This window comes from Rhodococcus sp. NPDC019647 (assembly GCF_044389235.1).
Lineage (GTDB): Bacteria > Actinomycetota > Actinomycetes > Mycobacteriales > Mycobacteriaceae > Rhodococcus_F > Rhodococcus_F oxybenzonivorans.
Map to the genome: position 1 here is coordinate 55926 of NZ_JBIRXS010000001.1, position 230060 is coordinate 285985.

216 protein-coding genes, 4 tRNA genes, 1 other RNA gene and 1 pseudogene (2 of these 222 cut by a window edge) are annotated in these 230060 nt (G+C 66.3%); 153 read left to right on the forward strand and 69 right to left on the reverse strand.

Annotated elements, in window-relative coordinates; translation table 11 throughout:
* Together ACH49N_RS00305 and ACH49N_RS00310 are read right to left on the reverse strand one after the other, a co-directional pair.
* Positions 1-570, reverse strand: the 5' portion of a protein-coding gene (locus ACH49N_RS00305) for an SDR family oxidoreductase (protein WP_358270680.1). It extends 261 nt beyond the left edge of the window; only the first 570 of its 831 coding nucleotides appear in the window; the start codon lies at positions 568-570; the stop codon falls past the left edge of the window.
* Between the two features lie 7 nt (positions 571-577).
* The gene (locus tag ACH49N_RS00310; RefSeq protein WP_358270678.1) at positions 578-1396 is read right to left on the reverse strand and encodes an NAD(P)H-dependent oxidoreductase; all 819 of its coding nucleotides are present in this window, start codon (positions 1394-1396) and stop codon (positions 578-580) included.
* Positions 1397-1496: 100 nt separating this feature from the next.
* Here ACH49N_RS00310 and ACH49N_RS00315 point away from each other — a divergent pair, with 100 nt between their 5' ends.
* Both ACH49N_RS00315 and ACH49N_RS00320 read left to right on the forward strand, forming a co-directional pair.
* The gene (locus ACH49N_RS00315; protein WP_358270676.1) at positions 1497-2453 is read left to right on the forward strand and encodes a helix-turn-helix domain-containing protein; all 957 of its coding nucleotides are present in this window, start codon (positions 1497-1499) and stop codon (positions 2451-2453) included.
* A 67-nt stretch (positions 2454-2520) separates the two neighbouring features.
* Positions 2521-2934 carry a VOC family protein gene (locus ACH49N_RS00320; RefSeq protein WP_358270674.1) on the forward strand — a complete coding sequence of 138 codons (414 nt, stop codon included), beginning with the start codon at positions 2521-2523 and terminating at the stop codon, positions 2932-2934.
* On the opposite strand, the gene ACH49N_RS00325 is transcribed toward ACH49N_RS00320, so the two are convergent.
* Together ACH49N_RS00325 and ACH49N_RS00330 are read right to left on the reverse strand one after the other, a co-directional pair.
* On the reverse strand, positions 2926-4140 hold the full coding sequence (locus ACH49N_RS00325; RefSeq protein ID WP_358270672.1) for a hypothetical protein: 1215 nt from the start codon (positions 4138-4140) through the stop codon (positions 2926-2928). The genes ACH49N_RS00320 and ACH49N_RS00325 overlap by 9 nt on opposite strands.
* A gap of 9 nt (positions 4141-4149) precedes the next feature.
* The gene (locus ACH49N_RS00330) at positions 4150-5742 is read right to left on the reverse strand and encodes a DEAD/DEAH box helicase (protein ID WP_317764650.1); all 1593 of its coding nucleotides are present in this window, start codon (positions 5740-5742) and stop codon (positions 4150-4152) included.
* 324 nt (positions 5743-6066) lie between these two features.
* Here ACH49N_RS00330 and ACH49N_RS00335 point away from each other — a divergent pair, with 324 nt between their 5' ends.
* Together ACH49N_RS00335 and ACH49N_RS00340 are read left to right on the forward strand one after the other, a co-directional pair.
* Entirely contained in the window at positions 6067-6747 is a 681-nt protein-coding gene (locus ACH49N_RS00335; protein WP_159925921.1) for a ferritin-like fold-containing protein, read from the forward strand.
* A gap of 120 nt (positions 6748-6867) precedes the next feature.
* Entirely contained in the window at positions 6868-7098 is a 231-nt protein-coding gene (locus ACH49N_RS00340; RefSeq protein WP_109331225.1) for a DUF3107 domain-containing protein, read from the forward strand.
* 63 nt (positions 7099-7161) lie between these two features.
* Here the strand turns inward: ACH49N_RS00340 and ACH49N_RS00345 are convergent, their stop codons facing one another.
* On the reverse strand, positions 7162-7833 hold the full coding sequence (locus tag ACH49N_RS00345; RefSeq protein ID WP_109331224.1) for a TetR/AcrR family transcriptional regulator: 672 nt from the start codon (positions 7831-7833) through the stop codon (positions 7162-7164).
* Between the two features lie 81 nt (positions 7834-7914).
* Here ACH49N_RS00345 and ACH49N_RS00350 point away from each other — a divergent pair, with 81 nt between their 5' ends.
* The 4 genes from ACH49N_RS00350 to ACH49N_RS00365 all read left to right on the forward strand — a co-directional run bounded on the left by ACH49N_RS00350 (position 7915) and on the right by ACH49N_RS00365 (position 11458).
* The gene (locus tag ACH49N_RS00350) at positions 7915-8091 is read left to right on the forward strand and encodes a hypothetical protein (protein WP_358270670.1); all 177 of its coding nucleotides are present in this window, start codon (positions 7915-7917) and stop codon (positions 8089-8091) included.
* 90 nt (positions 8092-8181) lie between these two features.
* Positions 8182-9195 (forward strand): DUF3152 domain-containing protein, encoded by a 1014-nt coding sequence (locus ACH49N_RS00355; protein ID WP_358270772.1) that lies wholly within the window; start codon positions 8182-8184, stop codon positions 9193-9195.
* A gap of 139 nt (positions 9196-9334) precedes the next feature.
* A complete protein-coding gene (gene moeZ / locus ACH49N_RS00360) occupies positions 9335-10537 on the forward strand; it encodes an adenylyltransferase/sulfurtransferase MoeZ (protein WP_159925927.1) in 1203 nt (400 codons plus the stop codon).
* Between the two features lie 66 nt (positions 10538-10603).
* Positions 10604-11458: a TIGR02569 family protein gene (locus tag ACH49N_RS00365; RefSeq protein WP_109331219.1), complete on the forward strand. Its 855-nt coding sequence runs from the start codon at positions 10604-10606 to the stop codon at positions 11456-11458.
* Positions 11459-11482: 24 nt separating this feature from the next.
* On the opposite strand, the gene ACH49N_RS00370 is transcribed toward ACH49N_RS00365, so the two are convergent.
* Complete coding sequence (locus tag ACH49N_RS00370; protein ID WP_358270668.1) at positions 11483-12148, reverse strand: FadR/GntR family transcriptional regulator; 666 nt, start codon at positions 12146-12148, stop codon at positions 11483-11485.
* Between the two features lie 11 nt (positions 12149-12159).
* On the opposite strand from ACH49N_RS00370, the gene ACH49N_RS00375 reads away from it, so the two are divergent.
* The 6 genes from ACH49N_RS00375 to ACH49N_RS00400 all read left to right on the forward strand — a co-directional run bounded on the left by ACH49N_RS00375 (position 12160) and on the right by ACH49N_RS00400 (position 19896).
* A complete protein-coding gene (locus ACH49N_RS00375) occupies positions 12160-13443 on the forward strand; it encodes an MFS transporter (protein ID WP_358270666.1) in 1284 nt (427 codons plus the stop codon).
* 89 nt (positions 13444-13532) lie between these two features.
* Complete coding sequence (locus tag ACH49N_RS00380; protein WP_236603298.1) at positions 13533-14939, forward strand: NarK/NasA family nitrate transporter; 1407 nt, start codon at positions 13533-13535, stop codon at positions 14937-14939.
* Between the two features lie 54 nt (positions 14940-14993).
* On the forward strand, positions 14994-17504 hold the full coding sequence (gene nirB / locus ACH49N_RS00385) for a nitrite reductase large subunit NirB (RefSeq protein ID WP_159925935.1): 2511 nt from the start codon (positions 14994-14996) through the stop codon (positions 17502-17504).
* Positions 17505-17585: 81 nt separating this feature from the next.
* Positions 17586-18041, forward strand: coding sequence for a nitrite reductase small subunit NirD (nirD, locus tag ACH49N_RS00390; RefSeq protein WP_109331215.1), 456 nt, complete (start codon positions 17586-17588; stop codon positions 18039-18041).
* Positions 18038-19195, forward strand: a complete 1158-nt coding sequence (locus tag ACH49N_RS00395) for a uroporphyrinogen-III synthase (protein ID WP_358270663.1) — start codon at positions 18038-18040, stop codon at positions 19193-19195. The genes nirD and ACH49N_RS00395 overlap by 4 nt, the downstream gene beginning before the upstream one ends.
* On the forward strand, positions 19192-19896 hold the full coding sequence (locus ACH49N_RS00400; RefSeq protein WP_358270661.1) for a sirohydrochlorin chelatase: 705 nt from the start codon (positions 19192-19194) through the stop codon (positions 19894-19896). Before ACH49N_RS00395 ends, ACH49N_RS00400 begins: the two co-directional genes overlap by 4 nt.
* Before the next feature lie 4 nt (positions 19897-19900).
* On the opposite strand, the gene ACH49N_RS00405 is transcribed toward ACH49N_RS00400, so the two are convergent.
* Together ACH49N_RS00405 and ACH49N_RS00410 are read right to left on the reverse strand one after the other, a co-directional pair.
* On the reverse strand, positions 19901-21649 hold the full coding sequence (locus tag ACH49N_RS00405; protein WP_358270659.1) for an NTP transferase domain-containing protein: 1749 nt from the start codon (positions 21647-21649) through the stop codon (positions 19901-19903).
* A 22-nt stretch (positions 21650-21671) separates the two neighbouring features.
* The gene (locus tag ACH49N_RS00410; protein ID WP_268962526.1) at positions 21672-21797 is read right to left on the reverse strand and encodes a hypothetical protein; all 126 of its coding nucleotides are present in this window, start codon (positions 21795-21797) and stop codon (positions 21672-21674) included.
* 61 nt (positions 21798-21858) lie between these two features.
* Between ACH49N_RS00410 and ACH49N_RS00415 the strand changes: the two genes are divergently transcribed.
* Positions 21859-23304 carry a PLP-dependent aminotransferase family protein gene (locus ACH49N_RS00415; protein WP_358270657.1) on the forward strand — a complete coding sequence of 482 codons (1446 nt, stop codon included), beginning with the start codon at positions 21859-21861 and terminating at the stop codon, positions 23302-23304.
* 145 nt (positions 23305-23449) lie between these two features.
* Complete coding sequence (locus tag ACH49N_RS00420) at positions 23450-24700, forward strand: lipase family protein (protein ID WP_159925943.1); 1251 nt, start codon at positions 23450-23452, stop codon at positions 24698-24700.
* 8 nt (positions 24701-24708) lie between these two features.
* Here the strand turns inward: ACH49N_RS00420 and ACH49N_RS00425 are convergent, their stop codons facing one another.
* Positions 24709-25005: an MGMT family protein gene (locus tag ACH49N_RS00425; RefSeq protein ID WP_358270655.1), complete on the reverse strand. Its 297-nt coding sequence runs from the start codon at positions 25003-25005 to the stop codon at positions 24709-24711.
* Entirely contained in the window at positions 25005-25781 is a 777-nt protein-coding gene (locus ACH49N_RS00430) for an alpha/beta hydrolase (protein ID WP_358270653.1), read from the reverse strand. The genes ACH49N_RS00425 and ACH49N_RS00430 overlap by 1 nt, the downstream gene beginning before the upstream one ends.
* Before the next feature lie 63 nt (positions 25782-25844).
* Between ACH49N_RS00430 and ACH49N_RS00435 the strand changes: the two genes are divergently transcribed.
* Positions 25845-29144 (forward strand): ATP-dependent DNA helicase, encoded by a 3300-nt coding sequence (locus ACH49N_RS00435; RefSeq protein ID WP_358270651.1) that lies wholly within the window; start codon positions 25845-25847, stop codon positions 29142-29144.
* The gene (locus ACH49N_RS00440) at positions 29141-32461 is read left to right on the forward strand and encodes a UvrD-helicase domain-containing protein (protein WP_358270649.1); all 3321 of its coding nucleotides are present in this window, start codon (positions 29141-29143) and stop codon (positions 32459-32461) included. The genes ACH49N_RS00435 and ACH49N_RS00440 overlap by 4 nt, the downstream gene beginning before the upstream one ends.
* On the opposite strand, the gene ACH49N_RS00445 is transcribed toward ACH49N_RS00440, so the two are convergent.
* Positions 32452-32850, reverse strand: a complete 399-nt coding sequence (locus ACH49N_RS00445; protein ID WP_358270647.1) for a hypothetical protein — start codon at positions 32848-32850, stop codon at positions 32452-32454. The two genes, ACH49N_RS00440 and ACH49N_RS00445, sit on opposite strands and share 10 nt — an antisense overlap.
* A gap of 169 nt (positions 32851-33019) precedes the next feature.
* On the opposite strand from ACH49N_RS00445, the gene ACH49N_RS00450 reads away from it, so the two are divergent.
* Both ACH49N_RS00450 and nudC read left to right on the forward strand, forming a co-directional pair.
* Complete coding sequence (locus tag ACH49N_RS00450) at positions 33020-34087, forward strand: potassium channel family protein (protein WP_358270645.1); 1068 nt, start codon at positions 33020-33022, stop codon at positions 34085-34087.
* A 19-nt stretch (positions 34088-34106) separates the two neighbouring features.
* A complete protein-coding gene (gene nudC / locus ACH49N_RS00455) occupies positions 34107-35021 on the forward strand; it encodes an NAD(+) diphosphatase (RefSeq protein WP_358270643.1) in 915 nt (304 codons plus the stop codon).
* Here nudC and ACH49N_RS00460 read toward each other — a convergent pair.
* Complete coding sequence (locus ACH49N_RS00460; RefSeq protein ID WP_109331191.1) at positions 35018-35272, reverse strand: mycoredoxin; 255 nt, start codon at positions 35270-35272, stop codon at positions 35018-35020. The two genes, nudC and ACH49N_RS00460, sit on opposite strands and share 4 nt — an antisense overlap.
* Positions 35273-35352: 80 nt before the next feature.
* On the opposite strand from ACH49N_RS00460, the gene ACH49N_RS00465 reads away from it, so the two are divergent.
* Both ACH49N_RS00465 and ACH49N_RS00470 read left to right on the forward strand, forming a co-directional pair.
* Entirely contained in the window at positions 35353-37488 is a 2136-nt protein-coding gene (locus ACH49N_RS00465) for an ATP-dependent DNA helicase UvrD2 (protein ID WP_109331190.1), read from the forward strand.
* Between the two features lie 449 nt (positions 37489-37937).
* Positions 37938-38279, forward strand: a complete 342-nt coding sequence (locus ACH49N_RS00470; protein ID WP_284707313.1) for a WhiB family transcriptional regulator — start codon at positions 37938-37940, stop codon at positions 38277-38279.
* Between the two features lie 71 nt (positions 38280-38350).
* Here ACH49N_RS00470 and ACH49N_RS00475 read toward each other — a convergent pair whose 3' ends face one another.
* The 3 genes from ACH49N_RS00475 to ACH49N_RS00485 form a co-directional block, all read right to left on the reverse strand.
* Positions 38351-39694 carry an AarF/ABC1/UbiB kinase family protein gene (locus tag ACH49N_RS00475; protein WP_109331188.1) on the reverse strand — a complete coding sequence of 448 codons (1344 nt, stop codon included), beginning with the start codon at positions 39692-39694 and terminating at the stop codon, positions 38351-38353.
* Between the two features lie 7 nt (positions 39695-39701).
* Positions 39702-40595 (reverse strand): hypothetical protein, encoded by an 894-nt coding sequence (locus tag ACH49N_RS00480; protein ID WP_109331187.1) that lies wholly within the window; start codon positions 40593-40595, stop codon positions 39702-39704.
* A gap of 120 nt (positions 40596-40715) precedes the next feature.
* Positions 40716-42143, reverse strand: coding sequence for a zinc-dependent metalloprotease (locus tag ACH49N_RS00485; protein ID WP_358270640.1), 1428 nt, complete (start codon positions 42141-42143; stop codon positions 40716-40718).
* A 113-nt stretch (positions 42144-42256) separates the two neighbouring features.
* Here ACH49N_RS00485 and ACH49N_RS00490 point away from each other — a divergent pair, with 113 nt between their 5' ends.
* The gene (locus ACH49N_RS00490; RefSeq protein WP_358270638.1) at positions 42257-43279 is read left to right on the forward strand and encodes a PDZ domain-containing protein; all 1023 of its coding nucleotides are present in this window, start codon (positions 42257-42259) and stop codon (positions 43277-43279) included.
* 39 nt (positions 43280-43318) lie between these two features.
* On the opposite strand, the gene ACH49N_RS00495 is transcribed toward ACH49N_RS00490, so the two are convergent.
* Positions 43319-43924, reverse strand: a complete 606-nt coding sequence (locus tag ACH49N_RS00495; RefSeq protein ID WP_159925965.1) for a PPA1309 family protein — start codon at positions 43922-43924, stop codon at positions 43319-43321.
* Positions 43925-44086: 162 nt separating this feature from the next.
* Between ACH49N_RS00495 and ACH49N_RS00500 the strand changes: the two genes are divergently transcribed.
* Complete coding sequence (locus tag ACH49N_RS00500) at positions 44087-47065, forward strand: UPF0182 family protein (RefSeq protein ID WP_159925967.1); 2979 nt, start codon at positions 44087-44089, stop codon at positions 47063-47065.
* A gap of 70 nt (positions 47066-47135) precedes the next feature.
* Here ACH49N_RS00500 and ACH49N_RS00505 read toward each other — a convergent pair whose 3' ends face one another.
* Together ACH49N_RS00505 and ACH49N_RS00510 are read right to left on the reverse strand one after the other, a co-directional pair.
* Positions 47136-47696 carry a transglycosylase family protein gene (locus tag ACH49N_RS00505; protein ID WP_250764744.1) on the reverse strand — a complete coding sequence of 187 codons (561 nt, stop codon included), beginning with the start codon at positions 47694-47696 and terminating at the stop codon, positions 47136-47138.
* Between the two features lie 477 nt (positions 47697-48173).
* A pseudogene (locus ACH49N_RS00510) lies at positions 48174-48503 on the reverse strand (transglycosylase family protein); the annotation flags it as partial.
* Between the two features lie 383 nt (positions 48504-48886).
* Here ACH49N_RS00510 and ACH49N_RS00515 point away from each other — a divergent pair.
* Positions 48887-49342 (forward strand): SRPBCC family protein, encoded by a 456-nt coding sequence (locus tag ACH49N_RS00515; RefSeq protein WP_159925973.1) that lies wholly within the window; start codon positions 48887-48889, stop codon positions 49340-49342.
* A gap of 92 nt (positions 49343-49434) precedes the next feature.
* Positions 49435-49511 (forward strand) — tRNA-Met (locus tag ACH49N_RS00520).
* A 72-nt stretch (positions 49512-49583) separates the two neighbouring features.
* Here ACH49N_RS00520 and ACH49N_RS00525 read toward each other — a convergent pair.
* The 5 genes from ACH49N_RS00525 to ACH49N_RS00545 all read right to left on the reverse strand — a co-directional run bounded on the left by ACH49N_RS00525 (position 49584) and on the right by ACH49N_RS00545 (position 55511).
* Complete coding sequence (locus ACH49N_RS00525) at positions 49584-51209, reverse strand: acyl-CoA synthetase (protein ID WP_159925975.1); 1626 nt, start codon at positions 51207-51209, stop codon at positions 49584-49586.
* A gap of 167 nt (positions 51210-51376) precedes the next feature.
* Complete coding sequence (locus ACH49N_RS00530; protein ID WP_159925977.1) at positions 51377-52582, reverse strand: acyl-CoA dehydrogenase family protein; 1206 nt, start codon at positions 52580-52582, stop codon at positions 51377-51379.
* Between the two features lie 29 nt (positions 52583-52611).
* A complete protein-coding gene (locus tag ACH49N_RS00535) occupies positions 52612-54024 on the reverse strand; it encodes an acyl-CoA dehydrogenase family protein (protein ID WP_159925979.1) in 1413 nt (470 codons plus the stop codon).
* Between the two features lie 153 nt (positions 54025-54177).
* A complete protein-coding gene (gene hisN / locus ACH49N_RS00540; protein WP_358270634.1) occupies positions 54178-54981 on the reverse strand; it encodes a histidinol-phosphatase in 804 nt (267 codons plus the stop codon).
* A 35-nt stretch (positions 54982-55016) separates the two neighbouring features.
* Positions 55017-55511: a carbonic anhydrase gene (locus tag ACH49N_RS00545; RefSeq protein WP_358270632.1), complete on the reverse strand. Its 495-nt coding sequence runs from the start codon at positions 55509-55511 to the stop codon at positions 55017-55019.
* 180 nt (positions 55512-55691) lie between these two features.
* On the opposite strand from ACH49N_RS00545, the gene prfB reads away from it, so the two are divergent.
* The 17 genes from prfB to ACH49N_RS00630 all read left to right on the forward strand — a co-directional run bounded on the left by prfB (position 55692) and on the right by ACH49N_RS00630 (position 68548).
* Positions 55692-56798, forward strand: coding sequence for a peptide chain release factor 2 (gene prfB, locus ACH49N_RS00550; protein ID WP_109331164.1), 1107 nt, complete (start codon positions 55692-55694; stop codon positions 56796-56798).
* A 6-nt stretch (positions 56799-56804) separates the two neighbouring features.
* Positions 56805-57701 carry a mechanosensitive ion channel family protein gene (locus tag ACH49N_RS00555; protein WP_358270630.1) on the forward strand — a complete coding sequence of 299 codons (897 nt, stop codon included), beginning with the start codon at positions 56805-56807 and terminating at the stop codon, positions 57699-57701.
* A complete protein-coding gene (locus ACH49N_RS00560; RefSeq protein ID WP_358270628.1) occupies positions 57698-58168 on the forward strand; it encodes a hypothetical protein in 471 nt (156 codons plus the stop codon). The genes ACH49N_RS00555 and ACH49N_RS00560 overlap by 4 nt, the downstream gene beginning before the upstream one ends.
* A 55-nt stretch (positions 58169-58223) precedes the next feature.
* On the forward strand, positions 58224-58913 hold the full coding sequence (ftsE, locus tag ACH49N_RS00565) for a cell division ATP-binding protein FtsE (RefSeq protein WP_109331159.1): 690 nt from the start codon (positions 58224-58226) through the stop codon (positions 58911-58913).
* Between the two features lie 63 nt (positions 58914-58976).
* Complete coding sequence (gene ftsX / locus ACH49N_RS00570) at positions 58977-59882, forward strand: permease-like cell division protein FtsX (RefSeq protein WP_159925989.1); 906 nt, start codon at positions 58977-58979, stop codon at positions 59880-59882.
* Positions 59883-59955: 73 nt separating this feature from the next.
* The gene (gene smpB, locus ACH49N_RS00575) at positions 59956-60429 is read left to right on the forward strand and encodes an SsrA-binding protein SmpB (RefSeq protein ID WP_109331155.1); all 474 of its coding nucleotides are present in this window, start codon (positions 59956-59958) and stop codon (positions 60427-60429) included.
* Positions 60430-60437: 8 nt separating this feature from the next.
* A complete protein-coding gene (locus tag ACH49N_RS00580; RefSeq protein WP_159927580.1) occupies positions 60438-61292 on the forward strand; it encodes a DMT family transporter in 855 nt (284 codons plus the stop codon).
* 92 nt (positions 61293-61384) lie between these two features.
* Positions 61385-61756: a transfer-messenger RNA gene (gene ssrA, locus ACH49N_RS00585) on the forward strand.
* Positions 61757-61822: 66 nt separating this feature from the next.
* Positions 61823-62188 carry a CrcB family protein gene (locus ACH49N_RS00590; protein WP_213571586.1) on the forward strand — a complete coding sequence of 122 codons (366 nt, stop codon included), beginning with the start codon at positions 61823-61825 and terminating at the stop codon, positions 62186-62188.
* Positions 62185-62529 (forward strand): fluoride efflux transporter CrcB, encoded by a 345-nt coding sequence (crcB, locus tag ACH49N_RS00595; protein ID WP_358270625.1) that lies wholly within the window; start codon positions 62185-62187, stop codon positions 62527-62529. The genes ACH49N_RS00590 and crcB overlap by 4 nt, the downstream gene beginning before the upstream one ends.
* Positions 62530-62603: 74 nt before the next feature.
* On the forward strand, positions 62604-64235 hold the full coding sequence (gene pgm, locus ACH49N_RS00600) for a phosphoglucomutase (alpha-D-glucose-1,6-bisphosphate-dependent) (protein WP_358270624.1): 1632 nt from the start codon (positions 62604-62606) through the stop codon (positions 64233-64235).
* Positions 64236-64301: 66 nt separating this feature from the next.
* Positions 64302-65528 carry an MFS transporter gene (locus ACH49N_RS00605; RefSeq protein WP_358270622.1) on the forward strand — a complete coding sequence of 409 codons (1227 nt, stop codon included), beginning with the start codon at positions 64302-64304 and terminating at the stop codon, positions 65526-65528.
* 26 nt (positions 65529-65554) lie between these two features.
* Complete coding sequence (locus tag ACH49N_RS00610) at positions 65555-66043, forward strand: MauE/DoxX family redox-associated membrane protein (protein ID WP_159925999.1); 489 nt, start codon at positions 65555-65557, stop codon at positions 66041-66043.
* Positions 66044-66084: 41 nt separating this feature from the next.
* Complete coding sequence (locus ACH49N_RS00615) at positions 66085-66816, forward strand: DsbA family protein (protein WP_358270620.1); 732 nt, start codon at positions 66085-66087, stop codon at positions 66814-66816.
* A gap of 163 nt (positions 66817-66979) precedes the next feature.
* Positions 66980-67052 (forward strand) — tRNA-Ala (locus ACH49N_RS00620).
* 969 nt (positions 67053-68021) lie between these two features.
* Positions 68022-68285, forward strand: a complete 264-nt coding sequence (locus ACH49N_RS00625; RefSeq protein WP_374432557.1) for a hypothetical protein — start codon at positions 68022-68024, stop codon at positions 68283-68285.
* Between the two features lie 56 nt (positions 68286-68341).
* Positions 68342-68548: a hypothetical protein gene (locus ACH49N_RS00630; protein WP_159926001.1), complete on the forward strand. Its 207-nt coding sequence runs from the start codon at positions 68342-68344 to the stop codon at positions 68546-68548.
* Between the two features lie 242 nt (positions 68549-68790).
* Here the strand turns inward: ACH49N_RS00630 and ACH49N_RS00635 are convergent, their stop codons facing one another.
* A complete protein-coding gene (locus tag ACH49N_RS00635) occupies positions 68791-69186 on the reverse strand; it encodes a PAS domain-containing protein (protein WP_358270618.1) in 396 nt (131 codons plus the stop codon).
* Positions 69187-69310: 124 nt separating this feature from the next.
* Between ACH49N_RS00635 and ACH49N_RS00640 the strand changes: the two genes are divergently transcribed.
* Positions 69311-69796: an acyltransferase gene (locus tag ACH49N_RS00640; RefSeq protein ID WP_250764694.1), complete on the forward strand. Its 486-nt coding sequence runs from the start codon at positions 69311-69313 to the stop codon at positions 69794-69796.
* Here the strand turns inward: ACH49N_RS00640 and ACH49N_RS00645 are convergent.
* Positions 69736-70251: a MarR family transcriptional regulator gene (locus tag ACH49N_RS00645; protein WP_358270615.1), complete on the reverse strand. Its 516-nt coding sequence runs from the start codon at positions 70249-70251 to the stop codon at positions 69736-69738. The genes ACH49N_RS00640 and ACH49N_RS00645 overlap by 61 nt on opposite strands.
* 71 nt (positions 70252-70322) lie before the next feature.
* Between ACH49N_RS00645 and ACH49N_RS00650 the strand changes: the two genes are divergently transcribed.
* The 3 genes from ACH49N_RS00650 to bluB all read left to right on the forward strand — a co-directional run bounded on the left by ACH49N_RS00650 (position 70323) and on the right by bluB (position 72937).
* Positions 70323-71165 carry an alpha/beta hydrolase gene (locus tag ACH49N_RS00650; RefSeq protein WP_358270613.1) on the forward strand — a complete coding sequence of 281 codons (843 nt, stop codon included), beginning with the start codon at positions 70323-70325 and terminating at the stop codon, positions 71163-71165.
* Between the two features lie 66 nt (positions 71166-71231).
* Complete coding sequence (locus ACH49N_RS00655) at positions 71232-72281, forward strand: GTP-binding protein (RefSeq protein ID WP_358270611.1); 1050 nt, start codon at positions 71232-71234, stop codon at positions 72279-72281.
* 38 nt (positions 72282-72319) lie between these two features.
* Positions 72320-72937: a 5,6-dimethylbenzimidazole synthase gene (gene bluB / locus ACH49N_RS00660; protein ID WP_358270771.1), complete on the forward strand. Its 618-nt coding sequence runs from the start codon at positions 72320-72322 to the stop codon at positions 72935-72937.
* Here the strand turns inward: bluB and ACH49N_RS00665 are convergent.
* From ACH49N_RS00665 to glp, 4 genes are all read right to left on the reverse strand, one after another.
* Positions 72934-74364, reverse strand: coding sequence for a DEAD/DEAH box helicase (locus ACH49N_RS00665; RefSeq protein WP_358270609.1), 1431 nt, complete (start codon positions 74362-74364; stop codon positions 72934-72936). The two genes, bluB and ACH49N_RS00665, sit on opposite strands and share 4 nt — an antisense overlap.
* A gap of 261 nt (positions 74365-74625) precedes the next feature.
* On the reverse strand, positions 74626-75039 hold the full coding sequence (locus ACH49N_RS00670) for a molybdenum cofactor biosynthesis protein MoaE (protein WP_250764681.1): 414 nt from the start codon (positions 75037-75039) through the stop codon (positions 74626-74628).
* A complete protein-coding gene (gene moaCB, locus ACH49N_RS00675) occupies positions 75032-76003 on the reverse strand; it encodes a bifunctional molybdenum cofactor biosynthesis protein MoaC/MoaB (RefSeq protein WP_159926011.1) in 972 nt (323 codons plus the stop codon). The genes ACH49N_RS00670 and moaCB overlap by 8 nt, the downstream gene beginning before the upstream one ends.
* Positions 76000-77184, reverse strand: coding sequence for a gephyrin-like molybdotransferase Glp (glp, locus tag ACH49N_RS00680; protein WP_358270606.1), 1185 nt, complete (start codon positions 77182-77184; stop codon positions 76000-76002). The genes moaCB and glp overlap by 4 nt, the downstream gene beginning before the upstream one ends.
* A gap of 98 nt (positions 77185-77282) precedes the next feature.
* Between glp and moaA the strand changes: the two genes are divergently transcribed.
* Together moaA and ACH49N_RS00690 are read left to right on the forward strand one after the other, a co-directional pair.
* A complete protein-coding gene (gene moaA, locus ACH49N_RS00685) occupies positions 77283-78338 on the forward strand; it encodes a GTP 3',8-cyclase MoaA (RefSeq protein WP_250764675.1) in 1056 nt (351 codons plus the stop codon).
* Positions 78331-78591, forward strand: a complete 261-nt coding sequence (locus ACH49N_RS00690) for a MoaD/ThiS family protein (protein WP_109331130.1) — start codon at positions 78331-78333, stop codon at positions 78589-78591. The genes moaA and ACH49N_RS00690 overlap by 8 nt, the downstream gene beginning before the upstream one ends.
* A 26-nt stretch (positions 78592-78617) precedes the next feature.
* Here ACH49N_RS00690 and ACH49N_RS00695 read toward each other — a convergent pair whose 3' ends face one another.
* Both ACH49N_RS00695 and nadE read right to left on the reverse strand, forming a co-directional pair.
* Positions 78618-79397 carry an NAD(P)H-binding protein gene (locus tag ACH49N_RS00695; protein WP_358270603.1) on the reverse strand — a complete coding sequence of 260 codons (780 nt, stop codon included), beginning with the start codon at positions 79395-79397 and terminating at the stop codon, positions 78618-78620.
* A gap of 4 nt (positions 79398-79401) precedes the next feature.
* Complete coding sequence (nadE, locus tag ACH49N_RS00700) at positions 79402-80241, reverse strand: ammonia-dependent NAD(+) synthetase (RefSeq protein ID WP_358270601.1); 840 nt, start codon at positions 80239-80241, stop codon at positions 79402-79404.
* 65 nt (positions 80242-80306) lie between these two features.
* Here nadE and ACH49N_RS00705 point away from each other — a divergent pair, with 65 nt between their 5' ends.
* A complete protein-coding gene (locus tag ACH49N_RS00705) occupies positions 80307-80858 on the forward strand; it encodes a nucleosidase (protein WP_159926021.1) in 552 nt (183 codons plus the stop codon).
* Between the two features lie 3 nt (positions 80859-80861).
* On the opposite strand, the gene ACH49N_RS00710 is transcribed toward ACH49N_RS00705, so the two are convergent.
* Complete coding sequence (locus tag ACH49N_RS00710) at positions 80862-81461, reverse strand: TetR/AcrR family transcriptional regulator (protein ID WP_317746472.1); 600 nt, start codon at positions 81459-81461, stop codon at positions 80862-80864.
* Positions 81462-81560: 99 nt separating this feature from the next.
* Between ACH49N_RS00710 and ACH49N_RS00715 the strand changes: the two genes are divergently transcribed.
* Positions 81561-82124: an NAD(P)H-dependent oxidoreductase gene (locus tag ACH49N_RS00715; RefSeq protein WP_358270598.1), complete on the forward strand. Its 564-nt coding sequence runs from the start codon at positions 81561-81563 to the stop codon at positions 82122-82124.
* A gap of 22 nt (positions 82125-82146) precedes the next feature.
* Here ACH49N_RS00715 and ACH49N_RS00720 read toward each other — a convergent pair whose 3' ends face one another.
* Positions 82147-82980 (reverse strand): siderophore-interacting protein, encoded by an 834-nt coding sequence (locus ACH49N_RS00720; protein ID WP_358270596.1) that lies wholly within the window; start codon positions 82978-82980, stop codon positions 82147-82149.
* A gap of 542 nt (positions 82981-83522) precedes the next feature.
* Here ACH49N_RS00720 and ACH49N_RS00725 point away from each other — a divergent pair.
* The 4 genes from ACH49N_RS00725 (at position 83523) to nrdF (ending at position 87505) form a co-directional block, all read left to right on the forward strand.
* Positions 83523-83756, forward strand: a complete 234-nt coding sequence (locus ACH49N_RS00725; RefSeq protein ID WP_250765121.1) for a redoxin NrdH — start codon at positions 83523-83525, stop codon at positions 83754-83756.
* A gap of 88 nt (positions 83757-83844) precedes the next feature.
* Positions 83845-84321 carry a class Ib ribonucleoside-diphosphate reductase assembly flavoprotein NrdI gene (gene nrdI / locus ACH49N_RS00730; RefSeq protein WP_358270594.1) on the forward strand — a complete coding sequence of 159 codons (477 nt, stop codon included), beginning with the start codon at positions 83845-83847 and terminating at the stop codon, positions 84319-84321.
* Positions 84279-86462: a class 1b ribonucleoside-diphosphate reductase subunit alpha gene (gene nrdE, locus ACH49N_RS00735; protein ID WP_397504355.1), complete on the forward strand. Its 2184-nt coding sequence runs from the start codon at positions 84279-84281 to the stop codon at positions 86460-86462. Before nrdI ends, nrdE begins: the two co-directional genes overlap by 43 nt.
* 77 nt (positions 86463-86539) lie before the next feature.
* A complete protein-coding gene (nrdF, locus tag ACH49N_RS00740) occupies positions 86540-87505 on the forward strand; it encodes a class 1b ribonucleoside-diphosphate reductase subunit beta (protein ID WP_358270593.1) in 966 nt (321 codons plus the stop codon).
* A gap of 82 nt (positions 87506-87587) precedes the next feature.
* Here the strand turns inward: nrdF and ACH49N_RS00745 are convergent, their stop codons facing one another.
* From ACH49N_RS00745 to ACH49N_RS00755, 3 genes are read right to left on the reverse strand one after another with little or no spacing between them, the layout of a single operon-like run.
* The gene (locus ACH49N_RS00745; RefSeq protein WP_358270591.1) at positions 87588-88061 is read right to left on the reverse strand and encodes an NUDIX domain-containing protein; all 474 of its coding nucleotides are present in this window, start codon (positions 88059-88061) and stop codon (positions 87588-87590) included.
* An 8-nt stretch (positions 88062-88069) separates the two neighbouring features.
* Positions 88070-89143, reverse strand: coding sequence for an ABC transporter substrate-binding protein (locus ACH49N_RS00750; RefSeq protein WP_358270589.1), 1074 nt, complete (start codon positions 89141-89143; stop codon positions 88070-88072).
* 35 nt (positions 89144-89178) lie between these two features.
* On the reverse strand, positions 89179-90177 hold the full coding sequence (locus ACH49N_RS00755; RefSeq protein WP_358270587.1) for an iron-siderophore ABC transporter substrate-binding protein: 999 nt from the start codon (positions 90175-90177) through the stop codon (positions 89179-89181).
* Positions 90178-90476: 299 nt separating this feature from the next.
* Here ACH49N_RS00755 and ctaD point away from each other — a divergent pair, with 299 nt between their 5' ends.
* The 3 genes from ctaD (at position 90477) to ACH49N_RS00770 (ending at position 94418) form a co-directional block, all read left to right on the forward strand.
* Complete coding sequence (gene ctaD / locus ACH49N_RS00760; RefSeq protein WP_109331105.1) at positions 90477-92267, forward strand: cytochrome c oxidase subunit I; 1791 nt, start codon at positions 90477-90479, stop codon at positions 92265-92267.
* Positions 92268-92430: 163 nt separating this feature from the next.
* Positions 92431-93651 carry a phosphoserine phosphatase SerB gene (gene serB, locus ACH49N_RS00765; RefSeq protein ID WP_109331103.1) on the forward strand — a complete coding sequence of 407 codons (1221 nt, stop codon included), beginning with the start codon at positions 92431-92433 and terminating at the stop codon, positions 93649-93651.
* Entirely contained in the window at positions 93648-94418 is a 771-nt protein-coding gene (locus tag ACH49N_RS00770; RefSeq protein ID WP_358270585.1) for an aminoacyl-tRNA hydrolase, read from the forward strand. Before serB ends, ACH49N_RS00770 begins: the two co-directional genes overlap by 4 nt.
* 638 nt (positions 94419-95056) lie before the next feature.
* On the opposite strand, the gene glgX is transcribed toward ACH49N_RS00770, so the two are convergent.
* Positions 95057-97204, reverse strand: a complete 2148-nt coding sequence (glgX, locus tag ACH49N_RS00775; RefSeq protein WP_358270583.1) for a glycogen debranching protein GlgX — start codon at positions 97202-97204, stop codon at positions 95057-95059.
* A 50-nt stretch (positions 97205-97254) separates the two neighbouring features.
* Between glgX and ACH49N_RS00780 the strand changes: the two genes are divergently transcribed.
* The 5 genes from ACH49N_RS00780 to ACH49N_RS00800 all read left to right on the forward strand — a co-directional run bounded on the left by ACH49N_RS00780 (position 97255) and on the right by ACH49N_RS00800 (position 102010).
* Positions 97255-98076 (forward strand): ABC transporter ATP-binding protein, encoded by an 822-nt coding sequence (locus ACH49N_RS00780; protein WP_159926041.1) that lies wholly within the window; start codon positions 97255-97257, stop codon positions 98074-98076.
* A gap of 73 nt (positions 98077-98149) precedes the next feature.
* On the forward strand, positions 98150-99031 hold the full coding sequence (locus ACH49N_RS00785) for an NUDIX hydrolase (RefSeq protein ID WP_358270769.1): 882 nt from the start codon (positions 98150-98152) through the stop codon (positions 99029-99031).
* Between the two features lie 11 nt (positions 99032-99042).
* Positions 99043-99822 (forward strand): enoyl-CoA hydratase/isomerase family protein, encoded by a 780-nt coding sequence (locus tag ACH49N_RS00790; RefSeq protein WP_159926043.1) that lies wholly within the window; start codon positions 99043-99045, stop codon positions 99820-99822.
* 57 nt (positions 99823-99879) lie between these two features.
* Entirely contained in the window at positions 99880-100851 is a 972-nt protein-coding gene (locus ACH49N_RS00795; RefSeq protein WP_159926045.1) for a class I SAM-dependent methyltransferase, read from the forward strand.
* A gap of 1 nt (position 100852) precedes the next feature.
* Positions 100853-102010 carry a class I SAM-dependent methyltransferase gene (locus ACH49N_RS00800; protein ID WP_358270580.1) on the forward strand — a complete coding sequence of 386 codons (1158 nt, stop codon included), beginning with the start codon at positions 100853-100855 and terminating at the stop codon, positions 102008-102010.
* Between the two features lie 40 nt (positions 102011-102050).
* Here the strand turns inward: ACH49N_RS00800 and ACH49N_RS00805 are convergent, their stop codons facing one another.
* On the reverse strand, positions 102051-103358 hold the full coding sequence (locus ACH49N_RS00805; RefSeq protein ID WP_358270578.1) for a PQQ-binding-like beta-propeller repeat protein: 1308 nt from the start codon (positions 103356-103358) through the stop codon (positions 102051-102053).
* Positions 103359-103497: 139 nt separating this feature from the next.
* On the opposite strand from ACH49N_RS00805, the gene ACH49N_RS00810 reads away from it, so the two are divergent.
* Both ACH49N_RS00810 and ACH49N_RS00815 read left to right on the forward strand, forming a co-directional pair.
* Complete coding sequence (locus ACH49N_RS00810) at positions 103498-104241, forward strand: acyltransferase (protein WP_109331088.1); 744 nt, start codon at positions 103498-103500, stop codon at positions 104239-104241.
* Between the two features lie 21 nt (positions 104242-104262).
* The gene (locus tag ACH49N_RS00815; protein WP_358270576.1) at positions 104263-104517 is read left to right on the forward strand and encodes a DUF3253 domain-containing protein; all 255 of its coding nucleotides are present in this window, start codon (positions 104263-104265) and stop codon (positions 104515-104517) included.
* A 57-nt stretch (positions 104518-104574) separates the two neighbouring features.
* Here ACH49N_RS00815 and ACH49N_RS00820 read toward each other — a convergent pair whose 3' ends face one another.
* The 3 genes from ACH49N_RS00820 to ACH49N_RS00830 are packed head-to-tail and all read right to left on the reverse strand — an operon-like array spanning position 104575 to position 108235.
* Positions 104575-105819, reverse strand: a complete 1245-nt coding sequence (locus ACH49N_RS00820) for a glycosyltransferase family 4 protein (RefSeq protein WP_159926055.1) — start codon at positions 105817-105819, stop codon at positions 104575-104577.
* Positions 105816-107417, reverse strand: a complete 1602-nt coding sequence (locus ACH49N_RS00825; protein WP_358270767.1) for a glycoside hydrolase family 57 protein — start codon at positions 107415-107417, stop codon at positions 105816-105818. Before ACH49N_RS00825 ends, ACH49N_RS00820 begins: the two co-directional genes overlap by 4 nt.
* Positions 107418-107431: 14 nt before the next feature.
* Entirely contained in the window at positions 107432-108235 is an 804-nt protein-coding gene (locus ACH49N_RS00830; RefSeq protein ID WP_358270574.1) for a class I SAM-dependent methyltransferase, read from the reverse strand.
* A 239-nt stretch (positions 108236-108474) separates the two neighbouring features.
* On the opposite strand from ACH49N_RS00830, the gene ACH49N_RS00835 reads away from it, so the two are divergent.
* The 9 genes from ACH49N_RS00835 to ACH49N_RS00875 all read left to right on the forward strand — a co-directional run bounded on the left by ACH49N_RS00835 (position 108475) and on the right by ACH49N_RS00875 (position 118192).
* Entirely contained in the window at positions 108475-109275 is an 801-nt protein-coding gene (locus ACH49N_RS00835) for an electron transfer flavoprotein subunit beta/FixA family protein (RefSeq protein ID WP_159926059.1), read from the forward strand.
* Between the two features lie 46 nt (positions 109276-109321).
* Positions 109322-110278, forward strand: a complete 957-nt coding sequence (locus ACH49N_RS00840; RefSeq protein ID WP_159926061.1) for an electron transfer flavoprotein subunit alpha/FixB family protein — start codon at positions 109322-109324, stop codon at positions 110276-110278.
* Between the two features lie 134 nt (positions 110279-110412).
* Complete coding sequence (locus ACH49N_RS00845) at positions 110413-111246, forward strand: GNAT family N-acyltransferase (protein WP_358270572.1); 834 nt, start codon at positions 110413-110415, stop codon at positions 111244-111246.
* Entirely contained in the window at positions 111243-112163 is a 921-nt protein-coding gene (locus tag ACH49N_RS00850) for a lysophospholipid acyltransferase family protein (RefSeq protein ID WP_358270570.1), read from the forward strand. The genes ACH49N_RS00845 and ACH49N_RS00850 overlap by 4 nt, the downstream gene beginning before the upstream one ends.
* Positions 112164-112180: 17 nt before the next feature.
* Positions 112181-113401: a cysteine desulfurase family protein gene (locus tag ACH49N_RS00855; protein ID WP_358270568.1), complete on the forward strand. Its 1221-nt coding sequence runs from the start codon at positions 112181-112183 to the stop codon at positions 113399-113401.
* Positions 113401-114495 (forward strand): tRNA 2-thiouridine(34) synthase MnmA, encoded by a 1095-nt coding sequence (gene mnmA, locus ACH49N_RS00860; RefSeq protein WP_159926069.1) that lies wholly within the window; start codon positions 113401-113403, stop codon positions 114493-114495. Before ACH49N_RS00855 ends, mnmA begins: the two co-directional genes overlap by 1 nt.
* The gene (locus tag ACH49N_RS00865) at positions 114492-115514 is read left to right on the forward strand and encodes a methionine synthase (protein ID WP_358270565.1); all 1023 of its coding nucleotides are present in this window, start codon (positions 114492-114494) and stop codon (positions 115512-115514) included. The genes mnmA and ACH49N_RS00865 overlap by 4 nt, the downstream gene beginning before the upstream one ends.
* A gap of 41 nt (positions 115515-115555) precedes the next feature.
* A complete protein-coding gene (gene ligA / locus ACH49N_RS00870; RefSeq protein WP_358270563.1) occupies positions 115556-117646 on the forward strand; it encodes an NAD-dependent DNA ligase LigA in 2091 nt (696 codons plus the stop codon).
* A gap of 57 nt (positions 117647-117703) precedes the next feature.
* Positions 117704-118192 carry a GNAT family N-acetyltransferase gene (locus ACH49N_RS00875; RefSeq protein WP_358270561.1) on the forward strand — a complete coding sequence of 163 codons (489 nt, stop codon included), beginning with the start codon at positions 117704-117706 and terminating at the stop codon, positions 118190-118192.
* Between the two features lie 21 nt (positions 118193-118213).
* On the opposite strand, the gene ACH49N_RS00880 is transcribed toward ACH49N_RS00875, so the two are convergent.
* Entirely contained in the window at positions 118214-118864 is a 651-nt protein-coding gene (locus ACH49N_RS00880) for an amino acid-binding protein (protein ID WP_159926077.1), read from the reverse strand.
* Between the two features lie 350 nt (positions 118865-119214).
* Here ACH49N_RS00880 and gatC point away from each other — a divergent pair, with 350 nt between their 5' ends.
* Together gatC and gatA are read left to right on the forward strand one after the other, a co-directional pair.
* Positions 119215-119514, forward strand: a complete 300-nt coding sequence (gene gatC, locus ACH49N_RS00885) for an Asp-tRNA(Asn)/Glu-tRNA(Gln) amidotransferase subunit GatC (RefSeq protein ID WP_109331061.1) — start codon at positions 119215-119217, stop codon at positions 119512-119514.
* Entirely contained in the window at positions 119511-121007 is a 1497-nt protein-coding gene (gene gatA / locus ACH49N_RS00890; protein WP_213571627.1) for an Asp-tRNA(Asn)/Glu-tRNA(Gln) amidotransferase subunit GatA, read from the forward strand. The genes gatC and gatA overlap by 4 nt, the downstream gene beginning before the upstream one ends.
* On the opposite strand, the gene ACH49N_RS00895 is transcribed toward gatA, so the two are convergent.
* Entirely contained in the window at positions 120981-122438 is a 1458-nt protein-coding gene (locus ACH49N_RS00895) for an alpha/beta-hydrolase family protein (protein WP_358270559.1), read from the reverse strand. The two genes, gatA and ACH49N_RS00895, sit on opposite strands and share 27 nt — an antisense overlap.
* Positions 122435-123094 carry a hypothetical protein gene (locus ACH49N_RS00900; RefSeq protein WP_358270557.1) on the reverse strand — a complete coding sequence of 220 codons (660 nt, stop codon included), beginning with the start codon at positions 123092-123094 and terminating at the stop codon, positions 122435-122437. Before ACH49N_RS00900 ends, ACH49N_RS00895 begins: the two co-directional genes overlap by 4 nt.
* A gap of 165 nt (positions 123095-123259) precedes the next feature.
* Here ACH49N_RS00900 and ACH49N_RS00905 point away from each other — a divergent pair, with 165 nt between their 5' ends.
* From ACH49N_RS00905 to gatB, 4 genes are all read left to right on the forward strand, one after another.
* The gene (locus ACH49N_RS00905; RefSeq protein ID WP_358270555.1) at positions 123260-124429 is read left to right on the forward strand and encodes a histidine kinase; all 1170 of its coding nucleotides are present in this window, start codon (positions 123260-123262) and stop codon (positions 124427-124429) included.
* 10 nt (positions 124430-124439) lie between these two features.
* Positions 124440-125102, forward strand: a complete 663-nt coding sequence (locus ACH49N_RS00910; protein WP_109331053.1) for a response regulator transcription factor — start codon at positions 124440-124442, stop codon at positions 125100-125102.
* Positions 125103-125234: 132 nt separating this feature from the next.
* Positions 125235-126266, forward strand: coding sequence for an ATP-dependent 6-phosphofructokinase (locus ACH49N_RS00915; protein ID WP_109331051.1), 1032 nt, complete (start codon positions 125235-125237; stop codon positions 126264-126266).
* A 42-nt stretch (positions 126267-126308) separates the two neighbouring features.
* Positions 126309-127820 (forward strand): Asp-tRNA(Asn)/Glu-tRNA(Gln) amidotransferase subunit GatB, encoded by a 1512-nt coding sequence (gene gatB, locus ACH49N_RS00920; protein WP_358270552.1) that lies wholly within the window; start codon positions 126309-126311, stop codon positions 127818-127820.
* A gap of 58 nt (positions 127821-127878) precedes the next feature.
* On the opposite strand, the gene ACH49N_RS00925 is transcribed toward gatB, so the two are convergent.
* Positions 127879-129033 carry a sorbosone dehydrogenase family protein gene (locus tag ACH49N_RS00925; protein ID WP_213571632.1) on the reverse strand — a complete coding sequence of 385 codons (1155 nt, stop codon included), beginning with the start codon at positions 129031-129033 and terminating at the stop codon, positions 127879-127881.
* Positions 129034-129131: 98 nt separating this feature from the next.
* On the opposite strand from ACH49N_RS00925, the gene ACH49N_RS00930 reads away from it, so the two are divergent.
* A complete protein-coding gene (locus ACH49N_RS00930; RefSeq protein ID WP_358270765.1) occupies positions 129132-129995 on the forward strand; it encodes a DoxX family protein in 864 nt (287 codons plus the stop codon).
* 76 nt (positions 129996-130071) lie between these two features.
* Here ACH49N_RS00930 and ACH49N_RS00935 read toward each other — a convergent pair whose 3' ends face one another.
* The 3 genes from ACH49N_RS00935 to ACH49N_RS00945 form a co-directional block, all read right to left on the reverse strand.
* Positions 130072-131607, reverse strand: coding sequence for an amino acid permease (locus ACH49N_RS00935; RefSeq protein WP_109331044.1), 1536 nt, complete (start codon positions 131605-131607; stop codon positions 130072-130074).
* 314 nt (positions 131608-131921) lie between these two features.
* Positions 131922-133766 (reverse strand): dihydroxy-acid dehydratase, encoded by a 1845-nt coding sequence (gene ilvD / locus ACH49N_RS00940; RefSeq protein ID WP_358270550.1) that lies wholly within the window; start codon positions 133764-133766, stop codon positions 131922-131924.
* A 52-nt stretch (positions 133767-133818) separates the two neighbouring features.
* Entirely contained in the window at positions 133819-134310 is a 492-nt protein-coding gene (locus ACH49N_RS00945; protein ID WP_358270763.1) for a PH domain-containing protein, read from the reverse strand.
* Positions 134311-134576: 266 nt separating this feature from the next.
* On the opposite strand from ACH49N_RS00945, the gene ACH49N_RS00950 reads away from it, so the two are divergent.
* The 5 genes from ACH49N_RS00950 to ACH49N_RS00970 all read left to right on the forward strand — a co-directional run bounded on the left by ACH49N_RS00950 (position 134577) and on the right by ACH49N_RS00970 (position 140976).
* Positions 134577-136520 carry an acetolactate synthase large subunit gene (locus ACH49N_RS00950; protein WP_109331038.1) on the forward strand — a complete coding sequence of 648 codons (1944 nt, stop codon included), beginning with the start codon at positions 134577-134579 and terminating at the stop codon, positions 136518-136520.
* Complete coding sequence (gene ilvN, locus ACH49N_RS00955) at positions 136517-137020, forward strand: acetolactate synthase small subunit (protein ID WP_109331036.1); 504 nt, start codon at positions 136517-136519, stop codon at positions 137018-137020. Before ACH49N_RS00950 ends, ilvN begins: the two co-directional genes overlap by 4 nt.
* A gap of 50 nt (positions 137021-137070) precedes the next feature.
* The gene (gene ilvC / locus ACH49N_RS00960; protein ID WP_172652251.1) at positions 137071-138072 is read left to right on the forward strand and encodes a ketol-acid reductoisomerase; all 1002 of its coding nucleotides are present in this window, start codon (positions 137071-137073) and stop codon (positions 138070-138072) included.
* A gap of 224 nt (positions 138073-138296) precedes the next feature.
* Positions 138297-139892: a phosphoglycerate dehydrogenase gene (serA, locus tag ACH49N_RS00965; RefSeq protein WP_159926091.1), complete on the forward strand. Its 1596-nt coding sequence runs from the start codon at positions 138297-138299 to the stop codon at positions 139890-139892.
* Positions 139893-139965: 73 nt separating this feature from the next.
* Complete coding sequence (locus ACH49N_RS00970; protein WP_159926092.1) at positions 139966-140976, forward strand: 3-isopropylmalate dehydrogenase; 1011 nt, start codon at positions 139966-139968, stop codon at positions 140974-140976.
* A gap of 15 nt (positions 140977-140991) precedes the next feature.
* Here the strand turns inward: ACH49N_RS00970 and ACH49N_RS00975 are convergent, their stop codons facing one another.
* Positions 140992-142218, reverse strand: coding sequence for an MFS transporter (locus ACH49N_RS00975; RefSeq protein WP_358270547.1), 1227 nt, complete (start codon positions 142216-142218; stop codon positions 140992-140994).
* Positions 142219-142332: 114 nt separating this feature from the next.
* Here ACH49N_RS00975 and ACH49N_RS00980 point away from each other — a divergent pair, with 114 nt between their 5' ends.
* The 4 genes from ACH49N_RS00980 (at position 142333) to ACH49N_RS00995 (ending at position 145044) form a co-directional block, all read left to right on the forward strand.
* A complete protein-coding gene (locus tag ACH49N_RS00980; RefSeq protein WP_358270545.1) occupies positions 142333-143106 on the forward strand; it encodes a fumarylacetoacetate hydrolase family protein in 774 nt (257 codons plus the stop codon).
* Between the two features lie 73 nt (positions 143107-143179).
* On the forward strand, positions 143180-144655 hold the full coding sequence (gene gltX, locus ACH49N_RS00985; protein ID WP_159926094.1) for a glutamate--tRNA ligase: 1476 nt from the start codon (positions 143180-143182) through the stop codon (positions 144653-144655).
* Between the two features lie 137 nt (positions 144656-144792).
* Positions 144793-144864: transfer RNA gene (locus ACH49N_RS00990), tRNA-Gln, on the forward strand.
* A gap of 107 nt (positions 144865-144971) precedes the next feature.
* Positions 144972-145044, forward strand: a tRNA-Glu gene (locus ACH49N_RS00995).
* A gap of 59 nt (positions 145045-145103) precedes the next feature.
* On the opposite strand, the gene ACH49N_RS01000 is transcribed toward ACH49N_RS00995, so the two are convergent.
* The 3 genes from ACH49N_RS01000 to ACH49N_RS01010 all read right to left on the reverse strand — a co-directional run bounded on the left by ACH49N_RS01000 (position 145104) and on the right by ACH49N_RS01010 (position 146645).
* Positions 145104-145271: a DUF5302 domain-containing protein gene (locus ACH49N_RS01000; RefSeq protein ID WP_159926095.1), complete on the reverse strand. Its 168-nt coding sequence runs from the start codon at positions 145269-145271 to the stop codon at positions 145104-145106.
* A gap of 113 nt (positions 145272-145384) precedes the next feature.
* A complete protein-coding gene (locus tag ACH49N_RS01005; RefSeq protein ID WP_358270542.1) occupies positions 145385-145903 on the reverse strand; it encodes a PPOX class F420-dependent oxidoreductase in 519 nt (172 codons plus the stop codon).
* Positions 145904-145943: 40 nt separating this feature from the next.
* Positions 145944-146645 carry an IclR family transcriptional regulator gene (locus ACH49N_RS01010; protein ID WP_109331025.1) on the reverse strand — a complete coding sequence of 234 codons (702 nt, stop codon included), beginning with the start codon at positions 146643-146645 and terminating at the stop codon, positions 145944-145946.
* A gap of 138 nt (positions 146646-146783) precedes the next feature.
* Between ACH49N_RS01010 and leuC the strand changes: the two genes are divergently transcribed.
* From leuC to ACH49N_RS01025, 3 genes are all read left to right on the forward strand, one after another.
* Positions 146784-148205 (forward strand): 3-isopropylmalate dehydratase large subunit, encoded by a 1422-nt coding sequence (gene leuC / locus ACH49N_RS01015; RefSeq protein WP_109331023.1) that lies wholly within the window; start codon positions 146784-146786, stop codon positions 148203-148205.
* Positions 148206-148232: 27 nt separating this feature from the next.
* Positions 148233-148841: a 3-isopropylmalate dehydratase small subunit gene (leuD, locus tag ACH49N_RS01020; protein WP_358270539.1), complete on the forward strand. Its 609-nt coding sequence runs from the start codon at positions 148233-148235 to the stop codon at positions 148839-148841.
* 157 nt (positions 148842-148998) lie between these two features.
* Positions 148999-149670: an HU family DNA-binding protein gene (locus ACH49N_RS01025; protein ID WP_358270537.1), complete on the forward strand. Its 672-nt coding sequence runs from the start codon at positions 148999-149001 to the stop codon at positions 149668-149670.
* Between the two features lie 99 nt (positions 149671-149769).
* Here ACH49N_RS01025 and ACH49N_RS01030 read toward each other — a convergent pair whose 3' ends face one another.
* The 3 genes from ACH49N_RS01030 to cofC form a co-directional block, all read right to left on the reverse strand.
* Positions 149770-150705 carry a bifunctional NUDIX hydrolase/histidine phosphatase family protein gene (locus tag ACH49N_RS01030; RefSeq protein ID WP_159926097.1) on the reverse strand — a complete coding sequence of 312 codons (936 nt, stop codon included), beginning with the start codon at positions 150703-150705 and terminating at the stop codon, positions 149770-149772.
* A 34-nt stretch (positions 150706-150739) separates the two neighbouring features.
* Complete coding sequence (locus tag ACH49N_RS01035) at positions 150740-152944, reverse strand: RNA degradosome polyphosphate kinase (protein WP_159926098.1); 2205 nt, start codon at positions 152942-152944, stop codon at positions 150740-150742.
* A gap of 66 nt (positions 152945-153010) precedes the next feature.
* Complete coding sequence (gene cofC / locus ACH49N_RS01040; protein WP_358270761.1) at positions 153011-153727, reverse strand: 2-phospho-L-lactate guanylyltransferase; 717 nt, start codon at positions 153725-153727, stop codon at positions 153011-153013.
* A 118-nt stretch (positions 153728-153845) separates the two neighbouring features.
* Between cofC and ACH49N_RS01045 the strand changes: the two genes are divergently transcribed.
* From ACH49N_RS01045 to ACH49N_RS01055, 3 genes are all read left to right on the forward strand, one after another.
* Entirely contained in the window at positions 153846-154844 is a 999-nt protein-coding gene (locus ACH49N_RS01045; RefSeq protein WP_109331013.1) for an NAD(P)H-dependent glycerol-3-phosphate dehydrogenase, read from the forward strand.
* Positions 154845-154848: 4 nt separating this feature from the next.
* On the forward strand, positions 154849-155973 hold the full coding sequence (locus ACH49N_RS01050) for a cystathionine gamma-lyase (RefSeq protein WP_358270534.1): 1125 nt from the start codon (positions 154849-154851) through the stop codon (positions 155971-155973).
* A 94-nt stretch (positions 155974-156067) separates the two neighbouring features.
* Complete coding sequence (locus ACH49N_RS01055) at positions 156068-157174, forward strand: D-alanine--D-alanine ligase family protein (protein WP_109335186.1); 1107 nt, start codon at positions 156068-156070, stop codon at positions 157172-157174.
* 28 nt (positions 157175-157202) lie between these two features.
* Here ACH49N_RS01055 and ACH49N_RS01060 read toward each other — a convergent pair whose 3' ends face one another.
* Both ACH49N_RS01060 and ACH49N_RS01065 read right to left on the reverse strand, forming a co-directional pair.
* Positions 157203-157793, reverse strand: a complete 591-nt coding sequence (locus ACH49N_RS01060) for a DUF3515 domain-containing protein (RefSeq protein WP_358270532.1) — start codon at positions 157791-157793, stop codon at positions 157203-157205.
* Between the two features lie 2 nt (positions 157794-157795).
* On the reverse strand, positions 157796-158026 hold the full coding sequence (locus tag ACH49N_RS01065) for an Lrp/AsnC ligand binding domain-containing protein (RefSeq protein ID WP_109331007.1): 231 nt from the start codon (positions 158024-158026) through the stop codon (positions 157796-157798).
* A gap of 259 nt (positions 158027-158285) precedes the next feature.
* Here ACH49N_RS01065 and ACH49N_RS01070 point away from each other — a divergent pair, with 259 nt between their 5' ends.
* Genes ACH49N_RS01070 through ACH49N_RS01080 form a run of 3 tightly spaced genes read left to right on the forward strand, consistent with a single transcriptional unit; the run spans position 158286 to position 160402 of the window.
* Positions 158286-159197, forward strand: coding sequence for a thiamine-phosphate kinase (locus ACH49N_RS01070; RefSeq protein ID WP_397504356.1), 912 nt, complete (start codon positions 158286-158288; stop codon positions 159195-159197).
* 9 nt (positions 159198-159206) lie between these two features.
* On the forward strand, positions 159207-159728 hold the full coding sequence (locus tag ACH49N_RS01075) for a gamma carbonic anhydrase family protein (protein ID WP_109331003.1): 522 nt from the start codon (positions 159207-159209) through the stop codon (positions 159726-159728).
* Entirely contained in the window at positions 159725-160402 is a 678-nt protein-coding gene (locus ACH49N_RS01080; RefSeq protein ID WP_317764708.1) for a uracil-DNA glycosylase, read from the forward strand. Before ACH49N_RS01075 ends, ACH49N_RS01080 begins: the two co-directional genes overlap by 4 nt.
* Positions 160403-160405: 3 nt before the next feature.
* On the opposite strand, the gene ACH49N_RS01085 is transcribed toward ACH49N_RS01080, so the two are convergent.
* A complete protein-coding gene (locus ACH49N_RS01085) occupies positions 160406-161206 on the reverse strand; it encodes an enoyl-CoA hydratase/isomerase family protein (protein ID WP_109331000.1) in 801 nt (266 codons plus the stop codon).
* A 121-nt stretch (positions 161207-161327) separates the two neighbouring features.
* Entirely contained in the window at positions 161328-161519 is a 192-nt protein-coding gene (gene rpmB / locus ACH49N_RS01090; RefSeq protein ID WP_109330998.1) for a 50S ribosomal protein L28, read from the reverse strand.
* 235 nt (positions 161520-161754) lie between these two features.
* On the opposite strand from rpmB, the gene ACH49N_RS01095 reads away from it, so the two are divergent.
* The 10 genes from ACH49N_RS01095 to mutM all read left to right on the forward strand — a co-directional run bounded on the left by ACH49N_RS01095 (position 161755) and on the right by mutM (position 173768).
* The gene (locus ACH49N_RS01095; RefSeq protein WP_159927598.1) at positions 161755-163446 is read left to right on the forward strand and encodes a DAK2 domain-containing protein; all 1692 of its coding nucleotides are present in this window, start codon (positions 161755-161757) and stop codon (positions 163444-163446) included.
* A gap of 8 nt (positions 163447-163454) precedes the next feature.
* Positions 163455-165713: an ATP-dependent DNA helicase RecG gene (gene recG / locus ACH49N_RS01100; RefSeq protein WP_358270529.1), complete on the forward strand. Its 2259-nt coding sequence runs from the start codon at positions 163455-163457 to the stop codon at positions 165711-165713.
* Between the two features lie 176 nt (positions 165714-165889).
* Positions 165890-169294 carry a pyruvate carboxylase gene (locus tag ACH49N_RS01105; RefSeq protein WP_317764625.1) on the forward strand — a complete coding sequence of 1135 codons (3405 nt, stop codon included), beginning with the start codon at positions 165890-165892 and terminating at the stop codon, positions 169292-169294.
* Positions 169295-169304: 10 nt separating this feature from the next.
* The gene (rsmD, locus tag ACH49N_RS01110; protein WP_213571649.1) at positions 169305-169871 is read left to right on the forward strand and encodes a 16S rRNA (guanine(966)-N(2))-methyltransferase RsmD; all 567 of its coding nucleotides are present in this window, start codon (positions 169305-169307) and stop codon (positions 169869-169871) included.
* Positions 169868-170359: a pantetheine-phosphate adenylyltransferase gene (gene coaD, locus ACH49N_RS01115; RefSeq protein ID WP_109330989.1), complete on the forward strand. Its 492-nt coding sequence runs from the start codon at positions 169868-169870 to the stop codon at positions 170357-170359. The genes rsmD and coaD overlap by 4 nt, the downstream gene beginning before the upstream one ends.
* Before the next feature lie 108 nt (positions 170360-170467).
* Positions 170468-171241, forward strand: coding sequence for a DivIVA domain-containing protein (locus ACH49N_RS01120; protein WP_109335185.1), 774 nt, complete (start codon positions 170468-170470; stop codon positions 171239-171241).
* A gap of 81 nt (positions 171242-171322) precedes the next feature.
* The gene (locus ACH49N_RS01125) at positions 171323-171934 is read left to right on the forward strand and encodes a DUF177 domain-containing protein (protein WP_284707201.1); all 612 of its coding nucleotides are present in this window, start codon (positions 171323-171325) and stop codon (positions 171932-171934) included.
* A 2-nt stretch (positions 171935-171936) separates the two neighbouring features.
* Complete coding sequence (gene rpmF, locus ACH49N_RS01130; protein WP_109330985.1) at positions 171937-172119, forward strand: 50S ribosomal protein L32; 183 nt, start codon at positions 171937-171939, stop codon at positions 172117-172119.
* 19 nt (positions 172120-172138) lie between these two features.
* Positions 172139-172897, forward strand: coding sequence for a ribonuclease III (rnc, locus tag ACH49N_RS01135; protein ID WP_358270526.1), 759 nt, complete (start codon positions 172139-172141; stop codon positions 172895-172897).
* Complete coding sequence (mutM, locus tag ACH49N_RS01140; protein ID WP_358270524.1) at positions 172890-173768, forward strand: bifunctional DNA-formamidopyrimidine glycosylase/DNA-(apurinic or apyrimidinic site) lyase; 879 nt, start codon at positions 172890-172892, stop codon at positions 173766-173768. Before rnc ends, mutM begins: the two co-directional genes overlap by 8 nt.
* Here the strand turns inward: mutM and ACH49N_RS01145 are convergent.
* Positions 173710-174381 carry a pyridoxamine 5'-phosphate oxidase family protein gene (locus tag ACH49N_RS01145; RefSeq protein ID WP_109330979.1) on the reverse strand — a complete coding sequence of 224 codons (672 nt, stop codon included), beginning with the start codon at positions 174379-174381 and terminating at the stop codon, positions 173710-173712. The two genes, mutM and ACH49N_RS01145, sit on opposite strands and share 59 nt — an antisense overlap.
* 166 nt (positions 174382-174547) lie before the next feature.
* On the opposite strand from ACH49N_RS01145, the gene ACH49N_RS01150 reads away from it, so the two are divergent.
* The 21 genes from ACH49N_RS01150 (at position 174548) to ACH49N_RS01250 (ending at position 197533) form a co-directional block, all read left to right on the forward strand.
* Positions 174548-174988 carry an OsmC family protein gene (locus ACH49N_RS01150; protein WP_159926126.1) on the forward strand — a complete coding sequence of 147 codons (441 nt, stop codon included), beginning with the start codon at positions 174548-174550 and terminating at the stop codon, positions 174986-174988.
* Positions 174988-175917 (forward strand): hypothetical protein, encoded by a 930-nt coding sequence (locus tag ACH49N_RS01155; RefSeq protein ID WP_358270758.1) that lies wholly within the window; start codon positions 174988-174990, stop codon positions 175915-175917. The genes ACH49N_RS01150 and ACH49N_RS01155 overlap by 1 nt, the downstream gene beginning before the upstream one ends.
* 1 nt (position 175918) lies before the next feature.
* Positions 175919-176194, forward strand: a complete 276-nt coding sequence (locus tag ACH49N_RS01160) for an acylphosphatase (RefSeq protein ID WP_109330975.1) — start codon at positions 175919-175921, stop codon at positions 176192-176194.
* Between the two features lie 22 nt (positions 176195-176216).
* A complete protein-coding gene (gene smc, locus ACH49N_RS01165; protein ID WP_358270521.1) occupies positions 176217-179822 on the forward strand; it encodes a chromosome segregation protein SMC in 3606 nt (1201 codons plus the stop codon).
* A 66-nt stretch (positions 179823-179888) separates the two neighbouring features.
* Positions 179889-181304, forward strand: a complete 1416-nt coding sequence (ftsY, locus tag ACH49N_RS01170; protein ID WP_358270519.1) for a signal recognition particle-docking protein FtsY — start codon at positions 179889-179891, stop codon at positions 181302-181304.
* Between the two features lie 224 nt (positions 181305-181528).
* Positions 181529-182848 (forward strand): ammonium transporter, encoded by a 1320-nt coding sequence (locus ACH49N_RS01175; protein WP_284707283.1) that lies wholly within the window; start codon positions 181529-181531, stop codon positions 182846-182848.
* A gap of 4 nt (positions 182849-182852) precedes the next feature.
* Positions 182853-183191, forward strand: coding sequence for a P-II family nitrogen regulator (locus tag ACH49N_RS01180; RefSeq protein ID WP_005240467.1), 339 nt, complete (start codon positions 182853-182855; stop codon positions 183189-183191).
* Positions 183181-185724 (forward strand): [protein-PII] uridylyltransferase, encoded by a 2544-nt coding sequence (locus ACH49N_RS01185; RefSeq protein ID WP_358270516.1) that lies wholly within the window; start codon positions 183181-183183, stop codon positions 185722-185724. The genes ACH49N_RS01180 and ACH49N_RS01185 overlap by 11 nt, the downstream gene beginning before the upstream one ends.
* A 76-nt stretch (positions 185725-185800) precedes the next feature.
* Complete coding sequence (ffh, locus tag ACH49N_RS01190) at positions 185801-187384, forward strand: signal recognition particle protein (protein WP_159926136.1); 1584 nt, start codon at positions 185801-185803, stop codon at positions 187382-187384.
* A 4-nt stretch (positions 187385-187388) separates the two neighbouring features.
* On the forward strand, positions 187389-188474 hold the full coding sequence (locus tag ACH49N_RS01195) for an amidohydrolase family protein (RefSeq protein WP_358270514.1): 1086 nt from the start codon (positions 187389-187391) through the stop codon (positions 188472-188474).
* 179 nt (positions 188475-188653) lie between these two features.
* Entirely contained in the window at positions 188654-189115 is a 462-nt protein-coding gene (gene rpsP, locus ACH49N_RS01200) for a 30S ribosomal protein S16 (protein ID WP_358270512.1), read from the forward strand.
* Positions 189112-189354 carry an RNA-binding protein gene (locus tag ACH49N_RS01205; protein ID WP_005240479.1) on the forward strand — a complete coding sequence of 81 codons (243 nt, stop codon included), beginning with the start codon at positions 189112-189114 and terminating at the stop codon, positions 189352-189354. The genes rpsP and ACH49N_RS01205 overlap by 4 nt, the downstream gene beginning before the upstream one ends.
* Before the next feature lie 13 nt (positions 189355-189367).
* The gene (gene rimM / locus ACH49N_RS01210; RefSeq protein WP_208963556.1) at positions 189368-189913 is read left to right on the forward strand and encodes a ribosome maturation factor RimM; all 546 of its coding nucleotides are present in this window, start codon (positions 189368-189370) and stop codon (positions 189911-189913) included.
* A 10-nt stretch (positions 189914-189923) separates the two neighbouring features.
* Positions 189924-190616, forward strand: coding sequence for a tRNA (guanosine(37)-N1)-methyltransferase TrmD (trmD, locus tag ACH49N_RS01215; RefSeq protein ID WP_159926142.1), 693 nt, complete (start codon positions 189924-189926; stop codon positions 190614-190616).
* A 148-nt stretch (positions 190617-190764) separates the two neighbouring features.
* Entirely contained in the window at positions 190765-193080 is a 2316-nt protein-coding gene (locus ACH49N_RS01220) for a Tex family protein (RefSeq protein WP_358270510.1), read from the forward strand.
* Between the two features lie 121 nt (positions 193081-193201).
* Complete coding sequence (locus ACH49N_RS01225; RefSeq protein ID WP_159927606.1) at positions 193202-194107, forward strand: hypothetical protein; 906 nt, start codon at positions 193202-193204, stop codon at positions 194105-194107.
* 94 nt (positions 194108-194201) lie between these two features.
* The gene (gene rplS / locus ACH49N_RS01230; protein ID WP_072687550.1) at positions 194202-194543 is read left to right on the forward strand and encodes a 50S ribosomal protein L19; all 342 of its coding nucleotides are present in this window, start codon (positions 194202-194204) and stop codon (positions 194541-194543) included.
* 81 nt (positions 194544-194624) lie between these two features.
* Positions 194625-195404 carry a signal peptidase I gene (gene lepB, locus ACH49N_RS01235; protein WP_109330959.1) on the forward strand — a complete coding sequence of 260 codons (780 nt, stop codon included), beginning with the start codon at positions 194625-194627 and terminating at the stop codon, positions 195402-195404.
* Positions 195401-196081, forward strand: a complete 681-nt coding sequence (locus ACH49N_RS01240) for a ribonuclease HII (protein WP_109330957.1) — start codon at positions 195401-195403, stop codon at positions 196079-196081. Before lepB ends, ACH49N_RS01240 begins: the two co-directional genes overlap by 4 nt.
* A 59-nt stretch (positions 196082-196140) precedes the next feature.
* Positions 196141-196458: a DUF2469 domain-containing protein gene (locus ACH49N_RS01245; protein ID WP_005240496.1), complete on the forward strand. Its 318-nt coding sequence runs from the start codon at positions 196141-196143 to the stop codon at positions 196456-196458.
* A gap of 25 nt (positions 196459-196483) precedes the next feature.
* On the forward strand, positions 196484-197533 hold the full coding sequence (locus ACH49N_RS01250; protein ID WP_358270508.1) for a patatin-like phospholipase family protein: 1050 nt from the start codon (positions 196484-196486) through the stop codon (positions 197531-197533).
* On the opposite strand, the gene ACH49N_RS01255 is transcribed toward ACH49N_RS01250, so the two are convergent.
* Positions 197530-197904: a hypothetical protein gene (locus ACH49N_RS01255; protein WP_109330953.1), complete on the reverse strand. Its 375-nt coding sequence runs from the start codon at positions 197902-197904 to the stop codon at positions 197530-197532. The two genes, ACH49N_RS01250 and ACH49N_RS01255, sit on opposite strands and share 4 nt — an antisense overlap.
* 298 nt (positions 197905-198202) lie before the next feature.
* Between ACH49N_RS01255 and ACH49N_RS01260 the strand changes: the two genes are divergently transcribed.
* From ACH49N_RS01260 to ACH49N_RS01275, 4 genes are all read left to right on the forward strand, one after another.
* Complete coding sequence (locus ACH49N_RS01260) at positions 198203-198559, forward strand: YraN family protein (protein ID WP_250764426.1); 357 nt, start codon at positions 198203-198205, stop codon at positions 198557-198559.
* Positions 198559-200067: a YifB family Mg chelatase-like AAA ATPase gene (locus tag ACH49N_RS01265; RefSeq protein WP_159926148.1), complete on the forward strand. Its 1509-nt coding sequence runs from the start codon at positions 198559-198561 to the stop codon at positions 200065-200067. Before ACH49N_RS01260 ends, ACH49N_RS01265 begins: the two co-directional genes overlap by 1 nt.
* Positions 200064-201242, forward strand: a complete 1179-nt coding sequence (gene dprA, locus ACH49N_RS01270) for a DNA-processing protein DprA (protein ID WP_358270506.1) — start codon at positions 200064-200066, stop codon at positions 201240-201242. The genes ACH49N_RS01265 and dprA overlap by 4 nt, the downstream gene beginning before the upstream one ends.
* 347 nt (positions 201243-201589) lie before the next feature.
* A complete protein-coding gene (locus ACH49N_RS01275; protein WP_358270504.1) occupies positions 201590-202369 on the forward strand; it encodes a siderophore-interacting protein in 780 nt (259 codons plus the stop codon).
* 15 nt (positions 202370-202384) lie between these two features.
* Here ACH49N_RS01275 and ACH49N_RS01280 read toward each other — a convergent pair whose 3' ends face one another.
* Entirely contained in the window at positions 202385-203554 is a 1170-nt protein-coding gene (locus ACH49N_RS01280; protein ID WP_358270755.1) for a multidrug effflux MFS transporter, read from the reverse strand.
* A gap of 85 nt (positions 203555-203639) precedes the next feature.
* Here ACH49N_RS01280 and ACH49N_RS01285 point away from each other — a divergent pair, with 85 nt between their 5' ends.
* Positions 203640-204566, forward strand: a complete 927-nt coding sequence (locus ACH49N_RS01285; RefSeq protein WP_358270502.1) for a tyrosine recombinase XerC — start codon at positions 203640-203642, stop codon at positions 204564-204566.
* A gap of 75 nt (positions 204567-204641) precedes the next feature.
* On the forward strand, positions 204642-205715 hold the full coding sequence (locus ACH49N_RS01290) for a MinD/ParA family protein (RefSeq protein WP_358270500.1): 1074 nt from the start codon (positions 204642-204644) through the stop codon (positions 205713-205715).
* 9 nt (positions 205716-205724) lie between these two features.
* Here the strand turns inward: ACH49N_RS01290 and ACH49N_RS01295 are convergent, their stop codons facing one another.
* Positions 205725-206249 (reverse strand): M23 family metallopeptidase, encoded by a 525-nt coding sequence (locus tag ACH49N_RS01295; RefSeq protein ID WP_397504405.1) that lies wholly within the window; start codon positions 206247-206249, stop codon positions 205725-205727.
* 334 nt (positions 206250-206583) lie between these two features.
* Here ACH49N_RS01295 and rpsB point away from each other — a divergent pair, with 334 nt between their 5' ends.
* The 6 genes from rpsB (at position 206584) to ACH49N_RS01325 (ending at position 211557) form a co-directional block, all read left to right on the forward strand.
* On the forward strand, positions 206584-207447 hold the full coding sequence (gene rpsB / locus ACH49N_RS01300) for a 30S ribosomal protein S2 (RefSeq protein WP_159926156.1): 864 nt from the start codon (positions 206584-206586) through the stop codon (positions 207445-207447).
* Between the two features lie 113 nt (positions 207448-207560).
* On the forward strand, positions 207561-208388 hold the full coding sequence (gene tsf, locus ACH49N_RS01305) for a translation elongation factor Ts (protein ID WP_109330921.1): 828 nt from the start codon (positions 207561-207563) through the stop codon (positions 208386-208388).
* A gap of 173 nt (positions 208389-208561) precedes the next feature.
* Positions 208562-209290: a UMP kinase gene (gene pyrH, locus ACH49N_RS01310; RefSeq protein ID WP_109330919.1), complete on the forward strand. Its 729-nt coding sequence runs from the start codon at positions 208562-208564 to the stop codon at positions 209288-209290.
* Between the two features lie 33 nt (positions 209291-209323).
* On the forward strand, positions 209324-209881 hold the full coding sequence (gene frr, locus ACH49N_RS01315) for a ribosome recycling factor (protein ID WP_109330917.1): 558 nt from the start codon (positions 209324-209326) through the stop codon (positions 209879-209881).
* 28 nt (positions 209882-209909) lie between these two features.
* Entirely contained in the window at positions 209910-210839 is a 930-nt protein-coding gene (locus tag ACH49N_RS01320) for a phosphatidate cytidylyltransferase (RefSeq protein ID WP_374432504.1), read from the forward strand.
* A 10-nt stretch (positions 210840-210849) separates the two neighbouring features.
* A complete protein-coding gene (locus ACH49N_RS01325; protein WP_358270497.1) occupies positions 210850-211557 on the forward strand; it encodes a class I SAM-dependent methyltransferase in 708 nt (235 codons plus the stop codon).
* A 3-nt stretch (positions 211558-211560) separates the two neighbouring features.
* Here ACH49N_RS01325 and ACH49N_RS01330 read toward each other — a convergent pair whose 3' ends face one another.
* Positions 211561-212415, reverse strand: coding sequence for an aldolase/citrate lyase family protein (locus tag ACH49N_RS01330; protein ID WP_358270495.1), 855 nt, complete (start codon positions 212413-212415; stop codon positions 211561-211563).
* A gap of 83 nt (positions 212416-212498) precedes the next feature.
* On the reverse strand, positions 212499-212912 hold the full coding sequence (locus ACH49N_RS01335) for a lipopolysaccharide assembly protein LapA domain-containing protein (protein ID WP_358270493.1): 414 nt from the start codon (positions 212910-212912) through the stop codon (positions 212499-212501).
* A gap of 114 nt (positions 212913-213026) precedes the next feature.
* Between ACH49N_RS01335 and rlmN the strand changes: the two genes are divergently transcribed.
* Complete coding sequence (gene rlmN / locus ACH49N_RS01340) at positions 213027-214136, forward strand: 23S rRNA (adenine(2503)-C(2))-methyltransferase RlmN (RefSeq protein ID WP_109330913.1); 1110 nt, start codon at positions 213027-213029, stop codon at positions 214134-214136.
* Positions 214137-214221: 85 nt separating this feature from the next.
* On the opposite strand, the gene ACH49N_RS01345 is transcribed toward rlmN, so the two are convergent.
* Positions 214222-214491, reverse strand: coding sequence for a DUF2631 domain-containing protein (locus ACH49N_RS01345; RefSeq protein WP_201453466.1), 270 nt, complete (start codon positions 214489-214491; stop codon positions 214222-214224).
* 81 nt (positions 214492-214572) lie between these two features.
* On the opposite strand from ACH49N_RS01345, the gene dxr reads away from it, so the two are divergent.
* The 6 genes from dxr to ACH49N_RS01375 all read left to right on the forward strand — a co-directional run bounded on the left by dxr (position 214573) and on the right by ACH49N_RS01375 (position 221486).
* Complete coding sequence (dxr, locus tag ACH49N_RS01350; protein ID WP_397504406.1) at positions 214573-215769, forward strand: 1-deoxy-D-xylulose-5-phosphate reductoisomerase; 1197 nt, start codon at positions 214573-214575, stop codon at positions 215767-215769.
* A 6-nt stretch (positions 215770-215775) separates the two neighbouring features.
* Positions 215776-216996 (forward strand): RIP metalloprotease, encoded by a 1221-nt coding sequence (locus tag ACH49N_RS01355; RefSeq protein ID WP_358270491.1) that lies wholly within the window; start codon positions 215776-215778, stop codon positions 216994-216996.
* 41 nt (positions 216997-217037) lie between these two features.
* Positions 217038-218195, forward strand: a complete 1158-nt coding sequence (ispG, locus tag ACH49N_RS01360; RefSeq protein WP_213571672.1) for a flavodoxin-dependent (E)-4-hydroxy-3-methylbut-2-enyl-diphosphate synthase — start codon at positions 217038-217040, stop codon at positions 218193-218195.
* 92 nt (positions 218196-218287) lie between these two features.
* Positions 218288-219124 (forward strand): GNAT family N-acetyltransferase, encoded by an 837-nt coding sequence (locus tag ACH49N_RS01365; RefSeq protein WP_109330903.1) that lies wholly within the window; start codon positions 218288-218290, stop codon positions 219122-219124.
* A gap of 53 nt (positions 219125-219177) precedes the next feature.
* On the forward strand, positions 219178-220992 hold the full coding sequence (locus tag ACH49N_RS01370) for a penicillin-binding transpeptidase domain-containing protein (protein WP_358270490.1): 1815 nt from the start codon (positions 219178-219180) through the stop codon (positions 220990-220992).
* A 188-nt stretch (positions 220993-221180) separates the two neighbouring features.
* On the forward strand, positions 221181-221486 hold the full coding sequence (locus ACH49N_RS01375; protein WP_358270488.1) for a hypothetical protein: 306 nt from the start codon (positions 221181-221183) through the stop codon (positions 221484-221486).
* Between the two features lie 4 nt (positions 221487-221490).
* On the opposite strand, the gene ACH49N_RS01380 is transcribed toward ACH49N_RS01375, so the two are convergent.
* Together ACH49N_RS01380 and ACH49N_RS01385 are read right to left on the reverse strand one after the other, a co-directional pair.
* A complete protein-coding gene (locus ACH49N_RS01380; RefSeq protein ID WP_358270486.1) occupies positions 221491-222918 on the reverse strand; it encodes an APC family permease in 1428 nt (475 codons plus the stop codon).
* Between the two features lie 53 nt (positions 222919-222971).
* Positions 222972-223850, reverse strand: coding sequence for a LuxR C-terminal-related transcriptional regulator (locus ACH49N_RS01385; RefSeq protein ID WP_159926178.1), 879 nt, complete (start codon positions 223848-223850; stop codon positions 222972-222974).
* Positions 223851-223990: 140 nt separating this feature from the next.
* Here ACH49N_RS01385 and ACH49N_RS01390 point away from each other — a divergent pair, with 140 nt between their 5' ends.
* From ACH49N_RS01390 to ACH49N_RS01405, 4 genes are all read left to right on the forward strand, one after another.
* Positions 223991-225613, forward strand: a complete 1623-nt coding sequence (locus ACH49N_RS01390; protein ID WP_358270484.1) for an AMP-binding protein — start codon at positions 223991-223993, stop codon at positions 225611-225613.
* Between the two features lie 81 nt (positions 225614-225694).
* Positions 225695-226552 carry a type I methionyl aminopeptidase gene (gene map, locus ACH49N_RS01395; RefSeq protein WP_358270482.1) on the forward strand — a complete coding sequence of 286 codons (858 nt, stop codon included), beginning with the start codon at positions 225695-225697 and terminating at the stop codon, positions 226550-226552.
* Positions 226553-226563: 11 nt separating this feature from the next.
* Positions 226564-228087, forward strand: coding sequence for a cobyric acid synthase (locus ACH49N_RS01400; RefSeq protein WP_397504407.1), 1524 nt, complete (start codon positions 226564-226566; stop codon positions 228085-228087).
* 110 nt (positions 228088-228197) lie between these two features.
* Positions 228198-228764 carry an alpha/beta hydrolase gene (locus ACH49N_RS01405; protein ID WP_358270479.1) on the forward strand — a complete coding sequence of 189 codons (567 nt, stop codon included), beginning with the start codon at positions 228198-228200 and terminating at the stop codon, positions 228762-228764.
* A 15-nt stretch (positions 228765-228779) separates the two neighbouring features.
* Here the strand turns inward: ACH49N_RS01405 and mtr are convergent, their stop codons facing one another.
* A protein-coding gene (mtr, locus tag ACH49N_RS01410; protein ID WP_358270478.1) for a mycothione reductase crosses the window boundary here: on the reverse strand, positions 228780-230060 show its 3' portion. It continues 108 nt past the right edge of the window; the window shows 1281 of its 1389 coding nt (coding positions 109-1389); its start codon lies beyond the right edge, outside the window; the stop codon is at positions 228780-228782.

The window sequence follows — 230060 nt, forward strand, 5'->3', positions numbered from 1 at the left end:
TGTGTCGATCATCCCAGGTGCGACGGCGTTGAGGCGGATCTTCCGCCCGACCCATTCGGCGCGGACGGCTTCGCGCCGGACCCACCAGGCCAGCGCCAGCTTGGACGCCGGGTATGCCGGAATGGCGGTGGCCTCGTCCCCGAGTTCCAGGGCTCTGGCCTCGTCGCCATCGAGGCATGCGGCTACAAGGTGTTCCGGGATGCCCGGTTGGGTGGTAGTGCTGCTCGACGAGATCACGACCACCGACGCACCCTCGGCCCGCTCGAGCGCCGGCCGCAGTCCGGTGGCGAGGTCGACAGCGCCGAAGTAGTTGACAGCGACGAGTGTCCCGCCGGGAGCGTGGGAGAGCGGTCCGAGTCCCGCACAGCACACGAGCCCGTGCACGACTCCTTCGCTGACCTCGGTTACTGCCGCCACCGCCGCAGACCGGCCTTCCGGGGTCGACAGGTCGGCGACGACGTCGGTGTTCGCGAGGTCGACACCGATGACGGTGTGACCGGCAGAGGTGAGTAGCTGACCGGTGGCGGCGCCGATGCCTGACGCGGCGCCCGTGATCACGTAGGTTGCCATTGAAGAATTAGAACACGTTACAGCTCTGGCGAGGGCGGGAGTTCTGCTCGGATCGTGTCACTTCGCCATAGTGAGCCCGGAATCCCGTGGTTCCGGGAGAGCGATCGGCGCGCAACACGAATCGGGAGTCGTAGTCGCCACCGTTCTGGGAGCGGAAGGCAATCGGTCGGTTCGTGAACAAGCCGGCGAGATGCCGCTCGAGACGTGCCGCTACCTGGCCGAATTGCTCCTCGGCGAGCCGGTCGGCACTGTCGACGAGGAACGGTGGCATCACCGACATGCCCGTGTACCAGAAGATCCCGTGCTGGATAGGGAACAACAATTCGTCCATTGCTCCGTTGATGCCGCGCGGCCCGACACTGTCCGCGCTACCGCCGAAGCTCACCACCGTCAGGGCCCGCTTGCCGGCAAGCATTCCATCGCCGTATCGCCGCGTCGAACCGTCCGCCCCTCGCACTCCGTAGCCGTACCCCTCCACGAAGACCCGATCGAACCATCCCTTGAGGATGGCCGGCATCCCGTACCACCAGAGCGGGAACTGAACGACGAGTGCGTCGGCCCAGTCCAGTTTGCGCTGCTCGGCGAGAATGTCGGCGGCCAGTGTCCCCTGCTCGAGCGCCTGGCGTGAGCGCTGCCCGATATGGAGGCGTCGATCGTGCTCGTGGCGGAAGTCTGCTGCCGTCACCACGGGATTCCAGTCCATCGCGTAGAGATCGGACGACCGGACCTCGTGCCCGTCGACCGTCAGGGTTCGAAGCGCCACCTTCCGCAGTGCGGCGTTCAGCGACCTGGGTTCGGGATGAGCGGATACCCACAAAATTCTCATCTGCACCCCTTCGTGTCGGGTTCCTCGTCTTTGTCGAGTGTTCACCGGACGCGAGCGCACCAACAGTGGCCAGGCAGCCACTATGTGAAAGAATCGGGCCATGGCTCACCGTGTCGTCGTATTCGTGCGCGATGGTGTCCTCCCGATCGAATTCGGGATCGTCCACCGACTGTTCGGTGAGGCGAGGACGGCGGAGGGTGAGCGGCTGTACGAGGTCCGGACCTGCGCGCTCGCCCCCGGAAACATCCGTACCGACACCGACGTCACGCTCTCGGTGACACACGGACCCGAACTGCTCGATACCGCCGACACCGTGGTCGTCCCGGCGTCGGAGCAGGATTACGATCCTCCCGAGGACGGGAAACTGCCACGTCCGCTGGCCGACGTGTTCGCGCGAATCCGTCCCGGCACCCGTGTCGCGTCGATTTGCACGGGATCGTTCGTTCTCGCGGCCGCCGGCCTGCTGCACAACCGCCGCGCGACCACGCACTGGAAATCGGCCGACGCGTTCCGGCGGCTCTACCCCGACGTCGATCTCGACCCCGGGGTGCTCTATACCCACGACGGCGAGGTGCTCACCGCGGCGGGTGTGGCGTCGGGAATCGATCTGTGTCTCTACATGATTCGGTGCGACCACGGGGCGTCGACAGCGAACGAGGTGGCCAGGGGCACCGTGGTGCCGCCGCATCGGAGCGGGGGTCAAGCCCAGTTCATCACCGAACCCGTTCCGGAGACCGGCACCACCTCGACTTCGGCTGCGCGGGCCTGGGCGTTGTCCCGGCTCGACCAACCAGTGTCCCTGCGCGAACTCGCTGCGCAGGAGTCGATGAGCGTGCGCACGTTCACGCGGAAATTCCGCAGGGAAACAGGCATGTCTCCGACCCGGTGGCTCGTCGAGCAGCGCATCAACCGCGCCCGGGAATTGCTGGAGAACACCGACCTGCCGGTCGACGAGGTCGCGGACGCATCAGGTTTCGGCTCCGCCACCTCCCTGCGGCAGCATCTGGGCCGCACGCTCGGGGTGTCCCCAACTGCCTACCGGGCCACCTTCCGCTGACCGGACGGGTCGTGTGTGTGCTCATTCGTCCAAGCCTCGGGGGCTCGGCCACGTTACCGTCGCAGGCATGACGCCACCGAGCACGATCCCGAAAATACGGGCGCAACCGCTCGTCTCCGTAGCCGACGTCGAACGGGCCGCCGACTGGTATTGCCACGTCCTCGGAGCGGTGAGCGGCCACGGGGGATGCGAGTACGAGCAACTTCTCGTCGACGGAGTTCTGATCCTGCAATTGCACAGGATCGACCTCGGCCACCATCATGGCGCGCTGTGTGACCCGGCGCTGCCGAGGGGTAACGGGGTGGCGATCTGGTTCGAGGCCGGTGACTTCGACGATGTGCTGACACGAATACGAGATTCGGATGCCGACGTCGTCACCGACGTTCACTTCAATCCCAATGCGGGCCACCGGGAAATCTGGTTGCGTGACCTCGACGGCTACCTTGTTGTGATCGCGGAATCCTCCACCCCGTCAGCGTAGGACGGTGATCCGGTCGCCACGTTGCTCGATGACGAGGTCGCCCGCCACAGCGGTGGTGATCGGTCCCGTACCGGGATCGCGTTCGACCGGAATGGTTCTCAGCCGTGCACCCGTCGACAGGTCGAGAACGGCGATCCCGTCGTCGACCGGGACGAGGAGGCTGCCCGCCATGACGGCCCCGGGACCCAGGGCGCCGGGAAAGCTCCACCGGGGCGCGAGATCGGTGGCGCCCAAAGTCACGACATCGGAACCCGTCCACCACGTGATGGCGGAACTGCTTGCCGCAGTGACCGAATCGGGCCCGACCGCCGTGGTGAGAGGGTACTCGGAGACGGCGTTGCCGGTGCCGTCGAACAGACCGATCCGCGGACCGGTGGACTTCCCGCCGGGTAGATAGGCGGCAATGGTTTCACCGGACACGCCGAGAACCCGAGCACCCTCGACCCCTGCCTCGACGCCCGCGAGGACGCTGGACCCGTACTCTTCGGGCTCTTGATTGTCCTTCGGTGACGGGTTCATGACGGTCAGTCGGTCACCCTCCTCGCCGGGGCAACGCTCGAGCACGGCGAGCCGGCTGCTGCTGGAACCGACGTCGAGCAACGTGCATCCGCTGCGAGGCTGTTTACCGGGGTTGACGGGTGCGCCGACGCGGCCGTATTCGACGGTGCGCACCAAATCGGAGCGCCACAGCTCGAGGCGGCTGTTCCCACGCGAGGTGACATAGGTTCCATCCGCCGACAACATCACTTCGGGGTCGGCGTCACTCGAACGCTGCGCTACCCGGGCACCGGTGCCGCCCTCGAGTTCCGTCACCTGAGAGCACCCTCGCTCGTCGCGGTAGACCGCCACGACTTTGTCCCACGAGGCGGTCACACCGCACAGCTCACGATCCCGGGAGTACCGCCACAGCTCATCACCGGACGTACGGTCACGTCCGACGACGTCACCACCGTCCGCGGTCACCACGGCGCCGGCGACGACGAGAGGTGCAGTGGTGACGGGGCTCGACGCTTCCCACAGCGGATCGAGAGTCTCGGGCACGGCCAGAGCCGTGACGAGTGCAGAGGGCGGCTCGGCCGCCGTCACCGAAGTGGTGCCCCGGGCGTCGCTACGGAACCACACGACGACCAGGGCGACCGTCACGATCAGTGCGATTCCGGCCGCGACGGCGAGATCGGCGCGCGAGCGCCGCTCAGGTGCGAGCACGGTAGTAATTTACTCCGCGTTCGTCGTGGCGCCGACCTTCGAGGTCCGGCGGCGACGACGACGGCGCGGCGTGGATGCACCGTCACCCTCGGTGTCGCCGGAAGCAGCGGATTCGGGGGCCGTCGTCTCGGCTGCGACCGACTTGGGGCCGACGCTGTCGGCAGGATGCCCACCCCGTGTGCGGCGCCGGGTACGGGTGCGAGTCGGGCGAGGAGCCCGCTCGGTGCTGTCGCCGTCCTCGACGGGCGCGGGCTTCTCGGCTTTCGCCACCGGAGCCGCCTTTACCGAGCCGGTCGCCTCCGCCGGGATCGACAGCTCTTCGTACAGGTGGGGTGAGCTGGAGTAGGTCTCGACGGGGTCGGGAATGTCGAGGCCCAGGGCTTTGTCGATGAGCTGCCACCGCGGAATGTCGTCCCAGTCCACCAGGGTGACCGCGATGCCGGTGCGGCCCGCCCGGCCGGTGCGGCCGATCCGGTGGACGTACGTCTTCTCGTCCTCCGGGCACTGGTAGTTGATGACGTGGGTGACGTCGTCGATGTCGATACCGCGGGCGGCGACATCGGTGGCGACGAGGACATCGATCTTGCCCGTGCGGAACGCCTTCAGCGCCTTCTCGCGAGCGACCTGATTGAGGTCGCCGTGGACGGAGCCCACCGAAAAACCGCGCTCGGCGAGGTCGTCGGCGACCTTCTGGGCGGTGCGCTTGGTGCGGGTGAAGATCATCGTCGCGCCGCGGCCGTCAGCCTGGAGCACGCGGGCCACCATCTCCGCCTTGTCGAGCGCGTGCGCCCGGTAGATGTGCTGGCTGGTCCGGTCGTGCACCGCAGAGTCGTCGGCCTGCTCGGCGCGGATGTGCGTCGGCTGGGTGAGGAACGTGCGGGCCAGCGTGATGATCGGGCCCGGCATGGTCGCCGAGAACAGCATCGTCTGACGCTTGTCCGGCACCATCCCGAGGATGCGCTCGATGTCGGGCAGAAAGCCCAAGTCGAGCATCTCGTCGGCCTCGTCGAGAACGAGGACCTCGACCTTGCCCAGGATCAGATGACCCTGGTTGGCGAGGTCGAGCAGGCGGCCCGGGGTGCCCACGACGACGTCGGCGCCCTTCTGGAGCGTCGCAATCTGCGTTTCGTAAGGGCGGCCACCGTAGATGGCGAGGACCTCGAGCTTGTTCTTCTCGCCCTTCAGGTACTTCGCCGCGTTGTCGAGGTCCTTGGTGACCTGGATGCACAACTCGCGGGTCGGCACGATGACCAGTGCCCGGGGGGTGCCGTCGAGCTTGGCCGTTCCGGTGGTGCCACTGGAGATGCGGTGAAGCAGCGGGACACCGAAACCGAAGGTCTTTCCCATGCCCGTGCGGGCCTGACCGATCAGGTCGTCGCCTGCGAGGGCGAGCGGCAGGGTCAGTTCCTGGATGGCGAACGTGCGCTCGATGCCCTGCTCGTCGAGAGCCCGGACGATTTCGTCACGAACACCGAGTTCAGCGAAGGTGGGAGCAACGTGAGTGGAGTCGAGTTGCGCAGACAGCGTGGTCTCGGTCGCGTCGTCTTCATGGTCGACAGTGATCTTGCTCAGGGGACTAGCCTTCCTCGTAGCTGCACGCACGCACGAGGTAAGGGCCAGGCCGCTGTTCGGCCCGATTTCCCAGTCGACGCTTGTCGAGGTCCTCTTCCGAGTGATCCTGCCTCTGCCTCAGCGCGGAAATTCGCAGAATTTCGGCGAGGCGCGGCTGGGACCGTCGATCAGGTGCGCGCACATTATCGGTGGAGAACCGCTGATCACATCGTGAACGCGATCATTGCCGGACCGGCGTTCGATGGTGACGAACGTGGCGACGAGCGGTTATCCACCATCATTGTAGCCGGACAACGCCCGCTCGCCGGTTGCTCATGGGGAATGTCACTCCCCGACGCACTAGGCTGGGGCGCCATGGAGCCCAACACCCCTGCCTCGTCGAACTCGACCATTCCCGCTGATCATCCCGGTGTCAGCGAACTCTTCGCGGTCCTTGCATACGGCGAGATCTCCGCCTTCTACCGCTTGTCTGAGGACGCGCAGATGGCGCGAACCCTCGAGGGCAAGGTCGCGCTCGCCAGCATGGCAGCCGCCGAAATGGGCCATTTCGAAATGCTCGAGCACGCGTTGACCGCGCGCGGATTCGACATCTACGAAGCCATGGACCCGTTCGTGCGCGCGTTGGACAACTACCACGCCTCGACGACGCCCTCCACCTGGCTCGAGGCGCTCGTCAAGGCCTATGTCGGTGACGGAATCGCCGCCGACTTCTACCGCGAAATCGGCCATTCCCTGCCCGCCGAGGCGGCCGGAACCGTCGAAGAAGTGCTGTCGCAGACGGGCCACTCGGAGTTCGTCGTGCACGAGGTGCAGCGGGCGATCGCCGCCAGCAACCGGGACAAGGACCGCCTCATGCTGTGGGGCCGGCGTCTGCTCGGTGAAGCGATCACGCAGGCGCAATTCGTGTTGGCGCAGCGCGAGGCGCTGACCGATCTCGTGATCTCCGCGTCGGGAGACCTCAATGGTGTCGTCGCCCTGTTCGACCGCATGCAGAAGATGCACGCCGAGCGCATGGCGGTGCTCGGTCTCGTGTGACATCGCCCGTGCGGGCGGCCTGTTCGCTCAGGGCACAGCGCACCTGCGCGCCCCGGCGGGGCCGACTGCATTAGCCTGGCCAGGACAGCTGATGTTTCTCGGAGAGTTCGGAGGTTGACCGTGGAGGTCAAGATCGGTGTAATCGACAGCCCACGTGAGCTCATCGTCAGCAGCGAGCAGACCCCGGACGAGGTCGAGACATTGGTCTCGGGCGCCCTCGGTGGCGGTGACGGGATCCTGTCCCTGCAGGACGACAAGGGACGCAAGTTCCTCATCCAGGCGGCGAAGATTGCGTACGTGGAGATCGGTCCGTCGGATATCCGCAAGGTCGGGTTCGCTCCCACTGCGTGACGGTGTACGAGAAAGGGCCCGCAGCCGTAACCGGCTGCGGGCCCTTTCTCGTACACCGAGGTTCTAGCGCTGCTCAGGATGCAGCGGCACGCGGGACAGACCACCCCACGCCAGGGTGACGGTGGTGTCGACCGCTTCTTCCTTGGGAATGGGACGCGCCGCTTCGAGCCAGTAGCGCGCCGTGAACTGACTTGCGCCGACCAATCCCACGGCCAGGATGCGGGCGCGATAGGGATCGAGACCGGAGTCGTGACTGACGAGGTCGAAGACGGCGTCGACGCACGCCTCGGTGGCCTGCTCGACACGGCTCTGAACCTGAGGTTCGCCCATCAGGTCCGACTCGAACACCAACCGGAAGCCCTGCGAATCGTTGTCGACGAAGTCGAAGAACGCCTGGACCGCCGCACGGACGCGCTGCTTGTTGTCGGTGGTCGATCGCAATGCCTGACGGACACCCGAGATCAGGCTGTCGACATAGCTCTGCAAAACGGCGACATACAACTCGAGCTTGCCGGGAAAGTGCTGGTAGAGGACGGGCTTGCTCACACCGGCGCACTCCGCGATCTCGTCCATACCGGCAGCGTGGTACCCGCGCGTGACGAAGACCTCGCTGGCTGCAGCGAGTAGCTGCAGTCGCCGGGCGTCGCGGGGGAGACGCGTACTGCGCCGCGGCCCGTTACCCTTTCCGGTGGTGGCGTCGCGATCGGAGTTCGTCCGATCTGCGAGTTCAGTCATAGCGCTTTCCAATCTGCACAAGTATTCCGCGTCACATTCTGTGTAACTGTGTGAACGATACCCGCGCGTAGGAATCCGTTCATGGTGGACTCACAGGTCGATGTCCGACTGCAATATTGCCTGACCGGTAACTGCCCGGATCCCCGCTTGCGGCTATACCAGCTGGCACGGGTTGCCCCAGTGTTGCGGGTGGTCCGGGGCGGACACGCCGAAGAGGACATCGGTGGACGGCTGGGACGAGCTGATGCCGGACTGTGAGATTCTGGCGTCGTGACTGACCGAGGAGGACCGCGCGTGCGCGGCAGGGCTCCCGAGAGCTCCGATCACGGGGAGTGGCAATCGCGCAGCCTGAATCAGCGTGTCGCCGCACCCGGTGCCTCCCGGTCCACTCCCCGGGCGCAATCCCATCAACCTCTCCGTGCGCAGTGGGATCCGATCACCGGGGACGTCACCAAACCCCGGACCCCGCGGCCGGAACGGCAGGTTCGGAAACAGAGCAGGGTGGGCCGATTCGTCTCCACCTATGGGTGGCGCGCCTATGCGATACCGATCCTGTTCGTGGTCACGATCTTCGTCGTGGTCGACGCGGTGCGCGGCACTGGCGCCGGAGACCCGGCAGCGAGCACCGACACTCCCGGATTCGGGACGCTGTCCCGGGACACGGACGGCTCGAGCGTCATCGGAGTGCCTCCCGAGGCGGATGGAAACTTCGCGGCGGATCTGCCGTCCGGAGCGTTGCCGGAAGGCGGCCCGTTCACCACTGCGGGGGCCCGCACGTGGCGGGTGGTGCCCGGCTCGGGTCCCAAGGTCGGACAGGGTACCGAGCGGGAGTTCACCTACTCCGTCGAAATCGAGGACGGCGTCGACACCTCGGGATTCGGGGGCGACGAATCATTCGGGCGCATGGTCGACCAGACCCTGTCCAACCCGAAGAGCTGGACCAAGGACCCACGGTTCGCGTTCCGGCGGGTAGACCAGGGCGACCCCGACTTCCGCGTGTCCCTGACCTCCCAGATGACCATCAGGGAGGCCTGCGGATACGACATCCAGCTCGAGGTGTCCTGCTACAACCCCGGGATCGACCGTGTCCTCCTCAACGAACCCCGCTGGGTGCGCGGAGCCATCGCCTTCCAGGGTGACATCGGTTCGTATCGGCAGTATCAGATCAACCACGAGGTCGGTCATGCCATCGGCTACCAGGATCACCAACCCTGTGAAACGGAGGGCGGTCTCGCCCCGGTGATGATGCAGCAGTCGTTCGGCACCTCCAACAACGACATCGCCGAACTCGACCCCGAAGGCATAGTGCCCAAGAATGGCCTGACGTGCCATTTCAATCCTTGGCCGTTCCCGCGTGGCTGAGTTGAGCTCATGTGTCCCGCCGGCGTGGCGGGGGGAAGAATGGGGGTTGCCGGGGTGTTGACAGTGACATCGTCGAGATGTCGCCGAGGAGACGCCTCGACGGAGCCGGAAGCCGTCGCGCAATCGTCAGGAGTGGATCGTGTCGCTTGACCGTTCTGGAAAAACCCCGCAGCCACTGCCACCGCTGGTGGAGCCGGACGCCGAACTCTCGCGTGACGAGGTGGCTCGCTACAGTAGGCACCTGATCATCCCCGACGTCGGCATGGCGGGGCAGAAGCGGCTGAAGAATGCCAAGGTCCTCGTCATCGGCGCGGGCGGCCTGGGCTCGCCGGCGTTGCTCTATCTCGCCGCGGCAGGTGTCGGAACCCTCGGGATCGTGGAGTTCGACGAGGTCGACATGTCCAATCTGCAACGTCAGGTCATCCACGGCCGCTCGGACGTGGGCAGGCCGAAGGCGGAAAGCGCCCGCGAGTCCATCAAGGAAATCAACGAACACGTCGACGTCCGGTTGCACGAGTTCCGGCTCGAACCCGACAACGCGGTGGAGCTGTTCGGTCAGTACGACCTGATCCTCGACGGTACCGACAACTTCGCCACCCGCTACCTGGTCAACGATGCCGCGGTCCTGGCGCACAAGCCGTACGTGTGGGGTTCCATCTACCGTTTCGAGGGACAGGCGTCGGTGTTCTGGGAGGACGCACCGGATGGGCGCGGACTCAATTACCGCGACTTGTACCCGGAGGCGCCGCCACCCGGAATGGTCCCGTCGTGCGCCGAAGGGGGAGTGCTCGGGGTGCTGTGCGCCTCGATCGGGTCGATCATGGCCACCGAGGCGGTGAAGCTGATCACCGGTATCGGTGAATCGCTGCTCGGCAGGCTCATGGTCTACGACGCGCTCGACATGACGTATCGCACGATCACCCTTCGCCGTGACCCGGCACGCACGCCGATCACCGAACTGATCGACTACGACGCCTTCTGCGGCGTCGTCTCCGACGAGGGTCAGGCGGCAGCGGCAGGGTCGACCATCACTGCGACGGAGCTGCGGGACCTTCTCGATGCGGGGAAGGACATTCAGATCGTCGATGTGCGCGAACCCGTCGAATGGGACATCGTCCATCTGCCCGGCGCGGTGCTGATCCCGAAGGACCGGATCCTGTCGGGGGAGGCTCTCGCCGAGCTGCCGCAGAACAAGCCGATCGTGCTGCACTGCAAGACCGGGGTGCGTTCGGCCGAAGCGCTGGCCGCCCTCAAGAAGGCGGGCTTCTCCGACGCGACACATCTGCAGGGCGGAGTCATCGCGTGGGCCAGGCAGGTGGATACCAGCCTGCCTGTCTACTGACTTCGGCGGCACCTGGTCAGCGCGCCTTCCGGGGTCGCCGGGTCACCCGGCGGTAGCGTTGACATCGTGAGCACAGGACAACCCCCTCAGCACGTGTGCTCCACGTTCGGCCTCCGGGAAGTCGAGCCCATTCCACTCGGTGCGGACTGGGACGGCGGGTGGCTCTGTGGAGACGTAGTCCTCTCAGCCGTCGCCGACCACGCCCGTGCCGCCTGGTCAGCCAAGGTCCGGGAAACCCTCGAAGTGGACGGGGTGCGGCTCGCTCGTCCGGTGCGTTCCACCGACGGCCGGTACGTGGTGTCGGGGTGGCGTGCGGACACGTTCATCGAGGGCACGCCCGAACCCCGGCACGACGAGGTGGTGTCGATGTCGGGACGGCTGCACGCCGCGACGTCCCAGTTGGAGCGTCCCCGATTCCTGGTGCAGCCTCCCGTCGCCCCGTGGGCGGAGGTCGACGTCTTCGTGGCGGCCGATCGGGCCGCGTGGGAGAAGATTCCCCTGCGCGGCGCGAAGGGTGCCGAGCAACTCGAAACGCCGTCGCCGGACGGGCGCAAGAGCCTGGAACTGATCACCGGCCTGGCGACTCTGCGTAAACCTGTGATCAGCCCCGATCAGCTCGTGCACGGGGATCTGTTCGGCACCGTGCTGTTCTCGGGTGCCCTGGCACCCGGCATCACCGACATCACCCCGTACTGGCGGCCCGCGGCGTGGGCGGCCGCGGTGGCCGTCGTGGACGCCATCTCCTGGGGTGGGGCGGACGAGGCCCTGATCGGACGTTGGGAAGACCTTCCCGAGTGGCCGCAGATGCTGTTGCGTGCCGTTCTGTTCCGTCTTGCCGTCCATGTGCTGCATCCCCGATCCACGGCCGAAGCCTTCCCCGGACTCGCCCGTACCGCCGACGTGGTGCGACTGCTGCTCTGAGTGGACGTGCCGAAGGACGCCCGGCTAGTCGAGAAGTTCGGCGAAGAGGTCCCGCGCGGCGAGCGATGCGCGATGCTCGTCTCCGTCGATGACGGCCCGCACGAGGCGTTCGTGCTCCTTGTGTAATCCCTCACCGGTGGCGTGCACGTGCTGATCCACGGTGTGCTCGATAGCGGGGAGCAGCGAGTCGTAGAACTCCAGGTACACCGCGTTGTGACTGGCTTCCACGATCGCGCGGTGCAGGGCGACATCGGCTGTGATCGCGGCATCCGTCGCGGATTCCTCCCACAGGCGTCGGCGTTCGCGCTGCAGATCCTCGAGGCGGGCGGCGTCCTCGGGCGTGCGCCGCCGGGCGGCGAGCGTGGCGGCGGTCACGTCGAGGGCCTGGCGTAGTTCCAGGACGTCGCGCTCGTGGGCCCCGGCGAAGTACTTTCCGAGGGTTCCGCCGACATCGGAGGTGGCGACGACGTAGGTCCCCGACCCCTGCCTCCGTTCGAGCAGCCCGGTATGGACCAGCGCCTGGACGGCTTCCCGGACGGTGTTGCGTCCCGTTCCGGTCAGTTCCGACAACGCCGTCTCGGTCGGAATCTTCTCGCCGACCGCCCAGCGTCCGCTGCAGATCTCTTCCCGCAACTGCTCGGTGACCTGCGAGATGAGGCTCGCACGCCGAATCGGTTTTCCAAAGGTCATCCGGTCATCCTATGATTTCTCAGGTGAAACTTCTGCGCGGTCGCCTACTCGTCTTCTGCGCGATCGCCATGTCTGCGCTCGTCCTCAGGTTGGCGGTCACGTCGTTCAGCCCTCTCGCGTCTCAGATTCGTGAGGACATCGGCTTCTCACCCACCGTCGTCGGAGTGTTCGGGATGGTGCCGACGGCGATGTTCGCGCTGTTCGGCCTGACCACCCCGCTCGTCGCCAAGCGGTGGGGGCTGGAACGGACGGCGCTCGTGGCAATGCTGATGGCCGGCGTCGGAATGCTCACCCGGGCGCTGGTGAACGACACGTGGTCGTTGCTGGCGCTGTCGGCGCTCGCGCTCGCGGGAATGGGTATCGGCAATGTTGTCATTCCCCCGCTCGTCAAGCGCTATTTCTCCGACTCACTGGCGGCGATGAGTTCGGTGTATATCGTCGGCGTGCAGATCGGAACCATCGTCCCGGCCTTCGTTGCAGTCCCCCTCGCGGAGGCTTTCGGCTGGCGTACTTCGATCGGTGTGTGGGCCGTGCTCGGTTTCGCGGCAGCACTTCCGTGGACCGTGGTGCTGGCGCGGGCGCGTCGCCGGGCAGCCTCCACGCCGGCGGGAGCGGCTGTCGGTGTTCCCCCGGGAACGCCAAACGGCAAGGCGTGGCGATCACCCGTCGGCTGGGGGATGGCGGGAATGTTCGGGATGACGTCGATGATCACGTATTCGATGTTCACCTGGATTCCGGACGTCCTCGCCGATGCCGGTGCGAGCGAGGCGTTCGGTGGCGCGATGGTGGGTCTCTTCTCCTTCATGGGGCTCGTGTCCGCGTTCGGTGCTCCTACTCTGTGCGCACGAATGCGTAATCCCTTCCCGGTGGTGATCGGCTGCGCGCTCTGTTACCTCGTGGCCTTCTCCGGCCTGCTGTTCGCGCCGATGGCGGCCCCGGTCCTGTGGGTGGTGCTGCTCGGGCTCGGGCCCAGTACCTTCCCGATGTCGCTGACGCTCATCAATCTGCGCACCCGCACACACCTCGGCTCGGCGACGTTGTCGGGTTTCACGCAGGGTGTGGGGTACGCCGTCGCGTGTCTCGGTCCGCTACTGTTCGGCGTGTTCCACGATTCCACCGACGGCTGGGCGCTGTCGTTCGGATTCTTGACCGTCGCGGTAGTGATCCTCGTCATAGCGGGAGCTCAGGCCTGTAAGCCGCGGATGCTCGAGGACAGCTGGAACGGCGTTTCGGACGCTCGTCGACACGCTGCGGAAACGTCCACGAAACCTCACATCGACTCCGTCGGGAAGTGAGGATCAGTTGACGTTGCGGTCACCGACCGCAGCACCGCCGCAACACCCGTTTTCTACCTTTGGGTCTCCCACACAACGAGGAGGCCCGGGTGAAGCATTACATCGAGCACTGGGACGCAGAAGACGTCGACGCCTGGGAGGCGGGCAACAAGAACATTGCCAAGCGGAACCTGATCTGGTCGGTCGTCGCCGAACACGTCGGCTTCTCCGTCTGGTCGATCTGGTCGGTCATGGTTCTGTTCATGCCCACCGATATCTACGGCATCGACGCGGCGGGCAAGTTCTTTCTCGTCGCTGTTCCCACTTTGGTCGGCTCGGTGCTCCGGATTCCCTACACCGTGGCAACGGCCCGCTTCGGCGGCCGTAACTGGACCATCTTCAGTGCCCTGGTGTTGCTGATCCCGACGCTGTTCACCCTGTACCTGATGATGAACCCCGGGGCCTCGTACACGACCTTCATGCTCGTGGCCGCGCTCGCCGGAGTCGGCGGCGGAAACTTCGCTTCGTCGATGACCAACATCAACGCTTTCTACCCGCAGCGGCTGAAGGGCTGGGCCCTCGGCCTCAACGCGGGCGGCGGCAACATCGGTGTCCCGATGATCCAGCTGGTCGGTCTTCTCGTGATCGCCACCGTGGGCAACACGGAACCGTGGATCGTCTGTGCGGTCTACCTGGTGTTCATTGCGGTGGCAGCGGTCGGCGCCGCCCTGTTCATGGACAACCTCGGTAACCAGAAGTCCGATCTCCGCTCGATGGCCAAGGCGCTGAAGTTCTCCGATTCGTGGGTCATCAGCTTCCTCTACATCGGCACCTTCGGATCCTTCATCGGGTTCAGCTTCGCGTTCGGCCAGGTTCTGCAGATCAACTTCCTCGCCGGTGGTGAGACTCCCGCACAGGCTGCACTGCATGCGGCGCAGATCGCCTTCATCGGTCCGCTGCTCGGCTCCATCGCGCGCCCGATGGGCGGCAAGCTCGCCGACCGGATCGGTGGCGGGAAGATCACGCTGTACACCTTCGTTGCCATGGCGCTCGCCGCCTCCGTGCTCGTGACCGCCGGCACCATCGACGACGGCACGCCCGGCGCCGCCACGGCAGGCGTGATGGTGGCCTTCGTCTTCGGCTTCATCGCCCTGATCCTGCTGGCAGGAATCGGCAACGGTTCCGTCTACAAGATGATTCCCTCGATCTTCGAGGCCAAGGCGCAGGGCCTCGACGGGCTGAGCCGGGAGGCCAAGGCGGCCTGGTCGCGTGCAATGTCGGGAGCCCTCATCGGTTTCGCGGGCGCTATCGGAGGCCTCGGCGGTGTCGGCATCAACTTGGTACTGCGCGCCTCCTACGGCGGGTCTGCCAAGTCGGCGACCATGGCGTTCTGGGTGTTCCTCGCCTTCTATATCGCCTGCATCGCCGTCACCTGGGTCGTCTTCCTGCGCCGCCCGTCCATCGCTCGCGGCATCTCCGTCACCGACGGCGACGAGAAGGTCTCCGTCTCGGCGTGACCAACGAGCAGTTACCGCAAGAACTCGAGTATTTCAGCTAGAAGGAGCGACGGCATGAGCCGCAAGTCAGCAGTAGTTATCGGGCACGGAATGGTCGGGCACCGCTTCGTCGAGGCGCTCCGCGCACGCGACGAGTCGGACGACTGGTCGGTGACGGTGCTCTGCGAGGAGCCCCTCCCCGCGTACGACCGCGTGGGCCTCTCCTCCTATGTGGGTGCGTGGGACCCCAAGGAGCTTGCGCTCGCGGGCAACGACTACCAGGGTGATGCGCTGGTGGACCTCCGGATCGGCCGCAGGGCCGCGTCCATCGATCGTGAGTCGCGCAAGGTCACGACCGATTCGGGGGAGGTCGTCGCCTACGACGCTCTGGTCATGGCGACGGGGTCGTACCCGTTCGTTCCGCCGATCCCGGGCCACGATCGGCCGGAGTGTTTCGTCTACCGCACGCTCGACGACCTCGACGGTATCCGCGCCCGGGCGGAGGCGGCCGGTCCCGGCGCTGTCGGCGTCGTGGTCGGCGGCGGTCTGCTCGGTCTCGAGGCAGCGAATGCGCTCAAGCTGCTGGGCATGACCCCGCACGTGGTCGAGTTCGCACCCCGGCTGATGCCGCTACAGGTCGACGAGGGCGGTGGAGCGCTGCTGGCCAAGCTCGTCACCGACCTCGGCGTCACCGTCCACGCGGGTGTCGGTACCGCGGGAATCACCGAAGGCCCCGACGGCATCACTGTCGAACTGTCGGACGGTTCGACCATCGAGGCAGGGCTTCTGGTCTTCTCCGCCGGCGTGCGGCCCCAGGATCAGCTGGCCCGCGACGCGGGGCTCGACGTCGGCGAGCGCGGCGGAATTGTCACCGACCTCGGGTGCCGTACGTCCGACGAGAACATCTATGCGGTCGGGGAGTGCGCCGCGGTGGAGGGCCGCTGCTACGGGCTCGTCGCTCCCGGTTACACCACCGCGGAGATCGTCGCGGACCGCCTCCTCGGAGGAGACGCCGAATTCCCGGGCGCCGATCTGTCGACCAAATTGAAGTTGATGGGTGTGGACGTCGCCAGCTTCGGTGACGCCCTTGCGCAGACCCCCGGCGCGCTCGAGGTCGTCCTGAACGACGCCGCGAAGGGCACGTACGCCAAGCTCGTCGTGTCGGACGACGCCAAAACCCTGCTGGGTGGCATTCTCGTCGGCGATGCGTCCGCGTATGCGTCGCTGCGTCCGCTGGTGGGCCGCGAACTTCCGGGTGATCCGGCGTCCCTCATCTCCCCGGCTGGCGAGAAGCCAGGTGCCGGGTCGCTTCCCGACGACGCCGAGGTGTGCTCCTGCAACGGTGTCACGAAGGGCGCGATCTGTGGGGCCATCGCGGAGGGCGCCTGCGACATCGCGCAGGTGAAGAGCTGCACCAACGCCGGAACCACCTGTGGCGGTTGCCTTCCCACCATCAAGCAGTTGCTGGCTTCGTCGGGCGTGGTGATGTCGAAGGCGCTGTGCGAGCACTTCGAGCAGTCGCGTGCCGAACTCTTCGAGATCGTGCAGGCCACCGACACCCGCACCTTCTCCGCGCTGATTTCCAAGTACGGCAAAGGTTCCGGATGTGACATCTGCAAGCCGGTGGTCGCCTCGATCCTCGCGTCCACCGATTCCGATCACATCCTGCACCGCAACCAGGCCGGCCTGCAGGACACCAACGACCACTTCCTGGCGAACATCCAGAAGAACGGCACCTACTCGGTGGTGCCGCGGATGCCCGGCGGCGAGTGCACGCCGGAGCAGCTCATCGTCATCGGCGAGGTGGCCCGCGACTTCGGTCTGTACACCAAGGTCACCGGTGGTCAGCGCATCGACCTCTTCGGTGCCCGCGTCGAGCAGTTGCCTGCCATCTGGAAACGCCTCGTCGACGCCGGCATGGAGTCGGGTCAGGCCTACGGCAAGTCGCTGCGCACCGTGAAGAGCTGTGTCGGGTCCACCTGGTGCCGCTACGGAGTCCAGGACTCCGTGGGCATGGCGGTCGACCTGGAGAACCGCTACCGCGGATTGCGGTCGCCGCACAAGCTCAAGTTCGGTGTTTCGGGTTGTGCCCGCGAATGCGCCGAGGCGCGCGGCAAGGACGTCGGCGTCATCGCCACCGAGAACGGCTGGAACCTGTACGTCGGCGGTAACGGCGGTCAGTCGCCGAAGCACGCGCAGCTGCTCGCAGGTGGACTCGACGACGAGACGCTGGTCCGCTACATCGACCGCTACCTCATGTTCTACATCCGCACTGCGGACCGCCTCCAGCGCACGGCGCCGTGGGTGGATTCCCTGGAGGGCGGGCTCGAGCACCTCAAGGCAGTGGTGTGCGAGGACAGCCTGGGCATCGCGGCCGAGCTCGAAGCAGCGATGGACAAGCACGTCGAGGGATATCGGGACGAATGGGCGGGTGTGCTCGAGGATCCGGAGAAGCTGTCCCGATTCGTGTCGTTCGTCAACGCACCGGAGGAGGCCGATCCGACCGTCGCCTTCGACGAGACGGGTGTCCGGAAGGTTCCCGTGCTGATGGGAATGCCGAAATTCGCAGCTTCTACCTCGGAGTAATCCCGTCTTAACGCCCAGGAAACACCAGACCCGAAGTATGTACCCCACACGGAAATGCACCAGCCCCAAAGGAGGACTGTGATGACCGTCGTCGACGTGAGCGTGCACAGTGCCAGTGGAAACAGGCGTGAAAGCGTCCAATCAGGCCGGCTCGAATGGACGTCCGCATGCCCACTCAGCCGATTGATCCCCGGACTCGGCGTGGCAGTCCTGCTGCGCGGCGGTGAGCAGGTGGCGCTGTTTCTTCTCGAGGACGGATCCCTGCGCGCAGTCGGGAACATCGATCCGTACGGGCGCGCAGCGGTGATGTCCCGCGGCCTCGTCGGTGACCGGGCAGGCGAGCCCACCGTGGCGTCGCCGCTGCTCAAGCAGGTGTTCTCGCTGATCGACGGTCGTTGCCTCGACGACGAATCAGTTCGCCTGCCCGTGTACGACGTGCGCGTCTGGGCCGGTGTCGTCCAGATTCACAGCTCACATGGGAATGTCGCGGAAGCACCGGCTGACGACGTGTCCGTGGCGGGGGCTTCGAGTTCGTGAACGAGGGGAAACCCCTGTGTGGGTTCACGGTCGGGATCACTGCGTCACGACGTGCCGAAGAGTTCGAGACACTTCTGACGAGGCGCGGCGCCACCGTGGTTCACGCTCCGGCGATCCGGATCATTCCGCTGGCCGATGACACCGAGCTCGAGCGCGTCACGCGCCAGATCATCGACAGTCCGCCCGACATCGTGGTCGCCACGACGGGAATCGGTTTCCGCGGCTGGATGGAGGCCGCGGAAGGCTGGGGCGAAGCGGAAGAGCTCGGCCGGGCACTGGCAGAGAGCCGACTGCTGGCCCGGGGTCCGAAGGCCAAGGGTGCTATCCGCGCCGCCGACCTGAGGGAGGAGTGGTCCCCGGCGTCGGAGTCGTCGGCGGAAGTGCTCGACCACCTCCTCGGTGAGGGCGTCGAAGGCAAACGGATCGCCGTGCAGCTACATGGCGCCACCACCGAATGGGAACCGATCGCCGACTTCTGCGAGGTGCTTCGGTGCGCCGGCGCCGACGTGATCGCCGTGCCGGTCTATCGGTGGACACCGCTCGAAGATCAGGCCCCGATGGACCGGATGATCGATCTCATCGCCAGCGGCGGACTCGACGCGGTGAGCTTCACCAGTGCACCGGCAGTGGCGTCGCTCCTGACGCGAGCCAAGGAAACCGGACTGATCGAGATGGTGCTGCACTCGCTCCGCCATCGCGTGCTCGCCGTGTGTGTGGGACCCGTGACGGCCGGACCGTTGCGTGAGTTGGAGGTCCCGACGACGATGCCGGAACGTTCGCGACTCGGCGCCCTGGCCCGGCACATCGCCGACGAGCTGCCCCGGCGCGCCAACAAGATCCAGACTGCGGGCCATGAACTCAGCATCCGGGGAGGTTGTGTGGTGGTCGACGGTGAGGTCCGGCAGTTGCCGCCCGCAGCGATGTCGTTGATGCGGACACTGGGCGCACGTCCGGGGCGCGTCGTTCCCCGCGAGGAGTTGCTCGCCGCGTTGCCCGGGGGCGGCGGTGACACCCATGCGGTGGAGACGGCTGTGGCTCGACTCCGCGCGTCCCTGGGAGCACCGAAAGCGGTGCAGACGGTGGTCAAGCGCGGTTATCGCCTGGCGCTCGACCCGGTCGACTGCGTCGATTCTCGTGAGGAGGGCGTTCGATGAACGAGACAGCGCTGGTACTGGTGGCACACGGCACGCGGAGTTCGCGCGGCGTGGAGATGATCGCCACGCTCGCGGATGCCGTCGCCGAGCAGGTCGGTCCGACGCGCGTCGCCTTCGTGGACGTTCTCGGACCGTCGCCGTCCGAGGTACTGCGGGACATCACCGGCCCCGCGGTCGTGGTTCCGGCGTTTCTGGCGTCCGGGTATCACGTCCACACCGACGTTCCCCGGGAAGTCGCGGACAGCGGGCACCCGTCGGTCGCCGTCACGCGGGCACTCGGTCCTGACCCCGTACTCGCCGAGGTGCTCCTGTGGCGTCTCGTCGATGCCGGGTGGCAGCCGGGGGATGCCGTCGTCCTCGCTGCGGCGGGATCGTCCGACCCCCGCGCACTCCGTGACGTGCGCCGCGCCGCCGCGATGTTGGCGGAACTCGCGGCGACGCGGGTCCGCATAGGATTCGTGGCGACCGCCGAGCCCCGCGTACCGGCTGTCGTCGCGTCGCTTCGCGCGCAGGGTGAGAAGCGGGTGTTCATCGCCTCCTACCTCCTCGCGCACGGACTCTTCCACGCCCGACTCGGTGACGCAGGCGCGGATGGTGTCGCGGAGCCGTTGGGAGTCGATCCGGCCATCGTCGGGTTGGTGTCCGAGCGCTACCGCAGTGGCATACCTGCCGCTCAGCACACCCTGTCGTTCCAGCGCTGACCCGTCAGCGCGGCAGGGGCACCAGCTCTGCCAGATCCCCGTCGGCTGCGCCCGCCGGGACCAACGCCAACGCTTCGCGGTCGATGATGCCCGCGAGATGCGCGGTCCGGATTCCGGGGTCGACCCGCCACATGCCGTCGGGTTGCGGGACGGCGGGCAGGATCCGGGTGGCGTCGCCACTGACCTCGGATGCATTCGCGATACGCGCCAGCTGACGTGGCGCCGGGGTGCGACCCGTGAGTGCGGCCACGATGGACGGAACAGTGATGAGCAACGTCACCACCGCCGCGTACGGATTTCCGGGCAGCCCGAGCACCACCCGTCCGTCCGGCAACAGGGCGGTCACCTGCGAACCACCGGGGCGGCACTGCACCCTCCCCACCACGATCCGGGCTTCCGCCCGGTCGAGTGCCGCACGCAACTGGTCCGCCGCGCCGCCACCGGTCGCCCCCACGATCACGATCAGATCGGGCTGGCGGACCTCCCGGAACAATTCGTCGAAGCTGTCGGACGTGTCCCGCAGGTGCGTGTCCGCGACCGTCCGGATGCCACACCACGAGAGGAACTGGGGAAGAACGGGTCCCAGAGCGTCCCGCGTCTGCCCTCGTCGCAGCGGACCTTCCCGCCGGATCTCGTCTCCGGTCACCACCACGTGCGCGCGGACGGGGCCGCGTACCCCCGCAGTGGTCACCTCCGCGCTCGCGGCTGCGGAGACGAGTGCCGGCGTGACGGCCGTGCCCTCCACCGCGAGCCGGTAGCCCTCGTGCCAGTCCTCGCCGCGCCGCCGCGCGTCGTCGCGCACGGGGGCGTCCTGACTGCGGGACAGTTTCGGTCCGTCGGAAGTGTTTGTCACCACGGCGAATTCGTCGCGCACGACGGCGGTGGCGCCGCTGGGGAGGTGCGCGCCCGTCGCAATCCGGGCCGCCTCGCCGTCCGCCAGTTCGAGTTCCTCGGAGCTTCCTGCGTACCGGATGTCGTCGCGCAGCACCCACGGACCGTCGCCCGCAACGGCGTATCCGTCCATGGCGGAGACGGCGATGCGCGGCAGAGCTTCGGCGGCAAGGAGCGGCTCGGCGAGTGTGGCGCCGAGCGACGTGCCGAGCGCCGCGGATCGCGGCGGAAGTGGGGGAACCGCCTCGAGGATCGCGCGCCTGGCCTCGGTGATCGAGACCGGCGACGCAGCGGCCCGGCCGCGGGCCCGCTCGACGTCCTCTGGTGTGTCGCAGTCGGTGACGCCGCGGAACAGGACCGTGTCGAACGTTTCGGGAACGAGCGCCTTCATGGGCTGATTGACCGCCGACCCGAGCGAGCGGACACGGTCGGTCAACGCGCCGACGCGCCACGCGGACAACAGGAACTGCAAGCGGCCCGAGTCGTCGACCGCGAACACGGTGTCGGCGTCCTGCACGGCGGCGGCGAGAGCCTCCACCATCGTGGGTTCTGCGAACGGAAGGTCCGACGCGAGCAGAATCACCCGGTCTCCCGGTTCGGCGTCGAGCACCGCCAGTCCGGCGGCCACCCCCGCCACCGGCCCGGCGCCCGGCGGCGTCTCCTGCGTTTGGAGCACCGTCGCATCGAGGTCGGAGCGCCGCGGTCCCACGACGACGATGCGCGCACAGTCGTCGACGGCGTCGAGAGCGGTGTCGAGCATCCGGCGTCCGCCGACCACCACGGCAGGCTTGTCGACGCCGCCCATACGAGTGGCTCGTCCACCGGCGAGGACGATCGCGTGAACGGGTGCGGCAGGGTTCATTCCTTCATGCTGCCGCACACCCTCAGTCGCTGTGCAGGTGGCTGCGCGGAGGTCCGGCGAGCCCGGACCGTCCACCGTTCGTGGTGCTGACGCAGAGCCAGGCCACCGACGCCAGGCTGAGGGCCAAGAGGATTCCAATAACCAGCATGTATCGATTGTCGGTGCAAAGTGGACCGCGATTTCCAGTCCTCTGTGGGAAAGTGGCCTGTATGAGTGGTGAACCGGTCCGAACCATCTCGGCAGCCGAGTTGGCGGTGCTGCTCGGCGCGACGCCCACCGGTGGGCAACCGCTGTACCGCGGACTCGCCGACGCCCTCCGCGAGAGGGTCGCCGACGGATCGATGGCCGTGGGAGTCCGGCTGCCCGCCGAACGGGCCCTCGCGGAGGAACTCCGGCTCAGCCGGGTGACCGTCAGTGCCGCGTATCGCGAACTGCGCGAGGCCGGTTGGGCATCGGCGCGACACGGATCAGGGACGTACGTGGCGATGCCCTCCGGCCCGCCGGCGTGGGGAAGCATGGTGGGTGCGCCCGTCGACGGTGTCATCGACCTCGTCAACGCCGCGCCGGCCGCGGCCCCTGAGCTCAGGGAGGCCTATCTGGACGCCGTCGACGAGCTACCCCGTTTCATGCCTCAGCACGGTTACCACCCTGGTGGACTGACGACGCTGCGTGCGGCGATAGCAGGCCACTACACCCGCAGGGGTCGCCCGACCACCCCGGACCAGATCCTCGTCACCGGCGGCGCGGGTGATGCGACCGAAGTGGTGTTCGAGGCTTTGGTCGAGACGGGCGACCGGGTCCTGGTCGAACATCCGACCTATCCTGGCGCGGTCGAGTCCGTGCAGGCGGCGGGGGGCCGCCCTGTCCCTGTGCCGATCGATGCGAGGGATCCCGACGCCTTCGTCGCCGAGGCGGATCGCGCTGCCCGGCAGAGCGCTCCCACCGTGGCGTACCTGATGCCGGACTTCTCCAATCCGTCGGGAGCCAGGGCGACTCCCGACGGCAGGCGGCGGCTGGCCGCGACCATGGCCCACCACGGCGTGGTGACCGTCGTGGACGAGGTGGCGGCGGAACTCGTGCTGGACGGTTCGGGCGACCTCGAGCCGTTCGGTGTCCCGGTCCCGGAATCGGCGACCGTGGCGATCGGCAGCCTCAGCAAGACCGTGTGGGGAGGTATCCGCATCGGCTGGGTGCGCGCCGAGGCCGCCCGCACCGCACAGATGGCGAAGATCATGGCGCGGAGACAGTTGTCGGTCTCCGTTCTCGACCAACTCGCCGCAGTGCGGCTGTTCGCGCAGCACGAAGGACTGGTGGTACGCCGTCGTCGGGAGTTGCGGGGGCAGCGTGACGCCCTCGCCGCGGCCGTCACCGAGCGGTTGCCGGGTTGGAGCTTCCAGCTGCCCTCCGGCGGGCTGTCGTTGTGGTGCCGCCTCCCGGCGGGAATCGGTTCGAGCGAACTCGTAGCAGCCGCACGCGCCAGGAATCTTCTGCTCGCGCCCGGACCCCGCTTCGGTACGGGTCATCTGTTCGACGACCACCAGCGACTCCCTTTCACCAGACCGGTCACTGAGTTGACCGCCGCCGTCGACGTGCTGGCCACCCTGGTGATGTCGGGCGAACCGCCGCTGTCCGCGGCGACAACCGTCGTAATCTGACTGCCCGGTCATGGCCGGAAAAAGATACCTGTGAACCGGAGTATCGGTCAGAGACCTGTTCGGTACCCGGAAAACCGGCGGGTCCTCCGCAACTGTCTGGCATAGTGATGGCCGCCGACCTGCTCGCCGGATTGTGGGGTTTCTCATGTGCTCGTTGATTCGTCGATCTCTGGGCGCCGCCGCCGCGGTCCTCGTTGCCGGCCTCGCCGTCACCCTCGCAAGTGCTGGCACCGGTGCGGCGCAGCCGCTGTTGCCGCCGCCCCCGGCGGCGGACGTAGCGTTTCCCATCCCGGACCCGGATCCGTTCTACCAGCCGACGCCGGACATCGCGGCGCGAGCGCCAGGCGACGTCCTGAAGGTGCGCCAGCTACCGCCGTCGTACTACTTCCCCGGCAGCGCGATGTGGGAGGTGCTTTTCCGGTCCACCGACTCGCAAGGGAACCCCATCGCGGCCAACACCACTTATGTACTCCCGGCGAATCACGCCCCCGACGGGCCCCTGGTGTCGTACCAGCACATCATCAATTCGCTCGGGCACAAGTGCAAGATCGTCACCGAGCTGTACACCAGCGACCCGCTCCATCAGATTCGTGAGGCTGCCGGCCTCAACATCGCGTTGGCACGGGGGTGGGCGGTGTCGCTGCCCGATCACCTGGGACCGCGGATGGCCTACGGCGCGGCGAAGCTGGGTGGCCAGATCACCCTCGACGGGATCCGGGCCGTGAAGCGGGTGCCGGAACTCCAGGTCACGAACAGCCCGGTCGGGTTGGGCGGATATTCCGGTGGGGGAATGGCCACCGCCTGGGCGGCTGCGCTGGCCCCCACGTACGCGCCGGAACTCGACATCGTCGGTGCGGCCATCGGTGGTGCACCGATGAATCTGGGGAAGATGGCACAAGGTCTGGGTACCAACCCCCACCCTGCCTTCGGCCTTGCGATGGCCGCGGCGCTCGGGCTGGAACGTGAGTATCCCGACCGCATCGACGTCAGCGGCCAACTCAACGCTCAGGGCCGCTGGCTCAAGCAGATGATCGGCAACGGGTGCACCAACGAGATCATGCTGTTCGGCGTTGGCCGAAGCGCGGCGGAAATGACCGACAACAAGAACTTCATGGACAACCCCGAAGCCTGGAAGGTGATGGACGAGAACAGCGTCGAGCTGTATCCCGGCGTGCCGAAGGCGCCGATCTTCGAATGGCACAGCCCCACCGACGCCCTGATACCGGTGGACTCCATCGACAACACGCTCCGGCGCTACTGCGAAGCCGGAACACCCGTGCAGACGCTGCTCACTCCGACGCCCGACCATCTGTCTGCGGCCGCTCTCGGGGTATTCCAGGGGCTGGATTGGATGGACGCTCGCTTCCGCGGCGATCCACCTCCCAGCACCTGCTGAGCAGTCCGTCAGAACCGGTGGCGTGCCGCCGCGAGATCTACGCGGCCGTCCCGCACGGGCACGCCTTCGAGTTCCAGCTTCGCGATCTGGCGGTGCGCGAGATGGGCAGACGGACGACCGCCGGCGCCCAGCACCCGGTGCCAGGGCAGATCCGCGGAATCGGTGCGCATGATCCAGCCGACCGTCCGTGGGCTCGACAACCCGGCGGCGGTGGCGATGTCGCCGTAGGTCGCCACGCGGCCGGGAGGAATCGACGCGACCAGTTCGCGCACGCGTTCGACTTGCTCCTCGGTTGTGGCGGGCATCAGAGAAGCGTGCGGATGAGCTGAGCCACCTCGTCGGGCCGGACCTGCGGGACCATGTGGTCACAGTCGAGATCGACGGCGGTCAGCTGTTCACCCAGATGGTCGGTGAGGGCGCGTCGGAACTCGGGCGTGACATACGGCGGCTGCACCTTGGTCGCCTGGACGAGAACGGTGGGCAGGTTCGCCGGCGGAAGAACGGCGGGACGCGCTAGTTCGCCCCACGCCGCGACGAGCGCCGGTACGGACATTCGCCAGTTGACCCGGCCGTTCGCGAGGGTGATCAGGTGCTCGGCGATCTCTGCTTCGAGTACCTCGGCGTCCACCTCACCCCAGGAACCGTGCATCTTCTCGGCACGTGCCTCGTCGACATCGGTGTAGTCGGGCGACGAAATCGTGTCGTCCGCCGCCGATCGCATCTTCTCGGGATCCAGCCCGATCGCCGGATCCAGCAGGAGGAGACCCCGGACCTGTTCGGGGACTGCCCGGGCGAGGTGGAGAGCCAGCGCGCCGCCGAACGAGTGGCCCACGACCAGAACCGGACCCCGTGCGTGAGTACGCAAGGTGTCGATCACGCACGAGACGTGCGATTCGAAATTCCATGGCGGTGACCAGCTGGACCGGCCGTGACCGAGCAGGTCGGGCGCGATCCAGCGCGCGTCGGGGATGTGGTCGGTGGCCAGGGCCTGCCAGCGCTTGCCGTGACCGGTCACCCCGTGCAGAGCAAGGATCTCGGGACCGTCTTCGGCGCCGAACAGATAGGTATGCAGTGCTGACACGGATCCATGATGCCGGATCGGGCCGACGGGCGAGATGTCGGACCGTTCTGATGGAATGCCCGCATGACGGATTCGACGGTGCGCACCAGGACGGCTGCTCCTCGTGCCCGGCTCGTGCACCGTCGTCGGCCCGAGCAAGCACCCCGGGTCTGGGACGAATCGACGAAGCGCGTCTTCGCCACCACTGCACCGGGTGTGGGCTGGAATCCCTGGCAGGTACTCGGCGGTCCGGGAACGGGCAAGACGTCACTGCTCGTCGACGTGGCGGTCGACCGCATTACCGGTGGAGAAGATCCCGAGCACGTGCTGGTCCTCACCCAGTCGCGGCGGGCGGCAGGCCGTCTGCGTGAGGAGATCACCGCGGCGCTGCTCGGACAGGGCGAACAGCACGGTGCCCGCGCCACGCGCGAACCACTCGTGCGGACCGTGCACTCCTATGCCTTCGCAGTCCTGCGACTCCAGGCGGCAGCACACGGAAACCCGCCGCCGCGCCTCATCACGGGCGCCGAACACGACGCGGTGCTGCGCGAGATGCTGCACGGCGACATCGCCGACGGCGCCCACCTCTGGCCGGAGCGGCTGCGTCCCGCCCTGGGGCTGGGTGGATTCGCGGTCGAGGTGCGGGATCTCATGCTGCGTGCGAGCGAACGTGGGCTCGGCCCGGAGGATCTCGTCGCGCTGGGGCGTCGGCACTCGCGACCCGAGTGGGTGGCTGCCGGAAAGTTTTCCGCGCGATACGAACACGGCATGCTGCTGCGAGGGGCGGTCGGTGTGGAGGCTCCCGAGGCCACGGCCCCCGCTCTCGACGCCGCCGAGCTCATCGGTGCCGCACTCACGGCCTTCGCCACCGACCCCGACCTCCTGCGGACGGAACGGGCACGCGTGCGCCACCTCCTGGTCGACGATGCTCAGCACCTCGATCCCCAGGCGGCGGAGCTGGTCCGCCTCGTGGGCACCGGTACCCGGACCACCGTCGTCGCAGGCGATCCGGACCAGTCGATCTACGGCTTCCGTGGAGCGGATCCCGCATTCCTGATCGGGCTCGCGGACAAGGGTGACGAGCGTCAGATCGTTCTTTCACTCAATTTCCGCAGCGACTCCGAGGTGGCGGCGACGTCGGCACGCATCACTTCCCGGCTGCCCGGCCGGCTGCCCCACCGGACGTGGGTACCGTCGAACGACGGCGGCCGAACGTCCGTGCACGTACTGAGCACACCCGCCAAGGAAGCCGCGGTCATCGCCGACACCTTGCGCCGCGCGCATCTCCTGGACGGGATCCCGTGGTCCGACATGGCCGTCATCGTGCGCTCGGTGCCCCGTGCCCTGGCGCCGCTCCGGCGGGCACTTCTCGGTGCGGGAGTGCCCGTCACCACACCCGCGTCCGAGTTGCCGCTGGCCCGCAGGCACGGCGTGTCCGGTCTGATGCTGGTGCTCCGCGCGTTGTCGGGTGAGGAATTCACCGGTGAGGACGCGCTCGCTCTGCTCGCCGGACCGATCGGTGGGGCCGAACCGGTCGCTCTCCGACGGCTCCGGCGCGGTCTGCGTCGCGCAGAACTCGCCTCCGGCGGTGACCGCGACTCGGCAGAGTTGCTGCGCCTCATCCTGACCGGGGAGACCGGCAATACCCGCAAGGTCGTCGCCAAACTCACCGATGTGGAGGCGGCCTCCCTCAACAGAGTGTTGTCCGTACTCCGCAAAGCGCGTGCGCAGCTCGACCGCGGACGCGGTGTCGAGGAGGTCCTGTGGGCTGCCTGGCAGGCGACGGGACTGGAACGACGCTGGGCGTCGGCGTCGGCGCGGGGCGGCCCCATCGGTGCGCAAGCAGACCGCGACCTCGACGCCGTGGTCGCCCTGTTCGACGCCGCCGCGGGGTATGTCGACCGGTTGCCGCGCGCTCAGCTCGCCGGATTCGTCGACTATCTCACCGGCCAGGCCATCCCGAGTTCGTCGCGAACCGCTTCCGTAGTGCCGAGTGACGCGGTGACGGTGCTGAGCGCGCATTCCGCGGCGGGTCGTGAGTGGGACGTGGTGGCGGTGGCAGGCGTGCAGGAGGGGTTGTGGCCGAGTCTGCGGACGCGCGGAAGCCTGCTCGGAACCGAGGCGCTGATCGACCTCGTCAGTGGAGTGTCCGACGGCACTGCGGAGGCGGCCGATCGGCTGTCGCGCACCGCACCGCTTCTCGCGGAAGAACGCCGTCTCTTCCTGGTCGCATGCAGCCGGGCACGGCGGAGTCTGCTGGTGACCGCCGTCGACTCTGCCGGGAGCGACACCGATCTCGTTCACTCCCGGTTCGTCGACGAACTACTCGTCGGAGCGGACGGCGCGGACGTCGCGGACGCGGTGGTACCGGTGACGGATCCGTCCACCCGGGTCCTTGCCCTGCCCGCACTCGTCGCCGAGTTGCGCGGAGTGGTGTGTGATCCTCGAGTGTCCCGAGACGACCCGGATCGGCAGCGCCGGGCTGCTCGTCAACTGGCCCGACTCGCCCGGGCCGGTGTGCGTGGCGCGCATCCGGACCAGTGGTACGGCACGGCCGAGCCCAGTACCGCCGTGGCGTTGTGGACGGAGGAGGACGGGCCGGTGTCGCTGTCACCGTCCACCGTGGACCTCCTCAATACCTGCCCGCTGCGCTGGCTACTCGAACGCCACGGCGGATCCGACGGCGACAACACGCACGCCATCGCGGGAACGCTCGTGCACACGCTGGTGCAGGCGCTTGCCGGGCGCATACCGGCGGATCAGGTGGAACGGGCCCTCGAAGACGCCTGGGACTCCATCGATCTGGGTTCACAGTGGTATTCGCGACGGGAACTCGCACGCACCCGGGACATGCTTGCCACGTTCACCGCATGGCTCGGCACTACACGGTCCGAGCTCACCGAGGTCGGTGTCGAGGTCGCCGTCGACGGTGTGCTGGAGCCGAGGGAGGAGGGTGCGCCGGCGATTCGACTGCGTGGACGCATCGACCGGCTCGAACGTGACGCCGAGGGCAGGCCCGTGATCGTCGACGTCAAGACCGCTCGTGCGCCCGTGAGTAAGGAGGACGCGCAGCAACACGCGCAGCTCGCGGCGTACCAGGTGGCGGCCGCCGTCGGTGCGATCGAGGGCGAACCGGCGACGAAACCCGGCGGGGCCCGACTCGTGTTCGTGGCCAAGCCGCACAAGAAGGAGGGCGCTACGCAACGTGTGCAGGCGCCGTTGTCTGACGAGGACGTCGACACCTGGCTGGCCGTCATTTCCGCCGCGGCCGCCGCCACCAGGGGGCCACAGTTCCTTGCCCGCGTCAATGACGGTTGCCGGCACTGCCCGGTGCGGACGAGTTGCCCAGCGCACGACGAGGGCAGGCAGGTGACGTCCGAATGACAGCGCACATCGACCCGGTGGAACTCGCCATCGGACTCGGTCAGCACCCACCCACACCGGAACAGGCGGCGGTCATCGCCGCCCCCCTGGGGCCGACGCTGGTCGTCGCCGGCGCCGGAGCCGGAAAGACCGAGACGATGGCTGCGCGGGTGGTGTGGCTCGTCGCCAACGGATTCGTCGACCCGGAAGCGGTACTGGGCCTCACCTTCACCCGCAAGGCTGCTCAGCAGCTCACCAGTCGCATCCGGAAAAGGCTTGCCCGGCTGGCGGGTTCGGATCTTCTTCGGCGGGTCGATCCCAGTGGTGAGCTGAGGTCCAAGCTCCTCGCCGGTGAGCCGGAGGTGAGCACCTATCACGCGTACGCCGGGCGGCTGCTGTCCGAGCACGGGCTGCTACTGCCCATCGAACCGTCGGCCACCTTGTTGTCGGAAACGGAACTGTGGCAGCTCGCTCATCGCGTGGTCAGTTCGTGGGACGGCGACCTCGACACCGACCGGAATCCTGCGTCGGTCACCGAGGCCGTGCTGGCGCTTTCCGGACAATTGGCAGAGCACCTCGTCGAACCCGAGGATCTTCGGGAGGCGCACACCGAACTCGACAAGCTTGTGCACACACTGCCGGCGGGACCGCGCCAGCGAGGCGGGCCGGGTAAGGAATTGCTCGACATTCTCGACACACAGCATCGGCGGGTGGAACTTCTTCCGCTGGTGCACCGCCTGGCGGAGACGCTCCGGCGGGAGGGCGCTCTCGACTTCGGCAGTCAGATGTCGCTCGCGGCACGTGTGGCGTCGGACCACCCCGAGGTGGGGCACGCCGAGCGTGCGCGCTTTCGGGTGGTGCTGCTCGACGAGTACCAGGACACCGGGCACTCCCAGCGTGTGTTGCTGTCGTCATTGTTCGGCGGCGGCCTCGACGGGCGGCTCGCTCTCACCGCGGTCGGTGACCCGATGCAGTCGATCTACGGTTGGCGTGGCGCGTCGGCGGCCAACCTTCCGAGGTTCGCCACCGATTTTCCGCTGCCCGACGGCACACCGGCGCCGACACTGGAATTGCTGACCAGTTGGCGGAACCCGCCCGAGGCGCTGGCGCTCGCCAACCTGGTCTCGGCGCCGCTGCGGGAGCGGGGAGTGCAGGTCAGTACGCTGCGGGCGCGGCCTCAGGCTGTTCCGGGCGATGTGCGGCTCGCGTTGACCGGCGACGTGGCCGAGGAACGTGCGTGGGTTGCCGACCGTATCGCCGAGCAGTACGCGCAGGCCTCGAGCAGGGGAGAGGATCCACCGACTGCGGCGGTACTGATCCGGCGCAACGCCGACGCCGCCCCGATCGCGGAGGTGCTGCGCTCGCGCGGGCTTCCCGTCGAGGTGGTGGGCCTCGGTGGCCTGCTGCACACTCCCGAGGTGGCCGACGTGATCGCGATGCTGCGCGTGGTCGCCGACCCCATGGCAGGCAGCGCTGCGGTCCGGTTGCTGACGGGTGCGCGGTGGCAGATCGGGGCTGCAGACCTGACGGCGTTGTCCCGGCGAGCGAGGGAGCTGGCCATCGGAACCGGATACGGCACCGCCGGCGCCGTCACCGACTCCTCGGCACTGGCGGAGGCGGTCGAGGGCGCATTGCCCGGCGAACAGGCCGAGCAGGCCGGGATCGCCGACGCGTTGGCGGATCCCGGACCGGCCGAACGATATTCACCCGTGGGGTACGCGCGCATCACCGCAGTCGCAGCCGAGCTGGCATCCCTGCGTGAGCGGATCGGGCAGCCCCTCACCGAACTCGTGGCCGAGGTGGAGCGGGTACTCGGCATCGGCATCGAGGCGCAGGCCCGGACCCGCACTGGCGCGGGAACAGGCGCAGGGCGCGAACACCTGGACGCCTTCGCGGATGTCGTTGCCGGATACGCCAGCCGGTCCTCGGCCACCATCACCGGATTGCTCGCGTTCCTTTCCGCGGCCGAATCCGTCGAAAAGGGATTGGCGCCCGGCGAAGTGGAGGTCGATCCGCACCGCGTCCAGGTGCTCACGGTGCACTCGGCGAAGGGGCTCGAATGGGAAGTGGTGGCGGTGCCCCATCTCACCGCAGGCGTGTTCCCGTCACGGACCGCGACCGGAACCTGGCTCGGCGCGCTCGGTGAATTGCCGCCGTCGTTGCGCGGCGACCGCGCGCGGACGGGAGAAGCCGTAGACGGCGTACCGGTTCTCGATCTCGAAAACCTGTACAGCCGCAAGGATCTCGAGGATGCGGTGAAGTCGCACAAGGCGGCCCTCGCGGCACGCAAACTCGACGAGGATCGCCGGCTCTTCTACGTTGCGCTCACGCGGACGGAGCGGGTGCTGTTCGCTTCCGGTCATCACTGGGCGGAGTCGGGCAGCGAACCGAAGGGACCGTCCGAGTTCCTCACCGAACTCCGCGACTCGATCGCAGACGAGACACACGAGGGTCTCGGCGTCGTGGACGTATGGGCGCCCGCACCCGACCCCGAGGCGCAAAATCCGCTCACCCGAACCCCCAAAGCGGCAGCGTGGCCGCCGGACCCGCTAGGTCTGCGACGTGAGTCGGTCGAACACGGTGCTTCCCTGGTGCTCGCGGCGCTGACCGAAATCGGCGATGCGTCCCTGGAAGGCGAAGAAGACCCCGAGAACTGGGCGGCCGACGTAGACGCGCTCCTCGCTGAACGCGAAGCCCGCGCGCAGGCTCGCCTCGAAGTGGTTCTGCCTGCGCAGCTGTCGGTGAGTCAGCTGGTCGAACTCGAAGCGGACCCGGATGCGCTGGCTGCGCGGTTACGCAGGCCACTTCCGTATCCGCCGAACCCGCTGGCACGGCGAGGGACCGCGTTCCACGCCTGGGTGGAGCGCCGGTTCGGGGCCACCCGGCTGCTCGACCTCGACGAACTCCCGGGGGCGGCCGACACCGATGCAGGACCGGACACGGACCTGGTGACGTTGCAGGACGCATTCCTGCGTTCGTCGTGGGCTCATCGCAGTCCCATCGAGGTGGAGGTTCCGTTCGAGACGGCGGTGGCAGGGACGGTTCTGCGGGGGCGGATCGATGCGGTGTTCGCGGACCCGGACGGCGGGTGGACGGTGATCGACTGGAAGACCGGAGCGGAGCCGAGTTCCGACAAGGAGAAGGCAGTGGTGATGCAGCTCGCCGCGTATCGACTTGCCTGGGCCGAGCTGATGGACGTACCCCTGGAGCGTGTGCGGGCCGCGTTCCACTACGTCCGCACAGGCCGCACGATCGCGCCGGACACCCTGCCGGACGCCGACGCTCTCGCCGGCCTCATCCGCACCGCCGGCGCGGACGAGGAAGCCCGTCAGGCCTGACGGCGCACTTTCAGGGCCTCGGTGACCAACGGGATCTGCAACGGAAGGCGCAGCAGCACACCAGTTTTCTGCAGGCGCGACGTCTCGGTGCTCTTCAGCCAGTCGACGGCCATCGAGATGTTGGCCGGATAAACCGCAAGGAAGAGAAGCGCGGCCAGTCCGCCGCCGAGCCGGCGGGTTCTCGGTACCACGAGCGCCGCACCCACCGTCAGTTCGGCCACACCGGACGCGTAGGTGTACGTCCGCGGGTCGCCTGGGAGTCGCTCGGGAACGATCGCGTCGAAGAACTTGGGGGTGACGAAGTGAAGCACGCCCATGCCGAGAAGCAGGGCGGCGAGTCGGAGCGCGGGCGTGCGGCCGGTCCGGGAAAGGGTGCTGTCACGTTGCATGACGACAGCTTGCCCGAATCACTCCCGTCACGACAGCGAGACGCCGCTGTGACGATTGAGCGAGACGCCGCTGTGACGATTGAGCGAGACGCCGCTGTGTCCCTTCATGGAGAATCGGGGTTAGGCTGCCAGCCGATGTCGGAGTTCTGTGCCCAGTGGAGACGAATATATGGCCGGTAGGCTACGTGCGAGATTGAACAGGTCGGACACCTTGACGGACCGGCCGGACTTCGCACTGGTGGGTGTCCTCAGGATTCCCCAGTTGCAGACCAGTCCTGCGCGGGCGATCTACCGCCGAGTGGCGATCGCTCTCGCCGCTCTGACCCTGGCCGTCCTGATCGTCTACATCGATCGCGCCGGGTATCGCGACGCCCAGGACAACGAGTTGTCACTGCTCGACTGCGTTTACTACGCCACGGTGTCGCTGTCGACGACGGGGTACGGCGACATCACCCCGTTCACGCCGTCGGCGCGACTGATCAACGTTCTGCTCATCACACCCCTTCGAATCTTCTTCCTCATCGTCCTGGTCGGTACGACTCTCTCCGCACTCACGGAGAGTTCCCGCCAGGCGTTCAAAATCCAGCGCTGGAGGCAGCACGTGCGCAACCACACGGTCGTGATCGGTTACGGAACCAAGGGGCGCACCGCGATCGACGCGATGCTCGGCGACGGGGTCACCCCGTCGGACATCGTCGTCGTCGACACCGATCAGGCGGTCCTCGAATCGGCGGCAAGCAAAGGGCTGGTCACCGTCCATGGTTCCGCCACCAAGTCGGATGTCCTGAGGTTGGCGGGGGCCCAGAATGCGGCGGCCATCATCGTGGCGGCCAACCGCGACGACACCGCCGTTCTCGTCACCTTGACGGCACGCGAGATCGCGCCGCAAGCGAAGATCGTCGCGGCCATTCGAGAGTCGGAGAACACCCACCTGCTGCGGCAGTCGGGCGCCGACTCGGTGGTGGTGTCCTCCGAGACCGCGGGCCGGCTGCTCGGCATCGCGACGACCACTCCCAGTGTCGTCGAGATGATGGAGGATCTGCTGACTCCGGAGGCCGGCTTCGCGATCGCCGAACGGGCAGTGGAACGCGACGAGATCGGCGGTTCACCGCGGCATCTCGCCGACATCGTCCTGGGTGTCGTCCGGGACGGGCGACTGGTGCGGGTCGGCTCCCCGGAGGTCGATTCGGTGGAGGAGAACGACCGGTTGCTGTACATCCGTAGGGTCGCTAATTGACCGGCAGTACTGTCGACGTGTGACTGCATTCCGGTTGAACGAAACCCCGCTCCTGTCGCGCTCCGCGGTCGGCCGCGCCGAAGAATTGCGTTCGGACACCGACGCCCTGCGAACGGGATGGCAGGACGCGGTACTTCTGCGGGTCAACCATCGCGGTCAGGTCCGTGTCGACGACGACGGCCTCGTGTTCGGAGCGGCAACCGAGCTCGGTCCGGAGCCCGTCCGCGGTGCGGTGTTTCTGGGCATCCGCAAGGACCGGCACGTCTGGGCGGTGCGCGTGCAGGCCATGACCGGCGAGCTGGCCGACCTTCGCGTGATGGGCGGAACGCTCGACGATGCGGATGCCGGCGTGCTGACCGGCGCGATCGCGATGTTGAACTGGCACGACAGTGCCGGTTTCAGCGCCCTCGACGGCGCTGCGTCGGAACCGACGATGTCGGGTTGGTCACGAATTTCGACCAGCACCGGGCACGAGGAGTTTCCGCGCACCGATCCCGCCGTCATCTGCCTCGTCCACGACGATGGAGACCGGGTGCTTCTGGCACGGCAACCCACATGGCCGCCGCGCCGGTTCTCGATTCTGGCCGGCTTCGTCGAGGCGGGGGAGTCGCTCGAGACGTGTGTGATGCGCGAGATCAAGGAAGAAGTAGGTCTCGAGGTCCGCGACGTGCAGTATCTCGGTAGTCAGCCGTGGCCGTTCCCGCGGTCGGTGATGATCGGCTTCTCTGCCGTCGGCGATCCCGACGCCGCGTTGATCTACGCGGACGGCGAGATCGCCGAGGCTCGCTGGTTCACCCGCGACGAGGTGCGCAGTGCACTCGAGTTCGGTGACTGGGCATCCGACGCCGACGCACCCCTGCTGCTCCCCGGCTCGATTTCCATTGCCCGCGGAATGATCGAATCCTGGGTGGGAGCAGACGGGGCGAAGGCCTAGACCCCGAGTGCCTTCTTGACCTGGGACAGGGACGGGTTGGTCGCGGTGCTGCCGTCGGCGAACTTGACCGTGGGGACGACGTGGTTGCCACCGTTCACGCTACCGACGAACTCGGCCGAAGCCGGATCCTCCTCGATGTCGATCTCCACGTAGCCGATGCCGGACTCGTCCAGCTGCTTCTTCAAGCGGCGGCAGTAGCCACACCAGGTGGTGGAGTAGATGGTCAGGGCCTTGTTGTCTGTAGCAGTCACGGCGCATATAACACCACGGTCGAGTGAAGTGTTCCCATGCGGCTCTTCCACCGCTGCGCGGGGTGTCGGTTGTCCCTGCCATGATGGACGCCATGTCAGCAGGTGCCCCCGAGGTGACGAGTACCGGCCTCGATCCCGAACAGTCCGCGGCCGTCCTCGCGCCTCGTGGTCCGGTGTGCGTGCTGGCGGGCGCGGGCACGGGAAAGACGCGGACCATCACCCGAAGGATCGCCCACCTCGTCGCCAGCGGACACGTCGCGGCGGGACAGGTACTGGCAGTCACGTTCACGGCCCGGGCTGCGGGGGAGATGCGAGGCAGGCTGAGGAGCCTCGGAATCGGTGACGGCGGCACCCAGGTGCAGGCGCGCACCTTCCACGCGGCCGCACTGCGCCAGCTGAGGTACTTCTGGCCGCAGGTGGTCGGAGACACCGAATGGCGGCTGCTGGACCGAAAGTTCGCGGTGGTCTCCGCTGCGGCCGGCCGGGTCGGGTTGTCCACCAGTACCGAGAGTGTTCGGGACCTGGCAAGTGAGATCGAATGGGCCAAGGCGTCACTGATCGCGCCGGAGGACTATCCGCGCGCGGTGGCGAAGGTGCACCGCGAGGCACCTGCCGACGCCGCCAAAGTGGCCGAGGTGTATCACGGTTACGAGCAACTCAAGGCTCGAGGCCAGGATGCGATGCTGCTCGACTTCGACGACCTCCTGCTGCACACCGCGGCCGCCCTGGAGGAGCATTCGGCGGTAGCCGAGGAGTTCCGGGACCGGTACCGGTGCTTCGTGGTCGACGAATACCAGGACGTGACGCCACTGCAGCAGCGGGTGCTCGATGCCTGGCTCGGCGAGCGGGACGATCTCACGGTCGTCGGCGATGCCAACCAGACCATCTACTCGTTCACGGGCGCCACGCCCAACTATCTGCTCGACTTCTCGCGACGGTTCCCCGAAGCCACCGTTGTCCGCCTCGAGCGCGACTACCGGTCGACCCCCGAGGTGGTCTCGATGGCCAACCGGGTGATCGGCGCGGCGCGGGGCAGGATCGCTGGTACGCGGTTGCAGTTGATCGGCCAGCGGAAGTCGGGGCCCGAACCGACTTTCGCGGAGTTCGATGACGAGCCCGCCGAGGCCGCCGGAGTGGCCCGTGCGATCAAGCGGCTCATCGCCCGCGGAACGCCTGCCGCGGAGATCGCGGTGCTGTACCGGATCAACGCCCAGTCCGAGGTGCACGAGCAGGCCCTGACCAAGCTCGACATCCCATATCAGGTCCGCGGCGGCGAGGGCTTCTTCACGCGGACCGAAGTTCGTCAGGCCGTATCGGCACTGCGTCAGGCGGCCGGCCGCGACGACCTGCCCGATGCGGTCGGTGCCGACCTCGTCACCCTGGTGCGTGCCGTGCTGGTGCCGCTGGGTTTGACCGACACGGAACCTTCCGGTGCGCAGGCCCGCGAGCGATGGTCCTCGCTGTCCGCGCTCGTCGCTCTCACGGAGGAACAGCTGGCGCAGGATCCCGATCTGACGCTCGACGGACTGCTCCGCGAACTCGGCCTTCGCGCGGAGGCGCGGCACCCACCAGTGGTACAGGGCGTCACGCTGGCGTCGTTGCATGCCGCGAAGGGACTCGAGTGGGATGCGGTGTTTCTGGTAGGTCTGACGGACGGCACCTTGCCCATTCAGCACGTGCTGGGCGATGCCAACTCGGCCCCCGACGAGGCCGCGATCGAGGAGGAGCGCAGGCTTCTCTATGTCGGGGTCACCCGCGCGCGCGAACACTTGCAGATGTCCTGGGCGCTTTCCCGCAACGAGGGCGGCCGCAAGAGCCGTCGGCGTTCCCGGTTCCTGCACGGGCTGATTCCGGAAGACTCGCCGGCGTCGCGCATCGCCGCTCCGCCCCAGAACGCGAAGAAGCGTCCGCGGTGCCGACTGTGCGGGAAGCCACTGATCGGTACCACGGCCACGATGCTCGGACGGTGTGAAGGTTGCCCGTCGAATGTGGATGTGGAACTGCTCGATTCGCTGAGGTCGTGGCGGCTCGAGAAGTCAAGGGAGTTGAAGGTGCCCGCGTATGTGGTGTTCAGCGACAACACGCTGACGGCGCTCGCCGAACAGCGCCCGCAGGACGACCGGGGACTTGTTGCGATCCCCGGGATCGGCGCCAAGAAGCTCGAACAGTTCGGTGAGGATGTGCTCGGTGTGATCAGGTCGAGCGGATCGCCATGACGACTCTCCGTCCGCAGGCGAACAAAAGGCGCATCGCCGCAGGTCAAAAATAGGTTGTGCGGATATGGAATTTTGCCTACTGTGGTTTCAGCGCACGGGGGGACTCGTGCAGTTCACATCGGTTCGACAAGAAATGGAGGTGGCCCCGACATGAAGTTCTACTCCGTACACAAGACGGCAGTCGCTGCCACCTCTGCGTTGCTCGGCATGAGCGCGACGGAGGCGGCACCGGCAATTGCCTGGTCGGCATACCGTCGTCGTCCCGCAGCAGCAGCCGAGTCCGTGCCGCGGAGTTGTCGAGGAATTCCTCGCTAGAACACTCCCACCGTCTTTCCAAGGCCACGGACCCGCATCGCGGACCGTGGCCTTCGTAGTTCGAGCACTTCCCTCGCTCGCAGCCTCGGCTCTGGTTCGCACCTTGTACATCGAACCGACAAACGACCGACGCACTGAGAGCAGAGGAGAACGACGTGTCTACCGTGACATGCCGAGGGGTATCCGAAACCTCAACCGCCACAAGCGGATTTGTTGACATTGTTTCCACCCGACGGGATCTGCCCTGCCGGGCCGACGATCCGGACCTGTGGTTCGCGGATTCCCCCACCCAACTGGAGCAGGCCAAGGCGCTGTGCGCGTCGTGTCCGATCCGGTTGCGCTGCCTCGATGCAGCGCTCGATCGGGGCGAGCCGTGGGGCGTCTGGGGCGGCGAAATCTTCGATCAGGGAGTCGTGGTCGCCCGTAAGCGTCCTCGCGGCCGCCCGCGCAAGGCGCAGACTCTGGTGTGTGCCTGACGACCGAGTGCATGACAACGGCGTCCGCCCGGGAACTCACACGAGTTGTCCGGGCGGACGCCTGACGTCGTTCAGCGGACGGTGGTGCCGTCGCCCTCCTGCGTCGGATCGTCGAATCCGGGAAGCCACCGCGTGAGGATCGCCATATAGGGTGCATACGCATCGAGCTGAGCGCAGATACCCACCGAGCCGACGAGGACTCGGAAGATCATGAGGTACTCGGGTGGCAGACTCAGGGCTCGGGCCGTCCGGAACTGTGCGCTGTTGAAGTCCGTTGCGGTGCCGGCAGCCTTCTGTAGCCAGGCACGGGTGAAGTGGAAGGATTCGGTCCGAATCGGATCCGTCAGCGGACGCAGGTAGTCGGCGATCTCCTTGTCGGTTACTGTCCGACCGGGAAGAACGAATCCGTTGGCGTGCAGCAACTCCGTCAGCTCGTCGAACTGCTCGTGCAGTGCCAGACGCACCATCGTGCCGAGGACGGGCGGCAGGCCGTCGGGAAAGGGTGCGGCAGCGCCGAAGTCGATGACGCCGAGCCGACCGTCGCTGTGCAACATGAAGTTTCCCGGATGGGGATCACAGTGCAGCAGTCCGACCCGCGCAGGGGAGGCGAAGTGGAATTCGGCCAGCAGTGCGCCCGCAGTGTTGCGTTCCTCGGGTGTTCCGTCGGCGATGATGGCCGAGAGCGGCTTGGCGGTCATCCACTCGCTCACTACCACCTTGGGGGAGCTGGCGACGACATGCGGGACCGCGAACTGCGGATCGCCGTCGTAGACCTTGGCGAACCGGCGCTGATTGTTCGCCTCGATGCGGTAGTCGAGTTCCTCTTCGGTGCGGGCAGTGAACTCGTCGATAACGGGACGCACGTCGACGCCGGGCATCACCGACGCAAAGAGACCCGCGAAACGTCCGAGGGTCTTGAGGTCTGCTCGCAGGGCTTCGTCGGCCCCCGGATACTGCACCTTGACGGCGACGTCCCGGCCGTCGGCCCACACGGCGCGATGTACCTGTCCGATGCTGGCCGAGGCGGTCGGCGTGTCGTCGAAGGACATGAACCGCTCACGCCATTTGGTACCGAGCTGCTGGTCCAGCATTCTGTGCACAGCGCGTGCAGGAAGGGGAGGAGCCTGCGCCTGAAGTTTGTTGAGCGACTCCCGGTAGGGCTCGGCGAACTCCTCGGGGATCGCCGCCTCCATCACACTGAGGGCTTGACCGAGCTTCATGGCCCCGCCCTTGAGTTCACCGAGTACGGCGAACAACTGCTCCGCTGCCCGTGCGCTCAGCTGCGCGTCGATCTCCACCCGGTCGCCGCCGGTCAGCTTCCTGCCGAACCCGACGGCGGCACGACCGGCGATCCCCAAGGGAATGCTCGCGAGTTTGGCGGTGCGGGCAGAACTCCTGCGGGGGATGTCGGACACTCCACCATCATGACGGAAGACGGCTCGATTCGCCCACAGCGGGTGCCAGGTACGCACAGCTGCAGGTCACCTGTCTCGGCCACCTTCGGGTCACCAGTCGGTGAGCGCCGAGGTCGATCTCGAGGGTTGCGTCGAGGCTGGCAGGTGCGTGCCCGCGAGGAGAGGACAGGACGACCTCGAGTTGCCCCAGCGCCACGGCAGTGGTCGCCATGATGACCGCGGGGCTTGCGTGCCCCACCGTCCCGAGGAGTTGTGCGGCCAGATGCGGCCAGTCTTGGTCGTAGGCCGAGCGAAGCAGATCAGCGCAGCGGAGACAGCTGGTGTGACCGGGGAGAACGAGCGGACCTACGACTCCTCGCCCGTCACGTACCCGCACGGGGAGGTGGGGGATCCCGCTGCGCACGAGATCGGCGACCAGTCGCGGCTCGGCAACCAGATCGTCGGCGAGCACGGCGCAGGTGGCGTTCCACCGTCGCACGTCGCCTTCTGCGGAATAGCGGGACGACCGCGAGACGCGGATGCCGGCATCGGTCAGTCCCGCCGAGACTGCGTCCGAGAGCGGTCCGCGACCGTGCACCCGAACCGTATGGGTCTCGGCGGCGTCGGGGGAGTCCGTGACGTCGAGCAGTCCTGCCCTGTCGAGGTCCCCGAGAAGCTTCGAGAAGTCGGTGGGCGACATACCGCTTTCGACCGCCGTCCAGAGCACGTGCGGTCGTGAGGTCTTGCCGTCGAGTAGTCGGAGAATTGCCAGGAGTTGCTCAGTGAGGATTCCGGGCGGCGGCTCGAGGATCAGAGCACGCTCGGGATCCCAGCCGAACTGGACGCGGCCGTCGGGGCGGGTCAGTACCGCGATGCGAGGGTCGAGAGTGGGGCCGATGGGACGCGGATGCTGGACGGTCACACGCAGAGCGTGTCACGACGCATCCGCGGCCCTCCCGGTCCGACGACGGTTATCCACAGGACGAAACGGTGACTGACCTGCCAACTCTCGGCCGCACCGAAATTTCGGGCACGGCGACTTTCAGGAGGTCGGTTCGTCGCCCGCGCCGGAATCGCCGCGCTCGGCTTCCTCGGCTCGCTCGCGCGCCTCAGTCGCCTCGAGCTGCGCCATCGGATCGTCGAAGTTTCCGCTCTCCCCACCGCCGAGGACGCGATCGACGAACATGCCGGGATTGTCGAGGTCGGACGAGTCCGGCAGCAAGTCGGGGTGAGCCCAGACACCGTCGCGGGCGTCGATGGTGGACTCCGAGGTGAGACGGCTCCAGAGCTGGGCAGCCTCGCGCACCTTGCGGGGGCGTAGTTCGAGACCGACGAGGGTCGCGAATGTCTGCTCTGCCGGTCCACCGCTGGCACGTCGGCGCCGGAGTGTCTCGCTCAACGCCGCGACTCCGGGCAGGCGGTCGTTCAGTGCGGCGGACACGACCACCTCGACCCACCCCTCGATGAGGGCGAGGAGCGTTTCGAGACGCTCGAGGGCCTGCTTCTGCTCCGGCGTGGTCTGCGGTTCGAATGCGCCTTGCTGGAGAATGTTCTCGAGCTGCGAGGGGTCGGTCAGTGCGGACGGGTCGAGTCCCTTCGCCATGTCTTCGATGGCGGAGAAGTCCATGGTGATTCCGCGCGCATACTCCTCGACGGTGGCGAGGAGTCGTTGCCGCAGCCACGGGACATGGCTGTAAAGGCGCTGGTAGGCGGCCTCCCGGGCGGCGAGGAAGACGAGTATCTCGCGGTCGGGCTGTTCGAGGCCCTTGCTGAACCTTTCCACGGCGGCGGGGAGAAGTGCTCCGGTACCGGCCGGGCCGAGGGGCAACCCGATGTCGGTGGAGGTCAGCACCTCTTTCGACAGCTGGCCGAGAGCCTGGCCCAACTGTGACCCGAACGCGAGACCCCCCATCTGGCTCATCATGCCGAGCATGGGCCCGGCCATCTGCTTCGCCTCTTCGGGTAACCCTTGCACCCACATTCCCGACACCTTCTCGGCGACGGGATCACACAGCCGCTTCCACGTGTCGAGGGTGTTGTCGAGCCAGTCGTTGGGCGTCCACGCGACGGTTCTCGTCGCTCCGGCAGGCAGGGTCGTCGCCGCATCCAGCCACAGTTCCGCGAGGCGCGACGCGTCGGCGATCGCCTCCGAATTACCCTTGGTGATCGGTGTGACCGACCCCATCTGCAGGCGCGCGAGCTTCTTCGCGATCTCGTAGTTGACCGGCCCGGTCTGCTCGCCCGAACCCATCGACGACCCCATGCCGCTCAGCATCTGACCGAATTGAGTGAGCATCTGGCCGAGGGCCGCCGGATCGAAATCACCCGAGGGGAAACCACCCGCCCCGAAACCGAAGTCCCCGGGGCCGCCCGCATTCTTGGCGCTGTCGGGCCCGGACTGGTCTCCCTTGTCCTTGTCACGGTCGGGATCGTCGTCGGAGTTCGAGAAGCCGAACGGCATATTGCTCATGACTCAACGGTACAAGGCCGACAGTCCCGGGGTCCCTCTCCGCGTCACGCTGACGGCGAACACGCCCGCGGTCGCGCGGGGTGACGGCGGCTGCGCGCTCTACCCTGGTCCAGGTGAATCGACGGATAGTGACACTCCTGGCTGCCCTTGCCCCGATCGTGGTGCTCGGAGTGCTGGGAACGGTCATCACGGTGCCCTATGTGGCCCTCGGTCCCGGCCCGACCTTCAACACGCTCGGCGAGGTGGACGGCGAAGAGGTGGTCGCCATCGAGGGGGCCGAGGTGGACGACACCACCGGACATCTCAACATGACCACCGTGGCAGTGCGCGACAACCTCAACGTGTTCGAGGCTTTCGGCCTGTGGGCCAGCGGGCGCCAGGGAATCGTTCCCCGCGAGGAGGTGTACCCGCCGGACAAGTCGAAGGACGAAGTGAAGCAGGAAAACGATGCAGACTTCCAGCAGTCCGAGAACAGCGCCGAACTGGCGGCCCTTCATTTCCTCGACAAGCCGGTGGCGCTCGAGATCGCCAAGGTCGGCGAGGACGGTCCGTCCAGGGACATCCTGAAGCAGGGCGACAGGCTCGTCAGTGTCGCGGGCACACCGGTGTCCACGGTAGGTGACGTCCAGCAAGCCGTGGCCGACACCGCGCCGCAGACGGAGGTGCCGGTCGTAGTGGTCCGCGACGGCGTCGAAACTTCCGTCCCGGTGGTCCTCGGCGCGCGCCCGGACGACGGGTCGAAAGGCTATCTGGGCATCACTCCGGAGGAGTCGCCGGACGTCCCGTTCACCGTCGACTTCAATCTCGCCGACGTCGGTGGCCCGTCGGCGGGACTGATGTTCGCGCTCGCGCTGATCGACAAACTCAGCCCGGGTGAACTGAACGGCGGCAAGTTCGTTGCGGGCACCGGCACGATCGACTCCGACGGAGACGTCGGGCCGATCGGCGGTATCAAGTACAAGCTGATTGCCGCGAGCGAGGCAGGCGCCGAGACGTTCCTCGTTCCCGCGATGAACTGCGACGAGGCGCGACAGGGCGCTCCCGACGGGCTGCGGTTGGTGAAGGTCGAGAACCTCGACGGGGCGGTCGACGCACTCGCGGCCGTCAACTCGGGAGCCGACGCGCCCCACTGCTGAGACCGGCCCGGCTAGTCGTCTGCTGAGACCGGGTCCGGCCTAGTCGTCGTCCTCGGCTGCGTCGAGGGTGGCGTACAGGGCGCTGACGAGATTCGGTGCCAGATTCTCGTATGTCAGCAGCTCGATCGGCGCGTAGGGATCGGCGTCCTCGTCGGGTCGCAACTGCATCAGGCACAGCGACGGTCCGTCTCGCAGTACCGCTGCGATCAATCGGGCGGATCGACGATCGGGATGGGACTCGGCGGCGGCCCGCGCGGCGTCGTCGGCGGCGTCCCGATCGGACAGCAGGGGTACCAGTGCCTCGTCGAGGTCGGATTCCGCCTCGGGCGGCAGAATGACGATTTCCTGCACGAGCGCGCATCCCGCCACCGATTCCGGCCAGCTGGTCGTGGCGAGGAACTCGTCGAGAGCGCGTGACCCGCCGGAAATGTCGTCGGGGAACGGATCTTGTTCTATAGGAGTCAATTCCGCACCGTCGGCCAGCTGGTCGAGCAGGCTGGGTTCGGCGGCGGCGAGAAGCTCGGTCGGGACGAGTGCGAACATCTGCGGGGGCTGATCCCACCCTCCTGCATCGACGAATTCGACGACCTCGCGCACACAACGGGCAAGGGCGTCCGACTCCGGGTTCACATTCTCTTCACTCACGGACTCATCTTCGCACCCTCCGAGGAGGACCGGCGGTCGCGTCCGCCCGTTGTTACGTAGAGTGGGACGAAACGGTCACGCCCACGCAGTTCGGGTGTGGACGGCAGAACGGTGCAGTTGATCGCGGCGCGTCAGCGTCGCCGAGTCGTTGGAGTGTGGCACGTGGGCATGCGGCCCCCCGCAGGATTACCGTCGTTGTCCAAACGCAGTCGAGTGCTGCTGGTGCTGGCGCTTGTCGTCGCTGCCCTGCTGCTGGTGGGCCCTCGACTGATCACTACCTACACGGACTGGTTGTGGTTCGGTGAAGTCGGCTTCCGCGGCGTCTTCACCAAGGTGCTCGTCACCCGGCTACTCCTCTTCCTCGTGGTCGGCCTGGTGGTCGGCGGAATCGTCTGGCTGGCACTGCTGCTCGCGTACCGTTCGCGTCCCGTGTTCGTTCCGGTCTCGGGGCCGAGCGATCCGGTGGCGCGGTACCGGACCACCGTGATGACGCGTCTGCGCCTGTTCGGGTTGGCCATTCCCATCGCTGTGGGACTTCTTGCCGGGCTGATCGCGCAGTCGAGTTGGGTCACCGTGCAGTTGTTCATGAACGGTGGCGCGTTCGGGGTCACCGATCCCGAGTTCGGCCTCGACGTCGGTTTCTACACGTTCGATCTGCCGTTCTATCGTTTCGTTCTCAACTGGCTGTTCGTCGCAGTGCTGCTCGCCTTCTTCGCAAGTCTGGTGACGCACTACATCTTCGGTGGGCTCAAGTTGGCCGGCCGGGGAGGTGCGCTCACCAACGCGGCCCGTGTCCAGCTGGCCGTGCTCGCCGGTACCTTCATCCTGCTCAAGGCGGTCGCCTACTGGTTCGATCGCTATTCACTTCTGTCGAGTAGTCGTAAGGAACCCACCTTCACCGGCGGTAGCTACACGGACATGAATGCAGTGCTGCAGGCGAAGCTGATCTTGCTCGCCATCGCGGTGATCTGTGCCGGCGCCTTCTTCGCGGCGATCGTTCTGCGTGACCTCCGCATCCCGGCCATGGCCACCGCGCTTCTCGTGCTGTCGTCCATTCTGGTCGGCGCCGTGTGGCCGCTGGTCGTGGAGCAGTTCTCGGTGCGTCCCAACGCGGCCGACAAGGAGAGCGCGTACATCGAACGCAACATCGCGGCCACCCGGCAGGCGTACGGCATCACCGACGACAAGGTCGAGTACAAGGACTATCAGGGGTACGGCACACAGCCGCCACGAGACGTACCGGCAGACGTGTCCACCATCGCGAACACGCGCCTGCTCGATCCCAACATCCTGTCCCGGACGTTCACGCAGCAGCAGCAGCTCAAGAACTTCTACGGCTTCCCACCGTCGCTCGACATCGATCGGTACGACATCGACGGCGAAGTGCGCGACTACATCGTCGCGGCGCGTGAACTGTCGTCGAAGAGCCTCACGGGCAACCAGACGGACTGGATCAACAAGCACACCGTCTACACCCACGGCAACGGGCTGGTCGCGGCACCGGCCAACCGGGTCAACGCCGCCGCGGGCGAATCCGCCGAGGAGGCCGCCAACAGTAACAGTGGCTACCCGGTGTACATGGTCAGCGACATCGCGTCGCAGCAGGCCGGGAACCAGGTCATCCCGGTCGAACAGCCGCGTATCTACTACGGCGAGGTCATCGCGGACACCGATGCCGACTACGCCATCGTCGGTGGTGCAAACGGTTCCGATCCTCGCGAGTACGACACCGACCAGGCGCGGTACCGCTACACCGGGGCCGGGGGTGTTCCCATCGGGAACTGGTTCAACAGGCTGGCCTTCGCAGCCAAGTACACGGAACGCAACATCCTGTTCTCGGGTGCCATCGGCTCGGATTCGAAGCTCATCTTCAACCGTGATCCCCGCGAGCGTGTCACGCATGTGGCACCGTGGCTCACGGCCGACGGGGATTCGTACCCGGCGGTCATCGACGGGAAGATCGTGTGGATCGTCGACGCCTACACCACGTTGGAGAACTACCCGTACGCGCAGCGCAGCTCCCTCGACGGACTCGTCGAGGACAGTATCGACCAGAACACAGGTCGATTGCTTCCGCGGAAAGAGGTCTCATACATCCGGAACTCCGTGAAGGCCACCGTCGACGCGTACGACGGAACCGTCAAGCTGTACCAGGTGGACGACAACGATCCCGTCCTCGACGCCTGGATGGGAGTGTTCCCCGGGGCCGTGGAAGCCAAGGACTCGATTCCCGAGGAACTGGGCGCGCACTTCCGTTACCCCGAGGATCTCTTCAAGGTTCAGCGCGAAATGCTGGCCAAGTACCACGTCGACGACCCGAAGGAATTCTTTACGAACAACGCCTTCTGGTCGGTGCCGAGTGATCCCACGATCGACACGAGCGCCAATCAGCCGCCGTACTACGTCCTCGTGGGCGACCCCGAAACCGGGAAACCCTCGTTCAACCTGACCAGTGCGATGGTGGGTTACAGTCGCGAGTTCCTGTCCGCCTATCTGTCGGTCAAATCGGATCCGGAGGACTACGGCAAGTTCACCGTGCTCCAGTTGCCGACGGATACCCAGACCCAGGGTCCGCAGCAGACACAGAACTCGATGATTTCCGATCCGCGGGTGGCTTCGGAACGAACTCTGCTCGAGCGTTCGAACAAGATCCAGTACGGCAACCTACTGACGTTGCCCATCGCCGACGGCGGAATCCTGTACGTCGAGCCGATGTATACGGAGCGGAGTTCGACCGGCCAGAACACGTCCACGTTCCCACAGCTGTCGCGGGTTCTCGTGAGCTACCGCGAGCCACCGCCGAGTAACAGCGTTCGCGTCGGCTACGCCCCCACGTTGGCCCAGGCGCTCGACCAGGTCTTCGGTGCGGGCACCGGTGCGGTGGCCACGGCGCCCAGCGCAGCAGAGAGCACACCCCCTGACCCCGACGGGGGCACGCCGCCGGCCAGCCAGGGCGGGGCACCCGCACCCGCGGCACCTTCGCCGCCGCCCTCGTCAAATGTTGCGGCCGCCGTCGCCGAGCTGGATGCGTCCCTGGATGCGCTGACTGCGGCTCAGCGCAGCGGTGACTTCGCCGCATACGGCGACGCCCTCGCTCGCGTACAGCGGGCGGTTGCCGCCTACGAGGCCATCCCCAAGTAAGCCTCACGAAAAGTACGGACGAGGCCCTGTCATCCGAGCGGATGACAGGGCCTCGTCGTGTAATGGTCGATCAGCGCAACGCGGCGATCAGCTGCGGGTTCGCATCGATCAGCTGCTGGAACTGCTGTCCGAAGCCGTTCTGCTCGGCGAGTTGACGGGCGGTGTCGATCCCTTGCTGGGCGATCGGCTGAGCCGGTGCGGGCACCTCGGTGACCGGTGCCGGCGCCGGGCTGGGCTCGGGGGCAGGCGCAGGCGCAGGGGCCGGGGCCGGGGCCTCGGCGACGTCGCCACCACCGGTGGTCAGGTACTGACCGCAGGTCGGCCATGCACCGGGGCCCTGGGTCTGGAGGACGTTCTCGGCGACGCGGATCTGTTCGGCCTTGCTGGCGTTGGACGCCGTGCCGGTGCCGCCATTGGCTTCCCACGTGCTCTGGGAGAACTGGAGTCCGCCGTAGTAGCCGTTTCCGGTGTTGATGCCCCAGTTGCCGCCGCTCTCACACTGCGCGACACCGTCCCAGTTGTGGGAAGCAGCCGAGGCGGTGCCGGTGCTCAGTCCGAGCGGGACGGCGACGACAGCACCGGTGACGGCGATCCAGCCGAGGGCGCGCTTGCTGAAGGTGGAATTGGTCATGTGGGGTAAATCCTCTCCGCGCTTGCTGGCGTGGCCGGCCTGCGGGCGACGTTCTCGTCGTTCCCGGCACGTGTACCGGTTGCCACGTCCCTGCCCCTCGAAGGTTTCGGGGATTACCGAACCCGCGGGGCAGAGTTGGCAGCGGCGGGCCGGCTTGTGCCCGGTTGTTTCGGGCCGAGAGCGACCGTACGGGAGCTTTGCCGCCGATTCACCCGGCGATTTTGTGGTACGCCGGTACAGCACCGAGCCGGAAAATCCGGCGTATCTGCTGGTAGGCGCGTGTCGAGACCAATTCGGAGCCGCGTCGTTACCTTCGCGTTACGTGATGCGGATCACGACATTATTGTGGAGTAGCTCACGTCAGCGTGTCCGCGAATCCCGTTGTCCGGCAGCCTTCGAGCACGCGCGCGACGCGAAAGTGCCCTGCGCATAGCCGTACTGCACGCAGGGCATCGTTCGATCGCGGTAAGCGGATCAGAGGTACTGACCGCAGACCGGCCAGGCGCCCGGGCCTTGAGTTGCCAGAACATTCTCGGCCACCCGAATCTGCTCTTCGCGCGAGGCGTTGGATGCGGTGCCGCTGCCGCCGTTGGCCTCCCAGGTGCTCTGAGAGAACTGGAGTCCGCCGTAGTAGCCGTTTCCGGTGTTGATGGCCCAGTTGCCGCCGCTCTCGCATTGTGCGACGGCGTCCCAGTTGCCGGAGGCGGCCGATGCCGTACCGGTGCTCAGTCCGAGCGGCACGCCGACGACTGCTCCGGCGAGTGCGATCGCGCCCATGGTCCGCTTGACGATGCTGGTGTTGGTCATAAGTCTGTTTCCTCTCCGCAATGTGCTGACGAAGTACGTCACGTGTCGGCTGGTGTGCCGACCCTGGTCGGTTTTCGTCCCTGCCCCTCGAGGTGTCGGGATTCCGAATCCGCGGGGGCAGGTCGAGCTGCGGCGGGTCGGCGTTGCCCGGTAGTTTCGGGCTGGCAACGAACGTACGCGTCGATCACGGAATGGTCACGGGGTCGTTTTTTGTGACGCCCGTCCAAATAGTGGGACGTATGGTTGGGATCCCCGCAGGTCGGAAGGTGAGAAATGGTCACGGAGACCGTTACAGGATTTCGTTAGAATGTGACGAGCATCATAACGTTCCGGTAACGCCTGTGACTGTTGAGGTGCTGGAAAGTAACCGATGGGAGAGCTGCATGGTCGCCGTGGACGTCGAGACTCAGACCACGATTGCGCGACCACGACACGAGGTCGCGGCGTACGCGTCGAACCCGGGAAATGCGACCGCGTGGTACGCGAATATCACCGAGGTGCAGGGTGATTGCGCGGGCCCTGTGGAGACGGGCGCCGAGTTCGCCTTCGTCGCCGAGTTCTTGGGGCGACGTCTCGTGTACACCTACGAGGTCGTCGAGCACGTACCGGACACGCGCCTCGTGATGCGCACTGCTGAGGGTCCCTTCCCGATGGAAACGATCTATGAATGGGAAGACGCAGCCGATGGGAGTACGAGAATGACCCTGCGCAACCGTGGTGAGCCGTCAGGGTTTGCGAGGATCGGCGCGCCGGTGTTGGCCCGCGCCATGCGCCGAGCCAACAACAAGGACCTCGCACGCCTGAAGGGCATTCTGGAAGCCGAACCCGGCAACTCGTGACCGTCTGCTCGGCCCGCCGGCGACCCCTTGGGGAGCGGCCGTCGACGCGATTTGCTTTCCGTTCGTTCGCTCGTGTAACTTTGTTCATGCAGCGCGGGGTGGAGCAGCTCGGTAGCTCGCTGGGCTCATAACCCAGAGGTCGCAGGTTCAAATCCTGTCCCCGCTACCACTGAAGAACGGCGTCCTGGATTCCCAGGGCGCCGTTCTTCGTTGTGTATGGCTGCGCGCTGTGTGTCTGGGCTCAGGGCTCCATCTCGATGAGCGCCCTACGGAGCAGTTTGCCGGTGGCGTTGCGGGGGAGTTCGTCGATGAACACGATGTCGCGCGGAACCTTGTACCGGGCGAGATTCGACTTGATGTACGCCTTCATCTCCTCGGCATCCTTCGCGGACCCCGGCGCAGGGACGACGAATGCCCGGAGCCGATGCCCGAAATCGGCATCTTCGACACCGATGACGGCCGCCTCGATCACGTCTTCCCTGTCTGCGAGGAGATTCTCGACTTCGAGGGGGTAGACGTTCTCGCCACCGGACACGATCATGTCGTCGTCGCGGCCGTCGACGAAGAGCAGTCCGTTGCGGTCGAAGTGGCCCACGTCGCCGGTCGAGAGCAGGCCGTTGATCCGTTCCTTGTCGCGGCCGTCGGTGTAGCCGGAGAAGCTGAGCCCACTGGCCACGAATATTCGTCCGACCGTTTCCGGTTCGGTGATCTGTTGTCCCGCTTCGTCGTACAGTTCCACGTGGCAGGTGACGGGTGGACGGCCGGCGGTGCCGGGAGCCAACGCGAGGTCGGCGGGTGTCGCCACGGTGGCAACGGCGACCTCGGTGGACCCGTAAAGGTTGTGCAGAACGTGTCCGAACGCTGCGGTGGTCCGTTTGCACAGATCGGGGGACAGCGACGACCCGGCCGCGAAGATGATGGTCAGGCTCGAGGTGTCGTACTTCGACAGGGTGTCCGGGCCGAGGTCGATGATGCGCTGCAACATGGTGGGAACAACGACGAGAACGTCACAGCGGTGCTTCTCCACCAGGCGGATCGTGTTCTCCGGGTCAAACTTTCGGTGCATGACCACCGTCTGGCCGAGGGCGAGCGCGAGCGCGAACTGGGAGACTCCGGTCCCGTGGAACGCGGGTGCGGCCATCATCATCGTCTGCCCGCGCCGCAGGGGAACCCGGTCGAGGAATTGGGCGGACGCCAGCGGCGAGGTGTGGCCCCGCGGCGCACCTTTCGGCGTTCCGGTGGTGCCGCTGGTGAGGAGAACGAAACCACCCTCGGTGGAAGGGGCCGGGACGGGGCCGCGATCGACGCCGTCGATCAGGTCGTCGAGGGTGCGCACCTGCGACGCGGAGCCGTCTTCTGCCCACGATCGGTACGAGGTGACGTCATCGGGGAGTGCCTCGGCAACCTGTCGGAATTCGTCGTCGTAGACGAACGCTTCGATCTGCTCGCGCGCGGCCACGTCGACGAGCTGCGGCCGTGCGAAACCGGTATTCATCAGTACCAGGCGGGTGCCGTTCTTGGCGGCCGCGAGCATGGTGAGTACCAGGCCGCGGTGATTGCGGCACATACATCCCATGACGGACCCTGGGGTGATGCCCTCTGCCTGCCACGCGCGCACCAGGGCGTTCGACTGCTCGTCGATATCGATATAGGTGAGTGGCCCGCGCTCGTCGATCAACGCCACCGCGTCGAGTCGGGCCTCGGCGTGAGCGTGCACCGGACCCGCGAACGGGCCGTATTTCCGGACTGCCAGGAGTGAACGAATGCCCTGGTCGACCCGGGGGAACGGCACGAGGCCGGAGCGGTTCATCACCCGAACTGCTCCCGCGGTGTCCGCGATCTTGGTGAGAAGGTGCTGAGCTGGCATGGATGCCCCTTCCGGCGTGACGGATGTCACGTTCAGACTAGAGGACGGTCGGTGTCGTGTACTGCCGTTACGGCGGTCCTCGTCACCGGATTTCGAACACGAAGAAGCCCCCGCCGCAGGTGACCGCAGCGGGGGCTACACCCCTCGTTGAAACTAGTCCTGAGCTGTTACTTCAATTCGGCAGACGACTTCCCGAGCAGGCGGCGGGCCACGATCAGCTGCTGAATCTGCTGCGTGCCCTCGAAGATGTCGAGGATCTTCGAGTCGCGAGCCCACTTCTCGAGAAGCGGACGCTCGGAGTATCCCCACGTGCCGGCAAGTTCGACGGCCTTCACGGTTATCGCTGTTCCGGTGCGACCGGCCTTGGCCTTCGACATCGACGCTTCGAGTGAGTTCGGCTTCTTGTTGTCGGCCATCCAGGTGGCGCGCAGCGCCAGCAGGTAGGCAGCTTCCCAGTCGGCCTCGAGCTGCAGGAATTCTGCGGCGGCCGCGTGCTGGTTGTATGCCGGGGTGTCGTAGGAGATCTCGACTCCCGCGTCGGTGAGGATGTGGCGCAGTTCCTCGAGTGCGGCGCGGCCGAGTCCCACGGCCATGCCGGCGACGATCGGACGGGTGTTGTCGAACGTCTGCATGACGCCGGCAAAACCCTTCTCTACGTTCACCTCGGGCGTACCGAGGAGGTTGTCCTTCGGAATCCGGCAGTCCTGCAACAGAAGTACGGCGGTGTCGGACGCCTTGATCCCCAGTTTGTGCTCGAGACGTGCGACGCTCAGTCCCGGTGCATCCCGGGGGACGACGAACGATTTGATCGCTGCCCGGCCCTTGGTCTTGTCGACCGTGGCCCATACGACGATGTGCGTGGAACGTTCACCGGCGGTGACGAAGATCTTCTCACCGTTCAGGACGTACTCGTCGCCGTCGAGCACCGCGGTGGTGGTGACCGCGGCGGAGTCCGAACCGAAGCCCGGCTCGGTGATGGCCATCGAGGCCCACACCTTACCGAACCTCTCGAGCTGCTCGTCTGTGGCGACCGCGGCGATCGCAGAGTTGCCGAGCCCCTGGTACGGAATGGCGAGTGTGAGTCCCACGTCACCCCAGCAGGTCTCGATCACGTTCATCAGCGAGGACATGTTGCCCCCGTTGACGTTTCCGATGACCTTGGGCTCGTCACCGCGCCCGAGGGCAGCGCCTGCGGCACCCTTGCCGGAGTCGTTGAGCCCCTCCACCATGGCGGCCATGGTGTCGAGTTCCTTGGGATAGGCGTGCTCGGCAAGGTCGTACTTGCGCGAGATCGGCCGGAAAATCTCCGCGGCGACCTGATGTGCCTGGTTCGCGGAGGCTTTGAGCTTCTTGGGAAGTTCGAGGTTGATCATGACTGTTTCCTTAGTTCGAATCCGGCCGCTCAGATCAGGACGATGCCTTCGGCAACACCGATGGCGCGAAGGTCGCGGTACCAGCGCTCCACGGGATGTTCCTTCGTGTAGCCGTGGCCGCCGAGCAACTGCACGCCGTCGAGGCCGATCTGCATTCCCTTCTCGGAAGCGAGCTTCCGGGCGAGTGCCGATTCGCGGGCGAACGAGAGGCCCTGTTCCGCCCGTGATGCACCACGCAGCGTGACCAGACGCATTCCGTCGAGCTCGATACCGATGTTGGCGACCATGAAGGCCACTGCCTGACGGTTGCTGATCGGCTCGCCGAACGCCACCCGCTCGTTCACGTACGGGATGACGTAGTCGAGCACGGCCTGGCTGGTGCCCACTGCGAGCGATGCCCAACCGAGGCGGGCGAGGCGGATGGCGTCCGCGTACTCGGCCTTTCGCACGTCGGCGTCACTGTCTCCGAGCAGCGCCGACTCCGGCACCGCGACATCGGTCAGCTCGAGGCGGCCGAGTCCGGCGGCGCGCAGACCCATGCTCGGATCGGCTTCGACAACGAGTCCCTTGGAGTCGGCCTCGACGATGAAGAAGGACGGCTTGCCGTCCAGTTCTGCTGCCACGATGAACAATTCGGATGTTGCGGCAGCCGGAACCAGGCTCTTCACTCCGTTGAGCCGGTATCCGCTCGGCGAGCGGACCGCCTTGGTCTGCAACGCGAACGGATCGAACAGCGCCCGTGGTTCGTTCACGACGACAGCGGCATTGGGAACCTGCTCACCGGTGAACGCGGGAAGGTACGTCTTCTGCTGGGCGTCGGTACCCCACTGCGTCAGGGCTACCGCGACGCCACTGGGAGCGAGGATCGGAAGCGCGAGGCCCATGTCTCCGTGCGCCAAGGCCTCGGCGACGAGCGAGTTGGTGACGGCTCCGCGCTCACTGGCCGCGCCGTCGAGTTCCTCCGGGACGTTGATCAGGGTGATACCGAGTTCGGCGGCGCGCTTCACGAGATCGGCCGGGGCGGCCGCGGCGGCGTCTGCGTCGTGGCCGGCCGGGCGTAGGATCTCGGCGGCGAACTCGCGCACGGTCTCGACGATCATCTGCTGCTCGTCGGTCGGGGTCAGGTCGAAATAGCCCGCTGCAGCGCTCGGATTGTCGGGGAGCCGTTTCGGCGCGCCCCCGCCGGACACCTTCTTGAAACCGCGGGTGGCGGCACCGAGGGTTCGGAAACCCGTCTTCGTGCCTTCGTAGGTCACCCGGTCGATCGTCTGACGCAAGTTGTACTTCTCTGCCAGATCGGAACCCGTGATCTTGGTCAACACTCGCATCGCGGCACCCATGGCGTCGCGCCTGACGGGGTTGAGTCCGACCGCGGACGTGTCGCGGGGCTTCCGCTTTCCGCTGTCGTGGGGGGCAACTGTGTCTTGCTTGCTCATGATCACCAGCTGTTTCTCGGTGTTCGGGCGTGGACACCAGCTATCTTACTCAGCAGTAAGGTGGGTGTCTACTATTGAGTAAGTTCCGGGCGTCAGGTCCCTGAACGACGAACGGCCCGGCCTGAAGTTCCAGGCCGGGCCGTTCGTCGTTCGGCAACGTCAGTGAGCGTGCAGGTGGGGCTTTCGTAGGCGGTCGAGGACCTCGTCGTGCAGCAGGCCGTTGGTGGCCACAGCGCTTCCGCCGTGCGGTCCGTCAGCACCGGTGAGGTCGGTGAAGCGCCCGCCCGCCTCCCGGATCAGTACATCGAGCGGAGCGAGGTCCCACAGCGAGACCTCGGGTTCCGCGGCGATGTCGACGGCGCCCTCGGCGAGCAGACAATAGGAGAAGAAGTCGCCGAAGCCGCGGACCCGCCAGACGTCGTCGGTGAGGGAGAGGAACTGCTCGCGGATGCCGAGATCCCTCCACCCCGACAGGCTCGAGAACGTGAGACTCGCCGATTCGAGTCGGTCCACGGCGGAGACGGAAATACGGCTCGGCGCGGCCCCTGCGAACGAGGCCCAGGCGCCGGCGCCCGCGGCCGCCCACCATCGGCGAGCCAGTGCAGGAGCGCTGACCACGCCCACGACGGGCACTCCGTCGTCGAGGAGGGCGACGAGAGTTGCCCACACGGGAACGCCGCGGACGAAGTTCTTGGTCCCGTCGATCGGGTCCACCACCCACTGACGTCCCGAGAACTGGGCATCGCCGCCGAATTCCTCACCCAGCACGGCATCGCCCGGGCGCTCCGTTTCGAGCGTCGACCGGACCGCCCGCTCCACCGCCAGGTCGGCGTCGGACACCGGAGTCAGGTCGGGTTTGTCGTCGACCGCGAGATCGAGAGCGCCGAACCGGGCCGTGGTGATCGCGTCCGCCTCGTCTGCGATGTGGAGTGCGAGCTGGAGGTCGGCGTCGAGGTCGGTCACGGTCGCACAGATTACTCGGCGGCGCCCGCCCCGCTTCAGTCGCTCGTGACTTCCCTGAGCTTTCCCGTGGCCACGTCGAACACGAATCCGCGCAGTGAGGTGGTGGCCGTGATGAAGGGACTCGACTCGATCCGACGCAGCGACTGCCGGACGTCCTCGTCGAGGTCCGAGAACGCCTCGGCCGCCCAGGTGGGCTTCAGGCCTGTCTCGTCCTGAATGGATCGCTTGAAGTCGTCGTCCGTGAAGGTCAGCATCCCACAGTCGGTGTGATGGATCAGGATGATCTCCGTGGTGCCGAGTAGCCGCTGACTGATGGCAAGTGAGCGGATCTCGTCGTCCGTCACCACCCCGCCGGCGTTTCGGATCACGTGGCTCTCTCCTTCCTCGAGGCCGAGGATCCGGTACACGTCCAGACGCGCGTCCATGCAGGCGACAACGGCGACGTGCTTACTCGGCGGAAGCGGCAGAGGTCCGCTGAACGTCTCGGCGTACCGTGCATTGTTCTTCAGGTACTCGTCTGTCACCGTCATCGTCGACTCCGTCCGGGGAAACTGCGGAATGGGGACCGCACAGGCATGTGCGCACCCGTGCATCGAACGCCTGGCACGTCGGCGACCGCAAGGGTTCGACGTCGGCTGATCGGAAGGGGTGACTGCCATCGCGCGCGGGGGTGAAATCGCCCGCAGAATTACCCGGTAACCTTGAACACCGTGCATCCCGACGTATCTGCAGAACTAGGCGAGCTCGACACCACCCTCCGTACCGTCGAATCGGTGCTGGATGTGGAGGAGCTGCGTCGCCGCATCGACGAACTCGAACACCAGGCGGCCGACCCTGACCTGTGGAACGACCAGGAGCATGCACAGCAGGTCACCAGCCAGCTCTCGCACTCGCAGGCCGAACTGCGCCGCGTCGAGGAGCTGCGCCAGCGGCTCGACGACCTTCCTCTTCTCTACGAGCTCGCGGAGGAGGATGCGGGTGCCGAGGCGCTCGCCGACGCCGATGCCGAGCGGGAGTCGCTGCGGGCCGACATCGAGGCCATGGAAGTCAAAACCATGCTGTCCGGCGAATACGACCAGCGTGACGCGCTGGTCAACATTCGATCCGGCGCAGGAGGTATCGATGCCGCAGACTGGGCCGAGATGCTGATGCGTATGTACATTCGGTGGGCGGAGAAGCACGGCTACGGGGTCGAGGTCTACGACACCTCGTATGCCGAGGAGGCCGGAATCAAGAGCGCGACGTTCGCGATCAAGGCGCCGTATACCTACGGCACCCTGTCGGTGGAAATGGGCACCCACCGCCTCGTGCGGATCAGCCCCTTCGACAACCAGGGGCGTCGGCAGACGTCCTTCGCCGAGGTGGAAGTACTGCCGGTCGTCGAGACCACCGACCACATCGACGTGAACGAGAACGACGTCCGCGTCGACGTCTACCGCTCCTCCGGTCCGGGTGGGCAGTCGGTCAACACCACCGACTCGGCGGTGCGCCTGACGCACATTCCGACCGGAATCGTCGTCACCTGTCAGAACGAGAAGTCGCAGCTGCAGAACAAGGTGTCGGCGATGCGCGTCCTGCAGGCGAAGTTGCTCGAGGTCAAGCGGAAGGAGGAGCGCGCGGAGATGGATGCATTGAAGGGCGACGGCGGCAGTTCGTGGGGAAATCAGATGCGTTCCTACGTGCTGCACCCCTACCAGATGGTGAAGGACCTGCGTACCGAGTACGAGGTCAACAACCCGTCGGCCGTCCTCGACGGCGACATCGACGGATTCCTGGAGTCCGGCATCCGTTGGCGGATGCGCGAGAACCAGGCCTAGACGCCTATGGAGATCACCGCAACCATGTTCGCTCCCACTCGGAATCTCCTCGACTGGCTCAGCTCCACAGGGCTGGCCGTGTCGTTGACGGTGCTCGGTGCCCTGCTGATGGCGAGACTCGTCAGCTGGGGCGGCGACAAGATCACCGACCGCATCGACAACAGTTACATGCAGGGCGACGCCCTGGTCCGATCCGAGACCACCAAGCACAGACACTCGGTAGCTCAGGTGATCACCTGGGTGGTCATCACCATCATCTATGTCATCGCCACCATGAAGGTGCTCGATCAGCTCAGCTTGCCGATCGGCAGTCTCGTGGCGCCAGCCACCGTACTCGGTGCGGCGCTGGGCTTCGGCGCGCAGCGCGTGGTCCAGGACATCCTCGCCGGATTCTTCATCATCACCGAACGTCAGTACGGCTTCGGTGACACGGTGCGGCTTTCCGTCACCGGGGCCTCGGATGACGCCGAGGGTGTCATCGAGGACGTGACGCTGCGTGTGACGCGGATGCGGAACACCGACGGCGAAGTCATCACCGTCCCCAATGGACAGATCGTGAAGGCGATCAACCTGTCGAAGGACTGGGCGCGCGCCGTGATCGACGTTCCGGTGCCCGCGGCCGCCGACATCAACCAGGTGAACGAAGTACTGCACCGGGTCGGTGTCGAAGCTTATGCGGATCGCGGCCTGAAGAAGCTGCTGCTCGACGAGCCGACGGTGATGGGTGTCGAACGCCTGACCGTCGACGAGGTGAGCGTTCGCATGGTCGCCCGGACCCTTCCGGGTAAGCAGTTCCAGGTCGGGCGGGCTCTCCGGGTACGCGTCGCCACCGCGATGCGCCGGCAGGGGATCACCGTGTCCCCGGACCTGCAGACCGTCCGGGTGGGGGAGGACGCGGTATGAGTGAAGAACCGAGGCGCGGACTCGATCGGATCCTGCACTCGCATGTCCTTCCGTCGAAGCTGTTCGGCGGACGGGTACGGACGTCGACGCTGGTGCTGTGCTTGCTGTGGGTGGCGCTGTACACCTTGTACACCTCGCTCAATCCCGCCGAGGACGCTGGACAGGCACCCCCGCCGGCCCCGACCATCACCACTCCCGTGCCCGGTGAGGAACAGGTTCCGGTGACATCACTGCCGTCGTCGACGGTCGACACCCCGACCGAGATCACCGAGACGACGGAGTCGACCACTACCGAGCCGACGCACCGATCCACCCCCGGGTTGACGATGCCGTCGCAGAGCACGCAGCCGACCACGACCACGCAGCCGTTCGGATTGCCGCAACTCTTCCCCGCTCCTGCAGCACCCGGAACGCCGACGACGATGTCCCCGGTCCCGACCGCGCCCAGCTCGCAGACGGGGCCATGACGCTCGGCCTGCGCGTCACTTGGTCACTGTTCGATAACGGCTAGACTGGCTCCTCGTGATCAGCGTCGAGAATGTGTCGAAGTCGTACAAGACCTCCACGAGACCCGCCCTGGACAAGGTGAGCGTCGAAGTGGACAAGGGTGAGTTCGTCTTCCTCATCGGCCCGTCGGGCTCGGGCAAGTCGACCTTCATGCGTCTGCTCCTCAAGGAGGAGTCACCGACCTCGGGCGACATTCACATCGCCGATTTCCACGTCAACAAGCTGTCGGCTCGGCGTGTGCCCAAGTTGCGTCAGAGCATGGGCGTGGTGTTTCAGGACTTCCGGCTTCTGCAGAAGAAGACGGTGTCGGAGAACGTCGCCTTCGCTCTGGAGGTGATCGGAAAGCCGCGAGCGATGATCGCGCGCACGGTTCCCGAGGTACTCGAGATGGTGGGTCTGTCCGGCAAGGCGGACCGCTTGCCGACCGAACTCTCCGGTGGTGAGCAGCAGCGCGTCGCGATTGCGCGGGCGTTCGTGAATCGGCCGTTGGTGTTGCTGTGCGACGAGCCCACCGGCAACCTCGACCCGGAGACCAGCCAGGACATCATGTTGTTGCTCGAGAGGATCAACCGCACGGGCACGACCGTGGTGATGGCGACGCACGATCATCACATCGTCGACTCGATGCGTCGTCGTGTGGTCGAACTGGACCTCGGAAGAGTGGTGCGGGACGAAGCCCGAGGTGTGTACGGCGTGGGGCGTTAGCCGCCCGCCCTCCCTCGACGCCAGCCCGTCCGCAAGCCATTCGACGAAGGACTCCGATTTCCGATGCGTGCCAGTTTCATTGTCAGTGAGCTCCTCACCGGACTCCGTCGCAACGTCACCATGACGATCGCGATGATCCTCACGACCGCGATCTCCCTCGGGCTGTTCGGAAGCGGACTCCTCGTGGTGCAGATGGCGGGCAAGACACAGCAGATCTTCCTCGACCGGGTGGAGGTGCAGATCTTCCTCACGGACGACATCTCCACCTCGGACCCCGGCTGCGAGGCGGAGATCTGCCGTTCGCTACGCACGGAACTCGACGACACCCCGTCAGTGGTATCGGTGGAGTACCTCAACCGGGACGATGCCGTGAAGGACGCGACGGAGCGGGTGTTCAAGGATCAGCCCGAGCTCGCTGCACTGGTCAGCCCCGACAGCTTCCCGGCGTCGTTCAAGGTCAAGCTGAGCGACCCCGAACGGTTCGGGGTGATCAACGACCAGTTCGGTACCCGACCCGGGGTCGAGAGCGTGCTCAACCAACGTGAACTTGTCGAGCGTCTCTTCAGCGTCCTCAACGGCGTGCGCAATGCGGCGTTCGCGATTGCCGTCGTGCAGGCGGTCGCCGCTGTGCTTCTCATTGCGAACATGGTGCAGATCGCGGCGTTCACCCGGCGGACGGAGGTCGGGATCATGCGGTTGGTGGGCGCTACGCGGTGGTACACGCAGTTGCCGTTCCTCCTCGAGGCGGTGGTCGCGGCGGTGATCGGTGCCGTACTCGCCATCGTCGGCCTGTTCACCGCGAAGAACATGTTCATCGACGACGTGCTGGCCGATGTGTACGAGGCGAACATTGTCGCCCGGATCTCCAACAGCGACGTGCTGTTCGTCTCACCCGTGCTCCTGCTGGTCGGTGTGGGCATGGCGGCGGTCACCGCCTACGTGACGTTGCGCTTGTATGTGCGCGAATAATTCGGTTTGCTCCCTCTCCTATGCTGGAGACAACGAACTGCTCATGAACATCGCGGACTGAAAGGCCCGGAACGTGAAGGAAAAGGGCCGCAAGGTCATTGCGACCAACCGCAAGGCGCGTCACAACTACGCCATCATCGACACCTACGAAGCGGGCATCGCACTCGTGGGAACCGAGGTGAAGAGCCTGCGCGAGGGAAAGGCGTCGCTCGTCGACGCATTCGCCACCGTCGACAACGGCGAGGTGTGGTTGCGATCGCTCCACATTCCCGAGTACACCCAGGGCACGTGGACCAACCACGCGCCACGGCGCACCCGGAAGCTGTTGCTACACAAGCGTGAGATCGATCACCTCGTCGGGAAGACGAGAGAGGGTAATCAGACCCTCGTGCCGCTGTCGATGTACTTCTCGGACGGCAAGGTGAAGGTGGAACTTGCGCTGGCGAAGGGTAAGCAGGATTACGACAAGCGTCAGGATTTGGCCAAGCGCACCGCCGAACGTGAGGTGACCCGCGAACTCGGACGACGAGTCAAGGGAATGCGCTGACCGGCGTCCTGCTCGCGCTGGTCGCTGCCATCGGCTACGGCGTGAGCGATTTCGTCGGTGGAGTGGCCTCTCGGCGGGTGGCTGCACTGCGGGTGGTCATCGTCTCGTATCCGCTGTCGCTGGTGATCGTGCTGGTGATCGCGCCGTTCGTGGCGGGCACGTTCACCACCTCGTCCCTGTTGTGGGGCGCGGTCTCCGGCGTGGCCGGCGGTGTCGCCGTGTGGTGGTTCTATCTGGCGCTGGCAGCAGGCCCGATGTCGGTGGTGTCGCCGTTGACTGCCGTCCTGGTGGCAGGCATACCCGTTCTCGTCGGTCTCGCTTTCGGGGAACGGCCCGGATCGATTGCGTACGCCGGGATTGCTGTCGCGCTCGTCGCCGTCGTGCTGGTCAGCCGAGAGTCACCCGACGAGACGGCCGGCGAGGTGGCGGGTGGGCGAGTGCTCACGTTCACGAAGTCCGTCGCGTTGCTGACCGTCGGTTCCGGTGTCGCCTTCGCCATCGCGTTCGTGGCGCTGCACCAGATCGGTGCCGAGGGCGGGTTGTGGCCCCTGGCCGTCTCGCGCGCCGCCGCCACAGCCGTGGTGTGGGTGGTGGCGCTGGCGTCCGGTCATTTCCTTCTGCCACACGGAGAGCCGATGAAGCTCGCCGTCTACGTCAGTTTCCTCGATGTCGCGGCCAACGCCGCAATGCTCTACGCATTCCAGGGCGGGTTGCTCTCCCTGGTCAGTGTGATCGGATCGCTGTACCCCGCAGCGACCGTGCTGCTGGCCATGGTGATGCTCGGCGAACGGGTGAGCAAGGTGCAACAGGCCGGAATGCTGCTGGCGCTGGCGGCCGTCGGGATGATCGCCGTCGCCAGTTGAGACCGCCCACACGCCGCTGCAGACAAGTGGGATGAAACCGCGCCGGGTTCGCGTTACACTGGGTGGCCCCCCGAGAGTCGTGGGGGACGTACGGGGCTGAACGGTTTCGACTGCGTACGTTGAGGTAGGGGAAGCGTGTCGGTGCAGGCAAGAGACCACCGTAAGCGTCGCTGCAAACATATAAGCGCCGATTCCAATCAGCGCGACTACGCACTCGCTGCCTAAGTAGCGACTGCGTGTCTGTCAGTCCGGGTTCGCCCTCGGCCCGGGTACTGGCATCAGCTAGAGGGCTTTACCGTTCGGCTCGGTCGCGGAGCCGAACGGGACAACTCACAGCGACTGGGATCGTCATCCTGGCTTGTTTGCGAGACTGGGAGATCCAAGTAGAGGCATAGCAAACTGCACACGGAGAAGCCCTAGCTTTGCTGCGTAGGACCCGGGTTCAATTCCCGGCAGCTCCACCCCGAATCCGGGCCGGACACCACACCAGGTGTCCGGCCCGAATCGTGTCCGCGAGGGAAGGAACGCCGGTGCCCGTGTCGAAATCCGTCCTCGTGGTCGCCGCGGGAGGAGCGCTCGGAGCCACCGTCCGGTTCATACTGGCCCAGCAGTGGCCAGGTATCTGGACCATTCTGGCCATCAACGTCGTCGGTTCGTTGCTGCTCGGGTACCTCGCCGAGATGCTAGGGCCGGACCGACCGTTGCGGCTGTTCCTCGGGGTCGGTGTCCTCGGCGGATTCACCACGTTCTCGACTTTTGCCGTCGATGCCGTGGGGGAGGATGCCGGACGCGCCGCGCTGTATGTGACGGCCACTCTGCTGCCTGCCCTCCTGGCGGCACGGCTGGGCATGCTCGTCGGCCACCGCCATCGCCGGGCTCGTGGAGCGCTCGTATGACCCTGCTCCTCGTTGCCCTCGGTGGCGGACTCGGATCCGCCGCCCGCTACCTCGCTGCGCGCTATGTGGTGCCGTACCGCAGTTTTCCCGTCGCCACGTTCGTGGTGAACATCAGCGGTTGCCTGATCCTCGGAATGGTGTCGGGCGCAGCGATGTCTGCGCAGCTGTTCGCGTTGTTCGGCACCGGTTTCTGCGGTGGTCTCACCACCTATTCCACCTTCGCGGTCGAGTCGGTCGGGCTCGCGCGTATCCGGCGCACCGTGACCTCGCTCCTTTACGTGGTTGCCAGCGTCGGCGCCGGATTGGGCGCCGCCTGGCTCGGCTTCCGATGGACGTATTGATCGCGGACGGTGCCGCGAGGGTGCAGGATGGGACCGATAGTCGAGTACGGCATCGTCGATGTGGAGGAGGTCTCGTGGCGCACGACAGGGCGGGTCAGGTGGCACTGCCGGAGGATCTGGTGGACATTGCGCATCTGGTCACTGCGTACTACAGCCGTGTGCCCGATCCCGATAATCCCTTGCAGCAGGTGCTGTTCGGGACTTCCGGGCATCGCGGATCGAGCCTCGACTCGGCGTTCAACGAGGCCCACATCCTCGCCACGACGCAGGCCATCGTCGAATACCGGGCGTCGCAGGGTATCGACGGTCCGCTGTTCCTGGGTCGCGATACGCACGCGCTGTCCGAACCCGCCTGGATGTCGGCACTCGAGGTGCTGGCCGCCAATGACGTGACGGTGCTCATCGATTCACGGGACCGCTACACGCCGACCCCCGCGGTCAGCCACGCCATCCTGCGGTACAACAGCAGCCGTCCCGAGTCCGTGGCGGACGGGATCGTGGTGACGCCCTCGCACAATCCGCCGCGCGACGGCGGATTCAAGTACAACCCACCACACGGGGGTCCCGCTGGTTCCGAGGCGACAACGATCATCGCCGACCGCGCGAACGACTTACTGCGCCGCGATCTGTCGGGAGTCAAGCGCGCGTCTGCGGAGCGGGCCATCCAGCGCGCCGAGCGATACGACTTCCTCCGCTTCTACGTCGACGACCTACCGAGCGTGCTCGACCTCGATGCCATTCGCCGCGAGGGAGTGCGGATCGGAGCCGATCCGCTGGGCGGTGCGAGTGTCGACTACTGGGGTGCCATCGCCGACACGCATCATCTCGATCTCGAAGTCGTGAACCCGCTCGTGGACCCCACCTGGCGGTTCATGACTCTCGATACCGACGGCAAGATTCGCATGGACTGCTCGTCCCCGGATGCCATGGCGTCCCTGATCGGAGCACGGGACCGCTTCGACATCGCCACGGGCAACGATGCCGACGCGGACCGGCACGGAATCGTCACTCCCGACGGTGGACTGATGAACCCCAACCACTATCTCGCCGTAGCCATCGACTACCTGTTCGCCCACCGGCCGGGGTGGGGTCCGGCGGTTCGGGTGGGCAAGACACTCGTCAGTTCGTCGATGATCGACCGGGTGGTCGACAGCCTGGGCCGCGACCTGCTCGAGGTCCCGGTGGGTTTCAAGTGGTTCGTCCCCGGACTTCTCGAGGGATCACTCGGATTCGGCGGGGAGGAGAGCGCGGGGGCGTCGTTCCTGCGACACGACGGCCGGGTGTGGAGCACCGACAAGGACGGCATCATCCTCGCGCTGCTCGCCTCGGAAATCACGGCGGTCACCGGTAAGACACCATCGGTTCGTTACGGGGAGCTGGCAGAGAAGTTCGGCAGTCCGGCGTATGCCCGTATCGATGCGCCCGCGACGCGGGAGCAGAAAGCAGTCCTGGCCAAGCTGTCGCCGGAACAGGTGACGGCAACCGAACTCGCGGGGGAGCCCATCACCGCGACCCTGACGACTGCTCCGGGAAACGGGGCACCGCTCGGCGGGTTGAAGGTCACCACGGCCAACGCGTGGTTCGCGGCCCGGCCGTCGGGAACCGAGGACGTGTACAAGATCTACGCCGAATCGTTCGAAGGTCCCGAGCATCTCGCACAGGTGCAGGCGGCCGCCAAGGAACTGGTGGCCGACGCACTGCGGTAACCCCGCGCCGAGGCGACCCGGGGTGAATGTCTCCGTGTCGGCGGCTGCACATAGCATCGATTCCCGATGAACACTCGTGAAGCTGGGCCGCTCTCCGGGACCAAACCCCGACTTCCCTCGGAAATCTGGGTGCTGGTGTCGGCCAGCTTCGTCATCGCACTGGGTTTCGGCATCGTCGCGCCGGCGCTGCCGCAGTTCGCGCGTAGCTTCGACGTCAGCGTGACGGCCGCGACGGTCGTGATCTCGTCCTTCGCCTTCATGCGGCTGGTGTTCGCCCCGCTCAGTGGGCGGCTGGTGCAGAAGTTGGGGGAGCGACCGGTCTACATCACCGGTCTGTTGATCGTTGCGGCGTCCACGGCGGCCTGCGCGGTGGCAGGTGACTACTGGCAGCTGTTGATCTTCCGCGCACTGGGCGGAATCGGCTCGACGATGTTCACCGTGTCCGCAATGGGTCTCGTCATCCGAATCGCACCGGTCGACAGTCGCGGCCGGGTATCCGGGTTGTATGCCACAAGTTTCCTGCTGGGCTCGATCAGCGGACCGCTCGTCGGCGGGCTGCTCGTCGGATTCGGTCTGCGTGTCCCGTTCGTCATCTACGCCATCGCCCTCGTGATCGCCGCCGCAGTCGTTTTCGTCAGCCTCAAGGGGTCGCATCTCACCGCACCGGACGCCACCGCTGCGGGGGCCGCCATGACCTTGAGAGAGGCCCTGAGGTCGTCCGTGTACCGCGCCGCGCTCGGATCCAACTTCGCCTTCGGTGGGGTCATCTTCGGCGTACGGGTCGCGATGGTCCCGCTGTTCGTCGTCGAGGCGCTCCACCGCGAGGAAGCGCTCGCCGGAATCGCGCTCGCCGTGTTCGCCGTCGGCAACGCGCTGGTTCTCATCGTGTCGGGAAGGCTTTCCGACACCTACGGCAGGAAGCTCTTCGTCGTGCTCGGCCTCCTGGTGTGCGGGGCGAGCACCGTCGGCATGGGACTCAGCGAGGATCTCGTCGTTTTCCTCGTGCTCTCCGGTGTCGCGGGTATCGGTTCCGGCATCATGAGTCCCGCCCAGCAGGCGGCCGTGGCGGACGTCGTAGGTGCGAAGTCGCGTGGCGGGCCTGTCCTCGCCACGTTCCAAATGGTGGCCGACGTGGGCGGCGTTCTCGGTCCGGTCGGCGCCGGTCTACTCGCCCAGCACCTGTCCTACGCGGTCTCCTTTGCCGTTACGGGTGGTGTGATGCTCGTCGCCGCAGCAGGCTGGTTGCTGGTGCCGAACAAGCCGGCCCCGAAGGTGTCGGTCGAAGCGCTCTGACCGGCGACGTCTGTACTCTCGTTTCGGTGTGGATCAGGATCGTCTCCCTCGTCGCCCGCGTGTCCCTCGCCGCCGTCTGGCTCGTCTCCGGCGCGCTCAAGGTGGCAGATCCCGCACAGACGATCATCGCGGTTCGCGCCTACCAACTGCTCCCGGAAGACCTCGTCCGTCCCGTTGCCAACGCCCTACCGTTCTTCGAAATCGCCCTCGGCCTACTGCTTCTGATCGGGCTCGGGGTCCGGGCCACGGCGGTGGTGTCGGCGGCCCTGCTGCTCGTCCTCGTCGGCGTCATCATTTCGGTGTGGGCGCGTGGCCTGTCCATCGACTGCGGTTGTTTCGGCGGTGGAGGAGCGGCCGACGTCGATGGCTGGGACTACACCAAGGAAATCCTGCGGGACATCGGATTCCTCGCGCTGGCGGCCTGGTTGATCGTGTTCCCCCGTACTCCATTCGCGCTGGGGCTCGCATCGCGGGCGCCTTTCTCAGTGGCCCCTCAGCCGACGATGGCAGAGTAAGCACCTGGTAAATCGATCCGACATCGAAGGACTGCATCCACGTGAGCTCGAAGAACAAGTACACCCCGCAGCCGGAGTCCAGCCGGTCCACCTACATCCTCGGTGGGCTCGCCGTACTCGTCATCGCAGCCCTCGTGATAGGCGGCGTGATCTGGCAGAACAGCCGAAGCAAGCCGCGCAACGACGGTTACGGGGGAGTGCAGAACTCCGAGGTCCGGGTGGCGGTCGAAGACAACGGCGTGGTGCTCCTCGGCCGTCCCGACGCAGCCACCACGATCGATCTGTTCGAGGACCCGATGTGTCCCTACTGCGCCGAGTTGGAGAACAAGAACGGACAGGAACTGGCCAAGGCCGTCGACGACGGGAAAGTGGCTGTCCGCTACCACATTCTGAACTTCCTCAACCGGTTGTCGGCCAGCGGTGACTACTCCACGCGCGCTGTCGCGGCGTCACAGTGCGTTGCGGCGACCGGTGACGCGTCGGTGTACTCGGACTTCCACGCTGCCCTGTTCGCGCCCGAGAACCAACCGGCGGAGAACGGCGATTCCGACCACTCCAACGAGGAACTGGCGCAGATGGCCCGCGACGCCGGAGCGTCCGACGAGGCCGCGCAGTGCATCACCACCGGGGCGAAGGTCGAGCAGGCTGCGATCGACGCGGAGGCCGGCCGTCAAGCTCTGAGCGCGAGCGGTGCAACGGGCACCCCGGCAGTGGTTCAGGACGGCACCGTCATCGACGCGCTTTCCAACGAGAACTGGGTGTCCCAGCTGTAGGCGGCTCCGCCGCCCGTGCGCCTTTCTGGTTGTCCCGGCAACCACAAAGGCGCACGGGCGCGAAGCGCCTCTGAGCAGGCGATTTGTTGGCCAGGTCGACGATGGTGTAACTTTCTTCGAGCACGCGGAAGTCATTCCTGGTGCGAGAGAAAGAACTGAATACGGGGCTATGGCGCAGCTGGTAGCGCACCACACTGGCAGTGTGGGGGTCAGGGGTTCGAGTCCCCTTAGCTCCACCCACTGAGAAGTCCCCCACCCTGCAGCGCATGGTGGGGGACTTCTTCATGAGCGTGACCACATGCCTTTCCCGTGGCCTTCGTCCGCTGTTGCCGGTCGGGGCAGTCGAACCTGGCCGGCGACTAGCCCGTTGCCTTCCCGGGCAGCAGAAGCTGTTGTTCGACGGCGGCGACGACGGCGCATCCCGGGCAGAGAGTCGTGCCGTCCGTGACCCAGCCGTTCAACCGGGCTGTGCAGCGGGCAGCGGTTCGACTGTCAGCCAGGGCGCGGTACAGTGGTCACAATGGAAGTCCCATGCGCGGGGGCGCGGGGGAACAGTTCCACCGCTCATGTCACGCTCCGATCACCCCACACGACGCGTTCCCACCAGCTGCTCAGTGGACTCGGATCCGGCCAGCGCACACACTCTTCGGTATGCGCTGTTCGATGGTCGCGTCGGTCTTTCACGTCGGATGATCCGTGCTTGCGGTACCGCACAGCTGTGCACCTCCCCATTACCCGGCGTGCCCGCCACGGCGACGGACACGGATGCCTGTGCATCTCGGAAATTAGCACTCACATCGGTCGCGTGCCAGCGCTACCGATCGGTAACGACAAAGTAACCAGTATGGGCAGTCTGTGAACTGCCGCTGTGAACCTCTTCTGAATTGGCACTCAATGTAGGAGAGTGCTAAATTCTTGATGCACAGTGATGCGGCGTCCGACCAGGTGGCAGGCGCTTGTGGACCGAACCCGGAGGATGGATTGCTGTGCTTCACTTCGGGCCCGGTCCGCAGTCCCGCTCGGTCGCCGACGCTTAGCTGAGGGCAGTCGCGGTCGGATCACGCGCAACGGTGAGCCGCTGAGTCGATCGCGCGCCCCGTCACTGTCCCCGTACGTCTGCACGGAGAGGATTTACCGCAACCATGACCACGACTACGTCACCGTCTCCCTCGTCCGATCGCCGGCGCGGCCACCTGCCATGGCTGATGACGTCGACGCGGCCTCTCGGCGCCTACTGCAGCGACGTCTCGGTGATGCTCGGCGCGCTGTCGATTGTGATGTTCTGGATGTTCGGCTTCGGAATTCTCCTCGGCGCCGGAGCCATAGCGACGGGCATCGTCGCATCTCGTAATCCGTCGGTCGAGGCGGACGAGTCGACATCCCTGGAGGCGCTGATCGGCATACTCACCGGTGCCTTCGGAATCGCGGTCGGAATCGTCTTTCTCGCTGCCGCCCTGCCCCACATGTGAAGTAGCTGCGTCAGCGATCTCGGGTCGGCACGTTGTCGCAGTGGGACACTGGCGGTATGACTTTCACCGTGACACATCGGTCGTTCGACCAACTGGCAGAGTTCGCCGTCACCGACTTCAGCGGCGACGACACATACAGCATCCATGACAGTGGTGCGCTCGTCATCGTCCGCGAAGACCGGGAACTGGTCTATGCGCCGGGAAGTTGGTTCCTGGTGGAGCGCGCCGATGGCAGTGCGGGGGCTCCGGGCAACTACATGTGAATAGAACATACGTTCGATGCACGTGTAGATTCGGCTCTGTGACGCGCCGGACCGAGTTCGCCCCACGGCGATGCCCCAACGGGCACCTGCTCGGTGCCAACACCTGCCTTGTCGGGTGGGAAGTGTGCGACTGCGGCACGTCGAAGAACGGTGGGCACCGCACGCATTTCTGCCGGCGGTGTGGTGTCACGATCCGCACACCGCCTTGTCGCAGTCGGCCGACCTGTCACGGTCGGTAGATGTCAGAGTTTCTGCTTGACGGAACGCGGGTCGCCCCAGATGGTGTCGGATTGATCCTGGAGAACCAGAACGATCAACGTCTCATCGCCCACGTCGAAGGCGGACACCGCGACGTGAACCCAGAGCCAATGGTCATTGCGGTGACGGATACGCAGGTGTGCCGTCGCACTTGCCCTCTCACCGCCCAGCGAGCGGGCGAGCATCGCGCTCCACAGGTCGCTGTCGTCGGGATGGAAGAGTTGTTCGTGCCGGAGACTGTCGAACTCGTCGACGCCGGCGCCGATCAGAGCGGCGCAGGCCGAGTTGCGGAAGATGACCTGGCGGTTCTTGTCGTGGACGCTGATCGCATGCGGGATTTCGAGCATGGCAGCGAATCCTTCGCTATCGAGTTGTGCCACTCGGCCCCCTTGGGTCTCGGGAACATCATCGGGCTCGGTGTCGGATCCGTTACCGAGTCGCATTCGTGCCGACCGAGCAGACGACCATCCAGCGCGGGGCGCGATCACTGGCTAGGGTTGGCGGGTGCGCTTCCTCACGATCGTCCAATCGTCCGCATTTGTGCCGATCTGGCTGCGGATTCTCTTGTTGCTGGCTGCCGGGGCGAAAGTGTGGGGTGCTGGAATCTATTCAGGATGCTATTTCGGCAGCAAAGATGTCAGTCTGGGTCTCGGTACCTTCATCAACCGCGGCGTGCTGTTCGATGGCACCGCATCCATCACCCTCGGCCGGCAGGTGGCGGTCGGTCACCGCGTCCAGTTCATTACCAGCACACATCGGCTGGGTCCGGTGTCGGGACGATGCGGGGCGGCGGTAGACCTTCCCATCGTGGTCGGTGACGGCTGCTGGATCGGCGCAGGGGCCATCATCCTGCCCGGAGTGACGGTCGGTGAAGGTTGTGTCGTCGGTGCAGGAGCGGTAGTCACCCGCGACTGCGCGCCGAACGGACTCTACGTCGGCTCACCCGCGCGACGCGTCCGCGATCTCGACACCGAGTCTTCGCTCGGCTGAACGGCCACTTGCCGTTCGACGGCGACAGCGGCGTTCATGCTGTCGAGAAATCGTGAAATAATCTGTCGCTCTGAAGGTTCGAACCCTTCGAGGATCGTTGTCGTCCGGTTGATGAGCGGGCCGAAGAAGGTTTCACCGAGGTTCATCGCTGTGGCAGTGACCGTGATTCGGGAGCGGCGCCGGTCCTCGGCGTCCGGCGTGCGACGGACGAGCCCGGCCTTCTCCATGCGGTCGAGAAGTGCAGTGACGGATGCCGAATTGATCCCGAGGCGGTCGCCGAGCCAACCCGGGGTTGCAGCGATATCTGCGCGACCGGCGTCCAGGATGCTGATAAGTGCCCGGAGATCGGTGGTGTGCAGTCCGTGCAGCTGGGCGAACTCGGCGCCGAGCAGATTCAGCTCCACCGCGAGAGCGCGCAGCTTGTGCACTGTCTGCGCGCTTTCGTCGAGATTCACGAGACCTGAATGTACTGCCGGAGCGCGGCCGAGGAGATAATATCTCGATCAACGAGATAAATGGAGGCGCTGTGGCGAAACTCGATGACTTCTATCGCGCCTACGACGTCCTGCTGGGCAGCTGGCCGGTGGCGGCTACACCGGTCGACGTGCCGACGGCCTACGGCATCACTCGTGTGAACGTATGCGGTCCCGAATCGGGCGCACCACTGCTTCTCCTGCCCGGAGGCGGAGCGACTTCCACGGTCTGGGCGGCCAACGTCGAGGTCCTGGCGCGTCGCCATCGTGTCTATGCCGTCGACATCATGCAGGACGCCGGGCGGAGCGTAAGCGATGGCACCCCGTTGCGCAGCACGAGCGACTTGTTCACCTGGCTCGATGAGGTACTGGCTGGATTAGGTCTGGAATCGACCGCACTCGTCGGACATTCCTACGGGGCGATGATCGCCCTCGGATACACGTCGAGCGGACGCGGAAACGTCGACAGTGTGGTGCTGCTCGACCCGACATCGTGTTTTGCGGGACTGAGCACCCGCTACCTGCTTCGGGCCGCACCGCTGCTGCTTCGTCCCACTGCGGAGCGTCAACGCGCGCTGATCCGCTGGGAGACAGGTGGCGTCGGCCTGGACGAGCGATGGCTCGAGGTGGCCGCCCTCGGGGCGGTTGCCTTCGCTGGCGCGAAGGTCGTGGTTCCGCGCCGTCCGAAGCCTGCCGCATTCGCCCGGATGACCGTCCCGACCACCGTGCTGCTGGCAGGAAGTAGCCGCGCGCACGACGCGGCGGCGGTGGCGGCCACGATCCGGCGCAGGCTTCCCTCGGCGAGGGTCACGACAATCGAGGGAACCACTCACCACACGATGCCGATGGTGCCTGCCGCCGCCATCGGCGCGGCGATAGTCGGCGCGGTGAGCTGAGATCGTTCGGCCGGGCGCTACCATGGGCGCCCGGTGGCTCAGCGAAATCCATGGAGGTCGGGGCAGTTGGCGAAGAAGCGGATTCCGGTGGTCATCGTCGCTGGATTCCTCGGTTCCGGTAAGACCACCCTGCTCAATCATGTGCTGCGCAATAATCGCGGTGTCCGGGTGGGTGTCATCGTCAACGACTTCGGAGCCGTGAACATCGATTCGATGATGGTGGCCGGGCAGGTCGATTCGATGGTGTCTCTGAGCAACGGGTGCATGTGCTGCGCCGTCGATGTCAGCGACATGGACGACATGCTCGATCGTCTGGCGAATCCCTCTTCACAGATCGATGTGGTGATCGTCGAGGCCAGCGGGCTTGCCGAGCCGCGCAACATGATTCGGCTCGTGCTCGGCAGCAGGAATCCGCACGTCGTGTACGGGGGACTGGTGGTGATGGTCGACGGTGAGCAGTTCGAGGAAACGTCCGCCCAGCATCCTGATCTCGGGAAGCACGTGACCCTGGCCGACCTCCTCGTACTCAACAAGACCGACCGGATCGACGAACCACGACTCGGTGCGGTGAAGCAGCTGGTCCGCGACTACAACGATCGTGCCCCGATTCTCGCGACCGCGCACGGGCGCATCGAGCCCACTCTGCTCTTCGATCAGGAACCGGGGCGTGATCCGGCCCCCGGTGAACAGCTCACGCTCGATCGGCTGTTGCTGGATCAGCACGAGCACTGCGACGAGGGTTGTTGCGGTCACGACCACCTGCATTCGTCCTACGAGTCAGTCGATTTCGCGTCTGCCGATCCGATCGATCCACGGCGGCTGGTCGATTTCCTCGAAAGCCGGCCCGTCGGCATCTATCGCATCAAGGGATTCGTGCACTTCGCGGTACCAGGGCAGTCGCGCAAGTTCGAGGTGCAGACGGTGGGGCCACACATCCGGTTCACCTCCACGCGCTGGGAATCGGGGGAGGAACGCACGACGCAATTGGTACTCATCGGTGCGGACATCGAACCGGAGAAGGTGCGCGCGGGCCTCGAGGACTGCATCGTGGCCGAGGGCGAAGATGTCGACCCCGGCGCGATGCTGGGGGTGCACCGCTATACCGTGACGGCGTGACCGAGCCCGCGTCTAGCACGCCGTCGTATCCCGAACCGATGCTGTCCGTGTATGAGGCGATCCGCCGCCGACGGGACGTGCGAGCGGAGTTCACGGGGGAGCCGGTACCGGAGGAGGTTCTGAACCGCATCCTGGGGGCAGCGCACAGCGCCCCGAGCGTCGGCAACACGCAGCCGTGGGATTTTGTTGTCGTGCGCAGGCCGGAGACTCTCGACGTGTTCGCCGAGCACGTCGCCGATGCCCGCAGAAGGTTCGCTGAATCGCTACCCGACGATCGCAGGACGACGTTCGATCCGATCAAGATCGAAGGAATACGTGAGAGCGGCATGGGCGTCGTCGTCACCTATGACCGCAGTCGCGGAGGCGAGCACATTCTCGGCAGGCACACGGTCGACGACACCGGCCTGTTCTCAGCCGTGCTGGCGATTCAGAATTTGTGGCTCGCGGCCGCCGCCGAGAACATCGGAGTGGGCTGGGTGTCCTTTTACGACGAGCCCTACCTCACCCAATTGCTGGGGATTCCCGCGCCGGTGCGTCCCATCGCCTGGTTGTGTGTGGGATACGTCGCCGAGTTCCAGCAGGTACCCGACCTCGAGCGCTTCGGGTGGCGGGGGCGCCGGCCATTGGCCGACGCCATCCACCTCGACGAGTTCTAGCCTTGACGGCGGCGTGACGCGCCGGCCGACGCGGTACGAGTTCCGCCGCCCGTGGACGACGCCGCCCGTGGCCTGCCCGCAGCGCCGGAACGGGTGCGACGAGCGCCGCCGCCCTGACCGTGGGCGCGTCCGCCCTGGCCGCCTCGTCCACCCTGGCCGCCTTGGCCACCGCCGGGCCGCTGAGTGCGTCCGCCGGTGCTGGACACCGGCGTGGCCTTCGGCGCCGGCGTCACATGCGGTGCGAGGTCACCGACGAGCTCGAGAACGTGCGCGGAATCCGCGGTGCTGCGGACGGGAGTGACCTTGATCGCTGCCTTCCGCATGAGGATGGACAGATCCTTGCGCTGCTCGGGCAGTACGACGGTGACGACGTCGCCGGCGCTGCCTGCGCGCGCGGTTCTGCCCGAACGGTGCAGGTAAGCCTTGTGCTCGGCGGGCGGATCGACGTGCACCACCAGTTCCACATCGTCGACATGGACGCCTCGCGCCGCCACGTCGGTGGCCACCAGCACGCGCGCCTCACCGGCCGAGAAGGAGGCCAGGTTGCGGTCGCGGGCGGCCTGCGACAGATTGCCGTGCAGATCCACCGACGGGATCCCCGCTTCGGTGAGCTGACGCGCCAGCTTCCGCGCCTGATGCTTGGTGCGCATGAACAGGATTCGGCGTCCGGTGCCCGACGCCAGCTTCTCGACCAGCTTGCGCTTGGTCTCGGGGCTGTCGACGTCGAATACATGGTGCGTCATGGCCGCGACGGGTGAGTTCGCCTCGTCGACCGAGTGCAGGACCTCGTTCTTCAGGAACCGCTTGACGAGCTTGTCGACACCGTTGTCCAGCGTGGCGGAGAACAGCAGTCGCTGGCCCTGCTGCGGCGTGGCGGAGAGGATGCGCGTGACGACGGGCAGAAAGCCGAGGTCGGCCATGTGGTCGGCCTCGTCGAGCACGGTGATTTCGACGGCGTCGAGGCTCACGAACCTTTGCTTCATCAGGTCTTCGAGGCGTCCGGGGCATGCGACGACGATGTCGACGCCTGCCTTGAGCGCCGACACCTGGCGGTTCTGGGAGACGCCACCGAAGATGGTGGTGACCTTCAGGTCGTACGCCTGCGCCAGCGGTTCGAGTGTGGCGGTGATCTGGGTGGCCAGCTCGCGGGTGGGGGCCAGGATCAGACCGACGGGGTGGCCGGGCCGACGCTTTCCGCCCGACAGCTCACCTGCGAGGCGGGACACCATCGGGATGGAGAAGGCGAGCGTCTTACCGCTGCCCGTCTTGCCCCGGCCGAGCACGTCGCGGCCCGACAGCGTGTCGGGGAGGGTGTCGACCTGGATGGGGAAGGGCGCGGTGATGCCCTGCGAGGAGAGCACCCGCACCAGCGGTTCGCGGACGCCGAGAGCGGCGAAGGTGGTGTCGGGTGTCGTCGTGTCAGACAAGTGTCAGAGCCTTTCGGGCACAGGGTTGTGCCCGGAGGGCCGACACGGAAAAGCGATCCCGTCGGAGCTCGAGCACAGGTTGGCGGCGTTGCCGGTCGGCAAGCTTCTTCGCCGTAAGAAGAGCGGATGCACACGCGTGTGCACACCCAACAGGATTCGGACGTTCCCGAACTGAATGCGTTCTACGACGCTGGGTGACCGTCATGGTCACCTAGTGCCGCCGAGTCTACCCGGTGATGCGACGCCGGTCCGACTCAGGACTCACAGTCCCACCCATTCGGACGCGCCGTCGGCGAAATGCTGCCGCTTCCAGATGGGTACCTCGTGCTTGATCCGTTCGACGAGTTCGGCGCACGCCGCGAACGCCTCGGCCCGGTGAGGTGCCGCCACCGCAGCCACGAGCGCCAGGTCCCCGACGGTCAGCGCACCCACCCGGTGGATCGCGGCAACAGGCAGTCCCGTCGACGACGCAACCTCCTCGCAACACGTGCGGAGAAAGCGCTCGGCATCGGGGTGTGCCTGATACTCGAGTGCCGAAACGGATTGTCCGGCATCGTGATTACGTACCACCCCGGTGAAAACCACTACTGCGCCGTGTTCCGGTCCCGCCACGGCCGCATCGACAACGGCCGCGTCCAGGGGCAGGTCCGAAATCTGGGCAAGAATGTCACTCATCGTGCATACCTCCACCGGCGATCTGTGCGAGAAGGTGATCGACGATGGGGTCGAGCACCGCAAGTCCATCCTTCACTCCGCCCGGTGAACCCGGCAGATTCACGATCACTGTGCCGTTCGACACACCGGCGAGTCCCCGGCTCAGTGACGCATGCGGCGTCACTGTCGTTCCCCGATTGCGGATGGCATCCGCGACGCCGGGCAGTTCGCGGTCGAGTACGGCCCGGGTGGCTTCGGGAGTGGCGTCGGTGGGGGAGACACCCGTCCCGCCGGTGGTGATGACCAGTGCGGGGCTGCCGGACAGCGCGTCGGCGAGGCCGGCCGCGATCTCGGCGTCGGCGTAGACCAGGGGGCCGCGCGTTCGGAACCCGCGTTCGTCGAGCCAGGCGGTGATGGCCGGACCGGTCGTGTCTTCCCGCGTGCCCGCGGCGCCGCCTGTGGAGGCGACCAGGACCGCGGCGGTGCGCCCTCTCGGTGATGCCGAGTCGGTTGCCGGCTCCCGGGTCCAGTGCCCGCGTTTGCCGCCGTCCTTCGTGAGCAAGCGGACACCGTCCAGGGTGGCAGCGGGATCGACGGCCTTCACCATGTCGTGCAGAGTCAGCCCGGCCACGGCCACCGCGGTCAGCGCCTCCATTTCGACGCCGGTCGGCCCTTTCGTCTTCGCTGTCGCCTCGATCGTGATGGCATCGTCGGCGAATCCGAACTCCACCTTGACCGACGAGAGCGCAAGCTGATGGCACAACGGAATGAGCTCGGACGTCTTCTTCGCACCCGAGATACCCGCAATCCGGGCAGTCGCGAGTACATCTGCCTTGGGGAGATCGTCGGCCCGGACGAGCGCAATGACCTCGGGGGTCGTGACGAGTCGTCCTGCCGCCACGGCAGTCCGGGTGGTATCGGCTTTCGCGCTCACATCGACCATGCGTGCACGACCCTCGCCGTCGAGGTGCGTCAAATCGCTCATAGGGGAATCACCTTCACGAGTTGGCCGGCGTCGAGTGCGGTGACATCGGCGGGAACATCGACGAGGACATCCGCCCACGCCATCGCTGCGACAAGATGTGAGCCCGGACCGGCGACGAGTTCTACCCCGCTGTCGGTGCGGCGGGCGCGGAGGAACTGTCGCTTACCTCGGACGGAGGTGAGCGGCGCCGCGAGCGGCCCCTCCACGGCTTCCGTGGGAGGAAGGCCCGCTGCGCGGCGAATGTCCGGACGGGCGAAGATCTCGAAGGAGACGAGGGTGCTCACCGGATTGCCCGGGAAATTCAATACCGGGACGCCGTTGACCACGGCTGTCCCCTGCGGCCCGCCCGGCTGCATGGCCACGTGAGCGAACTGTGCGCCCAGCGGGGACAGCGTTTCCTTCACCACCTCGAAGTCGCCCATCGATACACCGCCGGACGTCAGCACCACATCGGCGGTGAGGACCGCCTCGGCGAGCAGGGTGCGGAACTCGGCGGGGTCGTCGGTGCTACGGGCGATGGAGACCACCTCTGCACCGTTGGCTCGTGCACTCGACGCCAGTGCGATGCCGTTCGAATCGTAGATCTGGCCGGGACGCAGTGCGCTTCCCGCGTCGACGAGTTCTGCGCCGGTGGTGATCACCGCGACACGCGGCCGCGGGCGTACCGATACGCGCTGCAGCCCGACAGCGGCGAGCACGGCGATGTGACGGGCAGCGAGAAGGTTGCCCGCGGCGAGGAGAAGGGTTCCCGCCCGGACGTCGCTGCCACGTTCGCGCACGAATTCCCCGGCAGAGCGGGTTTTTTCGATCCGCACCTCGCCATCCGAGGTGACTGTGTCCTCGACGGGGACGATCGCGTCTGCGCCCGGCGGAACCGGTGCTCCGGTCATGATTCGGTAGGCCGTGCCGGGAAGGTGCGTGACGGGTTCGGCCGGCCCGGCCGCGATCACCCCGAGCACGGGCAGCATCACAGGGACCGTCGTGATGGATGCGGCGTCGACGGCGTAGCCGTCCATCTGGGAGTTCCGGAACAGGGGCAGATCGACGGGTGAATGGACGTCGGCGGCGAGGGCGCGTCCCAGCGCCTCACCGAGTGGAATCTCCTCGCCGGGGCGCGTATGGAGCGGTGCGAGAAGTTCGGCGACGTGCTGAGCATGCTGCTCCACCGTCCGCGTGGTCACGACGTTCCTCCGGCCATGGTTACCAATCCTATGCACGGCGGTGCGGCACGGATCACCGCCTCACGGCATACTGGACCAATGCGGGGAAAGGCAACGCGATGACAATGGTGGAGATGGGTATTCCCACCGTGCGGTCGGCCGTCTCGCTCGCGGGCCGCCCCGACGTGGGGGACCTCGTCGACAGATTCGGTCGGGTAGCGCGCGACCTGCGGGTGTCGATCACCGAGAAGTGCTCGTTGCGCTGCACCTATTGCATGCCAGAGGAAGGCCTGCCTGCCATCCCGGCGCACAATCTGCTCACGGCTGAGGAAATCGTCCGGTTGGTGGGTATCGCGGTGCATCAGCTCGGGGTCCGGGAGGTCCGGTTCACCGGGGGCGAGCCGCTGATGCGCGCCGACCTCGAAGCGATGATCGCCGGGTGCGCCGAACGGGTTCCGGGTGTGCCGCTGTCGATGACCACCAACGCAGTCGGGCTCGAACACCGGGCTGCTGCACTCGCCCGCGCCGGCCTCACCCGCGTCAACGTCTCCCTCGACTCGATCGACAGGAAGCACTTCGCCAGGCTCACGCGACGCGATCGGTTGCCGTCGGTGATCGCCGGGATCCGGGCCGCGGCCGATGCAGGCCTGGCGCCGCTCAAAGTGAACGCAGTTCTGATGCCCGAGACACTGGCGGGGGCGGCGGATCTCCTCGAATGGTGCCTGACCGAGGGGATTGCGCTCCGCTTCATCGAGGAGATGCCACTCGACGCGGACCACGAGTGGGCACGTGAGCAGATGGTGTCCGCCGACCGGTTGCTGTCGGTTCTGGGTGAGCGGTTCACCCTCGTCGAACACGGCAGGGAGGACGCGTCCGCACCGGCGGAGGAGTGGTTGGTGAACGGTGGTCCGGCCACCGTGGGGATCATTGCGTCGGTCACCCGCTCGTTCTGCTCCGACTGCGACCGAACCCGTCTGACCGCCGAGGGAACGGTACGGTCGTGCCTGTTCAGTGACCAGGAGGTCGACCTGCGGGGGGCACTGCGTTCCGGTGCCGGCGACGAGGACCTGGCCCAGTTGTGGCGTGGCGCGATGTGGAACAAGTGGGCGGGACACGGAATCAATGCGGACGGATTCGCGCCGCCGCAGCGCAGTATGGGAGCTATCGGTGGTTGACACGGTGACAGGCATTTCGGTGCGGTATTTCGCGGCGGCCGCCGACGCCGCCGGTTGTACGAAGGAAACCCTCGATCTGCCGACGGACGCCCCACTCGGTCAGGTGAAGATCGCCCTCGTCGCCAAGTACGGAGCCGACATGGAGCGGGTGCTGTCGGTGGCGGCCTTCCTCGTCGATTCAGAGCTCACGCGCGACCTCACGCGCACCGCCGGACACCAGGTGGACGTCCTGCCGCCGTTCGCGGGAGGCTAGAGGATTTACAGCACTCCGGGAGCCGCTCAGGCCATCGTCGTGTCGGCCAGCCACCGGTCGAAGGTGATCGACCCGAACTCTTTTCCCGGAGCCAGGTTGTGCCCTGCCCTCAGGAAGGAACCCAGTGCTCCCGGCAGGGGCACGTCGACGACGAGTCCGTGCGTCCCCGTGGCCTTCTTCCATGCCACGACGAGGTCACGGGCCGTGCGGACCTCCGGGCCGCCGATGGTGATGAGACCCTCGGACTCCGGCTCGGTCGCCAGAGCGGCGTCCGCCAGCGCCCGCGCGACATCGCGGGTGTCGATCGACTGGAATCGCGTTCTCGTGAACGCCGGAATCACCCCGACATGGCTCGGCGGCTTCGCGACCATGGGAATGAAGTCGTGAAACTGGGTGGCGCGCACGACGACTGTGTCGAGCGGCGAGCTCTCGTAGACCCGTTCCTGCCGTCGCTTGGCCTGATAGTAGGCGAACTCGCCGCGGTCGACGTTCACGATGGACAGCAGCACCGCGCGTCGCACACCCGCACCGTCCGCTGTCGCCAGCAGATTGGTGGCGCCCTCGTCCAGCACGGCCCGAGTGCGGCGGGTCTTGCCGTCGGTCGTGTCCACCACCACGTCGACCCCGTCCAGCGCCTCTGCGAGCCCCTCGCCCGTCACCAAGTCGCCGTGGACATGGACGATCTCGGTGCCCGGCGCACCACCGTGCCGGGTGAGGACACGGACCGAGTGCCCGCGGGCAAGCAACTCCTTGACCAGTTGCCTGCCCGCCGTACCGGTACCGCCCGCGACCAGAACCAGGGTCACCGGATCACCGCCACCAGGTGTCGAGAGGTGTGACGGGGACCGTGCGCTTGTGACGCGTGTTGAGGTACATGGTCTCGAGCTTCTCGGCGACCTCCGGGGAAACGTCCTTGCCCTCGAGGTAGTCGTCGATCTGCGTGTACGTCAGACCGAGCGCCTCCTCGTCGGGGAGCGCCGGGCGGTCGTCCTCGAGATCGGCGGTGGGCACCTTCTTCCAGGTGGTCTCCGGTGCCCCCAGTTCGCGGAGCAGGGCGCCGCCCTGACGCTTGGAGAGGCCGGTCAGGGGAGTGAGGTCCACGCCACCGTCGCCGTACTTGGTGAAGAACCCGGTAATGGCTTCAGCTGCATGGTCGGTACCGAGTACGAGGTAGCCGAGTTGCCCCGCGATCGAGTACTGGATGACCATGCGCTCTCGGGCCTTGATGTTGCCGCGGACGAAGTCGCGCAGGTCGCCGCCGTCGCCGAGGATGTCCCGCAGGGCTGAGGCCGATTCCTTGGCAGTGGCGTCGGCGCCGGGTTTGACGTTGACCGACACCGACCGGTCGGGCTCGATGAACTTCAGCGCGATCTGTGCGTCCGACTCGTCCGCCTGGGTGCCGTAGGGAAGACGGACAGCGACGAACTCGGCCTCGTGTCCCTCCTCGCGCAGTTCGCTCGCCGCGAGTTGAGCGAGACGCCCGACGAGAGTGCTGTCCTGGCCGCCGCTGATGCCCAGAACGAAGCCCTTCGCGGGTGTCGACAGGAGGTACTCCTTCAGGAACTGGACGCGGGTGCGAATTTCTTTCGCCGCGTCGATGGTGGGCTGGGCACCGAGTTCCTCGAGTATCTGCGCACGTAGATTCGCCATGCCAGAAACTGTAGCGAGTGGGCACGTGGGACGCAGGGTGGGGAAGGCCCGGTACGGTTCCGCGCATGAGCAGATCGGACATCCTCGTCGTCAGCGCTACCAAGGCGGAGGCGGTGCACGTCCCACCGGAGTTCGACGTGCTGATCACGGGCATCGGCAAGGTGAGCGCCGCGGTGGCCGTCGCGAAGGCGCTCGGCGACTATCCGTCGTCGCAGAGACCGCTGGTGGTCAACATCGGCACCGCGGGGGCCCTGCACGAACACCACAGTGGCCTTTTCACGCCGTCGACCGTGCTCAACCACGACATCAGCGGCGACGCCATCCGGGCCTTGGGACACGAGGTCGCGGACCGGCTCGAGATGCCTGAGGGGGACGGCTCGGTGCTGGCGACCGGGGACGTCTTCGTATCCGACGCGGGGGTGCGCGACGTGCTCGCGGAGCGGGCCGATCTCGTCGACATGGAAGGTTTCGCCGTCGCCTACGCGTGCGCACAGGTCGGTGCACAATGCCGCCTCGTCAAGCACGTGAGCGATACGGCCGACGACTCGGCGCTCGACTGGCCGGCGCGCATCGACGCAAGCGCCAGGGAATTGGCGCTGTGGCTGCGCACCCTGTGACCGTCAGGCGCGGGTGACACGCCTGACGAGATCTTCCCAGGCAGCCTCGAGGCGCTCGGTCGACATCCCGAGGTCGCGGATCTCGTGCAGTACGAGCGTCGCCTCGAGGGGTGCGAGGAGCGAGCACGCCAGCAGTTCGTGATCTCCTTCGACGCCCGCTTCGCGGAGCAGCGACACGACGTGCGTCACCGACACTGCGCGAGCCGGCGCGGCGAAACGAGTGCCCGGAGAATTCTCCGCGGCCCGCCGGACCTCGCCCTCGACCTCGACGGTGGCGATGCGCGCCCGGCCGTAGGCGATGAGCCGTTCGACCGGATCGGCGCCCGGCCCCAGCGGTGGGGGTCCGAACATGAACGCCTGCTGGAGTTCGCGCTCGGAATGGTCGAGGAGGGCGAGCATGAGTCCCGATCGGCTTCCGAACCGGCGGAACACTGTGCCCTTGCCCACACCGGCCTTGCAGGCGACGGCGTCCATCGTCACCGCGTCGACGCCCCGCTCGGACACCAAGAGGGCCGCAGCATCGAGCAGTAGCCGCCGATTACGTGCGGCATCACACCGTTCGGGCGGTTCGACCCCGATCTGGGGAAGGAGAAGGCGGGTCACGGCGCCAATCCTACCGCGCGGGGAATGTAAGTGGACCGTGGTCCGTTTAGCTGATATACCTGTTTCGAGTCGCCCACCGCACCATCGAAGGAAATTGACATGTCGAAGACCAACATTCTCGTACTCGTCGGCAGCCTGCGCGCCGCGTCGGTCAACCGCCAGCTCGCCGAGACGGCAGTCTCGGTTGCTCCGGCAGGGACCGACGTCACCGTGTTCGAAGGGCTCGGTGAGGTGCCCTTCTACAACGAGGACATCGACGTCGCAGGTTCCCTCCCCGCCGTCGAGGCGTTGCGTGACGCCGCCGGCCGCGCCGATGCGCTACTGATCCTCACCCCCGAGTACAACGGCACGATTCCCGCCGTGCTCAAGAACGCCATCGACTGGATCTCCCGTCCGTACGGAACCGGCGCCGTCAAGGACAAGCCGGTCGCCGTCATCAGCGCGTCCCCCAGCGGCAACGGTGCGCAGTGGGCCCATGAAGACACCCGCAAGGCAGTCCGTATCGCCGGCGGCGAGGTGCTCGAGGACGTCACGCTCGCCATCGGCGGCACGATCGACAAGTTCGGTGACCGCCACCCGCGGGAGAACGCCGAGGTCGCACAGCAGGTCGCCGATGTCGTGACCAGCCTCGTGGACGCTACCAAGCAGCTCGTCGACGCTTGAGTCGCTCGCGGGACCGCCGTCGCTACAGCCCTGATCTCTCGAGGGCTGCGTCGACGGCGTCCCGCACCGCGTCGAAGTCTTCACCGGCCGCCAGGGCAGAGTCCCTGGCGGCTTCTATCTGCTCACGGACCGTCTCGTACCGCGCGACCCAATCCTCCTTGTTTGGGCGCCAATAACCCATGACGTCATATCTATTCGCCGGCCAGCCCAATTCGTGGCGCAGGCGGCGGCGTACGTCTCGGGATGTACGCGCTTCGCCCGCAAACCACACGTATCCCGGCTCGGAGGGTCGCGGCCAGGAGCGTGCAGCCTCCGCCAGCCTGCTGGGTCCGGTGCCGTTGCCGCTGCCGTGCAACCAGGTGACCGTCACGTCGGCCTCGGTGGTGAAGTGCTGCCGATCCTCGGCGGCCGTAATCTCGGCGATCACGTGCACGTGCGCCGAACCGGGCAATTCCTCCACGATCCGGCCGACGGCAGGTAAACCGGTCATGTCGGCGACGAGAAGTTGCCATGCCGTATCGCTGGGCGGTGAATACCAACCGGCGGCGGCCGAGAACCCCAGAACATCGCCGGGCGACGCCTGTAGCGCCCACCGAATCGCAGCGCCGCCCGCGTGGACGGCGAAATCGATGTCCATCTCGCAGGTCGACGGGTCCCAGCGGCGGACGGTGAAGCTCCTCTGCTCCTCGCCACCGGGCGGAAAGGCGAGCAATACGCGCTCGTCGGGCACGCCACTCGACTCGAACTCCGTCAGATCACCACCAGACAGGGTGATCCTCAGCATGTTCGGCGTCACCCGCTCCGTGTGGACGACGGGCGCCCAGCGGTCGGGTTGCTCGGAGGAGTGCACGGGCATCCGGTCACGGTACCGGGAGCCAGGCAGTTACCGGCCGGCAAGCGGCGGTGGAGGTGGGGGCGCCGGGTACACGCGGCTGCGGGGGGAGTCGGGTCTCGGCCGAAGGTCGCCGTCCGCCGAGCGGGTCGAGTGGAATCCGGTTGAAATGAGGGCCGCTACAGTCCACTGCTCGGGGTGCGCTGGGGAATGCTGGAGCCTGCTCACAGGTGACGTAGGCTCCTCGAGCCTCGGGTGTACGAACCTTGCCGGCGGGAGCGTTCCGAGGCTCGCCGAAAAAGTGATGCGCGACACGCCGACGGCATGACGAAATTTGCCGTCCATCGGAAGTCGACCAGGGAATTTCATCGATGTGACTCACAACATCTCGGGTTAAGTGTTTCTGTCGGCCACTAGGTGTAGTGTCTTGAGCACTGAGAGACCACTACGGGAATCGGCTCGGTGAACCCCTCCACTGGGGTGACCGTCCTCTCGATCAGGGGAGATCTCGGGTGCTGAACACACACTTCGTCAGCTCCATTTTCGGCAGTGGAAAGAGGGACTTCATGAGCATCACCGTCTACACCAAGCCCGCTTGCGTTCAGTGCAATGCCACCTACCGGGCCCTCGACAAGGAGGGTATCGACTACGCCGTCGTCGACATCACCGAAGACGCCGAAGCCCGGGACTACGTGATGGCGCTGGGATACCTGCAGGCGCCCGTGGTCGTAGCCGGTGACGACCACTGGTCGGGCTTCCGGCCCGACCGGATCAAGACCCTCTCGGCAAACGCTGCTTGAAGCGACACGATCGCACCCTCCGCGAGCGAGAGCGAACCGATTCCGGAGCAGCACTGACCGACAGTTCCACTCGAGATGGTGAGTACCGATGACTTCGCTGGTGTACTTCTCCAGCGCCTCGGAGAACACGCACCGATTCGTTCAGCGGCTCGGGGTGCCTGCGACGCGCATACCCATCCACGACCGCGACGGCACCTTCGAGGTGCACGAGCCCTACGTCTTGATCCTCCCCACGTACGGCGGCGGGACCACGGCGATGGGCAGGGACACCAGTTACGTTCCGAAGCCCGTCATCCGATTTCTCAACAATCCACACAACAGGTCGCTGATCCGAGCAGTGATCGCGGCGGGAAACACCAATTTCGGTGAGTCCTATTGCTTTGCAGGAAACATCATTTCTCAGAAGTGTCACGTTCCCTACCTCTACCGCTTCGAACTCATGGGCACAGCCGAGGACGTCGAACGGGTGCAGGTCGGTCTGGGTGAATTCTGGGAACACTTAGACGACAAGGAGCAGGAGCTGTGGCGCCGACCATCACAGACACCATCGATGCGGGGAGCGTAGAGCGTGACGCGCGCGGTGGGGACTCGACGAACGGTCTCGACTACCACGCGCTCAACGCGATGCTCAACTTGTACGGGCCGAACGGCGAGATTCAGTTCGACAAGGATGTCGCCGCGGCCCGCCAGTACTTCCTGCAGCATGTCAACCAGAACACGGTGTTCTTCCACAACCTCGACGAGAAGCTCGATTATCTCGTCGAGGAGAATTACTACGAGCCGGAGGTGCTCGACCAGTACTCGCGTGCCTTCGTGAAGTTCCTGATCGACCACGCGTATTCCAAGAAGTTCCGCTTCCCGACCTTCCTGGGCGCCTTCAAGTACTACACCTCGTACACGCTCAAGACGTTCGACGGAAAGCGCTACCTCGAGCGGTTCGAGGACCGAGTGTGCATGGTGGCGCTCACCCTTGCAGCAGGCGACGAGGACCTGGCCACCAAGCTGGTCGACGAGATCATCGCCGGACGCTTCCAGCCCGCCACCCCCACGTTCCTCAACTCCGGCAAGAAGCAGCGCGGTGAACCCGTCTCCTGCTTCCTCCTCCGCATCGAGGACAACATGGAGTCGATCGGCCGCTCCATCAACTCCGCCCTGCAGCTGTCCAAGCGCGGCGGCGGAGTCGCGTTGCTGCTCACCAATGTTCGTGAACACGGCGCCCCGATCAAGCGAATCGAGAACCAGAGCTCGGGTGTCATCCCCATCATGAAGCTCCTCGAAGACTCCTTCTCCTACGCCAACCAGCTCGGGGCGCGTCAGGGTGCGGGTGCGGTGTACCTGCACGCCCACCATCCGGACATCTACCGGTTCCTCGACACCAAGCGTGAGAACGCCGACGAGAAGATCCGCATCAAGACGCTGTCCCTCGGCGTGGTCATCCCGGACATCACCTTCGAGCTGGCGAAGAAGAACGAGGACATGTATTTGTTCTCGCCGTACGACGTCGAACGCATCTACGGCGTTCCGTTCGCGGACATCAACGTCACCGAGAAGTACTACGAAATGGTCGACGACAAGCGGATCCGGAAGTCGAAGATCAAGGCGCGCGAGTTCTTCCAGACCATCGCCGAGCTGCAGTTCGAGTCGGGCTACCCGTACATCATGTTCGAGGACACGGTGAACCGGGCCAACCCCATCGAGGGCAAGATCACGCACTCCAACCTGTGCTCCGAAATCCTGCAGGTGTCGACGCCGTCGCTGTTCAACGACGACCTCTCGTACAGCAAGGTGGGCAAGGACATCTCCTGCAACCTGGGGTCGCTGAACATTGCCAAGACGATGGACTCGCCGGACTTCGCGCGGACCATCGAGGTGGCGATTCGCGGACTGACCGCGGTGTCCGATCAGACGCACATCTACTCGGTGCCGTCGATCGAGGAGGGCAACAACGACTCTCACGCCATCGGGCTCGGCCAGATGAACCTGCACGGGTACCTGGCGCGGGAGCGGATCTACTACGGCTCCGACGAGGGCATCGACTTCACGAACATCTACTTCTACACCGTGGTGTTCCATGCGCTGCAGGCGTCCAACCGGATTGCCATCGAGCGGGGAACGTACTTCAAGGGCTTCCCGCAGTCGCAGTACGCGTCCGGCGAGTACTTCGACAAGTACACCGATCAGGTGTGGGAGCCGAAGACGGACAAGGTGCGTCAACTCTTCGCCGACTCCGGTGTGCACATCCCCACCCAGGACGACTGGCGTGAGTTGAAGGCGTCCGTGCAGAAGCACGGCATCTACAACCAGAACCTCCAGGCCGTCCCGCCCACCGGGTCGATCTCCTACATCAACTACTCCACCAGCTCCATTCACCCGGTGGCGTCGAAGATCGAGATCCGCAAGGAAGGCAAGATCGGCCGCGTCTACTACCCGGCGCCGTACCTGACGAACGACAACCTGGAGTACTACCAGGACGCGTACGAGATCGGCTACGAGAAGATCATCGACACCTACGCCGCGGCCACCCAGCACGTGGACCAGGGGTTGTCGCTGACGTTGTTCTTCAAGGACACCGCCACCACCCGCGACATCAACAAGGCGCAGATCTACGCGTGGCGCAAGGGGATCAAGACGCTGTACTACATCCGTCTGCGTCAGATGGCCCTCGAAGGCACCGAGGTCGAAGGTTGCGTTTCCTGCATGCTGTAGGCGGCTCCGCCGCCCGTGAGTACTTATTAACCGGCGGCGGTTAATAAGTACTCACAGCCGAACGAAGTGAGGATTCAATGGTCAAGCTGGTGAGTCGCGTATCCGCGATCAACTGGAACCGCGTCCAGGACGAGAAGGACGCCGAGGTGTGGGACCGTCTCGTCGGCAACTTCTGGCTGCCCGAAAAGGTCCCGGTGTCCAACGACATTCCGTCGTGGGGAACGCTCACGGCGCAGGAGAAGCAGCTCACGATGCGGGTGTTCACGGGGCTGACGCTCCTCGACACCATTCAGGGCACCGTGGGCGCGGTCAGCCTCATCCCCGATGCGATCACCCCGCACGAGGAGGCGGTGTACACCAACATCGCGTTCATGGAGTCGGTGCACGCCAAGAGCTACAGCTCGATCTTCTCGACGCTGTGCTCCACCCGCGACATCGACGATGCCTTCCGCTGGTCCGAGGAGAACCCGAACCTGCAGCGCAAGGCCGAGATCGTCATGGACTACTACCAGGGCGACGAGCCGCTCAAGCGCAAGGTGGCGTCCACCCTGCTCGAGAGCTTCCTGTTCTACTCGGGCTTCTACCTGCCGATGTACTGGTCGTCGCGCGCCAAGCTCACCAACACCGCCGACCTCATCCGTCTTATCATCCGTGACGAGGCCGTGCACGGGTACTACATCGGCTACAAGTACCAGAAGGGTCTCGAGCAGCTCACCGAGGCCGAGCGCGACGACCTGAAGAATTACACGTTCGAGCTACTCTTCGAGCTCTACGACAACGAGGTCGACTACACCCAGGACCTCTACGACGAGGTCGGTCTCACCGAGGACGTCAAGAAGTTCCTGCGGTACAACGCCAACAAAGCGTTGATGAACCTCGGCTACGAGGGGCTCTTCCCGAAGGACGAGACGGACGTCAACCCGGCCATCCTGTCCGCGCTCTCACCCAACGCCGACGAGAACCACGACTTCTTCTCCGGCTCCGGCAGCTCCTACGTCATCGGTAAGGCCGTCAACACCGAAGACGAAGACTGGAATTTTTAGAGCGACCCGCTCAGGAACAGTTTCGCCCAATGCCGCACCGGCGCAGTTCGACTGCACCGGTGCGACATTGGGCGAACTGCGTTCAGCGCTGGAACCATGCCTCCGGCACGTCCTGTAGCGCTTTCTCGAGTCGCAGTCGCGAAGACGGGGTGAGGTCGGACGGCACTGCCTCCGGGGAAAACCATGCCACCTCGAGGTTCTCGTCGTCGGACACCGCCGCGGCTCCGCCGATGTAACGCGCGAGGAAGCACACGTCGAGGTACTGCGCGACATCGCCGTTGGGATAGGTGATGGGTCCGGTCACATCGACGCTGGTGATGCGCACCAGTTCCGCGTCGACGCCGGTCTCTTCGCGTACTTCCCGGAGCGCGGCGGGCCCTGGCTCCTCACCGGGTTCGAGAACGCCCGACACCACCGCCCACCGGCCGTTGTCGGCGCGGCGGGTCAGCAGTAGCCGCCCGTCGTCGTCGCGGACGACGACGCTCACTCCCGACAACCACAGCGTCGCGTGTCCGACATGCCTGCGCAGTGCAGCCACGAACTCCGGGACGGGCACGAGTCCTCCTAGCCGGCGTATCCGTTCAGGGTGTTCCGGAGATCCGTCAGCACAGCCCGCGCGGCCACCAGGCCGTTGCCGTTCCAGACCTCGCCTTCGACGGCGAACACGCGACTGTCGGCGGCGGCCCCGAGGTCTTCCCACGCTTGCCCGGACATGACCTCCTCGGCATGCTCGGTGCCGTCCTTGCCGACGAGGACGGCGTAGATGAGATCGCCTTCGGCGCGGTCGAGTTCGGCATCGTCGATCGATTCGGTCACCGCACCGTCGAGGTTCTGGTAGGCGGGCCTGCGGACTCCCGCGTCGGTGAGTACCTGACCGGCGAACGCCGCCGGTCCCTCCACCTCCAGACTGTCGGCGCCGAAACGCACGACTGAAGCCTGGGTTTGGGCGGCGTCGATATCGATGCCGAGTTGCTTCGCGTCCGCCTGGTATCGCTCGAGCGCGGCTGCGGCGGCATCGGCCCGGCCGAGGGCGTTGCCCGCGAGGAGGAACTGCGTCTTCCAGTACACGGGGTCGGAACCGACGAACACGGTGGGCGCGATGGGGGAGAGTTCGCCGTACAGTGCGCCGGTGGCCGGACTCGAACCGAGGATCACATCCGGCGCCGCCTGCGCGATCCGGGCGACGTCGGGTGCGCCGGCCGGCCCGACACTCGGAAGTTCGGAGATGCCCGTGCCGAGGTACCCCGGCTGTGGGGAGTCGCCGTCGCCGCTCGTGGTGGCGCCGACGACGCGTTCCCACAGACCGAGTGCGCATACCGCGTCCAGCGCGGCACTGTCGAGCACCACGATTCGCTGCGGATCGGCGGGCACCTCACTCGTGCCCGTTGTATGGACCACCCGATGCGTCGTCGACCCCGACAGCTCCGGGTCGACCGGTGCCGGCTCCGGGCACGCCGTCGTGGTGTCCCTCTCGATGCCGACCACCGCCGCGCCCGCAATCTTCGTCGTGGTCCGGACGATCGAGGACGCGGGGTCGTCGTCGGCCGGTTGGGAACAGCCGGCGAGAGCGAAGGCGGCGACACCGGCAACGAGACCGATGGACGCGCGGCGGACGGTCGAAAACCTGCGAAGGGACAATGCGGCGACTTCCTGTGTGAGCGGGCGCGTTCAGGTTAGCCGCTGTGCTTGTCGACCTCGAACGTGTCCGACAGGTCGTCGAGAATCAGGTGCGCGCCCTGGATGCTGACGGGCGACATCCAGCGGGCGTCGTCGACGTCGACCTTGCGGCCCTGCAGCGTCTGCCACAGCGGGCTTTCGAGGAAGGGGCGGGCGGCTTCGGCGCTCTTTCCCGCCGGATCCTGCCAGGTGCTGACGAAGATGACGTCGCCGTCGGCCTCGCTGAGCAACTCCGGGCTGATCGACTGCATGATGCTGGTCGGGTCGGCGGGGTCCGGTCCCTGGCTGGCGGGCCGGGCAATGCCCGCATCCTCGAGCACGATGCCGCTGAAGGAGGTGGTGCGATAGAGGCGGGCGGTGGGTTCACCGGCGAATCGGATCACCGATACCACCGGGTTCGACGCCTTGGTGTTGATGGCGGAACCGACGGCCGCGGCGCGCGACTCGTAGGCGGCGATCTTCTCGTTGGCGAGTTCTTCCTTGCCGAGCGCCTGACCGACGAGACGGATGTTCTCCTTCCACGTGGGACCGGTCGTCTCGGTGAAGATGGTCGGCGCAATGGCCGACAGCTGTTCGTAGTTCTTACCGTCGCGAACCTCGGCCGAGATGATGAGGTCCGGCTGCAGTGCGGCGATCTTCTCGAGGCTCGCGGTGCTCACCTTGCCCACCGACTCGGCTTCGGCTGCGTACTCGTCGCGGGTGCTGCCGAGGTAGTCGGGCAGCCCGGGGTCCCGGTAGTCGACATACCCGACGAGCGGCGTCTCGAGGAGGAGTACGGCATCGGTGAAGCTGTTGTCGAGGGCCACGACCCGCTGCGGTGCCGCGGGAATCTCGGTGTTGCCGCGGAAGTGTTCGACCGTGCGGGGGAACTGCGCCGATGCGGCGGCGTCGGCCGTGGAGGACGCGTCGTCGCTGCTGGAACAGGACGTGACGGCGACCGCGGCCGCGAGAGCGACGACGGCGGCCAGGGCGCGGCGTCGGGAAAGAATGTTCACGTGGAGCTCCTGGTAGAAGTTAGGTGAGCGATACCTTAGCACCGGAGAAGTCCGAATCCGGGTGGTCTCCCCGCCTCTCCCGCCGACATCCGCGACCCGCCGTCTCGGGTGAGAAACAGCACGCTCCTGCCGACAATCCGCTGGTCGGCGATACCCCCGTGGGCGCTGAGCCGGGGTAAGTACGACAGGAGGTAGGACCGAGTCCGAGGCCGCTCGGGGCACCGTCTACGATTCGATGAGCGCAAGCCAGAGACCGTTCGCCTCGCAGCCCGGGGACGGACGCGCATTCAGGAGGATCAGTGACTGCCGTAGCGCCCCAGCCAGTCCCCGCGATAGCTGCAGCCAGGCCTTACCCGCCGCGGCAGGGACCCAAGGGCTCGTTCATCTTCAAAATGATCACGACCACCGACCCCAAGGTGCTCGGGATCATGTATTTGACGACCTCGATCATCTTCTTCCTCATCGGCGGTCTGATGGCCCTGATGATGCGTGCCGAGCTCGCTGTGCCCGGTATGCAGTTCTTGTCGAACGAGCAGTTCAACCAGCTGTTCACCATGCACGGCACGATCATGCTGCTGCTGTACGCGACCCCGATCGTCTTCGGCTTCGCCAACTACATCCTGCCGCTGCAGATCGGTGCACCCGACGTTGCCTTCCCGCGTCTGAACGCCTTCAGCTACTGGCTGTACCTGTTCGGCGCCATCATCGCGACCGCAGGCTTCATCACTCCGGGCGGCGCGGCCGACTTCGGCTGGACGGCGTACACGCCGCTCACCAGTGCCCTGCACTCCCCGGGTGTCGGTGCCGACCTGTGGATCATGGGCCTCGCGGTCGGTGGCCTCGGCACCATCCTCGGTGGCGTCAACATGATCACCACGGTGATCTGCCTGCGCGCCCCCGGTATGACCATGTTCCGCATGCCGATCTTCACCTGGAACATCTTCATCACCAGCATCCTGATCCTGCTGGCGTTCCCGTTGCTGACGGCCGCGCTGCTGGGTCTGTTCGTCGACCGTCACCTCGGCGGCCACATCTTCGATCCGGCTACCGGTGGTGTTCTGCTGTGGCAGCACCTGTTCTGGTTCTTCGGTCACCCCGAGGTGTACATCATCGCGCTGCCGTTCTTCGGCATCGTCTCGGAAATCTTCCCGGTCTTCAGCCGTAAGCCGATCTTCGGCTACAGCGGTCTGGTGTACGCGACGATCGCGATTGCTGCCCTGTCGATCGCCGTGTGGGCGCACCACATGTACGCCACGGGCGCGGTGCTGCTGCCGTACTTCTCGTTCATGACCTTCCTGATCGCGGTGCCGACGGGTGTGAAGATCTTCAACTGGATCGGCACCATGTGGAAGGGGCAATTGACCTTCGAGTCGCCGATGCTGTTCTCGGTCGGCTTCCTGATCACCTTCCTCTTCGGTGGCCTCTCCGGCGTCATCCTGGCCAGCCCGCCGCTCGACTTCCACGTCACCGACAGCTACTTCGTGGTCGCCCACTTCCACTACGTGGTCTTCGGCACGGTCGTGTTCGCCACCTACGCCGGTATCTACTTCTGGTTCCCGAAGATGACCGGGCGGATGATGGACGAACGCCTCGGCAAGTGGCACTTCTGGACCACGTTCATCGGCTTCCACGGCACCTTCCTCGTGCAGCACTGGCTGGGAGCCGAAGGTATGCCGCGCCGGTACGCGGACTACCTGCCGTCCGACGGGTTCACCATGCTGAACTCGTTCTCGACCATCTTCGCCTTCGTCCTCGGTGCCTCGACGCTCCCGTTCATCTGGAACGTCTTCAAGAGCTACCGGTACGGCGAGGTCGTCACCGTCGACGACCCGTGGGGTTACGGCAACTCGCTCGAGTGGGCCACCACCTGCCCGCCGCCGCGTCACAACTTCACGGAACTGCCGCGCATCCGCTCCGAGCGTCCTGCGTTCGAGCTGCACTACCCGCACATGGTGGAGCGGATGAAGGCAGAAGCGCACGTCGGACCCGGGCACGGCGGCAAGCACGCCAGCACGGTCCTGGAGGAGGAACGCCACGCACCGCTCACCGTGAGCGGTGAAGGCGAGCCCGGCACCGACTCCGGCCGCTGATACAGATCGTTGCCGAAAGGCCCCGCCCCACCATCGGGCGGGGCCTTTCCCTTGGCACAATGGGTGCCGGACAAGCTGCGCGAGCACGACGACCTTCCGTGCTTCTGCGCACGTGAGACGAACGGAGTTCTTTCCAGCGTGAGTAACACGAACGGAGTTCGTAGTGGGCGCAGCTGACACGACTGTCCTGGTGACCGTCACGGGGCCCGACCGCCCCGGTGTCACATCGGTGCTCTTCGCGGCGCTCTCCCGCCACGACGTGAGCCTGCTCGATGTGGAACAGGTGGTGATCCGTGGCCGCCTGACCCTCGGCGTGCTCGTGGCGTGCCCGGAGGACGGGGAAGCCCTCCAGGAGGAACTGGAGGAGGCGATGGCCACCGTCGGGATGTCGGTGGATGTCGAGATCGGGGCGGACCCCGGCCGGCAGTCGCTGTCCACGCACGCGGTGGTCATTCTCGGTTCTCCGGTGTCCGCGCGGGCCCTGCGATCGGTCGCTCGTGAGATGGCGAAGCTGAGTGTCAACATCGACTCCATCCGGGGCGTCGCCGATTATCCGGTGACCGGTCTCGAACTCCTCGTCAGTGCTCCCGCGACGGCGGCGGTGGACAAGCGGCTGCGCACGGTGCTGGCCGAGGTTGCTGTGGCGGAAAGCGTCGACATCGCGGTCGAGCGGGGTGGGCTTGCGCGCCGGGCCAAGCGGCTCATCGTCTTCGACGTCGACTCGACCCTGGTCCAAGGCGAGGTCATCGAGATGCTCGCAGCGCGAGCCGGGGTCGAGGACGAAGTCCGTGCGGTCACCGAATCGGCGATGCGCGGCGAGATCGACTTCACGGAGTCGCTGCACCAGCGGGTCGCGACGCTCGCCGGTCTCGACGCCTCCGTGATCGACGACGTCGCCGAGGGCCTCGAACTGACGCCGGGTGCCCGGACCACCATTCGCACGTTGCGACGCCTCGGATTCCACTGCGGGGTGGTGTCGGGTGGCTTCCGTCAGGTGATCGAGGGGCTCGCTCACGAACTGGAGCTCGACTTCGTTCAAGCCAATACTCTCGAAATTGTGGACGGCAAGCTCACCGGACGAGTCGTGGGCGACATCGTCGACCGGGCCGCCAAGGCGACGGCGCTGCGGAAGTTCGCGGCCCAGGTGGGCGTGCCGATGGAGCAGACGGTCGCGGTCGGTGACGGCGCCAACGACATCGACATGCTCAATGCCGCCGGTCTCGGTATCGCCTTCAACGCGAAGCCGGCGTTGCGTGAGGTCGCCGACACGGCGCTCTCGCATCCCTTCCTCGACGCCGTACTGTTCATCCTCGGCGTCACTCGGGACGAGGTCGAAGCCGCCGACGCCGTGGACGGCGTGGTGAGACGAGTTCCCCTGTCGTGACGGAACCGTGTGCAGCCGCGATCGCCGGCGACGCCGCGCTGTGGGAGGCACGCCACGCGGTCCTCGCGGCCGGTTACGGTGGACGACCCGATCCCGAGGATCCTGCCCTGGTCCTCGCGATGCCGATCGTTTTACACATCCCGAAGTCGAACCCGCCTGCGCGTAGTGCGGTGCTGGCGGCGGCCGCGACGGCGTCGGTGGCGCTGTGCCTCGACCCACGGGTCGGCGTCGATGCAGACGGGCAACCGGGCCCTTGGCGCTCCGACTACCTCGCATGGGTGGGGTCTCGCATCCGCAAGGTGTCGCGCCGGGCTCGCGGTGCGCAGTGGCGCGCCGCGCAGGAGGTGGACGGCATCACCGTGGAGGTCGACGGCGCCGAGGCGCGGGCACTCGTCCCCGTCGCGGTCGGTGCGCTCGACCCGCGCATCAAGAAGCTGCAGATCGGCGGAACCGACCTCGAGCACGACGACCCCGGCCCGGCGCCCGACGGGACACCCGTGCTGTGGATCGACTCGACCCTGGACATGACCGTCGGGAAGGCCGCTGCACAAGTGGGCCACGCGTCGATGCTGCTCGCGGGAGCGATGAGCGTCGAAGATGCGAGGCACTGGGCGGATACGGGTTACCGCTGCGCCGTCCGTGACGCCGATGCGGCGAGGTGGACGGCGTTGCGCGAGCTCGAGTCCGCGGGGCATGCGGTCGCGGTGCGCGATGCCGGTTTCACCGAGGTGGCTCCCGGATCCGTGACGGTGATCGCCGCCCTGTGAGCCGCGGCGGGTCCAGTGCCCGCGGCTTGGCTATGGGACGCCGGGAACAATCGCGGAACACTGGCCCCCATGCTCGCTCGACGCGTGATCACGCTCTTCGCCGGACTCTGGTTGTACGGCTTCTCGATGGCCATGATGATTACCGCCGGCCTCGGCCTCGATCCGTGGGATGTATTCCATCAGGGCGTCGCGGGCCGCACGTCGCTCAGTTTCGGCGCCGTGACCGCCCTCACCGGTGCCGGTGTTCTGCTGCTCTGGATTCCGCTGCGTCAGAAGCCGGGTTTCGGCACGATCGCCAACGTTGTGGTCATTGCGGTGTCCGTGGACACTTCACTGGTGTTTCTCCGGCCCGTCGGGTCGCCGGCCGTGCAGGTGGCGATGATGGTCGGTGGTGTCGTGCTCAACGCTCTGGCGACCGTGCTGTATATCGGCGCCGGTATGGGTACGGGACCGCGGGACGGACTGATGACCGGTCTGATACGACGAAGCGGATTGTCCGTGCGCCTCATTCGGACGTCGATCGAAGTTGCGGTGCTGGTCACCGGGTGGCTGCTCGGCGGCACCGTGGGAGTGGGGACCGTGGTCTACGCGCTGGGGATCGGTCCGCTGATCCAGTTGATGATGCGCGCCGGCGGTCTCTATCCGACCGCTCGGAAGACGAGCAGCCCGGGTCCGGACAGTCTGATCGTCGAGTCTCCCGAAATGGGGCCACCCGGTTCCGGCGCGCCGTCAGGGGAGTTGGAATCGAATTCGGCGAGCAGGATTCCGTAGAACCAGTCGGGGCTGCCCAATGCCACCTCGACCGGTCCGCCGGAGTGGAAGACGAGAAGCCAGTTGTCGTCGGTGAGCTGAAATCCGTCCTCGGTGTGGGACCGGATGTCGGACCCGTCGATCCATGCCTGCAGGGTGCGGCGTGAGTCGTCGTGCCACGCATCGTCATCCATCTCCGCACCGTCGGCGCCGAACCACACGAGGTCAGGGTGACCGGTGGGAGTATGCCGTCCTTCGAAGAATTCCGGTTGCCGCAGTGCGGGGGACGCACGGCGCAGATCGAGAGCGCGCGTGACGAACGCGGTGAGCGTCCGGTCACCGGTGCTCCAGTCGAGCGCCCAGGAATCCTCGCGCGCAGTGTCGGCGGGGACACAGTACGCGTTGTTGTTCCCGCCCAGCGAATGGCCGAATTCGTCGCCTGCCGTGAACATCGGGGTGCCCGTGGAGAGGGCGAGGGTGGCCAGCAGAGCGCGGACATGACGCTTGCGGGCGTCGGTGATCGACGGGTCGTCGGTGGGGCCTTCCACGCCGTGGTTGACGGAGTCGTTGTGATCGGCGCCGTCCCGGTTGTCCTCCCCGTTCGCTTCGTTGTGCTTGCGCCGGTACGCGACGAGGTCCGCCGCGGTGAAGCCGTCGTGTGCGGTCACGAAGTTGATGGAGGCCCAGGGCCGGCGACTGTGGAACAGGTCCTCCGAGCCGGCCACTCTGGAGGCCAGTTCGCGAACGCCGGTGTTGCCATTCCAGAAGCGGCGGACAGTATCGCGGTATCGGTCGTTCCACTCCGACCACTGGGCGCCGAAGTGCCCGACCCGGTAACCATCGGACGTGGCGTCCCAGGGTTCGGCGATGAGTTTGCAGCGGGACAGAACAGGATCCGCGGTGATGGCGGAAAACACCGAAGCGCGAGAGTCGAATCGGCCTCCTCCGGGTCGGCCGAGGGCGGAAGCCAGGTCGAAACGGAAGCCGTCGACCCCCATGTCGTGTGCCCAGTACCGAAGGCTGTCGCAGATCATCCGGACGACGATGGGGGAGTGCGCGTCCACCGTGTTGCCGCATCCCGTGAGGTCGACGTCGCGGCCGTCGGCATCGAGAAGGTAGTAGCCCGGGGCGTCGAGACCACGCCAGCTGAGGCTGATCCCGTCGACGCCCTCTTCGCACGTGTGGTTGTAGACGACGTCGAGGATCACCTCGATTCCGGCAGCGTGCAGGGCGTCGACCATGGTGTGGAATTCGGCGATCTCCTCGCCGGCCACGGCCGCGTAACCGGGATGGGGCGCGAAGAACGACGCTGTCGAATAGCCCCAGTGGTTACGCATTCCCCGTTCACGCACCGTCTGCTCGGTCAGGTGTGCATGTACCGGAAGTAGCTCGACCGCGGTCACCCCGAGTCGAACGAGATGACCGATGACGGCGGGCTCCGCCAGCCCCAGATACGTGCCGCGGTACTGGGGAGGGACGCCCCGATGTCGGGCGGTGTACGCGCCGACGTGCAGTTCGTAGAGGACGGTTTCCTCCCAGGGCCTTTCGATCCTGGGACCGGTGGTCCGGGGGGCGGCGGGCGTGACCACGGACAGCGGCGCGTGGCCGAGGCTGTCGAGCTGCGAAGGTTCGCCGAACGGGTCTCCGGCATGCGAGATCAGGGCACGGTGGTCGCCGATCCCGCCGGTAACGCGTTTCGCCCACGGGTCGACGAGGAGTTTGGCCGGGTTCATCCGGACTCCCGCGCGGGGGTTCCACTCTCCGTGCACCCGGTAGCCGTAGCGCTGGCCGGGACCGACGCCGTCCACCACCCCGTGCCAGATTCCGTAGGTCCGCTGCACAAGGTCGATTCGTGTCTCCGCACCGTCCGGAGAAATCAGGCACACCTGTACCAGCTCCGCGTCCGGAGCGTGGACCGAGAACTGGGTGCCGGTGCCTCGCACGTGTGCTCCCAGGGGAAACGGCGATCCGGGCAGGCGCAGGCTCGGCGGGAACGACGCTCGCTCGCCGGCACGTGAATCGATGTGAGACGACACGTAACTGATCCTGCCGCGAATGCGCCGAAGATGTGCGGGAAGATGGATCCGTGCATCAACCTGATCCTGATCTCCTCATCGATTTCGACGACGTCCTCCTCCGGCGCGGGGGTAACACTCTCGTGGGGCCGGTGTCCTGGAAAGTGGAGCTCGACGAGCGATGGGTGGTCCTCGGCCCGAACGGAGCCGGCAAGACCTCGTTGCTCCGCATCGCGGCTGCCGAATTGCATCCGACGAGCGGTAGCGCCCACCTTCTGGGGGAGCGGCTCGGGCGAGTCGACATCAACGAGCTACGACCGCGGATCGGGCTGTCGTCGTCGGCGCTGGCGAACCGGGTGCCTGCCGAGGAGGTGGTGAGCGATCTCGTCGTGTCCGCCGGCTACGCCGTACTCGGTCGCTGGCGGGAGCGGTACGAAGACATGGATACCGAGCGGGCGGTCGAGATGCTCGAAAGTCTCGGGGCCGAGCACCTGGCCCATCGCAGCTACGGCACCCTGTCCGAGGGGGAGCGCAAGCGCGTGCTCATCGCCCGTGCACTGATGACCGACCCCGAACTTCTCCTCCTCGACGAACCCGCCGCCGGACTCGACCTCGGCGGGCGAGAGGAACTCGTCGCGCGACTGACCGACCTGGCTGCAGATCCCGACGCTCCCGCAACCGTTCTCATCACCCACCACGTCGAGGAGATCCCACCCGGCTTCACCCACGCGCTGCTCCTGAACGAGGGCCGGGTGGTGTCGCAGGGGCTGCTCGATGACGTGATCACGTCGGAGAACCTCAGTGAGGCCTTCAGCCAGTCCATCAGCCTCGACAAGGTCGATGGACGGTACTTCGCGCGGCGCAGCCGGATCCCGGGCGCCCACCGAGCGTGAGGGTCGAAACGGGCACCTGTTCCAGTGGGGTGCCGGTGCGACGCACATCACCGGAGGCGTAGGTTCCAAGATCATGGTCTCGAAGCAAGAACAGGCGGCAGTCGACGTGTCACCGAAGGACGCGTCGACGGTCATCCTGATCAGGGATGCAACACCGGAACTCGCGGGGGGCGGCATCGAGGTTTTCCTCCTGCGCCGCGTCAAGGGCATGGCGTTCGCCGGAGGTATGACGGTGTTTCCGGGAGGCGGTGTCGACCCGTCGGATGCCGTGGCGGACGTGCAGTGGGCCGGACCTCCGGTCGAGTGGTGGGCCGAACGTTTCTCCACCGACCCCGCCCGGGCGAAGGCTCTGGTGTGCGCGGCGGTACGTGAAACGTTCGAGGAATGTGGCGTGCTGCTCGCGGGCGGAAGCACGGACACGGTAGTGGCCGACACGTCGCACTACGCGCAGGCGCGCATTGCGCTCGAACGACGTGAACTTTCTTTCGGTGAGTTCCTGGCGCGTGAGGAACTCGTGCTCAGAGCCGACCTCCTGCGCCCCTGGGCGAACTGGATCACGCCGATCGGCGAAGGGCGGCGTTACGACACCCGGTTCTTCGTCGCGGCGGCTCCCGACGGGCAGATCGCGGACGGGGCCACGTCCGAAGCCGAGGAAGTGACGTGGCTGAGCCCCGCGGCGGCCCTGGACGCATGGAAGGGGGGCGGCAGCGTCCTGCTCCCACCCACGTGGAGTCAGCTGACGGCATTACAGAACTTCGATTCGGTGGCAGAGGTCCTCGCCGCGGAGCCGGAGATCCCGGTGATCCTGCCGATCCTCATCACGGACGAGGAAACGATTCGGGTCGAGTTTCCCGGGCAGGACGGTTATTACGAGGCAGGCCCGCACCCGTGGTCGGTGCGGGGACGGAAGCGGACACCGCCGGGTCGCGCCGAGTCGGCCGAGCGGAGCAAGTAGCCTCTTGCCTCATGGCTGAATTCGTCACTCTCGAGGTTTCCGAAGGCATCGGCACCATTCGACTCGCGCGTCCCCCGATGAATGCACTGAATCGGCAGGTGCAACAGGAGTTGCGGGCCGCCGCACGGGAAGCGACGGTGCATCCCGACGTCAAGGCAGTGATCGTGTACGGCGGAGAGAAGGTGTTCGCCGCAGGCGCCGACGTCAAGGAAATGGCCGAGATGAGCTTCGGCCAGATGGCGGATGTCATCACCGATCTGCAATCGGACCTGGCCGCGGTCTCGGAGATTCCCAAGCCGACCGTCGCCGCGATCACGGGGTATGCGCTCGGCGGCGGCCTCGAGGTCGCACTCTCGGCGGACCGGCGGATCGCCGGCGACAACGCCAAGCTCGGTGTCCCCGAGATCCTTCTCGGCATCATTCCCGGTGGCGGCGGCACTCAGCGTCTCGCTCGGCTGATCGGTCCCTCGAAAGCGAAAGACCTGGTGTTCACCGGGCGCTTCGTCAACGCCGACGAGGCGCTGGCGATCGGTCTGGTCGACGAGGTGGTGGCGCCCGACGACGTGTACGAGGCAGCTCGACGATGGGCGTCCCAGTTCACGAAGGGCGCCGGCCGCGCGCTTGCCGCGGCGAAAGCTGCCATCGACCAGGGATTGGACGTCGACCTGCACAGCGGACTGGCGGTCGAGCGCCAGCTGTTCGCGTCCCTCTTCGCCACCCAGGACCGCACGATCGGGATGGAATCGTTCATCGAGAACGGCCCCGGTAAGGCTCAGTTCACCGGCGAGTAGTCTGAGCCCGGGAAAACTAGAACCTGTTCACTCTTACCAGCGAGTAGGATTTGCCGCATGACTGCTAGCGCCCACGACGACCCCGCTCCTCATCCGCACGCCACCGCCGAAGAGGTCGAGGCGGCGCTGAAGGACACCAAACTCGCCCAGGTGCTCTACCACGACTGGGAAGCCGAGACGTACGACGAGAAGTGGTCCATCTCGTACGACGAGCGGTGTATCGACTATGCGCGGGGTCGCTTCGACGCCGTCGCGGGAGATCAGCCCCTTCCGTACGAGCGGGCGCTCGAACTGGGCTGCGGTACCGGCTTCTTCCTTCTCAATCTGATGCAGGGCGGGGTCGCGAAGACCGGTTCGGTGACCGACCTCTCGCCAGGCATGGTCAAGGTGGCATTGCGCAACGCCGAGGGTCTCGGGTTGCCCGTCGACGGTCGTGTCGCCGACGCCGAAACGATTCCGTACGACGACAACACGTTCGACCTCGTGGTCGGGCACGCTGTGCTACATCACATCCCGGATGTGGAGCAGTCGCTCCGCGAGGTACTGCGGGTGCTGAAGCCCGGTGGGCGCTTCGTGTTCGCCGGCGAGCCCACCACCATCGGCAACTTCTACGCCCGCTGGCTCGGCCGCGTCACGTGGGAGACCACGACGCGTGTCACCAAGCTGCCCTTCCTTGCCGATTGGCGTCGCCCGCAGGCGGAACTGGACGAATCCTCCCGCGCTGCGGCACTGGAAGCCGTCGTCGATCTCCACACGTTCGATCCGAGTGATCTCGAGAAGATCGCCGAGTCCGCGGGCGCCGCGCAGGTGCACGCCGCCACCGAGGAGTTCGCAGCCGCCCTGCTCGGGTGGCCCGTCCGCACCTTCGAGGCCGCTGTTCCGCCGGAGAAGTTGGGCTGGGGCTGGGGCCGTTTCGCGTTCACCGGATGGAAGACGCTCAGCTGGGTCGACGAGAAGATCCTCCGCCATGTGGTGCCGCGCGGCTTCTTCTACAACGTCATGATCACCGGCGTGAAGCCCGGCAACTGAATTGGGCTATGCGTTCACTCCCGAAGACGTGGAGTTCCTGCAGAGTGCTGCAGGCGCAGCAGCTCTCGCCGAGGTAGACGAACTTGCGCTGACCACGTCGACGCGCCTGGCCGATATCGTCCGGGCGCGTTCGCGTTTCGGCTCTCGGGTGGCCATGCTGGTGGAGACGGTGCTGTTGCGGCGCAAGGCCTCGGTCAAGTTGCCCGGCAGCGAGCACTGGCTCTTCACCGATGATGCACTGCAACAGGCGACTCCGCGTGCCGTGGCAGCTCACCGCGCGACGCGCCTGGCAGAGCGGAACGTTCACGACGTCACCTGCTCGATCGGTGCGGAACTCGCAGCTGTCATCGGGACGGCCAATACGGTGGTCGGCAGCGACATCGATCCCGTCCGGCTGCTCATGGCCCGGCACAATGTTCCCGCTGCGGCGATCGTGCGCGCAGACGCATTGGTGCCGTGTACCCGCGACACCGTCGTGCTCGCAGATCCGGCGCGGCGGTCGGGTGGCAGGCGCACACATGATCCCGCTGCTCTCGAGCCGCCACTACCCGACCTCATCGACGCGTACCGAGGCCGTGATCTCGCGGTGAAGTGCGCTCCCGGCCTCGATTTCGATCGGCTCGACTGGGAAGGCGAGGTCGAGGTCGTGTCCCTCGACGGTGGCGTCCGTGAGGCGTGCCTGTGGTCGGCCGGACTGTCGGGCGCCGGAGTCACTCGCCGGGCAAGCGTCCTCGACTCCGGAGGCGCGGTGTGGACGGTGACGGACGCCGAGGACGACGACATCCCCGAACGCGCGCCGGGGGAGTGGATCGTCGATCCTGACGGCGCTGTGGTCCGGGCGGGTTTGGTGCGGCACTACGCCGCCCGGCACGGACTGTGGCAACTCGATCCTCGGATCGCTTATCTCACGGGCGATTCGGTTCCCGCGGGCGTGCGGGGCTTTCGGATTCTCGAGCAGGTGAAATATTCGGAGAAGTCGCTGCGGCAGGAGCTCGCCCGCCACGACTGCGGTGCGGCGGAGATCCTCGTGCGCGGCGTCGACGTCGATCCGGCCGTGCTGCGTCCCAAGTTGAAGCTCCGCGGAAGCCGTTCGCTCAGTGTGGTGATCACGCGGATCGGCCGATCGGGCGTCGCCTTTATCTGCGCTCCGCACCCGTGAGTACTTGTCAACTACGGGATGTTAACAAGTACTCACGGGGTCAGCGGAGGACGAACAGCTCACCGAGCAGCGTCGGAGTGAGGACTTCGCCCTCAGGGCCGATAGACGTGCCGACCGTGAATCCCTTGGCTCCCGGCAAGGTGTCCTGATCGAGCGTTTCGCCGGTGGAGGTGTCGAACGTGAGCATCGCCAGTCCGTCCACACCCTCGCGGACCACCGAGTAGCCGGTGGATCCGGCCGTCTGGGCGGGGACTCCCCAATGCCGTAGATCCCTGCGCTCCCAGGCGAGTTCTGCGTGGTCGCCCTTGTCCTGCAGTGCAAGGAGATGGCCGTCGAGTCCACCCGCGGGAATGATCAGACCGTCCGCGGACGTCGACGGGCTACCCGCTGCGGCGTACCCGATGTCGTAACTCCACTTCGGATCACCGGTCGCAGCGTCGATCGCCCACACCGTGCCCCAGTTGTCGTTGATGTACACGACGGAACCGTCAGCCGACAGATCGGGACTCGATGCGCTGCCCCCCGGCAGGGTGTCGCTGGACCACTCCTGGCTGATCGTGGGATTGTCGCCGCCGGAGTATTTCATCGCGACGAGGTCCGCCTCGGTCGCGCCGGGCGCATAGAACGTGAAGTAGAACGTGCCGGACGCCAGGTCGATGGCCGGCATGTTGGCCACCGGGCAGTCGGGGGAGCCGAAGAAGCAGCCGCTGAGGCCCTTGTCGTCGGGAAGGATGTTCACGTTCGCGCCGTCGGCGACGGACGGCGGTGGGATGAGGTCGTACGACGCCACCACTTTCTGCCCGGTCTGCGGATCCAGCACGCTGATCTGCCCGAGCTGGGTGATGAACAGGAGGTTGCCGTCGCCCGTGAATTGTGCCGACAGCGGCGTTCCGACCACCGGTGTGCGCCAACGTAACTGGCCGTGTTCGTTGAACGAGTTCATGGCCCCGTTCTCGCCCACGTAGACATTGGCGGCGCCGTCGACCACCGGGGTGGACGCCACGACTCCGGGGGCAAGCTGGCGGCACCAGCGTTTGCGGCCGCTCTCCATCTGGAAGGAGAAGAGATTGCACCCCTTCTCGGTGCGAGCGGTGAGGAAGATCTGGCCGCTTGCCGCCACGGATGCGTAGTTCGCCACCGGCCCACCGAGGGGCCGCGACCACGCGAGTGCGATGTCGCGCGACCCGGTCACCGGACTGGTGTCACTGTTGCGGGCGTCCGCATGCATCCCCGGCCACCCACCCGCGGAGAAGATGTCGTCGACGTGCGCCCCGCCCCCGCAGCCGCTGAGGACGACAGCCGAGATCGTCGCCAGCGCCAGTACTGACGAACGTAGGACCCGCCGCATTACATCTCCTCAGTTTTCGACAAACGCTCGGCCCAGAGACTATCCCGCCGAGGCACGCACGATCGGCACACCCCGAACGGTGTCGGTGTCCGGACACACCCGCGCACGGCTCCGGCGGGTGAACGTAGGCTGACGGGCTATGACGAGCATGTGGGGCGCACCGTTGCGTACGAGGTGGAAGGGATCCCGGCGGAAGGACAGCGAGCAGGCCCGCTTCCTGACCCTCGACTCGCTGCGCTGGGTGCTGGCGAACAAGGCGTACACCCCGTGGTACCTGGTGCGGTACTACCGGCTGGCCAAGTTCAAGCTCGCCAACCCGCACGTGATCCTGCGGGGCATGGTGTTCCTCGGCAAGCGCGTGGAGATCCACTCGACTCCGGATCTGTCCCGCCTCGAGATCGGTCGCTGGGTCCACATCGGTGACGGCAACGCGATCCGGTGCCACGAGGGGTCGCTGCGCATCGGCGACAAGGTGGTGTTCGGCAAGGACAACGTGGTCAATACGTACCTCGACATCGAGATCGGAGCGTCCACGCTCGTCGCCGACTGGTGCTACATCACCGACTTCGATCACCGCATGGACGACATCAACGTGCCCATCAAGGATCAGGGCATCGTGAAGGGCCCGGTACGCATCGGTCCCGATACCTGGGTGGCTGCGAAGGTCACGGTGCTCCGCAACACCCGGGTGGGACGCGGTTGCGTGCTCGGCGCCCACGCCGTCGTCAAGGGCGACATCCCTGATTTCAGCATCGCAGTGGGATCGCCCGCGAAGGCCGTGAAGAATCGCAGGGCCGAGTGGGAGGCCGGCGCCGAGGAGCGGGCCAAGTACATCGCCGCACTCGAGGACATTGCCCGCAAGAAGGCGGCCCGGGAGGGCTGAGCCGGGTGGCATAGTCGACCCATGGGCGTCTCGGACCGCGAACTCGAGGATCGTATCCGCGAGCTGCTGTATGCGCGGGCTGCGGATTCGAGTATCTGCCCGTCGGATGTGGCCCGCGCGATCGCCCCCGACGAGTGGCGACCTCTCATGGAGCCGGTGCGCCAGGCCGCCCGACGCCTTGTCGCGGCAGGGGAAGTCGAGATCACCCAGCGGGGTGAGGTGGTGGATCCGGACTCGGTGCGCGGTCCGATCCGGATTCGCCGTGTCCGTGAGTGAGGCGAATGTACCGTTCGGCGCGCTGGAGGCGTCCGGCGGTACTTTCGCCCCGGCGGCTCAGCGTCCGGGCAGGGGGCGCTCGGGAATAACCGGGCGCGCCAAGGGATGTCGCACGCGGCGTTTGGCGCCGGCGTACACGTGCGCCGTGTCCTCGGCCACTGTGCGCCAGTCGAAATCCGCGGTGAGACGGTCGCGGGCGGCCACTGCTCGTTGCTGCGCCGCCGCCGGATCGTCGAGGACCTCCCGAACCGCGGAGGTGAGTCCCGTGACATCGCCGGGGAGGAAGGACATGCCGGTCACTCCGTCGACGACCGCCTCGCCGAGACCGCCGGCGGTAGACGTTACCAGCGGAGTTCCGGAGGCGGCAGCCTCGAGCGCGATGATGCCGAACGGCTCGTAGCGGCTGGGGAGCACGATGGCATCGGCGCCGTGCAGCCAGCTCAGCAGTTCGGAGTGGTCGAGATTGCCGAGGAAGTTGACGGCGCGGGCAACTCGGTGAGTGCGGGCCTGCTGATAGAGCCAGGTGAACTGGGTGCCCTCACCCGCGATCGACAGTGTGGTCCCCGGGTGACTCCGGCGGATACGGGGAAGCGCGGCGATCGCATCCTGCACCCCCTTCTCGTACTCGAGGCGGCCGACGAACAACAGTTTGGGTGGACCCGATCGCGGCGCGCGTCGACGGAAATTCCACGTGGTCACGTCGATCCCGTTGCGTATCACAGTGATCGGCGGGAGTTGCGGCCCGTAGAGGGTGGTCACCTCATCCTGCATCGATGCTGAGCAGGTGATGAGCGCATCGGAATCGTTGGCCAGCCACCATTCGACCGAATGCACCTGACGGTTGATGCGGCCCGACACCCAGCCGCTGTGGCGGCCGGCTTCGGTGGCGTGCAACGTGGATACCAAAGGGACATCGTAGAATTCGGCGAGTGCGATGGCCGGATGCGCCACCAGCCAGTCGTGGGCATGCACCACGTCGGGCTGCCAGCCTTCTCCGACACCCGGCTTGTGCAGGGCGACGCCGGCCCGCACCATGGCATGCCCCATCGCGAGTGTCCACGCCAGCATGTCCTCGCCGAACACGAAATGCGGCGGATCTTCGGCGACGGCGACGACGAGTACGCCTTCTTCGATGTGGGTGACGGTGGGGTGTGTGGACGCATCGGTTCCCGACGGCCGCCGCGACAGCACCACCACCTCGTGGCCGGCGGCGGCAAGAGCGGTCGCGAGGTGGTGCACGTGGCGGCCGAGGCCGCCCACGACCACGGGCGGGTACTCCCACGACACGATGAGGATTTTCACGAGGTCACTCCCGAGACGCCGACCGCCGGTGCTGCGGAACGGACAGGCAGGCGCCGGGCGTCAAGGCCGGGGAACAGGCCGTCGGCCGCGTTCCATCCGGCCGCGAGGCGCGCCGCCGACGCGTCGTTGCCCGCAGCCACCGCGGCCGCGATTTCGCGCATCGCGTGCGCGTGCTTGTGTGCCCGGTCGCGCGCATACTCCGCCGCAGAGTCCTTGCTGACCATGAATGCCCAGTCGCTCGACACCGTCATGAGTGCCTCTCGCAGAATCTGATCGTTGATGCGGTTGCGGAGTTCGGGTCTTCCGGGTGCAGAACCGAGGCTACGGGCTTTGTCGACCGTGTCCAGTGCGGCCGCGACCACCTCGGAGTTGAGTGCCACCAGATCGGACACCTTCTCGCCCGCCCACACCCGCCAGTCCTTGCCGGACCCCCACGACGAGTTCTCCAGGGGGACCGGCGCACCGACGTATCCCTGGGTGCGGGCGTCCTCGAGGGTGCCGACCCGGATGCCCGCCTCGGGGAGAGCGCGCAGCACCTTCTCGAGCCACTCGGGGCCTTCGTGCCACCAGTGCCCGAACAACTCGGTATCGAAGGCCGCGACGACGACCGCTGGGCGCCCGATTCGCTCGGCCTCTCCGCGCAGTCGCCTGCGGATCGTGGAAACGAAGTCGGCGACGTGCCGGTCGACGGCGGCGGACGCCAGTTCCGGGTCGTACGGCGCCTTGTCCGCCGAGTCCACCGTGCGGCCGGTGACCCTGGCGGGCTTCAGTCCGGTGGCATGGTCGTAGGTGTGGAAGTCCCGGTAGGCGCCATGGCCGGGGTAACCCGACTTCGGCGACCACACCCGGTAACTGACCTGCAGGTCGCGGCCGAATGCGACCACGTCGGAGTCTCGGACCGGCCGGCCGAGGGAGGTGTCCCCGCGCAGGGCGGGACCGTCGACCATGAAGTGGGTGACCCCCGCCTCGGCGTAGCCGATCTCCATGCCCGGGGTGTAGGCGCATTCGGGACCCCAGATGCCCGTGGGTGTGGTGTTCCACCTGTTCTTCGCGTCGGCGAGTCCCTCCTTCAAGGAGAACTCGCGCAGTCGTGGGTCGAGCAGCGGCTGGAACGGGTGGGCGAGGGGGCCGCCGAGAAGCTCGAAGGCTTCCCGATCGAGGAGATCGCGTAGGACGGGCGAACCACCGTGCCGCCACCGCAGTTCGAAATCGGTGAGGGCGTCGGCGGAGGCGCGGTGCTCCCGGGCGCCGAGAGCGCGGTGTGCGTCATCGGGCATTCCGGCAGCTTCGTGAGCTCGGATCTGCCAATTCCCCAGCCAGTGATGCATGCCCGTCAGGCAGTGCGGATCATCGAGTTGCGCGGCGAGGACCGGGGTGATCCCCAGAGTCAGGAGATGGGAGCGGCCTTCGTCGGACAGTCGCCGCAACATGGCCGTGAGAGGAAGGTACGACGCGGCCCACGATTGGTACAGCCACTCCTCTCCGACGGGCCAGCGGCCGTGATGGGCGAGCCAGGGCAGGTGCGAGTGCAGAACCAGACAGAACATGCCCGGCTCCGTGTGGTCCGGCGGGCGTGTCCCGCTTCCCACGCCCCCCATTCGTGTGGAATCGGTCACTGCACGGGATCCTTCACCGCGACGGCCACGAGGTCGAGGCTGTCGTCGATGTTGCCCTCGCGTAAGACGAAGTCGTCGACCGTGATGCCCTCGACGTCACGGGTGAGCTCCGCCGGCCAGGGCTCGCCCGCGAGGGCCCGGTCGATCTGGGCGCCGATGAACGAACCGCCATGCTTGGCGTCGAGGGCCTTCAGCTGTTCACCGTGGTGGACACCGGTCATCAGCGACACCGTGAACCCCGCTTCCTCGAGCAGCTCGGTCAACTCGGTGGCGTCGAGTTCACGGGTGTGGAAAGGGTTGAGCGGTGTGTCCCGACCGGGCGAGAACGTAATTCGGTTGGGGGTGCTGACGAGAAGTTCTCCGCCCGGCGTCAACACGCGGAAGCACTCCCGCAGAAACTGCGCCTGATCCCAGAGATGTTCGATCACCTGAAAATTGACGACGGCGTCCACCGAGGCATCGCCGAGGGGAAGCTCGGCCAGGTTGCCGTGCAGCATCTCGACCCGGGGGTACCGGGCCCGAACGTGTTCGACTGCGGAAATGTCGTAGTCGAGGCCGGTGACGCGCTTCGCCACGTCGGCAATCATGTTGGCGCCGTAGCCTTCTCCCGACCCTGCTTCGAGGATGGTCCGGCCGGCGCAGCGGGGCAGGAGGTCGCGGTAGACCACCTCGTGACGCCGGAACCAGTAGTTCTCCTCGGGGATGCCGGGCACGGTCCGCTCGCCCGTGAGGGGCAGTTGCTCGTCTCCGGTTGCGGGCAGCGGTGCGTTCTCGCGGTCGCCGACAAATGATTCGCTCACCGGTGCGAGATTAGTGCCACCGACGAGGTCGCTCGTCCAGGTGGTCCACATCACAGCACCGAAAGTGATGTTCAGGCTTATGGTGAACGAGGCTTTCGCGCAAGTTACCAGTCGGTAACTTAGCGTGAGGTAATCTGTCGCAGAGCATTTGTGCGAGGACATACGAAGACGGGAGCTCCGCTCATGCGGAGCAACTCGCGATAACCAGGCAAGTACACACAGGAGGTCGACGAAGACCCATGACGAACATCGTTGTTTTGATCAAGCAGGTCCCCGACACATGGTCCGAGCGCAAGCTGACCGACGGTGACTACACGCTTGACCGCGAGGCCGCCGACGCCGTGCTCGACGAGATCAACGAGCGGGCCGTCGAAGAAGCGCTTCTCATCAAGGAGGCGCAGGGCGGCGAGGTGACCGTGTTGTCCGCAGGTCCGGACCGCGCCACCGACGCCATCCGCAAGGCCCTGTCCATGGGTGCCGACAAGGCTGTGCACATCAATGACCCCGCACTCCACGGTTCCGACGCGATCCAGACGGCGTGGACGCTTGCTGCCGCTCTCGGACAGATCACGTTCGAGAACGACGAGCCCGCCGACCTGATCATCGCCGGCAACGAGGCCACCGACGGCCGGATGGGCGCGGTTCCCGCGATCATCGCCGAATACCTGGGCATCCCGCAGCTCACGCAGCTGCGCAAGCTCACGGTTGCCGACGGCGTCGCGACCGGTGAGCGGGAGACCGACGAGGGTGTGTTCGGCCTCGAGGCGAACCTGCCGGCCATCGTGAGCGTCACCGAGAAGATCAACGAGCCCCGTTTCCCCTCCTTCAAGGGCATCATGGCCGCGAAGAAGAAGGAAGTCATCACCTACACCCTGGCCGACCTCGGTGTGGACCCGGAGACCGTCGGTGTCGCGAACGCGGGCACCACCGTCACCGCCTCGACGCCCAAGCCCCCGCGTACCGCTGGTGAGCGCATCGTCGACGAGGGCGACGGCGGCAGCAAGATCGCCGCATACCTCGTCGGCCAGAAGATCATCTGATCCGCGCCCTCCACAGACCAGCAGACATATACAGGGAGAGTTAGACATGGCAGAAGTACTGGTGCTCGTCGAGCACGCAGAGGGTGCACTGAAGAAGGTCAGCACCGAACTGATCACCGCCGCTCGCGCGCTCGGTGAGCCGGCCGCAGTGGTCACCGGTCCCGCCGGTACCGCGGACAAGATCGCCGACGCACTCGCGGCCGCCGGCGCAGCCAAGATCTATGTCGCCGAGTCCGACGACATCGAGGGCTACCTGGTGACCCCGAAGGTCGACGTCCTCGCGTCGCTCGTCGAGTCCGCTGCCCCGGCCGCGGTCATCACCGCCGCGAGCATCGAAGGCAAAGAGGTCTCCGGACGTCTCGCTGCCCGCATCGGATCCGGCCTGCTTTGCGACGTCGTCGACGTGAAGTCCGACGGCAGCGCTGTGCACTCCATCTTCGGTGGCGCGTTCACCGTCGAGGCGAAGGCCAACGGTGACGTCCCGGTCATCTCCGTGCGTCCGGGTGCCATCGAGGCGAAGCCGGAGGCAGGCGCGGGCGAAAAGGTCGAGGTCGAGGTTCCCGCGCAAGACGAGGGCGTTGTCAAGATCACCTCGCGTGATCCGATCGTCGGCGGCGACCGGCCCGAGCTCACCGAGGCGACCGTCGTCGTCTCCGGTGGTCGTGGCGTCGGCAGCGCAGACAAGTTCTCCGTCGTCGAGGAACTCGCCGATTCGCTCGGCGCCGCGGTGGGCGCCTCGCGTGCCGCTGTGGACTCCGGCTACTACCCGGGCCAGTTCCAGGTCGGTCAGACCGGTAAGACGGTCTCCCCGCAGCTGTACATCGCGCTCGGCATCTCCGGTGCCATCCAGCACCGCGCCGGTATGCAGACCTCGAAGACCATCGTCGCCGTGAACAAGGACGAGGAAGCGCCGATCTTCGAGATCGCCGACTTCGGCATCGTCGGCGACCTGTTCAACGTGGCTCCGCAGCTCACCGAGGCTGTCAAGACCCACAAGGGCTAGAAATCGCCTTGTCGGCGGCCCCGTTCCCCTCGAGGGAGCGGGGCCGCTGTCGTATCTATACCGTTCACCCCGGCTGCATCGACACGACACCTCGTCGATGCCCCGCCGCCGCCCCTGCTCGGTAAACCTGCGCCATGACAACTTCGTCTGTTCTTCGCGCAGCGAGTGACACCGCCGATACCGTTGTAGTTCCACCCCGGTACTCCCTCGTCGTCTCCTCCGACCGCGAGCATCGGGTGGCGGCCCAGCGGCTGCGTTACCGCGTGTTCGCCGCGGAGCCGGGTTTTTCGGTTCCCGCCACCACCACTGGGCTCGAGGCCGACCGATTCGACGAATTCTGTGACCATCTACTCGTCCGCCACGAGGCCACCGGCGAATTCGTCGGCTGCTACCGCATGCTTCCGCCGGATGCCGCCGCGCAGGCCGGTGGCTATTACACGGCCACCGAGTTCGACATCTCGGCCCTGGACCCACGAGGCAATCGGATCGTGGAGATGGGCAGGGCGTGCGTCGACCCCGACCACCGTTCCGGCTCGGTACTGAGCCTGATGTGGTCCGGAATCCTCCACTACCTGCAGCTGACCGGCTACGACTGGGTGATGGGCTGCGTGTCCGTGCCCATGCAGGAGCATCCCGATGTCCCGGCCGGCTCCAACGTGCGCGGCGTGCGAGATCTGCTCCTGAGCAGGCACGGCAACGACCCTGCGGCCCGGGTCGTTCCCCGCAACCCGGTCCGCGTGGCCGGCCGATCCCTCGACGAGATCGAGCCACCTGCCCGGCCTTCGCTGCCCCCGTTGCTGCGGGGGTACCTCCGTCTGGGCGCGAAGGTGTGCGGGGAGCCGGCCCATGACCCGGAATTCGGTGTCGCCGACTTCGTCGCGCTGCAGGGACTGCATCACGCGAACGAGCGTTACCTCGAACGGCTGCGTTCGGCGTCGGCGTACCTCGAAACCGGGACCCGGGCATGAGCACCACCTCGAGCGAGACGCCGGTTCCCGTCCACGCCTGGATGCCGTCGAGTCCGTGCGGCAGCAGATGCCTGCCCCCGAAGGCGCCGGGAGTCTCGGCCGTTGTCGTCGCGATCCGTTGGTTCCTCGTAGCCTCCGCCCTGATGACCGCGCCGCTGCTGACGGCCGGGTGCGTGATGCCACAGACGTGGCGGACCGGTCTTCAACGTCGGTACGCGGCAATGCTGCTGCGGTGTGTGGGCCTGCGGCTCGAGGTGGTCGATCACCGCGGCAAGCGGCGGCACGAGGGTGGCATCCTGGTGGTGGCGGGCCACGTCTCCTGGACCGACGTCCTGGTTCTCAGTGCTCTTCACCCGGCAAGCTTCGTTGCGCGGGCAGACCTTCTCGACTGGCCGATCCTGGGGTCGCTCGCGCGGCGGATGCGGATCGTCCCGATCGACCGGCACGACCTGCGGGCGCTGCCCGGCACCGTGGCCGCAACAGCGACACGACTGCGAGACGGCGAAAGGGTGGCCGCCTTCCCGGAGGGGACGACGTGGTGCGGGCGCGCGTACGGAGGTTTCCGCCCGGCGCTGTTCCAGGCGGCGATCGACGCGGAGTGCCCGGTGCAGCCGGTGTCCCTGCGATACACGATGCGCGGGGGAGAATTGACCACCGGGCCGTGCTTCGTGGGTGAGGAGACGATCGGCGGGTCGATTCGGCGAATCATTCGGCACAAAGGCGTCGTCGCCGAAGTCCGGCTGGCGCCGATCGAGTACCCGGGAGAGTCGCGCCGCGATCTCGCCGCCCGCTGTGAGCGCGCCGTGCGGGGTTCCGAGCCCATCGATCTCGCAGCGCACGACATCCTCGATCCGACGCGGGAGCCCGCCCAGCGGGCCGGTACCCGGATCGAGACGGAAGAGCGCCTGATCGCCTGAGTTATCCTGGTCGGGTCATGACCTCTGCCCGCAGTGCCGACAGCCCTGTCTACCTGGACCACGCAGCTACCACTCCCATGGTGCCCGCGGCCGTCCAGGCGATGACCGACGTCTTCTCGACCGTGGGCAATGCGTCCTCGCTGCACGGCTCGGGGCGTGCCGCCCGCCGCCGTATCGAGGAGGCGCGCGAATCGATCGCGGCCGACCTCGGGGCCCGCCCGTCCGAGGTGATCTTCACCTCCGGTGGAACCGAAAGTGACAACCTGGCGGTCAAAGGCATCTTCTGGGCCCGCCGCGACGCCGATCCCGCCCGGGTGCGGATCATCACGAGTTCCGTCGAGCATCATGCCGTCCTCGACGCGGTGGAGTGGCTCGAGCAGCACGAAGGCGCCCAGGTTTCGTGGCTTCCGGTCGACGAGCGCGGTCGGGTGTCCCCGCACGTGCTGCGCGACGAGTTGGCCCGCCATGCCGACGAAACCGCACTGGTCACAATTATGTGGGCCAACAACGAGGTCGGCACGATCATGCCGATCGCCGAACTGGCAGCGGTCGCGGCGGAGTTCGAGATTCCCATGCACAGCGACGCGGTCCAGGCCGTCACCCATCTGCCCGTCGATTTCACCGCGAGCGGTCTCTCCGCGCTCAGTATCGCCGCGCACAAGGTGGGCGGCCCGCAGGGAGTCGGTGCACTGCTGCTCGGACGGCAGGTGGCATGCGTTCCGTTACTGCACGGCGGCGGTCACGAGCGCGACCTGCGTTCGGGTACCCCGGACACGGCCGGTGTCGTCGGGATGGCAGCGGCATTGCGGCACGCCACCGCGAACCTGGACGCGCGCGCCGAGGAGTTGACCGTCCTGCGGGACCAGCTGATCAGCCGAGTGCAGGAAATTCTCCCCGACGCCGTGTCGAACGGGCCGGTCGGTGCTGCACGCTTGCCCGGCAACGCCCATTTCACTTTCCCCGGCTGTGAGGGTGATTCCCTGCTGATGTTGCTCGACGCAGCGGGAATCGAGTGCTCCACCGGTTCGGCGTGTACGGCGGGCGTGGCTCGCCCGAGTCACGTCCTGACGGCGATGGGTGTGGACCCAGCCACCGCGCGGGGTTCGCTGCGGTTCTCGTTGGGGCACACGTCGACGGCGGGAGACGTGGAAGCGTTGATCGCGGCGCTGCCGCAAGTAGTGGAGCGAGCCCGCGCCGCGGGGCTCGCCGGTGTCGGAGCGCGTGGAGGGAATCGTTGATGCGAGTACTGGCGGCCATGAGCGGCGGAGTCGACTCCGCCGTCGCTGCGGCCCGGGCTGTGGCTGCCGGGCATGACGTGGTCGGTGTGCACCTGGCGTTGTCCGCCGAACCGGGAACCTTGCGGACCGGATCGCGGGGGTGCTGCTCCAAAGAGGACGCCGGTGATGCCAGGCGTGCGGCGGACGTTCTCGGAATCCCTTTCTACGTCTGGGATTTCGCCGATCGCTTCAAGGAAGACGTGATCGACGACTTCGTGGCGTCCTACGCCGCCGGTGAGACACCCAACCCCTGCCTGCGCTGCAACGAGAAGATCAAGTTCGCGGCGCTGGCGGACCGCGCCATCGCGCTCGGGTTCGACGCAGTGGCCACGGGTCACTATGCGCAGCTTCACGACGGGGTGCTCCGGCGCGCTGTCGATGCCGACAAGGACCAGTCCTACGTTCTCGGTGTGCTCACCGCCGAGCAGTTGTCCCGGGCGATGTTCCCGGTAGGTGACACTCCGAAAGAGCAGATCCGGGCGGAGGCGGCCGAGCGGGGTCTGGCCGTGGCGAACAAGCCCGACAGCCACGACATCTGCTTCATCCCCTCCGGCGACACCAGGGCGTTCCTCGGCGCGCGGATCGGTGTGCGCCCCGGAAGTGTGGTCGACGCCGACTCGGGTGAAGTTCTCGCGGAACATGAAGGCGTACACGGATTTACCATCGGCCAACGCAAGGGTCTGGGCGTCCAGGGTCCCGCAGCGGACGGACAGCCGCGGTACGTCACGGCGATCGAGCCGGAGACGGGCACCGTCCGGGTGGGTTCTGCTCGCAACCTCGAGGTGCACGCGATCAGCGCCGAGCGAGCCGTCTGGACGTCGGGCCGGGTGCCGGACGCGCCGATCGAGTGCACAGTTCAGGTACGCGCGCACGGCGGCCTGGCCGAGGCCGTGGCCGAGGCAGTCGACGGCGGCATCGCCATTTCGCTGCGCGAACCCCTCACCGGTGTGGCCAAGGGTCAGGCAGTGGTCCTCTACCGAACGGATCCGGCGGGCGACATCGTCCTCGGCAGTGGAACGATCTCGGGTACCGACTCCCGTCCGACCGCGCAGTGACACAGGCTGTTTCGCTGGCCGGTGCCGTCACCGGCGTCGGCTCGTGGCCCGGAACCGATGCACGCGAAGCCGCCACGATCGTTCTCGGTGAACTGGGCAGGCTTCCCCACCTGGTGGAGTTGCCCGCGCGGGGGCTCGGAGCAGACATGATCGGCCGTGCGAGCGCACTTCTCGTCGATCTGCAGTTGGACGTATCCACGACGGCGTATCGGGTGGTCTCGCGGAGAGGTTCGGTGGCCAAGCGGGCCACCGACCTGCTGAACCAGGACCTCGATGCGCTCGAAGAAGCCTGGGAGACAGCCGGTCTGGTCGGTGCCGACCATGTGGTGAAAGTGCAGGCGGTCGGACCGCTCACCTTGGCCGCGGAAGTGGAGTTCGGCACGGGCCGCCGCGTCCTCACCGATCCGGGCGCGGTGCGGGACTTCGCCGAGTCGCTGGGCGAGGGTGTGGCCCGGCATGCCGCCGAGGTGACCCGACGTCTCGGTGCGCAGGTCCTGATCCAGTTCGACGAACCGCGGTTGCCTGCGGTGCTGGCGGGCACGTTGTCCGGCCGGACCCGTCTCGAGACGGTCCGCGCGCTGCCCGAACCGGAGGCCCTCGCGGTGCTCGAGGCGACTCTCACCGGCTCCGGTGGTGTCACGATGGTGCACTGCTGCGCCGCGGGGATACCCACCGACCTGCTGCGGCGCAGTACGGCACGAGCGGTCGGCCTGGACGTGGCGCAGCTGACAGCAGCCGATCTGGACGGCATCGGGGAACTGCTCGACGCCGGGAAGGAGCTGGCTCTCGGATTGATCCCCAGCGTGGCGCCGTCGGTCCCCACCACGTGGCGTGACCTCGCCGCACCGGCCGTGACGCTGATCGACCGACTCGGTTTTCCCCGCACGACACTGCGCACCCAGGTGGCGGTCACGCCGGCATGTGGGCTCGCCGGAGCAGACGAGCAGTGGAGTCGTGAGGCCCTGCGTCTGAGCACTGAAGTGAGTAGTGCGTTCACCGACGACCCCGAATCACTGTGACTCGCGGGTTGGCTGTCGGCCCGACCGGTTAATCTTCGGACGTGACTGAATCGACCGAAGCCCCGACACCCGCCCCCGGCGACGTACGGGAGCGGTGGAACGAACTGGCCGAGGAAGTGCGGCAGCATCAGTTCCGCTACTACGTCCGCGACGCGCCCGTCATTTCCGACGGTGAGTTCGATGCGCTGCTCGGACAGTTGAACGACCTCGAGAACCAGTACCCGGACCTGCGCACCCCCGACTCGCCGACCCAGCTCGTCGGCGGCGGCTTCGCGACGGATTTCACCTCCGTCGACCACCTTGAGCGCATGCTCAGTCTCGACAACGTGTTCGCCACCGACGAGTTGCGTACCTGGATCAGCCGGGTGGAACAGGAGGCGGGCGCCGATCTGCCCTACCTCTGCGAGGTGAAGATCGACGGCGTCGCACTCAACCTCGTGTACGAGAACGGCCGACTCGTGCGCGCAGCCACTCGCGGTGACGGGCGCACGGGCGAGGACGTCACACTCAACGCACGCACGATCGACGACATTCCGGAAAGACTCACCGGCACAGACGAATACCCGGTTCCCGCCTTGCTCGAGGTGCGCGGCGAGGTGTTCTTCCGGCTCGAGGATTTCGCGGCTCTCAACGCCGCGCTCGTCGACGAAGGCAAGGCGCCCTTCGCGAATCCCCGCAACTCCGCAGCCGGCTCGCTGCGGCAGAAGAATCCCGCGGTCACTGCCCGTCGCCGTCTCGGAATGATCTGTCACGGTTTCGGCCGGATCGAAGGGTTCGAGCCCGTCTCGCAGTACGACGCCTACACGGCGCTCGCCGCATGGGGTCTGCCCGTCTCCTCACACACCTCCCGCGTCGTGGGCGCCGACGCGGTGGTGGCGAAGGTCCAGTACTGGGGCGAACACCGGCACGACGTCGAGCACGAAATCGACGGACTGGTGGTGAAGGTCGACGAGATGTCGCTGCAACGCCGGCTCGGTTCCACCTCGCGAGCCCCGCGGTGGGCAATCGCGTACAAATACCCGCCCGAGGAAGCCACCACCAAGCTCCTCGACATCCGGGTCAATGTGGGGCGGACGGGACGGGTCACACCTTTCGCCTACATGGAACCGGTCACCGTCGCCGGTTCCACCGTGTCACTCGCCACCCTGCACAACGGCTCCGAGGTCAAGCGCAAGGGTGTGCTGATCGGTGACACCGTGGTGATCCGCAAGGCTGGTGACGTCATCCCAGAGGTTCTGGGGCCCGTCGTTGACGTGCGCACGGGCGAAGAACACGAGTTCGTCATGCCGACACACTGCCCCGAATGCGGCACCCTCCTGGCCCCGGCCAAGGAGGGGGATGCCGACATCCGCTGCCCCAATCAGCGCTACTGTCCCGCGCAGCTCCGGGAGCGGGTCTTCCACGTCGCGGGCCGGGGCGCGTTCGACATCGAGGTGCTCGGGTACGAGGCCGCGACGGGTCTGCTCGAGGCCGGGGCGATCGAGGACGAGGGTGACCTGTTCTCGATCACGGAGGACGATCTCCTGAAGACGTCGATCTTCCGGACCAAGGCGGGGGCTCTCTCCGCCAACGGCCGGCGGCTCCTCGACAACCTCGACTCCGCGAAGGACAAACCGCTGTGGCGGGTGCTCGTGGCTTTGTCGATTCGACATGTGGGACCCACGGCTGCCCGTGCGCTTGCCGGCGAGTTCGGTTCGCTCGATCGGATCCGCCAGAGTTCTGTCGAGGAGTTGGCGGCAGTGGACGGCGTGGGCGGCACCATCGCCGCCGCGGTCGCGGAATGGTTCGGAGTCGACTGGCATCTGCAGATCGTCGAGAAGTGGGCGGCGGCCGGGGTGCGCATGGAAGATGAACGTGACGAATCGATCCCGCGCAACCTCGAAGGCTTGTCAATCGTGGTGACGGGATCGCTCGAGACGTTCTCGCGTGATCAGGCCAAGGAAGCCATCCTCATCCGAGGCGGCAAGGCCGCGGGTTCGGTGTCGAAGAAGACGGCCTATGTGGTGGTCGGGGAATCACCGGGCTCGAAGCATGACAAGGCCGTCGAACTCGGTGTTCCTGTTCTCGACGAGGACGGATTCCGGCGACTGCTCGAAGGTGGGCCGGAGGCTGTGGCCGATTCGGCGATGTGACCGGTTCCTCACTCCCGTTTTTTGGGCACCGTGAGGTCTCCTGCCATAGTTCTGGACATGATCGAAATACGGGATGTGACCCCGGACGAGTACGAGGTCGTCGGCGACCTGACGGTGATCGCGTACGTCGGCGGCGGATTCGTCGAAGCGCACGATCCGTACACCGACCGCCTGCGCGATACGGCCGGACGTGTGGAGAAGGCGGATGTCCGGGTTGCCGTCATCGACGGCCGGGTCGTCGGCTCCGTCACGATCGCGGATCCGGCGTCGCCCTACGCGGATGTGGCACAGCCGGGCGAACTCGAGTTCCGCATGCTCGCGGTGTCGCCGGACGCGCGCGGCTCCGGCGTCGGTTCGGCGTTGGTGCGGCACGTACTGGACACCGCCTACGACCGGGGCGACCGCGCCGTCGTGATGTCGACGCAGCCGTCGATGGAAGCTGCCCGGCGCATCTACGACCGCAACGGATTTGTTCCTGTGGCCGAACGGAATTGGCATCCGGTACCCGGCGTGGAGTTGACCGTCCTGGTCCGCGAACTGGTGTGAGGCAGGCCGCGGGTAAGGCCCTCAGCCCAGCACGGTTGCGATGATGCCGGCCAGATACCCCAGCCGCGCGACTTCCGACGGGCGGAACTCCGGACCCCCGGGCCGGCCCAGCATCAGCACGCGGCCGGTGGCGCCGAGTGGGGCCGCGGCCAGGGTGGTGTTCATATCGCGCCACACCCGCGGTACCCAGTCACCCTCACCGTCCAGCGCCATCGGCTTCTCGAGGGGCATCCACGGGATGTCCGTGGCATGGGTTTCCGGAGCTCCGGAACTTCCGACCACGCGGTAAGCGCCCCGCGGTCCCAGGTCCGCGACCACGGACCAGCCGACGCGCAGCACCCGCGGAGCGCCGTCGACCAGGACCTGCAGACGGTCGTCCGCCGCGGTGGCCACCTGATCGATCAACTCGAGTTCGCGGTGGGTGTCGAGTATTCCGGCGTAGGGACGAATGGAATCGATGGTGACGTCGGGGAGGGCCTCGGCGGCGGTGATCAGGGTGTCGGGGAGGGACCCCGGCTCGACATCGACCACGAGGTCGTCGATGGCGAATCCTGCACCCCGCTCCACCACGTCGAGCGACAGAATGTCAGCGCCCACCGAACCGAGGGCGACGGCGAGCGAGCCGAGGCTACCTGGTCGGTCGGGGAGCTGGACGCGAAGCAGATACGACACGTGCGTCCCTTTCACCACGAGATAAACGCGGGAGTGCTACCTGCGACCCCCGTCACGACCATCCTTGCACTTTCGGTTCCGAGTATGCGGTCCCCCCTCCGCCTTCGGGGACCGGCTGCGCGGGAGTTGCTGGTCGCGCTCGATTAGTTGACACCCCCGATACCGAATCGCCTCATTCGCGAAACATGTCGACTCGAAACCTGGGCCCATCACCACCACACCGGTCGTGGTCTTGGTGGTTCCACCACCCTTCCCGACCCTCAGGAAGCGGCGCTGGCTGCACGGCTGATCCGGCCACGCTCTAGGCTGGGAAGGACATTGTGTACGTCCGACCTGAAAGGGGCCTCGCGGTGCCTGCCATCTCCCGTGACGAGGTCGCGCACCTCGCGCGGCTGTCTCGACTCGCCCTGACCGACGCCGAACTCGACGAGTTCGCGGGTCAGCTGGACTCGATTCTCAGCCACGTGAAGGTGGTCACCGAGGTTCCCGCAGAAGACGTCCAGCCGATGGCGAACCCGAACGCGGTCACCAACGTGACCCGTCCGGATGTGATCGTTCCCGGGCTCACCCCGGAGCAGGCGCTGTCCGGCGCGCCCGCTGTCGAACAGGATCGCTTCGCCGTCCCGCAGATTCTCGGAGAGGGCGAATGAGCGCCGAACTGACCACACTCGACGCGGCAGAACTGGCGTCGAAGATTCACAGCCGTGAGGTGTCGTCCGTCGAGGTCACCCAGGCACATCTCGACCGCATCGCGGAGGTCGACGGCGGACTCGGAGCCTTCCTGCACGTTGCGGGGGAGCAGGCCCTCGTGTCGGCGAAGGAGGTGGACAGCGCACTCGCGGCCGGTGAGGCTCCTGCATCGCCGTTGGCGGGAGTTCCGTTGGCGCTCAAAGACATCTTCACGACCACCGACATGCCCACCACGTGTGCCTCGAAGGTCCTCGAGAACTGGGTCGCCCCCTACGACGCGACTCTCACGGGCAAGCTTCGCGCCGCCGGAATCCCGATCCTCGGCAAGACCAACCTCGACGAGTTCGCCATGGGCTCCTCCACCGAGAACTCCGCGTACGGCCCCACCCGCAACCCGTGGGACCCCACACGCGTCCCGGGTGGCTCGGGTGGCGGCAGCGCCGCGGCGCTCGCATCCCGGCAGGCCCCGCTCGCGATCGGCACCGACACCGGTGGATCGATCCGTCAGCCCGCCGCCCTCACCGCGACGGTGGGAACCAAGCCGACCTACGGCACGGTGTCTCGTTTCGGCCTGGTCGCCTGTGCGTCGTCGCTGGACCAGGGTGGGCCCTGTGGTCGCACAGTTCTCGACACCGCCCTGCTGCACGAGGTGATCGCCGGGCACGATCCGCGCGACTCCACCTCCATCGATGCGCCGGTCCGCCCGGTGGTCGCCGCGGCGCGGGAGGGCGCGGGCGGCAACCTGCGAGGTGTGAAGGTCGGCGTAGTCAAGGAACTGCACTCCGACAGCTACCAGCCCGGCGTCCTCTCCTCGTTCGACGCTGCCGTGGCACAGCTCACCGAACTGGGCGCCGAGGTCGTCGAAGTGTCGTGTCCCAACTTCGAGTACGCGCTCGCGGCGTACTACCTGATCCTCCCGAGTGAGGTGTCCTCGAATCTCGCCCGGTTCGATGCCATGCGTTACGGACTGCGCATCGACGAGGGTGACATGAGCGCGGATCAGGTGATGGCAGCTACCCGTGCCGCGGGCTTCGGCCCGGAGGTCAAGCGTCGCATCATGATCGGTACCTACGCACTCTCGGCGGGGTACTACGACGCGTACTACGGCCAGGCGCTCAAGGTCCGGACTCTCATCTCCCGCGACTTCGACAGGGCCTATGAGAAGGTCGATGTCCTCGTGTCGCCCACCAGTCCGTTCACGGCCTGGAAGCTGGGGGAGAAGGTCGGCGATCCACTCGCGATGTATCTGTCGGACCTGTGCACCCTGCCTACCAATCTCGCGGGCCACTGCGCGATGTCCGTTCCGTCCGGGCTGTCGGCGGACGACGGTCTTCCGGTCGGGTTGCAGATCATGGCGCCGGCGCTGGCCGACGAGCGGCTCTACCGGGTGGGTGCGGCGTTCGAAGCTGCTCGTGGTCCCCTCGAATCACCGAGTGAGGTCGCAGTCGGGTAGGGCGGTACCCTGTTCCTTCCCGTAGCGATGTCCGTGCCCGGCTGGGAAATTCAGCGCTGACACCAGGTCGACGCTCGCCTGGAGGAACGTCAGGCCGGGAATCCATTGTGGGACAGGAGCATCGGCTACGGCCCGTGACAGATCGGGCCGGCGCAGGATCAGGTCGGGTGACCACCACACGACGGGATCGGACGTGTTGGCCAGAACCGTTGCGCCGTCGGTCATCACGGACCCGGCGGGCGGTCCGGCCCACAGCGCCCCGCATGCTCGGCGGCCGAGGTCTGCCGCGTCGGTGAATTGTGCGCTCCCGCCGACGGATCCGAGGCTCTGACCGTAGACGTAGAGAGCGGGACGGATCGCATCGGGTAGTGCCGTGATGCGATCGGCGACCGCATCGAACAAGGCTGCCGCGTCCGCTGCGGCCGCCGAACGGCCGAAGACGAAGGTGATCCAACTCGGTGCGTAGGAATATTGGAGCCCGACTATCGCGACGTCGTCGTCGAAGCGGTCCTCGAATCCTTCCGCCGCGTTCTCGTCGATCCAGCCGGAGCCGGTGGGGATGGTGACGACGATGGCCGAGCGGGCGAATCCGCCGGCCCTCTCGAGTTCCGAGACCGCCAGAGCCGCACGGGACTTCACGTCCGGTGCCGAGTTCATTCCGACGTACGTGCGGATACTCCCGGACTGTTCACCGGCTGCCACGAAGCGACGTCCCTGTCGCCCGAGCGACTCCCAGCTGACAACGGACTCGGGGCTCCCCGCTCGTGCGGCAGACATCGGGCGCTGCGACGAGACGTCGACCACGTCATTGGAATCGCTGTAGGAACGCGACATCATCTCCCACACGGCGGGCCCGGCAACCAGTTGCAGACCGGTCGCGAGAACGACGGCCGTCGTAGCACTGCCGATCCAGCCGAGACGGTGGGCCACCGAGGAGACGGTCGCACCGGCGGCGACCACGACCACGAACGTCGCTACGGCTCCGAGGATCACCTGCATCCAGTGGCCCGGGCCGACGCTGCTCATCCCCATCACCTGCCGGAGGGAGTCCTGCCAGTGATCGGCCGCGACCATCGCCCAGGTGGTGGTGACCATCGCGCCGAGCAAGGCGAGGAGTCGAACGGATTCCCGTGGTACCCGGGAGCCGGAGGAGCGGGTGAGCACCTGTCGCAACCGACGGACGAGGACCAGCATCCCGAGCCCCGCCGCAGCGAGGACCCCGGTGAACAGGGCCTGCGTCAGGGCGCTTCGAGGGAGCAATGACGGTGTGAGAGAGGCGAGTACGCAGAGAGTGACGACGATCGTGGAGGACGCCCGAGGGAGTGTCGACACCGGAATCGTCGTGGCGAGGGCCCGGCGCAGCGCAGATGCCGGTACCGGGCTGCCGTAGTCCCCGGGAGGCCGGGTGCCCAGGACGGTGGTCGTGCTCATGCGACGGCTCCCTCGGGTTCCGGACGGCGGCGGAGGGACCAGACGGCGCCCGCGAGAAGCGTCACACCGAGACCGCCTGCGAGCCCGTACGTGACTCCGGACTCCGTGACGGGCGCGGAATATCCCTGGCGCCAGCTATTTCCCGTGACGGCAGTGGCCGCGATGTTCGCCATGACGTAGCAGGATGCGCGAGCTCGTTCGTCGACGCGTGTGTCACAGGCCGCGTGCATGCGTCGATCGAGCTGTGCGTCCAGGCTCTGTCGGGCCCACGGCTCGAGGTCGTTCCCAGACAGGGAGGCGTAACGGAGGAGGTCGTATCCGAGGTCGTGGGCCTTGCACGACGCAACGAATTCGACCGGCAGCGGAACCGGGGACGAGCAGTCGCCGTCCGGGTCGGCGAGCATTCCCTCGACGCGCTGGGGTGTGTACCCCATGACGGATTCGAAGTCCTCGGGGATGAATGCTTCACCGAACTCCTCGGCGGAGGTGAGCGTGCGGACCGCGTCCGATGCGGCGGCGTTCTCCGCCCGGGGTGTGCCCGCGGTCCCGGTGCCGGAAAACCCGGTAGTAGTCAGAAGTGCCGTTGCGGCACAGGCCACCGCTGCCCACGTAGTTCTCCGTGTCCCCGTCGTTCGCCCTGTCCCCGTCGTTCGCATGAGGACGACGGTATGAACAAGCGTTACGCAGCCACATCACACCGGAGTCCGGTTCGATTCCTGGCTTCGGAGGACCAGTCGGCTGCAATCTCATACCTCGGTACTAGAAGTACCTCGGCCCGCGGAGTGAGGACGCGCTGCGAAGGCAGCTCCTACGCTCGACGTGTGGACAAGAAGACGCGCATCCGGAGCGTTGCTCGAGGTCAGTGGCTCAACGTGGCAATTGCCTCGGTCACAGCGATTCTCTTCGCTGTCGCGTGGCCGACACTGCAATTGACGCACCAGGTCAGCCCGCCGATTCAGCCGTTCGTTGCGGCGCTCGCAGCGTTCCCTTTCGTTCTGATCCGCGCCAACCCCGCGCTCGGGTGGGCTGTCTCTGCAGTGTCCGCTCTGATCATTCCGCGGGTCTTCGGACTGCAGGAGGGTTACGACTATCCCTGGCAGGTGGTCCATATCCTGGTGATCCTCGCACTCCTGGCGGCTGTGAGTATGCGGGCGGCCATTCCCGTGGTCGGTGTCGCGTGGATCTCGACGGTGCTCCTCTTCCTCGCCGACACTCCCGGCACCAACGGCCGCGGCTGGGCCGTCGGGCTCACGGCGATCGTCGTCTTCGGCCTGCTGATCCGCTGGCTCGTGCTCTCCCGCAGGCAACTCGCCCGGCAGGAGGAGTTGAGCGAGCTCGAACGCACGCGTCGCACGATTCTCGAGGAGAAGGCACGCATCGCCCGCGACCTGCATGACGTTGTCGCACATCACATGTCGATGGTCGTCGTGCAGGCGCAGAGCGCCCCATACCGCATCGCGAACGTGTCGGACGAGACCCGCGCGGAATTCGAGTCGATCGGCGCCGCCGGGCGCGCCGCACTGAACGAGGTACGCGGACTGCTCGGCGTCTTGCGGAGCGACGGCCAGCTCGCGGAGCACGCCCCGCAGCCGGGGGTGGACCAGATCGGCGAGTTGCTCGAGGGCAGTCGGCGGGCCGGGATTCCGGTCACCTGGACTGTGTCCGGTGATCAGACACTCGTGTCCGAGTCGGTCGGATTGGTGATGTATCGCATCCTGCAGGAGTCACTGGCCAATACTGCGCGGCACGCATCGGGTGCGGCGGTCGAGGTGAAAATCACGTACCAATCTCCGATCGTGTCGCTTGCCGTGGTCAACGGTCCGGCGAAACGGAGTCTCGCGTCCGCGCTGACCAGGCACGAGTCCACCGGAGGCAACGGAATCATCGGCATGCGCGAGCGTGCGCAGGCCGTCGGGGGAGTGCTCACCACCCGGATGCACGACAACGGTGGATTCGAGGTGCACGCCGAGTTTGCGGCCGCGTCAGCCTAGGCTGACGGGCGTGGCCATCACCGTGTTCATCGCAGACGATCAAGCCATGGTCCGTCAGGGCTTCGGCGCCCTCCTCTCCTCACAGCCCGACATCAGCGTGATCGGCGACGCACCGGACGGGGCTGTGGCGGTGACCGAGGTCAAACGTCTGCGTCCCGACGTGGTGCTCATGGATGTCCGGATGCCCGAGATGAACGGCCTCGATGCGGCGCGCCTGATCCTGTCAGCCGGATTCGACCCCCCGGTGCGTGTGCTGATGCTCACCACCTTCGACGTCGACGACTATGTCTACGAAGCACTCAGCATCGGAGCCAGCGGTTTCATGCTCAAAGATGCGCCCGCCGAAGAACTGGTTCGTGCGGTCCGCGTCGTCGCCGACGGGGAGGCACTTCTGGCGCCGACCGTCACCAGGCGTCTCATCGCCGACGTGACCAGCCGCCGCAGCACTACGCGTCGTAAACCCGCTGCGCTGTCGGCGCTGACCCCGCGCGAGCGGGAGGTTCTCGAACTCATCGCCCGCGGGATGTCCAACACCGAGATTGCCGACCGCCTGTTCGTCGCCGAGCAGACCGTCAAGACGCACGTCGGAAAGGTGCTGTCCAAGCTCGATCTCCGCGACCGCGCACAGGCCGTGGTACTCGCCTACGAGAGTGGCCTCGTCACACCGGGCTGAAAAAGAACCCGGCGGTCCGAGGTGCTCTCACGGCGCCGGAGCGGCAAGATGGATAAGGAGAACCACCATCACCACACGAGGTGCCGTCCCTCCGGGGCACGGCGCCGCAACGGGAGAACGAGGGGTGCTTGGATGCGGATCGGGATCCTGACCGGCGGCGGCGACTGCCCCGGACTCAACGCGGTGATCAGGGCGGTGGTGCGCACTGCCGACGGTCGGTACCGCAGCTCGGTGGTCGGATTCCGGGACGGGTGGCGCGGCCTGCTCGAGGATCGCAAGGTTCCGTTGTCCAACGACGACCGGATCGACCGCATCCTCACCCGCGGTGGCACCATCCTAGGAACTGCCCGGGTAAACCCGGACAAATTGAAAGCCGGACTGGACCAGATCCGGCAGACCCTCGACGACAACGGGATCGACGCCCTCATTCCGATCGGAGGTGAGGGAACGCTCACTGCCGCAGGATGGTTGGCAGAAAGCGGTGTCCCGGTCATCGGGGTTCCGAAGACCATCGACAACGACATCGACTGCACCGACGTGACGTTCGGCTTCGACACCGCGCTGTCCATCGCGACGGATGCGATCGACCGGTTGCACACCACGGCAGAGTCGCACCAACGGGTCATGCTGGTGGAGGTGATGGGCAGACACGCCGGCTGGATCGCGCTGCACTCGGGTCTGGCGACGGGCGCGCACCTCACGCTCGTTCCCGAGGTGCCGTTCGACGTCGCTGAGGTGTGCGACATGGTGAAGAAGCGGTTCCAGCGGGGCGACTCCCACTTCATCTGTGTCGTCGCCGAGGGTGCGGCACCCACCCCCGAGTCGATGACGCTGCGCGAAGGCGGCATCGACGAGTTCGGGCACAAACGATTCACCGGTGTCGCGCAGCAGCTCGGCGCCGAGATCGAGCGCCGCATCGGCAAGGAAGTACGGACAACGGTTCTCGGGCACGTGCAGCGGGGCGGCACTCCCACCCCGTACGACCGGGTACTCGCTACCCGCTTCGGGGTGCACGCCACGGACGCGGTCCACCGCGGAGACTTCGGGCAGATGGTCGCCCTGCACGGCACGTCGATCGAATTGGTGGCGCTCACCGACGCCACCCGTCACCTCAAGACCGTGCCGCGCGAGCGGTACGACGAGGCAGCCGCATTTTTTGGCTGACCGCGTTTTTCGGCACACGAGCAGGCGCATAAACTCTTCTGCATGACTGCTGTCGACGCGCCTGCCCTCCTCGACTACGACGATGTGCTCGCCAAGTACGAGCCTGTTCTCGGCATGGAGGTACACGTAGAGCTCGGCACCAACACCAAGATGTTCTGCCCGTGCCCCACCGAGTTCGGTGCAGAGCCGAACACGCAGGTGTGCCCGGTGTGCCTGGGCCTGCCGGGGTCGTTGCCGGTGGTCAACGAGGCGGCGGTGGAGTCCGCGATCCGGATCGGTCTGGCGCTGAACTGCTCGATCACGCCGTGGGGCCGTTTCGCGCGGAAAAACTACTTCTACCCGGACCAGCCGAAGAACTATCAGATCTCGCAATACGACGAGCCGATCGCCACCGATGGTTACCTCGACGTCGTTCTCGATGACGGCACCACCTGGCGCGTCGAGATCGAGCGTGCACACATGGAAGAGGACACCGGGAAGTCGCTGCACGTCGGTGGCGCGACCGGCCGTATCCACGGGGCAAGCCACTCGCTGCTCGACTACAACAGGGCGGGCGTGCCGCTGGTCGAGATCGTGACCAAGACCATCAGCGGTGCCGGTGCGCGAGCGCCCGAGGTGGCCCGCGCCTACGTCACCGCCCTCCGTGATCTGCTGAAGTCGCTGCAGGTGTCGGACGTGCGCATGGACCAGGGCTCGATGCGCTGCGACTCCAACGTGTCGCTGATGCCGATCGGTGCTACCGAACTGGGAACCCGGACCGAGACGAAGAACGTCAACTCCCTCAAGAGCGTCGAGGTGGCGGTCCGGTACGAGATGCGCCGTCAGGCCGCCGTGCTGGAGTCGGGGGGTGCGGTGATCCAGGAAACACGCCACTTCCAGGAGGCGGACGGCACCACCTCGCCGGGCAGGCGCAAGGAGACCGCCGAGGACTACCGCTATTTCCCGGAACCCGACCTCGAGCCCGTAGCGCCCAGCGCCGAATGGATCGAGGAACTCCGCGGCACACTGCCGGAGTTGCCGTGGGTCCGTCGGGCCCGGATCCAGGCCGACTGGGGTGTTTCCGACGAGGTGATGCGCGACCTTGTGAACGCAGGTGCCCTCGACCTGGTGATCGCCACGGCCGAGGCCGGAGCCTCCCCGGAAGCCGCACGGTCGTGGTGGGTGTCGTACCTCGCCCAGCAGGCCAACACCCGCGGCGTGGAGTTGACGGCCCTGCCGATCACCCCGGCGCAGGTGGCCGAGGTGGTCGCGCTCATCGACAACGGCACACTGAACAACAAGGTGGCGCGCCAGGTGGTCGACCGCGTCCTCGACGGCGAGGGCGACCCCAAGCAGGTTGTTGCGAACCATCCGGAATTCGTGGTCGAGCGGGACGACACCAAGCTGAAGGCGGCCGTCGACGAGGCGTTGGCAGCCAACCCTGATATCGCCGACAAGATTCGCGGCGGAAAGGTGGCCGCTGCAGGCAAGATCGTCGGCGACGTGATGAAGGCGACACGGGGTCAGGCAGATCCCGCACGCGTCAAGGAACTCGTCATCGAGGCGTGCAGCTAGTCTCTCGCTGTTGTTCGTACATGGGTGCAGGCGTGCACGCGGGGCGGAGCGGAGCCGATCAGTCGAACCCGCCGCCGCCTGAGGGCAACGGCATCTTGATCACACGGTCGTCGTTGGGGCCGGGCTGACCGGCTGTCTTGTTCACCGTGCTGACCCAGATCAGCCCGTCCGGTCCGAGGGCGGCCCCACCGAGCTGGCCGTACCGGTCCTGGACGATGACGCCCGGGGCAGTGGTGACCGCTCCGGTGCTCGGGTCGGCGGCGAGCGCGGACATTGCTTTGGCCGTGCTCAACGACACCGCGACGACATCCTGCGCGGCCACGCAGCCGCCCACTCCGGGGCGCTCCGGCCACGTCCACACCGGGGAGGACACGGCACCGTCGGCGCTTACGCGCTGCAGGCGATCCTCGAGGGGTGTGCGGTCGGTGACCCAGACCGCCACACCGGGGTCGACGCACACCCCACCGGCGGTCCCGATGCCGGACAGGACGACCTGCGGGCGGGGCTGTGCGGGGGTCGGGGCGGGTGACAGTGCGGTGACTTTCAACAGCTTGCCGGCGAGTGAGGCGGGATCGGACGCGGCGGCCGGGTTGCCGGCGTTTCCGGTGAGCACCATGAGTTCGTCGCCGGAGAATTCGAGTGAACCGGCATTGCCGACATTTCCCCGCGGAATCCCGCCGAGCACTTCCTTGGCCGTATCGCCCGGTGCGACGCGCACCACCCGGTTGTCGGTGGGAGTCGAGATGTAGGCGTAGATCAAGTTGTCCTCGACGAAGCTCGGTGACAGGGCGATATCGAGGAGTCCACCGTCGGAACTGGCGTCGACGTCGATGTGCGCAATCTCTCTGGGCTGGCGGCCCTGTGCGACCTCGAGGATGCGTCCGGTGCGTCGTTCTGCGACCAGCGCGGTGGCTGCGTCGGGAAGGACGACGAGCCCGCCCGTGGTGTCGAGACAGGTGGCGATGACACTGGGGTCCGGATCCTGGCACGGTCCGAGCGGCCCGCTGGGCGGTGGGGGTGTGGTGGTGGACGGAGGCGGACTCTCGGGCTCTACCTCGGCACCCGACGCCTCGGAAGGTTCGGGGCTGAACGGTGAGGACGCCGAATCGTCGAACTTCGCACAGCCTGCCGCGAGCAACGCGGTGACGCACAGCACAGACACCATCCATGTCGATCTGCCGGTCGCCCTGCGGCTCAGCCCACCCACCATCATGAGTGAAACGTTACGGAAGGGTGCGGCGTCACCGCCACGCCGCACCTGCTTCCCGGCGATGTTCCCCGCGCCGACCTACCCTGGACGGTGTGACTGACATGCGGAAAGATCCCAGCGAGTCGCCGGACCCCGGTGCCTCGGACCACGGCGCCTCACCGGACTACGGCAAGGTCTCCAGCCCGTACGACTCTCCGACGGAGCGTTTTCCGACGGCCACGCCGGCGCCGGGTTCCGGGGGTCGCACGCTTCCGCACACCGACGACGAACTGGATTTCGGTGACGCGCGGGGCGCGGGTCTGCCGACCGAGCAGATCCCGACCTACCGGGACTCGGGGTCGTTCGGATCGGATCAGCCGACGGAGGGTCTCGGCGGCACTTCCGCCGCAGCGGCCGCATCGCCCGGTACGACCGCGGTCGGGACGGCGGATGACGGTGACGTGAAAATCGGTCGCGGAACCCTGGACCTCGGGTTGCTCGCACTGCGCCTGGCAGTGGGCGGTACGGCTCTGGTGCACGGACTGCAGAAGTTGACAGGGATATGGAACGGCCCGGGTCTCGACGGGTTCGAGGAGATGCTGGCGAACTCCGGATTCCAGCAGGCGAAGCTCCTTGCAATCCTGGGTGCTGTCGGTGAGGTCGCCGGTGGGGCGCTGCTGATCCTCGGACTGGTGACGCCACTGGCCGCTGCTTCGGTTCTCGCGGTAATGATCAACGCGTGGGCGTTCCGCCAGACGGCGGAACCGGGCCTCGAATACTTCGCGCCTGCGGGAACCGAGTACGAGACCCTGCTCGGTGTGTGCGCCGGGGTCATCATTCTCACCGGTCCCGGTCGTATCTCTCTCGACGGGCGGCGGGGTTGGGCGACCCGGCCGTTCATCGGTTCGTTCGTCGCGCTGATTCTGGGTGTCGCTGCCGGCGTCTGCACCTGGATCTTCCTCAACGGGGCCAACCCGCTCATCTGACTTCGCAGACGACTCCGCCGCACCTCCCTCAGGGAGGTGCGGCGGAGTCGTGTCTCTCAGGTCAGTTCTGTGCGAATCAGTTCTGGGCGAACTCGGGGAGCTTCTCCTCTTCCGGCGGCTCCGCCTCGGCGGCGAGACGCCGGCCCAGGACGGACTTGCGCCGGCCGTAGGCGAAGTAGATCAGCACACCGAGTGCCATCCACCCGACGAACCGGATCCACGTCTCCACCGAGAGATTGAGCATCAACCATCCGCAGGCGGCGACGGCGAGGATCGGAACCAGCGGAACGAGCGGGACTCGGAAACCGCGCGGCAGGTCGGGCCGCGTGCGGCGAAGAATGATCACACCGATGCAGACCAGCACGAATGCGAACAGCGTGCCGATGTTCACCATCTCTTCCAGCGTGCCCATGGGGAAGAACGCGGCGAGGAAAGCCACGACCGCCCCGACGATCAGGGTGATCCGAACTGGCGTCCCCTTGGTGCCCGTCTTGGCGAGCCCGCGCGGCATCAGTCCGTCCCGAGACATCGCGAAGAGCACTCGGGTCTGTCCGAGCATCATGACCATGACCACGGTGGTTAGGCCGGCGAGGCCGCCGAAGTTGATGGCCGTCTGCGCCCAGGTGATGCCGTGTGCCTCGAAAGCGGTGGCGAGAGTGGCACTGCTGTCACCGACCAGCGGACTCCCGGTCTTCAGATCGGTGTACTTGACCATGCCGGTGAGGACGAGGGTGACGGCGACGTAGAGGACGGTGACGATGGCGAGGGAGCCCAGGATGCCGCGGGGCAGAGCCTTCTGCGGGTTCTTGGTTTCCTCGGCGGTGGTGGCGACGACATCGAACCCGATGAAGGCGAAGAACACGAGGCTCGCCGCGGCGAGCAGGCCGTACCAGCCGTAACTGCTGCCGTCGGCGCCGGTGAGGAAGGAGAACAGGGTCTGGTGCACGCCCTGCGCAGTACTCGACGCACCCTCGGCGGGCGGGATGTAGGGCGCGTAGTTCTCCTTCTTGATGTAGAAGACGCCCACTGCGATGACGAGAAGAACGACGGCGATCTTGATGGCCGTGATGATCGCAGAGACGCGGGAGGAGACCTTGGTGCCGATGGCGAGCACGGCGGTGATGGCGCCGACGATGATCAGCGCACCCCAGTCGAAGTCGATCGGCCCGAGATGCGCTGTGGTGGCGCCGCTGAAGCCGAGCGCATTGCCCAGATACAGCGACCAGCCTTTGCCCACCACGGCCGACGCGAGCGCGAATTCGAGGATGAGGTCCCAGCCGATGATCCAGGCGACGAATTCGCCGAAGGTGGCGTACGAGAAGGTGTATGCGCTTCCGGCCACCGGAACGGTGGACGCGAACTCGGCGTAACACAGCGCGGCGAGCCCGCACGCGATGGCGGCGAGTACGAACGCGAGCGAGATGGACGGCCCGGCGACGTTGCCTGCGGTGCGGGCCGTGAGCGTGAAGATGCCGGCACCGATCACGACAGCCACGCCGAAGACGGTGAGATCCTTGGCGGTCAATTCCCTCCGCAGCCGAGTGTCAGGCTCGTCGGTGTCCGCGATCGATTGCTCGACGGATTTCGTTCGCCATATGCCGACTCCTGGCATGTGTCGCTCCTAGGTTGTGTTCCCGGTGGCCTCGTGGGCCGGAGGATGGTGGCTGTGCGCCGATGTGATGTAGGTCTCATCGGCCAACTGAGGGAACCACTACTGAGCGCCATGTGCAAGGAGCGGGCCGGTAACTGATCAGAGTGATCAGTAGAGGTCATGCGAGCGGCTCGGGCTCTGAGCGAGTTGACTACCCCGTGATTGCGGTCACGTCACGGCGGATCGGCCCCCGCTGAGGCAGAAAGAAACCGGGCACCGCGGCGAAGGAAGCTCCGCAGCGGTGCCCGGCATCGTGCACCCGAATGGATCGTCGGTCAGGGGACCTGGCGCACCGCTCCCTTGTCGGCGGAGGTCGCCAACGCCGCGTAGGCGCGCAGTGCGGTAGTGACCGTGCGTTCGCGGTTCAACGGCTGCCACGGACGTTCGGAGGACTCCATCTTCGCCCGGCGCTCGGCAAGCACCTCGTCGTCGACGAGGAGCTTCAGCGTGCGGGTCGCGATGTCGATGAGGATCTGATCGCCGTCCTCCACGAGGCCGATGGCGCCGCCGCTGGCGGCCTCGGGGGAGATGTGGCCGATGGACAGTCCGGAGGAACCACCGGAGAATCGGCCGTCGGTGATCAGCGCGCACTTCTTCCCGAGGCCGGAACCCTTGAGGAATGCCGTGGGGTGCAGCATTTCCTGCATGCCCGGCCCGCCTGCGGGACCCTCGTAGCGCACGACGAGGACCTCACCGGGCTGAATCTTCTTACCGAGGATCACCGACACCGCCTCTTCCTGCGACTCCACGACGCGCGCGGGCCCCTGGAAGTGGAACAGGTCTTCGTCGATTCCCGCCGTCTTGATGACCGCGCCGTCGACGGCGATGTTGCCGCGGAGCACGGCCAGACCGCCCTCGACCGTGTGCTTGTGCTCGAAGTCGCGGATGCAGCCGTTCGCGGCGTCCGTGTCGAGTGACGACCAGCGGTTGTTCGTCGAGAACGGCTCGGTGGTGCGGACACCACCGGGTGCGGCATGGAAGAGTTCGACGGCCTCGTCGGAAGCCTTGCCCGAGCGGATGTCCCACGTGTCGAGCCACTCGTCGAAGCTCTTGGTGTGCACGGTCGAGACGTCGCTTTCGAGCAGCCCTGCCCGGCGGAGTTCGCCGAGGATCGCGGGGATTCCACCCGCTCGGTGCACGTCTTCCATGTGATAGTCCGAGTTGGGTGAGACCTTGGACAGGCACGGCACCTTGCGGCTGATTTCGTCGATCTTGTCGAGATCGAAGTCGTATACCTCGCCCTCCTGGGCAGCAGCGAGGGTGTGCAGCACCGTGTTGGTGGAACCGCCCATCGCGACATCGAGTGCCATCGCATTGCGGAACGCGGCGGGCGTCGCGATGTTGCGCGGGAGGACCGACTCGTCGTCGTCCTGGTAATAGCGCAGGGCTGCTTCGACGACGGTGGTGCCCGCGCGGGTGAAGAGCGCGCGCCGGGCCTCGTGGGTTGCCAGTGTGGAACCGTTGCCGGGCAACGCGAGTCCGAGTGCCTCCGTGAGGCAGTTCATCGAGTTGGCGGTGAACATGCCCGAACAGGACCCACAGGTCGGGCAGGCACTGCGCTCGACCTCGGCGAGCCCTTCGTCGTCGACCTCGTCGCTGGCGCTCGCCGAGATGGCGGTGATGAGGTCGGTCGGCGCCTGGGCCACACCGTTCACGACCACCGCCTTGCCGGCTTCCATGGGCCCACCCGAGACGAAGACCGTGGGAACGTTCAGCCGCAGTGCGGCATTGAGCATGCCCGGAGTGATCTTGTCGCAGTTGGAGATGCACACGAGTGCATCGGCGGTGTGGGCGTTGACCATGTACTCGACGGAGTCGGCGATGATTTCCCTGCTGGGGAGGGAGTAGAGCATGCCGCCGTGTCCCATGGCGATTCCGTCGTCGACGGCGATCGTGTGGAACTCGCGAGGTACCCCACCGGCAGCGCGCACGGCGTCGGCGACGATGTCGCCCACGTTCTTGAGATGGACGTGCCCGGGGACGAACTGGGTGTAGGAGTTCGCAATCGCGACGATCGGCTTACCGAAGTCGGAGTCGGTCATTCCGGTGGCACGCCACAGCGCGCGGGCGCCGGCGGCATTTCGTCCTGCGGTGGTGGTTCGGGACCTCAGCGGGGGCATGAGCGTATTCCTTAGTCAGCGTACGGAAGTACTGATCAACGCTACTCGCGCGTTATCCGCCGTCAGTGCGCGGCTGGTTCTTGTCCGGGTCTTCACTGTCGGAGGCCGGGTCGGGCGCCTGCTCCGCGTCCGCTGCGGCCGCCGCGTAGGGGTCGGGGATCCGCCCACCGCTCGCCGCGGAGAGCTGGGGAAGACGATCGAAGGTGACGACAGGGAGAGCCACCTCGCCGCCGTCGGTCAGCGTGGCGCGCGCCCAGCCGCGTTTCGGGAAGCGGAATCCGGTGATCTCCGACCACGAGAGGATCCGCCCGCCGACCAGTCTTCGCACATGAAGTCCCTCGGGTGTGACGGTGGTCCGAACCCGGGCGACCCACGCCGCGGCGAGGATCGGGGCCACGAGGAGCCACCCGAAGGCGGCCGGCCAGCCGAAGATGGGGAACGAGACGGCGAAGAGCAGGAAGGCGCATCCGATATAGGCGAGTGGCGAAATTCGGATGACCTGCTTGGGAATGTCGGTCGTGTGGGATGATGACTCTGGTGGCACGGGCTGCTGCGGAGTTGACACCTCTACATCTTCGCACCGCAGCCGACGTATCTCACATTCTGGGACGGCCGACTCACCAAGTTGACTGTTCACCATTAGCGCGCCTACCGTCGAGCGCGTGAAACAGAATGAGTTGCTCGTAATCGGCCGGCGCGTCGTCGCCTGAGTCGATTTCTTCAACTCGCCAGAAACGACGCGCCACCCTCGTACAGCATTCGCTGACGGGGGTTTTTTGTTGCCCGGAGCCAGAATCAGAGGATTTCCCAGTGAGCGCACCAACCGCACGGCCTCAACCCACGCCGCGCAAGTCGGGGGCTGCCAGCCCTACGACCGCGGCCGCCGCGACGCAGACCGGTAGCCGCCGCCAACTCGCCCCCGAGCGGGTCAGCGGCGCCCAGTCCGTGGTCCGAGCCCTCGAGGAGCTCGAGGTCGACACGGTATTCGGTATTCCGGGTGGTGCGGTTCTGCCTGTCTACGACCCTCTCTTCGACTCGAAGAAGGTCCGGCACGTCCTCGTTCGTCATGAGCAGGGTGCAGGCCATGCCGCTACCGGGTACGCCCAGGCGACCGGCAAGGTCGGTGTCTGCATGGCGACGTCCGGCCCGGGTGCCACCAACCTGGTCACGCCACTGGCGGACGCTCAGATGGACTCTGTTCCGGTCGTGGCGATCACCGGCCAGGTGGGCCGCAGCCTGATCGGCACCGACGCCTTCCAGGAAGCCGACATCTCGGGCATCACGATGCCGATCACCAAGCACAACTTCCTCATCACCGACGGCGTCGACATCCCGCGGATTATCGCGGAAGCCTTCTATCTCGCGTCGAGTGGGCGCCCGGGTGCGGTACTCGTCGACATCCCGAAGGACGTCCTGCAGGCGCAGACGACGTTCTCGTGGCCGCCGGAGATGCGGTTGCCTGGCTACCGTCCCGTCACCAAGCCGCACGGCAAGCAGGTCCGTGAGGCAGCGCGCCTGATCGCGGACTCCAAGCAGCCGGTGCTGTATGTCGGTGGCGGTGTGATCAAGTCGGAGTCCTCACCCGAACTGCTCGAGCTCGCCGAGCTGACCGGTATCCCGGTGGTCACCACCCTCATGGCGCGCGGTGCGTTCCCGGACAGTCATACCCTGAACTGCGGCATGCCCGGCATGCACGGCACGGTCGCGGCCGTGGCCGCCTTGCAGCGCAGTGATCTGCTGATCACCCTGGGCGCGCGGTTCGACGACCGCGTCACCGGTCAGCTCGACTCGTTCGCACCCGACGCCAAGGTCATCCACGCCGACATCGACCCGGCCGAGATCGGGAAGAACCGGTACGCGGACGTTCCGATCGTCGGCGACTGCAAAGAGGTCATCGTCGAGCTGATCGAGGCCATCAAGGCGGACCGGGCGACCGGGACGACTCTCGACCTCACCGAGTGGTGGGCGTATCTCGACGGGATCCGGCGGACGTACCCGCTGAGCTACGACCGCCCCTCGGACGGCGCGTTGTCGCCCGAGTTCGTCATCCAGGCGGTCGGCAAGCTCGCCGGTCCCGACGCGATCTACTGCGCCGGAGTCGGACAGCACCAGATGTGGGCTGCGCAGTTCGTCAACTACGAGAAGCCCCGTACGTGGCTCAACTCCGGTGGCCTCGGCACGATGGGCTACGCCGTGCCTGCCGCCATGGGCGCGAAGATGGGCAAGCCGGACACCGAGGTGTGGGCCATCGACGGCGACGGCTGCTTCCAGATGACCAATCAGGAACTTGCGACGTGCGCGCTCGAGGGCATCCCGATCAAGGTTGCGCTCATCAACAACGGCAACCTCGGCATGGTTCGCCAGTGGCAAACGCTCTTCTATGACGAGCGCTACTCCAACACCAACCTCGGTACGCACGGTGCGATCCGCATCCCCGACTTCGTCAAGCTCGCAGAAGCGTTGGGGTGTCACGGAATCCGGGTCGAGCGCGAGGAGGACGTCGAGGCGGCGATCCGTGAGGCGCAGTCCATCAACGACCGGCCGGTGGTGATCGACTTCATCGTCGGCGCCGACGCCCAGGTGTGGCCGATGGTCGCAGCGGGCACCAGCAACGACGAGATCATGGCGGCTCGGGGCATCCGGCCGCTGTTCGACGACGACGAGGCCGCGGCGGAGCCCGCAGTCATTCACGAGGCCATGGAACGCGAACAGCGTTCGGGCGCGGCCACAGCGGCCGGGAAGGAAGATCAGTGAGCACCAGCCACACCCTCAGTGTTCTCGTCGAGGACAAGCCGGGCGTGCTGGCCAGGGTGGCCGCGCTGTTCTCCCGTCGTGGATTCAACATCGAGTCGCTCGCCGTCGGCGGCACCGAGATCCCCGAGATCTCGCGTATGACCATCGTCGTTACCGTCGACGAGTTCCCGCTCGAGCAGGTGACGAAGCAGCTCAACAAGCTGATCAACGTCATCAAGATCGTCGAGCAGGACGGTGACGCCTCCGTCGCCCGCGAGTTGCTGCTCATCAAGGTGCGTGCCGACGCCAGCGTGCGCACTCAGGTGATCGAGACAGTGAATCTGTTCCGCGCCAAGGTGATCGACGTCTCCCCGGAGTCGGTCACGATCGAGGCGACAGGAACGCGATCCAAGCTGGATGCATTGTTGCGGATGCTCGATCCGTACGGCATCCGGGAGATCGTGCAGTCCGGGGTCGTGGCCGTGGGACGGGGGCCGAAGTCCATCACGGCCACTCGCTAGTACTTTAGATACGCAAATTCCAAGAAAGAGGTTGAACTGTGGCAGTCGAGATGTTCTACGACGACGATGCCGATCTGTCGATCATCCAGGGCCGTAAGGTCGCTGTGATCGGATACGGAAGCCAGGGCCACGCGCACTCGCTGAGCCTGCGCGATTCGGGCGTCGATGTCCGCATCGGTCTGAAGGAAGGCTCGAAGTCGCGCGCCAAGGCTGAGGAGCAGGGCCTGACGGTCGGCACGCCGGCAGAGGTGTCCGAGTGGGCAGACGTGATCATGGTGCTCGCACCCGACACCGCTCAGGCGTCGATCTTCACGAACGACATCGAGCCCAACCTGAAGGACGGCGACGCGCTGTTCTTCGGACACGGCCTCAACATTCACTTCGACCTGATCAAGGCCCCGGAGTTCGTCACGGTCGGCATGGTCGCCCCGAAGGGACCCGGCCACCTGGTTCGCCGTCAGTTCGTCGACGGCAAGGGTGTTCCCGCGCTCATCGCGATCGACCAGGACCCCAAGGGTGAGGGCCAGGCGCTCGCGCTGTCCTACGCCAAAGCCATCGGCGGCACCCGCGCCGGCGTCATCAAGACCACGTTCAAGGAAGAGACCGAGACCGACCTCTTCGGCGAGCAGGCAGTGCTCTGCGGCGGCACCGAGGAACTGGTCAAGACCGGTTTCGAGGTCATGGTCGAGGCCGGCTACGCGCCCGAGATGGCGTACTTCGAGGTGCTGCACGAGCTCAAGCTCATCGTCGACCTCATGTACGAGGGCGGCATCGCCCGCATGAACTACTCGGTGTCCGACACCGCGGAGTTCGGCGGCTACCTCTCCGGCCCGCGCGTCATCGACGCCGGCACCAAGGAGCGCATGAAGGCGATCCTCGCCGACATCCAGTCCGGTGAGTTCACCCGCCGCCTCGTCGCGAATGTCGAGAACGGCAACACCGAGCTCGAGGGTCTGCGCAAGGCCAACGCCGAGCACCCCATCGAGGTCACCGGCAAGAAGCTGCGCGACCTGATGAGCTGGGTCGACCGGCCGATCACCGAAACCGCTTAGGTTTCATCGCTTTACCGTTGCGCGCACGACGCCGGCCCAATGTCACCTCGGTCTCGACAGAGCACCCGGGTGTGGCGTTGGGCCGGCGTCGTATCGGACCATTTGCGCTGTCGCGGGCGTCCACTATGTGGTATTGCCTACCGGGATGCGGATTCCCGGTGAGGGCGGACTAAGCTGTGTGTGGTCAAAACACCTCCACACCCACCTAATCAGGGAGTTTGCACGTGAGCCAGCCAGGCCGTCCTGTTGTTCTGATCGCCGACAAGCTCGCGCCGTCCACCGTCGAGGCATTGGGCGACGGTGTGGAGGTGCGTTGGGTCGATGGACCTGATCGCCCGGCCCTGCTCGCGGCGGTGCCCGAGGCCGACGCGATCCTCGTCCGCTCTGCCACCACCGTCGACGCCGAGGTGCTCGCCGCCGGTACCAAGCTCAAGATCGTCGCCCGCGCCGGTGTCGGGCTCGACAACGTCGACGTCCCGGCCGCCACCGAGCGCGGTGTCATGGTGGTCAACGCGCCGACGTCCAACATTCACACCGCAGCCGAGCACGCTGTCGCGCTGATGCTCGCCGCGGCCCGCCAGATCCCCGCAGCCGATTCCACCCTGCGTGACCGTGAGTGGAAGCGCAGCAAGTTCAACGGTGTCGAAATCTTCGGCAAGACCGTCGGCGTCGTCGGGCTCGGCCGGATCGGTCAGCTCTTCGCTCAGCGTCTTGCGGCGTTCGAGACGCACGTCATCGCCTACGACCCCTATGTGTCCGCGGCCCGTGCCGCCCAGTTGGGCATCGAGCTGGTTTCGCTCGACGAGTTGCTGCAGCGCGCCGATCTGATCTCGGTCCACCTTCCCAAGACTCCGGAGACCAAGGGCCTGATCGGTACGGAGAACCTGGCCAAGACCAAGAAGGGTGTCGTCATCGTCAACGCCGCCCGCGGTGGCCTGATCGACGAGGCGGCGCTGGCCCAGGCCATCAAGTCGGGTCACGTGCGTGCTGCGGGCCTCGACGTGTTCGAGACCGAGCCCTGCACGGACAGCCCGTTGTTCGACCTTCCCGAGGTCGTCGTGACGCCGCACCTCGGCGCCTCCACGAGTGAGGCTCAGGACCGCGCCGGCACCGATGTCGCGAAGTCCGTATTGCTGGCTCTTGCAGGCGATTTCGTTCCCGACGCCGTCAACGTGTCCGGTGGCGCGGTGGGTGAGGAAGTCGCCCCGTGGCTCGAAATCGTTCGCAAGCAGGGTGTGCTCCTCGGGGCGCTGTCGGGCGAGGTCCCCGTCAATCTGTCCGTCGATGTGCGCGGCGAGCTCGCCTCCGAGGACGTCGAGGTGCTGGCACTGTCGGCTCTGCGTGGCGTGTTCTCGGCGGTGATCGAGGACGCCGTGACGTTCGTCAACGCGCCTGCCCTCGCGGAAGAGCGTGGCGTGACGGCCGAGGTCACCAAGGCCGCCGAGAGCCCCAACCACCGTAGCGTCGTCGACCTTCGCGGCGTCTTCGGTGACGGCAGCGTCATCAGCGTGTCGGGTACCCTGACCGGTCCTCAGCAGGTCGAGAAGATCGTCAACATCAACGGACGCAACTTCGAACTGCGCGCCGAAGGCCTGAACCTGGTGATCAACTACACCGATCAGCCGGGTGCGCTCGGCAAGATCGGCACCCAGCTGGGCAACGCCGGCATCGATATCCAGGCCGCACAGCTCAGCCAGGACGCCGAGGGTGAGGGTGCCACCATTCTCCTGCGGGTCGACCGGGAGGTTCCTGCCGACGTGCGTGACGCGATCTCCACCGCGGTGGGCGCCACCAAGATCGAACTCGTCGACCTGGCCTGAAATCCTTTCGTGCGCGTGTTCCGGCACCGCGTGCCGGAACACGCGCACAGTTCTCTGATGAAGTGAGGCGTTCATGAAGCTTGCGGTCATTCCCGGTGACGGAATCGGTGTCGAGGTCACTGCCGAGGCGCTGAAGGTGCTGCGGAAGCTCGTACCCGACCTGGAAACCACCGAGTACGACCTCGGCGCCCGTCGATACAACGCCACCGGTGAACTCCTGCCGGACGCTGATCTGGCGGCGATCCGCACCCACGACGCGATCCTGCTGGGTGCTATCGGCGACCCGTCCGTGACACCGGGCATCCTCGAGCGAGGACTCCTGCTCACCATGCGGTTCGCGCTCGACCACCACGTGAATCTCCGTCCCTCCCAGCTCTATCCGGGAACGAAGTCGCCGCTCGCGGCGCAACCGGACATCGACTTCGTGGTCGTGCGCGAGGGGACCGAGGGTCCGTACACGGGTAACGGTGGCGCAATCCGAGTCGGTACTCCCCACGAGATTGCCACCGAGGTGTCGGTCAATACGTGGTTCGGCGCGGAGCGAGTGGTGCGCTATGCCTTCGAGCTCGCGCAGACTCGACGCAAACACGTCACCCTGATCCACAAGACGAACGTGCTCTCGAATGCCGGTGCAATCTGGACCCGTGCGGTCGAGACTGTCTCGGCCGAGTACCCGGACGTCGAGACGGCGTACTGCCACATCGACGCGGCCACCATTTACATGGTGACCGATCCGTCGCGCTTCGATGTCATCGTCACCGACAACCTGTTCGGTGACATCATCACCGATCTCGCGGGTGCGGTGACCGGGGGTATCGGTCTGGCGGCGTCGGGCAACATCGATGCGTCCGGCACCAATCCCTCGATGTTCGAACCGGTTCACGGTAGTGCCCCGGACATCGCCGGCCGTGGCATCGCCGATCCCACGGCGGCCATCTTGTCTGCGGCCCTGCTGCTGCGCCACCTCGGGCGTGACGAGGATGCCGTCCGTATCGAGACCGCTGTCGAAGCGGATCTGGCTTCGCGGGGTGACGCTGCGGTCGTGACCGCAGAGGTGGGCGACCGGATTGCCGCAGCGCTCTAGAAACGCGGTTGGTCTCTAATCTTTTCCGGTCCCCCTGGCCGGGTCTGCGGACCCGGCCAGGGGGATCATCGGTATGGAAATCACCGGAAAGGCCGCCGCGATAGCGAAGGTCAGTGGGAAGCCGAGTATTCCGATCAGCGCCCCGAAGGTGGGCGGGACCAGTGACGCAGCGACGAATTGTCCCGTGTTCTGGACTCCGAGTGCGCGTCCGCCCCAGAACGGACCGGCGATCTCGGCGACGGCCGTGAACGCGAGGCCGTTGGGAGCCACGGTGGCAACGGAAGCGGCGACGAGCGCCGGTATCGCCAGTAGGGACGGGGCCGAATCCGACAGGGCCAGCGCCGCCATCGACAGGCCACCGGCGGCGGCCACCCAGCGAAGTGGCCTCAATCGGCTACCGACGGCGTCCGACCAGACGCCGACCGCCATCCGTCCGAGTGCGCCGAGAACCTGAGCGACCGTCACCAGTAGGCCTGCAGCGGTTGCCTCCCAATGCCTTTCGGAGATGAGCCAGACGAGGGCGTAGGTCCATACCGTGTATTGCGGGACGACGAGTAGAACCGATACGGCGTGAATTCGCCACAGGGTACTGCTGTTCCGGTACGGATTAGCCAGCATCTCGAGACCCGCGGCCGACGTGCGACTCGGTCGTGGCGGGTCGACGACTCCGATTGCGCAGGCGAGTGCTGCGGCCGCGCACAGGGCGGTCGGCAAGGCCAGGGCCCAGCCGATCCCGTGTTCGTGTGCGAGGGAGGGCATGGTGAGCGCAGCACACGCGATCCCGAGGGGGAGGGACATCTGCCTGATTCCCATGGCGAGACCCCGGCGTTCGGGTGGGAACCAGCCGACCACGACTCGTCCACTCGCCGCGTTCGCGGAGGCTGCGGCCATACCGCCGAGGACGAGGAACACGCCCGTGGCGGAGAGTGATCCGGACGAGGCGGCTCCGAGTCCGGCGGCCGCGGTCACCGCCATTCCGATGGCGAGCACGGTGCGTTCGCCGTACCGGTCGGCCAGCGCGCCCCACGCAATCAACGTCAGCATCACGCCGACGGTGGGCGCGGCGACGAGAAGTCCGGTGCGGGCCAGACTCAGGCCGTGGCTCGCCTGTAGTTCCGGGATGAGGAAGGCCACGCCATTGACGAAGACAGCCTGCGCCGCCTGCGCAAACATCCCGAGTGCGAGCATCCACCACTTGCGCGCCGATCCGACGGCGGTGGCCTCGACGTTCGTTGTAGTCATGTCAATCTCAGTATCTAGGATGAAGGTCCCATATATTGGCGAACGGTCGGAGTCTATACCCTCCCCGGTGGGAATGCGGGAGGCCGCCCGCCGCCGGGCGATAGACTCTCGGGCATGCGTCTTGGTCGAGTGGCAAGTCCCGATGGTGTTGCGTTTGTGAGTATCGAGGGGGAGGACGGTTCCCTGACTGCCCGGGAAATCGCCGAGCACCCTTTTGGCACTCCTACTTTCACCGGTCGGAGCTGGCCACTGGACGACGTTCGCCTGCTCGCCCCCATACTCGCCAGCAAAGTGATCTGTGTCGGCAAGAACTATGCCGCCCACGCCGCGGAGATGGGTGGGGAAGCGCCTGCGGACCCGGTGATCTTCCTCAAGCCCAATACGTCGATCGTGGGCCCGGACGCGGCGATCGTCCTGCCGAAATCCTCGAACGAGGTTCATTACGAGGGGGAGTTGGCCGTGGTGATCGGCCGGCCGTGCAAGGACGTCCCCGCGGCCAAGGCCCTCGACGTCGTTCTCGGCTACACGGCCGCCAACGACGTGTCGGCGCGTGATCATCAGCGCCAGGACGTTCAGTGGACTCGAGCGAAGAGCCACGACACCTTCTGCCCCCTCGGGCCCTGGATCGAAACGCATCTCGATGCGTCGGACGTCGACATCACGACCGAGGTGGACGGAGAGGTTAAGCAGAGCAGCAACACTTCGCTTCTGCTCCATGACATTCCGAAGATCATCGAATGGGTGTCCGCGGTCATGACTCTCCTCCCGGGCGACGTCATCCTCACGGGCACGCCGGAAGGCGTCGGGCCGATCGTCGAGGGTCAGAGTGTCAGTGTGACCATCGGTGGTATCGGGACACTCACCAACCCCGTGACCGCAAAGCGCTGACGGCTCTCGTGTCGACCTGGGGGGCGGACTAGCCTGTAGAGGTCCGATTTCCCAGCGCCGACCCAAGTGAGCCATGACCACAAGCGAAGTTCGCGTCCGTTTCTGCCCGTCGCCCACCGGAACCCCGCACGTGGGGCTCGTCCGTACCGCCCTGTTCAACTGGGCCTTCGCCCGCCACAACGGCGGGTCGTTCGTGTTCCGTATCGAGGACACCGATGCTGCCCGTGACAGTGAGGAGTCGTACCAGGCGATCCTGGATGCGCTGCGCTGGCTCGGCTTGGATTGGGACGAGGGCCCGGAGATCGGTGGGCCCTACGAGCCCTACCGGCAGTCCCAGCGACGCGAACTCCATCTGGACGTGGTCGGGAAGCTTCTGGCGGCGGGTGAAGCCTACGAGTCGTTCTCCACGCCGGAAGAGGTCGAGGAGCGGCACAAGGCCGCCGGCCGCGATCCCAAGCTGGGGTATGACAACTTCGACCGAGATCTCACCCCGGAGCAGCGCCAGGCCTATCTGGACGAGGGGCGCAAGCCCGTCGTCCGGTTGCGTATGCCCGAGCACGACCTCGGCTGGGTCGACCTCGTCCGTGGTGACACCACGTTCAAGGCCGGTACGGTGCCCGACTTCGCGCTCACCCGTGGAAACGGCATTCCTCTGTATACCCTGGTCAATCCGGTCGACGACGCCCTGATGAAGATCACCCACGTGCTGCGCGGCGAGGATCTCCTCTCGTCGACGCCCCGGCAGCTGGCCCTCTACGAGGCTATGCAGCGCATCGGTGTGGCGGATTTCACGCCGCAATTCGGCCACCTCCCGTTCGTCATGGGTCAGGGCAACAAGAAGCTGTCCAAGCGGGATCCCGAGTCGAATCTGTTCATTCACCGCGACCGCGGCTTCGTGCCCGAGGGTCTGCTGAACTACCTCGCCCTCCTCGGCTGGGGCATTTCCGACGATCACGACGTGTTCTCGCTGGACGAGATGGTCGCAGCCTTCGACATCACGAAGGTCAACTCCAATCCCGCGCGCTTCGACCAGAAGAAGGCCGACGCCATCAACGCCGAGCACATCCGGCTCCTCGAGCCCGCCGACTTCGCGGCGCGGTTGCGCGCCTTCCTCACCGTGCACGGACATCTGGGGGAGACGGTCGACGAGGCGGTGTTCGCGACGGCAGCAGAACTCGTCCAAACGCGGATCGTGGTGCTGTCCGACGCCTGGGGACTGCTGAAATTCTTGTTCGTGGACGAGGACGATTTCACCATCGATCCCGCCGCCGCAGCCAAAAACCTGGGTGCCGATGCCGCGCCCGTCCTCGACGCCGCCCTGGCTTCGTTGGAAGCCGTCGCGGTGTGGAATGCAGCGGCGCTGGAGGAGGCCCTGAAGGCGTCGCTCGTCGACGGACTGGGTCTCAAGCCGCGGAAGGCGTTCGCCCCCGTCCGAGTCGGCATCACCGGCTCGCACATCAGCCCGCCCCTCTACGAGTCGATGGAACTGCTCGGGCGCGACGTGTCACTGTCCCGGTTGCGATCAGCTCGCGCGAGTATCGCCGAGTGAGAGTGGCCGACGGCCGAAGGATGAGAGAAACTGCCCTTGACCAGGCGATTTGGTAAATCCTGCCACTAGGCTGGTAATCTCTTCTTCGGCCCGAGCGGCCCGCGGAGCCCTCCGGCTCAGCGGTCCGAACAGGCCATTGGGGTATGGTGTAATTGGCAACACAGCGGTTTCTGGTACCGCCATTCTAGGTTCGAGTCCTGGTACCCCAGCGGAAGTTCGGCCGATTTTGTTACCGAACTTCAGCAAGTTATGCTTGCTGAGCTTCCAGAGCAACACCAGGTTCGTGCAATACCAGTGAGTGCAATATCAAGTTCTTGGCCCCGTCGTCTAGCGGCCTAGGACGCCGCCCTCTCAAGGCGGTAGCGCGGGTTCGAATCCCGTCGGGGCTACACAAGAAACACCCTCCACTTCGGTGGAGGGTGTTTCTCTTTTCTGTCAGTGTGCTCGCTTATCCACTCTTGCGGCGGAATTCGCGTTTGTGATCGGCCGGGCCGTGCACGTGATGCACTTTGGAATTGCCGTCCTTGTGCTGAGTGGACATTCCGGCCTGATGATTCTTCCGTTCGAGTGCCTCACGGAATTTCTTTCGCATTTCTTCGTTACTCGCTTCGGCCACGGCGAACTCCCTCGGTAGATGGTTCACTGTGTGAAGTTACGCCGGTGAAATGGAGAATGCCCCTCATTTTTCCCGGGGGGCGCGGCAGTGGCAGAAGAATCAGCCGTCGCGCGTCACTGTCGGCGAGCGGGCTGTGTCAGGTAGGCGGCGGTGGTCCCGGCGACAGGCATGGCCGGGAGACCGAGCTTTGCGTGGTCCCAGCTCCGAACACGATCGGGAACAACCCGAACAGCGACCCGCTTGTGCATCATCTGGTCGACCGCGGGCCGGAGTTCGTCGGAGTAGGGCCCCGTGTACCGCTCCCAGACGCTGACGCCGACGGCAAACAGCGCGTCCGGATCGTCGACGACCTCGGCCCGTCCGTCGATCGACACACCCCGCAGGGTGTCGTAGGTGTCACCGTCCTCGATGAGGATCGTGACACGGTCGTCTCGGCGCAGGTTGACGGCCTTCTGCGACTTCGCCTTGGTCTCGAACCAGATCTCGCCGTCGATCACGGCGTACCACATGGCCACGAGGTGCGGGCGGCCGTCCGCACCCACCGTTGCGAGAGTCGCGACCCTGCTGTGGTCGACGAATTCGGTGATCTCCGAATCCGTCATCGTGATCTGTGCTCGCTGATTGCTGCCCATCAAGTCTCTCCTGTCGCGGTACGGATGAGACCGAGCATATTCACAGTCGCTTGTGCAACGCTTCCGCAGCGGCGAGGAGATCAGCCGCCCACCGGGCACCGGGCCGTCTACCCATTCTGTCGATGGGCCCCGACACCGAAATGGCGGCGATGACAGATCCGTTCCCGTCGCGAACGGGCGCGGCGACGCTGGCGACGCCCGGTTCGCGTTCGGCGGCGCTCTGCGCCCAGCCTCGCCGACGGACTTCCAGGAGGACGCGTTCGCCGAACGCGGCGTCGGGAAGAACGGCGCGCTGAGTCTGGGGATCCGCCCACGCGAGTAGTACCTTGGCGCCGGAGCCCGCGCTCATCGGAAGCCGGGCACCGACGAGGACGGTGTCGCGCAGGCCGGTCGGCGGTTCCATGGCCGCCACACAGATGCGCTGGGTGCCTTCCCGGCGGTACAACTGCACGCTCTCCCCGGTGATCTCGCGCAGCCGCGGAAGCACGAGCGCTGCTGCCGATACGAGCGGATCATTGGCTGTGGCAGCGAGTTCGGCCAGGCCGGGGCCGGGGCACCAGAGTCCGTCGGTGTCCCGGGTGAGGAGGCGGTGCACTTCGAGACCTACGGCCAGCCGGTGTGCGGTGGCGCGGGGTAGTCCGGTGCGCGAGCACAGTTCGGTGAGGCTGCAGGGCTTCTCGGCCACGGCATGTAGCACGCCTACCGCTTTGTCCAGCACTCCGATGCCGCTATGCTGTCTCATAGGTCGATACCAGTTTCTCGCATGGTGGGATCATAGCGCACCTACGGCTTCCGTCGAGTGCGTGCCCGGGATGAGACTGACGACATCAAGCGCACCGCGGACCGGCCCGAAGCCCGCTGTGCGAAGTGACACACAGAGGTGGAGAAGATGGCGGAGAAAGCACGCACCCTGGCAGAGAAGGTGTGGGACGACCATGTCGTTGTTCGGGGTGAGGGGAACAATCCCGATCTCATCTACATCGACCTGCATCTCGTTCACGAAGTGACGAGCCCGCAGGCGTTCGACGGATTGCGGCTCGCCGGCAGGCCCCTGCGCCGGCCGGATCTCACGATCGCCACCGAGGACCACAACGTTCCCACCGTGGACATCGACAAGCCGATCGCAGACCCCATCTCCCGGACTCAGGTCGACACGCTCCGGCGGAACTGCGAGGAGTTCGGTGTCCGTCTTCATCCGATGGGAAACATCGATCAGGGCATCGTGCACGTGGTCGGCCCTCAGCTGGGTCTGACACAGCCGGGCATGACGGTGGTGTGCGGTGACAGCCACACCTCCACGCACGGTGCCTTCGGCGCACTCGCCATGGGAATCGGCACGAGCGAGGTCGAGCACGTCATGGCGACCCAGACGCTGTCGCTGCGGCCCTTCAAGACGATGGCCGTCACCGTCGACGGCGAATTGCCCGACGGTGTCACGAGTAAAGACCTCATTCTCGCCGTCATCGCGCAGATCGGAACCGGCGGCGGTCAGGGCTACGTTCTGGAATATCGCGGTGAGGCGATCCGGAAGCTGTCCATGGAAGCGCGGATGACCATCTGCAACATGTCGATCGAGGCGGGTGCCCGCGCCGGGATGATCGCACCCGACGAGACCACCTACGAATTCATCAAGGGTCGTCCCCATGCTCCCCAGGGTGCCGACTGGGACGCCGCAGTGGCGGCGTGGGAACAGCTGAAGACTGACGAGGGCGCCGTTTTCGACAACGAGGTCCATATCGACGCGAGCACTTTGACGCCGTTCGTGACGTGGGGCACCAACCCCGGTCAGGGTCTGCCGCTCGGTGAGGCCGTTCCCGATCCGGCAAATATCGCCGACGAGAGTGAACGGCAGGCGGCCGAGAAAGCGTTGACCTACATGGGACTCGAAGCCGGGACCCCGTTGCGTGAGGTTGCGATCGACACCGTCTTCGTCGGCTCGTGCACCAACGGCCGGATCGAGGATCTTCGTGCCGTTGCCGAGGTTTTGCGTGGCCGCCACGTTGCGGAAGGCGTCCGGATGCTCGTTGTGCCCGGCTCGATGCGGGTTCGCGCGCAGGCGGAAAAGGAAGGACTCGGCGAGATCTTCACCGCCGCGGGTGCCGAGTGGCGTCAGGCCGGGTGCTCGATGTGCCTCGGAATGAACCCGGATCAGCTGGCGCCGGGGGAACGTTCGGCCTCCACGTCCAACCGAAACTTCGAGGGACGTCAAGGCAAGGGAGGTCGGACGCATCTCGTCTCGCCGCTCGTGGCCGCCGCGACCGCGGTCCGGGGAACGTTGTCCGCTCCGGCAGATCTGGCCTAGGACTCAAGGAATTTAGGAGATTTTTCGATGGAATCCTTTAGCACACACAAAGGTATCGGCGTTCCGCTGCGGCGATCCAACGTGGACACGGACCAGATCATTCCGGCCGTCTATCTGAAGCGAGTGACGCGCACAGGTTTCGAGGACGGCCTCTTCGCCGCGTGGCGGGGCGACCCCTCCTTCGTTCTCAACGTCGCACCGTACGACAAGGGCAGCGTTCTGGTCGCTGGTCCCGACTTCGGCACGGGGTCGTCCCGGGAGCACGCGGTGTGGGCGCTATCCGACTACGGCTTTCGGGTCGTGATCGCGTCGCGGTTCGCCGACATCTTCCGTGGGAACGCCGGCAAGGCCGGTCTGCTGGCCGCTCAGGTGGCCCAGTCGGACGTGGAACTGCTCTGGAAGTTGCTCGACGAGCAGCCGGGTCTCGAATTGACTGTCGATCTCGAAAACAAGACGGTCACGGCCGGAACCACTGTGGTGCCCTTTGAGATTGATGACTACACCCGTTGGCGTCTGATCGAGGGTCTGGATGACATCGGATTGACATTACGGCAGGTAGAGGCCATTTCTGAGTTCGAAAAGTCAAGGCCTTCTTGGAAACCAACGACGCTTCCGGAGCATGTTTCGACCGACTGACAGAGCGAATCCGAGTCTCTCCGCCAGATAACAATTCCCTGAGAATGGTGCCGCGTTGTATGAGAATTGGCGTGGCACATAGACTCCTGCGGTATTCAGGTTTACCGTAGTTCGTAGTCGGTCCAATGGTGGGCCATTAGTTCGCGGAGGATTTTCAATGAATAAGGCAGAGCTCATCGATGTTCTGACCGAGAAGCTGGGTTCGGACAGGCGCACGGCAACTGAAGCTGTCGAGCATGTTGTGGACACCATTGTTCGGGCAGTGCACCGCGGCGACAGTGTGACCATCACCGGATTCGGCGTTTTCGAGCAGCGCCGCCGTGCGGCCCGTGTCGCACGTAACCCCCGCACGGGTGAGACCGTGAAGGTCAAGCCCACGTCGGTGCCGGCATTCCGCCCGGGCGCCCAGTTCAAGGCGGTTATCGCTGGCGGCCAGAAGCTTCCGGCCACGGGTCCCGCGGTCAAGCGCGGTGCATCGGCAACCGCCACGAAGGCTGCGGCGAAGAAGGCAGCGGCGAAGAAGTCGGCGGCCAAGAAGACGGCCGCGAAGAAGGCGCCCGCGAAGGCGACGGCCACCAAGACCGCCGCCAAGAAGGCTCCGGCGAAGACGACGGCCACCAAGACCGCCGCCAAGAAGGCTCCGGCGAAGACGACGGCCACCAAGACCGCCGCCAAGAAGGCTCCGGCGAAGGCGACGGCCACCAAGACCGCCGCCAAGAAGGCGCCGGCGAAGACGACGGCGAAGAAGACTGCCGCCAAGAAGGCTCCGGCGAAGACGACGGCGAAGAAGACTGCCGCCAAGAAGGCTCCGGCCAAGCGCAGCAAGTAGAGCTGCGCGCACGCAGCGCTCCGCGTGACAGCAGGCGCCGACCACGATCTCGTGGTCGGCGCCTGTGTGTGTACGGCCCCGGGTGATGCTCCGGGCAGGTCAGTCTTGACGAGACAGTGGCAGGGGGCTGTCGATGTGGTCGGCTGCGATGAGCTTGCCGCCGGAGAGCGAGAGCACCCACGTGCTCGCTTTCCGGTTGCGCGCCGGCGGTAGCGAGACACCATCAGTCTTCGCCCACCACTCGAGCAGATCGGGAATGACCCCGCCCTGGCTGCAGATCACCTGTACTCCACCGCGTGCGGCAATTTTGCGCACCAGGGTCCGTGTGGCGGCGGGATCGGCCTTGTAGCTCTCCTCGGACAGCAGCGGCTCGACCCGGATCGTGGTGTCCAGCGAGCGCGCCAGCGGTTCCATGGTCTGGGTGCACCGCGTGCGATCTGCAGAAGAAATCTCGGTGGCTCCGAAAGCCCGGAGCTGCGTGACGAGTGCGTCTGCCTGCAATTCGCCGGTCGGATCGAGCGGTCGGGTGTCGTCGTCACCCTTGTACCGTTTCCGACTCCCTGCCTTCGCATGGCGCACCAGCAACACTGTTGCGGTGTCGGGAGGTAAGGCGCTGAATCGGCGCAGAATTTTGCGATCCATCGGATACGACAATTGATCGGCGACCTGGGGGACGGGAAGCCAGCGCAATTCGTCTACTTCGTCATTGGCCTCGAAAGCGCCTTCCCGCGCCTCGGCTGCCCAGTATTCGACGCGCTTCAATCGCCGGTGTCCGGGGATGGGGTAGGTCAATGCCCCGAGGTGGCGACCGAGACGTCCTCGGAGGCCCGTTTCTTCCTCTACCTCGCGCACTGCGGCAACGACCGCGGTCTCACCGGGATCGAGCTTGCCCTTCGGGAAAGACCAATCCTCGTATTTCGGCCGGTGAACGAGCGCGACCTCCGTCTCGTCGGGATTGTCGGGAGACTTTCGCCATAACACCGCACCGGCGGCGAAGATGTTGGCTCTGACGGGTTTGTCACCTGAGCTGCTCAACGGGTTCCTTCCTTCTGCCGCGCCGTCGTCGCGTTCAGGATCCGCCACCCATCCGCGTCCGCATCATGGCCTCCTGGTGCTCGCGCACATCCTCGCCGTCCGCCGGTGCCGCCGCCCAACGTCCGTCCGGCTGCAGCAACCAGCACCGAGTGGTGGGGTCGAGGGAAGAGTCGAGAATGTCCGCCATCTGCGCTGTGAGGCGAGGATCTTTCACCTGCGCCATCACTTCCACGCGCCGGTCGAGATTGCGGTGCATCATGTCGGCGCTGCCGATCCAGAACTCGTCGGCGCCGCGGAAATGGAAGATTCGGGAATGTTCGAGGAATCGGCCGAGGATGGAGCGAACCACGATGTTTTCGCTCATTCCCGGAACTCCCGGTTTCAGAGCGCAAATTCCACGGACGACGATGTCCACCGGAACGCCGGCCTTGGACGCACGATAGAGCGCGTCGATCACCTGTTCGTCGACCAGCGCGTTGGCCTTCATGCGAATTCCGGCTTCGTGGCCCTGCAGTTTGCGGGCCACCTCGGCGTCGATCCGCTCGATGATTCCCCGGCGGACTCCGTAGGGCGCAACGAGGAGATTGCGGTAGTGGGTCTTGCGGGAATAGCCCGTCAACGAGTTGAACAGATCGGTGAGGTCCGCGCCGATCTCGGGAGCGGCTGTCAGCAGCCCCACATCTTCGTAGAGCCGGGCCGTCTTCGGGTTGTAGTTGCCGGTACCGATGTGGCAGTAGCGGCGGATCGCCGAACCTTCACGCCGGACGACGAGGCAGGTCTTGCAGTGCGTCTTGAGTCCGACGAGTCCGTACACCACGTGAACGCCTGCGTGTTCGAGTTTGCGGGCCCACTTGATGTTGGCCTGCTCGTCGAACCGGGCCTTGATTTCGACAAGAGCCACAACCTGTTTGCCCGCCTCGGCGGCGGCGATCAAGGCGTTGACGATCGGCGAATCACCCGAAGTCCGGTACAGGGTTTGCTTGATCGCCAGAACCTGCGGATCGGCCGCCGCCTGCTCGATGAAACGTTGCACGCTCGTGGAGAAGGAGTCGTAGGGGTGGTGCACCAACACGTCGCCGTCGCGAAGTGTGGAGAAGACACTCTTCGGAGTCTCCCGCTCGCCGAAAGCCGGATGGGTCGCAGGCACGAACGGCCGGTCCTTGAGTGCCGGCCTGTCGACCGCGTACACCTGCCACAAGCACGACAAGTCCAGGAGTCCGGGTACCTGAATGACGTCACCCGGGTCGACGTCGAGTTCGCGCAGCAGCAATTCGAGCATGTGCTCGGTCATGTCGTCGGCTACTTCGAGACGCACCGGTGATCCGAAGCGCCGACGGGCCAGTTCCCGTTCCAACGCCTGCAGGAGGTCTTCGTCGCGATCTTCCTCGACTTCGAAATCGGCGTTGCGCGTGATGCGGAAAGCGTGGTGCTCCACGATCTCCATACCGGGGAACAACACGTCGAGGTGGGCCGAGATGAGGTCCTCCATGGGGAGGAAGGCGTCGATCGACGACGGAGTCTCGTTGCGGTTGACGCGTACGAACCGACCCACGTTGTCCGGAACCTTGACGCGAGCAAAGTGTTCGCCGCCGGTGGCCGCGTCCTTCACCGTCACCGCGAGGTTGAGACTGAGCCCGCTGATGTAGGGGAACGGGTGCGCATGATCCACAGCGAGGGGAGTGAGTACCGGAAAGACCTGCTCCTGGAAGTGCACCGACAGGCGTACCCGGTCGTCGTCGGTGAGATCGGACCACCCGATGATGGAGATCCCTTCCGCGGCAAGCGCCGGACGCACGGAGTCGAGGAACACCCGAGCATGCCTGTCGGAAATTTCCTGGGTGCGCTTTGCGATCAGCGCGAGCTGTTCACGGGGGGAGAGACCGTCTGCGGAACGCACGGACAGACCGGTCTCGTCCCGGCGTTTCAAGCCCGCGACCCGCACCATGAAGAACTCGTCCAGGTTGGACGCGAAGATTGCGAGGAACTTGGCACGCTCGAGGAGCGGCAGTGACGTGTCCTCGGCAAGCGCGAGAACACGCGAATTGAAGTCGAGCCAACTGAGTTCCCGATTGAGATAACGATCTTCGGGCAGTCCCTCGGTGAGGACGCTCGCGGGAGCATTCGTAGCCGCAGGAGGCGCCATCGGGATGCTCGTCGAGTTCACCACGAGGGTGCCGTCGTGCGATCCGTTCTTGTCGTCGACGTCGGTCTGCTGGTCGAGTGCTTCGCCATTACTCACATCACGATCATCCCTCGAGGAAACTCCTGCGGACAATCGATGGGGCAAATTCACACTGGTCGTCGGCTACGACTTTCCACCCGGGGAAGCGGCGATAGGGGTTGCCGCGTCGAGCGCAGCGCGCGTGGCAGGCCCGACTCCGAGTGCGCGAGCGGAATCCAGGTCGTCGGCCGTGTCTACATCGGTTCGCAAACCCGGCCAGTGCCCGTGCAACGGGCGTGCCCCCGACTCGAGGTGTCGCCGCGCCGATCCTGGCCCGAACTGCGGATCGAGCGGAACGGAAGGGTCGCACGAGAACAGTGCCGCGGTGCCGGTTCCGTGATGATCGACGACCACCGATCGGCCGCCGGTTCTGGCCGCAGCCAGAGCTTCGCCGAATTCGTCACTGCGCAGCGACGGGAGATCGGCCTGCAGGGCGACGACATCCACACCCTGCTCATTCTTCCGAACATGGTCGGCCGCGGCCGCCAGCGCCGCATTGAGTCCGTGCTCGCCCTGGTCTCCCTCGCTACCCTGCTCGTTCACACCGCCCTCGACCGGCGTCGATGTGGGATCGGCATAGACGTGGGCGCCGACGCTGCGCGCGAGACGCGCGACTGCCGCATCGGGCGTGACCACCGTGACACCTACCACGGAGTCGACGTCCCGGACCACCGTCAGGGTGTCGCGCAGCATCGACAGCACCAGGCCGGTGCGGTCGGCGACGTCGAACACTCCGGACAGGCGGGTTTTGGCCACGTGAAGTCCTTTGACCGCGACCAGTACGTGCGCGCGCGGCATCACGGGTGGAGTCGCGGTGCTCATGCCCGATATCTTGCCAGTCCAGACGCTGCGGTGTCGTGCCCCGGTATCGGCGCTACTGTGAGCGGGATACGAAGAGAATCGATGATGAGGGGGCTGTGTGAGCAAGGCTGCTGTACTGGGGGCAGGCTCGTGGGGGACGGCTTTTGCGAAGGTCCTGGCCGATGCCGGAACCGATGTCACCATGTGGGCGCGCCGCGCCGAGGTCGCCGAATCGATCGCCGGGCGGCACGAAAACGTCGACTATCTACCCGGCGTCGCGCTCCCGTCGACGCTGACTGCCACCGATGATGCGGCGGCCGCGCTGGACGGTGCCGACTTCGTCGTTCTCGCCGTTCCCTCCCAGTCGTTGCGAAGCAATCTGGCGGAGTGGAGTCCGATGATCGGCGAGGATGCCACCCTCCTCAGCCTCGCGAAGGGGATCGAAACCGGCACTCTGATGCGGATGAGTCAGGTCATCGTCCAGGTCACGGGCGCCGATCCGGGGCGTGTCGCCGTCCTGTCGGGACCCAATCTGGCCCGCGAGATCGCGATCGAACAACCGGCGGCGACAGTGATCGCGTGCACCGACTCGACGCGCGCGCTCGCGCTGCAGAAGGCGTCGGCCACGGGGTACTTCCGTCCGTACACGAACTCCGACGTGATCGGCTGCGAGATCGGCGGCGCATGCAAGAACGTGATCGCCCTGGCGTGCGGCATGGCAGCCGGAAGTGGATTGGGCGACAACACAATTGCGAGCATCATTACGCGCGGCCTGGCGGAGATCATTCGTCTGGGTGTTGCCTTGGGCGCAAAACCGACCACCCTTGCAGGGCTCGCCGGCGTGGGCGACCTGGTAGCCACGTGCTCGTCACCGCTGTCGCGGAACCGGTCCTTCGGTGAGCGGCTGGGGCAGGGCGGGTCCATGGAGACCGCGCAGGAGGCCACTCACGGACAGGTGGCCGAGGGCGTGAAATCCTGCTCGTCGGTTCGGGCGCTCGCATCCAGCTACGACGTCGAAATGCCGCTCACCGACGCCGTGCACCGCGTGTGTCATGAAGGTCTCGTCGTGCAGGACGCGATCGGCCAGTTGCTCGGCCGTCGTACGAAGTCGGAGTGACCGGGTGAGCGGAGATTCCACCCGTTGTGTCAAAGCTGTTGCAACAGAAGCGTATCCAGGGTCTCCGATGCAGCGGGGTCCGGTGTTCGCCGCCCCGTACCAGCTGAGCGCCGACGAAGGAACCGAGTCGGACACGTATGCCCGGGCATCGAATCCTGGCTGGCGCGATCTCGAATCGGCGCTCGCCATGCTCGAAGGCGCCTCCGGGGCACTGGTGGTCGGCTCCGGGATGTCTGCGGTCACCGTCGCAGTGCGCACTCTTCTCACGGCAGGGGACACGGTGATCGTTCCGGCGGACGGGTACTACCAAGTCCGCGCCTACGCGCGGGAGCGGTGGGAGCCGCTGGGCATCACCGTGCACGAAGTGGCGACCTCGGACATGGCGAGCGAGAGCACCGCGGCGCTGTTGGCGTCGGCGGAAGGAACGACGGTTGTCGTCGCCGAGACTCCTGCCAACCCGTCCCTCGACGTCGTCGACCTACGCGCGCTGTCGCAGCGGTGCCGGGACGCCGGGGCCGTGCTCGTCGTCGACAACACGACGGCGACCCCGCTCGGCCAGCAACCTCTGGAACTCGGCGCAGACGTCGTTGTTGCCAGTGGCACAAAGGCATTGAGTGGGCACAGCGACCTCCTCATGGGCTACATCGCGGTATCGGACCCCGACTTCCTCGCCGCGATGGAGCGGGAAAGAGCTTTGTCGGGAACGGTGCTCGGACCATTCGAGACATGGCTTGCCCACCGAAGTCTCGGAACTGCGGGGCTGCGTTTCGAGCGGCAGTGCGCCAACGCGTCGGCTGTCGCAGACCTTGTGGCCGCGCACCCCGCGGCGCAACGGGTGCGCTATCCGGGCCTGGCGAGTGATCCTTCCCACGCCGTCGCGTCGAGGCAGATGCGCCGATTCGGTGGACTGGTGAGTTTCGAACTCGGCTCCGCCGAGCAGTTCCATCGCTTCGTGGCAGGCAGCGAACTACTCGTTTCGGCGACGAGCTTCGGTGGCATCCACACCACGGCCGATCGCCGGGCGAGGTGGGGAGATGCGGTTCCCGACGGGTTCGTACGACTGTCCTGCGGGATCGAGGACACCGACGATCTCCTTGCCGACGTCGAACGGGCACTGTCGGGAGTGTGACCGCGGTTGTCGGCTCGAAGTCGTGAGGTCGGCGAAGTATCGGCGATCGGAGGTGGGTGCGGTGGGCACGGCGGGGCGGCGGTACGGTTTGTTCGTGAGCACACCGCGTACCCGGGTAGCCGTCATCTTCGGTGGCCGTAGCAACGAGCATTCCGTTTCCTGCGTCTCCGCCGGGAGTGTCCTGAGGAACCTCGACCCCGAACGGTACGAGGTGGTGCCGATCGGTATCACGACCGAGGGGTCGTGGGTTCTCGGCTCCACCGATCCCGCCTCCCTGTCCATCCGCGGCCGGTCCCTGCCCAGCGTCGATGCCGGTGGTTCCGCGTTGGCCCTGACGGCCGACCCCACCCGCTCGGGCGACCTCGTTGCTCTCGACGACGGTGAAGCAGGGAAGATCCTCGCCTCGGTGGACGTGGTATTCCCCGTCCTGCACGGCGCCTACGGCGAGGACGGCACGATCCAAGGTTTGCTCGAGCTCGCCGGAATCCCGTACGTCGGCCCAGGCGTACTCGCGAGCGCTGCCGGAATGGACAAGGAGTTCACCAAGAAGTTGCTTGCGGCCGAGGGGTTGCCCATCGGATTTCAGGTGGTGCTGCGGCCGGGCACCGACAATCTCACCGAGGAGCAGAAGTCCCGCCTCGATCTGCCGGTGTTCGTGAAGCCCGCGCGAGGGGGCTCGTCCATCGGTATCACCCGGGTCGCCGACTGGGCCGCCCTCGACGATGCCATCGCCCACGCCCGTGAGCACGATCCCAAGGTGATCGTCGAATCGGGGATCAGTGGACGTGAGGTGGAGTGCGGGGTTCTCGAATTCCCGGACGGCGAAGTCCGGGCCAGCGTCGTCGCCGAGATCCGGATGCCGGCTGCGTCGGGCAGCGACGAGGCGTTCTACGACTTCGACAGCAAGTACCTCGATGATGTGTGCGAGTTCGATGTGCCCGCGAAACTCGACGAATCGGTGAGCGAAGACATTCGCGCTCTCGCGGTGCGCGCCTTCGCCGCCCTCGACTGTCAGGGTCTCGCGCGTGTCGACTTCTTCGTCACCGAAGACGGTCCGGTCATCAACGAGATCAACACCATGCCCGGGTTCACCTCGATCTCGATGTATCCGCGCATGTGGGGAGCGATCGGAGTCGACTACGGCACCCTTGTGTCCACCCTGGTCGATACGGCGCTCGCCCGGGGCACGGGGCTGCGCTAGACGATGTCCGCGCCCGGCTCGCTGTGGTTCACGGATTGGGGACGGGTGCGGGATCCAGCGGCTTCTGTGGCAGAACCTTCGACACCGCATCCGACATTTCCTGCAGCGGCGTGGGTCCGACGCCCCGGGGGACGGTAAGTCCCACGTAGATCCCGCGGTCCACGGCGAACCAGCTGCTCGCGTCGATTCCTGCGCTCTCCCCGGAGATCTCGAACCACTGCACCCCGTTGATCACCTGCAATGACGACGCCTGGTCGAACTCTGCGGGACGGTCGAGGCCGCATCGCAGAACGAGTGGTTCACCCTCGGCCGGTTGCCACGCCGCGGTCGCCGCGGGTGCCGGTGGAGTGAGTTCGGCTCGCGTGTACTCGCCCAATGCGTCCGGGAGACCGGCCATCAACGCCGTGCACTCCGCGGAGGCAGCCGCGGGAGCGGGCACCGGACCCAGCGACACGGGGGATTTCGCAGGGTTGCGCCCGGCAATGACCGCGGCGACGACGATGCCGATCACCAACGCGACCGGAAGCGCCACCGCAGTGGCGATGAGAGCAGGATTACGCCGCTCGACGGGTTCGGTATCGGTAGCTGCGTCGGTCGGGTGCGATTCGTGTTCGGGCATGCTCAGATCGTTTTCGGCTTCTCGGGAATGTCGCAGGTGAGGGTGCGGGTGATACCGGGGACCCGACGGATCTCCTGCGTCACCGGCGCGATGTCGTCGGCGCTGACCCGCGCGATCACGTCGTACGGCCCGATCACGTCCTGCGCTGATTGCACCCCGGTGATCTGCGCGATCTGCGCCGCAATGGCCGAAGCTCGTCCGACCTCGGTTTGGATCAGGATGAACGCTTGCACTCTCGCTCCGGCCCTTCCCTGCTCCGCCCCGCATGGATCTCGGTAGAGTCGCGGGTGCTTCGGCGCGCTGATCGGTCACGTGCCGGAGAGTCCCGGCAACAGCTAAAAGGTACCGCAGTCGCACATTCCGTCGACCGGCCACACTGGCGCTGCGCCGGGTGATCCGACACAACGGCGCTCGTGGAGGCACACCATCACACCAACGGATACCCCGGGTTCCCCCGTTCCCCGCACCGTCGCGGATGTCGGTGAGTTCGCCGTGATCGACCGCGCCGTGGAGGGTCGCGCCCAACCGCCCACCACACTTCTCGGGCCCGGCGACGATGCCGCGCTCGTCCGGGCGGGAGACGGCCGCGTCGTCGTGTCCACCGACATGCTGGTGCAAGGCAGGCACTTCCGGCTCGACTGGTCGTCTCCGCGTGAGGTCGGGCGCAAGGCGGTGGCGCAGAACGCGGCCGATGTCGCGGCGATGGGTGCGCGGCCCACCGCGTTTCTCGTGTCGCTCGGTCTGCCGCCGGATACCCCGGTGGAGGTGGCGGACGGTATCTCCGCGGGAATCTGGGATGCTGCCGAGGAACTGGGTGCCGGCGTGGTCGGCGGCGATCTGGTTCAGGCGGATTCCGTCGTGATCTCTGTCACGGTGCTCGGTGACCTCGCGGGGCAGCGTGCCGTCCTTCGTTCGGGCGCCCAGGCGGGCGACGTCGTCGCTGTCGCAGGCACGCTGGGTGCATCCGCCTGCGGTCTGGCTCTCTTCCTCGCGGAATCGACTCGGTTTCCCGGCCTTCTCGCCGCCCACCGCGTACCGCACCCACCGTATGCAGCGGCGTGGACCGCCGCCGAGGCGGGCGCACACTCGATGACCGACATCTCCGACGGGCTACTCGCCGATCTCGGGCACATCGGCGCAGCGTCGGGAGTCGGGATGGCGCTCGCGCGGGACGACATCGCCGTGTCGCCGGACCTGGTGTCCGCAGCTGCGATCCTGGGGACCGACTACTGGGAGTGGGTACTGACCGGGGGAGAAGACCACGGTTTCGCCGCCACCTTCCCCTCCGGCGTGCCGCTACCCGCGGGCTGGCTTCGTATCGGAACGGTCCATGACGGGACGGGCATCACGGTCGACGGCCGGCGGTGGCCGGGGGCGTCCGGCTGGCAGAGTTTCTCGGTATAGGTTGCACCCATGGCTATCTACGCACTCGGCGAGCAGGAACCGGACATTTCCCCGGACGCTTACGTCCACCCCGACGCGGTGGTGATCGGGAACGTCACGCTCGCGGCGGGCGCATCGGTGTGGCCGCAGGCCGTGCTCCGCGCCGACTACGGCACCATCTCCATCGGAGCCGGGACCAACATCCAGGACGGCACCGTCATCCATTGCACGCCGATCGACCCCACCGTCATCGGGTCCGGATGCGTCGTCGGACACGCGGCACACATCGAGGGTTCCACGATCGGCGACAATTGCCTCATCGCGTCGGGTTCGGTGGTGTTGAACGGTTCGGTGATCGGGGCCGGTTCCGTGGTCGGGGCGGGCGCTGTCATTCCGTTCAAGTTCGAGGTGCCGCCGAGACGGATGGCACTCGGCGTGCCCGCCAAAATCCGAGAAGGCTACGAGGTTCCCGAGGGGCACGTGGAAATGAACGTGAAGATGTACTCGGCCAACGCGGCGTACTACCGCGACGCCCTGCGCAGGCTCGACTGATGGCTGCGCCGCTATCCGATCTGGTGGAGGCCGGCTGGGCCGAGGCTCTCGCTCCGGTAGCCGATCGCATCACCGAAATGGGTGCATTCCTCCGCGCGGAGATTGCCGAGGGCAGGGAGTATCTTCCGTCCGGCGACAACGTGCTGCGCGCGTTCACGCACCCCTTCGCCCAAGTGAAGGTGCTGATCGTCGGTCAGGACCCGTATCCGACTCCCGGGCACGCCGTGGGGCTCAGCTTCTCGGTGGCGCCCGACGTGCGACCCGTTCCCCGCAGTCTCGGCAACATCTTCGCCGAGTACAGCAAGGACCTCGGTTTTCCGACGCCGTCCACGGGAGATCTGACACCGTGGTCTCGTCAGGGTGTGTTGCTGTTGAACAGGGTCCTGACCGTCCAGCCCGGACTTCCGGCCTCCCATCGGCGTAAGGGGTGGGAAGCTGTCACGGAACAGGCAATTCGCGCGTTGGTGGAGCGAACCGAACCCCTCGTCGCCATTCTCTGGGGCCGGGACGCGTCCACCTTGAAGCCGATGCTCGCAGACGTGCCGACGATCGAGAGCGCTCACCCTTCACCGCTGTCCGCCTCACGAGGATTCTTCGGTTCACGTCCGTTCAGCAGAGCGAACGAACTGCTGGACAGCCTCGGCGCCGAACCTGTGAATTGGGAACTGCCCTAGCGTTTACGCCCGCACTTCCTTGATCGATGCGAAGTCTGCGCGTCTCTTCTCGACGAAGGCATCGACGCCTTCACGTCCGATCGGGCTGTCGGCTGCGACGGCGATAGAGGCGGCCTCCGCGTCGAGTTGCTCTGCCAGAGTGCGCGTGGTCGATGCGGAGAGGAGAGTCTTGATCCCGGAGTACGAGGAGGTCGGACCCGCAGCCAGGGTTCGCGCGAGTCGAAGCGCCTCGTCCTGCACCACGTCGTCACCGACCAAGCGGCTGAGAATTCCGAGGCGCACTGCCTCGTCGCCGCTGAGAACCGCATCGGTCAGCAGGATTTCGCGAGCACGGGCGATGCCGACGATCCGCGGAAGAGTCCACGACATACCGCCGTCCGGTGTGTAACCGATCGAGGGGTACGCCGGCCGCATCTTGGTGCCGGGCCCGCCGATCGCGACATCGGCGAGGCAGACGAGGCTCATTCCCGCGCCCGCAGCCCACCCGTGCACACCGGCGATCACCGGAACGGTCACCGCGTCGAGAGCGCGCACGAAGGCGTGGAAGACGCGCGCGATCTCGGCGACGTACTCGCTGCGCACGGGTGCGGCGGCGAAGGCGCGGACATTACCGCCGGCACAGAAGTTCGGCCCCTCGCCGACGAGGAGAACGCTGCCGATCCGATCGCCCACGGCCTCGAGGGCACGTGTGCCCTGATCGAGGCCTTCGCCGTCCAGCGATGTGCCGTTGTCGGCGGTCGAAATCGTGATGCGGAGCACGCCCTCGTCGAGCTGTACTTTGCTGAGTCCATCGAGAGAAGTCACGGTTGCACCCTACGTGGCGCCCGACCCGGCATCACCAGGACCCGATGTGCTGCATCGATGCGACATGACGAAGCCCCCGGCGCCGAGGTGTCGGGGGCTTCGGAACACACGCAGCGTCGGGTCAGCCCCGAGCAACCTTTCCAGCCTTCAGGCAGGACGTGCAGACGTTGAGCTTCCGGGTGTTTCCGGGGGCAACTTCGGCACGAACAGTCTGAATGTTCGGGTTCCAGCGACGATTGGTACGCCGGTGCGAGTGCGAGACCGACTTACCGAAGCCGGGCCCCTTGGCGCATACGTCGCAGACGGCAGCCATAGTCGCGAACTCCTTCAAGATAGTGAACTGTGAAATTTAACTGGCCCCACGTAGGCAGGCCGCAGTGATCGCGGCCCTTACGAGGCAACCGTGCAAGAGTAGCCGCTCGAGTGCTGATTGGCCAAACTCGGCCGGATGGCCGAGCACGTCAGGCTCGATCGGCGTCCCGCGACTAGTCTGACGGCACCTTCGATTGAACCCGTGAGAGAGGATGCCAGTGGTTCCTGAGCGCCCGATGGACGGCCGAGTCCTGACGTCGTGGGCGAGGACGGCGGTCGCGGGACTCGAGGCACGGTGCGAGGAGATCAACAGTCTCAACGTGTTCCCGATTCCGGACGCCGACACGGGAACCAATTTGCTGTTCACCATGCGGGCTGCCCTCGAGGCAATCGACAAGTATGCCGGGAACGACGGCCACCAAACGGACGTCCGTCAAGTGGCCATCGCGCTGGCCCGCGGCGCTGTGGCGGGTGCCCGGGGCAACTCGGGGGTCATCCTTTCCCAGGTGTTGCGCGGTGTCGCCGAGGCAGCGGTCTCCGGCGTCGTCGACACCAGGACTGTCCGGACCGGACTGTTGATGGCCACCAACCTGGTGACCGACGCGGTCAGCTACCTGGTCGAAGGAACGATTGTCACGGTCCTGCGTTGCGCTGCGGACGCGGCAGCGGAATTCCCGGACGATGCGCCTGTCGCCGACACAGCGCGCTCCGCGGCAGATGCCGCGGCCGCCGCACTTGCCCGCACGCCCGGCCAGCTCGACGCGCTCGGGACCGCCGGTGTGGTCGACGCCGGCGGGCTGGGGCTCGTCGTCATTCTCGATGCCTTCGTCGCGGCGGTCACCGGTGAGCGGCCCGTCCGCGCCCCGATCGCGCTGCGAGTGCCGCGCCGCCTGCCGTCCCCGGATTCAGGCACGGAGTCGTCGGACGTCGAGTTGCCGGACGCCGGCGACGACCTCGCGCATCGTGGCCACCACTCAGCCTGTGAGAGCTCACATCAGGATTTCGAGGTCATGTATCTGGTGGCCGACACAGACGAAGCCCGGATGGCAGAACTGCGGAACGCACTCGACGAGCTGGGGGATTCCACGGTCATCGTCGGTGACGGCGACGGGGGATGGTCGGTGCACGTGCACTGTGCGGACGCCGGGGCTGCTGTGGAGGCCGGTCTCGATGCCGGACGCCTACACAGGATTCGCGTCAGCAGTTTTCTCGTCGACGCGCGCGAACACGGCAGGCTTCTACCTCCCGTCCGCACTCGCCCCGATCAGGACGATCGGGGCATCGTCGCGGTCGTGGCAGGCGACGGCGCGGCCGACCTCTTCTCGGGGGAGGGTGCGACCGTGCTCCGATGCGACGCCGCCCCCGTCACCCGCGCGCAGTTGCTCGGCATTATCCGCCAGTTGGGACGCCGAGAGGTGCTGGTCCTTCCCAACGGGGCGCTGTCGGCTCAGGAACTCGTCGCGGTGAGTGCCGCAGCCCGCGATTCCCGGCACGAGGTGCTTCTCCTCGCAACCTCGTCCATGGTGCAGGGGCTGGCATCCCTCGCGGTGCACGATCCGGAACGCGAAGCGGTCGACGACGCCTTTGCGATGTCCGAGGCCGCGGCCGCCACCCGGTGGGGTTCGTTGCGCATCGCGCGGGAGCGGGCCCTGACCTATGTGGGCACCTGCGAACCGGGAGACGGGATCGGTCTGATGGGGCACGAGGTGATCGTGATCGAACCGGACGCGGTCGCCGCCGGGAAGCGTCTGGTCGACGTCGTCCTCGGGGCAGGCGGCGAACTGGTCACGCTCCTGATGGGCGCGGAAGCACCGGCCGGGCTGGACACGGAACTGGCCGATCACATCTCCCAGCGGCATCCCGGCGTCGAGGTGATGGTCTACCACGGCGGACAACCGGGAGATCTGTTGCAACTCGGGGTGGAATGAGGAATTCGATGGCCACACTCGCCGACAGGCTCGATCACCTGCTGGGGCGCAAGACCGCCGACGCGCTGGAGGCGGCGTTCGACATTCGCACCGTCGAGGACCTGTTGCGGCACTACCCGCACCGGTACGCCTCCCAGGGCCGTGAACTTGCCGAGAAGGATCCGCCGGAGGGCGAGCACATCACCATCATCGCGCGGGTGTCGTCGGCGGCAGTCGTGAAGATGAAGAACCGTCCCGGCAGCATGCTGAAGGTGGTTCTCGCGACCGATACGCAGAACGTCGACGTCACGTTCTTCAGTCCGCAGAAGGTCAAGCACGTCATCAAACCCGGTGTGCGCGCGATGTTCTCCGGCACCGTGAAGTATTTCCGCAGCAAGTGGAGCCTCACTCATCCGAGTTACCTGATCCTCCCGGAGCCTCGTGCGGGCAGCGACGACCCGGTGGTGAACGTCGGGCGGATTCGTGGGGCGGGGGATCTCGCGGGTATCGCCCGGGCCGCCCAGGAGCCGGGCGCGGGCGTGGACATGTCCGTGTTCGACCGCGCCCTGATCCCGCTGTATCCGGCGACGCGGGAGGTGGAGAGCTGGACGATCATGAAGTGCGTTCGGCAGGTCCTCGACCAACTCGACCGGATCGACGACCCGCTCCCCGAACGGATTCGTCACGAGCGCAACCTCATCGGTCTGGACGAGGCGCTCCGCCTCGTCCACCTCCCCGACACTCGTGACGACATCGAGAATGCGCACGACCGGCTCCGCTTCGACGAGGCCGCGGCCCTCCAGTTGGTGCTCGCGCGACGCCGGCACGACAACGCCGAGCGGGTGGCGCCCGAGTGCCCGGCGGTACCGGGTGGAATCGCCGACGAGTTCGAGCGCAGACTTCCCTTTCAGCTGACCGACGGCCAGCACGCCGTGGCCGAGGAGATCGCCGCGGATCTGTCCCAGCCGCATCCGATGAGCAGGCTCCTGCAGGGTGAGGTGGGGTCCGGTAAGACCATCGTTGCCCTGCGCGCCATGCTGCAGGTTGTCGATGCGGGGTATCAGTGCGCCTTACTCGCCCCCACCGAAGTGCTCGCGACGCAGCATGCGCGTTCGCTGCGGGCGTTGCTGGGTTCACTGGCGACGGCGGGCGAACTCGGCGCCGACGAGAAGGCGACCCGCGTAGCGCTGCTGACCGGGTCGATGCCGGTCGCTGCGAAACGGGCCGCACTACTCGAGGTGGTGACCGGCGACGCAGGCATCGTCATCGGCACGCACGCCCTCATCCAGGACAACGTCGAGTTCTTCAACCTCGGCATGGTGGTGGTCGACGAACAGCATCGGTTCGGCGTCGAACAGCGCGACCGGCTCCGGGCGCGGGCGCGCGAAGGCCTGAGCCCACATCTTCTGGTGATGACGGCGACGCCCATACCCCGCACGATCGCGATGACGGTGCTCGGTGACCTCGACGTGTCCACCTTGCGCCAGCTTCCGAAGGGCCGTTCGCCGATCAAGAGCAGCGTGGTACCGGCGTCCCAGAAACCGCAGTGGGTCGCACGCGCATGGGAACGGATCCGCGAGGACGTGGCCGAGGGACGGCAGGCATACGTCGTCTGCTCGCGCATCGGTGACGGTGAGAAGGGCGACGGCGAGGACACTGTCGACGACAAGCAGCCCGACACCAAGTCGGCCGTCGAAGTCTTCGAGGAACTGGGCGGCACCATCCTGCCCGACCTCCGCGTCGGTCTGCTGCACGGCAGGCTCCCCACGGACGAGAAGGACGCGGTGATGCGCGACTTCACGGCCGGCGACATCGACGTCCTCGTCTGCACCACGGTGGTCGAGGTGGGCGTCGACGTCCCGAACGCCACGATCATGGTGATCCTGGATGCCGACCGCTTCGGGGTCAGCCAGCTACATCAGCTCCGCGGCCGGGTCGGCCGGGGTGCCCACCAGGGGCTGTGCATTCTCGTCACGGAGATGAATCCGGGTGCGCCTGCCTTCGGGCGCCTGCAGAACGTGGCTTCCACCAACGACGGCTTCGAACTCGCCCAACTCGACCTCTCGACCCGGCGGGAGGGTGACATTCTCGGGGCAGCGCAGTCGGGTACCACCTCGACGCTGCGGTTGCTCTCACTTCTCGGCCACGAGGACGTGATCGCCGCGGCTGCCGAGTTCGCCCGGTCGGTGACTGCCGACGATCCACGCCTGGAAAACCACCCGGGTCTTTCTGCGATGGTCACTTCGGCTCTCGATGCGGACCGGATCGAATTTCTCGAGAAAACGTGAGAAGTCGACGATCAAGGTGAAGCAGTTACTTCCGGTCACGTAATTCTTCGCTGCTCTGTTTCGGGCCCATTGCAGAATTCGCACACGTCAGGGGCCGCTTTGTGAAGATTGCGGACGATCCTGCATAATGGGATACCGTTTCTCCGCTGCCGGAGTTGGCGGGGTAGTTTGCTCCAATGTTCTCCAAAGTCCTGGTCGCCAACCGTGGCGAAATTGCGATCCGCGCTTTCCGTGCCGCCTACGAACTAGGTGCTGGAACTGTTGCGGTGTTTCCGTACGAGGATCGGAACTCGATCCACCGTCTGAAGGCCGATGAGAGTTATCAGATCGGTCAGGAGGGGCACCCGGTTCGGGCGTACCTCTCGGTCGAGGAGATCGTCGCCGCCGCGAAGCAGGCAGGTGCCGACGCGGTCTATCCCGGGTACGGGTTCCTGTCCGAGAATCCGGATTTGGCTGCGGCGTGCGCCGAGGCGGGTATCACCTTTGTGGGCCCGTCCGCGGAGGTCCTCGAGCTGACCGGTAACAAGGCCCGCGCAATCGCGGCGGCGAAGGCGGCCGGCCTGCCGGTGCTGGCGTCGTCGGAGCCGTCGGCGGATGTGGACGAGTTGCTCGCGGCGGCGGAGTCGATGCAGTTCCCGATCTTCGTGAAGGCGGTCGCCGGCGGCGGTGGCCGCGGCATGCGCCGGGTGGCCGAGCGGTCCCAGTTGCGGGAATCGATCGAGGCGGCCGCGCGGGAGGCGGAGTCCGCGTTCGGCGATCCGACGGTGTTCCTCGAGCAGGCGGTCATCGATCCGCGTCACATCGAGGTCCAGATCCTGGCCGACGGTCAGGGCAACGTCATCCACCTGTTCGAGCGCGATTGTTCGCTGCAGCGCCGTCACCAGAAGGTGATCGAGCTCGCGCCGGCCCCGAACCTGCCGGACGAGGTGCGGGCGAGGATTTGCGCGGACGCGGTGGCGTTCGCGAAGGAGATCAATTATTCGTGCGCGGGAACTGTCGAGTTCCTCCTCGATACCCGCGGCAATCACGTGTTCATCGAGATGAACCCACGGATCCAGGTCGAGCACACGGTGACCGAGGAGGTCACGGACGTCGACCTGGTGCAGTCGCAGTTGCGGATCGCCTCGGGGGAGACCCTCGCCGATCTGGGCCTGAGTCAGGACAAGATCACGTTGCGTGGCGCGGCGCTGCAGTGCCGGATCACCACAGAGGACCCGGCCAACGGGTTCCGCCCGGACACCGGTCGGATCACGGGCTACCGCACTCCGGGCGGTGCCGGTATCCGCCTCGACGGTGGTACGTCGGTCGGGGCCGAGGTTTCGGCGTATTTCGATTCGATGCTCGTCAAGCTCACCTGCCGCGGCCGCGACTTCGACACCGCCGTCGCCCGGGCGCGCCGGGCGGTCACGGAGTTCCGCATCCGCGGGGTCTCGACGAACATTCCGTTCCTGCAGGCGGTTCTCGACGACCCCGATTTCAAGGCGGGCCGGGTCACCACCTCGTTCATCGAGGAACGCCCCCAGCTGCTCACGCTGCGCAGCTCCGCCGACCGCGGCACCAAGATCCTCACCTACCTCGCCGACGTGACGGTGAACAAGCCGCACGGGGAACGGCCGTCCGCGGTGTACCCGCGTGACAAGCTGCCCCAGATCGACCTCTCCACCCCGCCGCCGGACGGCAGCCGCCAGAAGCTGCTCGCCCTGGGGCCGGAGGGATTCGCCAGGGCGTTGCGGGAGCAGAAGGCCCTCGCCGTCACCGAGACCACGTTCCGCGACGCCCACCAGTCGCTGCTCGCGACCCGGGTGCGGACCAGCGGTCTGCTCGACGTCGCCGGGCACGTGGCCCGGATGACCCCCGAACTGCTCTCGATCGAGGCGTGGGGCGGCGCGACGTACGACGTGGCACTGCGGTTCCTGCACGAGGACCCCTGGTACCGGCTGTCGGCGCTGCGGGAGGCCGTACCGAACATCTGCCTGCAGATGCTGCTGCGCGGACGTAACACCGTCGGCTACACCCCGTACCCGGAGAAGGTGACGCGGGCGTTCGTCGACGAGGCCGCGGCCACCGGTATCGACATCTTCCGCATCTTCGATGCCCTCAACAATGTCGACCAGATGCGGCCGGCCATCGACGCCGTCCGCGAGACCGGTACCGCGCTCGCCGAGGTCGCCCTGTCCTACACCGGCGACCTGTCGAACCCCAACGAGAAGCTCTACACCCTCGACTACTACCTCCGCCTGGCCGAGGAGATCGTCGAGGCCGGAGCGCACATCATCGCGATCAAGGACATGGCCGGGCTGCTCCGCGCCCCGGCCGCAACCACCCTGGTCACGGCGCTGCGCCAGAACTTCGACCTGCCGGTGCACGTGCATACCCACGACACCCCCGGTGGCCAGCTCGCCACCTATCTGGCCGCCTGGCAGGCGGGCGCGGACGCCGTGGACGGCGCCTCCGCGGCGATGGCCGGCACCACCAGCCAGCCGGCGTTGTCGGCGATCGTGGCGGCGGCCGCGCACTCGGAGCACGACACCGGGCTCGACCTGCAAGCGGTGTGCGACCTCGAGCCGTACTGGGAGGCACTGCGCAAGGTGTACAAGCCGTTCGAGTCCGGGCTGCCGGCCCCGACCGGTCGCGTCTACACCCACGAGATCCCCGGTGGGCAGTTGTCGAATCTGCGTACCCAGGCCGTCGCCCTGGGTCTCGGCGACCGTTTCGAGGACGTCGAAGCCAACTACGCGGCCGCCGACCGCATGCTCGGACGCCTGGTCAAGGTGACGCCGTCGTCGAAGGTGGTCGGCGACCTCGCCCTGCACCTCGTCGGATCCGGTGCCTCCACCGACGAGTTCGCGGAAAACCCCGCCCGCTTCGACATTCCCGATTCGGTCATCGGCTTCCTGCGCGGCGAGCTGGGCACCCCGCCCGGCGGGTGGCCCGAACCGTTCCGTACCCGGGCTCTCGAGGGCCGCGGGCCGGCCAAACCCGAAGTCGCCCTGTCGGTGGAGGACGAGAAGGCGCTGTCCGGTACCTCCGCCGAACGCCGGGCGACGCTCAACCGGTTGCTCTTCCCCGGTCCGACCAAGGAATTCCTCGAGCACCGCGACAAGTACGGCGACACCTCCCAGCTGTCGGCCAACCAGTTCTTCTACGGCCTTCGGCGCGGCGACGAGCATCGGGTGCGGCTCGCCCCGGGTGTCGAGCTGATCATCGGTCTCGAGGCGATCTCCGAGCCCGACGAGCGCGGCTACCGCACCGTCATGTGCATTCTCAACGGCCAGTTGCGTCCGGTGTCGGTGCGTGACCGCTCCATCGCCAGCGAAATCCCCGCCACGGAGAAGGCCGACAAGAGCAATCCCGGCCACGTCGCCGCCCCGTTCGCCGGCGTCGTCACCCTCTCCGTCACCGAGGGGCAGCACATCGAGGCCGGCGATACTCTCGCCACGATCGAGGCGATGAAGATGGAAGCGGCCATCACCGCGCCTCGCGGCGGAACCGTCACTCGCCTGGCCATCGGCTCGGTCCAGCAAGTCGAGGGCGGCGACCTCCTCGCCGTCGTCTCGACGAAGGAGTCCGCAAGCGAGTGACGGACGTTCGATGACCCGCATCATCGCGGGGCTCGCGGGCGGCCGACGCCTGCGGGTCCCGCCGAGCGGAACCCGGCCCACCTCGGACCGGGTCCGTGAGGCGTTGTTCAGTGCCCTGCACAGCCGGATGGATCTCGAGGGCGCCTCGGTTCTCGACCTGTACGCAGGTTCGGGGGCCCTGGGGCTCGAGGCGCTCTCGCGGGGCGCCGATCGTGTCCTGCTCGTCGAATCGGATGCGAAAGCTGCGGGGGTCATCTCGCAGAATGTGAGTGCGGTGGGATTGCCGGGTGCAGCGGTGCGGACGGCTCCGGTGTCCGCGGTGCTGGCCGGCACCGCCGACCGCGTGTACGACCTGGTTCTCGCGGATCCGCCGTATGCGGTGGATGACGGCGCAGTGCAGACGGTGCTGAGTGATTTGCGGGGCCACGGCTGGGTGGCCGACGGGTCGATCGTGGTCCTGGAGCGCTCGTCGCGGTCACCGGAGACGTCGTGGCCGGAGGGTTACGCGCCCGTCAAGGCGAAGAAGTACGGCGAGGCTCGGATCGAGCTGGCGACCTGCTACGGTCTGGACTCATGACTGGCGCTGTCTGCCCCGGATCCTTCGACCCTGTGACCAATGGTCATCTCGACGTAATCGGCAGAGCTGCCGCGCAGTTCGACGAGGTCATCGTCACGGTGATGATCAACAAGAGCAAGCGGGGCCTCTTCACGGTCGAAGAGCGAATCGAGATGCTCGAGGATGCCATCAGTGCACTGCCGAACGTGCGAGTCAGTTCCTGGCACGGCCTGCTCGTGGATTACGCGAAGCAGCAAGGGATCACAGCGATCGTCAAGGGTTTACGTGGCGCCAACGACTTCGACTACGAACTGCAGATGGCGCAGATGAACCAGAAACTCACTGGCGTCGACACGTTGTTCATTCCCACCAACCCTGCCTACAGCTACCTCTCCAGCTCACTGGTCAAGGAAGTGGCCACCTTCGGCGGCGACGTCACGGGAATGCTGCCCGAGAAAGTGCACGCGCGTCTGCTGACGAGGATCGCCGAGCGGGCCGCCGAGAGCTGATACCCGACACACCGGCCGTCACGGCACACCCCTGGCGTCCCCATCCGGCAGACTTGCACGAAGAAGGCTGCGCCGACCTGCTGAGGTCATGAAAGATTGGGGTTGCTCGTGTACCGGGTTTTCGAGGCGCTCGACGAACTTGTCGCGATTGTCGAAGAGGCACGCGGTGTGCCCATGACCGCCGGCTGTGTGGTCCCACGCGGCGATGTTCTCGAATTACTCGACGATGTGCGCGATGCCATTCCCGGTGAACTCGACGACGCCCAGGACGTGCTGGACCACCGCGACAAGCTGGTCGGTGACGCAAGGTCCAACGCTGAAAAGACAGTCGCCAGCGCCAACGCCGAAGCTACGTCGACGATCGAGAATGCACGGGACGACGCCGATCGCATTCTCGCGGACGCAAAAGCTCAGGCCGACAGGATGGTCGCGGAGGCGCGTGCGCACGCCGAGCAGCTGGTCGCCGACGCAGAGGCAGAATCCGAGGCGACCATCGCCGAGGGCCAGCGCGAGTACGACACCCTCACCACCCGCGCCCGGTCCGAGGCCGATCGCATGATCGAGGCGGGGAAGGCGTCGTACGAGCGCTCGGTTGCGGAAGGCACCGCCGAGCAGGAACGCCTGGTATCCCAGACCGAGGTCGTGCAGCAGGCGCATGCCGAATCCGCCCGGGTGATCGACGCCGCACACGCCGAATCCGACCGGCTCCGGTCCGACTGTGACCTGTATGTCGACACGAAACTCGCCGAGTTCGAAGAGTTCCTGTCCGGCACTATTCGCTCCGTCGGACGGGGACGCCAGCAGCTACGGACGGGTTCGGGCGTGCCCGACTACGCTTCCGACTACGACGCAGACGACCGGCGGGCCGAGCGCCGCCGCTGACCGGCATTTGGATCATCCACGCCGATTGCGTATCGTGGAGTGGTTGCCCAAAGTCGTTCTCCTCATCGAAAGTGAAGTGTCTTGTCAACCCATCGCCGCAGCTCATCGCGTTCCCGTAGGGACGCGGATTTCGTGCTGGACACGGTCAAGCTAGGCCGTCGTCCTGGTTCGATGCGCACCGTCGAACGGGTGGTGACGGCGCCGCGGCGCATCGGACTCGACATGATTGCAATCGAGGAGGGATCGGAGATCGATCTCGATCTTCGTCTTGAAGCAGTGTCCGAAGGCGTCCTGGTCACCGGTTCCGTCAGCGCCGACACCGTGGGCGAGTGCTCGAGATGCCTCGAGCCGTTCAGCGGATCTGTCGATCTCAGCCTCACCGAGCTGTTCGCCTACCCGGACAGCGCCACCGAGGAGACCACGGACGAGGATGAGATTTATCGCGTCGAGGACGACGAGATCGACCTCGAGCCCGTCATCATCGACGCGGTCGGACTCGCGCTTCCTCTGCAGCCGCTCTGCAGCGACGACTGCCAAGGACTGTGCCCAGAATGTGGCGTTCGCCTGGCGATTGCCGAATCTGGCCATGGGCATGACATACTTGATCCTCGCTGGGCTGGTCTTGCAGCCAAATTTGGCGTGGAATCAGATCCCAGCAAGAATCTTGTGAACAACGAAGCCGAGGAGAAGTAGAAGTGGCTGTCCCCAAGCGCAGAATGTCGCGATCCAACACGAGGTCGCGTCGCAGCCAGTGGAAGACCACTGTGCCTACCCTCGTTACCTGCCCCAACCGTGGCTGCGGCGAGAAGACGCTGCCCCACATCGCGTGCCCGTCCTGCGGCACATACAAGGGCCGCCAGGTCACTGCCGCCGTCTAGTTCGCCACGGAGAGGCGTCGTGACGAGCGACATCAGTAATACACCCGCCGGCGGCGAGGAGGATCATGCTTCCCTCCTCGCCGCTCTCGGCGTAGAAATCGAACCTTCGCTGCTCACGTTGGCGTTGACCCACCGCTCGTATGCCTACGAGAACGGTGGCCTTCCCACCAACGAGCGACTCGAGTTCCTCGGCGACTCCGTGCTCGGAGTCACCATCACCGAGCAGCTGTACCTTGCGCATCCGCAAAAGTCCGAGGGCGACCTCGCGAAGATCCGGGCGAGCATCGTCAACATGCACGCGCTCGCCGAGGTGGCTCGTGCACTCGGTGACGGCGGGCTGGGAGCCCATCTGCTCCTTGGCAAGGGTGAGGAGATGACCGGCGGGCGCGACAAGCCGAGCATCCTGGCGGACGGCATGGAGTCGATACTCGGGGCGATCCATCTGCAGCACGGGATCGAGACGGCGCGGCGAGTGGTACTCGATCTGTTCAGCGACCTACTCCAACGCGCTCCGCGTCTCGGCGCAGGGCTCGACTGGAAGACGAGCCTGCAGGAACTCACTGCGGAACGTGGTGTCGGAGTGCCCTCGTACGAGATCACCGCAACGGGACCGGACCACGACAAGGAATTCACCGCCACCGTCGTGGTGGGCGGCAAGGCGTTCGGTGTCGGGATCGGCAGATCCAAGAAGGAAGCCGAGCAGAAGGCCGCGAGTACTGCGTGGAACGCTCTGTCCGACCGTGGTCCGGACGTAGCAGCCGACGACGTCAGTGCCTGAACTTCCCGAGGTCGAGGTAGTTCGCCGCGGACTCGAACGGCACATTGTCGGAGCTTCGATCGATTCGGTCGACGTCCTGCACCCCCGCGCGATCCGGAGGCATATCCTCGGCGCAGCTGATCTCGCCGGACAGCTCACGGGCGAACGAATCGCGCGAGCTGACCGCCGCGGAAAGTATTTGTGGCTGGTCCTCGAACCCAGTGCCGTCGCGCTCGTGGTCCACCTGGGGATGAGCGGGCAGATGCTCGTGCAGCCACCCGAGGCCGTCACCGAGAAACATCTGCGCATTCGGGCGCGGCTCGATTCCGGGCTCGATCTGCGGTTCGTGGATCAGCGCACCTTCGGTGGATGGGCGCTCGCGCCTCTGGTCGATGTCGACGGCTCACTCGTCCCTGATTCGGTTGCGCACATCGCCCGGGATCCACTGGACACGAGATTCGACTCTGCGGCGACCGTTACGGTGATGCGCCGCAAGCACACCGAGATCAAACGTGCTCTTCTCGACCAGACGGTGGTGTCGGGGATCGGGAACATCTACGCCGACGAGGCCCTGTGGCGCGCGCAGATCCACGGGACCCGCCTCACCGATCGATTGACTGCTGCGACACTCCGCCAGCTGCTCGGGGCCGCTCGAGAGGTCATGCGCGAAGCCTTGGATCAGGGCGGCACGTCCTTCGATGCCTTGTACGTGAACGTGAACGGCGAGTCCGGTTACTTCGATCGATCGCTGTCCGCATACGGGCAGGAGGATCGTCCCTGCCCGCGGTGCGGCACTGCAATTCGTCGTGAAAAGTTCATGAATCGCTCGTCGTTCAGCTGCCCGAGGTGCCAGCCTGCGCCGCGGCGAAGTCCGCCGAAACGCCCTGCCTGAGCTCTTCATCGTGTCGCAGGGTCGATTTGGCCTCGAAATAGTCGCCGCCCTTGCGCTTGACGTCGTCCGTGCCCCACTCCCGGTGGTGCGGTACGGGCGCCATTCGTGGAATGTGCTTGCGGCAGTGGATATACGCCTCCTCCACGTCCACGACGACCCATCGCTCGGGCACCCGGCCCTTGGTGTGATCTGCTGGTAGATCCGGGATCTCGGAACGCAGGTCCGCGTCTTCCACGATCCGGGCGGAACCGTTGACGTGCAAGCCGATCAGGTCGTGGACGAAGTCCACGAGCATGATTCCCACGTGTGGGTTTTCCCGGATGTTGCCGAGACTCGCCATCACTCCGTTGCCACGATATTCCGGATACGCCACCGTCTTCGGATCGATGACGTGCATGAAACCGGGTGCGCCGGCGCGCAAGCTGTTGTCACATTCGCCGGATGCGTCGGCGGTAGCGACGAACGCGAGTTCCTGGCGGCCGACGAAATCGATCATCGTCGGATTGAGGTGGTCGAGCACCTGGTCAGAGTAGAATTTCGCGGCGCGGTCCTCGGTGCCGTACTCGACTTGAAGGGTGCGCTCACCCGCGCTACCGATCTGGCCCATCTGCATTGCCCCGCTTACGTGTCGGTGTCATTGGTCGGTTCACCCTACGGTGCACCGATCGACCGTGCCGTGCTTCGGTACCTGCAAATCCACAGCCGCCCCACGACTGCCCGTCGGGAGGATGGACGCCCACGGTGCAGGTCCGTCGGCCCCGGGTGGCAGGATTGTGCGCATGGCAGAACAGACTTCCGACACGCCGGCCACAACCTCGTTGTGGGTCGAGCGAACCGGCACCCGCCGCTACACGGGACGCAGCTCACGCGGCGCCGAGGTCCTGATCGGCTCGGAGGGTGTCGAAGGTGTATTCACTCCGGGTGAATTGTTGAAAATCGCGCTCGCGGCATGCAGCGGGATGAGTTCTGATTTTCCTCTCTCTCGACGGCTGGGTGACAACTACGACGCCACGATCCGGGTGTCGGGTGCGGCCGACCGGGAGAACGAGGTGTACCCGCAGCTGGACGAGGTCTTCGAACTGGACCTGAGCGAGCTCGACGCTGCGGCGCAGGAGCGTCTCGTCGCGCTGGTGGAGCGCTCGATCGACAAGGTATGCACCGTGGGCCGGACTCTGAAGACGGGAACGAAAGTCACACTGACCATCGAAAGCGACGCATGATGCGGCGTGAGCTGACCGCCCTCGCCGGAGGGTTGGTATTGAGCGCCGGCCTTCTCGCGGCCGCGCCCGCTGCTGCCGGACCGGCGTTCGCGCCGCCGGTCGGAGCGTGCACGCCCTGGTCGGTGTCCGAAGTGGTCTCCGGCGCGGGCATCCTCGAGAACCTCGCATTCGACGGGGCGGGAACGATGCTGGTGTCGCGGACCGGTCTCGTCGGCGGCGGCGCCCTGGACGGCGTGGAGCCGGACGGAACGGTCCGCTCGATCGTGCCCGATGTCGACGCGCCGGGCGGAATCGCGATGCACGGCTCCGACGCCTACTTCGCCACCGGAAATTCGTTTTCCGCCGGAGTTGCCGGGACGGAAAGTGGAACGATAGACGTCGTGAATCTCGACACCGGGGATACGCACACGGTGGCCGAGGGACTCGTCATGCCGAACGGGCTGGTGCGCCTCGGGAACGGTGACCTCCTCACCGCGCGGAATCTGGGGTCGGGCGCAGGAGTGACCCGTGTTCCGGCCACGGATCCACACACACCTGAGGTGGTGCGCACCGACTTGGGAACCGTCGACGGCCTCGCTGCCCACGACGGGAACATCTACACGGTGACGACGTTCGATACGACCACCACGTTGCGCATTCTGCGAGAGGACGACCTGACCGGCCCGGTGGTGTCGATACCGTTGCCAGGGGCCGGTCCGCTCAATGCCGCTGACGACCTCACCGTAGGGCCGGACGGCATCGTGTACGTCGCGTACAACGGCGGTGGCAAGGTGGTGCGCGTCGATCCGGCGACCGGAGAGAGTTGTGCACTCGCGTCCGGGCTTCCGCTGGTGTCGTCGGTGCGATTCGGCGCCGGACCGGGCTGGAACGCGGACGCGCTGTACGTGACGAGTTTCACCGGAACCATTTACCGACTGGAACGGCCGTGACATGACGACGGAACGACTGACAGCATGGGTTCACGGGTACGTGCAGGGCGTGGGGTTTCGGTGGTGGACGCGCGCGCGGGCGCTGGAACTCGGTCTCGTCGGTTATGCGGCCAACCAGGCGGACGGCCGGGTGCTGGTGATCGCCGAGGGCCCGCGCGACAAGCTGGACGCGCTGCTCGCACTCCTGCGTTCGGGCAACACACCGGGCACCGTGGACCTGGTGGTCGAGCAATGGGATTCCGCTCGCGGAGACGTCACCGGGTTCGTCGAACGGTGAACCGAAGGTAAAGTCGTCCGTCATGCATCTGAAGAGTCTGACGCTGAAGGGATTCAAATCCTTTGCGTCCGCAACGACTCTGCGATTCGAACCCGGTATCACGTGCGTCGTGGGACCCAATGGATCGGGAAAGTCCAATGTGGTCGATGCCCTCACCTGGGTGATGGGGGAGCAGGGCGCGAAAGCCCTGCGCGGCGGCAAGATGGAGGACGTCATCTTCGCGGGCACGGCGGGCAGGGCGCCGCTGGGCCGCGCCGAGGTCACGCTCACCATCGACAACTCGGACGGCGCACTCCCCATCGACTACTCCGAGGTCTCGATCACCCGTCGAATGTTCCGCGACGGTGCAGGCGAATACGAGATCAACGGCAGCTCCTGCCGACTGATGGATGTGCAGGAGCTGCTCAGCGACTCCGGCATCGGTCGGGAAATGCACGTCATTGTCGGGCAGGGGCGTCTGGCGGCCATCCTCGAGTCGCGGCCCGAGGACCGGCGTGCGTTCATCGAAGAAGCAGCGGGAGTGCTCAAGCACCGCAAGCGTAAAGAGAAGGCCGTCCGCAAGCTCGACTCCATGCAGGCCAACCTCGCCCGGCTCAACGATCTGACGGCCGAGTTGCGTCGTCAGCTCAAGCCACTGGGGCGGCAGGCGGAGGTGGCTCGGCGCGCGCAGACCGTGCAAGCCGACCTTCGCGATGCCAAGCTGCGGCTCGCTGCCGATGACCTGGTGACCCGCCGGGCGGAGCTGGCGAATCAGGCGCAGGACGAGAAGAGAGCCCGTGAGCAGCACGATGCCGTCACCGAGGCACTCGACGAGGCCACTCTCGAGCTCGGCCGTCACGAGCAGGAGCTGTCGCGGTTGACGCCGGGCGCCGAGGCGGCAGCCCAGACGTGGTTTCGGTTGTCCGCCCTCGCGGAGCGCGTCAATGCCACCATTCGGATCGCCCGCGAACGGGCTCGGCATCTCGATTCGGAGCCTTCAGCGCATCGCGGTCAGGATCCCGACGAGATGGAGGCGCGTGCCGATCGGCTCGCCGCGGAGGAACAAGAACTGGCCGAGGCTGTCGAGATGGCGCGCGCGGCACTCGACGCGGCCAAGGAGCAGCTCGCCGCGGGGGAGGAGGCGGCCGCAGAAGCGGAACGCGCGCACATGGCAGCCGTCCGTGCCATCGCCGACCGCCGGGAGGGGCTTGCCCGACTGTCGGGCCAGGTCGACACCCTGCGGACTCGCGCCGACTCGGTGGACGCCGAGGTGTCGCGGTTGACGGTGGCGATCGAGGAAGCCAGGGCGCGCGGCGACGCAGCGCAAGCCGAGTTCGAAGTGGTCCAGGACGAGATCGGTGACCTCGACGCGGGGGAGGTCGGACTCGACTCCCACCACGAGCGAGCCGTCGAAGCGCTGCGGCTGGTCACCGAGCGTGTCACCGAACTGCAGAGCGCCGAACGTGCGGCAGGTCAGGAAGTGGCGTCGCTTCGCGCCCGGATCGACGCCCTGTCGATGGGACTCGAACGCAAAGACGGGGCAGGCTGGCTCGTCGAGAATCGCCGCGACGACGGCATTGCGGGACCGCTCGGCGGCCTCATCACCGTAGAGAAGGGGTACGAAGGCGCGGTCGCAGCGGCGTTGGGTCCGGCAGCCGATGCCGTCGTCGCCAACTCACTCGATGCGGCCCGCGCAGCGGTCGGCGCGCTGAAAGATACCGACAGCGGACGGGCCGCTCTGGTGATCGGAAGTGACCGGATTCCCTCGTCCGGTGCCTCGCTCACCCTCGGCGCTCGTTGGGCGGCCGACGTCATCGAGTGCCCTGCCGAGCTACGAACAGGCCTATTCGCGCTCCTCGCCGGTGTAGTGGTGGTCGACTCGATCGACGACGCCGTCGAGATCGTCGACTCGGCACCGGAACTGCGCGCCGTCACCCGGGACGGAGACCTGCTCGGTGCCGGGTGGATCAGTGGCGGTTCGGACAGGCAGCCCAGCACCCTCGAGGTTCAGGCCGCGATCGACAACTCGGTGAGCGATCTGGCTCAAGCCGAACGGCGTGCCGAGGAATTGTCCGCGGCGTTGTCGGGAGCGCTTGCCGAACAGGTCGCCCGACAGGAGAACGCCGAGCAGACCCTCGCCGCCCTCAACGAGTCCGACGCCGCGATGTCCGCCATCTACGAGCGGCTCGGCCGCCTCGGGCAGGCCGCTCGCGCGGCACATGCCGAATCCGATCGCCTCACCCGGCAGCGGGAGAAGGCGGAAAGCGGGCGTGAGGAGACCCTGGCGGCTCTCGCCGAACTCGAAGAGCGGCTGCGCATGGCAGAGCAGGACGCCACGCCCGGCGGCGCCGAATCGGGTGGGTCCGACTCCACGAGCTACGAGCGCGAAATGGCAGCCGCTGCGCTCGCCGAAGTGCGCGCCGTCGAGGTGGAGGCCCGGCTCGCGGTTCGCACAGCCGAGGAGCGGGCGGAGTCGGTGCGCGGAAAGGCGGATTCGCTGCGCCGGGCAGCACAGGTGGAACGCGACGCCCGGGCGCGTGCGGAACGTGCGATGAAGGCACGGCAGAACGCGGCCGCGGTCGCGGCTGCGGTGGCCGAATCGGGACAGCGGGTGGCCGACCATCTCGGCGAGGTGGTTGCAGCGGCGATGGCGCACCGCGACGAACTCGCCCGGTCGCGCACCGAGCGGACCGAGCAGCTCGAGCAGGTCAAGGAGAAGGTGCGTCAGTTGACGGCACAGCTGGCTTCCCTGACCGACGCCGTCCACCGCGACGAGGTGGCCCGCGCCCAGGCCGCGACGCGCATCGAGCAGCTGGAGGAATCGATCCTCGAACAGCACGGCATCGGGTTGGACGACCTGATCGCAGAATACGGGCCGGATGTGCCGTTGCCGCCCTCGCCGCTGGAGATGGAGGAGTACGAGCAGGCGAAGGAGCGGGGGGAGCAGGTCACGATGCCTGCGCCCATTCCCTACGACCGGGCTGCGCAGGAGCGTCGCGCGAAGCGCGCCGAGAAAGATCTGGCGACACTCGGCAAGGTCAACCCGCTGGCCCTCGAGGAGTTCGCGGCACTCGAGGAGCGGTACAACTTCCTGTCGACTCAGCTCGAAGACGTCAAGACGGCCCGCAAGGACCTGCTCGGTGTCGTCGCCGACGTGGACGCCCGGATCCTGCAGGTGTTCACCGAGGCGTACGCCGACGTCGAACGGGAGTTCGTGCAGGTGTTCGCGAAATTGTTCCCCGGTGGTGAGGGACGGTTGGTGCTCACCGACCCGTCCGACATGCTGACGACCGGCATCGAGGTCGAGGCCCGTCCGCCCGGAAAGAAGGTCAAACGACTGTCGTTGCTGTCAGGTGGCGAGAAGTCACTGACCGCGGTCGCCATGCTGGTCGCGATCTTCCGGGCCCGGCCGTCACCCTTCTACGTGATGGACGAGGTCGAGGCGGCGCTGGACGACACGAACCTGCGTCGTCTCATCGGCTTGTTCGAGCAGCTGCGGGAGAAGTCGCAGCTGATCGTCATCACCCACCAGAAGCCGACGATGGAAGTTGCGGACGCTCTCTACGGTGTGAGCATGCGCGGTGACGGCATCACCACCGTCATCTCCCAGCGTCTGCGGGGTCAGGACATGGCAGCCGCCGGGGCCTGATCCGGGTGCGGTGGGAGCCCTCGCACGTGGGAAGGCACTGCGCGGGCGAAACCGGAGCCTGAAACAATGGGCGGCGTGACTACCGGAGCCTGGATTGCCATCGCGGCCGCATTGGCCGTTCTTCTCGTCGTTCTCGTTGTCGGATCAGTGCTGTACCGGCGGCGCCGGATCTCCCTGAAGGCGCCCGACACTCCACAGATCGCCGCGGAGAAGGACCGGTCGGGCGGCTATCGCGCTGGCACCGGTTTCAGTTTCAGTGAAGGGTCGACGGCGACTGCTCCGCCGCGCGAACCCGCGCCGGCGCCACGACCCCCGGCCCCGACACCGGCGCCCACTCCCGAGGTGGTCCCGCCCGCGAAGCCGACGACGCCGCCGGACGAGGTGATTCCGGCTCCCGAAAAGCCCGCGGACACGGATTCCGTGATCGCGCCCGAGCCCGTGGTCGCACCGGAGCCCGTGGTCGCATACGAGCCGGTGGTCGCACCCGAACCCGTGGTCGCACCCGAGCCGGTGGTCACGCCGGAACCGGCAGCACCGCCCGTGCCCGCGCTCGACGAGATCGCCCCGACCGAGGGCCGACTCGACCGCCTGCGCGGTCGGCTGTCCCGCTCTCAATCCGCTGTCGGGAAGAGTTTGCTGGGCCTGCTCGGTGGCGGCGACCTCGACGAGGATTCGTGGGAAGAGGTCGAGGACACTCTTCTGATCGCGGACCTCGGCTCGGCCACCACCACGAAGGTGGTCACCGCGCTGCGCGAGCAGATGGCGGCGCGGAGCGTCCGTACCGAGGCGGACGCCCGGGCACTGCTGCGCGAAGTCTTGGTCGCCGAGCTGCGGCCCGAGCTCGATCGGTCGATTCGTGCGCTGCCGCACGACGACCACCCTGCGGTCCTCTTGGTGGTGGGAGTCAACGGCACCGGCAAGACGACCACCACCGGCAAGCTCGCGCGTGTGCTCGTTGCCGACGGCAGACGCGTCCTGCTCGGGGCAGCGGACACGTTCCGCGCCGCGGCCGCGGACCAGCTCCAGACGTGGGCGGAACGGGTGGGTGCCGAGGTGGTTCGAGGCAAGGAAGCAGCGGATCCGGCTGCCGTCGCCTTCGACGCCGTATCGAAGGGCATCGAGAACGGCGTCGACGCCGTGCTGATCGACACAGCGGGCCGCCTTCACACCAAGACAGGATTGATGGACGAGCTCGGCAAGGTGAAGCGGGTGATCGAGAAGAAGGCGTCGGTCGACGACGTGCTTCTGGTTCTCGATGCGACGATCGGCCAGAACGGTCTGGCGCAGGCACGCGTGTTCGCCGAGGTCGTCGACATCACCGGAGTGGTGCTCACCAAGCTCGACGGCACGGCCAAGGGTGGCATCGTCTTTCAGGTGCAACACGAACTCGGTGTTCCGGTGAAGCTCGTCGGACTCGGCGAAGGCGCCGACGATCTCGCCCCGTTCGAGCCGGGTGCATTCGTCGACGCCCTGCTGGGCTGAACGGAACGACCCCGAAAAACATGGAACTGCCGTGACGAAACCTGTACGCAACACAAATGGGTGATGCGTTCACCTGCGCGAAACAGTGCAGTGGCACGGCTGAAACACCGCATGAGCACCCTTCTTCTCAGGTCGTCAGCCAGCAACGGGCTGGGCTGAGAAGGAGGAGGCTCAAGGTGGATTTCCCCACTATCGGTGCACCGGACACCGGGGACACAGCGTGGATGCTGACCAGCGCCGCGCTCGTGTTGCTCATGACTCCGGGTCTTGCGTTCTTCTACGGCGGCATGGTTCGTGCCAAGAGCGTGCTGAACATGGTCATGATGAGCGTCAGCGCCATGGGCGTCGTCGGCATCCTCTGGGTGCTCTACGGCTATTCCATCGCGTTCGGTGAAGACCAGTCGAACCTCTTCGGTGACCCGTTCCAGTACTTCGGCTTGAAGGGACTGATCGGCGGCTCGTACCTCGCGGAAACCGATGACGCCGGTTCAGTCATCGCCGACTCGGCGATCCCCCTCGTCGGGACGATCCCCGCGACGGTCTTCGTGGCCTTCCAGGCCATGTTCGCCATCATCACCGTTGCACTGATCTCGGGTGCCGTCGCAGATCGCCTGCGCTTCGGTCCCTGGCTGCTGTTCGCCGGCCTCTGGGCGACGGTCGTGTACTTCCCGGTGGCGCACTGGGTCTTCGCCTTCGACGGCGTCACCGCCGAGACCGGTGGCTGGATCGCCAACAAACTCGCCGCCATCGACTTCGCCGGTGGTACGGCCGTGCACATCAACGCCGGCGCCGCCGGACTCGTCCTCTGCATCATCCTCGGGAAGCGCCGCGGCTGGCCGGGCACGCCCTTCCGCCCGCACAACCTGACGTTCGTGATGCTCGGCGCAGGCCTGCTGTGGTTCGGCTGGTTCGGCTTCAACGCAGGTTCTGCCGTCGGCGCCAACGGGATTGCCGGCGCGACCTTCATCACGACCGTCGTCGGAACGTGTGCAGCGATGCTCGCGTGGCTTCTCGTCGAACGCATCCGCGACGGGCATGCGACCACCCTCGGTGCCGCGTCCGGAATCGTGGCCGGTCTGGTTGCCATCACCCCCTCCTGCTCGTCCGTGAACGTCCTCGGTGCGTTGGCGATCGGTGTTGTCGCCGGTGCCCTCTGCGCACTCGCCGTCGGGCTCAAGTACCGCTTCGGCTTCGACGATTCACTCGACGTGGTGGGAGTGCACCTCGTCGGCGGCATCGTCGGAACTCTGATGGTCGGACTCGTCGCAACCACAGAGGCACCCGCGGGCGTCGACGGACTGTTCTATGGTGGAGGTTTCGATCAACTCTGGCGTCAGGCAGTGGGCGCCGGAGCAGTACTGCTTTACTCGCTCGTCGGTACGGCCATCGTTGCGTTGATCGTGAAGTTCACCATCGGTCTGCGGGTCAGCGACGAGGGTGAATCACTGGGAGTGGATGAGTCGGAACACGCAGAAACGGCTTACGATTTCGCTGCACTCGGCGGAAATTCGTCAACCGCTCGCGTGTCCGGCAAGGAGGGATGAGGAAATGAAGCTGATCACCGCAATTGTCAAGCCGTTCACTCTCGAGGACGTCAAGACGGGACTCGAGCAGGCGGGCGTCCTCGGAATGACCGTCAGCGAGGTCCAGGGTTACGGCCGCCAGAAGGGTCACACCGAGGTCTACCGCGGGGCCGAGTACTCGGTCGATTTCGTACCGAAGGTTCGAGTCGAGGTCGTCGTGGACGATGCAGCAGTGGACAAGGTCGTCGAGGTGATCGTCGAAGCAGCCCGCACCGGAAAGATCGGTGACGGCAAGGTGTGGGTGTCACCCGTCGAGTCGGTCATCCGGGTACGCACCGGGGAACGCGGCGCGGATGCGCTCTGACCCCAACGGGTCCGGTAAGACCGGCCCTGGTCCCGTCGCGAAGGCGACGGAACCAGGGCCGGTTGCGTCAGGCGGATCGAACGAAGCTGCGGACCTGGCCCGCGCACGCCGACAGCTCCTCAGTGGCGGTTCGGAGAGCACTCCGGGTGCAAGGGGAGGACACGGCCGAAGGCTGGACGCGCCTGCGCTCCGGCACGCCCTCGTCGACCTGCACGAATTCTGGCTGACCACGAAAGGCGCCGAACTCGGTATCAAGCCCGACTGCGGGTTCGCGCTCGTCGCGGTCGGCGGGCTCGGCCGCCGCGAAATGCTGCCGTACTCGGACCTCGATCTCGTGCTCCTCCACGACGACATGGATCCCGCCGTGGTGTCTCGGGTTGCGGATCAGCTCTGGTATCCGCTGTGGGACGCACACATCAAACTCGACCACAGTGTCCGCACCATCCCGCAGGCGTTGCAGGTCGCATCCACGGATATCACTGCCGCACTGGGGATGCTCGAGGCGCGGCACATCGTCGGCGACGTCGAATTGAGCAACCTTCTCATCAGCGGAGTGCGGCGCCAATGGCGCACCGACATCCGCAACCGCTTCGACGAGCTGATCGCCCAGACCAGGTCGCGGTGGGAACGTAGCGGTGAAATCGCCCATCGCGCCGAACCGGACCTCAAGAGCGGTCGCGGTGGACTGCGGGACGTACAGCTGCTCAACGCGCTGTCCATCGCGCAGCTCACCGACGGCATGCCCGGACTCGGACCCGAATCGCCCGGTGGCGGACTCGCATTGGCGCATCGTCGTCTCCTCGACGTGCGTACCGAGCTGCACCGGGTCGCCGGACGCCCCCGCGACCAGCTGCGGGCCCAGGACGCCGACGAGATCGGCGCGGCGCTGCGGATCGGGGATCGTTTCGACCTGGCCCGCATGCTCAGCGACGCCGCCCGCACCATCAGCTACTCGGTGGATGTCGGGGTGCGGACGGCGGGAAATGCCCTGCCCCGCCGTGGTCTCGCGCGACTGCGAAGGCCGCCTGTGCGGCGACCTCTCGACGAGGGTGTGGTCGAGCATGCCGGCGAAGTGGTTCTGGCGCGCGATGCCCGGCCCGGCAAGGACCCCGGTCTCGTCATGCGGGTGGCGGCAGCGTCGGCAACCACGGGCATGCCGATGTCCGCTTCGACGCTGAACCGCCTGGCCGACCACGCGCCGGAACTGCGGGAACCATGGCCCAAGGAGGCGGTGAACGACCTTCTGGTCCTTCTCGGCTCGGGAAGCAGGGCCGTCGCCGCGATCGAAGCGCTCGACCGTACGGGACTGTGGGGGCGGCTTCTGCCGGAGTGGGGAGCCGTCCGCGACCTACCGCCGAGGGATGCCGTGCACACGTGGACCGTGGATCGTCATCTCGTCGAAACCGCGGCGTACGCGAGCGGTTTCACCACGCGCGTCGCCCGGCCCGACCTGCTGATGCTCGGCGCTCTGCTGCACGACATCGGGAAGGGGCGGGGAGGTGACCACAGCGTCGTGGGAGCCGAACTGGCGATCCAGATCGGTAAACGGCTCGGGCTGTGGCCGTCGGACATCGCGACGTTGACGGCGATGGTGCGTCATCACCTGCTGTTGCCGCAGACCGCGACCCGACGCGACCTCGACGATCCGGAAACGGTGGAACGGGTCGTGGAGGCGCTCGGCGGGGACGGGGTACTCCTGGAGCTGCTGCACGCGTTGGCCGAGGCCGATTCGCTCGCGACGGGTCCCGGCGTGTGGGGCGACTGGAAGTCGTCGCTCATCGGGGAGCTGGTCCGCAGGTGCCGCATGGTCATGGCGGGTGAGGATCTTCCCGCGCCGGATCCGCTCGATCCGGAACATGTCGCGCTGGCGGCGGGCGGTGGGGTCCATGTCGCGCTGAACCCGGCCGACAGTCCCCACACCTACGTGGTCACCGTGATCGCCCCCGACGAGCGCGGACTGTTGTCGAAAGCCGCCGGAGTGCTTGCGCTGCATTCCCTTCGGGTCTATTCGGCCTCGTTGGGCAGCTCCGGCGATTCGGCCGTCAATTCCTTCGTCGTGTCGCCGCGCTTCGGAGCACCGCCGCAGGCAGGGCTGCTCCGGCAGGAGTTGATCCGGGCGCTGGCCGGCGAACTGGATCTGCTGGAGATGCTCACGGCCAAGGAGGACGAGGCCCGCGAGAGCCAGCGCGTCGCGGCGGAGGAAGAGCGGGGAGACGCCGTTCCCGTGTTGTATGCGCAGGCCCCGCCGCGGGTCATCTGGTTCGACACCGCAGCCCCCGGTGAGGTGATTCTCGAACTGCGCGCGGAAGACAGACTGGGTCTCCTGTGCCGGCTGGCCGCCGCGTTCGACAACTGCGGCGCGGACGTCCGGTGGGCGAAGGTGACGACGCTGGGATCATCGGTCGTCGACTCGTTCTGCCTCGATCTCGGTGATCACGACACGCGGGCTAGCAGGGAAGAGGTCGAGCGGGCCATCCTCGGCGTCGTTCCGCTGCCGAAGCCGAAGAAGCAGGAGGGCAGCGGGCGGGAGTGATCGGCCGGACCGGAGCGGTTACGCTGGTGCCCGAGAATATCCACCGCATACTCGCACGACTTCAGGAGCGCACTCGGTGTTCGAATCCCTTTCCGACAGGTTGACCGGAGCCCTCAAGGATCTGCGTGGCAAGGGTCGCCTTTCCGGGGCCGACATCGACGCCACGTGTCGTGAGATCCGGTTGGCTCTCCTCGAGGCGGACGTCGCGCTGCCCGTGGTGCGCGCGTTCATCGCGAGGATCAAGGAGCGGGCCAAGGGCGTCGAGGTGTCCGCGGCGCTCAATCCGGCGCAGCAGGTCGTCAAGATCGTCAACGAGGAACTCGTCGGAATTCTCGGCGGTGAGACCCGTCGACTCGCGTTCGCCAAGACACCGCCGACCGTGATCATGCTCGCCGGTCTGCAGGGTTCCGGTAAGACCACTCTCGCCGGCAAGCTCGCCAAGTGGCTGCGCGATCAGGGGCACACCCCGCTGCTGGTGGCGTGCGACCTGCAGCGTCCAGGCGCCGTCACCCAGCTGCAGATCGTCGGTGAACGCGCAGGCGCCGCCGTGTTCGCGCCCCACCCGGGCACGTCGATCGGCGGCGGGGACAACCCGCTCGGGATCACCGCGGCAGACCCGGTCGAAGTCGCGCGGTCCGGAATCGACGAGGCCCGCAACAAGCAGTACGACGTCGTCATCGTCGACACCGCGGGGCGCCTGGGTATCGATGCCGATCTGATGGCGCAGGCCGCGGGCATCCGCGATGCTGTCGATCCGGACGAAACTCTCTTCGTTCTCGACGCGATGATCGGCCAGGACGCGGTCAGCACCGCCGAAGCCTTCCGTGAAGGCGTCGGATTCACGGGTGTCGTGCTCACCAAGCTCGACGGTGACGCCCGCGGCGGCGCGGCCCTCAGCGTTCGTGAGGTCACCGGACAGCCCATCCTCTTCGCCTCCACGGGTGAGAAGCTCGAAGACTTCGACGTCTTCCACCCCGACCGGATGGCCAGCCGCATCCTCGGCATGGGTGACGTCCTCAGCCTCATCGAGGCAGCCGAGCAGCACTTCGACGCCGAGCAGGCCGAGGCCACCGCGCAGAAGATCGGCTCGGGGCAGCTGACCCTCGAGGACTTCCTCGAACAGATGATGGCCGTCCGCAAGATGGGGCCCATCGGCAACCTCCTCGGGATGCTTCCCGGCGCCGGACAGATGAAGGACGCCCTCGCCAACGTCGACGAGAAGCAACTCGACCGGGTGCAGGCCATCATCCGGGGCATGACGCCGGCGGAGCGCGAAGACCCCAAGATCATCAACGCTTCGCGCAGGCTGCGGATCGCCAACGGCTCGGGCGTCAAGGTGTCCGACGTCAATCAGCTCGTCGACCGCTTCTTCGAAGCTCGCAAGATGATGGCGGCGATGGCCGGTCGGATGGGCATGCCCGGATCCCGCAAGCCGCAGCGCAGCAAGAAGGGCAAGAAAGGCAAGAAGGGCGGGAAGGGTCCGACGCCGCCGAAGGTGCGCGGAGGATTCCCCGGGGGCATGCCGGGTGGTTTCCCCGGAATGCCCGGTGGCCTTCCGGCAGGCATGCCGGATTTGTCGAGCATGCCGAAGGGGCTGGACGAGTTACCGCCCGGTCTCGAAGGCATCGACCTGTCGCAGTTGAAGCTGCCGAAGAAGTAGAGCGATGAGCGCACTGCACTTGCGGGGTATCGGCCTGCCCGGCGAACAGCCCGTCGAATACTGGGTGGATCAAGGGGTCGTTTCCATCGAGCCGATCGCCGGTGCCGAGACCATCTGTGATTCGGGGTGGATCGTTCCCGGACTGGTCGATGCGCACTGCCACGTCGGCATCAAGTTCGGCGGCGGCGGCGGTGAGAGCATCGAGGGGCTGATCGCGCAGGCGGAGACCGAGCGCGATGCCGGTGTCCTCCTGATCCGCGACGCCGGGTCTCCCGTGGACACCCGCTTCCTCGACGAGCGGGTCGACCTGCCGCGAATCGTCAGGGCAGGTCAGCACATTGCCGCACCCAAGCGATACATCCCGGGGCTGCCGGTAGACCTCGAGGACGAGGAGCAGTTGCCGGCCGAGGTTGCGCGGCAGGCGCGCGCCGGTGATGGCTGGGTCAAGCTGGTCGGTGACTGGATCGACAGGTCGATCGGTGACCTCGCACCCTTGTGGAGCGACGACATTCTGGTGGAAGCCATCGCCGCCGCCCACCGAGAAGGAGCACGGGTCACGGCCCACGTCTTCGCCGAGGACGCGCTTCCCGGTCTGATCAACGCCGGTATCGACTGCATCGAGCACGGTACGGGGCTCACCGACGAGACGATCGAGCTGATGGTGGGGCACGGCACTGCCCTCGTCCCGACGCTCATCAACATCGCCACCTTCCCCGAGATCGCCGACTCTGCGACGCGCTACCCGGTGTACGCGGCTCATATGCGGGACCTGCACTCGCGGGTGAAAGACACGATCGGCGCGGCCCACGACGCCGGGATTCCGATTTACGCGGGCACCGATGCCGGCGGATCCATCGTGCACGGCCGGATCGCCGACGAGGTCGAGGAGCTCAAAGCCGTCGGGCTGTCGCCGACCGACGCGCTCGGCGCTGCGTGCTGGAAGGCCCGGACCTGGCTGCGGCATCCCGGGCTGGAACCGGGCGCACCCGCGGATCTGCTCGTCTACCGGGACGACCCACGTACCGGAAGCGATGCCCTCGCCGCACCCGACATCGTGGTGCTGCGCGGAAATGTCGTCAAGACGCGATGACCTGGTTTTACCCTGACGGTGCTCGTCTGGCAGAATGATCCGCTGTTCGTCGCATCCGGTTCCGTACCGCGCGGCGGTCACAGGTGAGAGGCAAAACCGGACGCACTATTCCTGTGCGTCGCTGAATTGCACGTGACAATGTGTGCACTTGGTGTGCACACCGAAGGAGAAGTACAGCAGTGGCTGTCAAGATCAAGCTCACCCGGCTCGGCAAGATCCGGAACCCGCAGTACCGCATCGTCGTTGCCGACGCCCGCACCCGTCGCAACGGCCGCGCGATCGAGACCATCGGCAAGTACCACCCCAAGGAAGAGCCCTCGCTGATCGACATCGATTCCGAGCGGGCCCAGTACTGGCTGGGCGTGGGCGCGCAGCCCACCGAGCCCGTCGAGGCACTCCTGAAGATCACGGGCGACTGGCAGAAGTTCAAGGGCCTGCCGGGTACCGAGGGCACTCTCCGCGTCAAGGAAGCCAAGCCGTCCAAGCTGGAGCTGTTCCAGGCTGCGCTGGCGCAGGCCGAGAACGAGCCGGTGTCCGAGGCCATCACCCCCAAGAAGAAGAAGGCCAAGGCCGACGACGCCGAGGCTGCTGCCGACGCGTCGGGTACAGAGGCCGAGAACTCCGAGGCTGCTGACAAGTGAGTGCCGTCGTCGCCGATGCCGTGGAGCACCTCGTTCGTGGCATCGTCGCCAATCCCGACGACGTTCGTGTCGAGCTGATCACCGGGCGTCGGGGGCGCACTGTCGAGGTTCACGTCAATCCTGACGACCTCGGCAAGGTCATCGGACGTGGCGGTCGCACAGCGACAGCGCTGCGCACGTTGGTCTCCGGTATCGGTGGCCGCGGGATCCGTGTCGACGTCGTCGACACCGATCAGTAGCGGCCGCACAGCAGTGGAGCTCGTCGTCGGCCGTGTCGCCAAGTCACACGGCATCAAAGGGGAAGTCGTCGTCGAGGTTCGCACCGACGAACCCGAACAGCGTTTCGCTCTCGGTGCCGTGCTGCGGGGACGGAAGCCGCGCGAGCAGAAGCTCACCACGTACACGGTAGAAGCCGCCCGGGAGCATTCCGGGCGGCTTCTGCTGCGCCTCGAGGGTGTAGCGGATCGTGCTGCCGCCGATGCGTTGCGCGGCACGCTCTTCGTCATCGACAGCGCGGAACTCGAACCGTCCGAGGACCCGGACGAGTTCTACGATCACGAACTCGAGGGCCTTGCCGTTCGGCTGGCGGACGGCACTCCGGTGGGTACCGTCGTCGAGGTACTGCATTCGGCGGCAGGCGAACTCCTGTCCGTCCGTCGTGAGGGGGCGCCGGAATTACTCGTTCCGTTCGTCGCCGCGATCGTGACCTCGGTGTCCGTTGCGGACGGTGTCGTCGAGATCGACCCACCGGAAGGGTTGCTCGACCCTGACTTCGGTGAATCTCCTGTCGGCGAATGAGCCGGTAACCATGCGTCTCGACGTGGTCACCATCTTCCCGGAGTATCTCGAGCCCCTTCGCGCTGCCCTGCTCGGCAAGGCGATCGACAAGGGACTCCTCTCGGTAGACGTGCACGATCTGAGGAACTGGACGCACGACGTCCACAAAGCTGTCGACGACTCGCCCTACGGCGGTGGCCCCGGAATGGTCATGAAACCCAGTGTGTGGGGACCGGCCCTGGATGACGTCCTCGCCAGGGGCGGCGACGACGCCGACACACTTCTGGTGGTCCCCACACCGGCGGGCGTCCCCTTCACCCAGGCGACGGCGGAACGCTGGGCAGGGGAGCGCCACATCGTTTTCGCCTGTGGGCGATATGAAGGCATAGACCAACGAGTCATCGACGACGCTGCCCGGCGCGTGCGGGTCGAAGAAGTCAGCATCGGCGACTACGTCCTCATCGGGGGTGAGGCGGCAGTGCTCGTCATGGTCGAGGCCTTCGTTCGGCTGATTCCCGGTGTCCTGGGCAATCAGCAGTCACACCAGGAAGATTCGTTCAGCGACGGACTCCTCGAAGGCCCGAGCTACACCCGGCCTGCCACGTGGCGAGGACTCGACGTCCCACCGGTGCTCTTGTCGGGTGACCACGCCAAGATCGCGCAGTGGCGCCACGAGCAATCGTTGCAGCGCACCGCGGAGCGCCGGCCGGACCTGTTGCCCTGAGTCGGCCCAGCGGCTGTCCCCGGTCGTCGATGCCCGCGCACCGGATCTGCTCGCGGGGGGCGACGGTCCGCACGAAACGCCGCTTTTGCGCTCCCGACCGCCTCACCGCCGACGAGGGTGTCCCCGGGTAGCGGTAGGGTCCATTTTTGTGACTCTGAAGACCGTGAACCAACGCATTGCCGAGGAGCTCGACGTCCGGGAGGGACAGGTCGCGGCCGCTGTGGACCTCCTCGACGGCGGGGCCACCGTTCCCTTCATTGCCCGTTACCGCAAGGAAGTCACCGGAACCCTCGACGACGCTCAGCTTCGCCAGCTCGAAGAACGGCTCCGCTACCTGCGTGAGCTCGACGAACGGCGCGCCGCGGTACTCGAATCGATCGAATCGCAGGGCAAGCTCGACGACCAGTTGCGCGGACAGATTATGACGGCCGAGACCAAGGCCCGGCTCGAAGACATCTATCTGCCGTTCAAGCCGAAGCGGCGCACCAAGGCGCAGATCGCCCGCGAGGCGGGTCACGAGCCTGTCGCCGATGCGCTGATCACCGATCCCGCTACCGACCCCGCGTCTTACACGGCCGAGCAACTCGAGGGTGCGCGAGCGATTCTCGTCGAGCGTTTCGCCGAGGACGCCGACCTGGTGGGCGATCTGCGCGAGCTGATGTGGACGCGCGGGAAGCTGGTTTCCGTCGTCCGCAAGGGCAAAGAGACAGAAGGCGCGAAGTTCGCCGACTACTTCGAGTTCTCCGAGCCGTTCACCACCCTCCCCTCGCACCGAATCCTTGCCGTGCTGCGTGGTGAGAAAGAAGAAGTACTGACGCTCACGCTGGCACCGGACAGGGACGAGCCGGTTCCCGGTGAACCGACCGTCTACGAGGGCCGAATCGCAAGCAGGTTCGGGATCGCCGACCGCGGCCGGCCGGCCGACAAGTGGTTGCTCGACACGGTGCGGTGGGCGTGGAAGACGAAGCTGCTCGTCACGCTGGGCATCGACGTCCGGATGAGGTTGCGTCAGTCGGCAGAGAAGGACGCTGTCGACGTCTTTGCCAACAATCTCCGCGACCTGCTGCTCGCGGCGCCGGCAGGCACCCGCGCCACGATGGGTCTCGACCCGGGTTTCCGTACCGGAACGAAGGTGGCCGTCGTCGACGCGACCGGCAAGGTAGTTGCGCACGACACCATCTACCCTCACCAGCCCCACAACAAGTGGGACGCCGCGCTCGCCACCCTCGCCGACCTGGTGACTCGCCACGGCGTGGAGTTGATCGCTATCGGAAACGGCACCGCCTCGCGTGAGACCGACGCGCTCGCCACCGAACTGATCGCGAAGTCCGGTGCCACCAACCTCACCAAGATCGTGGTGTCCGAGGCCGGCGCGTCGGTGTACTCGGCATCCGCGTACGCGTCGCAGGAACTGCCTGACCTCGACGTCTCCATCCGCGGCGCCGTGTCGATCGCCCGTCGACTGCAGGACCCCCTGGCGGAGCTGGTGAAGATCGACCCCAAGTCGATCGGTGTCGGGCAGTACCAGCACGACATTTCGGAGACGCTGCTCGCCCGGTCCCTCGGCGCTGTAGTCGAGGACGCGGTGAACGCGGTCGGTGTCGATGTGAACACGGCGTCCGTGCCGTTGTTGTCCCGCGTGTCCGGTATCGCAGGCTCCCTGGCCGAGAGCATAGTTGCGCACCGGGACCAGAATGGCCCGTTCCGGAGCCGCAAGGGACTCAAGGATGTCGCTCGACTCGGGCCCAAGGCGTTCGAACAGTGCGCCGGCTTCCTCCGCATCCCCAACGGCGACGATCCGCTCGATGCGTCCAGCGTGCACCCGGAGGCGTACCCGGTGGTGCGCAAGATCGTCGGCGCCAGCGGCAGCGGTGTGCGCGACGTCATCGGCAACACGGCGGTTCTCCGCCGCCTCAATCCCGCAGACTTCGTCGACGACCGCTTCGGACTGCCCACGGTCACCGACATCATCAGTGAGCTGGAGAAGCCCGGGCGCGACCCGAGGCCGGAGTTCAAGACGGCGACGTTCGCCGCGGGCATCGAAAAAGTGGCGCACCTGAAGCCCGGGATGACGCTCGAAGGCGTGGTCACCAACGTGGCAGCGTTCGGCGCCTTCGTCGACATCGGCGTGCACCAGGACGGCCTCGTCCATGTCTCTGCCATGTCTCACAACTTCGTGAAGGACCCGCGCGACGTCGTGAAGTCGGGTGATGTGGTGAAGGTGAAGGTGCTCGAGGTGGACGAGGCGCGCCAGCGCATCGGGCTGACTCTGCGGCTCGACGACGAGGTGGGCGCGGCGGCGCGCAAAAGCGAGGGCCAGCGCGGCGGGGGACAACGGCAGGATCGCCGCGGGGGCGGTAAGCCCCAGCAGGGTGGCCGCGAACGCGGCGGTCGGGACGCGCGCCCGGCCCCCGCCGGTGGTTCGATGGCGGATGCTTTGCGGAAGGCAGGCTTCGGCAAGTAATCAGCACCGCGTCTCATCAGCACCGTGTCTCATCAGCACCGTGTCTCATCAGCACCGTGTCGGGCACGAGCATTCGCTTTTCGATGGAGTGACCAGTTCTTTGCTGGGATAGTGGATGTCCATGTACGAATGGCTGGATCGGGAGATCGTCGGGCACGGGCGCCTGCCCCTGCTCTTCTTCCTGCTGGGCTTTCTCGGGGCCTTCCTGTTCATTCGACTGAGCGTCCGGATGATCCGCGCGGAGGTGTCGTGGTGGCCGGGGAATGTCAAGCCCGGCGGGCACCATGTGCACCACGTCGTGTTCGGTGTAGTCACCATGCTGATCTCGGGTGTCGCGCTCGTCGCCGTCTACGTGGACGGGACACAGACCACTGGCGCGGTGCTCGCCACCTTCTTCGGAATCGGCGCCGCACTGGTGCTCGACGAGTTCGCACTGATCTTCTATCTGCAGGACGTGTATTGGGCCGACGAGGGGAGGGCGTCGGTGGACGCCGTCTTCGTGGCGATCGCCGTCACAGGCCTGCTGCTGCTCGGACTCAGACCGCTCGAGTTGATGGACGTCACCAGTTTCCGTGACTCACCCGATCCGTGGGTTCGGGTGGCGATCGGCGTGCTTTCCGTGGTCAATCTGCTCATCGCCGGCGTGGTGCTGCTCAAAGGGAAGATCTGGACCGGGCTGCTGGGTCTGTTCATTTTTCCGATCCTGCTAGTGGGTGCGATCCGGTTGAGCAGGCCGAGCGCGCCGTGGGCCCGCTGGCGATACACCAGCAAGCCCAAGCGAATGCTTCGCGCGCTCGAGCGCGAACGGAAATTGCGCCGGCCGGTGATCCGGGCCAAGATATTCGTGCAGGACTTCATCGCGGGGACTCCGAGCGCCGAGCACGTGAAGGAGGCTGCCGAGCACGCCAAGGTGGCCGCGGAGGCGGAACTCGACGAGGTGGTGCATCCGGCGCCCCCGCCGATTTCGTCTCGCGCGGTCGCGTCTGGCACAATGGACGGGTTGCCTGGACCAGGCAGCATTACGTGAACTGGGCACGAACCAGACGAGCAACGGCGTTTCACGAACGTCCGGGTGCCGCTCGGTTCCTCTGCTCCTGCGAATACGCAAGGATGGAACACCGATGAACACGCTCGATTTCCTGGACAAGAAGTCCCTCCGCGACGACATCCCCGACTTCCGTCCCGGTGACACCCTGAACGTGCACGTCAAGGTCATCGAAGGCTCGAAGGAGCGTGTGCAGGTCTTCAAGGGTGTCGTCATTCGCCGCCAGGGCGGCGGCGTCCGCGAGACCTTCACCGTCCGCAAGGTGTCCTTCGGCGTCGGCGTCGAGCGCACCTTCCCCGTGCACAGCCCCAACCTGGCCCAGATCGAGGTCGTCACCCGCGGTGACGTCCGTCGCGCCAAGCTGTACTACCTCCGCGATCTCCGTGGCAAGGCTGCCAAGATCAAGGAAAAGCGCTGAGCTTTCCCAGAAGCCCGGCACTGCGTTCGCGCAGTGCCGGGCTAATCTGATTTCGTGACAGATTCTTCGAAGGAGCGGGCATTGTCGTCGGAATCCGATACCACCGGCGATCCCGCGGTCGCATCCGCCCCTGCAGGTGCGACAAAGCCGGAGAAGAAGCCCCGCTCTTTCCTGCGCGAGTTGCCGATCCTCATTCTGGTCGCGCTCGTGCTGAGTTTTCTTCTGCAGACCTTTATCGCCCGCGTCTATCTCATCCCGTCGGAGTCGATGGAACCCACCCTTCACGGATGTGCCGGGTGCACCGGCGACCGCATCGTCGTCGAAAAGGTCGGTTACCACTTCGGTGAACCTCAGCCGGGTGACGTCATCGTTTTTCGTGGTCCCGACTCCTGGTCGCAGGATTTCGTCTCCATTCGTTCCTCGAATGTGGTGGTTCGCGGCGCCCAGGAACTCGGTTCATTGGTCGGCCTCGTGCCGCCGGACGAGAACGACCTGGTCAAGCGAGTAATTGCCACCGGCGGCCAAACCGTCGAATGCTGCGACGAACAGGGACGCATCCTCGTCGACGGCAAACCCCTCGACGAGCCGTACGTCGTGACGGACTTCCCGTTCGTGCCCGGTTCGCAGGCCTGCGACACCGCGCTGAAATCGGCGCGCTGCTTCGGTCCGGTTACCGTCCCGGAGGGGCACGTGTGGGTGATGGGTGACAACCGCAGCAATTCGGCGGACTCGCGGTATCACGTCGGCGACGACATGCAGGGCACCATTCCGCTCGACAACGTCATCGGCAAGGCGGTCGTCATCGCATTGCCACCGTCGCGGATGGGCACCATCAGCTCCCCCGATATTCAGGGCAAGTGACTTCCTGGCCGCCACGTATCGTCATCCGCAGGTCGGCTGGTTTGCGGACGATGGAATCGGCCCTCATTCGTAGCGGGCTGGGGCCGGTGGCGGGCGTGGACGAGGCAGGCAGGGGAGCATGTGCGGGTCCACTCGTCGTAGCGGCCTGCGTCCTGGCCCCCAAGCCCTATCCCGCCCTGGCTCGGCTCGACGACTCCAAGAAGCTCACCGAGCGGACGCGTGAGGAGCTCTACCCGGCTATCACCCGGCTTGCCCTGGCATGGAGTGTCGTGTCTATTTCGGCCGAGGAGGTCGACCGCATCGGAGTACACGTGGCCAACATCGAGGGCATGCGTCGGGCGGTTGCCGGGTTGTCCACCACGCCGGGTTACGTCCTCACCGACGGTTTCCGCGTGCCGGGCATCCCCGCTCCCTCCTTGCCGGTCATCGGTGGTGACGGCGCGGCGGCATGCATCGCGGCCGCGAGCATCCTGGCGAAGGTCACCCGCGACCGCGTCATGGTGGAGATGGACGACGAGTATCCGGGTTACGGGTTCGCGATCCACAAAGGCTATTGCACATCCGCACACACGAGCGCGCTCGAGGCGTTGGGCCCCTGTCGCGAGCACCGCCGGTCGTGGGCGAACGTCGCCGCGGTACGGAACCGAGTGCAGGGCACCGCGGCACCGAGTGGATAACCGTTCGGAAAGTGCGAGATGATGACTATTCACACCAGAGCAGGAGGACTCCGAGACCGATGAGTGCCGAGGATCTCGAGAAGTACGAAACCGAGATGGAGCTGTCGCTCTACCGCGAGTACCGGGACATCGTCGGTCAGTTTTCTTATGTCGTGGAGACCGAGCGCCGGTTCTATCTGGCCAACTCGGTGGAGTTGCTGCCGCACAACGCGGACGGTGAAATCTACTTCGAGCTGCGCATGTCCGACGCGTGGGTCTGGGACATGTATCGGCCCGCGCGGTTCGTGAAGTATGTCCGGGTCATCACCTTCAAGGATGTGAACATCGAGGAACTGGACAAACCCGACCTGCGGCTGCCCGACAACGGGTTGTCCTGAGGTTTCGTCCACGTACGATCAGCCGATGGCCGAACAGAGGCGCGTTGCGCTCGCTCTGGGCAGCGGGGGAGCGCGCGGTTATGCGCACATTGGAGCGATTCAGGTGCTCGAGGAGCACGGTTTCGAGATCGTCGGGATTGCGGGGTCGTCCATGGGCGCTCTTGTCGGGGGTGTGTACGCGGCCGGAAAGCTCGACGACTTCACGCGCTGGGCGTTGAGCCTGACTCAGCTCGATGTGATGCGCCTGCTGGATCTGTCGGTCTCGGCTCCCGGTGCCATTCGCGCGGAGAGAATTCTCCACAGAGTTCGTGAGGTTCTGGGCGAGGTCCGGATCGAGGACCTTCCTATTCCGTATACCGCGGTCGCGACCGATCTGGCAGCGGGACGATCGGTGTGGTTCCAGCGGGGGCCTGTCGACGCCGCGATCCGAGCATCGATCGCCATCCCCGGAGTTATCACGCCCTCCGTGCTCAATGGTCGCGTACTTGCCGACGGCGGGGTGCTCGATCCGTTGCCGTTGGCCCCCCTCGTGGCTGCGGGGCCGGCGCTCAGAATCGCGGTCAGTCTGGGTGCCGACGACAGGGAAAATCGGTCTCAAGCTCCCGAGAACGCGAGCGCGGACTCGCGACCTGTCGACGAGTGGCTCGCGAGGTTCCGCCGCAGTACTGCGCAGCTCCGTGAACTGGATATCGTGCGATCGGTCGTCGGCCGATTCGGTACTGCCCATACCGAGCTCGATTCGCTGGACGACACGGTCGAGATGCCGGGTGGGGACAGCGTGAATGCGGACGGGGCGATGGCTGTTCCCAAGTTCAGCCGATTCGCAGTGATGAACCGCTCGCTGGACATGATGCAGGCAACACTGGCCCGATACCAGCTCGCTGCGTACCCACCGGACGTCCTCGTCCGCATTCCGCGCACCGCATGTCGCAGTCTCGACTTCCATCGCGCGGCGGAGATGATCGAACTGGGTCGCGCCCGCACCGAAAGTGCCCTTGCTGATGCCGGACTGACTCCCACGGTCGAGGACTCTGCCGGCGTCACCGGATCGGACACCGGTATGTCGGGGACCTAACCCCGCTCCGAACCGAGGTCGTACGTCGAGCCGTCTCGGCGAGTCACCCGCAGAGCGAGGATGCCGTGGGCGTTCATCAGGCGGCACACGTCGTCGCGATCGTCGTAGAAGACGCTCACCCGTAGCTCCCGGCACTTGTCGAGTTTCAGTTCGGGTGCTTGGCGCGGATGGTCGAACCTGACCTCGTACACCGGTATGGCGGTACTGAATCCCAGTGTGCGGACGTCGCGTTCGACGGTGCCTGCGGTGCGATCCCCGACGGCGGAGATGATGACCACGTCGTGGCCGGCCGACCGATGCATGTCGGCGAGCTCGCGAAAATACTCGGGATAGTGGCTGATGACCTGCCAATAGTCGAATCCGACCACCATGGCGCCGACTCTCCTTCTCGTTCTCCGGTGCACGTTCTTTCGTCCAGCATTCCGCCCGGTGCGGTCGGCCGCCAGCGAAGTTCGAATCGTGATGTATTTTCCGAGCTTGACACGATTGACCAGCGGTTCGAGTGCTGATCCGAGGCGTAGATCGCCTAGTTGTCCACAACCTGTGGTTGCTCCACAGGTCAATCTTTTCGACCAGCTCGCAGGGCCCCGCACGATTCGCCCTGCGGCACAGTGAGGCAGGGGCGCGGTCCGCATCGGTGGACCGCCGGGGGAGTCGACGGAGGCTGCGATGGCGCACAATCTTGCGCTCGGCGCACATGGGGAAGATCTGGCGGCCCGGTATCTCACCGATGCGGGTATGGAGATCGTCGACCGCAACTGGCGGTCGCGGTACGGGGAGGTCGATCTCATTGCAGCAGAGGGTGACTGGCTCGTATTCGTCGAGGTGAAGACACGCCGCGGTCTCGGTTTCGGTAGCCCGGCCGAGGCGGTGACGTTCTCCAAGCAGCGAAGGATCCGATTGCTGGCGGTGGAATGGCTGCGCGACTCGGGCCGGCACTGGTCCCGGGTGCGGTTCGATGTCGTTGCGATCATGGTGAACCGTGCCGGGGAACCACAGATCGAGCATGTCCGGGACGCGTTTTGATGGCGCTGGGGCGCGCGCATTCGGTAGCGGTGACGGGGGTGGACGGTCAACTGGTGGAAATCGAGGCGGACATCGGACGCGGTCTTCCGGCCGTGCACCTCGTGGGACTGCCGGACACGGCGCTACAGGAGGCGCGCGACCGAATTCGCGCCGCCGTGACCAATTCGGGCGAACAGTGGCCGGATTCGAAGGTCATCCTGGCCTTGTCGCCGGCGACCTTGCCGAAAGTCGGGTCCGTATACGACCTCGCATTGGTGGCGGCGGTGCTCGATGCGGCCAAGCAGGTCAAGCGGGATCGGCTCCGTGAGACGGTGTTGCTCGGCGAACTCGCGCTCGACGGCCGGCTTCGTGCGGTGCGCGGTGTGCTCCCTGCGGTTCTCGCGGCCAAGAACGCGGGATGGTCGACGGTCGTGGTACCCGTGCAGACCTTGCCCGAGGCCGGACTCGTCAGCGGGATCGAGGTCCTGGGCGCGCGTGATCTGCGGTCCGCTGTCGCATGGATGCGCGGCGAGTACGAACTCGAGTATCCCGAACCGACGGAGCGTCTGATTCAGCCTGTGCGCGGTGACCTCAGCGAGGTGGTCGGTCAAGCGGAGGCGCGCTGGGCCATCGAAGTTGCTGCGGCGGGTGCGCACCACCTCATGCTCACCGGTCCACCCGGAGTCGGCAAAACGATGCTGGCACAGCGGCTTCCGGGCATACTGCCACCGCTGACCGAAGACGAGTCGCTCGAGGTGACCGCGATTCACTCGGTGGCGGGCCTGCTGCCACCGGATAGGCCGCTGATCGACGTCCCACCCTTCATCGCGCCACACCACACGGCTACGGTCAGCGCTCTCGTCGGCGGGGGCAGTGGCGTCGCGAGGCCGGGCGCCGTGAGCCGTGCACACCGGGGCGTGCTGTTTCTCGACGAATTCGCCGAAATCGGCACCAAGGTACTCGAGGCCCTTCGTACGCCCCTGGAGGACGGCGAGGTGCGGATCGCCCGCCGGGACGGTGTGGCGCGCTACCCCGCTCGTTTCCAGTTGATCCTCGCCGCGAACCCGTGTCCGTGTGCCCCGGCCCGTGAGGCCGACTGCATCTGCGCTCCGACGGCGAGGCGGCGGTATCTGGGGAAATTGTCGGGGCCGCTCCTCGATCGTGTTGACCTGCGTGTGCGGATGCAGGCGGTGGCGACCGGCGCGTTCATCGACGAGATCGGTGAGAGCACCGAGAACGTCCGCCGGCGGGTGGCCGATGCCCGCGCCGCGGCCGGGGAGCGCTGGTACGACCACGGTTGGCGTACCAACGCGGAGGTGCCGGGGCCGGCTCTGCGCCAGAAGTTCCGCTTGTCCCGGCCCGCACTTGCACCGGTGGAGCGTGCGCTGCAGAAGGGAATGATCACCGCGCGTGGCGCCGATCGGGCACTGCGGGTGGCATGGACGGTAGGCGATCTGGCCGGTCTCGCGATGCCCGGACCGGAGCAAGTGGTGACTGCCTTGGGATTTCGTGATCGGAGTTTTCAATGACTGTGGAGATCCGCGGCGGTACCGACAATCGGCCGGATGCGCACGATCCGCGCCGATTGGCCTGGGCCTATCTGTCGAAGGTGGTGCAAGGTCCGTGCCCGGCGCTGTCGCGACTCGTCGACGAGGTGGGACCGGAGGAGGCCGCACGCGCGGTACGTGAACGGGATCTGTCGGAGTTGCTGGGGGAGAGGACTGTTGCGCGGGCGCACGTAGATACTGCTGCCCACGACCTCGATCTGGTGACCGGGATGGGTGGTCGGCTCATCACTCCCGACGACGATGAGTGGCCACGGTGGCGGCTACTCGGGTTCGACACTCTGTCGGCGTCGCGGGAGGACGGCGCGCCGTTTGCGCTGTGGGTGCTGGGTTCACGTTCGCTGACCGAGCTGACTGAACGTGCGATCTCTGTTGTGGGCACCCGCGCGGCGAGTGGCTACGGCGAACACGTCACTGCAGAGCTGGCGGGTGACCTCGCCGTCGACGGTTGGACCATTGTGTCGGGGGCGGCGTTCGGGATCGATGGCGCCGCGCATCGGGCGGCGTTGGGTGTCGGTGGTCTGACCGTGGCGGTGCTGGCATGCGGAGTGGACCGGGCGTATCCGGCCGGTCATGCCCGCTTGTTGCGCCAGATCGCGCAGAACGGCGCGGTGATCAGTGAGTATCCGCCGGGGACGACACCGGCGAAGTACCGGTTCCTTGCCAGGAACCGGCTTGTGGCGAGCTTGTCCGACGGTGTCGTCGTGGTGGAGGCAGGGTGGCGCAGTGGCGCCCGGAACACGGCGAGTTGGGCGCGCAAGCTCGGGCGCCCGGTGATGGCGGTGCCGGGGCCGGTGACGTCGGTGTCCTCGACAGGGTGCAATCGCATGATCCGGGAGGGGGAGGCTCGTCTGGTGGCGAATGCGGTGGATGTGGTCGACGAGGCAGGTCCGATCGGGTTGCGTGCGGGAGTCGATGGTGATGTCGAACGCGATCTCGATGCCGTGCGTGCTCTCGACGGACTGTCGGGGGATGCGTTGCTGGTGTACGAGGCGTTGCCGGCGCTCGGTGCCAGCGGAGTGCGAGAGCTGTCGGAGGCCTCCGGCATCGCGGTCGAGAAGGTGCGGGCGGTGCTGCCGATGCTCGAAATGGAAGGTTTCGTGGACTCCGGCGACACGGGGTGGTCGCGGCAGGGATGAAGATGATCGGCGCTTCGTTCGGTGACGTGAAGCGCGAGTCGAAGCACCCGATCGGCTACGAGCTGAGGTACAACTTTCGTAGTGCGCACCTCCCAATCGCAGACGAACCGGCAAGGTTCGGGATCACGCAAAGGAGTGAGACATGGGATCAGCGGGTGATCTGTGGCGGAACTTCGTCGCACACGTGTTGAGCTTGTTGATTGCGTCCGGCTCGTAGAGCCGAAAGCGGTGGGGTCCGATCCTCTTCAAAACGGGTCGGAGTCCCGCTGTGCGAGGCCGTTGGTTACCCCTCCTGTACCGTAGTTAGGTAAGACTAACTAACTTGATGTGTAGTGGAGAGGTGACGTATGGCCAAGCCGAGTGCCACATTGACCGTTCGCCGGACCGAGTGGCTGACCCCCCACATGGTTCGCGTTTTCCTGGGTGACCCGGGATTCGACAGCTTTGTGCCCAACGCATTCACCGACGCCTACGCGAAGCTCGAGTTCGGCCCCAGCGAACGGCCCACGCTCCGCACGTACACGATCCGCTCGGTGAACTCTGTCGAGCGCGAGATCGCCATCGACTTCGTGGTCCACGGCGACGCCGGCGTCGCAGGGCCGTGGGCGGCAGCCGCTACCGCGGGCGACACCGTGCGGCTTCGGGGTCCCGGCGGCGCCTTCGCTCCGAACAGCGCGGCCGACTGGTACTTGTTCGCCGGCGACGAGACCGCGATCCCCGCCATTTCGGCGTCGGTCGAGAAGCTCGACGCGGCGGCGAAGGGGTACGTCTTCCTCGAGGTGGCAGGACCGGAAGACGAGGTCGGCTTCGACGCACCGGGAGGGGTCGACGTAGCGTGGATACACCGCGGTGACACAGCAGACCGAATCGGTGACGACGCGTCCGGAGACGGCGCGCCCCTTATCGAGGCGGTGAAGAACGCCGACTGGTTGTCCGGCAATCCGCAGGTCTTCATCCACGGCGAAGCCCAGGCCGTCATGCACAATCTGCGGTCCTATGTGCGACACGAGCGCGGAGTGCCGGCCTCCTCCGCATCGATCTCCGGCTACTGGCGTCGCGGGCGCACCGAGGAAGGCTTCCGCGTGTGGAAGTCCGAACTCGCCGCCAGCGAGGGCGCCGCGCGCTGATCTCCGCGGCGGACGTTACGCAGTGTGCGTCCGCCGCGTCAGCAGCACGAGCGCGAGCATCGCGACGACGCCCGAGAGCGGAATCGCGACAGCCATCGGGACCGCGCTGTCGGGGCCGGCGACTCCGACCAGAGGGGAGACGAGTGCCGCCAACCCGAACTGGCCGGCACCCAACAGGGCGGAACCAGTTCCCGATGCCTCGGTCACCTCACCTTGAGCAAGCGCGGTCGCATTGCCCATGACCAAGCCGAGGCTCGCGACCGAGACGAACAACGGAACCAGGATCATCCACCACGACGGGGCATCGATCGTTGTCGCGGCGATGAGCAGTACCGCGCCGCCGACAAGCAGCACCGTGACCCCGAACCCGAGCAGCCGACGGGCGCGGAAAGTGCCGAGCAGGCGCGTGTTCGCGATCGCGGCAATCACCATGCCCGAAGCATTGATCGCAAACACGACGGAGAACTGGCCGGGGCTGAGCCCGAGCACGTTCTGAAGGACGAAGGGTGAAGCGGAAATATAGGCGAAGAGTGCGCCGAATCCGAAGATGAACGTCAACGCATAGCCGAGATACACGCGGTTGCCGACCACATACCGGAGATTCCGGACGAGAGCCGCGAGACCGCCTCCGTGCCTCTTCTCGACAGGGAGTGTTTCCGGCACGAGCGTAAGCACGCCGAGCATCATCACCAGTCCCGCGCCGGCGAGCACCCAGAAGATTCCCCGCCAGCCGACCGGTCCCAGCAGCGCTCCTCCGATCAGCGGAGCGATAACGGGCGCGACCCCGCCGATGATCATCATGATGCTGAAGAGCCGCGCGGCGTTGTCGCCGCGGGCGCGGTCCGCTATGCAGGCACGTGCGAGCACGATCGCGGCGCCACCGCTGAGGCCCTGGAAAAGTCGTGCCGCGATGAGAGTCTCGACGCTCGGTGCCAGAGCACACACCATCGCTGCGATCGTCGTGACTACCGTGGCCGCGAGGAGAAGTCGTCGTCGACCCAGACCATCCGACAGTGGACCCACCACCAATTGGCCGATGCCGAGCCCGGCCATGAAGGTGGTGAGTGTGAGTTGAACACTGGGCGCCGACGTGTGCAGGCTCTCCGCCATGACGGGTAGTCCGGGGAGATACATGTCGGTGGCCAGCGGGGCGATCGCCGACAGTAATGCCAGCACACACAACATGGGAATGGAGATCGTTCGCTGCACGAATGAACTCTACCGGCGCGGCCGCTTGACTCGTCGTCCCCGCACGGCGACTCTTGCCACCATGAGTACCGCCTTGCCGCCGCATCTCGAGACGGTACTCGACGAGTACGCGCGGCATCTCGGGCTCGAACGCGGGCGCTCCCCGCACACGGTGAAGGCGTACCTCGCGGACGCGAGATCGCTGATGCACCACTGGCTGTCGACAGCCAGTGGCGCACAACTCGCGGAATTGGACATCCGGGTGCTGCGCTCCTGGCTGGCCGGCCAGTCCGCTGCGGGAGTCGCGCGCACGACACTCGCTCGGCGGACGTCGTCCGTGCGAAACTTCACAGCCTGGTTGTTACGTACGAGGCGAATCCCGCTCGATCCGGGCGCCAGGCTGGGCGCGGCGAAAGCGCACCGGACGTTGCCGGCGGTTCTGCGACAGTCGCAGGCCGCCGACGCCATGGACGCCGCAGAAACGGGTGCGAGGGAGCAGGACCCTCTTGCCCTGCGTGATCGCCTCATCGTCGAAATGCTCTACGCCACGGGTATTCGGGTCGGTGAACTGTGCGGGCTGGACCTCGGCTCGGTGGATCGCGAGCGGCGGCTGCTGCGTGTGATCGGCAAGGGCGACAAGGAAAGGTCCGTGCCGTACGGCAAGCCGGCGGCCGAGGCGGTGGACGTCTGGCTGCATATCGGCCGTCCGGCTCTGGCGACCGAGGCGTCCGGGCAGGCATTGCTGCTCGGGAAGCGCGGGAGGCGGCTGAATCAACGTCAGGCGCGGACAGCCGTTCACGAGGTTCTGTCCGCCGTACCCGGTGCCCCCGACCTCGGTCCGCACGGTCTCCGGCACACTGCGGCAACGCATCTGCTCGAAGGTGGAGCCGATTTGCGCGTGGTTCAGGAACTGCTCGGTCACGCGAGCCTGGCCACTACTCAGCTGTATACGCATGTGTCCGTGGCGAGGTTGCGCGCCGTGCACGATCAGGCGCATCCCCGCGCCTGAGCCCATTTGGTAGCGTCGCCCCACGAATCTGCAGTTTTTCTGCACTATCCCGGGGGAATCGTGGACCGCGAAAACGTGACAGGGCCGCAGCCGGCGTGGCTGAACGACGGCGGCGAAGCACCGAGGGGGACCGCGGCTACGGATCCGTGGGGGCAACAGTCGTGGGACGAACACCCTCCGGCGACGAGCCAGCATCAGATCAGCAACCAGGACCTGGTGGCGGATGCCCTGCTCAGGCGGCCGCGACGTGCCCCTGCCCGCGGGTGGCGGCGGGGTCTGCACCGGCTGACGGGCGGAACGCTGAATCCGGGGGAGTCCGCGGGGGAAGCGCGCGACGCCGCACTCCTCGCCCGTATTCGGCAACCGATTCAGGGGGATTATCGGATAGCGTTCCTGTCCCTCAAGGGCGGTGTCGGCAAGACGACGACCACCATCGGACTGGGCTCGACCTTCGCGTCCTTGCGTGGAGACTGCGTCATCGCTGTCGACGCAAACCCCGACTTCGGGACGCTGGCGCAGCGGGTACCTCTTCAGACCCATTCGACGGTCCGCGATCTCATTGCGGCAGAGTCGACGATCCGCCGCTATTCGGATGTCCGCGCGCACACGTCGCAGGCGCCGAGTCGGCTCGAGGTGCTCGCGAGCGAACAGGACCCGGCCATCTCCGAGGCCTTCAGCGAGGACGACTACCGCCGCGTGATCGACATCCTGCAGGTGTACTACAACATCATCTTGACGGACTGTGGCACGGGCATCATGCACTCTGCGATGAACGGCGTTCTGCAACTGGCAAATTCGTTGGTTCTGGTCAGCTCGCCCGCGATCGACGGAGCGCGGAGCGCGGCGGCCACTCTCGACTGGCTGGGGCATCACGGTTACGGTCACCTCGTCTCCCGCACCGTCGTGGTGATCAGTGCCGCCAGGCCTGGGTCGTCCGGAATCGATATGACGGAGCTGGCCAATCACTTCCTGCAGCGCTGCCGGGCTGTGAAGGTGGTGCCTTTCGACGAGCATCTCGCCGAGGGGTCGGTCGTCGATCTCGACCTCGTGCGACCGCAGACACGTCAGGCATTCGTGGAACTGGCGGCGATGGTGGCCGACGACTTCCCCGAGTCGGCTGGCCGGCACGCCGTCGCGGAATGGCGGTAAGTCCCCGGATCACCGCGGAACGACGGGTCTGAGCCGTATCGGTGCCACCCGGACCAGACCCAGCGGGTCGAGATAGACGTGGTCGCGGCGAAGGCCCCAGTGCAGGCACGCGGCGACGGGCGCGATGCAGCCCGGGTGCCCGGGTTCGAGCGTGCCGAGCACGGTTCCCCTGCCTACCCGGAGACCGGCGGTGACGCGGGCGGTGACCGGTTCGTACGTGGTGCGTAGCCCACCGAGGTGGTCGACGGACACGACGGGTTTGCCGGCCACCGTGCCGGCGAATACCACTACCCCTTCCCCTGCAGAGAGCACCGCTTGATCGGGCACGCCGCCCAGATCGACGCCGCGGTGACCGGGAAGCCAGTCGTGCTCCGGATTGTCGAATACCCGGACGACGCGTGGTCGTGGGTGGAGTGGCCAATCGAACTCCGCGGTGGGAGCCGCGTCCGCGGGCGTGGCGGCGAGGACCGAGGCGCACAGCATGGTGGCGACGGCGACTGCCGACACCAGCGTCCGAAGGGTTGCACCGATCATCGTCACGGCTCGAACCATGCCGCAGTCCGGGGACCCGAACCCGGCGCCCGGGGAATCTGTGGACAGGTCCGGGTCGATCCACAGATGCGCGGGCACCCCTTGCGCGACGGGCGCGTGTGTGCCCGGGAGAGACGGCGCGGTTAGGGCGAACGCCGCCGAGGCCGTACACTGATCGAGCGGTCTGTGCTCGCACAGTCCGACTTCGCGCGCCCGCGCAGGTTATCGGCCATCGGCTGGTCTCGCATCTCGGTGTGAGTTCCGGTGGTCACGGGCGTCAGGGCACAGCATCACCGGTGCTGTGCATCAACCGGCAATGAAAGAGAGATACACAGCCATGGCTGTTGTAACAATGAAGCAGCTGCTCGACAGCGGCACGCACTTCGGTCACCAGACCCGTCGCTGGAACCCGAAGATGAAGCGATTCATCTTCACCGACCGCAACGGCATCTACATCATCGACTTGCAGCAGACGCTGACGTACATCGACAAGGCGTACGAATTCGTCAAGGAGACCGTTGCCCACGGCGGCACCGTTCTCTTCGTCGGCACCAAGAAGCAGGCCCAGGAGTCCATTGCGGCCGAGGCCACTCGCGTCGGGATGCCCTACGTCAACCAGCGTTGGCTCGGCGGCATGCTCACCAACTTCACCACCGTCCACAAGCGTCTGCTCCGCCTCAAGGAACTCGAGTCGATGGAGCAGAGCGGTGGCTTCGAGGGACGCACCAAGAAGGAAATCCTCATGCTCACGCGTGAGATGACCAAGCTGGATCGCACCCTCGGCGGTATCCGCGACATGGCCAAGGTTCCTTCCGCGGTGTGGGTCGTCGACACCAACAAGGAGCACCTGGCGGTTGCCGAGGCCCGCAAGCTCAACATCCCGGTCATCGCGATCCTGGACACGAACTGCGACCCCGACCTCGTCGACTACCCGATCCCGGGTAACGACGACGCCATCCGCAGTGCCGCGCTCCTCACCAAGGTCGTCGCTTCCGCAGTGGCCGAGGGTGTGCAGGCCCGTGCCGGACTGAGCGCCGACAAGGACGCGAAGCCCGAGGCCGGCGCCGGTGAGCCCCTCGCCGAGTGGGAGCAGGAACTGCTGTCCCAGGCGACCCCCGCGGACGAGGCCGCTGCCGCTCCGGCAGCAGAGGCGCCCGCAGCCGAAGCTCCCGCAGAAGAGGCACCGGCCACCGAGGCCTGATCCGATGACAACGGCCCTGACCAGAAGCTCGAGTGGTCAGGGCCGTTTCACGGTCTGCACCGAGTACTACCCTGACTTACGTCCCGACAGACATATGAGGAGGCTCGCTCACCATGGCGAACTACACCGCCGCTGACGTCAAGCGGCTCCGCGAGCTGACCGGCTCCGGAATGATGGCCTGTAAGAACGCCCTCGCCGAGGCCGACGGCGACTTCGACAAGGCTGTCGAGCAGCTGCGCATCAAGGGTGCCAAGGATGTGGGTAAGCGTGCGGAGCGCACCACGGCCGAGGGCCTGGTCGTTGCCAAGGACGGCGTCCTGCTCGAGATCAACTGCGAGACGGACTTCGTCGCCAAGAACGAAGACTTCCTGAAGTTGGCCGAGTCGATCGTTTCGGTCGCCGCCGCGGAGAAGCCCGCCGACATCGACGCCCTCAAGGCGCTCGAGCTCGACGGCAAGACTGTCGACACCGTCGTGCAGGAACAGTCCGCGAAGATCGGTGAGAAGCTCGAACTGAGCAAGATCGCGTCCTTCGACGGGCCGGTTGCCGTCTATCTGCACAAGCGCAGTGCCGACTTGCCGCCCGCCGTCGGCGTTCTCGTCGAGTACACCGGCGAAGGCGACGCTGCGGCCGAGGCCGCTCGCGCCGCCGCCATGCAGGTTGCTGCGCTCAAGGCCAAGTACGTGACGCGCGACGAGGTCCCCGAGGACATCGTCGCCAACGAGCGCCACATCGCCGAAGAGACCGCCCGCGCGGAGGGTAAGCCCGAGCAGGCGCTGCCGAAGATCATCGAAGGCCGTGTCAACGGATACTTCAAGGACGTCGTGCTGACCGAGCAGTCCTCGGTTCAGGATTCCAAGAAGTCCGTGAAGGCGATCCTCGACGAGGCCGGCGTGACGATCAAGCGTTTCGTGCGCTTCGAGGTCGGTTCTTCGAGCTAGTCGTGTCAGTCGTATGACCCCGTCGGACGAGTGCGCTCGCCCGGCGGGGTCTACGTGTGCCGCCACTGCCTCGATGAGGCAGGATGAGGATGGCCGTCTGTAGGTGTCGAGCCGGCCCGTCGGTCCGCTCGGCTGTAGTGGAACCGACGAGTGCGGATGAACCGAGGAGAGCAATGTCCGAACCAGCCAGCGAACGTCCAGGATTTCATCGAGTCCTTCTCAAACTCGGTGGCGAAATGTTCGGTGGCGGGAAGGTCGGCCTGGACCCTGACGTGGTGACCAAGGTCGCCGAACAAATCGCCGGGGTCGTGCGGTCCGGCGTGCAGGTGGCGGTAGTGATAGGCGGCGGAAACTTCTTCCGCGGTGCCGAACTGCAGCAGCGAGGCCTCGACCGTGCTCGTTCCGACTACATGGGCATGCTCGGCACCGTGATGAATTGCCTTGCACTTCAGGATTTCCTGGAGAAGGAAGGCGTCGACAGCCGCGTGCAGACAGCGATCACCATGGGGCAGGTGGCCGAGCCGTACATTCCGCTGCGCGCGCAGCGTCATCTGGAGAAGGGTCGCGTCGTGATCTTCGGGGCGGGGATGGGAATGCCCTATTTCTCGACCGACACGACGGCTGCTCAGCGGGCTCTCGAGATCGGCGCCGAGGTGGTGCTGATGGCGAAGGCGGTCGACGGCGTATTCACGGCGGACCCCAACCTCGACCCCACCGCGACGATGTACACGCAGATCACCCACCGCGAGGTCATCGAACAGGGACTCAAGGTGGCCGATGCAACCGCATTCAGTCTCTGCATGGACAACGAAATGCCGATCATGGTGTTCAATCTGCTCACCGAGGGCAATATTGCCAGGGCAGTATCTGGTGAGAAGATCGGAACGCTCGTCAAGTCATGACGAATCGATGCAGAACGACATGGAGGAACAGCCGTGATTGATGAAGCTCTCTTCGAAGCCGAGGAGAAGATGGAGAAGGCTGTCACGGTGGCCAAGGATGACCTGGGTTCCATCCGGACGGGCCGGGCGAACCCTGGAATGTTCTCGCGGATCGGTATCGACTACTACGGTGCGTTCACCCCGATCACACAGCTGGCCAGCATCAACGTCCCGGAGGCGCGGCTCGTGGTGGTCAAGCCCTATGAGGCCTCTCAGCTCGGACCGATCGAGAACGCGATCCGTAACTCCGATCTGGGCGTCAACCCGTCCAACGACGGCAACCTGATCCGCATTTCCGTGCCGCAGCTCACGGAGGAACGCCGCCGTGAACTCGTGAAGCAGGCGAAGGCGAAGGGCGAGGACGCGAAAGTGTCGGTGCGCAACGTGCGCCGCAAGGCGATGGACGAACTGTCCCGCATCCAGAAGGACGGTGAAGCCGGCGAGGACGAGGTCGGGCGCGCCGAGAAGGAACTCGACAAGACGACTGCTCGTTACGTCGCGCAGATCGACGAGCTGGTGAAGCACAAGGAAGCCGAGTTGCTCGAGGTTTGAGCGCGGGACGAGGAGTGGATCGGGGACAGTGACCGTGCCAACAGAACACGGGACGCCAGGGGGGCCAACGTCTGAGGGCGAGCCTTCCGCGCAGTCGGAGGGAACGCGCCCCGCACAGTCGGAGGTGCCCCCGGCCACAGGATCGAAGGCGGGAAGGAATCTTCCCGCCGCGATCGCTGTCGGCGTAGGCCTCGGTGTCTCGCTGATCCTGATACTCGTGTACGTACCGCTGGTGTGGATCGGTGTCGTGTCCGTCGCGATGGCCGTGGCCACCTGGGAGGTCACCAAGCGGTTGCGGGAAGCGGACATCAGCGCTCCTCGGATACCGTTGCTCGTGGGCGGGCAAGCCGTACTGTGGCTGGGCTGGCCATTCGGCCCGGAGGGTGTGCTCAGCGCGTTCGCGGGAACCGCTCTGGTGTGCATGGTGTGGCGCCTGTTCGACCACGGACTCAAGGCGACCCCACGAAATTACCTGCGAGACACGGCGATCACCGTATTCGTGGCCGCGTGGATTCCCCTTCTGGCCTCGTTCGCGGTGCTGATGGTGTTGCAGGACGACGGGGCGGGCCGGGTGCTCTGCCTCATGATCGGAGTGGTCTGCTCCGACGTCGGTGGTTACGCCGCCGGAGTTCTCTTCGGTAAGCACCCGATGGTGCCGGCGATCAGCCCGAAGAAGTCGTGGGAAGGTTTCTTCGGTTCCCTGCTGTTCTGCGTGATCGGCAGTCTGCTTACGGTCACCCTCATCCTCGGCGAGAACCCGATGATCGGTGTACTGCTCGGCGTGGTTCTGGTGGTCACGGCCACGCTCGGTGACCTCATCGAATCCCAGGTGAAACGTGAACTGCGGATCAAGGACATGGGCACCCTGCTTCCCGGACACGGCGGAATCATGGACCGTCTCGATTCCCTGCTGCCGTCGGCGTTCGTGACGTGGCTGGTGCTCACGGTCCTCGTGTGACCGACCGGCCGTGACCATTCCCAGCCCCAACATCTGGCACTGGCCCGACACCTACGAGCTCGAGAACCGGGCGCAGGACGTCGACGGTGCGCTGTTCCGGCATCTACGGTCCGTACTGGACTGGGGAGGCAAGACCGTCGTCGACATCGGCTGCGGTTCCGGTTTTCATCTTCCGGTCTTCGCCGAAGCAGCGAGCACCGTGATCGGCGTCGAACCGCATCCGCCTCTACTCGACCTCGCCCGACAGCGGGTCTCCGGCCGGTCCCACGTGCGAATACTCGCCGGATCGGCCGAGCAGATTCCCCTCGAAGACTCGAGCGTCGACTTGGTGCACGCCCGAACCGCCTACTTCTTCGGCCCGGGATGCGGACCGGGAATACTCGAGGCGATGCGGGTGCTCCGACCGGGAGGAGCGCTCGCGGTCATCGATCTCGACGCGACGGCGGAGCCCTACGGTGCATGGATGCGTGCCGACATGCCGCACTACAGACCGGCCGCGGTCGAAGCCTTCTTCGCGGCGCAGGGGTTCGACCTGACCCGGGTTCAGACGCGGTGGCTCTTCCCGGATCGGGAGTCGCTGCGCCGAGTCCTGGGCATCGAGTTCACCCGGAGCACGGCGGCGAAAGCCTATGCGCAGACGCCCGGCCTGGCCGTCGACGTGCGCTACCGCGTGCACATTCGCCGAAAGCCGGCCGGGCTGGAAGTACCGCGCACTTAGTGATTACCGACGCGGCGCGATGTGGAACAGCTTCGCGAGCGCGTGAATCTTCTTCGCCTTCGCGAGTTTGGGCAGGTCACTACCATCGCGTACCCGCGATCCGTCTTCGCCGAGGTCGGCGATCACATCCATCGCCCACTCGGCTTCAGCGGGGGAGGGGCTGAGCGCATCATTCACGGACGCCGTCTGAGCGATGGTCATGCACAGCTTCCCGGTCATTCCCATCGACAGCGTGAGCGCCGACGCGCGCACCAGCGCCTCGACGTCCGAACCGAGGGTAGGCCCGTCGATCGGTGCGGCGATCCGGGCGGCGCGGCTCGCGATCGTCAGCCGTGCGCGCGGATAGGCCATGGCCAGCGGCGAATCGTCCATCCCCGTGTCGCGCCGGAAGTCGCCGCTACCGAAGGCGAGCCGGAAAGTCGCCTCGGCGCGAGCGATCTCCGGCGCAGCTTCCAGACCCATGGCGGATTCGACGAGAGCGAGCACCTTGGTCCCGGCGGGAAGGCGATCGGCGGTGGCGTCGACCTGCATTCCACTCTCGGTCTTGGCGAGCATGACGCCCTCGAGTCCTGGAACGTCGTTCAGTGCCGCGAGGTCGTCGGCCCAGAATGGGGTGGTCGCATCGTTGATGCGGACCCACGCCCGCCGATTCTCGCCGAGCCAGGCGACCACGTCGGCGCGCGCGCGAGGCTTACGGTCGGGGGTGACGGCGTCCTCGAGGTCGAGGATGACGGCGTCCGCGGCGCTCGCATGCGCCGCCTCGAAACCTTCGGGCTTGCCGGCGGGAACCAGCAGCCAGGATCGCGCCTGCTCGGCAGCGATGCGCGGTGCCACAGTCGTCTCCATGTCGGCCTTCACAGTCGTACCGTTCCGGTGATATCCACGACAACCATCATGCGCGGTCGGCGCCGACCCGATCCACTTGCGTAACTATTGTTCAGTCAGTAATTAGAGTTCAGGCGTTGCTGCCGGTTTGCCGCTCGCCGGATCTGGATGATCCGGACCCCCCCGGCGAGGGCCATGATCACGGCGCCGGCGATCGACGCCAGCAACAACGACACGCCGAGCGGAAGCGTGAACTCCCAGGCGAACAGTTCGAGTGTTGCGCTGTCGAGGTTCTGCAGGATGAACACGAGAAGCAGTACGAGAACGATGATTCCGATGACGAGGCCGGTCCAGGTCGCGCCCGCCCTGGTGTGTCTGATGCCCTTCTTCCGTGCGACGTCCGGATGCTGGGGTCCTGGGTGGGTGGTGTCCGGGTAGGGCGGATCGCCAGGCGTGGGCCCGCCGACTGGGCCACCGCCGGCCGGGACATCCGTAGGGGATTGCGAGGGGTCGTCCGGTGTTGTCGACATAACTCGATCTTCACCCACTCGGCGCGGTTCTGCACCCGCATCGGACGGCGGAATGGCGTCGATCACGTATCCGCGCGACATCGGCCGCCGAATCAATGGGACAATGGGAAAACTATGGCTGTCTCGCTCCCCCTCGTGTTCACCGCGCCCCGGCGCGGGATGCCGCCCCGGCATCTCGCGGACCTCGACTCCGCCGAACGCCGGAAGGTCGTCCAGGAACTGGGTCTGCCCGGTTTCCGTGCCGACCAGCTGGCCCGGCAGTACTACGCGCGCTTGGAGGCGGATCCGGAGAGGATGACCGATCTCCCGGCTGCGGTCCGGGAGCAGGTGGGGGCCGCCCTCTTCCCGACGCTGCTGACACCCGTCAAACATCTGGCGTGCGACGGTGGAGATACCCGGAAGACGCTGTGGAAGGCGAACGACGGAACACTTCTCGAGAGTGTTCTGATGCGATACCCCGACCGTGCGACCCTGTGTATCTCGAGTCAGGCCGGGTGCGGAATGGCGTGTCCGTTCTGCGCGACCGGCCAGGGCGGTCTGCAACGCAACCTGTCGACTGCCGAGATCGTCGACCAGGTGCGGGCCGCGGCCGCATCCCTGCGCGACGGTGAGGTTGCCGGAGGTCCGGGGCGCCTGTCGAATGTGGTGTTCATGGGTATGGGGGAGCCGCTCGCCAATTACAAGCGGGTCGTCGCGGCAGTGCGTCGTATCACTGCCCCGCCGCCCGAGGGCCTCGGGTTGTCGCAGCGTTCGGTGACGGTGTCGACGGTGGGACTGGCTCCCGCCATCCGCAAGCTCGCCGACGAGGACTTGAGCGTCACCCTCGCGGTGTCCTTGCACACACCCGACGACGAACTGCGCGACACCCTGGTGCCCGTCAACAACCGGTGGTCGGTAGCGGAGGTCCTCGATGCCGCCCGCTACTACGCGGACAAGTCGGGCAGACGCGTTTCGATCGAGTACGCCTTGATCCGGGACGTCAACGACCAGCCGTGGCGAGCGGACCTGCTGGGCAAGAAGCTGCGCAAGGCTCTCGGTCCCCTCGTGCACGTGAACCTCATCCCGCTCAACCCCACACCGGGCAGCGAATGGGATGCCAGCCCCAAGCCGGTGGAGAAGGAATTCGTTCGCCGCGTCATCGCGCAAGGTGTGTCCTGCACCGTGCGGGACACCCGGGGGCAGGAGATCGCCGCGGCGTGCGGCCAACTCGCCGCCGAAAACTGATTCGCCGCCACGAGTAGCGACAACAGGCACGCGAAAACCCCTCGCCGAGGACTTCGGTCGAGGGGTTTTCGTGGAAAGCGGGGGTTTACCGGGGCTTGCGCCGCTGGAGAATGTCGCGGACCAGCACGACGACCATGAGGCCTGCGCAGCCGACCAGCCACAGGTCCTCGACCCGGCCGGTGTGGTTACCGATGATCATCAGCAGCAGGAACAGCGCGAAAAACCAGCCGAGGAAGCGGAACGTCTTGGGCGCTTCACCACTCCAGCCCCATGCCGCCGACGGGACCTCGGCCGTATCGACGTGTGCGGCCACGACGGGGTCGCTGGACGAGGGCTCCAACTGGGTACCGGCCACGATCGATCCTCCTGCAGATTCGGTTGCGCTACTCGCCATATCGTGACATACGACCGTCCGTCGTATGTACCGGGGCCATCCATGGCGGGCGACCGCTGTTCGATCAGGAACAATGGCTGGGTGGATGAAACCAGGCCCACCCGCGTCCTGCTGCTCGGCAGCACAGGTTCGATCGGCACCCAGGCGTTGGAGGTGATCGCGGCCAACCCCGGCAAGTTCTCCGTTGTCGGCCTCGCCGCCGGTGGTGGAAATGTCGACCTTCTGGCACGGCAGATCGCCGAAACAGGTGTGACATCCGTCGCAGTCGCCGATCCGGGGGCCGCTGCCACACTCGATCGGCCGGGAGTGTTGAGCGGTCCGGGCGCGGTCACCGAACTGGTGAAGAACACCGACGCGGACGTCGTCCTCAACGCCCTCGTCGGCTCCCTGGGCCTGGAACCGACCCTGGCCGCCCTGGAGTCCGGCGCGCGGCTCGCGCTCGCGAACAAGGAGTCCCTCGTAGCGGGCGGGCCGCTTGTCACCGCCGCCGCGGCCCCCGGCCAGATCGTGCCCGTGGACTCCGAACATTCCGCACTCGCCCAGTGCCTGCGGGGAGGCAGCGCCGACGAGGTGGCCCGCCTCGTTCTCACGGCCTCGGGCGGTCCCTTCCGGGGATGGTCCGCTCAGCAACTCGACTCGGTCACTCCCGAGCAGGCCGGCGCCCATCCCACCTGGTCGATGGGCCCGATGAACACGTTGAACTCCGCAACGCTGGTGAACAAGGGACTCGAACTGATCGAGACCCACCTGCTGTTCGGGATCGCGTACGACCGCATCGACGTCACGGTTCACCCGCAGTCGATCGTGCACTCGATGGTCACCTTCACCGACGGCTCCACGCTCGCACAGGCCAGCCCGCCCGATATGAAGCTGCCGATCGCGCTCGCGCTCGGCTGGCCGGACCGGGTCGCAGGGGCTGCCGCCCCGTGCGATTTCGCCAGCGCCTCCCGCTGGGACTTCGAACCACTCGACTCGGCGGTCTTCCCTGCTGTCGACCTCGCGCGGGAAGCCGGCAGGCGCGGCGGTTGCCTCACCGCCGTCTACAACGCTGCCAACGAAGTCGCGGCTCAGGCATTCTTGGACGGGATCATCCGATTCCCGGCCATCGTCCGCACTGTCGCCGCCGTGCTGTCCGAGGCGGACGAGTGGGCGGCGCCACCGGCTACCGTGGAGGACGTACTGGCCGCCGACGGCTGGGCGCGTGACCGAGCACGTCAGCTCGTCAAGCAGGAAGGCTAGAACTGCATGGTGTTCGCAGTGGGCGTTGTTCTGTTCGCCCTCGGAATCGCACTGTCGATCGCGCTTCACGAAGCGGGTCACATGTGGGTGGCTCAGGCCACCGGCATGAAGGTCCGTCGATACTTCATCGGTTTCGGCCCCAGAATCTTCTCCTTCCGCCGCGGTGAGACCGAGTACGGGCTCAAGGCCCTGCCGCTCGGTGGCTTCTGTGACATCGCGGGAATGACGGCCCTCGACGAACTCGCGCCGGACGAAGAAGACCAGGCGATGTACAAGAAGGCGACCTGGAAACGCCTCGCCGTGATGTCCGGCGGCATCGGCATGAACTTCCTCCTCGGTCTCGTTCTGGTGTACGTCCTTGCCGTCGGGTGGGGTCTGCCCGACCTCAACCGGCCCAGCCATGCCGAGGTCGGTGCGGTCGGCTGTGTTGCCGCCACCCAGGGTCCCGCTCCCGACTACGCGCTGTCTCCGTGCACCGGTACCGGGCCCGCCGAGGAGGCCGGTATCCGGGCGGGCGACATCATCGTCGCGGTGGACGGCAAGGAGACACCGACCTTTGCGGACGTCGCCGCCGCCACGCGACCTCTGTCGGGTGCAGTGGACTTCACGATCGAACGGGACGGCACCGAGCAGACGGTCGTCGTTCCCGTCCAGCAGGTGCAGCGGTGGGTCCAGGAGGAGGGGGAGAGTCAACCGCACGAGGCGACCGTCGGTGCTGTCGGCATCGCCGCGCCCCCGGCCGTCGTCGAGCATTCGGCGGTGTCCGCGGTCCCGGCCTCCTTCGGATTCACCGGTGACATGTTCGTCATGACAGCCGAACGTCTGGTGCAGATGCCGAGCAAGGCTGTCGACCTGTGGCACGCCGTGACCGGCGGGGAACGGGACCCGGAGACACCGATCTCCGTGTACGGCGCGAGCGTGATCGGCGGCCAGATCGCCGAACAGGGGATCTGGGAAGCGTTCGTTCTGCTGCTCGCAAGCCTCAACTTCTTCCTCGGCATGTTCAACATGCTCCCGCTGCTCCCACTCGACGGCGGACACATGGCGGTCACGCTCTACGAGCGCATTCGCGACTGGTTCCGGAGCAGGCGAGGGTTGCCCCGAGGCGGCCCCGTGGACTACCTGAAATTGCTGCCCGTCACCTATGTCGTGATCGTCATCGGCGGCGCATACATGCTGCTCACGCTCACCGCCGACATCGTCAACCCGATCAAGCTCTTCCAGTGATCGCTAAACTCGGACCTGAAGCTACGAAAGAAGGCACCCACGTGACCAGCCCTGTCGGATTGGGTATGCCCGAAGGCCCGGCCGCCGTTCTCGCGCCCCGCCGCAAGACCCGCCAACTGCAGGTCGGGACAGTCGGCGTCGGCAGTGATTTCCCGGTGTCCGTGCAGTCGATGTGCACCACGAAGACCCACGACGTCAATGCGACCCTCCAGCAGATCGCCGAGCTCACCGCGTCCGGCTGCGACATCGTCCGAGTCGCCTGCCCGCGTCAGGAGGACGCCGACGCACTCGCGACGATCGCGAAGAAGAGCCAGATCCCGGTTATCGCCGATATCCACTTCCAACCGCGGTACATCTTCGCGGCCATCGAGGCGGGGTGCGCCGCGGTGCGTGTGAACCCGGGAAACATCAAGGAGTTCGACGGACGCGTCAAGGAAGTCGCCAAGGCGGCCGGTGACGCCGGCATTCCGATCCGCATCGGGGTCAACGCCGGGTCGCTCGACCCCCGGCTGATGCAGAAGTACGGCAAGGCGACGCCGGAAGCGCTCGTCGAGTCGGCTCTGTGGGAAGCCGGGCTTTTCGAGGAACACGGGTTCGGTGACATCAAGATATCGGTGAAGCACAACGACCCGGTGATCATGGTGGAGGCCTACCGTCAGCTGGCCGCGCAGTGCGACTACCCCCTGCACCTGGGCGTGACCGAGGCCGGTCCGGCGTTCCAGGGAACGATCAAGTCGGCCGTCGCCTTCGGTGCGCTCCTTTCCGAGGGCATCGGCGACACCATCCGGGTATCGCTGTCGGCACCGCCCGCTGAGGAAATCAAGGTCGGAACGCAGATTCTGCAATCGCTGAACCTGCGGCCGCGCAAGCTCGAGATCGTGTCGTGCCCCTCCTGTGGGCGCGCCCAGGTGGACGTCTACACGTTGGCCGACGAAGTGACCGCCGGGCTCGAAGGCATGGAAATCCCGCTGCGCGTCGCCGTCATGGGCTGCGTGGTGAACGGTCCCGGCGAGGCTCGCGAGGCAGACCTCGGAGTGGCCTCCGGAAACGGCAAGGGCCAGATCTTCGTGAAGGGCAAAGTGATCAAGACTGTGCCGGAAGCGCAGATCGTCGAAACGCTCATCGAGGAAGCGATGCGCATCGCGGAAGAGATGGAGGGTGACGCGTCGGCCGGGTCCCCCGTCGTGACCGTCAGCTGACTCGCCCGCCCCTGGGCATCGAAACGTCTCCCGTTTCTGGCGTGTTCGTGGCAATCTGGTGGGCAGAACCACTAGCTGACAAGGTTGGGTAGATGCTCAAGCTCCTCGGTGCCAAACAGTTGAGCAGTCGAGACGCGGCACATGTGCTCCGCGTTCTCGACGCCGATCCTGTCGCCGCCTGCATGGTCGCCGCGCGCGTCGAAGAATGCGGAGTCGATCCGCGGATGATCCACGGGGAGTTGTGGAGTCGAGGAGGACCGCTCGAGTCTCTGTGTTTCTCCGGTGCCAACTTCGTTCCGCTTCGCGGCAGCGTCGACGACATGCGCGCGTTCGCAGACCGAGCCTGCCGGACGCCCCGCATGTGTTCGTCGCTGGTGGGCCGGGCCGAGCTGACACTGCCGTTGTGGGAGATGCTGGAAATGGACTGGGGCCCCGCTCGCGAGGTCCGGGCCGACCAGCCTCTCCTCGCGTTGGCCGGCAAGCCGCACTGCCGCCCCGATCCGCTCGTCCGCCAAGTCCGGATGCACGAACTCGAGCAGTACCTTCCCGCAGCGGTGGCCATGTTCATCGAGGAAGTCGGCGTCGACCCCCGCGCCAATGACGGCGGTCGCGGGTACCGGCGCCGGGTCGCCAATCTCATCGCCGCCGGCCGAGCCTGGGCCCGGTTCGAGGACGAACAGGTGATCTTCAAGGCCGAGGTCGGGTCGGTGTCGTCGCGGGTGGGACAGATCCAGGGCGTCTGGGTCCACCCGATGTATCGAGGGCAGGGATTCGGGGCCGCGGGAACGGCAACCGTGGCGGAGGCCGTCATCGCGGACGGCCGGATCGCCAGTCTGTATGTCAACAGCTTCAACACCGTGGCCCGCAGTGCGTACGCGCGCATCGGTTTCAGCCAAGTCGCGACGTTCGCCACAATTCTCCTGGACTGACTCGCTGGCCGCCTACCGTGCCGACGGTGGTCGGAGACATACCATGAGCGGCGATGAACCTCTGGCCAACCACTCGATTCCGCGTCGTGCGGTCCATCGCCCTCGGCGGCGCGGCCGCGCTGATCCTCGGCTCGACGGCGTGCACACCGAAGCCCGACGGCCCCGCGCCCGCCGCTCAGGCATTTCTCACCGCCTTCGCCGACCGCGATTCCGGGCAGGCCGCACAATTGTCCGATCGGCCCGACGATGCTCAACGAGTTCTCGAGTCGGCCTGGGAGTCGCTGCAGGCGGAGTCGCTCGAGGCGAAGACGACCGACGTGGACATCAACGGAGACACGGCCACCGTCGGCTACGCCTACGAATGGCATCTACCGAAGAATCGAGTCTGGACCTACTCCGGTGAGCTGCAGATGGGGCGCCGGAACGGGGAGTGGGCGGTCCGGTGGAGCTCCACCAACATCCACCCTCGGCTCGGCGACCGGCAGACGATGTCGCTCCGGTCGACCGCGGCGCCCCGCGCTCGCGTCAACGAGCACTCCGGTTCGGATGTTCTGGTTCCCGGAGTCGTGTACCGCGTCAAGTTCGACGCCGGGGAGTCGGGCAACGTCATCTCCACGGCGCAGGGTCTTGCCGCCGCGCTCTCCCCGTTCGACAACACGCTCACCGCGCAGTCGATCGCGGAATCTGCGACGGCGGTCGAGGGTGATTACCTCGTCACCCGACTGCGGTCCGAAGACTACGAGCGGGTCGCGGGCGTCCTCGGTGCCCTTCCCGGAGTCAGCGTCTCGGATGAGGCGGACCTGGTGGCCACGGATCGCACTTTCGCCCCGGACCTCGTCGGACAGGTGAAGAAGACGGTGATCGACGAGGTCGACGGCAAAGCCGGGTGGAGCGTGGTCACCGTCAACCAGAACGGCGTCGACACGGATGTCCTCACCGAGACACCGCCGCAGACCTCCCCGTCCTTCTCGATCAGCCTCGACCGGCCCATTCAGGTTGCGGCGCAGAACGCCGTCGACGCCAGGACCGACCAGGCCATGATGGTGGTGATCCAGCCGTCGACCGGAGACGTTCTCGCGGTGGCGCAGAACAAGGCGGCAGACCGGGACGGGCCGGTCGCCCTGACAGGTCTCTACCCTCCGGGATCGACGTTCAAGATCATCACCGCCGGGGCAGCCATCTCTTCGGGGATTGCTAGCCCCGACACGATGGTGCCGTGTCCGGGACGAATCGAGATCGGGGAGCGCAGCGTTCCCAACTACAACGAGTTCGCGCTGGGCACCGTGCCGATGGCCACGGCATTCGCCCGCTCGTGCAACACCTCGTTCGCGAAACTGGCCAGTGAGATGAAGCCCGACGCGCTGACGGTCGCGGCGTCGCAGTACGGGATCGGCCCCGACTACCAAGTCGTGGGCCTGCCGACCGATTCCGGCTCCGTCCCGCCGGCCGAAGAGCTCGTGCAGCGAACAGAGGACGGCTTCGGCCAGGGCAAGGTCGTGGTCAGTCCGTTCGGAATGGCCCTGGCCGCGGCGACGATCGCGCACGGTTCGACTCCCGTCCCGCGGTTGATCGCCGGACGCGAAACCGTCATCGAGGGTGACCATCCGCCGATCAGCCCCGACATGGTCGAGGGGCTGCGCTCGATGATGAGGCTCGTGGTGACCAGTGGCACAGCTGAACGGATCGAGGATCAGGGCGAGGTATACGGAAAGACGGGGGAGGCCGAGGTCGAGGGTGGCTCGCACGCCTGGTTCGTCGGTTATCGAGGTGATCTCGCCTTCGCCACACTGGTGGTCCGGGGCGGGAGCTCCGACAACGCCGTCGCCGTCACCCGGGACATGTTCGCGGCTTTGCCCGAAGGGTATTGACCCTGCGCCGGTGTCCATCGATATCGGGTTGTGCCGAGGCGCCATCGGCCGATCGGGGGACACAGGTGTAGTCGGTTCAGGGACCCGGTCGGGGGACAGACACCGCCGCCGGGAGCGCCCATAGTGGGTGGCAGAAGATTTTCGCAACCGCGGGATCGAAGAGATTACGCAGACAGGAACTTTCACACATGACACTCGTCTCGGAAGAAACTCGGGTGGACGCATCGGATGACGTCCGCAGATTGTTGTTCGTCGGCAATCCGGACGCAGGCACGGAACTGACTCAGTGGCTGGCGATGAAGCAGTGGGCGTCGGGCCGCGGAATCGCGTCGATCAGCTCCTGCGACGGAGACGTCCTGTGCGTCATCGCCACCGAAGACGTCCTCGACGGACTCTGCACCCCAGCGGAAGCCATGGCGATGCAGCAGGCGAGGGCCCGTGGGGTGCCCTGCGTCAGCGTCCGCAACGCCCGCCTTCTGAGGGATGCTCTCTGAGGTGCTACTCGTGTTCGGCGAGCTTTTCAGGATCGAGTTCCGGTCCGCCTTTTCCGAGCCTCTTGTTCACGAGCACTGTGCCCGCCCAGAGGACGACGCCGATCCCGAGTAGCACGCCGGCAATCTGATACTGCACGGTCGGGCGGTCGGCGAAGGGTGTGGCGAGAAAGCCGCACGTCAGGGTGCCGACGATCGGGAGAATCGTCGGTACCCGGAAGTGCTTGTGCTCCACGGGCTGTTTCCGGAGGACCAGCACGGTGATGTTCACGATCGTGAACACGCACAGCAGGAGCAGGGCCGTGGTGCCGCCGAGTTCGGGCACCTCACCGACGAACGTGATCAAGCCGAACGCGACGAGCGTGGTGAAGACGATGGCCACGTACGGGGTGCGGCGGCGGGCGTGCACTCTCCCGAACGGAGGAGGGAGTACCTTCTCGCGGCTCATGCCGTACAGCAGCCGGCTTGCCATCAGCATGTTGATCAGTGCGGTATTGGCGACCGCGAACATGGTGATGAAGGCGAAGATCCCGATCGGGAAGCCGGGGGCGCCGGCCTGCACCACCTTGAGCAGTGGTGTGTCACCTTCGCCGAGGTCGCTCACCGGTACGAGCGCGATGGCCGTGATGGAGACGAACACGTAGATCGCCCCTGTGACGAGAAGTCCCGTCAGCAACACCTTGGGGAAGATTCGGCTGGGTTCCTTGCACTCCTCGGCCATGTTTACCGAATCCTCGAAACCGACCATCGCGAAGAAGGCGAGCGCGGTACCCGCGATCACGGCGCCGACCGGGGACCGTTCACCGGTGTCGAACGTGGCGACCCGGGAGAAGTCACCGTCGCCCACGCCGAGTGCCCACAGACCGATCATGATGATGATCAGAAGCCCGGACAGCTCGATGCACGTGAGGACCACATTGGTTTTGACGCTCTCGCTGACCCCACGGAAGTTGATGATTCCCACGACCGTCATGAACGCGAGACCGAGGAGGGTGATCCCGATTCCGGTGGTGAAATCGAGATCGAAGGCTTCGACGAAGTTGGCCGCGAAGGCACGCGACGCTGTGGAGGCAGACGTGATGCCGGAGCACATCACGGCGAAAGCCACCATGTACGTCAGGAAGTGCACCCCGAAAGCCTTGTGTGTGTACAGCGCAGCGCCCGCTGCCTTGGGGAACTTGGTGACGAGTTCGAGGTAGCTGAAGGCCGTGACGATGGCGACGAGGAAGGCGATGAGAAAGGGCAACCACACCGCGCCACCGACCTGGTTCGCCACCTTGCCGGTCAGCGCGTAGATGCCGGTTCCGAGGATGTCGCCGACGATGAACAACAGAAGCAGACCGGGACCCATGACCCGCTTCAGGCTCGGCTGCTCGGAAGAACTCGCACCGGACGCATTCGAGCTCGACGCGTTCGAATCCGTTGTCGATCCCATGACCCACCGCCTTTCGCTGCGCTCGCGCTTCCCGGCCGAGAAGACGCTTGTCGCTAGGGGAGTAAACCCAGCCGGCGTGCGGTGACCACGGCTTCGTGGCGGGACCGCGCGTCCAGCTTGTTCATGGCACTGCGCAGGTAACTCTTGACGGTCTCGGCTCCCACCGACAGCCGCTGGGCGACCTCGGCGTTGGTGCATCCCAGCGCGACGTGCGCCAGCACGTCGATCTCTCGGGGTGTGAGGGTGATACCAGGGTCGTCAGACGCGTCCGCACCATCGCCGCCACCGGGGCTGACAACTGCCGCGAGCCGCTCGGACAACCCGCGTAACTGCTCCTGCAACGACGGATCGTTGACAGTCTGGGCCACACTCCGCATCTGAGCGTGTATATCGCGAAGCTCTTCGGTGGTGGCGCCGTCGACACCCTGCGCGTCCAGTGTCGTGAGCATCTGGAGGCGGCGGTCGACCTCGTCACGAATGGCGATCTCCGTACCGAGTCGGCGCGAGGCCGCGACGACGACATCCGCGGTCCGATCACCGATCGGGGCGCACTCGCGGATGGCGGCGTAGAGGACGGCCCGGGATTTGCCCTGCACGATGACGGGCACGGCCAGGATGGAGCGGAGACCCTCGCTGAGGACGGGGCGGTCGAAGTGGTGCGTAATGGTCTGGGAGGAGCTGTAGTCGTTGACCGAGACAGGCCTGCGCTGAGCCACCACTCGGCCGCCGAGGCCGGACAGCGGTGGGATGGCCAGCCCTTTGAGGTTGTTGGTACGCGTTCCGAAGAATTCGCTGAGATGGAGAGTGTCGTCGCTCACTTCGCCGCCGAAGAGGACCGGCACGACACCCTGGGCGGCGATCGTGCGCAGCTCACCGCGCAGGGCGTCGCCGTCCCGGGGGCGTAGTAGCGACGGGAGAACCAAGTGGGTCACCCCTTTCCGGGGGTAGTCAGGGCGGTCTGTGAGCTAGATCATAACCGTAGCGAGTTCGGATGAGGCCACGCCGTCGCCGACCCGGCCCCGCGAACGTTCGGACCCCGATTTACCAGCCCGCAGAATACGAGGAGTACCGCATGACCACCGATCCCACCGCACGCGTGCGTGAATTGCTCGATCAGTACGACACGCCGGCCGCCGCCGCGGCGGAGTTGCTGTGTGATCGACACCCTGCCGACGACGTGGCGTTCACCGTTGTGGAAGCGGATCTGACCTCGACGGACCTCACCTACGGATTCCTTCGTGAACAGTCGTCACGGTGTGCGGCTGCCTTGGCGGACCTCGGTGTCGAACCGGGTGAGCACGTGGCGACGCTGATGGGCAAGTCGGCCGAACTGGTCGTAGCCCTGCTCGGGATCTGGCGTCGCGGGGCGGTCCACGTTCCGTTGTTCACGGCATTCGCCTCACCGGCCATCGCGTTCCGACTCGGGGCGAGCAAAGCGAAAGTTGTGATCGCCGATGCGAACCAGCTGGACAAGCTGACGCCCGGTGAGGACATTCCGGCAGACGCGCCCTGGCAGGTGGTGGTCGTCGGCGGCGAGAAGTCCGGCACCGTGGACTTCGAGACGCTGTTGACGTCGCACGATCCCAGCGATGCCCGGGGTGCGGCCGTTGCCGTCGGCGGTGACGGACCCCTCGTCCAGTTGTTCACCAGTGGGACCACCGGAACGCCCAAGGGCGTGCCGGTCCCGGTTCGGGCGCTGGCGTCGTTCCACGCCTACCAGGAGTTCGGGCTCGACGTTCGCAAGGACGACGTCTTCTGGAACGCCGCGGATCCGGGATGGGCGTACGGCCTCTACTACGCACTCCTCGGGCCGCTCGCCGCGGGGACGCGCAGCATCCTGCTGCACGCAGGATTCTCCGCGCCGCTCACCTGGAAGGTCATGGAACGCTTCGGGGTCACCAACTTTGCGGCCGCCCCGACCGTCTACCGGAGTCTGCGGGCGGATCCGACGCCGATCCCCGAGACGGTGCGGTTGCGTCGTGCGTCGTCTGCCGGTGAACCACTCACCCCGGACGTGATCTCGTGGTCGAAGGCGAACCTCGGGGTGCTCGTGCGCGACCATTACGGGCAGACCGAGCACGGAATGTTCATCGCCAATGCGTGGGCGGACGGTCTGCAGGACGAGGTCCGCGACGGCTCGATGGGCAAGCCGCTCCCAGGCTGGTCCTGCGCGGTACTCGCCGACGACTCCGACGCGATCGCCCCGCCCCGGACACCGGGCCGGGTCGCTATCGACACCCGGAACAGCCCGCTGTTGTGGTTCACCGGGTACGTCGACGCCCCCGAGAAGACCGCGCAGCGCTTCACCGGCGACGGCCGCTGGTACCTCACCGGCGACGCGGGCCAGACCGACGAGGACGGCTTCTACTTCTTCTCGGCCCGCGACGACGACGTCATCATCATGGCCGGATACCGGATCGGGCCCTTCGACGTGGAGAGCGTGCTCGTCATGCACGACTCCGTTGTCGAGGCCGCGGTCGTCGGAATGCCCGACGACCTGCGCGGTGAGGTACTCGAAGCCTTCGTCGTCCTCCGCGACGGAGTCGAGGGCACCGACGCACTCGAAGCCGAGCTGCAGACCTTGGTGAAGAAGAAGTTCGCTGCACACGCCTATCCGCGCACCGTGCACTTCGTTCCGCACCTTCCCAAGACTCCCAGCGGCAAGGTGCAGCGCTACCTCCTGCGCCAGCGGTAGGCGCTTCGCGCTCGTGCGCCTTTCTGGTAGTTCCCGCTACCAGAAAGGCGCACGGAGAAGGGCAGGTCTACCCTGATACCCATGTCTGTCCGCACAGCATTGAGCCCCGGAACCGTGTCACCCGTCCTCGCCGTGCCTTCGAGTATCGAGCGGCCCGAGTACGCGTGGAAGCCGACGGCCAACGAGGGTCACGAGCCGTGGGTGCAGACACCCGAGACGATCGAGGCCATGCGCCTGGCGAGCCAGATCGCCGCCCGCGCTCTTCAGGAGGCGGGAAAGGCGGTGGCGCCCGGCGTCACCACCGACGAACTCGATCGCATCGCTCACGAGTACATGACCGACCACGGCGCCTATCCGTCGACGCTGGGTTACAAGGGTTTTCCGAAATCCTGCTGCACCTCGCTCAACGAGGTGATCTGCCACGGGATCCCGGATTCGACCGTCATCCAGGACGGTGACATCGTCAACATCGACGTCACGGCCTACATCGGCGGGGTGCACGGAGACACCAACGCAACCTTCCTCGCAGGCGACGTCGCCGAGGAGAATCGCTTGCTGGTGGAGAGGACGCACGAGGCCACGATGCGGGCCATCAAGGCGGTCAAGCCCGGACGCGCGCTCAACGTGATCGGCAGGGTCATCGAATCGTATGCCCACCGCTTCGGCTACGGCGTGGTCCGGGACTTCACCGGCCACGGCATCGGCACCACGTTCCACAACGGCCTCGTCATCCTGCACTACGACGAGCCGTCGGTCGACACGGTGATCGAACCGGGAATGGTGTTCACGATCGAGCCGATGATCAATCTCGGTGACATCGCCTGGGAGGTCTGGGAAGACGACTGGACCGTGGTCACCAAGGATCGCTCGTGGACTGCCCAATTCGAGCACACGATCGTGGTCACCGAGACCGGCGCTGAAATTCTCACCCTGCCTTGAGCCCGGGGCAACTGAAGGGCGCACTGCTCGTCGCCGGAACCACGTCGGACGCGGGGAAGAGCGTGCTCGTCGCCGGCTTGTGCCGGATGCTGGCGCGTCGCGGTGTCCGGGTGGCGCCGTTCAAAGCGCAGAACATGTCCAACAATTCCGTCGTCACCCTCGACGGCGGCGAAATCGGACGTGCGCAGGCGCTGCAGGCCGCCGCGTGTGGACTGGAACCGAGCGTGCGTTTCAACCCGGTGCTGCTCAAACCGGGGAGTGATCGGACGTCCCAGCTGGTGGTGCGCGGCCGCGCCGTCACTTCCGTCGGTGCCCGCGACTACATCGAGCACCGCGACCATCTCCGGGTGGTGGTGGCCGAGGAACTGGCGTCCCTGCGGAACGAGTTCGACGTGGTGATCTGTGAGGGCGCGGGCTCACCCGCCGAGATCAACTTGCGGGCAACGGATCTGGCCAACATGGGCCTTGCCCGCGCCGCCCGCATTCCGGTGCTCGTGGTCGGCGACATCGACCGCGGCGGAGTGCTTGCCCACCTCTTCGGCACGGTGGCTGTGCTCTCGCCCGAAGATCAGGCGTTGATCGCCGGCTTCGTCGTCAACAAGTTCCGTGGCGACGTGTCATTGCTGACTCCGGGCCTCGAACAGTTGACTGCCCTGACCGGCCGGCCGACCCTCGGTGTCATTCCGTTCGCGGACGACCTGTGGCTGGACGCGGAAGATTCGCTCGGCGTCGTGGGCGACGCCCCCGTCGGGCGTCCCGGATCGCCGGTGGGAAGCGAATGGCTGCGGGTGGCGGCGATCCGCCTGCCACGAATCTCCAACTCGACGGATGTGGAAGCGCTGGCGTGCGAACCCGGAGTTTCGGTTCGCTGGGTCAATGACCCTTCCCGCCTGCAGGATGCCGACCTGATCGTCCTGCCCGGCAGCAAGTCGACGGTGTCGGACCTCGAGTGGATGCGGCGCAACGGAATTGCCGATGCCGTGGTGGCGCAGGCGAATCTCGGCCGCCCGGTACTCGGCGTCTGCGGCGGCTACCAGATGCTCGGCTCCGTGATCGTCGACGACGTCGAATCCGGTCGCGGCCAGACCCCGGGTCTGGGACTGCTCGACCTCGAGGTGGAGTTCGCGGCAGACAAAGTGCTGGGCCGGGTCACCGGTGACGCGTACGGGGTCCCGGTCGACGGTTACGAAATACACCACGGTCGGGTCCGGCGTAACGGTGATCAGCCGCTGCTCTACGCGAGCACCGGGGCGGCGGAGGGCAGTATCCGCGGAGCTGTCTACGGAACGCACTGGCACGGTCTGCTCGAGAACGATCGATTCCGCCGTCTACTCCTCGACGATGTCGCGGAGCATTCGGGTCGAACCGGCTTCGTCCCCGCCCCCGACACCGACGTGGCCGCCGTGCGGGTCGCGCAGCTCGACCTGTTGGCTGATCTCGTCGAGAAGCACGTGGATGTGGGCGCCCTAGACATCTTGATCGGTGAAGGTGCCCCGGAGGGGCTGGCCACCATCGGCTCCCGCCTCTCTTTCTAGGCAGTTGCCCGCGCACGATCGGCCGTGCTCCGATCTGCCGGACCAGCGTTGTGAACCGGACCGGGTAAGGCGCGAGCGCAATGCGGCGCGGATCGCGTAGGTTTTCTGCCATGGAACTGACATACGTGGCTGTGGGAGACGGAGACTGCACTGTTCGGCTCGACGGGCCGGCGACCAGGCACGCTGTCCTGCTGCTGCCCGGTGCGGGGGACGCCCCGGACGTCTACGACGATGTGTGCGCCCGCCTGCACAATTCGGATCTGCGCACCATCGTGCCCGAGTCCATCGAAGGTCTCGACGACTCCGCTGTGATGGGGCTGCTCGACGAGCTGAAGGTGGGATGGGTCAACCTCGTGGGAAGCCGCGAGGGCGCCGAGCTCGCCTGGACGCTGGCCGCTCGCCAGTTCGGGCGCTTCGCCAGTCTCGTCGTTGCCGATCGGGGTCACCCGGCGGCGCCCGACGACAAAGGTGTGGTCCGCGAGGCGGGATGCCCACCGGTGGAGCTCCCGACCACCGTGATGGTCGGAAACCCCACGCGGCGAGCCGAGGCCGATGCGAGTGGTCGGTTCGTCTACTCGGATTTCCGCGTCGTGGACCTCGACGGTGTCACCAATGTCCCGGCCTCCGCGGCCGCCGCGCTCGCCACCGAGATCGTTCTCCGCACCAGCCCCTGGTAGCGAGCGCCGAGTCGATTACAGGCCGCTGTCGTCGACGTCGAGTCCGAGCAGGGCGTTCTCGACGACCTCGGGGAGAGCCGGATGTATCCAGTACTGGCCCCGGGCCAACCGGTGTGCCGTCACATCGAAACTCATGGCCTGGATCAAGGGCTGGATCACCGTGGAGGCCTGTGCGCCGATCACATGCGCGCCCAGCAGTCGCCCGGTGCCACGCTCGGCGATGATCTTGCAGAAACCCTCGTCGTCTTCCATGGCCCACCCGTAGGCGACGTCGCCGTAGGCCTGAATCTTCACGGTGACGTCCCAGCCCGCGTCCCGAGCCTCGCGCTCGGTGAGCCCGACGTGGGCGATCTGCGGGTCGGTGAACACAGCCGCAGGCACGACACGATGGTCGGTACGGCGCAGGCCCGACGTGTCCTGCCACGCGTCCCGCAGCAGGTTGTGCTGGACGACGCGCGCTTCGTGGTTGGCAACGTGCTTGAGCTGATAAGGCGAAGAGACGTCGCCGAGTGCGAACACACCCTCGGCGCTGGTGCGCTGGAACTCGTCGACGACGACGCGCCCCTGGTCGAGGTCGATGCCGCCGGCGGCCGCATCGATCACGTCCCCGTTGGATCGACGGCCGGTGGCCACGAGGAGGGCGTCGCCCGACACGACCCGTCCGTTGTCGAGTTCCACCGCGACCCCGGCACCGTCCGGGCGGACCGACGCCACCGTCCGGCCACGGTGCACATCCCACTTCGAGACCGCCAGATCCGTGAACTGACGGGCCACGTCGTCGTCCAGATGGCGCAAGAGGTGCTCGCCCCGCGAGATCAGCGACACCCGCGTGCCCAGTGCCGAGAACACGTGCGCGAACTCCGCGGCGATGAACCCGGCTCCGATGATTACTAGGCGCTCGGGGAGCTCGGGGAGCCGCATGATGTCGTCGTTGGTGTAGTACGGCACGCCCGAACTGCGCACGACGTCCGGGATGATCGGCCGCGATCCCGCAGCGATGACGACCTGATCCGCGGTGATGACCTCACCTGTTCCGGTGTCGATCGTCCGCGGCCCGACGAAGGACGCGTGCCCGCGGAAGAGCGTCGTATTCGGCGTGTCTTCCGCGCGGTAGCGCTCACCGCCCGCGGAGATGGGATCGATGCGGCCGAAGACCCTTTTGACGATGTCGGGCCAGCGCACACCCTCGAGCTGGGCGTCGACGCCGAACTTCGCGGTATCGGTGACCGTGCGGGCCACTTCCGCGGCGTAGACGAACATCTTGGTCGGAATGCACCCGACGTTCAGGCACGTCCC

Excerpts from the sequence above, each read along its gene's own strand:
- ACH49N_RS00310 (WP_358270678.1), bottom strand. The coding sequence starts at position 1,396 with ATGAGAATTTTGTGGGTATCCGCTCATCCCGAACCCAGGTCGCTGAAC.
- ACH49N_RS00315 (WP_358270676.1), top strand. The coding sequence starts at position 1,497 with ATGGCTCACCGTGTCGTCGTATTCGTGCGCGATGGTGTCCTCCCGATC.
- ACH49N_RS00320 (WP_358270674.1), top strand. The coding sequence starts at position 2,521 with ATGACGCCACCGAGCACGATCCCGAAAATACGGGCGCAACCGCTCGTC.
- ACH49N_RS00335 (WP_159925921.1), top strand. The coding sequence starts at position 6,067 with ATGGAGCCCAACACCCCTGCCTCGTCGAACTCGACCATTCCCGCTGAT.
- ACH49N_RS00345 (WP_109331224.1), bottom strand. The coding sequence starts at position 7,833 with ATGACTGAACTCGCAGATCGGACGAACTCCGATCGCGACGCCACCACC.
- ACH49N_RS00350 (WP_358270670.1), top strand. The coding sequence starts at position 7,915 with ATGGTGGACTCACAGGTCGATGTCCGACTGCAATATTGCCTGACCGGT.
- ACH49N_RS00370 (WP_358270668.1), bottom strand. The coding sequence starts at position 12,148 with ATGACCTTTGGAAAACCGATTCGGCGTGCGAGCCTCATCTCGCAGGTC.
- ACH49N_RS00375 (WP_358270666.1), top strand. The coding sequence starts at position 12,160 with ATGATTTCTCAGGTGAAACTTCTGCGCGGTCGCCTACTCGTCTTCTGC.
- nirB (WP_159925935.1), top strand. The coding sequence starts at position 14,994 with ATGAGCCGCAAGTCAGCAGTAGTTATCGGGCACGGAATGGTCGGGCAC.
- nirD (WP_109331215.1), top strand. The coding sequence starts at position 17,586 with ATGACCGTCGTCGACGTGAGCGTGCACAGTGCCAGTGGAAACAGGCGT.
- ACH49N_RS00400 (WP_358270661.1), top strand. The coding sequence starts at position 19,192 with ATGAACGAGACAGCGCTGGTACTGGTGGCACACGGCACGCGGAGTTCG.
- ACH49N_RS00405 (WP_358270659.1), bottom strand. The coding sequence starts at position 21,649 with ATGAACCCTGCCGCACCCGTTCACGCGATCGTCCTCGCCGGTGGACGA.
- ACH49N_RS00410 (WP_268962526.1), bottom strand. The coding sequence starts at position 21,797 with ATGCTGGTTATTGGAATCCTCTTGGCCCTCAGCCTGGCGTCGGTGGCC.
- ACH49N_RS00415 (WP_358270657.1), top strand. The coding sequence starts at position 21,859 with ATGAGTGGTGAACCGGTCCGAACCATCTCGGCAGCCGAGTTGGCGGTG.
- ACH49N_RS00420 (WP_159925943.1), top strand. The coding sequence starts at position 23,450 with ATGTGCTCGTTGATTCGTCGATCTCTGGGCGCCGCCGCCGCGGTCCTC.
- ACH49N_RS00425 (WP_358270655.1), bottom strand. The coding sequence starts at position 25,005 with ATGCCCGCCACAACCGAGGAGCAAGTCGAACGCGTGCGCGAACTGGTC.
- ACH49N_RS00435 (WP_358270651.1), top strand. The coding sequence starts at position 25,845 with ATGACGGATTCGACGGTGCGCACCAGGACGGCTGCTCCTCGTGCCCGG.
- ACH49N_RS00440 (WP_358270649.1), top strand. The coding sequence starts at position 29,141 with ATGACAGCGCACATCGACCCGGTGGAACTCGCCATCGGACTCGGTCAG.
- ACH49N_RS00445 (WP_358270647.1), bottom strand. The coding sequence starts at position 32,850 with ATGCAACGTGACAGCACCCTTTCCCGGACCGGCCGCACGCCCGCGCTC.
- ACH49N_RS00450 (WP_358270645.1), top strand. The coding sequence starts at position 33,020 with ATGGCCGGTAGGCTACGTGCGAGATTGAACAGGTCGGACACCTTGACG.
- ACH49N_RS00465 (WP_109331190.1), top strand. The coding sequence starts at position 35,353 with ATGATGGACGCCATGTCAGCAGGTGCCCCCGAGGTGACGAGTACCGGC.
- ACH49N_RS00485 (WP_358270640.1), bottom strand. The coding sequence starts at position 42,143 with ATGAGCAATATGCCGTTCGGCTTCTCGAACTCCGACGACGATCCCGAC.
- ACH49N_RS00505 (WP_250764744.1), bottom strand. The coding sequence starts at position 47,696 with ATGACCAATTCCACCTTCAGCAAGCGCGCCCTCGGCTGGATCGCCGTC.
- ACH49N_RS00515 (WP_159925973.1), top strand. The coding sequence starts at position 48,887 with ATGGTCGCCGTGGACGTCGAGACTCAGACCACGATTGCGCGACCACGA.
- ACH49N_RS00525 (WP_159925975.1), bottom strand. The coding sequence starts at position 51,209 with ATGCCAGCTCAGCACCTTCTCACCAAGATCGCGGACACCGCGGGAGCA.
- ACH49N_RS00530 (WP_159925977.1), bottom strand. The coding sequence starts at position 52,582 with ATGATCAACCTCGAACTTCCCAAGAAGCTCAAAGCCTCCGCGAACCAG.
- ACH49N_RS00545 (WP_358270632.1), bottom strand. The coding sequence starts at position 55,511 with ATGACGGTGACAGACGAGTACCTGAAGAACAATGCACGGTACGCCGAG.
- ACH49N_RS00555 (WP_358270630.1), top strand. The coding sequence starts at position 56,805 with ATGGAGATCACCGCAACCATGTTCGCTCCCACTCGGAATCTCCTCGAC.
- ACH49N_RS00560 (WP_358270628.1), top strand. The coding sequence starts at position 57,698 with ATGAGTGAAGAACCGAGGCGCGGACTCGATCGGATCCTGCACTCGCAT.
- ftsX (WP_159925989.1), top strand. The coding sequence starts at position 58,977 with ATGCGTGCCAGTTTCATTGTCAGTGAGCTCCTCACCGGACTCCGTCGC.
- crcB (WP_358270625.1), top strand. The coding sequence starts at position 62,185 with ATGACCCTGCTCCTCGTTGCCCTCGGTGGCGGACTCGGATCCGCCGCC.
- ACH49N_RS00605 (WP_358270622.1), top strand. The coding sequence starts at position 64,302 with ATGAACACTCGTGAAGCTGGGCCGCTCTCCGGGACCAAACCCCGACTT.
- ACH49N_RS00625 (WP_374432557.1), top strand. The coding sequence starts at position 68,022 with ATGACGTCGACGCGGCCTCTCGGCGCCTACTGCAGCGACGTCTCGGTG.
- ACH49N_RS00630 (WP_159926001.1), top strand. The coding sequence starts at position 68,342 with ATGACTTTCACCGTGACACATCGGTCGTTCGACCAACTGGCAGAGTTC.
- bluB (WP_358270771.1), top strand. The coding sequence starts at position 72,320 with ATGCTGTCCGTGTATGAGGCGATCCGCCGCCGACGGGACGTGCGAGCG.
- ACH49N_RS00670 (WP_250764681.1), bottom strand. The coding sequence starts at position 75,039 with ATGAGTGACATTCTTGCCCAGATTTCGGACCTGCCCCTGGACGCGGCC.
- moaCB (WP_159926011.1), bottom strand. The coding sequence starts at position 76,003 with ATGAGCGATTTGACGCACCTCGACGGCGAGGGTCGTGCACGCATGGTC.
- moaA (WP_250764675.1), top strand. The coding sequence starts at position 77,283 with ATGACAATGGTGGAGATGGGTATTCCCACCGTGCGGTCGGCCGTCTCG.
- nadE (WP_358270601.1), bottom strand. The coding sequence starts at position 80,241 with ATGGCGAATCTACGTGCGCAGATACTCGAGGAACTCGGTGCCCAGCCC.
- ACH49N_RS00705 (WP_159926021.1), top strand. The coding sequence starts at position 80,307 with ATGAGCAGATCGGACATCCTCGTCGTCAGCGCTACCAAGGCGGAGGCG.
- ACH49N_RS00715 (WP_358270598.1), top strand. The coding sequence starts at position 81,561 with ATGTCGAAGACCAACATTCTCGTACTCGTCGGCAGCCTGCGCGCCGCG.
- ACH49N_RS00720 (WP_358270596.1), bottom strand. The coding sequence starts at position 82,980 with ATGCCCGTGCACTCCTCCGAGCAACCCGACCGCTGGGCGCCCGTCGTC.
- ACH49N_RS00725 (WP_250765121.1), top strand. The coding sequence starts at position 83,523 with ATGAGCATCACCGTCTACACCAAGCCCGCTTGCGTTCAGTGCAATGCC.
- nrdI (WP_358270594.1), top strand. The coding sequence starts at position 83,845 with ATGACTTCGCTGGTGTACTTCTCCAGCGCCTCGGAGAACACGCACCGA.
- nrdF (WP_358270593.1), top strand. The coding sequence starts at position 86,540 with ATGGTCAAGCTGGTGAGTCGCGTATCCGCGATCAACTGGAACCGCGTC.
- ACH49N_RS00785 (WP_358270769.1), top strand. The coding sequence starts at position 98,150 with ATGGTCTCGAAGCAAGAACAGGCGGCAGTCGACGTGTCACCGAAGGAC.
- ACH49N_RS00790 (WP_159926043.1), top strand. The coding sequence starts at position 99,043 with ATGGCTGAATTCGTCACTCTCGAGGTTTCCGAAGGCATCGGCACCATT.
- ACH49N_RS00795 (WP_159926045.1), top strand. The coding sequence starts at position 99,880 with ATGACTGCTAGCGCCCACGACGACCCCGCTCCTCATCCGCACGCCACC.
- ACH49N_RS00805 (WP_358270578.1), bottom strand. The coding sequence starts at position 103,358 with ATGCGGCGGGTCCTACGTTCGTCAGTACTGGCGCTGGCGACGATCTCG.
- ACH49N_RS00810 (WP_109331088.1), top strand. The coding sequence starts at position 103,498 with ATGACGAGCATGTGGGGCGCACCGTTGCGTACGAGGTGGAAGGGATCC.
- ACH49N_RS00815 (WP_358270576.1), top strand. The coding sequence starts at position 104,263 with ATGGGCGTCTCGGACCGCGAACTCGAGGATCGTATCCGCGAGCTGCTG.
- ACH49N_RS00825 (WP_358270767.1), bottom strand. The coding sequence starts at position 107,417 with ATGGGGGGCGTGGGAAGCGGGACACGCCCGCCGGACCACACGGAGCCG.
- ACH49N_RS00835 (WP_159926059.1), top strand. The coding sequence starts at position 108,475 with ATGACGAACATCGTTGTTTTGATCAAGCAGGTCCCCGACACATGGTCC.
- ACH49N_RS00840 (WP_159926061.1), top strand. The coding sequence starts at position 109,322 with ATGGCAGAAGTACTGGTGCTCGTCGAGCACGCAGAGGGTGCACTGAAG.
- ACH49N_RS00845 (WP_358270572.1), top strand. The coding sequence starts at position 110,413 with ATGACAACTTCGTCTGTTCTTCGCGCAGCGAGTGACACCGCCGATACC.
- ACH49N_RS00850 (WP_358270570.1), top strand. The coding sequence starts at position 111,243 with ATGAGCACCACCTCGAGCGAGACGCCGGTTCCCGTCCACGCCTGGATG.
- ACH49N_RS00855 (WP_358270568.1), top strand. The coding sequence starts at position 112,181 with ATGACCTCTGCCCGCAGTGCCGACAGCCCTGTCTACCTGGACCACGCA.
- mnmA (WP_159926069.1), top strand. The coding sequence starts at position 113,401 with ATGCGAGTACTGGCGGCCATGAGCGGCGGAGTCGACTCCGCCGTCGCT.
- ACH49N_RS00875 (WP_358270561.1), top strand. The coding sequence starts at position 117,704 with ATGATCGAAATACGGGATGTGACCCCGGACGAGTACGAGGTCGTCGGC.
- gatA (WP_213571627.1), top strand. The coding sequence starts at position 119,511 with ATGAGCGCCGAACTGACCACACTCGACGCGGCAGAACTGGCGTCGAAG.
- ACH49N_RS00895 (WP_358270559.1), bottom strand. The coding sequence starts at position 122,438 with ATGAGCACGACCACCGTCCTGGGCACCCGGCCTCCCGGGGACTACGGC.
- ACH49N_RS00900 (WP_358270557.1), bottom strand. The coding sequence starts at position 123,094 with ATGCGAACGACGGGGACAGGGCGAACGACGGGGACACGGAGAACTACG.
- ACH49N_RS00915 (WP_109331051.1), top strand. The coding sequence starts at position 125,235 with ATGCGGATCGGGATCCTGACCGGCGGCGGCGACTGCCCCGGACTCAAC.
- gatB (WP_358270552.1), top strand. The coding sequence starts at position 126,309 with ATGACTGCTGTCGACGCGCCTGCCCTCCTCGACTACGACGATGTGCTC.
- ACH49N_RS00925 (WP_213571632.1), bottom strand. The coding sequence starts at position 129,033 with ATGATGGTGGGTGGGCTGAGCCGCAGGGCGACCGGCAGATCGACATGG.
- ACH49N_RS00930 (WP_358270765.1), top strand. The coding sequence starts at position 129,132 with ATGCGGAAAGATCCCAGCGAGTCGCCGGACCCCGGTGCCTCGGACCAC.
- ACH49N_RS00935 (WP_109331044.1), bottom strand. The coding sequence starts at position 131,607 with ATGCCAGGAGTCGGCATATGGCGAACGAAATCCGTCGAGCAATCGATC.
- ilvD (WP_358270550.1), bottom strand. The coding sequence starts at position 133,766 with ATGCCCCCGCTGAGGTCCCGAACCACCACCGCAGGACGAAATGCCGCC.
- ilvC (WP_172652251.1), top strand. The coding sequence starts at position 137,071 with ATGTTCTACGACGACGATGCCGATCTGTCGATCATCCAGGGCCGTAAG.
- ACH49N_RS00970 (WP_159926092.1), top strand. The coding sequence starts at position 139,966 with ATGAAGCTTGCGGTCATTCCCGGTGACGGAATCGGTGTCGAGGTCACT.
- ACH49N_RS00975 (WP_358270547.1), bottom strand. The coding sequence starts at position 142,218 with ATGACTACAACGAACGTCGAGGCCACCGCCGTCGGATCGGCGCGCAAG.
- ACH49N_RS00980 (WP_358270545.1), top strand. The coding sequence starts at position 142,333 with ATGCGTCTTGGTCGAGTGGCAAGTCCCGATGGTGTTGCGTTTGTGAGT.
- gltX (WP_159926094.1), top strand. The coding sequence starts at position 143,180 with ATGACCACAAGCGAAGTTCGCGTCCGTTTCTGCCCGTCGCCCACCGGA.
- ACH49N_RS01005 (WP_358270542.1), bottom strand. The coding sequence starts at position 145,903 with ATGGGCAGCAATCAGCGAGCACAGATCACGATGACGGATTCGGAGATC.
- ACH49N_RS01010 (WP_109331025.1), bottom strand. The coding sequence starts at position 146,645 with ATGAGACAGCATAGCGGCATCGGAGTGCTGGACAAAGCGGTAGGCGTG.
- leuD (WP_358270539.1), top strand. The coding sequence starts at position 148,233 with ATGGAATCCTTTAGCACACACAAAGGTATCGGCGTTCCGCTGCGGCGA.
- ACH49N_RS01025 (WP_358270537.1), top strand. The coding sequence starts at position 148,999 with ATGAATAAGGCAGAGCTCATCGATGTTCTGACCGAGAAGCTGGGTTCG.
- ACH49N_RS01060 (WP_358270532.1), bottom strand. The coding sequence starts at position 157,793 with ATGCCCGAACACGAATCGCACCCGACCGACGCAGCTACCGATACCGAA.
- ACH49N_RS01075 (WP_109331003.1), top strand. The coding sequence starts at position 159,207 with ATGGCTATCTACGCACTCGGCGAGCAGGAACCGGACATTTCCCCGGAC.
- rpmB (WP_109330998.1), bottom strand. The coding sequence starts at position 161,519 with ATGGCTGCCGTCTGCGACGTATGCGCCAAGGGGCCCGGCTTCGGTAAG.
- ACH49N_RS01095 (WP_159927598.1), top strand. The coding sequence starts at position 161,755 with ATGGACGGCCGAGTCCTGACGTCGTGGGCGAGGACGGCGGTCGCGGGA.
- recG (WP_358270529.1), top strand. The coding sequence starts at position 163,455 with ATGGCCACACTCGCCGACAGGCTCGATCACCTGCTGGGGCGCAAGACC.
- ACH49N_RS01105 (WP_317764625.1), top strand. The coding sequence starts at position 165,890 with ATGTTCTCCAAAGTCCTGGTCGCCAACCGTGGCGAAATTGCGATCCGC.
- rsmD (WP_213571649.1), top strand. The coding sequence starts at position 169,305 with ATGACCCGCATCATCGCGGGGCTCGCGGGCGGCCGACGCCTGCGGGTC.
- coaD (WP_109330989.1), top strand. The coding sequence starts at position 169,868 with ATGACTGGCGCTGTCTGCCCCGGATCCTTCGACCCTGTGACCAATGGT.
- ACH49N_RS01145 (WP_109330979.1), bottom strand. The coding sequence starts at position 174,381 with ATGCAGATGGGCCAGATCGGTAGCGCGGGTGAGCGCACCCTTCAAGTC.
- ACH49N_RS01150 (WP_159926126.1), top strand. The coding sequence starts at position 174,548 with ATGGCAGAACAGACTTCCGACACGCCGGCCACAACCTCGTTGTGGGTC.
- ACH49N_RS01155 (WP_358270758.1), top strand. The coding sequence starts at position 174,988 with ATGCGGCGTGAGCTGACCGCCCTCGCCGGAGGGTTGGTATTGAGCGCC.
- ACH49N_RS01160 (WP_109330975.1), top strand. The coding sequence starts at position 175,919 with ATGACGACGGAACGACTGACAGCATGGGTTCACGGGTACGTGCAGGGC.
- smc (WP_358270521.1), top strand. The coding sequence starts at position 176,217 with ATGCATCTGAAGAGTCTGACGCTGAAGGGATTCAAATCCTTTGCGTCC.
- ftsY (WP_358270519.1), top strand. The coding sequence starts at position 179,889 with ATGGGCGGCGTGACTACCGGAGCCTGGATTGCCATCGCGGCCGCATTG.
- ACH49N_RS01175 (WP_284707283.1), top strand. The coding sequence starts at position 181,529 with ATGCTGACCAGCGCCGCGCTCGTGTTGCTCATGACTCCGGGTCTTGCG.
- ACH49N_RS01180 (WP_005240467.1), top strand. The coding sequence starts at position 182,853 with ATGAAGCTGATCACCGCAATTGTCAAGCCGTTCACTCTCGAGGACGTC.
- ACH49N_RS01185 (WP_358270516.1), top strand. The coding sequence starts at position 183,181 with ATGCGCTCTGACCCCAACGGGTCCGGTAAGACCGGCCCTGGTCCCGTC.
- ACH49N_RS01195 (WP_358270514.1), top strand. The coding sequence starts at position 187,389 with ATGAGCGCACTGCACTTGCGGGGTATCGGCCTGCCCGGCGAACAGCCC.
- trmD (WP_159926142.1), top strand. The coding sequence starts at position 189,924 with ATGCGTCTCGACGTGGTCACCATCTTCCCGGAGTATCTCGAGCCCCTT.
- ACH49N_RS01225 (WP_159927606.1), top strand. The coding sequence starts at position 193,202 with ATGTACGAATGGCTGGATCGGGAGATCGTCGGGCACGGGCGCCTGCCC.
- rplS (WP_072687550.1), top strand. The coding sequence starts at position 194,202 with ATGAACACGCTCGATTTCCTGGACAAGAAGTCCCTCCGCGACGACATC.
- ACH49N_RS01245 (WP_005240496.1), top strand. The coding sequence starts at position 196,141 with ATGAGTGCCGAGGATCTCGAGAAGTACGAAACCGAGATGGAGCTGTCG.
- ACH49N_RS01250 (WP_358270508.1), top strand. The coding sequence starts at position 196,484 with ATGGCCGAACAGAGGCGCGTTGCGCTCGCTCTGGGCAGCGGGGGAGCG.
- ACH49N_RS01255 (WP_109330953.1), bottom strand. The coding sequence starts at position 197,904 with ATGGTGGTCGGATTCGACTATTGGCAGGTCATCAGCCACTATCCCGAG.
- ACH49N_RS01260 (WP_250764426.1), top strand. The coding sequence starts at position 198,203 with ATGGCGCACAATCTTGCGCTCGGCGCACATGGGGAAGATCTGGCGGCC.
- ACH49N_RS01265 (WP_159926148.1), top strand. The coding sequence starts at position 198,559 with ATGGCGCTGGGGCGCGCGCATTCGGTAGCGGTGACGGGGGTGGACGGT.
- dprA (WP_358270506.1), top strand. The coding sequence starts at position 200,064 with ATGACTGTGGAGATCCGCGGCGGTACCGACAATCGGCCGGATGCGCAC.
- ACH49N_RS01275 (WP_358270504.1), top strand. The coding sequence starts at position 201,590 with ATGGCCAAGCCGAGTGCCACATTGACCGTTCGCCGGACCGAGTGGCTG.
- ACH49N_RS01280 (WP_358270755.1), bottom strand. The coding sequence starts at position 203,554 with ATGTTGTGTGTGCTGGCATTACTGTCGGCGATCGCCCCGCTGGCCACC.
- ACH49N_RS01285 (WP_358270502.1), top strand. The coding sequence starts at position 203,640 with ATGAGTACCGCCTTGCCGCCGCATCTCGAGACGGTACTCGACGAGTAC.
- ACH49N_RS01295 (WP_397504405.1), bottom strand. The coding sequence starts at position 206,249 with ATGATCGGTGCAACCCTTCGGACGCTGGTGTCGGCAGTCGCCGTCGCC.
- rpsB (WP_159926156.1), top strand. The coding sequence starts at position 206,584 with ATGGCTGTTGTAACAATGAAGCAGCTGCTCGACAGCGGCACGCACTTC.
- tsf (WP_109330921.1), top strand. The coding sequence starts at position 207,561 with ATGGCGAACTACACCGCCGCTGACGTCAAGCGGCTCCGCGAGCTGACC.
- pyrH (WP_109330919.1), top strand. The coding sequence starts at position 208,562 with ATGTCCGAACCAGCCAGCGAACGTCCAGGATTTCATCGAGTCCTTCTC.
- ACH49N_RS01335 (WP_358270493.1), bottom strand. The coding sequence starts at position 212,912 with ATGTCGACAACACCGGACGACCCCTCGCAATCCCCTACGGATGTCCCG.
- rlmN (WP_109330913.1), top strand. The coding sequence starts at position 213,027 with ATGGCTGTCTCGCTCCCCCTCGTGTTCACCGCGCCCCGGCGCGGGATG.
- dxr (WP_397504406.1), top strand. The coding sequence starts at position 214,573 with ATGGCGGGCGACCGCTGTTCGATCAGGAACAATGGCTGGGTGGATGAA.
- ACH49N_RS01355 (WP_358270491.1), top strand. The coding sequence starts at position 215,776 with ATGGTGTTCGCAGTGGGCGTTGTTCTGTTCGCCCTCGGAATCGCACTG.
- ACH49N_RS01365 (WP_109330903.1), top strand. The coding sequence starts at position 218,288 with ATGCTCAAGCTCCTCGGTGCCAAACAGTTGAGCAGTCGAGACGCGGCA.
- ACH49N_RS01370 (WP_358270490.1), top strand. The coding sequence starts at position 219,178 with ATGAACCTCTGGCCAACCACTCGATTCCGCGTCGTGCGGTCCATCGCC.
- ACH49N_RS01375 (WP_358270488.1), top strand. The coding sequence starts at position 221,181 with ATGACACTCGTCTCGGAAGAAACTCGGGTGGACGCATCGGATGACGTC.
- ACH49N_RS01380 (WP_358270486.1), bottom strand. The coding sequence starts at position 222,918 with ATGGGATCGACAACGGATTCGAACGCGTCGAGCTCGAATGCGTCCGGT.
- ACH49N_RS01390 (WP_358270484.1), top strand. The coding sequence starts at position 223,991 with ATGACCACCGATCCCACCGCACGCGTGCGTGAATTGCTCGATCAGTAC.
- map (WP_358270482.1), top strand. The coding sequence starts at position 225,695 with ATGTCTGTCCGCACAGCATTGAGCCCCGGAACCGTGTCACCCGTCCTC.
- ACH49N_RS01405 (WP_358270479.1), top strand. The coding sequence starts at position 228,198 with ATGGAACTGACATACGTGGCTGTGGGAGACGGAGACTGCACTGTTCGG.